This is a genomic window from Chelativorans sp. YIM 93263 (genome assembly GCF_028767125.1).
Classification (GTDB): Bacteria; Pseudomonadota; Alphaproteobacteria; order Rhizobiales; family Rhizobiaceae; genus Chelativorans.
Genome location: NZ_JAKCWP010000001.1, coordinates 449982 through 675833, shown reverse-complemented (window position 1 = coordinate 675833; position 225852 = coordinate 449982). Strand labels below are relative to the sequence as shown.

Below are 225852 nucleotides of genomic sequence, written 5' to 3'. Positions count from 1 at the left end.
GCCAGCATGCTCGCCAGCAAAGCCCCGGCCGCATAACCGCAGACGCGGGTCACCACAGTATTGATACGCTCCAAGACCTGGATGAATGCATCCATAACGTCCTCCCGCCTGCGCGTATTCGGCCATTTCGAATGTGGCCGCCTAGCATATCGTAGCGCTTCGAAATTCACGCTAGCAAGGCCGCCAACCTTTGTCAAACTCCCTGCCCCGCTGAATGCAAGTCGTACATATGAGGCTATCACTACACCCTCAATGCGCTGAATTCTAACGAACTGGCAAGTTCTTCATGACCGATTTGACAGGTGGGGTAATTTCGGTTCTATAATCGTAGCGCTACGATTTTTTGTCACAAAGGCGGCAGGAGCAGGGGCGAAGATGGCACCGAAGTCGATAGGCGAGTTGCGCAGCCAGCGCTGGTTCGCGGCTGCCGATATGCGCGCCTTCGCCCACCGGCAGCGCACGCAGCAGATGGGCCTGCGGCGCGAGGAGTTCATGGGCAAGCCCGTCATCGCCATCCTCAACACCTGGTCGGATATGAGCCCCTGCCATGCCCATCTACGCGATCGCGCCGAGGCGGTGAAACGCGCCGTGTGGGCCGCGGGCGGCTATCCGGTCGAACTGCCGGCGCTTTCGCTCGGCGAGGTGATGGTCAAGCCCACCACCATGCTCTACCGCAATCTCCTGTCGATCGAGGTGGAAGAGCTTCTGCGCTCGCATCCCATCGATGGCGCGGTCCTTTTGGGCGGATGCGACAAGACCGCGCCTGGCCTCGTCATGGGCGCGCTCTCAATGGACATACCGGCCATCTTCTGTCCGGCCGGTCCCATGCTCAACGGGCGCTGGAAGGGGCAGGTTCTGGGTGCGGGAACGCACACCCGCAAATACTGGGACGATCTGCGCTCCGGCGAGATCACCCAGGAGGATTGGGTCGATCTCGAAAGCCGGATGACCCGCTCGCACGGCACCTGCAACACGATGGGAACGGCGTCCACCATGACGTCCATCATCGATGCCATGGGCCTCACCCTGCCCGGCGCCTCCTCTATCCCGGCTGCCGATTCGGGCCACATTCGCATGGCTTCAGCCTGCGGCGAGCAGATCGTCGAAATGGTCTGGGCCGACCGCAAGCCGTCGAGCTTCCTGACGCGGGCCAATTTCCTCAACGGCGCCCGGGTGTATATGGCCCTCGGGGGCTCCACCAACGCCGCCATCCATCTGATCGCCATGGCGGGCCGGGCGGGAGTGGAACTTTCGCTGGACGATCTGGACACCATCGCCCGCGAGGTGCCGGTGCTGGCCAATATCCGCCCATCCGGCGAGCGCCTGATGGAGGACTTCTATTACGCGGGCGGCCTGCCCGCATTACTCAAGCGCCTGGAGGCCGTGCTCGACCTGGAAGCGGGAAACGTTCTGGGCGGGACCGTCTCGGACACGCTGACTATAGCCGAATGTTACGATGACGATATGATCCGGCCGATGGACCGGCCGGTCAAGGAAGGCGCTGCGCTTGCCGTCCTGAAGGGCAATCTGGCCCCCACGGGAGCTGTCATCAAGCCGAGTGCGGCCAACCCGCGTCTGGCCCGTCATACCGGCCGCGCAGTCGTGTTCGAAGATTACCCCGACCTCGTTGCGCGCATCGACGATCCCGCGCTGGAGGTCACGGCCGACTCGGTCCTGGTGCTGAAGAACGCCGGCCCGAAGGGCGCGCCCGGCATGCCCGAATGGGGTGCTTTGCCTATCCCGAAAAAGCTGCTCGCCGAGGGCGTGCGCGACATGCTTCGCATCTCAGACGCTCGAATGAGCGGTACGCATTACGGCACCTGCGTTCTGCATGTCAGCCCCGAATCGGCCGTCGGCGGTCCGCTGGCGCTGGTGCGTAACGGCGACGAAATCGCGCTCGACGTGGAGGCACGCAGCCTCGACCTGCTGGTGGACGAGCCCGAACTTAAGCGCAGGCGCGCCGAGTGGACGCCACCTGAGCCGAAAACCCGACGTGGCTATACCGGGCTCTACCAAGACCACGTCATGCAGGCCGACCAGGGATGCGACTTCGCCTTTCTGGACGGCGGGCCCGCTCAGGGCGAGCCGGATATCTTCTGATAAACGAGAAAGAAGCACCCATGGATCTGCAGCAAAATCGTTTCAAGCAATGGTTCCGGAACCCGCCTGAGCGCCGGCCCCTGGGCTCGTGGCTCATGGCAGCCAGCCCCGTCACCGCCGAGGCGATGGGTTTTGCCGGCTTCGACTTTCTCGTGCTGGATATGGAGCACGTGCCCGTGGACGTGCCGCAGGCCGCAGCGCTGATGCAGGCGATCGCCGGCACGCCGGCCGAGACGATGGTGCGCCTGCCCTGGAACGATCCCATCCTGGTCAAGCGCGTCATGGATGCCGGCGCGACGACGCTGATGTTCCCCTTCATACAGAATGCCGAGGAAGCGCAAGCAGCCGTTTCTTCGACGCGCTATCCGGGCCGCGGGACGCGCGGCGTGGCCGCGATGCACCGCGCCAGCCGCTATGGCATGGTGGACGATTACCTCAACCGTGCCGACGACGAGATCGCCGTCATCCTGCAGATCGAGACGCCGGAGGCGCTTGAGCGCCTGCCGGAAATCGCTGCGGTGGAAGGGGTGGACGCGCTGTTCATCGGGCCCGGCGACCTTTCAGCGGCCATGGGGCACAAGGGCGGGATCGGCCATCCGGATGTTCAGGCGGCCCTTCGGGAGGCCGTTGAACGTGCCGGCCAGGCGGGCAAGCCGTGTGGGATTGTCGGCGCGACGCCGGAACTGGTGAATGGCTACATCGACGCGGGCTACGCCTTTGTCGCCATTGCCTCGGATCTGGCGCTGATGATGGGTGCAGCCCGCAAGGCGATTGCCGGTGTGAACGCGGGTAAGCCCGCCGAGGAAAGCTGAGGACGCAGAATGGCTTTCGAGACAGTGCTCAACGCCCAGGCCGCGCTTGGCGAATGCCCGGTCTGGTCCGTCCGGGAAGGCGTGCTTTGGTGGGTGGATATCGAAGGCCCCAGCCTCAATCGTTTCGACCCCGAAACGGGCGAAAACACCGCGATCTCCATGGACGAGAACATCGGCTGCATCGGTATTCGCAACGGCGGCGGTTTCATCGCCGGCCTGCGCTCCGGCCTGTGGCTGCTTGGCGAGGACGGCAGCAAGCAGCAGTTTATCGCAAATCCGCAGGAAGACACCGCGATCAGCCGCTTCAATGATGGCCGCGTCGACCCCTGGGGGCGTTTCTGGGCCGGCACGATGTATGAGCCGCGGGACCGGCCGGCGGCCAACCTCTACCGCGTGGATGCCGACCTTTCATGCCATCGTCTCGCCGGCGAGATAAAGGTCTCGAACGGCGTGGCCTTCGCGCCCGACCGGCGCACGGCCTTTCACGCCGATACCCGCGCCCACGTGATCTATCGCTATCCGCTCGATCCGGCGACCGGCGAAATCGGTGAACGGTCCGTGTTCCACCGCTTCCCCGACGACAACGGACGGCCCGACGGGGCGGCGGTTGATGCGGAGGGTTGCTACTGGTCGGCGCTTTACGAGGGCGGACGCGTTGTGCGGCTTTCGCCGGAGGGCGAGCTTCTGGAGGAATACCCGGTGCCGGCGCGCTGTCCAACCATGTGCGCCTTCGGCGGCAGCGATCTGAAAACGCTTTACGTCACCTCGGCGCGCCATGGCCGCTCGGCGGAAGAACTGGCCGATTGGCCGCAGTCCGGCAACCTCTTTGCCATAAGCACCGATGTGGCAGGCCAACCCGAACCCCTATTCGCAGGATAATCCGATAATGACGGCCGACTACAGAACCGTACGGTACAGTTCGCTTTTCGGCGCGCGCGTGCTTATCACCGGTGGGGCAAGCGGCATCGGCGCCGAGATTGCTCGGGCCTTCGTCGCCCAGGAGGCGCAGATCGGCATTCTGGACATCGACCAGGCGGCGGGGGAGGCGCTTGTGGCGGAACTCGGCGAGGCTACCGTCTTCCGCGCCTGCGACCTGCGGGATGTCGAGGCGCTGCAGGCGGCCATCGTCGCGCTTTCGGAGCAGCGTGGCGCCTTCACCGTGCTCGTCAACAATGCTTCGCGCGACGACCGCCATGCCTTTGAAGACCTTTCGGCGGATTACTGGAATGATTGTCTGGCGACGAACCTGTCGCACCACGTCTTCTCCAGCCAGGCTGTGCTCGAGGGCATGAAGGCAGCCGGAGGGGGCTCGATCATCAATATGGGTTCGGTGAGCTGGATGCGCGGCAAACCCGGCATGGCCGGCTACACCACGTCCAAGGCGGCCATCAACGGCCTGACGCGCACCCTCGCCAGCGAGCTTGGCCCCTTCGGCATTCGCGTCAACTCGGTGGTGCCGGGCGCCGTGCTCACCGAAAGGCAGCAGCGTCTCTGGCGCACGCCCGAGATGGACCGCGAAATCGAAGAGCGGCAGGTGCTGAAGATGACGCTCGAGCCGGAGCATGTGGCGCGCATGGTGCTGTTCCTCGCATCGCAAGAATCAGCCGCCTGCACGGGCCAGAATTTCATCGTCGATGCGGGCATCACGCTGGGCTGACCGGCGGTCCGCAGGGCGTTCACTAGCAAGGAGAAATCATGAGTACGATCCGCTACGGTCTCGTTGGCGCGGGCATGATGGGTCAGGAACACATTCGCAACATCGCGCTTCTGGACGGTGCGGAAGTCGTCGCCATCGCCGACCCGGACGAGGCGATGCGCCAAAAAGCGGCCGATCTCGCAGGCCCGGGCACTCGCAGCTTCACCAGCCATCGCGACTTGCTTTCGGCCGATCTGTGCGACGTCTATGTCGTCGCCGCGCCCAACGACCTGCATCTTTCGTTGATGCGGGATCTCATGGCGACGGACAAGCCGATTCTCTGCGAGAAGCCGCTGGCCACAAACACCCGCGACTGCTTGGAATTGATGCGGTTGGCCGAGCGGCGGTCAGCCCCTGTATGGGTGGCGATGGAATACCGCTACATGGCGCCGATCACCCGGTTGATCGAGGAGGTGCGAGCCGGTCGCGCCGGCACGCCGCGCATGGTGAGCATTCGCGAGCATCGCTTCCCGTTCCTTCCCAAGGTGGACGATTGGAACCGCTTCAACGCGCGCACCGGCGGCACGCTGGTCGAAAAATGCTGTCACCTGTTCGATCTCATGCGCCATATCCTCGACGCCGAGCCGGTGCGGCTCTTCGCGACCGGAGGGGCGGACGTCAATCACCGCGACGAGCGCTATGACGGCCAGGTGCCTGACATTCTCGACAACGCCTATGTCTGCATCGACTTTGCAGGTGGCACACGCGGCATGCTCGATTTGTGCATGTTTGCCGAGGGAGGGCGCTGGCAGGAAGAGGTCATGGTAGCCGGAGATGTCGCCCGCCTCCAGGCACTTGTCCCGGGGCCGGCCCGCTTTTCCCGGCACGGCAAGGAACGCGCGGCCGAATTTGTCGTCGCCAACCGAAAGGAGAAGGAGGAGCTGCGCGAGACCGTGGCCGTGGACGAAAAGATCCTGCGCGCCGGCGATCATCACGGCTCGACCTTCTTTCAGCACGAGCGTTTCCTGGAACTGACCCGGCGCGGGGCCGGCAAGCCGGAGGTCGGCCTTTTCGAAGGGTATTGGTCGGTTCTGATTGGGGAAGCGGCCGAACATTCCGTTCGCACCGGGCAGCCCGTCGATCTACGCCAGTTCGCGCGTGACGCCGCTGCCTGACGCCAGACCCGCCGAGCCTGATTTCATCTCACAGCAGAACCGGCGGATCCAGCCTGCCCTCGACCTTCAGGTCGAGAAGAAACGTCTTGCCCGCGTGCGGGTCGGCCCTGCGTTCCTCGGCGTCCATGCCCTCGAAAGCCGAGGTGACGCCGAGGCGGTCGGCGTTGCGCCCGACGAAGGCTGGGCAGGTGAGCTGCCGCGCCGGCAGCTTGATGCTGCGGATGAGCTCGCCCTCGGGGGAGAGTGCCTCCAGGCAACTGCCACCGAAGCGGGCGTTCCATATCGTTCCTTCGGCATCAATCACCGAACCGTCTATGCCGCCCGGCCGATCGTTGCCATTCATGACAAGAGTCGGTTCGCCCAGCGGCAGCCCCATCTCCGGATCACAGGGGACCCGGTATAGCCGGTTTTCACGCGTGTCGGAAAAATACGCCGTGGCGCCGTCGGGCGAGAAGCTGATCGCGTTCGGGATGGTGATGTCCGGGAACAGCCGGCGCACCTCACCGCGGAAATACCAATAGATCGCGCCGGCCCGCGGCTCGGCCTTCCTGCCCATGGTGCTGAACCAGAACGCGCCGCAGGGGTGCGGCCGTGCATCATTGGAGCGGGTATCCGGACGGTCGGCTTCTACCTCGGCCAGCATCTCCAGTGCACCGCTGGACCGGTTTCTGAGTTGCAGGCCTTTTTCCGTCACCAGGACTTGGCGGTCAGCGTCCACCGCTGCCAGGGCGCTGGCCACCAGAGGCAGATCGTGGATGATCGTCTCGCCGCCGGAGAAAGGCTTTTCCAGAAGTCTTTTTTCGACGATGTCAAACCAGAAGAGCGTATCTGTGCGGGCATCATAGCTCGGCCCCTCTCCCAGATGACAGGGAAGCCCCGAAAAAACCGAAACGCTCACGTCGCTCACAAAACCCCTCCATCGACGATCAGTGTCTGTGCCGTCATCATGCGCGAAAGGCTGGACGCCAAAAAGAGGCACGGGCCGACCATATCCGCCGGCTGCAATGGCTCCCTGAGGCATTGCCGCTCGATATGGCTCTGAAGCCCCTCATCCGTCACCCAGAGCTCCTTTTGGCGTTCGGTGAGCACCCAGCCGGGCGCAATGGCGTTGACGCGGATGCCGGACGGGCCGAGCGCGCCGGCGAGACCTTTGGTGAGCCCGACAATCCCGCCTTTTGCCGCCGTGTAGGCGGGCATTTCGCCCTGATTGATCATATAGGAGATGGACGTGAAATTGATGATGGCGCCGCCGCCGGCCGCCTTCATGCCCGGGACGACGGCCTGAATGGCAAAGAATTGCGGGCGTAGATTGATCGCCTGGTTATTGTCCCAGTAATCTGGCGTGACATCTTCGATCTCGTGCCGATCGTCCCAAGCGGCATTGTTGACGAGGACGGATACGGGTCCGTTTGCTTGCGCGGCCTCCTCCGCCGCCTTGCGAAGCGAGGTGATGTCGCGCAGGTCTGCATGGAGGAAGAGCGGCACATGCCCCTCTTCCTGGCCCAGGCGCTCACATAGAGCGCGGCTTTCATCCTCCGCAATGTCGATGAACGCAACACGTGCGCCCTGACGGAAAAAACCTTCCACCAGAGCGGCGCCGATACCGGAACCGCCGCCGGTAATGAGAACGGATGCGTCTTCGAGATCGGGAAATCTTTCGCTCGGCATCATGATGCTCGGCCTCCTCGGAAGGCAGATATGCCTCTGGCAATTCCCAAAGACAAGAGCGGGCCGGTTTCCGGCACGCCCTCGGTAACGTGGCCGGCGCTCTCGGGTTGCGCGATCAGCAGGCGGCTTTTTTCGGCGAAGACATCACGGCGCGCAGATAATCCAGCGTCTCTTCGGCGCTCTTCGGCTTGCCGAAGAGATAACCCTGCCCACTGCCGCAGCCGAATTCGATCAGGCGGTTTGCCTGCTTCTCATGCTCGATGCCTTCGGCGACGACGTCCATGCCTAGTCCTTCGCACATGGCGAGAATGGCGCGGATGATGTGCTCGGACGGCCGATCCTCGAGTATCGATGAAACGAACGCGCGGTCGATCTTGAGCTTGTCGAAGTGGAAGTCGCGAAGTCGCCCCAGGCTGGACTGACCTGTGCCGAAATCGTCCAGCGAGACACGAATGCCCACCCTTTGCATGTCCTGCACGATCTTCTCTGCCGAGGCGGGATTGGTCATCAGCCCGGTCTCCGTGATCTCGATTTCCAGGCGACGCGGATTGAAGCCGGTGCGCTCCAGTATGGCGAGGATCTGCAGGCCGGTGTTGTGGTCAACGAGTTGCGACGGCGAGAGATTGAACGAAAGGAAAAGATGCTCCGGCCATTCGCGGGCCGTCTCCACCGCCTTTCGCAGGACCAGCTGCGAGAGCTGGGAGATGATGCCGCGTTCCTCGGCGATGGGAATGAAAACCCCAGGCGGAACGGGGCCCAGGTCCCGATCCGTCCAGCGCGCCAGCGCCTCGAACCCAACGATTCGCCGCGTCGCCAGATCGACGATCGGTTGGAAATGAGGCTCCACCTCGCCAGCCGCGGCCGCCCGGCGAAGGGCCTGCTCGATGCGGGTGACGCGCTTTGCGGCTTCCTCCATTTGCTGCGTGTAGACGACAACGTGGCCCCGGCCGGAGCGCTTGGCCTGATAAAGCGCCGTCTCGGCCTTGCTCAAGAGGTGATCTGTCGTATCCCCTTCGGAGTAGAACAGGGAGCAGCCGACGGAAGCGGAGAGCCGCGCCGTGCGGTGGCCCACGTCATAGGGCGCGGACAGAATCTCGATCAGCATGCGTGCTTTATCGGCCGCCGCATCCTCGCTGAACACCATTGGAAAGAGAAAGGCGAACTCGTCCGCTCCGATGCGCGTCACGGTGGAGGTCTCGTCCATGGCTGCGCGCAGCCGCATGGCGACCTGCTGAAGAATGTCGTCGCCCGCGCTGCGGCCGAAGAGATCGTTGATCGGCTTGAAGCCGTCGAGATCGAGAACAAAAACAGCGAAGGGAGCAGGATCATCCGCTCGTTCGGCGATCAGCCGGTTCACCTTGTCGAAGAAACGGTTGGCATTGCCCAGACCTGTCAGTGGATCGGTGAGCACCAGCTCTTCACTGCGGCCGTTTTCGATTTTGCGGATCGGCAGGGCGGACGCCATCTATTTTCCCAATAAAACAATGTTTTGACCTTATCTTGCCTGCGAAAGTGTTTAGGAAACGTATCTTTCATCGGCGCGAGGCCTTGAGACATGTTGGTGCTGGACCGGTATAAATGCCGTTTCTTGACAGGCGGGCGCGGGCGGCGTCATTTGCGCTCAACGATAGTCAGGGCGAATTGGATTCTCGCTCTAGGCGCCAACTTGACGGAGACAGTCTGCCATGCCGCTCAGCGTCGCGTTTCAGATGGACCACATTTCAACAGTGTCGATCGCCGGTGACACCACATTCGCGCTGGCGCTGGAGGCGCAGAGACGCGGTCATCAGCTTTGGCACTATACGCCCGACCGGCTGTCACAGCGCGGCGACCGCGCGATCGCGGCGCTGGAGGAGATGAGCGTCCGCGACGAGGCGGGCGATCATTACACACTCGGCGCGCCGGTGAAGACGGACCTGTCGGAGCTGGACGTCGTCCTGCTTCGTCAGGATCCACCCTTCGACATGCACTACATCACGACAACGCATATCCTGGAGCGGGTTCATCCGCAGACACTCGTGGTCAACGACCCGGCCTGGGTGCGCAACAGCCCGGAAAAGATTTTCGTCACGGAGTTCGCCGACCTCATGCCGGACACGCTGATCACACGCGACGCGTCTGAGGTCGATGCCTTTCGCAAGGATCACGGCGACATCATCGTCAAGCCGCTCTATGGCAATGGCGGAGCCGGCATTTTCCACCTGCTCGAGGCCGACCGCAACCTTGCCGCCCTTCTGGAGCTGTTCACGCAGACCTTTCGCGAGCCCTTCATCGTCCAGCGCTACCTGAAAGAGGTGCGCGGCGGCGACAAGCGCATCATTCTGATCGAAGGCGAGCCTGTCGGCGCCATCAACCGCGTGCCGGCAGAGCACGATTCGCGCTCGAACATGCATGTGGGCGGGCGCGCCGAGCCCTCCGAACTGACGGAGCGCGAACGCGAAATCTGCGCACGCATCGGCCCGGCCCTGCGCGAACGCGGCTTCACCCTGGTGGGGATCGACGTGATCGGCGGACTGCTCACGGAGATCAACGTCACCTCGCCGACGGGCGTGCGGGAGGTGCAGAAGTTCGGCGGCGCGGATATAGCCGGGCTCTTCTGGGATGCCGTCGAGGAGCGCCGGACACGGACGTGATCCGCTACTTTTCCGTGCATTGACTTATTCTGTTCGCCAAACGTTCTTGAAGCGTGTGTTCTTTTGTGCTGAATAGGCTTTGGGCCAATACTTCAGGCGAGGGGCGCCGAAAGGCGGGGGCGTATGGTTTCGCGCGTACAGACGGTTGCGTTTCAGGGAATCGAAGCTGTTCCGGTCAATGTCCAGGTGATGGTCGCGCCGGGCAAGATGGGCATTCAGATCGTCGGCCTCGGCGACAAGGCGGTCACGGAAAGCCGAGAAAGGGTGCAGGCTGCGCTTCATGCCTCCGGCCTTTCCATGCCACCAAAGCGCGTAACGGTGAATCTGGCGCCCGCCGACCTGCCGAAGGAAGGCAGCCATTACGACTTGCCGATCGCGCTGGGCCTCATGGCCGCGCTCGGGGCTGTTCCGGCGGACGCGCTGGGCGACTATATCGTGCTCGGAGAGCTCGCGCTTGACGGCACCGTAGCGCCCGTGGCCGGCGTTCTTCCAGCCGCCATAGGGGCGAACGGGCTGGGCAAGGGCCTGATCTGCCCGTATGAATGCGGGCCGGAGGCAGCCTGGGCGAGCGAAGATATCGACGTTCTTGCCCCGCGCAGCCTGGTGGCGCTCGCCAACCATTTCCGCGGGACGCAGGTCATGACCCGCCCGCAGCCGGCTGTGGGCCCGCCGCCGGGGGAAATGCCCGATCTCGCCGACATCAAGGGGCAGGAAAGCGCCAAGCGCGCACTCGAAGTGACGGCGGCCGGCGGCCACAATCTTTTGATGGTCGGACCTCCAGGGGCGGGAAAGTCGATGCTCGCCCAGCGTCTTCCCTCCATCCTGCCGCCTCTTTCGCCGCGCGAACTCCTGGAGGTTTCGATGATCGCCTCCATCGCCGGGGAACTGGCCGACGGGCGACTTTCGGACCGCAGGCCATTCCGCGCGCCGCATCATTCGGCATCCATGGCCGCCATGGTGGGCGGCGGGCTGCGGGTCCGGCCCGGGGAGGCGTCGCTCGCGCACCACGGCGTGCTTTTCCTGGACGAATTGCCGGAATTTTCCCAGCAGGTGCTCGATTCCCTGCGCCAGCCGCTGGAAACAGGCGAATGCATCATCGCCCGTGCGAACCAGCGGGTCAGTTATCCGGCCAAGCATCAGCTCATTGCAGCGATGAACCCCTGCCGCTGCGGCATGGCGGGAGAGCCGGGCCATCGCTGCGCACGGGGGCCGCGCTGCCAGACTGACTACCAGGCGCGCATCTCCGGGCCGTTCCTCGACCGTATCGATCTCAGGATTAACGTGCCGGCAGTGACGGCAAGCGACCTCATCCGCCCCCGAAAGGCCGAGGCGAGCGCATCGGTCGCGGAGCGGGTGGCACGGGCACGGAACATTCAGCGCGAGCGCTACGCCGCGCTCGGCCTGCCGGGCTGGATGACGAACGCCCGATGCTCGGCCGCGCTCGTGGAGGAGGTTGCCGCACCCGACTCGGAGGGCCTGGCCCTTATCCAGGACGCGAGCGAGAAAATGAGCCTCTCCGCTCGCGCATTCCATCGCGTGCTCAAGGTAGCGCGCACGCTGGCCGATCTGGAAGGACAGGAGAAGGTCGGGCGCATCCACATTGCGGAGGCGATCTCCTATCGCGTGGCCAGTGACCAGGTTGCACAGGCGGCTTGAGGCAAGCCTGGTCAGTGTCATGGGGGAGAACCAAGAGGGGCAGGCGGTGAGGAGAGGCTCGCGCTTAACTTCGTGAACACCGCCGATTGGTCGGAAGACGGCGAGATCGTCCACGAAAAGATCGAAAGCCTGCCTGATCTTCAGTTATGGGCCAGCAGAGTGGGCCTTCATGCCTTCGAGCTGCCGTCAGATCTGGATAGGATCCATGCGTTGAGGATGCATCTGCGAAGCGATCTTCTCCATCTGGTTGCCGCAGCCGCTTCGGGACAATTCGTGCCGCGTTTGTATGGCGTGAGTGATGCGGACGCCTCACCTGTTGAAAAGGCAATAGCTGCCGCGGCTGCTAGCCTGTTCCTCGACTTTTACGAGGCGCGGCGGATCAAGAAGTGCCCGGGTAGCAATTGTGGCTGGCTCTTCCTGGATGAGACCGGGAATGGGCGCCGTCGATGGTGCTCAATGGAAACATGCGGAAATCGCACCAAAGCGCGTCGGCATCATCTGCGGGTGAACGCTGTGGAAGACTGACAAGAGCAAATCAGGAGTTGGAGTGCCCCGGCGTCAACGCATCTCCGACCCTTCGGCGCTTCCGGAGTGCCCAATTCCCCCTGTCGCTTTCCGGCTTCCTCGCCCGTCGAACTCGACGGCACCCTTCAGTAGCCTGCCTTGCGGTCAACGAGGTTCTTCAGCGGTTCGCCGCGATCGTGAGCGGCCATCTGGGCTAGCATTGGGGCGACCAGATGTGCGGGGTCCGAGCTTGCGGCCGCGTGCGGCGTAACGAAGACGCGCGGATGGCTCCAGAGCGGACTGTCCGGGTCGAGCGGTTCATGCTCGAACACGTCGAGGCTCGCCTCCTTCAGCGTGCCTCTCTCCAGTGCCTCCAGAATATCGGCCTCGCGCTGCAGCGGCCCACGGCCCGCGTTGATCAGGCACGGCCCGCCGAGCGGCCCTTCCTGGCGCAGGCGCTCCAGCACGGAGCGGTCGATGATGCCTTCGGTCGCGGCGGTCAATGGCAGTAGGACAACAAGAATGTCTGTGGCGTTCAGGAATGGCGTCAGACCCTCGTCACCATGGAAGCCCGTGACACCCTCCATCCGGTGTGGACGGCGGCTCCAGCCATTCACCTTGAAGCCGAGCGCTGTCAGCGCCCGAGCCGCCGTCCCACCCAACTCACCGAGGCCCATGATGCCTACGGCCACCTCGTTGGCCGGCGGCTGAGGAGGTTCATGCCAGACCTTTTCCTGCTGTTGTGTGCGGTAAATCCTGCCCTGGCGCTGATGATCGAGGACGCGCCAGCAGACATATTCGACCATATATTGGGTGAGGTTTTGCGCAACCACCCGCACGATCGGCACATCGGGCAGGTCCGGGTCGGCGAAGATGTGATCCACACCGGCGCCCAGCGAAAAAATCGCCTTGAGGTTGGGCAGGCGCGACAGGATGCCGGGCTGCTGCTTCCAAACAACAGCATATTCGACGCTCGGATCCTCCGGCCCATTCGGTTCCAGCACGACCGGCCGCTCCCGGGACAAGAGCTCGTACCAACGCTGCGGGTGCATGCCCGTTACGGACAGCAGAATGCGGCCGGTCGCCGGCTTGTCGGTCATGTTTCCTCCCTGGATCTATTCGCTGACCACGCCGCCGGGAACGGCTGCAAGGTCGAAGGCGGCCGCGATCAGCGCGCGCGTGTAGTCGGTTTCCGGATTGTGGAAGATCTGGTCGGCCGTACCCGCCTCCACGACCTTGCCTGAACGCATGACGACCACCTCGTTGGCGAGCGCGCGGATCACTTTGAGATCATGGCTGATGAAGAGGTAGGCGAGATCATAGCGTTTCTGCAGATCCCGGAGAAGGTCCACCACCTGTGCCTGTACACTCATGTCGAGGGCGGAGGTCGGCTCGTCCAGCATCACGAAGCGGGGTTTCAGAACCATCGCGCGGGCAATCGCGATGCGCTGGCGCTGCCCGCCGGAAAATTCGTGCGGATAGCGAAAGCGCGCTTCAGGATCGATCCCGACCTCGCCCAGCACATCCACCACCATCCGGTCCCGCTCCTCGGGGGAAAGTTGCGGCTCGTGGATCTCCAGCCCCTCCTGAATGATCTCGGCCACGGACATGCGCGGGCTCAAGCTGCCGAAGGGATCCTGGAAGACGATCTGAATCTGCCGGCGCAGCGGCCGCATGTCACTGAACGAGCGGGTGTCGATGCGCTGGCCATCAAAGCGGATTTCGCCACGCGACGAAATCATGCGTGAGAGGGCCAGGCCGAGCGTCGTCTTGCCGGATCCTGATTCCCCCACCACGCCGAGGGTTTGCCCGGCCCGCACGGTGACATCGACACCGTCAACACCCTTCACGTGATCGACGGTGCGGCGCAGAAAGCCTTTTTTAATCGGAAACCAGACGCGAATATCCTGCCCTTCCATCACCCGCTCCGCGGAAAGGTTCGCCTGTGGCGGCTCCCCTTTGGGCTCGGCGGCCAATAGATGGCGCGTATAGGCGTGCTGCGGGTTGGAAAAGATTTCCTTCGTGGCCCCACGTTCGACGATCTTGCCGTCCGTCATCACACAGACCCGATCCGCAACCCTGCGCACGACGCCGAGGTCGTGCGTGATGAACAGCATCGACATATCCCTCTCACGGCGCAGGCGCCCCAAAAGCTCGAGGATTTGCGCCTGCACGGTGACATCGAGGGCCGTGGTCGGCTCGTCGGCGATCAGGAGGTCGGGCTCGTTCGCCAGCGCCATGGCGATCATCACGCGCTGGCGCTGGCCTCCGGAAAGCTGGTGCGGGAAGGCGTCGAGACGCTTTTCCGGCTCCTGGATGCCGACCTGATGCAAGAGTTCCAGCGTACGCGCCTTGGCGGCCTTCTCGCCCATGCCGCGATGCAGCTTCAGAATCTCACCAACCTGCTTTTCAATCGTATGAAGCGGGTTGAGCGAGGTCATCGGCTCCTGAAAGATCATGCTGATCCGGTTACCACGCACCTGCCGGAGCGCCGTTTCGTCCGTGGTGAGCAGGTTTCGCCCCTCGTAAAAGATCTCGCCGGAGGGGTGGCTGGCTGCAGGATAGGGCAGCAGCTTCAGCACCGACAGCGCGGTAACCGACTTGCCCGATCCCGATTCGCCCACCAGGGCGACCGTCTCGCCCGGTGCGATGTCGAAGGAGATATGGTCGACGGCGAGCGTCTCCTCGCCACCTTGGGCAAATGCGACCGATAAATCGCGGATGGAGAGGAGGGCCTGGCTCATCTGAAGGTCTTCCGCGGGTCGAAGGCGTCGCGCACGGCTTCGCCTATGAAGATAAGGAGCGAGAGCATGATGGAAAGGCTCAGGAAGCCGGCGACGCCGAGCCAGGGTGCATTCAGGTTGCGCTGACCCTGGCGCAGCAGTTCACCCAGTGACGGGGACCCCGGCGGAAGACCAAAGCCGAGGAAATCGAGCGAGGTCAGCGTCGTAATCGATCCGTTTAGGATGAAGGGGAGAAAGGTGAGCGTCGCCACCATGGCGTTCGGCAGCAGGTGGCGGAACATGATGGTCCGGTTCGGCACGCCGAGGGCACGCGCGGCACTCACATACTCGAAATTGCGCGCACGCAGGAATTCGGCGCGCACCACGCCCACGAAAGCCACCCAGGAGAAGAGCAGCATGATGCCGAGCAGAATCCAGAAGCCCGGCGGCAGCACGGCGGCAATGATCAGGATGAGGTAGAGGACCGGGATGGACGTCCATATCTCAATGAAGCGCTGGAAGATAAGGTCGGTCCAGCCGCCGAAATAGCCCTGCACGGCACCGGAGGCAACACCGATCACCGCCGAAGCGCCCGTCAGGATGAGGCCGAAGAGCACCGAAATGCGGAATCCGTATATAACGCGCGAGAGCACATCGCGGGCCTGATCGTCCGTGCCAAGCCAATTCCAGTTGCCAACCGTGCAGTTGGGGTCGTCCACGCCTAGCGGATAGCGCCCGCAGCGTTCCTCCTGAGTATAGAGCCAGGAGGGCTTGGCGGGTGCGGCCTCGGGAATCTCGCTATTGACCGTGCGGTAAGAGTAGCGGATGGGCGGCCAGATCATCCACCCATTGGAATTGATCTCTTCCTGGATGAAGGGGTCCCGATAATCCGTGACGGCCAGAAAGCCGCCAAACTTTTCCTCCGGATAGTCGACAACGACGGGAAAGAGGATCTCACCGTTGTAGGAGGCGATCAGCGGTTTGTCGTTTGCGATGAACTCGGCAAACAGCGACAGAATAAAGAGGACGAGGAATATCCAGAGCGACCAGTATCCGCGCCGATTGGCCTTGAAATTCTGCCAGCGCCGCCGGTTGAGCGGCGAAAGCCAGGGCCGCGAAACCCTGCGGCGGACACGCTGGACCTGCGCTTGGCTTTGGAACTCCGACATCTAGACGTCCCTCCGCTCGAAATCGATGCGCGGATCAATCAGCGTGTAGGTGAGGTCGGATAGCAAGGTGACGATCATGCCCAGAAGCGAGAAAATGTAGAGCGTGGCAAACACCACCGGATAGTCGCGATCGATGACCGAGCGGAAGCCGAGCAGGCCCAGCCCGTCAAGCGAGAAGATGCTCTCGATGAGCAGCGCGCCGGTGAAGAAGGCCGAGATAAACGCTCCTGGAAAACCGGCGATGATGATGAGCATGGCATTGCGGAAAACGTGGCCATAAAGCACCTGGCGCTCCGAAAGGCCCTTTGCGCGCGCCGTCGTCACGTATTGCTTACGGATCTCGTCCAGAAAGGAGTTCTTGGTCAGGAGCGTGGTGGTGGCGAAAGCCGAAAGCACCAAGGCCGTCAGCGGCAATGCCAGATGCCAGAAATAATCGACGATTCTCATCGGCCAGGAAAGCTGGTCCCAATTATCCGAGACGAGGCCGCGCAGCGGGAACCAGTCGAAGAAGGAGCCTCCGGCAAACAGGACCATCAGCAGAATGGCGAACAGAAAACTCGGGATGGCGTAGGCGACGATGACGACGCCACTCGTCCACACGTCGAAGGGTGTACCGTCCCTGACCGCCTTTCGAATGCCGAGCGGGATCGAAATGCCGTAAGACAAGAGCGTGATCCAGAGCCCGAGCGAAATGGAGACGGGCATCTTTTCGATGATCAGGTCAATGACCGAAATATCGCGAAAATAGCTTTCCCCGAAATCGAAGCGGATATAGTTCCACAGCATCAGCCCGAAACGTTCATGGGCCGGCTTGTCGAATCCGAATTGCTGCTCGAGCTGCGCGATGAATTGGGGATCGAGCCCCTGAGCCCCGCGATACTGGGAATTACCGCTTTCGGCTCCGGCAAAGTCCGACCCGCCGCCGGTCAGTCGGGCGTCGGTGCCCCCGGCCTGTCCGGTGACCTGGGCGATCACCTGCTCGACCGGTCCGCCGGGCGCAAACTGAACTACGATGAACGAAATGAGCATTATCCCGAGCAGGGTCGGAATCATGAGCAGCAGGCGACGTAGAAGATAAGCGCCCATTAGCGTTCCACCCCGGCCGGTATTGTTCTTAATCGAAGTCTTTTCACGCGGTCGCTACGCTCTTCCAATCGCCTTTGCCTTTTCCTCGTGGTACCACCATAGGGCCTCCACCGGGAAGAAATAATCCGGCTTGTCCCTGAAGCCAAACATGTCCCAATAGGCGACGCGGTGGTTGGGAGAATACCAGTTGGGTATCCAGTCGCGCCGGGCCCGCAACACCCGGTCGAGCGCACGCATGGCGACGATGAGCTCTTCCCGGCTTTCGGCACGGCCGGCAAACTCGACAATCCGGTCGACGGCGGGATCGGCCGTGCCGGGGAGATTGCTCGAGCCCTGAACCTCGGCCGAACGGGAATGGAAGACGACCTCGAGAGCATCATAGGTCGGCGTCGCTCCCAATGAGAAATGGACGCCCACCATGTCGAAGTCGAAATCGGTGAGCCGCCGCTCATATTGTGACGCGTCGAGCCGCCGGATCGAGGCGTCGATGCCGACGGCGCGCAGATTCTGGATAAATGGGCTCGCGACCTGAACGAACACTTCGTCGCGCACGATGTACTCTAGCACGAGCCGCTCACCAGCCTCATTCTGAAGAAACCGGCCATCGCTCTGCCAGCCCGCTTCGTTCAGCAGTTGGCGTGCACGCGACAAGAGGTCTCGATCCCGGCCCGATCCATCGGAAACGGGCTGCATAACCGCCTCGCCAAACGCTTCGTCGGGTATCTGGCCGCGGAACTCCTTTAGGATTTCGAGCTCTTCAGGAGAGGGGCGTCCGCTGGCGGCAAAGTCGGAGTGTTCAAACATTGAGTGCCGGCGCTCGTACAATTCGTAGAAGAAATTGCGGTTGGTCCACTTGAAGTCAAAGCACAAAGCAATGGCCTCGCGGACGCGAGAATCGGCAAAACGCGAGCGGCGCTGATTGAGCGCCCAGCCCTGTAGGCTCGCCCGCGGCTCGCCGGGAAACTCGCGCTTGACCACCTGCCCTTCCTGCAGCGCTGGAAAGTCATAGCCGGTCGCCCAGACGCGCGAGGTCATTTCTTCCCGCCACATCGCATCGCCTTTCTTGAACGCTTCGAAGGCGGCGTTGCGGTCACGGAAAAAGTCGAGGCGGATGCGATCGAAGTGGTAGAGGCCGCGACGGACCGGAAGCTCGCGCGCCCAGTATTCCTCCACGCGGTCGTACTCGATGTACCGACCAGCGGAGAAACGTCCGACCTTGTAGGGGCCAGAGCCGGGCAAAGGCTTGATTTCGGAGCTGTCGAAAGGTTCGCCTTCCAGGGCCTCGCGCGAAAACACCGGAAGCTGCACCGCGTCGAAGATCGTCCGCTCCGATTGTTTACCGGAGAAGGACAGGCGGCAGGTCTGCCGGTCGACGGCCTCGGCCTCGACCAGCTGCCTGAGACTGAGGACGATCTGTGGATGGCCCTTTTCCTTGAGCAGGTTATAGCTGAAGACCACATCCTCGGCGGTCAGCGGCGAGCCGTCGTGAAATCGTGCCTCGGGGCGGAGCCGGAAGGTGAAGCTGTTGCGGTCCTCCGAAAGGGTCACGGTTTCGGCCAGAAGCCCGTAGAGCGCGTCCGGCTCATCCCAGGCCCAGGTCATCAGCTGGTCGAAACACATCTCCATGCGCGGCGGCGCATCGCCCCCGCGCACGTAGCTGTTCAGTGTGTTGAAGGTGAGGACGTTCTGATTGTAATACCAATAGGTGGGCTGGAAATTGAACGTTCCGCCGTTTGGCGCATCGGGGTTGGCATACTCGAAATGGCTGAAATCCGCCGGGTATTTGAATTCCCCGAAGGCCGAAATTCCATGCAGCGCGGTCCCGGTCGGCAAGCGGGCAAACGCCTTGCCGGGGAGGAGCGGCGCGCTCAGCGCCGCTCCAGCAAGCTCGAGAAATCGGCGTCTGGAGAAACATGCGGACATCGGCTCAGTTCTCGTCTTCGCCGTATTCCTCTTCGATCTCCTCCTCGCGCTCCGGGCGGACCCACCATGACTCGATATCCACTCCCGCATACGCGGGCTGCTCGTCCGGGATACCGAATTTGTTCCAGTACGCGTAACGCAGCGTCGGCTGATAATATTGCGGAATCATAAAGTAATTCCACAGCAGCACCCGGTCGAGGGCCCGTGTCAGCGCGACGAGTTCCTCTCGGTCTTCGGCGTAGATGATTTTATTGACCAATGCATCGACCACCGGGTCCTGAATACCGGCAAGATTGCGCGATCCAGGAATTTCGGCTGCTTCGGAGCTCCAGTAATCTCGCTGTTCGTTGCCAGGTGAATTCGACTGGGCAAAACGAGAGGTTACGGCGTCAAAATCGAATTGTTGAACGCGCTGGATATATTGCGATGTATCGACAATGCGCAAAGTTGCATCGATACCTATCCTCCTCAGATTTGCGATGAGGCCGCCGGCGATAACTTCCGATGTCGGCGAGGAGCCAAGGAACTCAATCCTGAACTGTTCGCCTGTCTCTTCGTTGACCATGCGTCCATCCCTGATTACCCATCCCGCCTCTTTGAAGAGCCGCACAGCTTCGCGGAGATATTCCCGTTCGGACTGCGGGGTGTCGAAAACCGGCAGCTCGAATTCTTCGGTGAAGAGCTCCGGCGGCAGCTCGTCACGGAACTCCTCCAGGATCTCCAATTCCTGCCCCTCGGGGAAGCCGGTTGCCGCAAGCTCGGAGTTTTCGAAATAGCTGCCGAAGCGCTCATTGAGGCCGAAGAAATGCGTACGGTTCTGCTGTTCGAAGTTATACGCGAGGGTCAGGGCTTCGCGCACTCTTGGATCATCAAAGTGTGGTTTGCGCATGTTGAACACGAAAGCCTGCATCGCGTGGATGCTGCCAGCGGTGAACTCGCGCTTGATAACGTCGCCGGCCTCGACGGCCGGGAAATTGTAGTCTTGTGACCAGCGACGCGAACTGAGCTCACGCCGGATATCTTCTATACCGCCCTTTGTAAAAGCCAGGAACGCGGCATTATCGTCGACGAAATAACTATATCGTCTCCGATCATAATTATAGCGGCCAATGTTAACCGGCAGGTCGGCCGCCCAATAATCCTCTACCCGCTCCCAAACGATCTCCGAACCGGGCTCGAAACTCGCAATACGGTAAGGGCCGCTACCGAGCGGCGGTTCCAGCGTTGGTGCTGCGATATCGCGCTGATCGCCTTCGGCGTTGGTTCCTGTCCACCAATGCTTCGGCAGCACCGGAAGATCGCCCATTATATGCGGCAACTCCCTGTTACCCGCCTGATCAAAACGGAAGTGCACTTCGCGTTCCGAAACCGCCACAGCCTCTTCGACATTTGCGAAGTATTGGCTGTGCTGCGGGCTTACCTCCTTCAGTGTATCGAATGACCAAACCACATCTTCCGCGGTGATCGGTGTACCGTCATGCCAACGGGCTTCGGGGTTAATACGGTAGGTGGCCGAGGAATAATCTTCCGGGTACTTGAAGGCTTCCGCTACAAGCGGGTGACTGGTACCCGGTTCCTCGGGCGATTGTTGCATAAGCGTTTCCCATAGGAGGCCACCGAAACTGGTTAGCCCTGCCGCGGGTGTGCCCCGGACGACAAAGGGATTGAAGCTGTCGAAAGTGCCAGGGGCTGTCGAGTTCAGCGTACCTCCCTTGGGAGCGTCCGGGTTGACGTAAGCGTAACGCTCGAAAACCTCGGTCTCCGCCTCGGAATCGATGAGCGAACTCGCCGTCCGCCATTCCTGCTCGTCCTGGGCGCCGGCCGTTGTCGCGGCGAGCATCGCGGCGAAACCGCCGATCAGCACTCCCGTTCTGCAACTGAACCCGTGCAATGCCCTCATACAATCGCCTCCACACATTTGACCCTATCGAACGTAGTCCATCAGAAGCGCTTGGCAAATGGCCGTACCGGTTCGAAATACGAAAAAAGCCGGCAAAGCCGGCTTTTCGAGGGCAAACAGCAACAAACCCTTTCCGGCGACAACCCGGCTACTGTTCTACGCCCGCCGGCTCTTCTTCGGCCGTATCACCTTCGCCAGCGGCAGCACCGGAATCGCCTGTTTCCCCGCCGGCAGCGCCTTCGCCACCGCCGCCGCTTTCATCCACAGATCCATCAAGCGGTTCAACGGCATCGTCAGCGGCATCGGCTCCCCCGTCGCCAATCCCGGTGTCCGCGGCATCATCTCCCGCCGCCTGGCCGGCATCGCCATCAGCGGCCGCATCGTCGCTTGCCGCTTCATCGCCTTCTTCGGACGCCGCTGAATCGTCTTCGTCCGCGGCGGCTTCACCCTCTTCCGCGCCGGCTTCGGGCAGCGGCGCGGGGTCATCCGACATGGAGCGCAGATAGGCGATCACATTGGCGCGATCCTCGATGTTGGCCAGACCGGCAAACGCCATTGCCGTTCCCGGAATAAAGCCCCGCGGATCGGCAAGGAAATGATCCAGATTCTCATAGGTCCATGTGACCTCTCCGCCCTCGGAGAAATCCACGATTGCGCCGGAATAGCCGAAGCTTTCATCGCTGGCGATGGGCGCATTAACAATGTCCCACAGATTCGGGCCGACCTTGTTGGGCTCGCCTTCCCCAACCGAGTGACAGGCCTGACAGCGCCTGAAAACGCTCTCGCCCGCGGAGGCATCGGCCGAAGCCAGAAGTGGCAGGATCAACTCCGGCTCCTCCTCAGCGTCGGCTTCGCCCGTGCCGTCGTCCTCAGGAACCTCGATCGCATAACCCGGCGTCTCCGGCGCAGGCGAGGAGAAAACGGCGTGCGAGACAAGATTGACGGAAAAGATGACGAAAATCACGGCGAGCAAGGCGCCGATAATCTTGTTGAGTTCGAAAGAGTCCATTCGCCCTGATATTCCTTGTTCTCGCACGCCCTTTTGAAAGGCCAGGCTCAAAAGGCCTTGATGGTTTGTCCCCATGATCGGCCGCTGCCGATAAAACGCGCGGAAACTATGTCTTTTGCTTCAGGCTTGCAACACATATAAGGCGGTTTGCGCTGAGACCTTTTGCCACTTTTGACCGAATCCCTCAATTGCCCGATCGTCTATGAACGCCATTATCCTCATTCCCGCCCGCATGGCCTCCACCCGCCTTCCCGGAAAACCGCTCGCGGACATAGGAGGCAGGCCGATGATCGCGCATGTGGCCGAGCGGGCACTCGAAAGCGGGGCGGGGCGGGTTGTGGTGGCCACCGATACGCCCGAGATAGTCACTGCGGTGGAAATGAAAGGCATTGAAGCCGTGCTGACACGGGGGGACCATCAGTCCGGCTCGGACCGGATTTCCGAGGCGCTTTCCACGGTCGATCCGGACAGGCAGGCGGATGTCGTCATCAACCTTCAGGGCGACCTCCCCACGATTCCGGCGGCGGATATCCGCGCCGTGCTCGACCTCTTGGAAACCGGCGAGGCCGATATCGCAACGCTCGGCGTGAAAATCGCGGAAGAAGCGGAAAAGACCAATCCGAGCGTGGTCAAGATCGTGGGGTCGCCCCTGGATGACAGGGCCGATCCGAAGCGGCTGCGCGCGCTCTACTTCACGCGGGCCACGGCGCCCTGGGGCGAGGGGCCGCTTTATCACCATATCGGCATCTATGGCTATCGCCGGGCGGCTCTCGAGCGCTTCGTCGCGCTGCCACCCTCCGCGCTGGAGAAGCGCGAACGGCTGGAACAGCTTCGCGCACTGGAGGCGGGCATGCGCATCGAGGCCGAAATCGTGCGCTCCGTTCCGCTGGGTGTGGATACTCCCGAGGACCTGGACCGTGCCCGGCAAATTCTTTCCAACGATCGGAATAGTTGACAATGGCGCCAAAAATGACAAACAAGATCGCCTTCCAGGGTGAACCCGGGGCCAATTCCGACACTGCCTGCCGCAACATGTATCCGGATATGGAGCCACTGCCCTGCCCGACCTTCGAGGACGCGTTCAATGCGGTAGAAACCGGTAAGGCCGACCTCGCCATGATTCCGATCGAGAACACGATCGCCGGGCGCGTCGCCGATATTCATCACTTGCTGCCGCATTCCAAACTCTATATCGTCGGCGAGTATTTCCTGCCGATCCGCTTCCAGCTCATGGTGCTGCCGGGGGTCGCACAATCCGAGATCAAGGCGGTCTACAGCCACATCCACGCGCTGGGGCAGTGCCGCAAGATCATCCGCCGGCACCGCTGGACGCCGAGGGTAGCGGGCGACACCGCGGGTGCTGCGCGCCGCGTCGCAGAGGAGAAAGTGCGCGCGAACGCTGCGCTCGCGCCGGCGCTGGCGGCGGATCTCTACGGGCTCGACATCATCGCAGAAAATGTCGAGGATACGGACAACAACGTCACCCGCTTCGTCGTCCTGTCGAAAGAGAAGCGCTGGGCGCAGCGCAGCGCGCCCGACCAGCAGATGATGACGACCTTCATCTTCCGCGTGCGCAACGTTCCGGCCGCACTTTACAAGGCCATGGGCGGATTCGCCACGAACGGCGTGAACATGACCAAGCTGGAAAGCTATCAGCTCGGCGGAAAGTTTTTCTCGACGCTCTTCTATGCCGATGTCGAAGGTCATCCAGACGACAGGAATGTTGCCCTGGCGCTGGAGGAACTCGGCTTCTTCTCCCGCGAGGTGCGGATTCTGGGTGTATATGCCGCCCATCCTTTCCGAGAGATGCAGAGCGAAGACGACGAGTGAAACTCGTTTTGCGCCGGAAGGCAGCCCAATAGAATTATTTTTCCGATCTTGGATTTTCACGTCCAATCCAGAACTCAAAGCTGTGATATGCGGCGCCTATCTGTATAATGTTATTCCTTGAGACAGGGAGAGGACCCATGGGCCTTCGCATCAACGACACAGCACCCGATTTTACCGCCGAAACCACACAGGGCACGATCAACTTTCATGAGTGGATCGGCGACGGCTGGGCCGTGCTCTTCAGCCATCCGAAAAACTTCACGCCCGTCTGCACTACCGAGCTCGGCACGATGGCGGGCCTGGAAGGCGAATTCCGCAAGCGCAATGCCAAGATCATCGGCATTTCAGTGGATCCGGTGCAGGATCATCATCGCTGGCAGGACGATATCGAAACGGCCACAGGATTCCGCGTCGAGTACCCGCTCATCGGCGACAAAGACCTGAAGATCGCCAAGCTTTACGACATGCTCCCGGCCGAGGCGGGTGATTCTTCCGAGGGACGCACGCCGGCCGACAACGCGACGGTGCGCTCGGTCTACATCATCGGGCCGGACAAGAAGATCAAGCTGGTCCTGACTTACCCGATGACCACCGGCCGCAACTTCGAGGAAATCCTCCGGGCCATCGATTCGATCCAGCTTACGGCCAAGCACCAGGTAGCGACCCCGGCCAACTGGAAGCTGGGCGACGACGTGATCATCACGCCGGCCGTCTCGGACGAAGATGCCAAAGCCCGCTTCGGCGGTTTCGAGACGATCCTGCCCTATCTGCGCAAGACCAAACAGCCCTCGGCGTAATGCCTCGCGGTGAGGCCGGAATTCCGGCCTCACCCCCTCTTCCGGCGCGTCCCCAGGTCGCTCTATTCGCAATGGCAAGCCGGCTTGCAATCGGCTATGGTCGCCGCGAATTCGTGAAAGGCAGACAATGACGGAAGAGCGAACCACCGCGTCAGGCGGGATGGAAACGGCCTTCGGGTTCCGCCGGGTCGAGGAGGCGGAGAAGCAGCCCCTCGTCAATGACGTCTTTCATCGGGTTGCCGAACGCTATGACCTGATGAACGACCTCATGTCGGCGGGGCTTCACCGCACATGGAAGGACGCCATGGTGTCCTGGCTCGCCCCACCCCGACGCCCGGGCTTCAAGACCCTGGACGTGGCAGGCGGCACGGGCGACATCGCCTTGCGCATCGTGGAGGCCTCCGGCCGGCAAGCGCAGGTTACCGTGCTCGACATCAATGACTCGATGCTGACCGTCGGCCGCGAGCGGGCAGAAAAACGCGGCCTGGCCGACAATCTTGCTTTCATCGAAGCGAATGCGGAGGACCTGCCGTTTCCCGAATCGACGTTTGACGCCTATACGATTGCCTTCGGCATCCGCAATGTTCCGCATATCGATACGGCACTTGCCGAGGCATACCGGGTTCTCAGACCGGGCGGGCGCTTTCTGTGCCTGGAGTTTTCCGACGTGAACACGCCTTTTCTCGACAAGGCCTACGAGACCTGGTCCTTCCAGGCCATTCCGCGCATCGGCCGGATGGTCACCGGGGACGGCGAGCCCTACCGCTATCTGGTGGAATCCATCCGCAAATTTCCCAACCAGCAGAATTTCGCCGCCATGATGCGCCACGCCGGCTTTTCCCGCGTAACCTGGCGCGACTATTCGGGCGGCATTGCCGCACTGCACTCCGGCTGGAAAATCTGATAGCCCATGAGTACGTTCGGCGCATATATACGCCTCGTCCGCGCGGGCTGGATTCTGGTTCGCGAAGGCGTCATTGCCGCCGTTCCCGGCGAGCAGCTTACCGGTCTTCCGCGCGTCGGATGGCGCGCGGCGAAGCTCTTGTCACGGCGCCGCTCGGCGCATCGGGACCGCCCCGAGCGGCTGGCAATGGCCGTCGACAGGCTGGGGCCTTCCTACGTGAAGCTCGGGCAGTTCCTGGCGACGCGCCCGGATGTCGTCGGCCACCAGATGGCGCAGGATCTTGCCAGTCTGCAGGACCAGATGGGCACTTTTCCCGACGCGCAGTCGCGCGCGGCCATCGAAGCCTCGCTCGGCGCACCGATCGAGACGCTCTACCGCTCCTTCGGCAAGCCCGTTGCCGCAGCTTCCATCGCGCAGGTCCACAGCGGGGAGATCCTGCGGGAGGGGGAAAGCCAGAGAGTTGCGGTCAAGGTCATCCGGCCCGGCGTACGGCGGCGGTTTTACAACGATCTCGAAAGCTATTTCCTCGCCGCCCGCCTGCAGGAGCGATTCATCGCCGCGGCCCGGCGCCTGCGGCCGGTGGAGGTGACCCAGACGCTTGCGCATACGACAAAGATCGAGATGGATTTGCGGCTGGAAGCAGCCGCCATCTCCGAGCTTCACGAGAACACCAAGGGCGATCCGGGCTTTCGCGTGCCCTGGGTCGACTGGCAGCGCACCGGGCGCGATGTGCTCACGCTGGAGTGGGTCGAGGCTATCAAGATGTCCGATGTGGAAGGTCTGCGCGCGGCCGGGCACGATCTTGAGCAGTTGGCGGTGACGCTGATCCAGAGTTTCCTGCGGCATACGCTGCGCGACGGCTTCTTCCATGCAGACATGCATCCCGGCAACCTCTTCGTGGAGGCGGACGGCACCATCGTGGCCGTCGATTTCGGCATTATGGGGCGCATAGGAAAGAAGGAGCGGCGATTCCTCGCCGAGATCCTCTACGGCTTCATCACGCGAAATTTTCGCCGGGTGGCCGAGGTGCATTTCGAGGCGGGCTATGTGCCGGCCCATCATGACGTCGCCGCCTTTGCCCAAGCATTGCGCGCCATTGGCGAGCCGATCCACGGTCAGCCCGCCGAGACGATCTCCATGGCGCGGCTTTTGACCCTGCTCTTCGAGGTGACCGAGCTTTTCGACATGCAGACGCGGCCGGAGCTTCTGCTTCTGCAAAAGACCATGGTCGTTGTGGAGGGTGTTTCGCGTGCGCTCGATCCGCATTTCAACATGTGGAGGGCGGCCGAACCGGTGGTCTCCGACTGGATCAGGGACAATCTGGGCCCGCGCGGCGCACTGATCGATGCGCGCGATGGCGTCGGGGCTATGTTGTCGCTTGCCCGGCAGGCGCCCGAGCTGGCCGCGCGGGCGGAGCGCCTGGCGCGCGATGTCGACGAAATGGCCGAGCACGGGCTCAGATTCGATGCGGCGACGGCGGATGCCATCGGGCGCGCGGAGGCGCGGCACAGCCGCTCCGGACGGGTAGCGCTGTGGGTGATCGCCCTTCTTCTCCTGGTCATCACCTGGAACGTCGTTTAGCAGTGCCCAGCTTTTCAAGGGCGGCAAATTCGTCCATATGAATGGAATGCAATGAAACCGGCTTGAGAGGCGGTCCATGGCCCTTTCGGGAAAGCGCGTTCTTCTCATCATCGGCGGCGGTATCGCGGCTTATAAGTGCCTGGACCTGATCCGGCGGCTGCGCGAACAGGGTGCAGCCGTGCGGTGCATCATGACGCGTGCCGCGCAGGAATTCATCACGCCGCTTTCCGTCGGCGCGCTGTCGGCCGATCATGTCTTTACCGACCTTTTCGACCGCCAGGACGAGCAGGATGTTGGCCATATCCGGCTGGCCCGCGAGGCCGATCTTGTCGCGGTGGCGCCGGCAACGGCCGATCTCATGGCGAAACTTGCTCATGGGCTGGCGAACGATCTTGCCTCGGCCGTCCTGCTCGCCACCGACAAACCGGTGCTCATGGCGCCGGCGATGAACCCGGCGATGTGGTCACATCCGGCAACCCGGCGCAATTTTGAAACCCTGGCAAAGGACGGTATCCGATTTACCGGCCCCAACAGCGGCGAGATGGCCGAAAGCGGTGAGGCCGGCGAGGGCCGCATGGCCGAGCCGCTGGAGATCGTCGCGGCGATAGAAAACATTCTCGACGACGGTAAAAAGCCGCTCGCGGGGAAACGAATCGTCGTGACCTCCGGTCCGACGCACGAGGCGATCGATCCCGTGCGCTACATTGCCAACCGCTCTTCCGGCAAACAGGGCCATGCCATCGCCGCGGCGCTGGCGAGGCTGGGGGCGGATGTGCATCTGATTTCCGGGCCCGTGACAATCCCCAACCCCGTCGGCGCACGGACGGTCCATGTCGAAAGCGCGCGGGAGATGCGCGAGGCGGTCGAATCCTGTCTTCCGGCCGACGCGGGGATTTTCGTCGCCGCCGTCGCCGACTGGCGCGCGGAGACGCAAAGTGCCGAGAAAATCAAGAAGGGCAAATACGGCTCGACGCTTACGCTCTCCGAGAACCCCGACATCCTGGCCGAGATCGGCCATCACGGAAGTCGCCCGCAACTCGTCATCGGCTTCGCGGCCGAAACGGAAAACGTCATCGAGAACGCCCGCGTAAAACTCCTGAAAAAGGGCGCCGACATCATCGTGGCTAACGATGTCTCGCACGACAGCGGAGTGGGACCGGGTGGCGTGATGGGGGGCGCACGCAACCGCGTGCAGGTCGTGGGGACCGAACATGTGGAGGAGTGGCCCGAAATGTCGAAGGACGCCGTGGCCGAACGCCTTGCAGCGCTGGTGGCCGAGAGGCTTGCGAAGTAACGGCCCCGGCCCGAGCGCGAGCGGCATCGCTGCCAAGCCGGGTAAGCGGCCCTCCTCAGGATGAGGTGAAGGCATACCTATTCGTTCCCGCGCGGCTCTTCTCCGCCGGGGTTTGTCAAAGATCGGGAAACGGGGCGCGTGTTCCGAGCCTCTCTATTAGTTTAAGTGGCGCGTTCCACGCGCCCCGCCGGCCGCTGTCCCGCGGTTGGCCGGTCACTCGGGCTTCTCTCTCCTGCCCGGCTGCACCCAATTAGGGGGTGGTCTTGGCCGGGCCGAAGACGAAGCCATAGCGGCTTCTCCGCGGCTGCCCGACACCGTCTCTCACCCGGTGCCTGGCTTTTCCGGCGATGCTGTCTGTCACCCAGCACCCCGGCGCCGCCGGCCTGTTGCGGGCCCTCACATGCCTGTGGCTACCGGAGCACCACAGGGGGAGGCTGCCGCCGCCCTCCCTGATCCCCGGTCCGGACCCGGTTCCCGTGAGGGCGATGGGGTGCATGATAAGAGCGGCTGGGCGTTGTAGGATAAAATCAGCCGAAAAAGCTCAAACTTTTTTCTGATATCGAGCAAAAACAAATGCTTATCTGCCGAGGAAATGTCTGAGGCGCCATTTTTTATCCCCGCACGCGGATAAAATTCGGAGCGTGGTTGGCGCGCTACGTTGCAGCCGGCGAGCCCCTCTCTTGCGGTTTCCAACACTTAGCTTCTGCTACGCTCCAGCTAAGATGTTGAAGTCGCTTTATTGCCCACAAGGGAGGGGATAACGCCGGCATCGACCTCGCAGCTAATCGCTTAGGGAGGTGCCTAGCAGAGGCGTTGGTGCGCCGGTGGTCAGCAGAAACAGTCGTTATTCCGTCCTTGGGCGGAGCGAATACCAAAGGATGACGAGCGAAGGGAGCCGCTCTCGTGCGAATCAGGCGCTGACGTCGAGCGCTGCGTCCACTTCGGCCCGCAAAGGAATGGAAGGCTGGGCGCCGGGTTTGAGACAGGCGAGTGCGCCGGCAGCGGCGGCCTGCCGCAATGCGGCCTCGAGCGCCAATCCTTCGGCGAGGCCGGCTGCCAGGTAACCGCAGAACGTGTCGCCCGCACCGACCGTATCGACCGGCACAACGGAGAGTGTGGGAACACGGAAGAAAACCTCCGGCGTGGCGGCGAGCACGCCTTCCTTTCCGAGAGTGACGACGAGGGTGCGCCCGCTCTCGGACGCAAAAGCCCGCATCTTCTCCTCGCGGCTGCTGCCGACAAGCGACAGCTCCTCCGCATAAAGGTCGAATTCCGTCTCATTGGCTATAATGTAATCGGCTTGCCCGAGGAGCGGCGCGGCCTCGGCATGAAACGGCGCTGTGTTGAGCAGCGAGACGCCCCCGGCCGCACGGCAGGATTTCAAGGCGGCTTTAACGGTGGCGAGCGGGATCTCGTGCTGAAGGAGTACGAATTCTCCCGCGCGAAACGCGGCCGCCTCGATATCCGCCGCCGAAACCTGCCCATTGGCGCCCGCGATGACGGTGATGACGTTCTCGCCATCATCGCCCACTAGGATCATCGCCGTACCGGTGGGTTCCGCTGTTTCCTTGACCCCCGAGAGGTCCACGCCGGCCTCTCTCAGGAGCGACAAGGCTTGACCGGCGAAGGCGTCGGCCCCTACTGCCCCGACCATGCGCACAGCCGCGGACGCCCGGCGCGCGGCGAGTGCCTGATTAGCTCCCTTGCCGCCCGGCGCGGTGACAAAGTCGCGCCCCGGCACGGTTTCGCCCGGCTCCGGCAGTCGCGCAACGCGCGCGATAAGGTCGAGATTGATGGAGCCTGCAATGGTGATCACGAATGCCTCCCGTCGAAGAACCGCAGGAAGGCTAGCCAGTTATTGAAAATCCGCAAGCGCCGTTCAGCCGGCGCGCCAAAGCTGCCCGGTTTCCCAGCCCAGAATGGCGCGCTTGCGCGTCAGCCCCCAGTGATAGCCCGTCAGCGCGCCGCACTTGCCCACCGCCCGGTGACAGGGAACGACGAACGAAAGCGGGTTGGCGCCGATGGCCGCACCGACGGCCCGCGAGGCCTTGGGACTGCCGATCTCGGCGGCGATATCGGAATAGGCGCGGACGCGCCCCATGGGGATCTTCAAAAGCGCTTCCCAGACGCGGACCTGAAAATCCGTGCCTATGAAAACAACGCGCAACGGCTCCTCGGACTGCCAGTGAGCCGGATCGAAAACACGTTTTGCAAAAGGTGCGGTGGCCGAGAGATCCTCGACGTATCGCGCATTCGGCCAGCGCCCGCTCATGTCCTTAAAGGCGGCCTGCTCCTCCCCCGGATCGGCGAAAGCGAGCCCGGCAAGGCCGCGCTCGGTCACCATGACCAGCGCAATGCCGAAGGGCGAGACATGAAAGCCGTATCGGATGGTCAGTCCTTCGCCGCGCAGCTTGTACTCGCCTGGCGAAATGGCCTCATGGGTGACGAAAAGGTCGTGAAGGCGGCCCGGACCCGACATGCCAAGCTCGAGCGACGCCTCCAGGAGGGGCACGCCCCCGTCGAGCAGCCGGCGGGCATGGTCCAACGTCACGGCCTGCAGAAACGCTTTTGGCGAAAGACCGGCCCAACGGGTAAAGAGCTTCTGCAGCCCGGTTGGGGTCTCGCCCACCTCCGTGGCCAGCCTCTCAAGCGAGGGCTGTTCGCGATAGTCGCGCGAAATCGTCTCGATGACATGCCGCACGATCTCGTAGTCGCTGCCGGCAGGGGTGATGTCGCGCTCAAGAACCGCTATCTGTGCATTCATGGTCTTGTCTCCTTGAATGCCAATATGTGCCGAAGAAAGGCCGCGCTCCACCCGTTTCTTGCAACTATCGTCCCTTGGCCGTGGCAAGTGCGCGGCCAAAGGCTTCCGCGAAGTTTTCGCGGTCGTCCGGATTGAGAAAACTGCCCAGGAGCACCCGCTTTCCTCTCGTCTCCACCACCATGTCGGTGATGCCGATCTCGGAATGGCGCTGGACCTGGAAACGCGCCCAGAATGGGTTGATGCTGTGTTCTTCGACACGACCGGAAGGCGGCACCTTGCGGATGTGGAGATTGGTGCGGGAAAGGGATACTTCCTCCCGCGCACGGGCGGCGCGGTAATTCATACGGAAGGCGATATAGATCGCGAGGACGTCGAGCCCGAAAAAGCCGACAATGGGCCACGCACCAATGCTCAGGAAGATGGCGCCGACCGTCAGCCAGATAAGCAGAAGCACCCCCATGAGAACGGCAAAGCCGTTGGTGCCAAGGGAGCGGTGGGGAACGAGCATGGCCTTGAAGAAAGGCGCGTCGGCGGCATTCATTTCTTCCATAACTCGAATTATAGAGGCGGCATGCAAAAGCCCAAGACAAAAAAAGTTGCGCGCGGTTCCGCAACGGCTTCAAAGGGGGCGAAAAAGCCCGCCAAGCCGAAGAAAATCTTAACGGCGTATTCCGGCAGCGAGGTCGAGGAGATTTTTCGCCGGTTTCGCGTGCAGCGGCCGGAGCCGAAGGGGGAACTGGAGCATGTGAACCCATTTACGCTGCTGGTGGCGGTCGTCCTTTCGGCGCAGGCGACCGATGCGGGCGTCAACAAGGCGACGCGTGCCCTCTTCGAGGTTGCCGATACACCGGAGAAGATGCTGGCGCTGGGCGAGGAAAAGCTGGGCGAATATATCCGCACCATCGGGCTGTGGCGCAACAAGGCCAAGAACGTGATCGCACTCTGCGAGGGCCTGATACGGGAACATGATGGCGAGGTGCCGGGCGACCGGGATGCGCTGACGAAACTGCCGGGTGTTGGACGCAAGACGGCGAATGTTGTGCTCAACATGGCCTTCGGGCAGCCGACAATGGCGGTGGATACGCATATCTTTCGCATAGCCAATCGCATCGAACTGGCGCCCGGAAAGACGCCGGATGCGGTCGAGAAGGCGCTCCTCGAGGTCATTCCGGATGAATTCGCGCGTCACGCCCACCACTGGCTGATCCTGCACGGGCGCTATGTGTGCAAGGCGCGCAAGCCGGATTGCCCGGGCTGCATCATCGCGGACGTATGCAAGGCGCCGGAAAAGACGACGGACGTTCCGGCACCCCTGGAGCCGCTCGAGCCGGTGGAGGCGAAACGGACGATTGAGGAAGCTGACCTGCCTGAATGCCTGGCCTGGAGGAAAAGACATGGCGCTGAAGAGACCACTCGCTCCGATGCCCGACGATGTGCGCGCCGCGCTCGACGGACGGGACCTGATGGCGGCCTATGAGGAACGTCCGGCCTATCAGCGTAACGATTATCTGCACTGGATCGCCCGCGCGAAGCGGGCGGAGACGCGCGATAAACGTCTTCAGCAGATGCTGGATGAACTCAGGCGCGGTGACGTCTACATGCGCATGCGCTGGGCCGGGAAATCACGCTGAGGCCTCGCGCGCCGAGATCGATTTATAAAGATGCACCATCATGGCCGCGGCGAAAAGCGGGGTTAGCAGGTTGAGAAACGGGACCGCCAGGAAGCCGGCGACAACGAAGCCAGCTACGAAGACCGTTCCGGCATAGCGCCGGCGCAAGGCCTTGGCCTCGCTCTCGCCGCGAAAGCGCATGGCGGCGAACTCGAAGAATTCACGCCCGAGCAGGTAGGCGTTCACGATAAAAAAGGCGATCAGGTTCACGCCGGGCACCAGCAGCAGCAACAGCGCGAAGATATTGCCGATGATGATCACGCCGAGAAATTTCAGCGCCATGATCATTGCCGGGAAGAAGGGCACGGCTTCGCCGGGCGGGTCCTGTGGATAACTCTCCCGCTCGACGGTTTCGGCCACTTCGTCGAGAAAGATGCCGGCGACGATGGCGGTGACCGGGGCGATCAGGAGCGCCAATGCAAGGGCAAGGCCCAGCCCCGCGGCAATGGCCGCGATGAAGCCGAGCCAGCCCGCCCAGGAAGGCAGCCCCGGGAGAAGCGATTCCAGCCACGGCATGGCATAGGCATCGAACAAGGCGCTCGTGGCGACCCAGATGCCTGCCAGAATCACGAGCGTGAGGCCAAGTGTCTTGTAGAGTGCCTTGCGGAAGGCCGGCAGGAAGAGCTGGCTGGCGGCGGCGCGCGCGGCTTCGAGAATCATGAGATGGCAGCCCTTCCCGTGCAGAAAAGTCACTTTGCGAGATAGGGGTAAGGGGAGAGCAGTGCAAGCGCTGCGGAAAGCCGGCCTTTGCAAAAGCCGGTGTGAGGAGGTAAACCCCCGGAAATCCTTATCGCCATCCCCAAACCGTTTCGGAGAATTGTATGAGTGATTACGACGTTCTGTGCATCGGCAATGCCATTGTCGACATCATCGCGCGATGCGACGAGGCATTCCTGGTCGAGAACGACATCATCCGCGGGGCGATGAACCTGATCGACGAGGAGCGGGCGACCTTCCTCTACGATAATATGGGCCCTGCCGTCGAAACCTCCGGCGGCAGTGCCGGCAACACCGCGGCCGGCGTGGCGGGATTCGGCGGCTCCGCGGCTTTCTTCGGGAAGGTCTGCAACGATCAGCTCGGCGATATCTATCGCCACGACATCCGTGCGCAGGGCGTGGCCTTCGACACGCGTCCGCTCGAAAACCGGCCGCCAACGGCACGCTCGATGATTTTCGTGACTCCCGACGGCGAGCGCTCCATGAACACCTATCTGGGGGCGTGCGTGGAGCTCGGGCCGGAGGACGTCGAGGAAGAAAAGGTGAAAGCGGCCAAAATCAGCTACTTCGAGGGATATCTTTGGGATCCGCCGCGCGCCAAGGAGGCGATCCGCAAGACGGCCGAGATCGCTCACGCGGCCGGGCAGCAGATGGCCATGACCCTGTCGGATTCCTTCTGCGTCGACCGTTATCGCGGCGAGTTTCTCGATCTGATGCGCTCCGGCACGGTCGACATCGTCTTCGCCAACGAGCACGAATTGCTCTCGCTTTACCAGACCTCCTCGTTCGACGAGGGGCTTGCGGCCATTCGCGCCGATTGCCGCCTCGGTGTGGTGACGCGTTCCGAACACGGCTCAATCGTGGCCACCAGAGAGGAAACCGTGGCCGTCAACCCTGTCCAGGTGGACGATATAGTGGATTCGACCGGAGCCGGGGATCTCTATGCGGCTGGTTTTCTCTTCGGCCTCGCCCATGGCCGCAGCCTCACCGATTGTGGTCGGCTGGGCTCACTTGCCGCATCCAAGGTGATCGAGCAGATCGGACCGCGCCTTCAGACGAGCCTGAAGGAAGCGGCCGTGCAGGCCGGCTTGTTGTAGGTGTGAAGAGCTAGTGCTGGGCGCTGCCCCGCTGGCTCTCCTCGGCTTCTTGCAGGTGACCGAGCAGCTCGCGCAGGCGGTTCGGCAATTCACAATCCAGCGTGAAGCCGGGCAGCCGGCGAAGAAAACGCGTGTTTTCAGCACGGCGGACCTGGCGGAAAATCAACCGGGCCGTCTCAGAGGTCTGTTTGGCGTTTTTTTTTCTCGGCTGCATTGTATCCTCGGCAATGGTCATCATTGCGCGTTGCATGATCGCATAATGCAATGTCGCGTAAAAACGTTCCGTGAACAGATTCGCGAACCCGCGCTGAATGCGGTTATAATGCGGCCATGGTGAATAATCGGTAAAATTTTAACTATCGCCGGATTCCGGCCCGCAAGTGTCAACTCTCGATTAAGATGCTTGTAGTGGTTTTGTTAACTGTAATTTGACGTTTCCGGAACATGGTCGGCCCCGAAATGCGGTTCATCCGTATAAGGGGGCAAAATAATGAACAAAACCCGCATTGTCATTCTCGGCGTCGCGGTCGTCGCGGCGATCGGTGCGGGCTTTCTGGCCAAGAACCTTGCAACGCCCGAGCCGCAGGTCGCTTCCGCCCCTCCCGGCCGACCGCCGGTCGAGATGAAGGATGTGCTTACCCTGGCGAGCGACGTGCCGATGGGCGAACCCGTGGGAGCCGCCTTGCACTGGCAGGAATGGCCGGCAGAAGCGGTCAGCCCGGGTTTCATCACCCGCAAGGAAAACCCGGATGCAGTGAGTGAATTGCAGGAGGCGGTGGCTCGCGTTCCCCTGTACACCGGCGAGCCGCTGAGCCGAAACAAGCTGGTCGGCGCCGGCGAAAGCTTCATGTCGGCCATTCTTCCATCCGGCAAGCGGGCGGTGGCCACAAGGATCGCAGCCGACACATCCGCCGGCGGTTTCATCCTTCCCAACGATCACGTGGACGTGATCATGGCCCGGCGCGCCGACGATCCGTCTTCGTCTAACAGCTTCGTGACCGAAACGGTTTTGGAGAATGTGCGCGTTCTGGCCATCGACCAAACCCTGCAGGAAGATGAGGACGGCCGGCGCGTCAAGATCGGCGAGACGGCCACGCTCGAGCTGACGGCGGAGGAGGCCGAGATCATCACGGCAGCGCAGGAGATGGCCGACCGCCTCACCCTCGCCCTCCGCTCCAAGGCCGACGCGAATGAGACGGCCGGCAAGATCGGGCGGCATCTCGTCGTAGGGGCAGGACGCGGCAACAGTGTGCGCCTGATAAAATCGGGCGATGTGACGAATGAGGGGACGCGCTGATGAAAAGAAGATGCGCCTCCGCGCAGTATGCGACCGCGAGAGGAAAATGCCTGAACGCGCACCTGCCCTGGCTGGCTCTACTGGGCTTAGTACTCCTTGCCGGGCCGTTCGGGCTTTCGGACCAAGCGCGCCTTGTGACGAGCGCTGCGGCCAGTGACGTTATGGCGGTCGACGGCCGATCGCAACGCGTCAAGCTGGGCCTCAACAAGTCTCTGGTGATCGACCTGCCGCGCGATGCCTATGACATCCTGGTGTCCAATCCGGCGGTCGCGGATGCGGTTACTCGCACCGCGCGGCGCGTATATCTCTTCGGCAAGCAGGTCGGCCAGACGAACATTTTCGTTTTCGGCGCCGACGGGGAGCAGATCGCCAGCCTGGACATTGACGTTGAACGTGACGTGACCGGCCTTGAAGCACATCTCAAGCGCTTTCTTCCCGAATCCGAAATCGACGTCGAGTTGATCAACGACAACGTCGTGCTCACCGGCGTGGTCCAAACGCCTCAGGACGCAGGCCGCGCCGAGCAGCTTGCGAGAATCTTCGTCACCGGCGGTGAAGCGACCACTGGCCAGTTTTCGCAGACGGCAGCCGCGCCAACCGATGGCGGCGGCGTGGCCATCTACAACCCCGACCGGCAGCGGCGGTCGAGCAGCATCGTCAACATGCTGGAGATCGTCGGTGAAGATCAGGTGACACTGAAGGTCACGGTCGCCGAGGTCAGCCGGTCAGTGATGAAGCAGCTCGGTGTAAATCTGATCGCACGCGGCAGCGCGGACGGGATCGGCTGGGGCGCAATTTCCGAGAACGCGTTTGGTCTCGGCAAGCCGCGTTCCTCAACTGGTATCGCGGCGGGCGGATCGCTCATCGACGGCTACCTAAACGCCATGGAGCAGAGCGGCGTCATGAAGACTCTGGCTGAGCCTGCTCTGTCCGCAGTGTCCGGCGAAAAGGCCACCTTTAGGGTCGGCGGTGAGTTCAACATCGTGACGGGACGATCCAGCGCTGTCTCCGATGATAACCAAACCGGCGAGATCATCTATGAATCCGAGAAGGTGGAGTACGGGATCGGGCTCGAGTTTCAGCCCACCGTTCTGTCCCCGGGGCGCATCAGCCTGAAAGTGCGGACATCGGTGTCTGAACCGACATTCCAGGGCTCGTCCACTCTCGAAGGATCGGTCAGCCGGCAATTGCCGGGAACGACCTTCATCTCCATCCGCAAACGGCTGGCGGATACCACGATCGAGCTGCCCTCTGGCGGAACCATGATGATCGCCGGGCTCGTGCAGGACGATGTGCGCCAGGTCTTCAACGGCGCGCCGGGCCTGTCGAAGCTGCCCGTCCTCGGCGCGCTTTTTCGCAGCCGGGACTTCGTGCGCAACGAGACCGAGCTTGTGGTTATGGTGACGCCCTATCTGTCGCGGCCGAACAAGCGCGCGGCGTTCTCCAAGCCCGACGACAACTTCAACCCGCCCAGCGACGGGGCGGGTGTGTTCCTCGGCCGAGTCAATCGAATCTACGGCACGATGAAGACCGACCTGCCCAATGGGCGCTATCACGGCGTCGTCGGCTACATCTACAAATGATCGGCGGAGGGCTCGGCATGTTCGACACGCTTATGAGAAAACTCCTCCCTTGCGCGGTCGGGATCGCGCTGGCGGGATGTGCGGGAACCGACTCGGTGGTCGTCGGCGCCGTACCCGACGATTACCGCACTAACCATCCGATCGTGATCTCGGAACGCGACAAGACACTTGATTTGCCGGTAGGCACGTCCACCCTTCAGATGACACCTGACCAGGCCTCGGCCATACGCGGGTTCCTTTCCGAATACGCTGACAACGGCGCACCACGCGTGACGGTCCTCTCGCCCTCAGGGTCGGTAAATGCCGCCGTGGCGCAGAGCGTTGCGATGCAGTTTGCCGAGTTCATGCGCCGGGAAGGCGTTCCGGCCGGGCACATCCAGCACCTTTCCTACAACGCGACCGGCGAGGGTTCGCCGCCCATCCGGCTGGCCTATCCAGTGATGGAGGCTTCCGTCGGACAGTGCGGGCGGTGGCCGGAGGATATTCTCGACAACGCCGATAACCGGCACTTCGCCAATTTCGGCTGTTCCTATCAGCAGAACCTGGCCGCGCAGGTGGCCAACCCGAACGATTTCCTTGGACCGCGAAAGGTTACCAGCATCGATGCGGAAAACCGCGCGGAGGCCATCGGACGGTACAAACGGGGCCAGGTTTCCCAAATTTTCCGCTCGCAATCCGAAATCAATTACTAGGCTGTAGAAGAATTCCGGGGGCACACAGCATGACCAGCCTGGCTTACGAAACAAGAGAACCGGAAACCCGGGGCAGCGAGGACGAGCAGGACTTCCAATCCGTGCGGCCGGTGCCGCGCATCTCCGTTCAGGCATTCTGCGAAACCGAGGCCGTAGCGCACCCCGTTGCGCGCGCCGGCGAGGACCGCCGCATGGCAAAGGCCCACCTCAAGGTGCATATGGGCGGCATCCAGACGGCGATCGAATTCTATCAGGACGCGGCCACACCCAATCTTATTATGCTGGAATCCAGTGCGCCGCCCCGGGAGCTCCTGGCTTCGCTCGGGCAACTCGCTGACGTCTGCGATCCCAGTTCCAAGGTAGTGGTGATCGGGCACCACAACGATGTCAGCCTTTATCGCGAGCTGATTCGCACCGGGGTTTCGGAATATGTGGTCGCACCGGTTTCGATGGCAGATATCGTCAATGTCATTGCGGGCATCTACGTCGATCCCGATGCAGCGCCCGTCGGGCGTTCCCTGGCCTTTGTCGGCGCCAAGGGCGGGGTTGGCTCCTCAACGCTCGCCCACAACCTGTCCTGGGCCATGTCGAAGCTTTTCGAGAGTGAAGTGGTCATCGCCGATCTCGATCTGCCCTTCGGCACCGCGAACATCAATTTCGACCAGGATCCGGCGCAGGGGATCGCAGAGGCGGTATTTGCGCCGGAACGGATGGACGATGTGTACCTCGACCGGCTGCTGGCGCAATGCGCCGAACGGCTTTCGCTTCTGGCCGCGCCGTCGACGCTGGAGCGCACCTATGATTTCGACGGGGAAGCTTTCGCCAATATCGTCGACACCGCCCAGCGCAGCGCGCCCATGGTCGTGCTCGACGTGCCGCATATGTGGACGGAATGGTGCAGGACGACGCTGGCGCGCGCCGACGATATCGTCATCACCGCCACGCCGGAGCTTGCCAATCTGCGCAATGCGAAGAACCTAGTCGACACGTTGAAGAAGATCCGGCCCAATGATGGGCCGCCCAAGCTCATCCTTAATCAAGCAAACGTTCCCAAGCGGTCGGAGATAAGCACGGAAGATTTCGCGGACGCGCTGGAGATTACACCTCTTGCGGTCATTCCGTTCGAGCCGCAGCTCTTCGGCAATGCCGCCAATAACGGGCGCATGCTGGGCGAAATGGACCCGAACCACGCTATCGTTCAGGCCATCAACGAACTCGCGCACATCCTCACCGGGCGCCGCGAGCCGAAACCCAAGCGGAAGTCCGGCCTGTTCGGGCTGTTCGACCGGCTGGCCCTATCGAACCGGGATTGATCCGAGGCATGTTTGGCAAAAGAGGCTCCACCGACACGCCGCCAAAGCCGACACCGGCCGCACCAACTGCACCGGATACGGCGACCTTAAACCGTGAAGCGCCGGCAGCCACGGAGGAACCAGCCGAGCGCCGGGAGGTGTTGAGCGCGCCGCCGGTCGCTCCCACGGTGGAGCGCCCGGCATCAGCGGCACCACGGGTGGGGGCACCCGTGCTCGACGCTCAGCGTGGCGATGCCTACTATGATACAAAGAGTCAGGTCTTTTCGGCGCTGATCGACACGATCGACCTGTCCCAACTCGCCCGGATGGACCCGGACAGCGCGCGCGAGGAAATCCGCGACATCGTCAACGACATCATCGCCATCAAGAATCTGGCAATGTCGATATCCGAGCAGGAAGAGCTTCTGGAGGACATCTGCAACGATGTCCTGGGCTTCGGCCCTTTGGAGCCGCTGCTGGCGCGTGACGAGATCGCCGATATCATGGTGAACGGCGCGCGCAAGGTTTATATCGAGGTTGACGGGAAGGTGGAGAAGACGGGCGTCCGCTTCCGCGACAACCAACAGCTCCTCAATATCTGCCAGCGCATCGTCAGCCAGGTCGGGCGGCGCGTGGACGAATCAAGCCCCATCTGCGATGCCCGCCTTCCCGACGGCTCGCGCGTCAACGTGATCGCGCCGCCGCTGGCTCTCGAGGGCCCGTCGCTGACCATCCGCAAGTTCAAGAAGGACAAGCTGACGCTGGATCAGCTCGTACGTTTCGGAGCCATTTCCCCGGAGGGCGCGGAAGTTCTGAAGATCATCGGCCGGGTCCGCTGCAATATCGTGATTTCCGGCGGTACGGGCTCGGGCAAGACGACGCTGCTCAACTGCCTAACCAATTACATCGACCGGGACGAGCGCATCATCACCTGCGAGGATTCCGCCGAGCTCCAGCTTCAGCAGCCGCATGTAGTGCGGCTGGAGACGCGCCCGCCGAACCTGGAGGGCGAGGGCGAGGTGACGATGCGCGATCTGGTGCGCAACTGCCTGCGCATGCGTCCGGAGCGCATCATTGTCGGCGAGGTGCGCGGACCGGAGGTGTTCGACCTGCTTCAGGCCATGAACACCGGCCATGACGGCTCAATGGGCACGATCCACGCCAACAGCCCGCGCGAATGCCTGAGCCGCATGGAATCCATGATGGCCATGGGTGGATTTTCCCTGCCACAGCGGACGGTGCGGGAAATCATGGTCGGCTCGGTGGACGTCATCATCCAGGCGGCCCGCCTGCGCGACGGCTCCCGCCGCATCACCCGGATTACCGAGGTGGTCGGCATGGAGGGGGACGTGGTCGTCACCCAGGACCTCATGGATTACGAGATCAGAGGCGAGGACTCCACCGGCCGTATTCTCGGCAAGCACGTTTCCACCGGGGTAGCCCGCCCGGCCTTCTGGGACCGCGCGCGCTACTACGGCGAGGATCAGCGCCTGGCGGCGGCGCTGGAAGCAATGGAAAAGAAATCGGACTAGGTCACGATCTCGATGTTCGGCATGGACGTAACCCTTTTGGCTTTTATCGCGCTTGCCGCCTGCAGCGCCGGAGCGGTGGCCTATGGACTGATGTTCAACGCGGTGGCCAACGAGAAGAAGGCCGGCCGCCGGCTCGAGACGGTCAAGCGCACCGAGACGGACCGCGATATCGTGAAAGCCTCGCGCGACCGCGTCGCCGAAGCAGCCAAGAGGCGCAGAACCATTCAGCAATCGCTGAAGGAGTTGGATGAGAAGCAGCGCGACCGCGAGCAGTATCTCATCCGTCCGCCGCTGACGATCAAACTTCGGCAGGCAGGGCTGGATATGAGTGTGCAGCGCTTCTACGTGCTTTCGGCGGTCAGCGCGGTGGTGGTGACACTGTTGGCGTTCCTGCTGGGTGCACCGCTGTTCGCCCTGCCCGGCGCCCTTCTGGCGGGTGGCCTGGGGCTGCCGCGATGGGTGGTCGTCTATCTGCGCAAACGCCGCATCAAAGCGTTTCTCAACGAGTTTCCCAACGCATTGGACGTGATCGTGCGGGCCGTCCGCTCGGGCCTGCCGCTCAATGACGCGGTGCGGATGATTGCCAGCGAGGCCAGGGAGCCGGTGCGGGCGGAGTTTCGCCGGCTCGTGGAATCCCATCAACTCGGCATGTCTGCGGCCGATGCTGCCATGCGCATGCCCGAAACAATGCCCTGCCCCGAAGCCAATTTCTTCGGCATCGTGATCCAGATCCAGAGCCAGGCGGGCGGCAATCTCTCCGAAGCATTGGGCAATCTTTCGCGCGTTCTCAGGGACCGCAAGAAAATGAAAGCGAAGGTGCAGGCACTTTCGATGGAGGCCAAAGCCTCCGCCGCCATCATCGGCGCGTTGCCCGTCATCGTCGCCGTGCTGGTCTATATCACCAGCCCCGGCTACATCGCGCCGCTTTTCACCACATCGACGGGCCATCTCATTCTCGCGGTCTCGGCCATGTGGATGTGCATGGGGATCTTCGTCATGCGCCAGATGATGAATTTCGAGGTTTAGGGCCTGTGGACAGCGTCGTCAGCACGATCATGGATCCCGGCTTTCTCGTGGCCGTCCTGGTCGCCGTCGCCGTCTTCGCGACGGTCTTCACGGTGATGCCGCTGCAAAGCGACACCTTGCGCACGCGCATGAAGTCCGTCGCCCTCGAACGCGAGGAACTGCGTGCCAAACAGCGCGCGCAACTGGCAGCCGACGCCGAGCGCCGGCGCCGCGGCGGCCTGCGCCAGGAGGACAACCGCGGCCTGCGCAATATTGTCGACCGCCTCGATTTGCGCCGGGCGCTCGTGGACGATGCCACGATCGCCAAGCTGCGCGCCGCCGGCTTCCGCGGTGAGAGCCCGCTGACGAAATTCCTCTTCTTTCGCCTGATTTTGCCCTTTGTTGGGCTGGCGATCGCGGGCTTTTACGTCTTCGGGCTGGGAGCGCTCGCCGAGCAGCCTCTCTTCATGCGTGTTTTCGTGTGCATTCTCGCCGCCTATGCCGGATTCTACCTCCCGGTGCTTTACGTGACCAACCGGGCGACCAAGCGTAAGCAGCAGATACAGCGGGCCTGGCCCGATGCGCTTGACCTCTTGCTCATCTGCGTGGAATCGGGGATGTCGGTGGAGGCGGCTTTCCGCCGGGTGGCGGCCGAGATCGGCACGCAATCGGTAGCGCTCGCCGAGGAATTTGTTCTTACAAATGCCGAGCTTTCCTTCCTTCAGGAGCGCCGGCAAGCCTATGAGAACCTTGCCAACCGCACGGGGCTGGATTCGGTCAAGAGTACGTCGCAGGCACTGATCCAGGCCGAGCGCTATGGCACGCCCGTGAGCCACGCCCTGCGCGTGCTGGCGGACGAGAGCCGAGATGCACGGCTGAACGCGGCCGAGAAGAAAGCCGCCGCGCTGCCGCCGAAGCTTACGGTTCCAATGATCCTTTTCTTCCTGCCAGTCCTTTTCGCCGTAATCCTGGGCCCGGCGGCCATTCAGCTCACGCAGAACGGTATCATCAATTAGAGCGCGCAGGGCTCTCCAATTCGCGCTCAGCGTCGGCGCAGTCGGCGCAGGCGCCTCTGATCTCGATGGTCGTCTTGGCCGGCTTGAACCGGTGCGCCCGCACCCATGTGCCCAGCCGCTCCTCAAGCATCGAATCGCTGAACTCATCGACATTGCCGCACTTCCCGCAAATGGCGAAGGCGATCATCTCGTGGTCGTGGCGGTGGGGCTGGCAGCAGGCGACGAAGGCATTGATGCTTTCCAGCCGGTGGACGAGGCCGAGTTCCTGAAGTTTGTCGAGCGCACGATAGACCTGGAGCGGGGCGCGAAAACCGTCGTCCCGCAACTTGTCGAGAATAGTATAGGCGCTGAGCGGGCCCTCGGCTCCGTCCAGCGCTTGCAGCACCAAAGCCTGATTTCGGGTCAGATCCACTTGTGCGTTCATGGCGATTGTCCTGGCTGAGTATCCCGCGTGCCCAGCAGCGCGGGCAAGCGTACGAGGCTGACGAGGAACAGAATGAGCGCGGCCACCACGATAGACGGTCCCGAAGGTGTATCAAAATGCAGTGAGCCGAATAGTCCCGTGACCACGGCAACAGCGCCCGTCAAGGATGCCGCCACCGCCATCGTCTCCGGCGTGGCGGCGAATCGGCGCCCGGCTGCGGCCGGTATGATGAGCAGCGATGTAATCAGGAGAATACCCACGATCTTCATGGCGATGGCGATCATGGCGGCCATCAGGAGCATGAATATGAAGCGCGCCCGCTCCGGCCGCATGCCTTCGGCCTCCGCGATCTCGCCGTTGACCGTCGCCGCCAGAAGCGGCCGCCAGAGCCACGCCAACACGGCCAGCACCGCGGCACCGCCGCCGTAGATCATTGCGATGTCCAGGCGTGAGACAGCCAGAATGTCGCCGAACAGGAAGCCCATTAGGTCGATCCGGACCCAGCTCATGAAGGCGACCATGACCAGACCGAGCGCCAGAGTGGAATGGGACAGAATGCCCAAAAGAGCATCCGTTGAGAGTGTCCCCTGCCGCTGCAAGGCCAACAGCGCCACGGAAGCCATCGCGGCGGCAATGAAGACCCCGACCATCAGGTTGATCTCGAACCAAAAGGCGAGCGCCACGCCCAAAAGGGCCGAATGCGCCATCGTATCCCCGAAATAGGCCATGCGCCGCCACACGACGAAACAACCGAGCGGCCCTGCAACGATGGCGAGACCGACGCCGGCAACCAGCGCGCGGGTGAAGAAATCATCCAGCATTGCGGTTGGCCCCTACGGTCTCGTCATCTGAGGCGCCGGTCGCTTCCCGGCTCGTGGCGTCGCAGGTCTCCGCAACCGTGCCGTCCGCGTGGCGCACGCGGCCGTCCGGCAGATGCGTATGGTCGTGGTGATGGCGGTAGATGGCAAGCGTCTCGCCGGCCCGCGAGCCGAAGAGCTGCATGTATTCGGCGCTCTTGACCACATTCTCCGGCGTGCCGCGGCAGCAGACATGACCGTTCAGGCAGAGCACCGTGTCGGTTTCGGCCATGACCACGTGCAGATCATGGGAGATAAGCAGGACGCCGCACCCGGTACGGTCGCGGATCTCCCGGATGAGCTGATAGAGCGCGATCTCCCCGGAGAAGTCGACTCCTTGGACCGGCTCGTCGAGCACCAGAAGATCGGGTTTGCGCGCCAGCGCACGGGCCAAAAGCGCGCGCTGGAACTCGCCCCCCGAAAGCGTCTGCACCTCCGCCTTCGCCAGATGCTCGATACCCGCCGCCTCAAGCGCCTCTTGAAGCGCTGTTCGGTCGAGCCGGCCCGTCAATGTCATCAGGCGCTCGACGGTGAGCGGTAGCGTCCAGTCCACTGTGACCTTCTGCGGCACATAGCCTATTTTCAAGGAGCGAGACCGCTCCACCATGCCCTGGTCCGGCCGCAACACACCAATGGCAGTCTTGACTGTCGTACTCTTGCCCGACCCGTTCGGCCCGATGAGAGTGACGATCTCACCGCGGCGGACGGTCAGGTCCACGCCACGAACGAGCCAGCGCCCGCCCCGGTGAATGCCGGCGTTTCGCATTTCGACCAGCGACTGCCCGTCTCCCGCCATCTTCTGCAGCATTCGTTTTTCCAAACTCTCTTGCCATGCATATGGCACACGTTATAGGGTTACGCAACCGATGTGTAATGTTATTACATATGATCGCGAAGGATCGCACGTCGATCCCGAGCAGTCCGGGCGGCTTGCCAGCAACCAATCAGAACAGTATAGAAATGCCACGTATGTAATGTGATAACATTATCCAACACTTGCATTTACCACAAATGAGGGATCTCCGAATGTTCAGGTCACGTCACCTCCTGCTTGGCGCCGCTACCGCGCCCCTCCTCGTTGCCGCGCAGGCGGACGCTGCTGAAAAGGTCGTCGCCTCCATCAAGCCCGTTCACTCGCTGGTTGCGGCTGTTATGGAAGGTGCGGGAACTCCTGAACTGCTCGTGAAGGGAGCGGCTTCGCCGCACACCTATTCGATGCGCCCGTCTGAAGCCGGGATGCTGGAAGATGCCGATTTGGTCTTCTGGGTGGGCCCGGGAATCGAAACATTCCTGGAATCGTCGCTGCAATCGCTGGCGGGCGATGCCGAAGTTGTAATGCTTTCCGAAACGCCCGGCCTGACGCAGCTCGAGATCCGCGAGGGCGGCGCTTTCGAGGCTCACGACCATGATCACGGCGATCATGCCGGCCACGATGATGCCGGCGACCACGACCATCATGACGAGGCGCATGGTAAGCATCATCCCGAGCATGAGGATCACGACCACGCGGCTCATGACGATGATCATGGTCACGACCATGCGCATGACGAGGTTGATACGCATATCTGGCTGGACCCGGAAAATGCGCGCGTGATGGTGCACCACATCGCGCATTCTCTCTCCCAGGCCGATCCGCAGAACGCGTCGATTTATGAACAGAACGCCGCCGCACTCTATACTCGCATCGACACACTGATCGCCGAAACCGAGGAAGCGCTGGCGAGCGTCGACGACGAAACCTTCGTCGTCTTCCATGATGCTTTCCATTATTATGAAAACCGCTTCGGTCTGCAGGCGGCCGGATCCATTACGGTCAGCCCCGAGGTTCTGCCGGGCGCACGGCGGCTCAGAGAAGTCCAGGACAAGATTGTGGAACTGGGCGCCACTTGCGTCTTCCGTGAGCCGCAGTTCGAACCCAAGCTCATCAGCGTCGTCACGGAAGGAACGGATGCCCGCTCCGGTGTGCTCGATCCGCTCGGAGCCGATCTCGAGGACGGCCCGGATCTTTATTTCACGCTGATTGGAAACCTGACTGAGTCGCTTGTCGGCTGCCTGTCGGCCGACTCATGATTGGGCAAGCCGTGGTACTCGACCGCGGCCCGCCATCGGAGGCCGAGGCGGTGATCGACATCAGGCAGCGAACCGCTCGGCCTCCGCGCCGTAGTACGCCACATAGCGCTTCGAAATCGCCTCGACCGGCAGCACGACGAGAACGTCAGTCGTCGAGAAATCCGGGTCGACGACACAGCCCTCGCCAAACTTTGCGCCGAGGCGCAGATATCCCTTGATAAGCGGCGGCAGGGCCGTGAGAGCCGATTTCATGTTGACCGCCTCACATGGCATCAGATCCATAGGAATATAGCGGCTGTTGCGCGCCCGGACGTGCCACGTCCCCTCGGCCTGGCAAAAATGAGCGAGGAAGGAGAGCGCCTCGGCGTGGGCGGCCGGAACCGTGCCCGGAAAGGAGGCGCAGCCGGTCATCACATCGATGCGATTTTGGCGGCAATAGGCCCAGATACCCTGCCACAGCAGCTCGATCGTACGCTTGGAGCGATAGGCAGGAAGAACGCAGGAGCGGCCGAGTTCGAGAAAGCGCTTGTCGGGATGGCGATTGAGCAGGCTTTTCAGCTCGAATTCGTCCTCCGAATAAAAGCCGCCCGCCGCGATGGCTTTTTCCGGCGGCAGAAGCCGGTAAGTCCCGACGATCCTTTCGTGCACGGCGCCGGATAAGGCCGTGTCGATTACCAGGAGGTGGTCGCATACGGCGTCGAAGCGATCGGCGTCGCGCTCTTCCTGAACTTCCAAAGCCCGGGTCTTCGCCCCCATTTCCTGATAAAAGACCTGAAAGCGAATCGCTTGCGATGCCGCGACCTCGCGTGCATTGCAGGCAAGCCGCACTTCGAGGGAGCCGATACGTCCGAGGACGGATGTCTCCGGACACGCTCCTTCCCCTACATTGTTGCGGCATTTTACCGGTTTCAGCGTCAGGCCTTGCACCAATTCTCTTCCTCCACCTAGGGTCAGAAGCTTTCCTGATCCTGCCAACGAAGCGGAAATAATGGCAAGCTGCGACAACAGGATGACAGGAAAGAATGCGGCTTACAATCGCGCGCTCTGTTACGCCATAGCGTGGGATTCGACCGCGGAAAGCAGCCGATCGGGATCGAGCGGCTTCGCAATAAAGCCGCTGGCGCCGTGGGACAGCACGGAGTGACGCGTCTTTTCCTGGCCGTCCGCCGAAAGAACGAGAATGGGGATGGGAGGCAGCCCGATTTCCTCCTCATAGCGGCGGATATTGGAGATGGCGTCGAGGCCGTCCATAACAGGCATATGCAGGTCCATCAGCACGATGTCGTGCTCGCGCACCGGGTGGGTGAGCGCATCGACTGCGGCTCGACCGTCGGGGACGACGCGGACGCGATAGCCCGCCCTGGTCAGGGCCGCGCGCGCAAGCATGGCGTTGATCTCGTTATCCTCGGCAACAAGCACGCGCATGCCCGCGGCCTCGGCCGGCGCGGATCCCTTTTTCGCGGGGCGTGTTTCCGGCTTCGCCCTTTCCGGCGGGCTTAGCCGGTCATTGAGAAGCATGCGCAAAAGCGTGCGCCCGCGTACCGGGCGGGCCAGGAAAATGCCGTAACCATTGGCACGGAAAGTCGTCAGCCGCCCCCGATCGGTGGGTGCGATCAATGTCAGGGCCTGTGCTGCCGAAAGCCCCTGTCGACGCAGGTTCTTCAACAGGTCGCCGCGGTCGTTTTCGAGCGAGGCATCAACGAGAAGAGCGTCGAAGCCGTTCTTTCGGCGGCGCAGAAGGGCGGCCGCGCTCTTCTCGCTATCGAAGATACGCGCCTTGCCGCCATGCTCGCGAACGGTCATGGCGAGCGCCTCTCCCTCCACCGCGTGTGGCGTGATGATCGCGACATCCCAGCCCTTCAGCGCAAGCGGAGCTTCGCTCGCACCCTCCGTTTCACCGGCGGGTGTCGTGATGCTAAAGGCCGCCCCCTCTCCCGGTGCGCTCTCCACGGATATCTCGCCGCCCAGCGCGGATGCCAGACGCCGGCTGATCGCCAAGCCCAACCCGGTACCTCCGTGCCGGCGCGTCGAACTGGTGTCGGCCTGCTCGAATTCCTGGAAGATGCGCGCGATCGCTGACTGGTCCAGGCCCGGCCCCGTGTCCACAACCTTGAAGGCCACCGCGGGCTCGCCCTTGATCTCGGCGTTTCGGACCATGACCAGAACGCCGCCTTCATCGGTAAACTTGATCGCATTTCCGACGAGGTTCAGCATGATTTGACGGAGCCGGCCGGGATCGGTCGTGATCGTTTCCGGCACGTCTGGGGCAATGTGGCAGCCAAGACCGATATTTTTGGTGAAAGCGCGCGCGGCCATGAGCTCGACGATATTTTCCACCAGCTCGCGAACTGAGACGGCCTGCAGCTCCAGTTCCAGCCGCCCGGCCTCAATCTTGGAATAGTCGAGCAGGTCCTCGATCAGCGCCAGGAGAGCGCTCGCAGAGGTCGAGATCGCGCCGACATAAGTTCGTTGCTCGTCGGAAAGGCGGGTGTCGGCCAGCAACGTCGCCATCCCCATGATGCCGTTCATGGGCGTGCGGATTTCGTGGCTGACGGTGGCGAGGAACCGGGATTTTGCGATGCTGGCCTGCTCGGCGCGCTCGCGCGCGTTGACAAGCGCCGTCTCGGTGCGCTTGCGGCCGGTGATCTCCCGGGCGATGCTCCAGCGCGTGGCAGCCTCGCCGTCGCGCTCCGGCATGAGGAACTCCGTCCAGGAGAACCACCGCAATCCGCCCTTGCCGGCGATTGAAACGTCCTTGAATTCGAGCGCATCGCCTTCCGTGAACCGAGAGTCGGGGACGTGATCGATCTCGATTCCGAGTTGTGGAAGCGTCTCGCCGACCAGTTCGTCCTGCGTGGTCTCCATCAGCTCGCAGAAAACGCGGTTGGCATAGAGAATGCGTCCTTCCCGATCCCGATGGAGCACGAGGTCGCCAAGCGCGTCGTGGAGGGCGAGGAAACGCCGCTCACTGTGCTGGGCTGCTTCGCCTGGTTCGGGAGCGACATGTTCCGGCTCCGCGTCGGGTTCCAGCCGTGGCTCGGGTGCCCGAGACCATGTCCGTTTCAGGAACTGCTTAATGCCCGTCATCACCATGACGCACATTCATACATCGCGGGCATTTCGGAAGATTTTGGGAAAGCGTTCGAATCTGAGGCGTTACGGAAACGCCTTGTTTACCCAGATGACCCGTGTCTTTTCGCCCGCCGCCAGGCAAAGAATTCTTCCAGGATAATCAGGGCGGCACCGATGGTGATCAGCGCATCGGCCAGATTGAAAATGGCGAACGACCAGACTGGCGTATGGAAATAGACGTAGTCGACCACGTAACCGCGCAGGGCGCGATCGATGAGATTTCCGAACGCTCCGCCGATGATCAGGGCAAAGCCGAGCCGCGCGAAAAGCTGCGTGGGCTCGGTGCGGATGGCTAGGACCACCATGAAGATGATGACCGCGATCATCAGAAGGCTGAGCCAGGGGCCGCCGACACCGGAGAAGAGCGAAAAGGCAACGCCCGTATTTCGCGAATGCAGAAGCGACAGAAAGGGAAGGATGTCGATGCGGCCGTGGAGAGGCATCCACATCTCCACCAGGAGTTTGAGCGCCTGGTCAATGGCGGCGGAGAGCAGGATGATCAGGCCGTAGAATGAGAGAGAGCGCGTGGTCATGAAGCCCGGTCCACTTCGGTGGGGAACACCGCGCGGCGGGCCTCATAGAGCATGATTCCCGCGGCGACGGCCAAATTGAGTGATTCCGCCTTGCCCGCCTGCGGGATGCGGACGAGACGGTCACAATTGTGAGAGAGCGGCTCGGAGAGACCGTGCTTCTCGTTTCCCATGAGGAGCAGGACGGGTTGCGCTGCATAGTCGGGTACGCGAAAGTCTTCCGCGCCTTCCATGTGCGTACCGACGGTGAGGCCCGAAAAGCTTCGGCGCCAGGACAGGAATGCACTCTCTTCCGCCCGCGCGATGGGGATGGAGAAGAGCGATCCCATTGTGGCGCGAACAGCTTCCACGGAAAAGGGGTCGACGCATGCCCCTACAAGGATGATGCCCTTCGCACCGACCGCATCGACCGTACGTATTATTGTGCCGAGATTGCCCGGATCGCGCACCCGGTCGAGCGCCAGCCAAACGTCGCCCCTCGCAGGGCGAATGGAGTCCAGCGGCTGGTAGCGCTGCTCGAAAACGCCGACCAGGCCCTGCGGGTTCTCCCGGTGCGCGACCGTGGAAAGGATCTTGTTGCCGACTTCCAGCACCAGCCCGCCGGCGGCGATGGTCCGCGCAGCGATCTTTTCCATGACGGCATCGCGCTCAGCCGTGGCACAAAGGAGCGTGCGGATCGTCCACCCGGCATCCAGCGCTTGCCGGATCGCCTCCGCTCCTTCCGCGATAAAGGCGCGGTCCCGGTCGCGGTGCTTTTTGAGCCAAAGCGCCCGGATATCCTTGATGATCGGGTTGGACAGGCTCGTCACCGCCTTGACGCGGCCCGGCGCCCGTTTCTCCCTGCCCGCCTCGCTCATGGGATGACCTAGCCAGAAGAGGCGCGATAAACGGCTATGCCGGCGGCGAGGTCCTCGATTGCAGCGCCCACTGACTTGAACAGCGTGATCGCCTCGTCGCTCTGGCGCCCCCGCTTCTCTCCACGCGTCAGCTCGAAAAGATCGGCACGGATGGCATCGGTGGTGAAGGCGCCGGACTGAACCGCCTGGACAATATCGCCGGCTTCCTTGGTCGCACCGGCGCGGGTGTCCACATACACCTCCGCCCGGACAAGCGCAGCATCGTCACTTTCACGCATGATGGGCGAGAAGGCGCCAACAAGATCCACATGAGTACCGGGCGTGAGCAATTCGCCGCGCACGAGGGGCACGGTCGAGATGGTGGCGCAGGAGACGATATCAGCCCAGCCGACCGCCTCGTCGAGGTCGTCGACTGCGGTGGCCTCAAAGCCGTCCCGGCGCAGCGATTCGGCCAATTTCTCCGCATTGGCCGGGGTGCGGTTCCATACCCGGACGGACCGAATCGGCCGCTGACTGGCGTGGGCGCGCACCAGATGGGGTGCGAGCGCACCAGCGCCGACCATCAGGAGACGCGAGGCGTCCGAACGCGCCAAATAGGATGTGGCAAGCCCCGAAGCGCAGGCGGTGCGCCAGAGTGTCAGTCGCTGCCCGTCGATCAGAGCTTGCGGTTCACCTGTCGTGCCGTTCATCAAAAGATAAACGCCCATTACGGCGGGTTTGCCTATTGCATTGTTGTCCGGCGAGACCGCCGCGACCTTCACACCAATATGGCCGTCCTTCTGCGCCGGGTTGTTCCAGGCAGGCATGAGCAGCAGCGTGCTGTCTTGTCCCTCGGGTCGCTCGATAGTGTGGTGGTGACGGACAGGCTGGACAGCGCCGGCCCGGAAGGCCTCCCTCAAGATCTCCACCAGACCGCCATGGGTCAGGCACTCATCGACCTGGGCGCCGGAAATCGTCATCATGGGGACCTCCGCTCCTTAGCATCGGCAGGGGCAAGCGCGACGGCACGTTCTTCGCGTTCGGCCGCTTTGCGGCGTAATTGTTCAGCTTCCTGCGTCCGCTCACGCGCGATGCGGCGATAGCGCCCCTGGCGAATCCAAGTGGCAACGCTGCCGATAATGACGCCGAGGATAAGTGTGATGAAAAGATAGACGAAAAGCGGCCAATGGATCGTCAGGCCGGGACTCCCGGGATCGAAAGGATTGAGCGTAAAAGGCGCAGTCGCGCGGTTGGCGACGGCGAGTACGATCAGGAGAATCGCCAGAGGCACGACCACGACGACAAGAAAAAAGCGATGGAGCATGTGGCCTCTGGGTTACTTTCCGGCATTCAGCCGCTCACGCAGCTCCTTGCCGGTCTTGAAAAAGGGCACCCACTTCTCCTCGACGTGAACGGTTTCTCCGGTCCGAGGATTGCGGCCCGTCCGGGCGGGCCGGTTTTTCACGGAAAAGGCTCCGAAGCCGCGCAATTCGACACGGTTTCCTTCCGCCAGGGCTTGGGTGATCTCCTCAAAAATCGCATTCACAATATTTTCGACATCGCGCAAAAACAGGTGCGGGTTTCGATTTGCAATGGTCTGCACCAGTTCCGACTTAATCATTCTAATATTCCACCGCTTTCGAATAACCGGGATTCAGCGAACTTGTGGTTTATTTTCAATCCCGCATTTAACTTTTTTCAGGTTGCCAGACGGATAGCAGACCGTCAAGGAAGAGACGCTCTGCTCCCACTTGCCGCAGGAGGTCCTCCGCCGTGGGTATGCCGAAAAGGCCAGCAAGCCAGGTGCCTGCAATGCCCGGCAGGAACAGCGAGCCTTCGGTGTCACGAGGTTTCCACTCCACTATGTTCAACTCCTCGGAAAGCCCTTGAGACACGAGCCAGTTCTTGGCTTCTTCCGGGCCGCCCACGGAATCGACCAGCTTGTTGTCCATGGCCTGTCGGCCGGTAAAGACCGCGCCGTCGGCGAGGGTCAGGACCTCCTGGCGCGACAGCGGTCGCCGGGCCGTAACGATATCCACGAACCAGTCATAGCTGTCGCGAACCATCGACCCCAGCATCTGGCGCTCCTCGTCGGTCGTTGGATTGAAAGGCGACGGTTCGGCCTTGAGCGGGGAAGATTTTACCTCCTCCACCTGAATGCCAAGCTTATCCAACAACTCGGTGACGTCCGGATACTGCACGATAACACCGATCGAACCGACGATGGACGACTGGCGCGCGACGATATGGTCGGCTGCACTCGCCACCATGTAGCCGGCGGATGTGCCGAGTGTGCCGATCTGCGCGACGACCGGTTTTTCGTCCGCCAGACGCCTGATCTCCTCGAAATAGGCCTCGCCGCCAACGGTCGTTCCACCCGGCGAATCGACGGTGATGATAGCGCCTTGAGCGGCTTCGGATTCCCGAAGTCGCTTCAGAAGATCAAGCATCTCCTCGTCGCCTGTGATCGCACCGTTTATGTGTACGCGGGCGATATGGGAGGTGCCGGTCAGCGCGTCACCGAAAAGCCACCGCCCAGCCACGACGAGGATGACGCCGAGAATGAGAAAGACGGCGACGCGCCAGAAGGTCAGCTTGCGCCGGAGACGTCTGCGGTCGATCAGATCGTCGGCTCGGGTGGACATGGACGGGCCTCTCTCCTGATAGGCTGTAATGACGATTTAACGGTTGGCTGCGCCGCGCGCAAATCGTTAGTCGTCACAACCTGGTATCTTCCATGATGCTTGCGTTCTAAACGAAGCCGCGCATATGAGCTACCATGTTTCGCGGCTGAGAAGGAATAGCGTGCCCATCCGATTGTTCCTCCTTAAAAAAAACCCATATTGGGGCCATGTTGGCGGTGCGGCGGGGTTTCGCGTCTGTCCGCGCTAGGCGAAGGGCGGCAGGCGTTCTGGCGAGGGCCTGACGCCTTTACGGGAGTGGCGGATGCAGGACGGTCTTGAAGCGGAAACGGCCGGAACGCCGATCAGGCGCAGCGAACGTGGAGAAGAGGCCTTTTCCCGGGCGGCGCGTCATTCCCGGCGGGTGCGTGTGCTGAAATTCGTCCTTCCGGTCGTCGCGGTGGTGGCATCGGCGCTCCTTCTCGGTTATTCCTTTCTTTTCTCGATTGGCGGGGATTCGGTGAATCCCGGATCCGTCTCGATCGAAAGCGGCAATCTGGTTATGGACAATCCTTCGCTCGACGGTTTCACCAGCGCCAATCTGCCCTATCACATGACCGCCGCGCGGGCGCGGCAGGCGATCGGCGGCGAGGATGGAGGAGCCATCCTGCTCGAGGATATTTCGGCCACAGTGCCGATCGACGAGCATAATGAGGCTTCGATTCGAGCCACGGCAGGCACCTTCGAGCGCGGGAACGACCGCCTCAAGCTCGACGATTCGATCACCGTCAGGACGACCTCCGGAATTACTGCCCGGCTGCAGTCGGCGGAGATCGATATGGACTCCGGCAGTCTTACGACCGAGGATCCGGTAGAAATCGATCTCGACGGCATCCAGGTGCGGGCCAACAAGTTCAATGCCACGGGAGGTGGTGAGCGGCTCGTTTTCGAAGATCGCGTGCGCGTCCGTATGGACCCGAAGCAGGTCAGGCGCACGTCAGCACAGAGGAAAGAGAATGAATAGATTTTTTCGCTGGTTCCTTGCGCCGGTTTTCCTGCTCGCATTTTCGGCAGTAGCCTGGTCGCAGGGAGCACCCACGGGTCTGGCGTTGTCCAATGACGAGCCGATCCAGATCGAGAGCGACAAGTTCGAGCTGGACGACAATCAGAGTCTCGGCGTCTTCACGGGAAACGTATCCGTGGTGCAGGGCGAAATGTCGCTCCGGGCCGCACGCATGCAGGTCCACTATAACAATGAGAATGGCGGCTCAAACAATGGGAATGGCGGCTCAGTGGCCGCTGGCGGAGGACAAATCGAGAAGATCGAGCTTGACGGCGGAGTCTATCTGAGTTCCGGGGATCAGGAGGCAACGGGCGATGCCGGCACGTTCGACATGAACACGGAAGTACTCGTCCTCACCGGAGAAGAAGTGGTGCTGACCGAGGGCGATAACGTGGTGGTCGGCTGTCGCCTGACCGTACAGATGGCCACGGGTCAGGCGACGCTGGAAAGCTGCAAGGATCAAAAGACGAACCGGGTCAGAATGCTTCTCAATCCGCGTTCTCAGGACCAGTAACGGATAGCCAAGTGAATTTCTTTTCCCGCCAGAAGGATGCTCCGGCCGATGAGGCTGCACAGCCGCAAGGCGCCGCCACGGCGGAGCGGCTGAACGGCACGCTGATTGCGCGCGACCTCACCAAATCCTACAAGAATCGCCAGGTCGTCAGCGGTGTGTCTCTCGGCGTTCGCGCCGGCGAGGCCGTCGGCCTTCTGGGGCCGAACGGGGCCGGCAAAACCACCTGCTTCTACATGGTTACCGGGCTTGTGCCCGTCGACAAGGGAAGCATCTATATCGACGGGCACGATGTCACTTCCATGCCCATGTATCGCAGGGCGCGCCTGGGGATCGGATACCTGCCCCAGGAGGCTTCGATCTTCCGCGGCCTGACAGTGGAGGGGAACATCCGCGCGATCCTGGAGGTGGTCGAGAAGAGCCGCAAGGAGCGCGAGCGGTCGCTGGACGCTCTGCTCGAGGAGTTTCACATCGGCCATCTACGCAAGGCGCCGTCCATCTCACTGTCCGGCGGCGAGAGACGTCGGCTGGAGATTGCACGCGCGCTGGCAAGCAAGCCGAATTTCATGCTGCTCGATGAGCCGTTCGCGGGCATCGATCCAATTGCCGTGACGGACATCCAGGATCTCGTGCGGCATTTGACTGCGCGCGGCATTGGCGTTCTCATCACCGATCACAATGTGCGCGAGACACTGGGGCTGATCGACCGCGCCTATATCATCCATGCCGGGCAGGTCCTCACCCATGGACGGCCGGCCGATATCGTCGGCAATGCCGATGTCCGGCGGCTTTATCTCGGCGAGGGATTTACACTTTAGATCGGATTACCGGGGCAGAACTCCAGCCCAGCAGCGGTGGCTGTGAGATTCGTCTGTGGTGACCCCATAGTCCTCTGCAGTTTCTTGGGAGTAGCGTTCGGTCGCGACATGCCCCGTAACTTTGAACGCGCCACTTCTCAGGCAGCCGGTCAATTGAACAGGAGCACACTGCAGTCGGCTTGCGACCGTAGAACCTAGTCCTCACCGCGTTCTTCATGCTTTCTACCACCGCTTCCGCACAGAATATCGAAGCGGGCAAGCGCGTCGCATCATATGATGGCGCGCCGCACCTTCGAAGACACCCATTCCGAGAGAATGACGGTGAGCAGGATGAGGGCGAAGATGACGGTGACCTGCGACCACGCAAGCACGTTGAGCGAACTCTGCAGTTGCAGTCCGATACCGCCGGCGCCGACCAGGCCGAGAATGGTGGATTCGCGGATGTTGATGTCCCAGCGGAAAACCGTAATGCCCGCGAAGGTGGGCAGCACCTGCGGGATAATACCGTAGTCAATGACCTGCCAGCCGCCGGCGCCGGTGGCACGCACGGCCTCGACCTGGCTCTCGTCAATCTCCTCGATGGCTTCGTAGAGCAGTTTGCCGACGAAGCCAATGGAGCGCAGCGCGATGGCGATGATGCCTGCAAGCAGCCCCGGGCCGAGGATCGCCACGAGCAGCAGCGCCCAGATCAGGGAATTGATCGAGCGCGAGGCAACGATGATGAACAGCGCGATCGGCCGTAAAATGAGCGCCGAAGGCGTGGTGTTGCGTGCGGCGAAGAATGCGGTCGGCACCGCCAGCACGGTACCGATCACCGTGCCAAGGGTGGCGATGTTTAGGGTGTCCCAGAGGGGAGCCCATAGCTTGTTCAGGTACGACAGACGTGGCGGCCATGAGCGAGAGAGAAGGTCGCCTGCCTGGCGCGGCGCGTCCTGCACGAAAGCCCAGATGGTGTTCTCGTTCATGACCCGCCAAGACAGGACGAAGACGACGCCAGCGGCGAACCAGCCGAGCCAGACCGCCCATTCGCCGGCCGTGGTGTGCTTCCGCCATGTCCGGCCGGAGAGGGTTGAACCGGCGGGCATCACTGCACCCATTTGCGAATGTGGCTGGAGCCGTACTCGGCCAGCATGACGAGGATAATGATGAGGATCAGGATTGCACCCGCCGTGTTGTAGTCGTAGCGCTGCATGGAGGTGTTGAGCGTAGCGCCGATGCCGCCCGCGCCGACGATGCCGATGACCGCAGATTCGCGGAAATTGATATCGAGCCGGTAGAGCGAAAGGCCGACCAGCCGCGGCATGACCTGGGGCTGGATGCCGTAATTGACGATCTGCCACCACGTCGCGCCGGTAGCGCGGGTGGCCTCGGCCTGGCTCTCGTCGATCTCCTCGATATCGTCGGCGAGGAGTTTCGAAAGGAAGCCGATGGTGGCGAAGGACAGCGTCAGGAAGCCAGCGAAGGGGCCGAAGCCGAACATGGCGACGAACAGGATGGCGATGACGATTTCCTGAAAGGCGCGGGAGACGGCGATGATCGACCGGCACAGGAGATAGACGGGCGCCGGCGCCAGGTTGCGCGCGGCGCCGAGGCCGATGGGTATGGAGATGAGCACGCCGACGATGGTCGAGCAGACGGTCATGGTCACGCTCTCCACCATGCCGCGCCAGATATCGTTGGCGCGCGTCACGAAATCGGGAAGCAGAAAACCCTGCGCAAAGCGCGCGCCGCGATCCAAGCCTTCATAGACCCGCTGCCAGTTGATCTCCAGCGTACCGAACGCGGCGAGGAAATAGATCAGCGCCCCGCCATAGATGATCCAGCGCCATAAGCGGCTCTGGATCAAGACCGGCGGGCGCCGCCATTGGCGCGGTGCAGCGGCGACTCCCGTCATACGAGGCCTGCCATGCGCTCTTCTCGGGCCTGCTCGAAGGCGGCTGCCTCCTCGTCGTCGCGCGCCTCGTCTTCCTTCTCCTTACGCATGGCGTGCCAGTCCTCCTCGCCGTAAATCGCGGTGAGGGCCTTCTCGTCCAGCGCATCGGGCGGACCGTCGAAGACGACCTGGCCGGCCTGTAGTCCGACGATGCGGTCTACGAACATCTGCGCCAGCGTGACGTCGTGGATGTTGATGATGGCCGGCAGCGACCGCTCGCGGCAGACCTCGCAAATGAGCCGCATGATCTGGCGCGATGTCTTCGGATCGAGCGAAGCGGTCGGCTCGTCCACCAGGAGAAGTTCCGGGTCCTGCTCGAGCGCGCGCGCTATGCCGACCCGCTGGCGCTGGCCGCCGGAGAGCGCGTCGGCACGCTTATCGACATGATCGGAAAGGCCAACCCGGTCGAGAAGAGCGAAGGCCTTCTCGACATCCGCTGCAGGAAAGCGGCGGAAGAAGGAGCGCCAGAAGGGAACGTAGCCAAGGCGGCCGGACAGCACGTTCTCCATCACCGTCAGGCGTTCCACCAGTGCATATTCCTGGAAGATCATGCCGATGCGGCGGCGCATTTTCCGCAGCGCCGTGCCGTTGAGCGTGGTCAGGTCCGTCCCGTTCAGGAGCACCTTGCCGGCGGTGGGCTCGACGAGGCGGTTGATGCAGCGGATGAGGGTCGATTTGCCGGCGCCCGAAGGGCCGATGAGGCCGACGACCTGACCGCGGTCAACGGTGAAAGAGACGCCGTTCAGCGCCCTGTCACCCGTCCTGTAGCGCTTCTCCAGCTTCTCGATCGTCAGCATGCAGCCCACCTCGTATAGGCCAAGGGCGGAGACCCATGGTGGGTCCCCGCCCCCGGGAGTTCAAGCAGTTTCTACTGGCAGTCGTAGGAAACGTCGTTGGCTTCATCAATCTGCCGGATCACCGCCCAATCGTCCTTGAAGGCGATCTCGATGAACTGCTCCTCACCGGACTTGCTAAACTCTTCCGCGAGCGCGGAGCCTTCCCACGGGAACGAGAAGAAGGCTTCGCGGATCTTGTCCTGCAGCTCCGGGCGCAGATTGTAGACCGTTCCATAGCCGGTGGTGGGGAAGGTCTGTGAGGTGTAGACGGTCTTGATCTGGTCGGCGGAGATGACCTCGCGCTCGATCATGCGGCCCTTCACCGAGTTGGCGATCGCTGCCGCTTCGTAATCGCCATTGGCAACGCCGAGAATGGAGGTGTCGTGCGAACCGGAAAAGGCGGGCGTGAAGTCTTCGTCGGCGACCATATCAAACTCGCTCTTGAGAATGGCCGACGGCGCCTTGAAGCCGGAATTGGAGGTTTCCTGCGTGAAGGCGATCTGCCCCCCGCGCAGGTCCTCGACCCCTTCGGCGTCGGAATCGGCCGGCACGATGATTTCCATCTCGTAGCCGAAGGAGCCATCCTCGGCGGCCATCATCGCGAAGGGGCGGAAGCCCGCGCAGGCAACGGCAATCGGATTGGAACCGGTGTTGAAGCCTGAGACGTGGAGACGGCCTGCACGCATGGCCTCGAGCTGGGCGGCGTTCGACTGCACGGGAAAGAAGTCGACATTCTTGCCGGTCACCTCTTCCATGTGCTCCAGGAATCCGGCCCAGACATCGGCATAGACGGCGGGATCCTCGACAGGCGTATAGGCGAAAATGAGCGTGTCCGGATCGATAAGCTGGCTCTCGTCGGTGGGAATATCGGCCACAAGATCGCCGTCGGCATCCTGATACCGGCTGTCAAGCTTGAACTCGGCATGTGCCGGGAGTGCGAAGGCCACTGTAAGGGCCAGAGCGGCGGCGACTTTCTTCATGACGTTCTCCCATTGGATTAAAGGCTTGGATTGAGGCCCGATTATCGCAGGCGCGTATCAGTTTTGTGACAGTGAATGTCGCGCGTTTGTCATCGTAAAAGGAGCGGGATTTGCCATTGTGAGGAAGAATACGCCGCAAGCCGAATTCGAACTGAGACATGGCCGATTATCGGGGTACACTTGACAAGCAAATTTCGGGCCAGTTCTATCGGATAGATGCGCCACTCCCAAACGGACTTCAAGGCGCGGGATAGATGGAAAAACCGGCAAATGGGCCTTTCGCCGAAGCTCGACATACGTCAAACGCAGTCGCTGGCGATGACACCGCAATTGTTGCAATCGATCCGATTGCTGCAGCTGACGCATGTGGAGCTGGAACAGTTCATCGAAAGCGAAATCGAGAGCAACCCGCTTTTGGAGCGGGAAGGCGGGCCGACCGCGGCGCAGGAAGCCGAAACCGCACCTCACAGGCCGGAAACCTTAGCGGAGTCCATTTCGGCACGGCTTGACAGTTCGCTGGAGAATGTATTTCCGGACGACCCGGGACGCCAGGAGACGATCGGCCCTGATCTTTCGGCGCAATGGCGTTCGGCCCGGGGAAACGGCCTTGCGCAAGGCGAGGCTGGAAGCCTGGAGGCGATCGCTGACACGGCGCCTTCTCTGCGCGCGCACATCGGCGAGCAGATCGTTTTTACCTTTAGCGACCCGGTAGAGCGCCTGCTGGCCCAGGATCTGTTCGATAACCTTGATGATGCCGGTTACCTCACGGTCGCACTCGAGGACATCGCAATACGTACGAAAGCCGACCTCCGAAGGCTGGAAAACATTCTTAAAGCTTGTCAGGGGTTCGACCCGCCGGGCCTGTTCGCCCGCGATCTTTCCGAGTGCCTGGCGCTGCAATTGAAAGCACGCGACCGGCTGGACCCAGCGATGGAGGCGCTGGTGTCCCACCTCGACCTACTCGCCAAGCGCGACTTCCCCACGCTGAAGCGCATCTGCGGCGTTGGCGAGGAGGATCTCATGGACATGCTGGGGGAGATTCGCGCGCTCGACCCGAAGCCTGGCGCGGCTCTTACGAGCCAGCCGGCCGCACCCGTTCAGCCCGACGTCTTCGTAAAGCCGGCCGGCGATGGGGGCTGGGCTGTCGAGCTTAACGCCGACACGCTGCCGCGTGTCCTGGTCAACGAGCCATACTTCACGAAGGTATCGGCAAAGGTCGACCAGGCGGACAAGGCGTTCCTTTCCGAACGCCTGCAAAGCGCGCACTGGCTGGCCCGGAGCCTGGACCAACGTGCGAAGACGATCCTCAAGGTGGCTTCCGAAATCGTACGCCTGCAGGATTCTTTCCTGGCCCATGGCATCGACCATCTGCGGCCTCTGACATTGCGCGCGATTGCCGAGGCGATCGGCATGCATGAATCGACCGTGAGCCGCGTGGTGGCGAACAAATTCATGATGACGCCGCGCGGGCTGTTCGAGCTGAGGTATTTTTTTACAACGGCCATCGCATCCGCAGACAGCGGCGACGCCCATTCGGCCGAGGCCGTGCGCCACCGCATCCGTCAGCTTATCGACGCCGAAAAAGCACATTCCGTACTTTCGGACGATGCTATCGTCGACACGCTGCGGCGGGAGGGCGTCGAGATCGCGCGCCGGACCGTCGCCAAGTATCGGGAAGCAATGAATATTCCCTCTTCGGTACAACGCCGGCGCGAAAAGAAGGCCCGGGCAGCGGCCGAAGCGTCCGCCTGACCCCTCGCCTCGGATCGATTGACAAGCACGGGCGGAGCCACTAGAAGCCCGCCTCCATAGGCCGATGAAAAGGGTAACGTCGATTCCAGTTTCGAAGAAGGATCTGATCCGCCGCGACCCACCGATTTTTCGTCGCGGAACTTGTGTGCGCAGGCAACGCGTATAAACTTCAAGGCGTTGAAAATCTGACCACGAAAGGTCGTTTCTCATATGAGCCTTCGCATTTCCGGTAAGCATATGGATATTGGCGACGCTCTCCGTACTCGTATCGAAGGGCGGATCGGCGACGCAGTGGATAAATACTTCGACGGTGGATTCGCCGGCCGCATAACGGTGGAAAAGGCGAACAACCGCTTTTCGGCCGATTGTATGGTTCATCTCGATACCGGCGCTATTCTTCAGGCGAGGGGTGAATCGCAAGATCCCCACCTGGCTTTCGATGCGGCGGCGGAGCGGATCGAAAAAAGACTGCGCCGATACAAGCGTAAGTTGAAATCCCATGCAACGGCACCCAGCAACGGAGCGCTGGACGCGACCTATCGCGTGATGGCGCCGATCGATGAAGACGGGGAGGAGGTGCCGGATGACTACGCACCCACCGTGGTGGCGGAATCACGACTGCCTCTTCAGTCAATGACGGTTGCCGCTGCGGTGATCGAACTCGATATGAAGGACAACCCCGTTTTCGTGTTCCGCAACGCGGGCAGCAATGAGGTCAACATCGTGTACAGACGGGCCGACGGCAATATAGGCTGGATCGACCCATCGACGGTGGAAGGCGAATAGCCGGATTCCGGCTGTCCCGCCCGATCAGGCGCGGCCTAACCAGAGGATGCAAACCATGGATCTGAGCGATCTGATCGAGGTCTCGGCAATCATGCCGGCCTTGAAGGCCAATTCCAAGAAACAGGTCTTGCAACTTCTTGCCGAAAAGGCGGCTGCGACCACCGGTCTTCCGGAGCGCGAAATCTTCGACACGATTCTACAGCGCGAGCGCCTTGGCTCGACGGGGGTCGGCAACGGAATAGCCATTCCCCATGGCAAACTGCAAGGGATCAAGAACATCACGGGTGTCTTCGCTCGTCTGGAAACTCCCGTCGCGTTTGACGCGCTGGACGATCAGCCCGTGGATCTCATTTTCCTGCTGCTTGCTCCCGAGGGGGCCGGAGCCGATCACCTGAAGGCGCTGTCGCGGATTGCGCGCGTGCTGAGGGATACAGAGACGACGGAGAAAATCCGCGGCACGCAGGACGCCAATGCAATCCACACTTTCCTGGCGGAGGCACCGGCGTCGAACGCCGCTTAGAGCAAGATGAAGTGGGATCGAAACGTAGGGCGGAGGCTGTCCGGGATTGATGACGTCGCGTGCGGTGGTTTTACGGACGTCGGCGCGTTTCGTGACCGCAATGGCATAATCCAGGGTCGGGCCCTAGCCTTATGAAGGCGTTGATATCTGAGCTAATCTGGAACGTCGGCGACTAGCTACCCCCGCTTCGCCATGGCTTAGGTCGGCTTTAGCCATCCCGTTGATCAGTGTGCCTCTTCCCAATTGTCGGCGGCGCGAGCATCCACTTTCAGCGGCACGGAGAGCGCGCGGGCGGGCCAGGCCGCCCCTTCCATCACGGTGCGGATGACGGGTATCGCGCGTTCTACTGCCTCAGCGGGGGCCTCGAAGATCAATTCGTCATGCACTTGCAGCAGCATCTGAATATCCGTGAGACCATTGGCGCGGAGGGCCTCGTCCATGCGGATCATCGCGCGGCGGATGATATCGGCCGCTGATCCCTGGATGGGCGCATTGATCGCGGCGCGCTCGTTGAAGGCCCGCATGGAGGGGTTTGCCGACCGGATCTCGGGATAGTTGGCCCGGCGACCGAAAATCGTCTCCACATAGCCGTGCTCGCGGCAGAAAGCCTTTGTACGCTCCATATAATTCTTGATGCCGGGAAAGCGCTCGAAATAGCGCTTGATATAGGCGCCTGCCTCCTCGCGCGGGATCGCGAGCTGGTTGGCCAAGCCGAATGCGGAGATACCATAGATGATGCCGAAATTGATGGCCTTGGCGCGCCGCCGCACCTCACCGGGCATGCCTTCGACCGGTACGCCAAACATTTCCGAGGCAGTCATGGCGTGGATGTCCAGCCCCTCGGCAAAGGCCTGCTTAAGCTCAGGAATATCGGCGACATGGGCAAGCACGCGCAGCTCGATCTGGCTGTAATCGGCCGAGATCAGCTTGCGCCCTTCCGGCGCGACGAAAGCCGTGCGGATCTTCCGGCCCTCCGTCGTGCGGATCGGAATGTTCTGCAGATTGGGTTCCGATGAGGAAAGCCGCCCGGTTGTGGTCGAGGCCAGCGAATAAGACGTGTGCACGCGTCCTGTGTGGGCATCGATGTAGTCCGGCAGCGCGTCCGTATAGGTGGATTTCAGCTTCGTGACCTGGCGCCAGTCGACGATCTTTCGCGGTAGGGGGTGTCCGGCGGCGGCCAGTTCCTCCAGCACCTGTGCGGACGTGGACCATTGGCCGGATTTCGTCTTTGCCCCGCCGGGCAGGCCCATCTTGCCAAACAGGATCTCGCCGAGCTGCTTGGGCGAGCCGATGGTGAAGCGCTCGCCGGCAAGCTCGTAAATGTCCGCCTCCATCGCCGCGGCAACTTGAGCGAAGTCGCCGGACATGCGCGACAGAATCTGCCGATCCACGCTGATTCCGCGATGCTCCATCCGCCCGATAACGGAGATCATCGGACGCTCCAGCCGCTCATAGACGGAGACGAGTCCGTTCGCGGCCAGCCGCGGCTTCAGCACCTTCCAAAGTCGCAGCGTGACATCGGCATCTTCGGCGGCGTAGTCGGTGGCGCGTTTCAGATCGACCATGTCGAAGGTGATTTTCGAGCGGCCCGAGCCCGTCAGTTCCTTGTAAGAGAGCGGCGTGTGCCCCAGCCAGCGTTCCGAAAGCGCGTCCATGCCGTGCGCCTGGATACCCGCTTCAAGCACATAGGAGATGAGCATCGTATCGTCACAGGGCGCGATCTCAATGCCGTGGCGATAAAACAGGAGCCAGTCATATTTGAGGTTCTGGCCGATCTTGAGCACGGACGGATCCTGCATGACCGGCCGGATGATAGCGAGCGCTTCCTCCTGGCCGAGCTGGCCGTCGAGCAGGCCCCCGCCGAGCAGATCGGTTTCACCGTTCTTATGCGACAGGGGTACATAGGCCGCGCGTCCCGGCGCGGTGGCAAGCGCGATCCCGCAGAGCTCCGCCTGCATGGGGTCGAGCGAGGTGGTCTCCGTATCGAAGGCCAGGAGCCCGGTTTCGCGGGCTTCGGCCATCCACATATGCAGCGTTTCAGGGTCTCGGACGCAAACATAGCCGGAATGGTCGATCGCCTCGGCCGTCGCTCCGTCTGCAAGCTTATTCGCCAGTGCCTGCGGTGTTTCCGCGCTGTCGGTACGGTCCGGTGCGACTTCCCCCTCCGCGCCGGGCTCGTCGGTGCCCGAGGCCGGCACGGTCAGGTCCGGCCCATGCGCGGCGGCGCCGGCCTGAACTTCAACATAGGCGGCATCGATTGCAGCCGGATCGGCGCCCGTGGCTTCCGCCACCCGCCGGGTGAGAGAGGAAAACTCCATCGCCTTCAAAAAAGCGATGAGTTTCGGTCCATCGGCCACCGAATCGAGCGCCAATGCGTCAACGCCCAGTTCGACGGGCGCGTCGTTCCTAAGCCTGACCAATTCCCGCGAAACGCGCGCCTTTTCGGCATATTCGATCAGATTTTCGCGACGCTTGTTCTGCTTGATCTCATGCGCGCGCGCGAGAAGCGTATCGAGATCGCCGTACTCCGCCAGAAGCTGCGCCGCCGTTTTCGGCCCAATTCCGGGCACACCCGGAACATTGTCGATCGTATCCCCCGTCAGCGCCTGCAGGTCGATCATCTTCTCCGGCGGCACACCCCATTTCTCGATCACCTGCTCGACGCCGATTTCGCGATCTTTCATCGGGTCGTACATGGAGACGCAAGGCCGGACGAGTTGCATCAGGTCCTTGTCGGAGGAGATGATCGTGGCGTCGCCGCCCGCCTCCTCGGCCAACCGTGCATATGTGGCGATCAGATCGTCCGCCTCAAATCCTTCCATTTCGATGCAGGGTACGCCGAAAGCGCGCGTAGCCTGGCGAATGAGGCCAAATTGCGGCACGAGGTCTTCCGGTGGCTCGGTCCGGTTTGCCTTGTACTCGGGGTAAAGCTCGCTACGAAACGTTTTCGAGGAATAATCGAAAATGACCGCAAAATGGGTGGGCGTCACGCCAACATCCGTATCGCGCGCGTTGCGCAACAGCTTCCAGAGCATGTTGCAAAAGCCCGAAACCGCGCCCACGGGCAGTCCGTCGGACTTACGCGCAAGGGGCGGAAGTGCATGATATGCCCGGAAAATATAGCCCGAGCCGTCTACGAGGAAGAGATGATCGCCATTTTTCATGGAGGAACGGGTAACGTGGTGATTTGAGGCTGTCTATCACAATTGCGCACGCGACCAAATCTGCCGCCATATCGTGACGTAAACCTGCGCTCTCGCGCCGATCACAAAAAATTAAATAAGTGTAATTCCAACCACCCTTGAATAGCCATTTTGGCGCACAACATATGCTTCATCGGCAATATTATGCCGAGTCCGGCAAAGGCTCGTCCCCCGCCTAAACCGGACAAAAGCGGCAGCCTATTCCCCCTCTCCGGGCTGCCGCGCTTTTCATGAAAAGCCGCCGTGGTTCCCCTCCACCACGGCGGCACTTTCATGTGTCGCTCCAATCTCCGTGGTACGTACCCTCCTTGTCGACACGTTCAAAGCCGTGCGCGCCGAAGAAATCGCGCTGGGCCTGAATAAGATCGGCCGTGCCGCGCGACCGCCGAATCGTGTCGAAGTGCCCGAGGGCAGCCGCGAGCGAGGGCACGGGAATACCCGCCTCGGCGCAACGCGCCACCACGCGGCGCAAATGGGGATGCGCGGCCTCGATCAGGTCTGAAAAGGCTGGCGTCAACAGGAGGTTTTCGGTTTCCGGTGCCTGGTCGAATGCATCTGCGATTTCGCCGAGGAACTGAGAACGAATGATGCAGCCCGCGCGCCAGATGCGCGCTACCGTGCCAAGCGGCAGATTCCAGCCGAACTCGCGCGAGGCGGCGGCCATGACCGAAAATCCTTGCGCATAGGCGACAATCTTTCCTGCAAAAAGCGCTCCTTCGAGGATGGTAAGCGCTTCCTCCGTGGCGGGTCCGGCGGCGGGCGCGGGTGTGCCGAAGCGGTTTTCCGCGCGCTCCCGTTCCTTTTTCGTCGCCGAAAGGCTGCGCGCGGCCACCGCCGCCTCAATAGCGGTTGCGGGAATGCCGAGGGACTGGGCTTCGATTGCCGACCAGCGGCCCGTCCCCTTCTGGCCCGCACGGTCGAGGATCACATCGACCATGGGCCGGCCAGAGCCGGAATCCGTCTTAGCCAAGACGGCGGCGGTGATCTCGATGAGATAGGAGTTGAGGCGGCCCTCGTTCCACTTTGCGAAGATCGGAGCGATGCCGGAGGCGGAAAGGCCGTGCCCGTCGCGCAGGATGCCGTAGATCTCGGCGATCATCTGCATATCGGCATATTCGATGCCGTTGTGAATGGTCTTGACGAAATGGCCCGCACCATCCGGGCCGAGCCAGGCCTGGCAGGCCTCACCCTCGTGGCGCGCGGCTATCGCTTCCAGAACAGGCTCGATGCGCCGATAGGCCTCCTGGGCGCCGCCCACCATAATTGAAGGGCCGTGCCGCGCGCCCTCTTCGCCGCCGGAGACGCCCATCCCTATAAAGCGCGGACCACTCTCGGCCAGTTCGGCCATGCGGCGGCGCGTATCGCGGAAATTGGCGTTGCCTGCATCGATGATAATATCATCCTGCTCGAGCAGGGTGTGCAACGCGGCTATCTGATCGTCCACGGCTTGGCCGGCCGACACCATGACAATGATCGGCCGCGGGTGCTCAATGGCCTCTGCCAGCGCCTTGAGCGAATCGCAAGCGACGATATTCTCAGCGAGCTTTCCCGCATTTTCGACAAACGCCTGAGTGCGTGATCCCGTGCGGTTGAAAACGGCGATCCGAAAACCTTTTTCCGCAATATTGAGCGCCAGATTGGCGCCCATCACACCGAGGCCGATGAGGCCGATATCAGCTTTTTCCATAAATCCTTCAGACCCGTTCGTTGCGCGCGACTGCGCATGGATATTCTGCTTGCACCGGCGGCGCTAGCGCCGCCGCCGCCGCTTTCGCCCGTAAAGCTCCAGCTTGTGGTGGACAATATCATAACCGAGAGAACGGGCGATCTCGTCCTGCAGCGCTTCGATCTTGTTGGACTGGAATTCGATCACGTCACCCGTATCGATATCGATCAGGTGGTCGTGATGCTCCTCGCCGGCCTGCTCGAAACGCGCCCGACCGCCCTCGAACGCATGGCGATGGATCGTGCCCAACTCCTCCAGGAGCTTCATCGTGCGATATACGGTCGAAAGCGATATGCTGGGGTCGATCTCGGAGGCACGGTTGAAAATCTCCATCGCGTCGGGATGGTCCTCAGTCTTCGAGAGAATGCTCAGGATCACCTGCCGCGGCCGCGTGATTCGCACGCCGGCACGCCGCAACTCATCCTCATAGGTCCATCCTCGTTGCGCTTCTTTGTTCATAAGCGGACTATGCTTCAGTTGATCGGCGCTTGCAAAGTTTCGGAATCCAGCTCAGTGGCGATTTCGCCCGTTGACAGGGGAGCAGGTTCGGCCGACCCTCGGCGGGAGAAGTAACGCAGGTTGATCAAAGAGAAACATGAAACCCGTCTTCGTCCAGTTGCGCTGTCAGCCCGGCAAAACATATGAGGTTGCCGATGCGCTCTACAAGCGCGAAATTGCGTCCGAACTTTACTCCACAAGCGGCGATTACGACCTGCTGCTCAAGGTCTATATCGAAGATGGCGTGGATGTGGGCAAATTTATAAACGACAACGTCGCCAATATCCCCGGCATTGTCCGATCGCTTACCACGTTGACCTTCCGGGCGTTCTGAGTGTCTGATCGGATCTCCGGAGCGGACTAAGATGGTGTTTCTCTGCGTGCCGGTACTCGTCTACTGACAGGTACAGTGCGCTCCGGTGCCCAAACAGCATCTTTCTCGCCTCGCTCCGACGAATTTCGTCAGATACGAGGGCGGACTTGGCTCCCGCGCCGGCTTCGTCTACCAAACTGCTGGACCGGGAGACGAGGAGAAAACAGCGATGAAACGCTCGAAGATCAATACGATTCTGCGCGAGAGCGAAGCTTTCATTCGCTCGTTCGGCTATGTGCTGCCGCCATTCGCCGACTTTACGCCGGCCGACATGAAGGCCCGCCGATCGGAAATCGGGGGCATAGTCGATGCCAGACTCGGCTGGGACATCACCGATTACGGCTTAGGGGATTTCGAGCGAGAGGGACTTTTCCTCTTCACTGTGCGCAATGGCAACGCCGCCGCGCTGAAGGAGGGCCGTGGCATGCTTTACGCGGAGAAGATCATGATTTCGCGCCACGATCAGATCTCGCCCATGCACCGCCACGATGTCAAAGCCGAGGACATCATCAATCGGGGCGGCGGCAGCCTGTGCATCAAGCTTCATGCCTCGGCACCTGATGGCAGCGTCGACCCCAAGGCACCTGTTTCGGTGCCGACGGATGGTATCATCCGGCGCTTCGACGCAGGCGGCGTCCTTCGCCTTTCACCCGGAGAGAGCGTCACGCTCATGCCGGGCGTATGGCATAATTTCTGGGCGGAAGATGCCGATGTGTTGATCGGGGAAGTTTCCACCGTCAATGACGACCTGACGGACAATATCTTTGCAGAGCCAATTGCCCGATTTTCCGAAGTCGAGGAGGACGAAGAACCCTATCGTCTGCTTGTCTCTGATTACCCGGACTGGCTTGCTGAATGACACGCGGTATGGAAGTCGACAGCATCGCCGATCGCATATTGTCGCGCGCCGGAGATGCCCGTCGTTTCATAATCGCCGTTGCCGGCCCACCGGGATCGGGCAAGTCCACGCTCGGGGCTGCATTGACGGAGGCCCTGACCGCGCATGGCGAAAAGACGGCGCTCGTGCCGATGGATGGGTTTCATTTCGACGATGCCGTCTTACGTGAACGGGGCCTCGCCGGGCGCAAGGGCTCACCGGAGAGCTTCGACTTCGCTGGCTTCCATACACTTCTCAAGCGCGTTCGCGCCGGCGAACCGGACGTGGCGATCCCGCTGTTCGACCGCTCGATCGAGCTTTCCCGCGCGGCGGCGGCAATCGTCGCGCAGGATGCCCGACTGATTGTGGTCGAGGGCAACTATCTTCTGCTTGGCGAGAAGCCTTGGAGCGCACTTGCGGAGCTGTTCGATTTTTCAATCTACATGGATGTGCCGCGCGCCGAGCTGGAAAGGCGTCTTTTGGCTCGCTGGGCCCATCATGGGCGTGACGCGGCGGCCGCCCGCCACTGGCTGGAAACGAACGACCTGCCCAATGCCGACAGGGTTGCGAAACGGCGCCGTACGTCCGACATAGTGATACAAAATGTGTGAAAGGGTCTGGACACCAGCGATGGAACTACGGTTTATGCCCGGTGTTTGCGGTGTCTGCCCCGCTTGGTGATGCCCATTAAGGAGAATGTTTGATGTATGCTGCCGACATGTGCCGCCCCACATCCGCGGGGCCCATGGAGAAACTCCTGCCGTTATTCATGGCGCTTGCCTTCATGCTTGCTCCGCTCGCGCAGCATTCGCTGATGGCCCAAGGCTTGGACAACGAAGAAGCGATCGACAAAATTATCGGTTCCGATGTGAAGACCGAGGAGACAAACAAGGGCGATCAGAGTGAACGCGTTGTGGCGGCGATCGACAACACTCTTCAAAATGCCGAGGCGGTTCGCAAGGCCTTCAGTCTCGATACGCTGGAAATCGTATTCCTGTCCGATATCGGCCAGGAGAACGGCGCGATCGAAGAAGCCATCGCGAGCCACGAGACCGAGATCGCCAGCCTGCGCCAATCCATCGAGGGCAGCGCAATGTTTTACCACGCCGTGGATTCTCGCGATATCCTTCTTCGCAACATCGTCGCCGTGGAATTCGGAGAAGACGACACCGTGACAATTTTCGTGGAAGGGAATGAGAACTAAAGCCGGCGATATCCGGTGGGCTGTCCGTAAAGCGGCGTGATCCGCTGAATCGCCTCGGCAAGAGATTCTTGCGAAACGGTCATGGTGTAGCCATTCGCGTGGACGACGGTCTTGCCGTCCATCATTATAGCCACGTGCCCACGCCAGAAGACCAGATCACCCCGGCTGAGCATGGACGCCTCACTTATGGGTGAGCCGAGCGCGGCTTCCTGCATGTCGGTGTCACGCGGCACCTCGCGTCCCGCCATGAAGAGGGAAAGCTGCACGAGCCCCGAACAGTCGATGCCAAATCCGCTCGCCCCGCCCCAAAGATAGGGCGTGCCCAGAAACGCCTCCGCAACAGAAACGAAATCCGCGCTTGCTTCATCCAGCAGGCGCAGATGCGGTGCAATCATCGCCTCGCCTGATTCGAGGAGCGCGTAGCGCGTCGTGCCCTTCTCAATCACATCCCTTACGGCAAGCCGCGCGCCAATGCTTTGGGTCCGGACGGGCGGCGCCTTCATGTCCGCCTCCGGGTAGACGAAGCTGCGTGGGATGCACACGATGTGCGTCGGCGCTTGTGGCACGTCGCCCAACTCACTCTCCCGGACGTAGCCGACATAGTTATCGCGCACGTTCTGCACCCATGCCCAGCCATCCTTGCGCTCGAACACACGCACCGTATCCCCGTGAAGGAACTGAGTGTCCATGCCGGCACTTGCGTCCGGGGCCTGATGGACACTCGCCACCGGTGCCGCGACCGCCGCGGGCTCGCCGACGGTGAAGCGCGTCGCCTCGACATGGCGTTTCAAGTCCTCGTCGGCGAGGTCGGGCCGAAAGGCATTCAGTCTGCGGTCCAGGCGGTGGTGTTGAGTACTCACAATGATAGCTCCTGCGCCCTGGCAACAACGACATCTCCGAAACGCTCGACGAAAAGAGCGCCCTCGACCGTGCGGCGGACCAGCACATTGCGCCGGTCGCGCGTGTCTCGGCGACGGGAGACCAGATCGAGGGCGCCCATCCTGTCGAGCGCGCGCGTGATGACCGGTTTCCTCACGCCGAGCCTCTCCGCCAGGCCGCGGACCGTATGCGGAGGCGGGTCGAGATAGACGGTGAGCAGGATCGAAAGCTGCCGCTCGGAAAGGTCGGGCAGGCCAGCCTGTACCTGAAAGAGACAGACCTGCTGCCACAATCTGAGCGCCTGACTCGGCCGCAGAACGACGGACATGGCGAGCCCCGGAAACGTTTCGTTCCCGTGACGATAGAGCATCGGCCTGTCGCTGGAAAGAGGTCAGCGGCCATAGCGCTTGCGCAGAACGGCCTCGATAGCGCGGATGCCCTGCGCCTCGCCGCCCACCGGGCAAGCCGCCTTGTCGTTGGGGTTCCAGCCATAGATGTCGAAATGAGCCCAGGCCTGCGCCTTCTCCACGAAGCGCTCCAGAAAGAGCGCCGCCGTGATCGAGCCGGCAAAGCCGTCCTTGTTCACATTGTTGATGTCGGCCACCTTGGAACTGAGCCGTTCCGCATAAGGCTGCCAAAGCGGCATGCGCCACAACGGATCGACGTTCTCGTCAGCTGCTCCGGCAAGAGCCTCAGCCAGCCCCTCGTCGCGCGTGTAAAACGGCGGAAGATCCGGGCCCAGGGCAACGCGGGCGGCCCCCGTCAAGGTTGCCATATCAATCAGGAGCTCAGGAGATTCCTCGTCGGCAAGCGTCATGGCGTCGGCCAGAACCAGCCGCCCCTCTGCATCCGTATGCCCAATCTCCACGGTCAGCCCCTTGCGGCTTTTCAGAATGTCGCTGGGGCGGAAGGCGTTGGCCGAGATCGCGTTCTCCACGGCGGGAATGAGCACGCGCAAGCGCACCGGCAGCTTGGCCGCCATGATCATCGAGGCGAGGCCCAGCACATTGGCCGCTCCGCCCATATCCTTTTTCATCAGGAGCATATTGTTGGCCGGCTTGATATCGAGCCCGCCCGTATCGAAGCACACACCCTTGCCGACGAGCGTCACCTTCGGCGCCGACTCCGCTCCCCAGCACAGGTCGATCAGGCGTGGTGCCTCGGCGCTCGCACGCCCGACCGCGTGAATCAATGGAAAGTTCTGTGCAAGGAGATCGTCCCCCGACGTGACCGAAATCGCCGCGTCATGAGATTTGGCCAGAGCGCGGGCGGTTTCTTCCAGCGCGTCGGGCCCCATGTCGTTGGTTGGCGTGTTGATGAGATCGCGAGCCAGAAAGACGCCTTCGGCAAGCCGGTCGACCTCAGCCCTGTCGGTTCCTTCAGGTGCCGCGAAAGCGATGTCGGTCGTCGGCTTGCTCCCATAGCGCGTAAAGGCATAGCCGCCGAGACGCAGGGCAAGCGCGACAAGGTGGCGATTCTTCGGAGTGCTGGCGAAGTGCCACTGCCCCTTGGGCAGGTTGCGGGCGAGACGGGCAAAGCTGAACGGAGAGGGGTCGCCCCCGCCCAACCCGAAGAATGCACCGGCGAGCGCGCCGTCGTGGCCGGGAATCGTCAGAACGGCGCCATCGCGCCCGGTGAAACCATTGGCCCGCGCCCAAGCGCATGCCGCGGCGTCCGCGCCGGACTCCTCCAGCACCGACTCACGTGCGAGATAGACGGGCAAGGAGCCACTTTCCCCGGTGGCGGTGAGCGTGAGCGGCATGACGAAACCTTCCTTTCTGAGACGGGATCGATCTTAATTAACACTCCATTAGGGTTAACGGAATATATCCGACGGGAAAGCTTGGGGTTCCGGTGGTGACGCCCCGCCGACGAGGAAACGGGATGAGGCGAAGTCCAGCACGCGCAAAACCGGTATCGATCGCGGTCGCGGTCGCCTTTTCCCTGGCCGTTGCCGGTTGCTCCTCCATCAGCCAAAAAGTCTCGAACATCACAACCGGCTCCACCGAGCGGAGCCAGGCGCGTTCACCGGATTCGATGTCCGCGCGAGACCTGGCCGCCGAGACCGATCGTGTTGGCAGGGCCTACGCCCGCGATCCGAAGGATAAATCCGTGGCCATGCGTTACGCGAGCGTTCTGCAGATGAGTGGCCATGTCGACCAATCTCTCGCGGTCATGCGGAAACTGGCCATAGCCTATCCGAAGGATCGCGGTGTGCTGGCGGCCTATGGAAAAGCGCTCGCGGCGGCCGGCGAATTCGAGCCGGCGTTGGATGCCGTGCGCCGGGCGCAAACGCCGGAATATCCCGATTGGCGGCTTCTTTCCGCTGAAGGCGCCATTCTCGATCAGATCGGCGAGCCGGAAGCCGCCCGCAAGCGCTATAACCGGGCGCTTGAGCTACAACCCGAGGAACCTTCCATCCTGTCGAACCTGGGAATGTCGTATCTTCTGGAGGGTGATCTTCAGGCTGCTGAAGCCCAGCTTCGCCGCGCCGTGGAGAAACCGGGCGCGGACAGCCGGGTACGCCAGAATCTTGCCCTTGTCATCGGCCTTCAGGGCCGCTTCGACCAGGCTGAGCGAATTGCGCGGCAGGAACTCTCACCCGAACAGGCCGAGGCTAATATGGCCTATTTGCGCGACATGCTTGCGCAGAACGATAGCTGGGAGCGCATTGCCCGCGAAGATTCCGGCCGGAACGGCTGAGCATCGAAGACCCGACGGGTTTGAACCCCGGGGGAACGCTCGATACCGGCATCAAATCCAACTCAGACGGAAGCTCCACGGGCTGCCCTTTCCAGGCCGAGCAGCGCGGCACCCAGGAGCCCTGGTTCATCCCGGCAGGCTCCGGGCATCACGAGCGGGCGCTTGAAGGCAAAGAGCGTTTGCTTGCGCACCCGCCGGTCAAGCTCGGCGATAAGGGACCCGGCATTGGAAAGCCCTCCGCCTACCGGCACGATGGTGGCGCCGGTGACGTTGACCACCATGGCTAGCGGCGCGCTTAGAACATCGCACAAGACATCGATCGTGCGCGCAGACGACGGATCGCCCTCCTCCCAGGCGGCGATGATTTCCATGGAGGACCGGTCCTGATCGTGCAAAGCTTTGTGCAGACGTTCCATGCCGCGTGCGCTTCCGATCGGGTCGAGACAGCCCTTCATCCCGCAGCCGCATTGGAAGGCGGGCACCCGAACAGGTGGCGTACCGGCGTAGGCGGCGGCCACCGGCGCATGGCCCCATTCGCCGGCGAAGCCGCCATTAGCGTTGACGAGTTGTCCGCGCGCCACGAGGCCCCCGCCCACACCGGTACCCAAAATGGCGCCGAAAACGATTTCGTGCCCCTTGCCCGCGCCGACACGTGCCTCGGCAACGGCAAAGCAATCGGCATCATTGGCGATGATGACGTGCACGCCCAACGCCTGCTCAAGCTCAGTTTTTAGGCGCCGGCCGTGAATGCAGGAAATGTTAGCGCAAATGGCCCTACCCGACTCGGGATCGAGTACGCCAGCAATGGAGATGGCGATATAAGCCGGTGCTTCCCCTGCGTCTGCAATGGCTTGGCGGAGGCAAGCCAGGAAGGCATCGAAATCCTCGGTGGGGGTAGGCTGCCGCCTGATTGGCTCAATGGATTCCGTCGAGCGCGCTACCGCGCTTCTGATCGTGGTACCTCCGATATCGAAACTGATAACCATTGGCTTCCCAAAAACACGCGAGATCATGTTCACGCGGGAAAGCCATAACCCCCCTGGCCGGAATGTCACCCCTTTCACAGCCTATAGGATTGCAAATCTGCACGTGGGCAGGCGGGGTGAGGGGTCTAAAGATCGACCTTCCGGTTCTTACCAAGGTCCGGTCGTGCATCGGAGACCGCGGCCGCTGCCATCTTGATATAGCTCGCCACCGTACCGGGACCATCCCAGTATTGCGCGTCCTTCGGTGTGACCTTGAGCACCCGGATCGAGGGGTCATCTGGGCTCTTCCACCAGGCCTTAGCCGGCGTGGACCAGAGCTGGCGGATTTTCTCCCGGTCATTGGTGACCTCCGCCGTGCCGGTCACGGAGAGATAGGCCTGACTGCCGGTATCAGCGAAAGCCATAGCCACATGCGGATCATCGGCCAGCTCCTCGTCCTTGTGGCTTTCAGCATCGGTGAGAAAATAGATCAGATGCGTATCGCGGTCGAGAAAGGCGGCCATCGGACGCGCGCGAAGGTCTATCCCGTCACGGCTCACGAGCATGCAGATCCCGATCTTGTCAATCAGTTCCCACACGCGTTCAACAGTGTCGCTGTCCGCCATCGATCAAACTCCATCGTTCACTTTTCAGACGAACGATGGCAGCGTCTCGTTGTTCCGCGTGGCCTCGAAAAGACGGCCTAGCCGGACTACACGTCGAGATTGGCGACCGAGAGCGCATTGTCCTGGATGAACTCGCGGCGCGGCTCCACTTCATCCCCCATGAGGCGTGAAAACAGCGCGTCGGCATCGGTTGCGTCGTTGACCTTCACCTGCAGCAGCGATCGCGCGTCGGGATCGAGCGTGGTCTCCCAGAGCTGCTCGGCATTCATCTCGCCAAGGCCCTTGTATCGCTGCATCGTCAGGCCCTTGCGCCCCGTCGCGAAGATCGCATCCAGAAGCCCCATCGGCCCGGCGATGGTCTCCTTCTTGTCGCTCCGCCTGAGCACCGGCTGCTTTTCGTAAATCTCCTGGAGGCGCTCGGTGTAGCGATCAATAGCACGTGCATCGGCCGAGCCAATGAGTGCCGCGTCGAGAATGATGACGTCGCGTACGCCACGGACCGTACGCTCGAAAAGAAAACCGCCCGCGCCCTCATTGGAGGGGTTCAGCCGGCCTTCCCAGCCGCGCTCTGTCTCTTCAGAGATCATGTCGAGGCGCTCCGCCACGTGCGCTGCGGTAGCGGTCGCGCGCGCGGTATCGACGAGAACCGCCGCGTTCAGCGCCCCAGCGATAGCCGCCTGCTCGACCACCGAGCGGTCGTAGCGCGTATGGAGGCCGTTTATGAGCGAGCGCACGCCCCGCGCGTCGTCCACGATCTGCTTCAGGTCCTGCCCGGAGCGCACTTCGCCCGTGGAGAGCGCCAAGGAGGCCTCCTGCAGGCCGGAATCGATCAGGAACTCCTCGAAAGCGACCTCGTCCTTGATGTATTGGACGGACTTGCCGCGCGTGACTTTGTAAAGCGGCGGCTGAGCGATATAGAGGTTGCCGCGCTCGATCAACTCCGGCATCTGCCGGAAGAAGAACGTCAAAAGCAGCGTTCGAATGTGGGCGCCGTCAACGTCTGCGTCCGTCATGATGATGATCTTGTGATAGCGCAGCTTTTCCGCGTTGAACTCGTCTTTGCCTATTCCGGTGCCGAGAGCGGTGATCAGCGTGCCGATCATGTCCGATGACAGCATGCGGTCGAAACGGGCGCGCTCTACGTTCAGGATCTTGCCGCGAAGGGGCAGGATCGCCTGATTCTTGCGCGAACGTCCGCTCTTCGCGGAGCCGCCGGCGGAGTCACCCTCGACGATGAAAATCTCGGATTTCGAGGGGTCACGCTCCTGACAGTCGGCCAGTTTGCCCGGAAGTGAGGTGATGTCGAGGGCGCCCTTGCGCCGCGTCAACTCGCGCGCCTTGCGGGCGGCCTCGCGCGCGGCGGCGGCTTCCACGACCTTGCCGACCAGCACCTTGGCTTCGCCCGGATGTTCCTCCAGCCACGTGCCGAGGCCCTCGTTGACGAGACTTTCGACAACAGGACGCACCTCGGAGGAAACCAGCTTGTCCTTGGTCTGGGAGGAGAATTTCGGATCCGGTACCTTGACCGAAAGCACTGCCGTCAGCCCTTCGCGGCAATCATCGCCGGTGAGCGATACCTTCTCCCTCTTCGTCAACCCAGACACATCCGCATAGGAGGTAACCTGGCGCGTCAGGGCGCCGCGGAAACCGGCCATATGCGCGCCACCGTCGCGCTGAGGAATGTTGTTGGTGAACGCCAGCACGTTCTCGTGGTACGACTCGTTCCACCACATCGCAAGCTCGACGACGATGCCGTCGCGCTCGCCCGTAATAGAAATCGGTGCCTCGATCAGCGGCTTTTTGGACCTATCGAGATACTTGACGAACTCGATGATACCGCCTTCGTAAAGGAATTCCTCCTGCTGGACGTCCGCGTGCCGGCGATCGGTCAGGACGATGCGCACCCCGGAGTTGAGGAAGGCGAGTTCCCGCAGGCGGTGCTCCAGCGTGCCGTAGTCGAATTCCGTTTTGGTGAAGGTTTCTGGCGAGGGCAGGAAGGAAACTTCCGTGCCGGTTTCGTCGCCGGCGTCGCCCGTGACTGCCAACGGGGCATCCGGTACGCCGTGCGAAAACGACATCTCGTGGATCTGGCCCTTGCGGCGGATCTTGAGCTTCAGCCAAGCCGAAAGCGCATTGACAACCGAAACGCCCACGCCGTGAAGGCCGCCCGAGACCTTATAGGAATTCTGGTCGAACTTGCCGCCCGCATGGAGCTGCGTCATGATGACCTCGGCCGCGGAGACGCCTTCGCCTTCGTGCATATCGGTCGGGACGCCGCGTCCGTTATCGGTCACCGTGCAGGAGCCGTCGGGATTAAGCGTTACCGTGACCAGCGTCGCATGGCCGGCCAGCGCCTCGTCTATGGCGTTATCGACCACCTCATAGACCATGTGGTGAAGACCGGAGCCATCGTCAGTATCGCCGATATACATGCCGGGGCGCTTGCGCACGGCATCCAAACCCTTGAGAACCTTGATGGATTCGGCGCCATATTCAATCGTTTCGCCGGGGAGTGTTTCGGGCGTGTCGTTCATGAATCGCTTTCGTCAAGGACGCGCCGTCATGGCGCAGGGATTTGCCGCGAATCAGCGGCTTGATAACGGTTAAGATATAGGCATTTCAACGGCTTTTTCCAAGTTTTGAAGAGGTAAGCGAATAGTGGCCGGTGGATAGCGAAGCGAGGGTCGGGACGTAGGGCTTTACCGTTTTCTCCCCGCTCCCTTATCCCATTCGCTATTTCGCTACTCCCTGTTCGCTCCTTTGCTATGAGCCCTTTGCCTTTGACGCCAAAGGTGATTAAGAAGCGCGGAAAAGAGGCATAATGGAGACCGAGGCATTATGGCCACCATAAGCCAGAAACCCAAGCTCGTCACCGTCTTCGGCGGGTCCGGATTTGTCGGCCGTCACGTGGTACAGGCCCTGACGCGGCGGGGCTATCGCGTGCGGGTTGCCTGCCGCAATCCGCATACGGAAATCCACGTCCAGACGCTTGGCAATATGGGCCAGGTGCATGCCGTGCAGGCCAATCTGCGCTATCGCTGGTCTGTGGACCGGGCCGTCGAAGGCGCGGACCACGTGGTCAACCTCGTGGGTATCCTGCACGAATCGGGCCGCCAGAGCTTCGACGCGGTGCAGAATGTGGGCGCGCGCGCGGTGGCGGAAGCCGCCCGGGCCGCAGGCGCCGGACTCACGCATGGCTCTGCCATTGGTGCTGATCTCGATTCGTCCTCCGCATACGGGCGCAGCAAGGCCGAGGGCGAGCAGGCGGTTCTGGAGACGGTGAAGAACGCGACTATTCTGCGCCCGTCCATCATTTTCGGTCCGGAGGATTCCTTCTTCAACCGATTCGCCAACATGGCCCGTTTTTCTCCCGTCCTGCCGCTGATCGGCGGCGGGCAAACGAGATTCCAGCTTGTTTACGTGGGTGACGTTGCGGAAGCCTATGCACGATCGGTGGACGGCGACCTTACGGGCGGCGCCATCTATGAGCTCGGCGGGCCGCAAGCTCTAACGTTCCGCGAGTGCATGGAGGAGATGCTGGATGTCATCAACCGCAAGCGGCTTCTCGTCTCCCTTCCCTGGTCTCTCGCGCGGCTCCAGGGCCGGTTAATGGGCATGCTGCCAAATCCGCTGATCACGCTCGATCAGGTGCGCATGTTGGAGAAGGACAATGTCGTGTCCGACGAAGCAAAAGCGCGCGGCCACACGCTGGAAGGGCTCGGAATTCCGCAGCATTCGATCCATGCCATCCTGCCGACCTACCTGTGGACGTACCGACCCGCGGGGCAGTTCACCCAGCCGCAGATGTAGGATCGTTTATTGGACCTGCTGAACGCAATCCTGCCGGACGCGCTGAGCGCGCCGGCTGCCCTGCTCCTGGTGTTCGCCAGCTTCTTCACCTCCGCTTTAACTGCCGTTTTCGGCCTCGGCGGCGGTGTCGCGATGCTGGCGCTGCTCGGCATCTTCATCCCGGTGGCGGCACTCATTCCCGTACATGGCGCAGTGCAGCTTGGCTCCAATTCGGGCCGTGCCTGGCACCAGCGGGCGCACATCGTGCACGGGATCGCCGTGCCTTTTATCGCGGGAAGCGTGGTGGGCGCGGTTGTCGGAACGTACTTCGTCGTGCAGCTTCCCGACGCGCTTTTAAAGCTCGCGCTTGGGCTTTTTGTGATCGTCATCACCTGGGCGAAGATCCCGGGCGCTGCCAGGATCAGCAGCGCGGGGCTTGTGGTGGGCAGCGCGGTACTCGCGCTCCTGAGCATGTTCTTCGGCGCCACAGGACCGCTGTTTGCCGCTGCGTTCGCGCAACTTATCACCGACGACCGGAAAGCGCTGATCGCCACCCAGGCCGCCGGCATGATGATCCAGCATGCGCTAAAGGTAATCGCATTCTCGATCGCCGGCTTTGCCTTCGCTCAGTGGCTGCCCTTCATCGTCGTGATGATCGCCTCGGGTTATCTAGGCACCCTTTACGGCACCGGGCTGCTCGACAAGCTGCCCGAGCAAAGCTTCCGCCGCTGGTTCCGGATCGGCCTTACGCTGCTCGCGCTCGACCTGGTACGCCGCGGGGTGACAGGTCTCCTGTAAGTTAGCGAGGCACCGAAACCTTAGCTACGTGCATAGGGAGTGGCGCGCCGCAGCCACTGCTTCTTGCCGTTGATGGTGATCACGCGTTCATCTAGATGCCATCTGTCGCCGAACCGTCCCTATCCAGGCGAAGAAGCGCTCGAAGGCCTGTCGCCACGGCTGCACGACGATGCCGCCCTGATCGCGCTTGCGCCTCACAATCGAATGCCTTGCCCGGAAAATTAGGAACATAACTCGCGCCGATTTATTGGCTGATCGGGACAGCGGTAAAGCCGCTATATGCGACGAACGCCATTCTCGTGCGCGTCGCACGCCCGTATCACAGCGATGGAGTTGAATATGACCGGAAAAAGCAAATTAGTTCTTGCCGCCGGCTTTCTTTGTGGAACCGCACTGCCGGCAATCGCACAAGAAGCCAACCAAACCGAAAACGAGCAGTCTTGCCAGCGACTGACGGAGCTGATCGATCAGTACGAGAATCAGTTTCAAGAGGAATGGATCGATCAGGCAAACGAAGTTGCGAATCAGGGACAGCCGCAAAACTGCGCCCAGTATGTGACAGAAGCCGAACAAGCGGCGGAGCAACTCGAGGCGCGTCAGCAGAACCAGCAGACCGGAACGGACCAGCAAGAGAATCAGCAGGCGGGGACGGACCAGCAAGGCGAACAGGAACAGGGTAACCAGATCCTCGTCGAGCAACCTCAACCCGAGGTAACGGTCGAGCAGGATTCGCCCGAAGTTACATACGCACAGCCTCAGCCACGGGTAAACGTACAGCAGGGTCAGCCCGAAATTGTCGTACGTCAGGCGGAGCCCACCGTTCGGGTCGAAATGCCCCAGCCGACCGTATCGATCGACCAGCCGGAACCGGAAATCATCGTTAGGATGCCGGAGCCTCAGGTCTCCGTCTCCATGCCCGAACCTCAGATCGACGTCTCGCAGTCCCAGCCTGAGGTCCAGGTTCAGCAGCCGGAGCCTGAGGTCAATGTGCAAGAGCAGGAAAGCGCAGAGGTTCAGGTCGAACGCGGCCAGCCGGTGGTTCAGGAACAGAGCCAAGGCGAGCAGCAGGCTCAGGTGAATGTCGAGCGCCAGGAGCCACAGGTCAGCTACGAAGCCGCCGAACCGAACGTCCAGTTCGAATCTTCAGGCGAGCCGCAGGTCAGCTTCAACCGTTCCGGTGAACCGCAGGTGCGCTTTGAGGAGATGGATCAGCAGCAGCAACAGGCGTCTGCGGAACAGGACCAGCAAAACGCCGGCGAAAGCCAGCAGAGCGCGAGTGCCGATCAGGCCCAGCAGCAGTCTGATGACCAGCAGACCGCCAGCATCGGACAGCAGGACGTGCCGCAGCAGGCTTACGAAATGCTGAGCGGCGACGGCGGTCAGGGCGACGCGCCCGGCGAGTCCACATCCGTTAATGTTTCCGAGCTTGTCGACAGCCAGGTCGTCAATCAGGACGGGGAAGAACTGGGCACGGTCGACCGCGTTATACGCGCCAATGATCGCCTTTATGTTGTCCTCTCCGACGGCGAGAGCATCGGGTTTGGCGGTGAAGAAGTCGCCCTGCCGCTCGAGAGGATTTCTTCGGCAAGCGACGAAGATCAGCTTATTCTGCGTGGTATGTCCGACCAGGAGATCGAGCAGATAACCCAGATCAGCGTCGACAGTGGTGAAGAGCTTCAGAGCGACCAGGAGGTCCAGATCTCACAGACCTAGACGATGACAATCTCCATGTGCCCACCCCGTCGGCCGCGATGCCGGCGGGGTTGTTGGCGTACTTCGCGGACCGCTGTTCCGTCGCCGGCCGCAAACTGAAGAGCTACGAACTCGGCCGCGTGATCGGCAACTATGGATACACGAAGCCGGCCGGCACCACCCGACGCATAAAAGAAACAAAAACAGTGCCTGTGCCGTTTGCTTCGAGGCAGAAGGAGAAACGAAAACGTGCGAACGATCTTTTTTGGTGTTGTGGGCTTAGTCGCGATGAGCGCTGTTGCGTCTGCTCAGGAGCAAATTCCGGCTTGCCAGGAGCAGCAACAACTCGAGCAGGTTTTAGCCAGCGATGGCGAGATCATGCCGGAAAGCTGTCGACAAGTGAGTATCAGCGTCTTGGAGAACAATGGCGATCGGCTTTGTCTGGTCGATCTTACAGGCGAGAGCGAAGGCTTTGTGGAGCAACTCCAAGAAGCTGCTGTCGAGCAGCGTTGGTGGATTCTGTGCGAGGAAGTTGAAGCAGCTATACAGGCGCCGTAAAATTGGCGATGTCAGACGAGGCGTGCAAACAGACGGCGCGAGCAAGCACGTTCGTGATCCGCTGCATCGCCGCCGTTGCTTTCCCCCATAAGTGAACGCCATGCAGTCTGAGGTGCCAGCTTGAGGTCCAGATCCCTCACTCCCTCTGCCCACCTTGATAAGTTTGCGGCCCCGCATCAGAGAGAGGAGGTTCGACGGTCAACCGAAATGGCTCGGGCTCCAGCCTGCGCCATAGACGAGTGCGAGCAGAACGATCCCGAGCACGAGGCGATAAACCACGAAGGGCGCGTAGCTTGCGTTGCGTAGCCAGCGCATCATCAGCGCAATGGCGATCCAGGCGGTGACAAACGCCAGCGCGCCCCCCAGAACAGCATCGGCCGTCAAACGCGTGTTGCCGCCGTTGTAGAGATCATAGGTCGCCAGCATCCCGGCCGCGACGATCGTCGGGATTGACAAGAGGAGCGCGAAGCGCGCCGATAGTGGCCGATCAAGCCCCAGGAGACGGCCACCGGTCATAGTGATACCGGACCGGCTGACGCCCGGAATGATCGCGAGGCACTGGAGGAGGCCGATAACGAGTGCATCCCGCATGGTCATCTCGTACGGATTGTCTTTCTTAATCTTCGCCCGATCTGCCATCCACAGCACGACGCCGAAGATCAGCGTCATCCAGGCGATGATCTCGGTTGAGCGAAGGAGATTTGTGACCATATCCTTCGCCAGGAAACCGACAACAACGATGGGGAGTGTTCCCACCAATACGAGCAGGAAAAATCGAAAACGCGGACCGCTTCTTCCCGTCAGCCCGTCGACAACACCCAGCACGATTTCGACGAAATCGCGCCAGAAATAAAGGATGACCGCAAAAAGGGAGCCGACATGCAGAGCGACGTCGAAGGCAAGTTCGTCGGCCGGCGTACCCTCCATTGGCGGCAGGCCCAACTCCAGCAGGAGATCGCGTCCGAGGATGAGATGCGCCGAAGAGCTGATCGGCAGGAATTCGGTAATCCCTTGCACAATCGCCAGGAAAAAAATGTAGTAAAGCGCCACATTCGACCCCACTTGCTTGTGCCGGCTTTCGTCTGCCCCTATAGCTCGGGAGCGTTCGAGATTCGGGCTTTCCGCACTATATCGATGGTCATTAAATGGCCAGCTTAATCAGAACAAAACCACACCATGCTGACGCTTTTTCACCATCCTCTTTACGCCTCCTGCCGATTTGTCCGCCTGACATTCGGTGAGTACGGGGAGGAATTGACCCTGATCGAAGAGCGTCCGTGGGCGCGGCGGAAGGAATTCCTCGTGCTCAACCCGGCCGGAACGGTCCCCGTGCTGCTGGCCGAGAGCGACTACGCCATCGTCGGTGCGACGGTCATCGGCGAGTACCTCGACGAAACGCGCGGCGCCTTTCAGCGCGAAAGGCGCCTGATGGCTGAAGACTCGCTTGGCCGGGCGGAAATCAGGCGGCTGGTCGACTGGTATCTCGTTAAAATGGACGGTGACGTGACCCGCCATCTGGCGCGCGAGCGGGCGCTGAAACTTCTGATGGACGAGGGCGGCTCGCCAGACGCCGGGGCCATTCGCGCAGCCCGAGCCAATGTGCGCCAGCACCTGAAATACACCAACTGGCTGGCCGCAACCCGCGACTGGCTGGCCGGCCCACGCCTTTCCTATGCCGATCTTGCCGCCGCGGCTTCGCTTTCCATCCTCGATTATCTCGGCGAGATCGAATGGAACGAGCATGAGGCGGCGCGCGACTGGTACAGCCGCATGAAGTCGCGGCCCTCCTTCCGTTCCCTCCTGAGTGACCGCGTGCGCGGCCTTGCACCGGCTTCGCACTACGCGGATCTGGATTTTTGATGCTTGCCGCGCAAGCCGCACCGGAACGGCTGCGCACGTTCATCGAACAGGAGGCGCGCGCGACAGGATTCGACGTGGTCGGTTTTACCACGCCCGACGCCGCGCCGGCCGCCCCGGCGCGCCTGGCGCACTTCCTAGAAGAAGGCCGCCACGGCACCATGGCGTGGATGGAGGAAACGGCAATGCGCCGTGCTCACCCGCGCACTTTGTGGCCGGATGTGCGCTCCATCATCATGCTCGGCATGAATTACGGGCCGGACGAAGACCCGCTGGAGCTGCTCGAGGAAAAGGATCGGGCCGCGATTTCCGTCTACGCCAGGAACCGTGACTATCACGACGTAATCAAAGGACGCCTGAAGCAGATCGCCGGCAAGCTGGCCGCGCGCGCAGGCGAGGATGTAAAAGTGTTTGTCGACACCGCGCCGGTGATGGAAAAGCCGCTGGCCGAAGCCGCCGGCATCGGCTGGCAGGGCAAGCACACCAATCTGGTCAGCCGCGAGATAGGCTCATGGCTCTTTCTGGGTTCCATATTTACCACGGCAGAAATCCCGCCCGACAAGACCGAAACCGACCATTGCGGCTCCTGTCGGGCTTGTCTCGACATCTGCCCGACGGATGCCTTTCCAGCCCCCTACCAGCTCGATGCGCGGCGCTGCATTTCGTATCTGACCATCGAGCACAAGGGCCCGATCCCGCATGAGTTTCGCGCGAAGATGGGAAACCGGATCTATGGCTGCGACGATTGCCTGGCCGTTTGCCCCTGGAACAAATTCGCGCAAGAGGCTTCGGAAGCCAAGCTGCAGGCGCGTGAAGACCTGAAGGAGCCCCGGCTTACGGACTTGCTGGCGCTGGACGACGCGGGCTTCCGCGCATTCTTCTCCGGTTCGCCCATTAAACGCATCGGCCGTGACCGCTTTATCCGTAATGTGCTGATTGCCGCCGGAAACGCGGAAGATCCAGCGCTGATTGCGTCGTGCAAACGGCTTCTGGAGGATGCCTCACCCCTCGTACGCGGCGTGGCCGTGTGGGCCCTTTCGCAACTTCTCAGTGAACAGGCGTTCCGCGACTTGGCCGAGAAAAGGCGTGCGGTCGAGGCCGACCGCGAGGTGCGATCCGAGTGGGACTATGCGCTCGGTACGGAGACGGTCGACGAATGAACAAACGGATTTTCATTTTCGGCGCGGGTTTTTCCGGCCGGGCAATCGGCGAAGCCCTCGCCCCTGAGGCCGAATTCATCGGGGGGACGACGCGCGATCCGGACAAGGCCGGGGGGCTTTCCGCGTTAAAGATCGAGCCGTTCTTCTATACCGGCGATGGGCTTTCCGACGAGCTGCACGAAACGCTTCGCACAATTACACATCTGATTGTGTCGATCGCACCGGGAGAGGGGGGTGATCCGGTCCTTGCGGACATCGACACGCCAGCGGTTCTGCCGGCGCTGGAATGGATCGGCTATCTTTCCACTGTGGGCGTTTACGGCGACCATGGTTGCGCATGGGTCGATGAAGAAAGCCCATGCCGGCCCGCATCCGCGCGCTCGCGCCGCCGGATCGACGCGGAGAAGAATTGGGCCGGCTTCGGCCGGCGAGCGGACGTCCCTGTCGCCCTTCTGCGGCTGGCCGGCATCTATGGGCCGGGCCGCAATCCCTTTGTCAACCTCGCCAAAGGGACAGCCCGGCGTATCGTGAAACCGGGACAGGTCTTCAACCGCATCCACGTGGCCGACATTGCCGGCGCAATGCGGCATCTGCTGCACCAGAAAGCGGCGGGTATTTTCAATCTCGTCGACGATGAGCCGTCACCCTCCCACGAGGTGGTGGCGTATGCCGCTTCATTGTTGGGTGTGGCGCCGCCGCCGGAAATCCCGTTCGAAGAGGCGGAGCTCGGCCCCATGGCCCGCTCCTTTTACTCCGAATGCAAGCGCGTCTCGAACGCCAGGCTGAAGGCGTCCGGCTACAGCTTACAATTTTCGAACTATCGCGAGGCGCTCACCGCGATGCGGGCCACCGAGGGGACAGTGTTGGGCTGAACGTCGTAATCGGGGTGGTGAGCGGAAGCTCCCATTCCTTCAGCCAATTGGAAGATGCGGACTCGGTCATTCCTATGGTGGGCCATTCTCCGAACGCATCGGGCGGAATGATGCAGGCAGAGATATCAGAGCAGATTGGACAGGCGCGGACTGCAACAGAGGCCTTGGAGAGCATCCTTCAGGACGCTCTTCTTGCCGTATATTTGCATGGATCGGCTGTCTCGAGGGGATTACGACCTCAGAGCGACGTTGACCTCCTCGCCATCATCGACAGCCCCCTGACAGAGAAACAACGTAGACGACTCCTGTCGACTTTGCTGCGAATCTCCGGTCGCCATCCCGTCCAACCCGGCGGCCCGCGATGCCTTGAGGTGATGGTGCTTCTGAAAGCAGATCTCGCGGCACTGGATTTCCCGGCGCGGACTGAATTCATCTATGGCGAATGGTTGCGGGACGACTTTGAAGCTGGACAGCTTCCCAAAGCTGGTGTCGACCCTGAAAATACGCTGATACTGGCTCAGGCACGACAAGAGGCTTTTCCTCTGTTCGGTCCCGACGCGAAAGAGCTTCTGCCAGAAATTCCGTGGGAGCATATCTGTCGAGCAATGCGCGATGCGCTACCTGCGCTTCTCGATGGTCTGTGTGGGGATGAGCGGAACGTCTTGCTGACGCTTGCCCGGATGTGGCGAACAGCGGCCACGGGCGAGTTTATCACCAAGGATGCCGCGGCGACATGGGCGGCGCGCCAGATGCCGGAACAAGAATCTGAGACGCTGATCTACGCACGCGAGGCGTACCTGGGCAAAATCGACGACGATTGGGGAAATCGGCCGACCGCTGCGCAGCAGACGGCGGCACATCTGCGCCAACGGGTTTCAGAACTCCTGTGACCGCTGAGGGTCAACCCGCGCCGCGCGGACAAATCCGGCTGGCCGCATTGGGCTCAATCGCGCCGATCATCCTGCGTGCGTGAGCCAAATCCAAATCTGCTCCGACGTGAGAGGCCAAGCCGCCGCAAATATGCTATGATTCGCTTATATCCTGAGCACATCAGGAGAGGGAAATATGCGGCGCTTTAGGATTTTCCGGCTGATCGGAATTGGTTTTGGTCTGTCTTTGCTGGCTTTTGCTCCAGCACAGGCCGAACCTTTGGCGAAGGAGCTGTTCGGCGGCAAGAAACTGCCCGCCGCCACCGAGCCGGCCGTGCATGGGTTTTACTCCAAAGGGTGCTTTTCCGGAGGCGTCGCCATCGCGCCGGACGGCCCCCACTGGCAGGCGATGCGGCTTTCGCGCAACCGCCGTTGGGGTCATCCGGAGCTCGTCGGCTTGATCGAACGCCTGTCGCGCGAAGCCGCACAGGACGGCTGGCCGGGCCTGCTGGTGGGCGATATATCCCAGCCGAGGGGCGGGCCAATGCTTTCCGGGCACGCCTCGCACCAGATCGGTCTCGATGCCGACGTCTGGTTCACTCCCATGCCCGACAGGCGCATGAGCGTGGCCGAACGGGAGCAGGTCAGCGCCGTCTCGATGCTGAAAGAAGGCACCCTCCACGTCGACGGCCGCAAATGGACGCCAGCGCACGAAGCGGTGCTGCGGCGGGCGGCGAACTACAGCCAAGTCGAGCGCATCCTGGTGCATCCCGGGATCAAGAAGAAGCTCTGCGATACGGTGCGGGGCGGCCGCTCTTGGCTGCGCAAGATCCGCCCTTTCTGGGGCCATCACTATCATTTTCATATCCGCATCTCCTGCCCCGACGGCTCGCCCAACTGTAAGAGCCAGGCCGCGCCTCCACCCGGGGAGGGGTGCGACGGATCGCTGGCCTGGTGGTTTACCGAGGAGCCTTGGAAACCCGCCGAGGGGCCGGAGAAACCGAAAGCACGGGACGTCATGACCATGGCCGCGCTGCCAAATGCCTGCCGGGCCGTGCTCAACGCGCCGGCCCCCCCTTCCGAAGCAGCGGTCACCGTTGCAGGACCCGGCGACCTGCAACAGGCAACAAGCGTTCGCGTGAAATCGGCGGATCCTTCGTCGCTGCTTCTGTCCCTTCAGCCCTCGGAGGTCCCGCTGCCGACCCCGCGGCCCTTCCAATGACGAGAAATCCAGCGCGCTAAATACGCCAAGGCGGCTTTTCATCGCCGTCCAGCTCGCTTATAGGAGCTTCAATCGATTTAGCTTTCGGTGAGCCCCATGGCCCGACAACGTGTCGCGTTGATAGCGCACGACCAGAAAAAGGACGATATGGCTGCCTTCGCCCAGGATCACCGGGCGTTTCTGGCGAATTGCGAGTTGGTGGCCACGGGAACCACCGGCGGGCGTATTGCCGAGACATGTCCGGAACTGGACCTTAGACGGCTGAAAAGCGGCCCCCTGGGCGGGGACCAACAGATCGGCGCGCTGATTGCCGAAGGGACGATCGACATGCTCGTGTTTTTCGTCGACCCGTTAACGGCAATGCCGCATGATGTGGACGTGAAGGCACTAATGCGGCTGGCCATCGTTCATGATATTCCAATGGCGCTCAACAGGGCCACGGCGGAAATGGTCCTGGTACAATCAGGCGCGGGCCGGGCCGCATCGAACGAGTGAAAGGCACGAACAGAGACATGCCGTATCCCCACGATTCCGATATGGTGCTCGATTTTCCGATCCTGATTGGCGATATCGGCGGAACGAATGCGCGCTTTGCCATCGTGGTGGATTCCTATGCCGAGCCGAGGGAGTTTCCGGTCGTGCAGACGGCCGATTACCCGACGATCGACGATGCGATTCAGAATGCCGTACTCGACCAAACCAACGTCCTGCCGCGCTCGGCCGTTCTGGCGATCGCCGGGCCGGTGGATGGCGACGAGATCGACCTGACCAATTGCGACTGGGTCGTGCGGCCCAACCAGATGATGGATACGCTGGGCTTCAGCGACGTGGTCGTGCTCAATGATTTCGAGGCGCAGGCACTGGCCGTCGTAGCACTGGGCGAGGAGCATCTGGAAAAGATCGGCGGCGGTAGTGCCGAGACTGTCGGGAGCCGGGTTATTCTGGGGCCGGGAACGGGGCTTGGCGTTGCCGGGCTGGTACACGCGCGGCGAACCTGGATTCCCATCCCCGGCGAAGGGGGGCACGTCGATATAGGTCCGCGGACGGCTCGCGATGAGCAGGTTTTTCCTCATATCGAAAAGATTGAGGGCCGCATTTCGGGGGAACAGATCCTCTGCGGGCGCGGGCTTACCAATCTTTACAGGGCGATCGCGGCAGCCGATGACGTAGAGCCGCGTTTCATAACCCCGGTGGAGATCACCACCGCCGCACTCGATCACAGCGACAAAACCGCGGTTGAGACGCTCGACCTCTTCGCCACCTACCTGGGTCGCCTGGCGGGCGACCTTGCGCTGATCTTCATGAGCCGTGGCGGTGTCTACCTCACCGGCGGAATCGCTCAGAAGATCGTACCCACGCTCCAGAACGGGAAATTCCGCACCGCCTTCGAGGACAAGGCACCACATTCGGATTTGATGGCGACCATACCGGTTTTCGCCATCACGCATCCCATGGCCGCGCTGACGGGGATCGCCGCCTATGCGCGTACGCCGGCTCGCTTTGGCGTGGAGACGGCAGGGCGGCGCTGGCGCAAGCAGTGAACGGATTTTTCCGCTGACAATTGCAACAACCCAGTGGATGATGCATAGCCTGCTCACGAGGTGGATACGACGCACCGGCCGCTGTGGCGGTCTGCGCTGAAAAGAGCAGGACGGTCATTCTTGGGCAACCCCAAAGCGCATGGACAGCCTGAACCGGGCGAGGTGATCGCGGTCATCCGGCGCGTGCTGACTGAGAACGGCCGTGACTTCATCCCGCACTACACGGTAGCGGGCATCTGTATGCTGGCGGTGGCCGGCACCACCGCGTTCAGCGCCTGGATCATGCGGGACATCATCGACGAGATTTTTTACCGCCAGCAGTGGCACCTCGTCGGCTGGATCTGCGCGGCAATCGTCGTGGCCTTCACAATCCGTGGCTTTGCGACCTACGGACAGGCGGTGCTCCTCGCCAAAGTGGGCAATAATATCGTCGCGCGCTACCAGCGCCGCATATTCGACCATCTCATGCGGCTTGATATCGGCTTCTTCACCGCTACTCGTTCCGGGCAGCTCGCCGCTCAAATCAACCAGAATGTCACGGAAATCCGCGACCTCCTGAACATGACGCTCGCCGCCCTCGCTCGCGATGCGGTTTCGCTCCTCGGGCTGGTGGTGGTTATGATCATCATGGACCCGCTGCTATCGCTCATCGCGCTGGTTATCGGCCCGCCGCTGGTCTACACGGTCAACTATCTGATGCGGCGCTTGCGGCGCGTCACGCGTGAATCCGTCGAGATCAACTCCCGCCTGTTGGGGGCCATGCAGGAATCGGTGCAGGGGATCGCGGTGGTCAAGGCCTTCACCATGGAAAACGCGCTGGCCGAACGGATGGCCGGGCTGATCCGGGATGCCGAGACACGCTCCAACAAGATTGCGCGGGTCTCGGAGCGGCTGGCGCCGATCACCGAGGTGCTCGCCGGGCTGGCGATCGCCGGTGTTATCGCCTATGCAGGTTGGCGCGCTGCGTCAAGTGCCGAGCCGCCCGGCTCTGTCTTCGCGTTCATCACGGCGTTGCTGCTTGCTTATGATCCCGCGCGCAAGCTGGCGCGGGTGCAGGTGAACCTGGAGCGGGCGCTGGTGAACGCGCGTATGATCTACGAGATCCTGGACATTGAGCCACGGCAGGGTGACGCCCCAAATGCCAAGCCGATCGACGTGGCGCGCGGGGAAATTCATTTCGAGAAGGTTCGCTTTTCCTATGCCGAGCACATGCCGGTGCTGAATGACGTGACGTTCGAGGCGAAAGCCGGCAAGACCACCGCGATCGTAGGCCCCTCGGGCGCCGGCAAGTCGACGCTCTTCGCCCTCCTGCAGCGCTTTCACGATCTCGATAGCGGTCGGATCGTGATCGACGGGCAGGATATCGCGGGTATCACGAAACGCTCGCTGCGCTCGAACATCGCTTATGTTTCGCAGCATCCCTATCTTTTCGAAGGCACGATCCGCGACAATATCCGTTATGGCCGTCCCGACGCCACGGATGCGGAAGTGGAGGAAGCGGCGCGGATGGCCAGTGCCGATGCTTTCATCCATCAACAGGCGAACGGCTACGAGACGCTGGTGGGCGAGAACGGGGCCACGCTTTCGGGCGGACAACGCCAGCGCATCTCCATTGCTCGCGCCGTCGTGCGTAACGCCCCCATCCTGCTTCTGGATGAGGCCACCTCCGCACTCGACAATGAATCGGAAGCCAAGGTGCAAGAAGCGCTGGAGCGCATTATGAAGACGCGCACCACGCTTGTGATCGCGCACCGCATGTCCACGGTGGTCAACGCGGATCGGATCGTGGTCCTCGAAGAAGGCATGCTGGTCGAAGAGGGCACGCACAAAACGCTGATGAAAAAGCCCGGGGGAATCTATGCCCGCTTTTATCGGATGCAGACCCAACGGGGTGACAACCTGCTGGAAAACGGACAGGCAAGCGAGACGGCCGGGGAGCGAGAGACGGAGACAAGCGAGGAGAGCCGTTGATGAGCGATATGGGTTTGGTGGTAGTCGGCGCCGGTGGCCGTATGGGTCAGACACTGATCCGCACTGTCCATGCAATGGACGGCGTGTCCCTGGCGGGCGCCGTCGAGCGCGCGGGCTCGCCGCATGTGGGCAAGGATGCCGGGGCGGTTGCCGGATTGGGCCCGATCAATGTCGAAATCAGTGACGATCCGTTGCCTGTTTTCGCCAAGGCCGACGGGGTGCTCGATTTCACGACGCCGGCCGCCTCCGTCACCTTCGCCGGCTATGCCGCCCAGGCCCGCATCGCTCATGTCATCGGCACGACCGGTTTTTCCGCCGAGGAGGAGGCGGCAATCAGGGCCGCGGCGCGGCACGCCACGGTCGTGAAATCCGGCAATATGAGCCTCGGCGTGAACCTGCTCTCCGTGCTCGTGCGTCAGGCAGCCAAAGCGCTCGATGCGGCGGATTTCGACATCGAGATCCTGGAAATGCACCACCGCAACAAGGTTGACGCGCCGTCCGGCACCGCGCTGCTCTTAGGTGAGGCGGCCGCAAGAGGTCGCGAAATCGACCTCGCCGACAACAGTGTGCGCGTGCGCGACGGCCATACGGGTGTGCGCGAGGATGGCCCGATCGGCTTTGCCACCCTGCGCGGCGGCTCCGTCGTGGGTGAGCACTCGGTCATTCTCGCTGGAACGGGTGAGCGCATTACTTTATCCCATCAGGCCGAGGACCGTACGATTTTCGCACGAGGCGCCGTGAAGGCGGCTCTTTGGGCGCGTGAGAAGAAGCCTGGCCTCTACTCCATGCTCGACGTGTTGGGCCTTACCTGATCTACAGTGATAATCGCTGCGACGATCGTGACAATCGACACCGCTATCGGCGTGCCGATCGTCTACCGGCGCAACGCCGATTCAGCCGTTGCGGAGTTGAGCATCCTTGAGGACTGAGTGCAGTTGTGCCATCCGTGTACTTGATCCACAGCCGGTCAGGCATGTAGCGGAAATCGCACACCGACCCTGGATGAAAACATAAAACCGCGTTGACAGAACCGGCCCTGCCGCTTACATCGGCATCGCACCTTGCCCAGGTGGCGGAATTGGTAGACGCGCACGGTTCAGGTCCGTGTGCCGCGAGGCGTGGAGGTTCGAGTCCTCTCCTGGGCACCATCTCTTGAGCCCAATTCACAAACGCAGTACAGCAACGCGGCCGATTGCCTTGACGGCTCGCCTCCGCATGGATTGCTTGGGCGCTTTTAACTGCCCGCCACGTGGCAGCGCCGGAATTGTCCCCGAAGAACATGACGATCTTCCTGGCGGGCTCCGATGGTCGGGCCGCTCATTTACTATGAGGCCGTCATCTCGCCAGGCGTATGCGCCACTTATGGTTATTGTTCCGCCAGATGTGAAACAGCAAGCGCGATGATAGCCAAGGTTGCGGCGAGAAGGCTTACAAATTGCGCTCCGACCCACTGGATTCCGACCGCGCCGACCAGGCCCGACATGGCAATGGCCAGATAAAGGGCAGCCTGATTGAGAGAGATCAGCACGGCGGCGGAATCGGGCCGGAGCGACATCAGCCGGTGCTGTTGCGGCGTGGTAATGGCAAAGGCGGCCAGCGCATAGAAGGCGATCATCGCGACGGCAGCGCCGTACAGTGTCGTCGTCCACGGCAGGACGGCAGTGCTGACGGCCAACCATATTAGCGCGATGGCGACCACCCGAGTGCCGCCGATCCTGTCGGCGAGAAAGCCTGCCCCGAAGTTCCCGATCGTGCCGACCACGCCCAGCGTGAACATCAGGACGGCCAGTGCGACACTGTTTCCTGCCGTTGCCGGAGCGAAGATGATGCCGACATAGGTATAGGGAATGAAGACCGCCGTGAAGCCAACAAGCGTGGTCGCCATCACCGCCAGCACCCGCCGGTCCGTAAGCGGACGCAGCTGCTCCGTCAGCGTTCCGGGCGTCTCGATCGACACGTGCCTCGGCACCAGGGCGAGCACGCCGAGAAGCCCCGGGAGGGCGAGCGCGGCCGTAAACCACATGGTCGCGCGCCAGCCGGCATACCCGCCGAGCGCAGTGCCGAACGGAGCGCCGAGCGACACAGCCGCGGTGAAGCCGGTAATCACAATGGCTATGGCACGGCCTTGGAACTTCTGCGGGACAAGGGCGGCCGCCGTTACCGAAGCATTGGGGATGAATAGCCCCACACCAACCGCAGCTACCATCTGCGCGAGCAGCACCTGTGCATAGGTGGACGCTAAGGCGGTGCCAGCCGAACCGATCAGATAGGTCACAGTCGCTACGACGAGCACCGTCCGGCGCGGCCAGGAGGCAGTGAGCGTCGTGAGCAAGGGCGATGCAATCGCGCAGGTAATAGCAAAAACCGTGACGATCTGGCCGGCCTTCGCTGCGGAGATAGCGAATGACTCCATCAGTAGGGGCAACAGACCCGCCAGGACGAACTCGCCCGTACCCACCGCGAAGACGCCCAAGGCCAGGACCGCTACTCGCCCGAGCCCGGGCGACTCTGCGACTGTCAGGTTTTCCGATTCGGCTCGCATATCCATGACGGCTCCTTGGGCCCCTCCCGCTCCAAAGCTGGACGTGGCGCTCTGCATCCCGTAAATTGGAACCATTCAGTTCCGTTTCCTCATTCGGTACCGATTGGTTCCGTTTTTGTCAAGGACTCTGTAGATGCCGACACGCGCACGTGAACGCTTGATCGAAACCGCCGAGGAGTTGTTCTACGCGGAAGGTATTCAGGCCGTGGGTCTGGAGCGGCTTTTATCCGTCTCGGGTGTGGGTCGCGCCTCTTTCTACCGGCACTTCGCCAGCAAAGATGATCTCGTCGTCACAATGCTGCGCGGCCATGACAGGGCCTACCGCGGGTGGCTGGAGATGCGCGTCCGCGATCTCGGTGGGGATCCGCTGGCCGTCTTCGATGCGCTCGCGGAACGGTCGAACTGGTCGGATTATCGGGGTTGCGCATTTATCAACGCAATGGCCGAAATCGCCGACCCCGCCAGTCCGGTGTTCCAGATCGCCAAAGAACACAAGCGCGCCGTGGCGGACTTTCTCGGAAAATGTCTAATCGCCGCAGGTTACCGCGATGCCGAAACGCTCGCCCCTCAGCTGGTCCTGCTCATTGACGGCGCGACAGTGACCGCGTTGCACGAGCGTACGAACCAACCCATGCGGCAGGCCAAAGATATCGCGCGCGGCATGCTGCAGCGGTCGAACGATGCGCTGGCGAACGGATAGCGTTTTTGACCCGCATTCATCTTTGAACGTGGTGAAACAAAATTTGGGAGTCAGCGGGCGCCCACGACATGCTGTCGGATCGGGCAAAGCGTAGGCGGGATCGCGATTGAAAAACACGACGAGAAGTAGCTAGCAGATAGCTATCGGTTCAAGGGGCCGAAAAATCTAGAAAACCAGCGTCCTGAACAGCGAATCGATCCTCACTAGGAGGGGAGATACGGTGGGTTATTTCCATTACCGATGGGCCGGCGGCGGAATTAAACCTGCCTGAATTCAGCCATCCTGACCAAAAATCAGCAACTATCCATCCGTATCAGTGGGAATTTGGTGGAGCCAAGGGGAGTCGAACCCCTGACCTCTTGAATGCCATTCAAGCGCTCTCCCAACTGAGCTATGGCCCCACGCATCGGCCCAAAGGCCGCACCGCTTTGGTGAACATCCCCGAAATTGCGAGGACGTTGCGGGCTTCTAAACCTGCTCGGCCGCAGAATCAAGCCCGGAAATGCATTGCCTCTACAGGCCCAAGGTCCGGGCTGGTTCAGCTTTCCTCGTCGTCATCGCCGACGCCGATGATAGTCTTAACGTCGTCGCCGTCTTCCTCGTCTTCCTCGAGGAAGGTGTCATCGGAATCTTCTATATCGACCTCTTCGTCATCGACGTCCGGCACGTCGGCTTCCGGACCTTTAGTCTCCGCGTCAGCATCCTCCAGCGACACGACCTCCGGAGCCTCCTCGGAGCTCGCTTCGGTCTCCACGACTTCCTCTTCCTTTTCGACCACCGGCTCCGATCCGCCCTCGAAATAGCTGCGCGGATAGGATCGCCCGGTAAAGGGCGATATGATCGGATCCTTGTTTAGATCGTAGAATTTACGGCCCGTCTCCGGGCAAATACGCTTCGTGCCAAGTTCGGGTTTAGCCACCGTGCTGCCTCATTTTCCTTGCGCGCCTACTGCCGGCCAGCTTGATCGGCAAGCAAAAGTCTGGTCAGGCGCTTTTTTGGACCCCATAACCACAGTTTAGACGCCTGTCAAAGCCTAATGAAAGGCGGTTTGCAATGAGAATTTGTGCCCTCCCGACGGCGGCGTTGCAACAGGGGTGACCGAAGGTTAGCTCCATGCTAAAGCCTCGGCCATCAATTCGGCCTGGAGAATTTTCGTGAACGAAAGCCTGCCGTCCCGCTCCGCACTCAGCTCTCGATCGCCTGGGCTTTCAGGCCGCATCCGTGTGCCGGGCGATAAATCCGTCTCCCATCGCGCGCTCATGTTCGGTGGCATCTCCGACGGTGAAACGCGCATAACCGGACTGCTCGAAGGCGAAGATGTTCTGAGAACCGGCGACGCCATGAGGGCGATGGGGGCGAAAATCCGGTGCGATGGCGAGGCATGGGTCGTCACCGGGACCGGTAACGGATGCCTTCTGGAACCTGCCGCCCCGTTCGATTTCGGCAACGCTGGAACGGGTTCCAGGCTCATCATGGGCCTTGTCGGCACCTATGACATGACCACGCGTTTTATCGGCGACGCCTCGCTCTCCAAGCGCCCCATGGGGCGCGTACTGGAGCCGCTGAGGCAAATGGGCACACAGGTGTTGGAAGCGCAGGAGGGCGACCGTCTCCCCATCACCCTGCAAGGGCCGAAACACGCCGCACCAATCACCTATCGCGTTCCTGTCCCTTCCGCCCAGGTGAAGTCCGCCGTGCTTTTGGCCGGGCTGAACACGCCGGGCATTACCACCGTGATCGAGCCGGTGATGACACGCGACCACACGGAGAAAATGCTGGCGGGATTCGGTGCCTCGGTCGAGGTGGAAAAGGACGATGATGGCGTGCGTCACATCCGCCTCGAAGGCCAGGGTCGACTCGCGGGGCGGGCGATAGAGGTGCCCGGGGATCCTTCCTCTGCAGCCTTTCCGCTGGTCGCCGCCCTGATCGTGCCGGGCTCTGATATTGTCATCGAGAACGTCTTGATGAACCCGACGCGCACCGGCCTCATCCTTACGCTGCAGGAAATGAACGCCGACATCGAAATCCAAAACAGGCGTGATGCCGGCGGCGAGGAGGTGGCAGACCTGCGCGTCCGCTCCTCGGAGCTCAAGGCCGTGTCCGTGCCGGCCGAGCGCGCACCGTTCATGATCGACGAATATCCGGTGCTGAGCATGGCTGCCGCCTTCGCCGAGGGCGAAACGTTGATGCAGGGGCTGGCGGAGCTGCGTGTGAAAGAGTCCGACCGTCTAGCTGCCGTGGCCGCCGGCCTGAAGGCAAATGGCATAGACTGCACGGAGGGCGAGGATTATCTGGCCGTGCGCGGCCGGCCCGGCGGCAAGGGGCTGGGTGGCGGGGCGGTGGAAACGCATCTCGATCACCGCATCGCAATGAGCTTTCTCGTTCTCGGCCTTGCAACGGAACAGCCGGTCACTGTCGATGACAGGGAGATCATCGCGACAAGCTTTCCGGAATTCATGCCCCTGATGCACAATCTGGGTGCGAAGATCGAATAGCGAGGAATGATGGCAGACACGAAGGTTGCAATGATCGTCGGCGGCGGCAGCGGTATGGGCGCAGCTGCGGCGCGGAAAATGGCGGATAACGGTTATGCCGTTGCCATCCTGTCGTCGTCCGGCAAGGGCGAGGCGCTGGCGAAGGAGCTCGGCGGGCTGGGCTTCACCGGATCGAACCGCTCCGTCGAGGATCTGGAAAGCTTTTCACAAGCCGTCATCGACCGCTACGGCCGGATCGACGCCGTGGTCAACAGTGCCGGCCACGGACCGAAAGGCGCGGTCCTCGACATATCGGATGAGGACTGGCACGCCGGGATGGAAGTCTATCTTCTCAACGTGATCCGTATCACGCGCCTGGTCGCGCCCGTGATGCAGGCGCAGAAGTTCGGCTCCATTGTCAATATCTCGACCTTCGCCACTTTCGAGCCGGAAGAGGCGTTCCCCACCTCCGGCGTCTTCCGCGCGGGTCTGGCCGCTTTCACCAAGCTGTTCACGGACAAATACGCCGCCGACAATCTCCGCATGAACAATGTGCTACCGGGCTTCATCGACTCCATGCCGGAGAGGGAGGAGCGCCGCTCCCGCATTCCGATGGAGCGCTATGGCCGTGAGGAGGAGGTTGCCGAGCTGGTCTTCTTTTTGGCTTCGGAGCGCTCGGGCTATATCACAGGGCAGAATATTCGTATCGACGGGGGCATTACGCGGTCTGTCTGATGGTGGAAGACCTTGTCATTGCGATCGATGGTCCCGCCGCTTCCGGTAAGGGCACGCTGGGGCGCAGGCTCGCCGCCTATTATGGCCTGCACCATCTCGACACCGGCCTGACCTACCGCGCGGTCGCCAAGGCGCTGCTGGATGCCGGTGATCCGCTCGATGACGAGAAAAGCGCCGAACGCGCGGCGCACGGCCTCGATTTCACGCAGTTCGACCGGGCCGCTCTTTCCCAGCACGTGGTCGGCGAGGCCGCGTCAAAGGTGGCAGTGATGAGACCGGTGCGCCAAGCTTTGCTCGAAAAGCAGCGGGAATTCGCTCGACGTCCGCCCGGAGCCGTGCTGGACGGTCGCGACATCGGCACGGTCGTCTGCCCGGATGCGGATGTGAAGCTCTACGTGACGGCGGGTGCCGCCGTACGCGCCGAGCGCCGCTGGCGTGAGATCGTCGAAGGTGGCGGCGCGGCCGAATACGACGATATTCTCGCTGATGTCGAGCGACGGGATGCGCGCGACATGTCTCGTGCCGACAGCCCTTTGAAGCCCGCCGACGATGCGCACTTGCTTGACACGAGCGAAATGGATATAGAGACGGCGTTTCAGGCAGCCATTAGGCTTGTGGATAAAGCTCTGGCGGGAAGAAACACCTAACGAAGGCGCTGACGGCTCCCGCAGGGAGGCGGAAGGCGCTTTTCGGTTTTATACCTTGCATCTTATATCGTTTGTAAGATGTAGATACTGGAGTGACGAACGGGTCTGCCCGCATCCTCTGCGCCGGAACTGCCGCGTATACGCGGCGTTGGGCCGAGAAGGCCCGGATGCATGCAGGCCAATCGCAACACGAACCACCGGCGCCGCCCGAGATGGGCCTTTCAGGAGTCTCAATGTCACAACTTAATCCTACTCGCGACGATTTCGCGAGCCTTCTCGAAGAATCCTTTACCGACCGCGATGTCGCCGAGGGCGCCGTCGTCAAGGGCACCGTTACGGCCATCGAAAAAGACATGGCTGTCATCGATGTGGGCCTGAAGGTCGAGGGCCGCGTCCCGCTGAAAGAATTCGGCGCCAAAGCGAAGGACGGCCAGCTCAATCCCGGCGATGAGGTCGAGGTTTATGTCGAGCGGGTCGAGAATGCGCTGGGCGAGGCCATGCTGTCGCGCGAGAAGGCGCGCCGCGAGGAGAGCTGGATCAAGCTCGAAGAGAAATTCAACAATAGCGAGCGCGTCGAAGGCGTGATCTTCAACCAGGTCAAGGGCGGCTTCACCGTCGATCTGGACGGAGCCGTGGCCTTCCTGCCGCGTTCGCAAGTCGACATCCGGCCGATCCGTGATGTCTCGCCGCTCATGCACACGCCGCAGCCTTTTGAAATCCTCAAGATGGACAAGCGCCGCGGCAACATCGTGGTCTCGCGCCGCACCGTGCTCGAGGAGAGCCGCGCCGAGCAGCGCTCGGAGATCGTGCAGAACCTCGAGGAAGGCCAGGTGGTCGAGGGCGTGGTCAAGAACATCACCGACTACGGCGCGTTCGTTGATCTCGGCGGCATCGACGGCCTGCTTCACGTCACCGATATGGCTTGGCGCCGCGTCAACCATCCGACCGAGATCCTCAATATCGGCCAGACGGTGAAGGTGCAGATCATCCGCATAAACCAGGAGACGCACCGCATCTCGCTCGGCATGAAGCAGCTCGAGGCCGACCCGTGGGAAGGCATCGGCGGCAAGTATCCGCTGGGCAAGAAGGTCACCGGCCGCGTCACCAACATCACCGATTACGGCGCCTTCGTGGAGCTGGAGCCGGGCATCGAGGGCCTCATCCACGTTTCCGAGATGTCCTGGACCAAGAAGAACGTGCACCCCGGCAAGATCCTGTCGACCACGCAGGAGGTCGAGGTGGTCGTGCTCGAGGTGGACCCGGTCAAGCGCCGCATCTCGCTCGGTCTCAAGCAGACGCTGGAGAACCCGTGGGAGGCGTTCGCCCGCAATCACCCCTCCGGCAGTGTTGTCGAAGGCGAGGTCAAGAACAAGACCGAGTTCGGCCTGTTCGTCGGCCTCGAAGGCGATGTGGACGGCATGGTTCACCTCTCCGACCTCGACTGGACACGTCCGGGCGAGCAGGTGATCGAGGAGTACAACCGCGGTGACACCGTCCAGGCGCAAGTTCTTGATGTCGACGTCGAGAAGGAGCGCATTTCTCTCGGCATCAAGCAGCTTGGCCGCGATGCCGTGGGCGACGCGGTTGCCTCCGGTGAGCTGCGCAAGGGTGCGATCGTTACCTGTGAGGTTACCGGCATCAAGGATGGCGGCCTCGACGTGCGCCTGGTCGATCACGATCTCGAAGCCTTCATCAAGCGCTCGGATCTCTCCCGCGATCGTGGCGAACAGCGCCCGGAGCGCTTCGCCACGGGCCAGAAGGTCGATGCCCGCGTGACCATGTTCGACAAGAAGACGCGCAGGATCAACGTTTCCATCAAGGCTCTGGAAATCGCCGAGGAGAAGGAAGCGGTGGCTCAGTTCGGCTCGACCGACGCCGGCGCTTCGCTTGGCGACATTCTGGGCGCAGCCCTGAAGCAGCAGGAGACGAACGACGAGGAGGACTAGTTCTTCCGCGCAATAGCGCCGTCATACTGGCCCCGCGTGCCCTTGGCGCGCGGGGCCTTTTCTTGCCCTGCAAGCCCCCGGTTATCGAGCAGATTACGCCGGGGTCCCCTCTTTGTTCATTGAACGGACAGGACGTTGGATACCCTAAAGGAAATTGGCTGGTTCAGCCTCGTAGGCTTTATGAAGCAGGCTCATGAACGGTTTTGCTTCTGGGATAACGTTTGAAGCGATGGCGGTTACCGCGATACCCGGGGTCCACGAGTTCATAACCGCCGCGCCGGACAAACCTTCAAGGCGTTCGAAGGTGATCTCTTCATGCCGCTGAGGTATTCCGAGACGATCCAGTTGCCGCTGAATGATGCCCATCATGGTGCCGTTCAAGATCGCAGCCCTTGGCCAAATAGCAGCTTCACCATCCCAAAAGACGAGGTTCCAGATTGTTGCCTCACTCAATCTCCCGCGCCTGTCCACGAAAGCGGCGTCATCAAAGCCCTCCCGGACGGCTTGGTGTAAGTAGTAGGTTTTGCCGGCCTCACCAACGTGCTTTATGCTGGCCAAGGGCCTCTCGTGATCCACTGCGCTCAGCCGCAGCGGACCTCGTGGGCCGTTCGATGGTGCTCCTGTACGGACGAGAACCGCCGGCTCAACGTCCATACTTTCGGCAGTGAACTCGCCACTGCGCGAAAATACGGTGACCGTCAGCGACTGGTCATCTGGTCCGTCGTCAATGGCCGACTTTACATAGGACCGGATCTGTTCATCGGGCAACGCTCTACCGAGAAACTCCATTGATGCGTTGCGTAGGCGTGCCAGATGGAGGTCCAGTCCTTTGACCGTGCCGTTTCTGATTTGCATCGCTGTGAAGTGCGCAAATCCCGCAAAGGCCAACGGGATCAGCTCCGCAGCGGTCGCCGGATGGCCATTGATCCGGGCTGAATATACACTGTCTTCGAGAGACATGATTCTTGCTCCTGAGTGAGTTCACACGAAAGAGCAAAAGTCTTAAAGTCTGACAGTACTGTTAGGGTCAAGGGCTTAAAATGAAAATTGGCGAACTGTCAAAGCGCACAGGCGTGAGCATTCGCATGCTACGCTATTACGAGGCCGAAGGGCTGCTGAAGCCGCAGCGCACCACAAGTGGTTACCGGGATTACGATCCGGCTGAGGAGCGCACTGTCGAGCGGATCAAGCTGCTCGGCTCAGCGGGCATGACCCTTGCCACGATCCGGCAGTTTTTGCCGTGTGTGAGAGGAGAAGGCTCCGTCTTCGAACCGTGTGACGAACTTCGCAACGCCTTGCATGAACAAATCCGCCTAGCCCACCAGAAATCGGAAAAACTGGCCCGCAGCCGGAAGGTTCTGGAGAGTTTCCTACAGGAGGTGGAGCAAGGCTGAGCTGTCGTTCACCCGGCGTAAAGATCACGCTTTGCTATGTTCCAGCACGAAGGACCGCTCTACACCTGTTTACGAATTGCTATGAGCAACTTTGCGGCCGTTTCCTTCCCATTGCGATTTCACCCGCGTAAATCCGGGCTACCAATGCGGCGGCTTTGTCACGGGGGTTTCCGGCGCTGTCTGCTCCTCCAATGCCAGGAAGCGCTCCGTCAGGCTGTCGAGTTTCTTCTGGAGTTGATCGATCACCCGCCACTGTTCGGTAATCTGATCGGACAATTCCTCAATGGTCTTCTCCTGCTCAGCCGTCAGGATTTCCAGCTTCTCCAGCCGATCGCTCATGACGCAATTTCCTCCAGCGCAGCACGTAGGGCCGGGGCGATGGGCTGCGGGCGGCGTGTTTTGCGATCCACATAGACATGAACAAAAAACCCTTCGGCCGCCGCCAGGGTTTCGTCGTTCCGGAACAAACCAACCTCGTAGCGCACGGAAGATGTGCCAATGCGAGCGACACGCAGGCCCGCGGCCACCGTATCGGGAAAGGCGATTTCGGAGAAGTAGCGGCAACCCGTCTCCACCACGAGGCCGACTTCACTGCTTTCGTGAATATCGAGCAGCCGTTTGTCGATGAGCCAGCCGTTCACCGCTGTATCGAAGAAGGAATAATGCACCACGTTGTTCATGTGGCCGTAGACGTCGTTGTCCATCCAGCGTGTCGGTATGGCGCGAAAGGCGCGATAGGCTTCGCGTGCAGAGGGCTCGGGACGCTCGGCCATTCTTACCAGGCCGCACGATAGATTGCGAGCGCGTCGGCTTCCGACACCTCCCGCGGATTGTTCACGAGCAGACGCGTTTGCTTCATGGCGTCGCGCGCCATCGTCTCCAGGTGCTCCTCGCCGATTTTCACCTCGCGCAGCCGCGTCGGGAGCCCGAGCTTTCTCGACAAGGCGGCAAGCTCCTCGATGAAGGCGGCGCAGAGCGCCTGATTGCCTTCATCGCGAGCCAGATGCGGAAAGGCGTGACAAGCGATCTCGGCATAAAGATGCGCCGCGTCAGGCGCGTTGAAGCGCAACACATGCGGCAGGACGAGCGCGTTGGAAAGCCCGTGCGGTACATGGAAGGTGCCGCCGATCGGATAGGCCAGCGCGTGGACGGCGGCCACAGGCGAATTGGCGAAAGCCTGACCAGCAAGCATCGCTCCCAGGAGCATGGCACCGCGCGCCTCGATATCGCGCCCGTCGGAAACGGCCCTTTCGATATTGGCGCCGAGAAGCCGCAGCGCCTCGCGTGCCAACATTCGCGAAAGCGGATTGTTGTTGGGCGATTTCGAGGCGTAGGCCTCGATGGCGTGCACCATGGCATCGATGCCCGTGGCAGCGGTGATCGCCGGCGGCAGCCCGACCGTCAGTTCCGGGTCGAGTACGGCAATATCGGGCAGGATGACGGGACTCGAAACGCCGCGCTTCTCCTCCTCCCCGACCGTTATGATGGACACCGGCGTGACTTCGGATCCGGTGCCGGCGGTTGTCGGAACAAGCGCCAGCGGCAGGCGCGGCCCCTTGGCCATGGCGACACCCCAGGCTTCATCAAGGTCCTCCCCAGAGCCCAGCAGGAGTGCTGCGAGCTTGGCAACATCCAGCGAGGAGCCGCCGCCGAGCCCGACAACCCCGGAAACACCGGCCGCGCGGCCTGCCTCAACTGCCTTCATCAGTGTCGCTCGCGAGGGATCGGCCTCAACCTCGTCGAAGACGGTGACGGCAACGCCCGCCTCCTCCAGAGCCTCGAGCGCTCCCTCTGCGAGGCCAATTTTGCGGAGGCCCGGGTCGGTCACGGAGAGGATGCGGTTGCCAAGCCTTGGGGAGACGATTTTTCCCAGGCGGCGCGTAACCCCACATTCAAAGATGATGCCCGGCGTCGTATGAAAACTGAAAGGAAGGTATGTTGTGTTGGTCATGCGGCGAGATTGGCAAGTCCGCAACCATTTGTCGAGTGTCGGGCGGGATCGCTTGGCAGCCGAGAAACAGCGTGATACCAGCTTCGATCAAAAGATAATAAACGGGGAAGCGGGCCCGCACATGGCGGAAGCTGCAATCGCACTGAAGGGCATCAGCAAGAGCTTCGGCTCTGTGCGCGCCAATCGGGACATCAACCTGGAAATCGCGCCGGGGACTATTCACGGCATCATCGGCGAGAACGGCGCCGGCAAATCCACGCTGATGTCGATCCTCTACGGCTTTTATCAGGCGGATAGCGGCGAGATTTACGTTAATGGCGAGCGCGCTCTCATAAACACGCCGAGCGACGCGATAGCGCGCGGCATCGGCATGGTGCATCAACACTTCATGCTGGTGCACAATTTCACTGTGCTGGAGAACATCATTCTCGGCGCGGAGGGCGAGCCGCTTCTCAAGACCTCGATCGCCAAGGCACGTTCGGAGCTGGAGCGGCTTGAACGCGACTACGGCCTTGAGGTCGATCCGGATGCGTTGATTGAGGACCTGCCTGTGGGTCTGCAGCAGCGCGTGGAGATCCTGAAGGCACTCTTCCGCGGTGCCGACACGCTCATCCTGGACGAGCCGACGGGGGTTCTCACACCTCCCGAGGCCGACCACCTCTTCCGCATTCTTCGCCAGCTCAAGGATGAAGGCAAGACGATCGTCCTCATCACGCACAAGCTCCGCGAGATCATGGCAGTCACCGACAATGTCTCGGTGATGCGCCAGGGGGAACTGGTCGCCACGCGCGAAACTGCGGACACAACGGTCGAGGAGCTTGCTGAACTGATGGTGGGGCGTCGCGTGCTGCTGCGCGTCGAAAAGGGTCCGGCTACCCCAGGCGACGTGCTCTTGTCCGTGCGGGATCTCACCGTCGAGGATTCACGCGGCGTCAAAGTGGTTGACAACGTCTCCTTCGAGGTGCGCGCGGGCGAAATCGTCGGCATTGCCGGAGTGGCCGGCAACGGCCAATCGCAGCTTCTCGAGACCATAACGGGCATTCGCCGGGCCGTTTCCGGTACCGTCACGCTCGATGGCGCGCCGGTGGAACTGACGGGCGAGGCTGATGCGGCCGATCTGCGCCGCCGCGGCATGGCCCATGTGCCGGAAGACCGGCACAATATGGGCCTCGTCCTGCCTTTCGAGGAGAGCGAGAACGCCATTCTCGGCTATCACTGGCAGGAGAGATATCTGAACGGTCCTTTCCTCAAAATCGAGGAAATCCGCCGAGACGCCCAGGAGAAAATCGAGAGATACGACATCCGCCCGGCCGATGCGCGGCTGAAGACGGCCAATTTCTCCGGCGGTAACCAGCAAAAGATCGTGCTCGCCCGTGAGATGGAGCAGGACCCGAAGGTGCTTGTGGTCGGCCAGCCGACCCGGGGCGTGGATGTCGGCGCGATCGAATTCATTCACAAGCGGCTCATCGATATGCGCGATCAGGGCAAGGCCGTGCTTCTGGTGTCCGTGGAACTGGACGAGATTCGTTCGCTCTCCGACCGAATCCTCGTCATGTTCGCCGGCCGCCTCGTCGGCGAGCGGAATACCGAGGCAACCGAAGGAGAGCTTGGTTTGCTCATGGCCGGCGTCGGGGAAAAGGAGGCGGCGGAGTGAGTGCGCCTTATGCAAAGCTGCCCGCCTGGGCCGATTACGGGCTGATCCCGCTCATCAATCTCGCCGTCGCCTTCATCGTCGCGGGATTCGTCGTGCTCCTGATCGGCGAGAACCCGCTGCGCGCGGCGGCCATCATCGTCGATGGCGCGTTGGGCTACGGCCAGGGAGTTGCCTACACACTCTACTACGCGACGAGTTTCATTTTCACCGGCCTGGCGGTGGCTGTCGCCTTCCACTGCAAGCTTTTCAACATCGGCGGCGAAGGGCAGGCCTATGTCGGCGGATTGGGCGTCGCCGCGGCTTGCCTGACCTTCGACAGCATATTGCCGTGGTGGCTCACCTTTCCGCTGGCGGTCGCCGGCGCGGCGATTGCCGGGGCGGCCTGGGCGTTCATCCCCGCCTATCTGCAGGCAAAGCGCGGCTCCCACATCGTCATCACGACCATCATGTTCAACTTTATCGCGGCGAGCCTGATGGTCTATCTGCTTGTCAATGTGTTGAAGCCAGCCGCAAGCCAGGCACCGCAGACACGCAATTTCCTGGAAGGCGGGCAACTGCCGAAGATCAACTGGATGCTGGAGGCGCTGGGCTTCAGCATTCGCTCAGCACCGCTGAACGTTTCCTTTTTTCTGGCACTTCTCGCCGCGTTCCTGGTCTGGGTGCTCATCTGGCGCACACGGCTCGGCTATGAAATACGCATGCGCGGGCACAGCCCCAAGGCGGCGCATTATGCGGGGGTCAACGAAGCACGCATCATCATTATCACGATGCTGGTTTCCGGCGCACTGGCCGGAATGATGGCGGTGAACCCGATCATGGGCGACCTTGGCCGGCTGCAGATCGATTTCGTCACCGAAGCGGGCTTCGTCGGCATTGCCGTGGCGTTGATGGGCCGCTCCCATCCCGCGGGGGTCGTGCCAGCAGCCGTCCTGTTCGGCATCCTCTATCAGGGCGGGGCCGAGCTATCCTTCGAGATGCCGGGAATTTCGCGCGATATGCTCGTCATTATCCAAGGCCTCGTCATTCTGTTCGCAGGTGCACTGGAGCATATGTTCCGGCCAAGTTTGCAGGCGGTTTTCGCAAGACTCCCGCGCGCGGGCGGTGGTGCGCTGAAGCACGGGGGAGATGCCTGATATGGACCTGTTCACCACGCTTGTCTTCCTTCTGGATTCGGCGGTCCGCGTCTCAATTCCGCTCCTGCTCGCTGCGCTCGCCGGGCTCTATTCGGAGCGCTCCGGCGTTTTCGACATCGGGCTGGAAGGAAAGATGCTCGCAGGTGCCTTCGCCGCCGGTGCTGCTGCAGCCGTCTACGGCTCGGCCTGGGTTGGTCTGGGTGCTGCCGTTCTAGTTTCCACCTTTTTCGCGCTCGTGCATGGGTTTGCTTCGATTACCCATCGGGGGAACCAGATCGTGTCCGGTGTCGCGATCAATTTCATTGCCGCCGGCTCGGCCGTGATCCTCGGGCAGGCCTGGTTCAGCCAGGGCGGGCGCACACCGCTTCTTTCCGCTGATGCACGGTTCCGGGCCGTCCAATTGCCTTTCGCGGATGCGGTGAGCGATCTGCCGCTGATTGGCCGGATATACTCCGACCTTCTCTCGGGCCATTCCCTGATCGCCTACGCCGCCTTTCTGTTGGTTCCGTTCACCTGGTGGGTGCTTTTCCGCACGCGCTTCGGCCTGCGTCTGCGGGCGGTGGGGGAGAACCCGGCAGCGGTCGATACGGCCGGCATTTCGGTCGCGTGGCTGCGTTATCGCGCCGTGATGTGCACCGGCATTCTCACCGGGCTCGCCGGCACGTATCTGGCGCTGTCGCAGAATGCCGGCTTCGTAAAGGATATGACGGCCGGGCGGGGCTTCATCGCGCTGGCAGCACTCATCTTTGCCAAGTGGCGCCCGGTGCCCGTGATGTTCGCCTGCCTGCTGTTTGGGCTTCTGGACGCGTTCGCCATCCGCATTCAAGGTACGCCGCTGCCAATTATCGGCCAGGTGCCTGTGCAGTTCATCCAGGCACTACCCTATATTCTGACGGTAATCCTGCTGGCCGGCTTTATAGGTAAGGCCATACCGCCGCGCGCTGGCGGTGTCCCCTACGTAAAGGAGCGTTGATGTGAGCGGCCACGCGCTTTTTTCCGCAGCAAAGGCTGCCATGGCCCGTTCCTATGCGCCGTATTCGCGCTTTCCGGTCGGTGCGGCGGTGCGCACCGATGACGGCGCCGTTCACGCCGGCTGCAATATCGAGAACGCGTCCTACCCTGAGGGTTGGTGCGCCGAGACAACTGCGCTCGGCCATATGATCATGGCCGGCGGTGGGCGCGTGACGGAGATTGCCGTAGTCGCCGAGAAAATGCCGAAAATCATGCCCTGCGGCGGCTGCCGGCAACGGCTTTCCGAGTTCGTGACTGCGGATGCGAAGCTGCATTTGTGTGACGTCGACGGCGTGGTGGAGACCGTGCCGTTCACCGCAATCTTCCCGAGCGCATTCGATATGGAGCCCGGCGCATGAGCAAAGCCGCGCAGATTCTGAAAGAACGTCTTGGTGAGTTTGTGCCGCGCGTGGCGCTGACGCTCGGCTCCGGACTGGGCGATCTTGTCGAGCGCGTGGAAGACGCCGTGCGCATTCCCTACAGCGAACTGCCCGGTTTTCCGCAAAGCGGCGTTTCCGGCCATGCAGGAGAACTGGTCGCCGGCCGGTTTGCGGGAACGCCGATCGTCATGCTTGCCGGCCGTGCACATTATTACGAGCATGGAGATCCCGCCGCCATGCGCCCGGCGCTGGAGGCGCTTTCGGCCATCGGGGTGAACACGCTTTTGCTGACCAACGCCGCCGGCTCGCTCAAGCCGGAAATGCCGCCCGGCGCGGTTATGCTGATCGAGGATCACATCAATTTTTCCGGCACCAATCCCCTGATCGGAGAGCCAACCGATCGGCGTTTCGTCGGAATGAGTGAAGCCTACGATCCGGAGCTACGGGAGGGAATCAAGCGGGCGGCGGGAAAAGCAGGGGTGACGATCGATCGCGGGGTCTACATGTGGCTTTCCGGCCCCACCTTCGAGACACCGGCGGAGATCCGCATGGCGCGTATTCTGGGCGGGGATGTCGTTGGCATGTCGACCGTTCCGGAAGTCATCATTGCGCGCTTTCTGGGGATGCGTGTTGCCGCCTGCTCGGTCGTCACCAATCTCGCGGCCGGCATGGCCGCGGGCGAGCTCTCCCACCAGGAAACTAAGGACATGGCGCCCGTCGGGGGAGAGAAGTTGGCGAGAATTCTCGAGCAGTTCCTGGGCGCCGATACGGGTTTTAATGCATGACACTTCCCCAAGAGATCATTCGCAAGAAGCGCGATGGCGAAAGCCTGTCCGCAGAAGAAATCGCCGAGTTTGCCAGCGGCCTTTCAACCGGCACATGGAGCGAAGGACAGATCGCGTCGCTTGCCATGGCCATTTTTCTCAACGGAATGGCGCGCGAGGAGACGGTGCCGCTGACCCTTGCCATGCGCGATTCCGGTGCGGTGCTCGACTGGTCTTCCCTGCCCGGCCCCGTAACGGACAAGCACTCCACGGGCGGCGTGGGGGACAACGTTTCGCTCATGCTGGCGCCGATCGTGGCCGCCTGTGGCGCTTATGTGCCGATGATTTCCGGACGTGGACTGGGCCACACCGGCGGCACGCTGGACAAGATGGATTCCATTTCGGGCTATATAAGCCAGCCGTCCGAAGCCGCGTTCGAGAAGGCGGTGCGGGCGGCCGGTTGCGCCATCATCGGCCAGACGGCAGACTTGGCACCAGCCGATCGGCGCTTTTATTCGGTGCGGGACGTGACGGCTACAGTCGAATCAATTCCGTTGATCACTGCTTCGATCCTCTCGAAGAAGCTGGCTGCCGGCCTGCAGTCTCTGGTGCTCGACGTAAAAAGCGGAAATGGCGCCTTCATGGCCCGGCATGAGGATGCACGCGCCCTGGCCCAAAGCCTTGTCGAGGTCGCCGAAGGTGCAGGGCTTTCGACCAGCGCCCTATTGACCGATATGAACGAGCCACTTGCCACCTCGGCCGGCAACGCCGTCGAAGTGAAGAACGCCGTGGATTTCCTGACGGGCAAGGCGCGCGATGGTCGGCTTGAACAGGTCGTCCTCGCTCTTGCCGGGCAGATGCTGCTCGCTGCAAGCCTTGCATCGGACGGCGAGGAAGCGGACGAACAAGTGCGCAAAGCCCTTGCGAAGGGTGACGCGGCCGAGCGATTCGGCCAGATGGTGGCCGCGCTCGGCGGGCCGGTCGATTTTGTCGAGAGATCGGATGATTATCTGCCACGAGCGCCCGAACGTATTGCCGTGAAGGCCACGCGCGATGGGTTCGTGACGGGGGTCGAGACCCGTACGCTCGGTCTGGCCGTGGTCGAATTGGGCGGTGGAAGGCGCAAGCCGGAGGATACGGTCGATCACGCCGTGGGTCTTACAGACACCCTTCCTATCGGGAGCGAGGTACGTAAGGGCGATCCGCTGGCGATCATCCACGCCCACACCTCAATAGCCGCCGAGCAGGCGGCAAAAATGGTTCGTGCGGCCTTTAGGCTCTCAGAAGAACGCCCGGCGACACGCCCGCCCGTTCTGGAGGCGATTACGCGCTGATTTTCACGCGCGTCAGCTTACTTCGTTCCGTACATGCGATCGCCGGCGTCCCCCAACCCTGGAACGATGTAGCCCTTCTCGTTCAGGCGTTCATCGATGGACGCCGTGAAGACCGGGACGTCGGGATGGGCGTTGCGGAAACTTTCAATGCCCTCGGGCGCGGCCAGGAGGCAGAGAAAGCGCAGATTTGTGGCACCGCGCGCTTTGAGCTTTTCCACGGCGGCGATCGCGGAATTGGCCGTGGCCAGCATTGGATCGACCACAATTACCAATCGGTTCGCAAGATCGCTCGGCGCCTTGAAGAAATATTCCACCGCCTCCAACGTTTTATGGTCGCGATAGAGGCCCACATGCGCGACACGGGCGGCGGGCACCAGGTCGAGCATACCGTCCAGCAGGCCGTTGCCGGCGCGCAGCACCGAGGCGAAGACCAGTTTCTTGCCCTCCAGAGTCGGCGCTTTCATTTTCGTCATGGGTGTTTCGATGGTGCGCGACGTCAATTCCAGGTCACGCGTGACCTCGTAGCAAAGCAAGAGGGATATTTCGCGCAGCAGCCGGCGAAAGCTCGCCGTCGAAGTTTCCTTATCGCGCATGATGGTGAGTTTGTGCTGGACCAGCGGGTGGTCGACAACGGTCACGCCCTGCATATGCCTACTCCAAAAACCATTTCTCCCGTGACCATAGCGGTGAGCGGCATGACAGCCTACTACCCCGTCGCACCTCGGCCACAGCTTTATGGGCATCCAGACGCTTATCCGCCTATAAGGCGGGCATACAGGGCACGGCGCGTGCTGTCGTCCACGAAGGCAGCATCAATGGCGGTCCGCGTGACTTCCGTCAGGTCAGCTTCGTCGAGGCCGAAATGCACCTCGGCCACGCTGTATTCCTTGGCAAGACTCGTGTGGAAATGCGGCGGATCGTCGGAGTTCAGTGTCAGCCGGCATCCCGCGGCATGGAGTTGTGGAAAGGGATGAGCCGAAAAATCGGAAAAAACGCCAAGAACCACATTGGAGACCGGACAGACCTCCAGCACTATGCCCTCATCGGCGATGCGGCGCACGAGGTCCGGCTTCTCCACCGCACGCACTCCGTGGCCAAGGCGTGCGGGGCGGATATCATCTAGCGTGGCCTCGACACTTTCAGCGCCTCCGAACTCGCCGGCATGCATGGTAATGCCTAGCTCGGCTTCTCGGGCGATTGCGAACGCGCGGACAAAGTCGCGCGGATGCCCAACGCGCTCGTCGCCTGCCACGCCAAAGCCGGTGACCAGCGGCTGCCCGCAGGTAGCGGCGAAAAAGGCTGCCTTTTCGACCGCCTCGGGACCGAAATGGCGCACACCGGTAACGACCATGCGCGCCTCGATGCCGGTCTTCTCCTTCGCGCGGATGATTCCTTCGCCCAGTCCCCGCGTATAGGCCTCAGGCGAAAGGCCGGCGCGTTCTGCGTGATCCGGCGAGGTGAAGAATTCAGCGTAAATGGCGCCGTCGGCCGCCAGCCCTGTCAGATAGGCCTCGGCAAGCAGGGCATAGTCTTCTTCCGTACGAAAGAGCCCGGCCGCATGATCGTAGGCTTTCAGAAAGCTCGTGAAATCGTTCCAGTGGTAGGCGCCGTCCTGAATGAATGTGGAGACGTCTGCGCCATACTTTTTTGCCTGACTTTCAACGAGCGCCGCGGGCGCAGCCCCTTCGATATGGCAATGCAATTCGGCCTTGAGCACCATAAGGTCCGGTCCCACTCACGTTTGAGTCAGACCGTATCACAAACATCGCTCCACGCCGCAGCCTTGCGAAGCACCTGCAAAAAGCGTTCCCCAGCTTCTTCGAGCGGACCGGAATTATCGATGACGATTGCATCGGCGACGGTCAGTTCCCGGGCCGAAGCGCGTGAGAGCCGCGCAAGCACCTCCTCGCGCGTCTCACGCCCGCGCCCGGCCAATCGCTCTGCCAGCACCTCCCGCGGTGCCGTCACGATGATCGGCATGACCTGAGCATAGCGCGCGCGAATCTCGGGAACGACGGCTCGCGAGACATTCGCAACGACGACCCCGCCCGCGCGCATCACGTCATCGAGACTGGCAGGCAACGCGTAAGACAATCCATTGGCCTTCCAGGCGAGGGCAAAACGACCGGCCGCTTCTTCCCGCGCAAAGGCTGCATGGTCCAGTGTGTCATGCTCCTCGCTCCCGGGTTCCATGGGGCGCGTGATGATGCGCCGCGCAAAGACGACATCCGTGTGCAGCGCACCGAGCCGCTCGCGCGCATAATCCATCACGGAGTCCTTTCCGGCGCCCGATGGGCCGGCGACGACGACAAAAACCCCCTGTCTGATGGGAAAAGGCTCTTCGGCCTGCGCGCGTTCGATCGTTGCCGAAATCATCACGCGACGCGGCGTCCTTCCCGCCAGACCGTGCGCACCACGGGAATATGGTCATCAAGGCGCACCCGCACGAGATCGGCGCGCCTGCCGACTTCGATCAGACCGCGATCCTGCAGCCCGACGGCCTCGGCCGGGTTCTTTGAAACTTTCGCAACGGCCTGCGGAAGAGTGATTCCGTCGACCACGTCACCCAGAAAAAAGGCGGCCTGAACCAGGCTGAAGGGAATGTAGTCGGAGGAAAGAATGTCCAGATTCCCGGCTTCTGCAAGTTCGCGCGCTGAAACATTGCCGGAATGTGAGCCACCGCGCACCACGTTTGGCGCGCCCATAAGCACCGACATGCCAGCCGTTTTGGAGGCCTGTGCGGCGGTTGCGGTGGTGGGGAATTCGGCCACGCGCACACCATCGGCCGCTGCCTCGTCGACGTGTTCGGCAGTCGCGTCGTCGTGGCTTGCCAGAATAATGTCTTTCTCCCGGCAAGTGTCGGATATGGTGCGGCGATTTGGCGAGGAATTGCGCGCCGACTCGGCCATGCGCCGTTCGCAGAAGTCCCGGAAGTCGCTCTCCGACATCTTCAGCTTACTGCGGTAGTAGGTTTCGTATGTCGCCAAATCCGTAAACTGGCGCTGACCCGGAGAGTGATCCATCAGAGAAGCAAGCTTCACATGCGGATCGCCCTCGAAGAGCTTGAAGCCGTCCAGGCAGTCCGGCGCGGAGACCTCGCAACGCAGATGCAGGAAATGATCGGCGCGCAGCCTGTCGGCGGCAACGCTCTCCTCGATAGCGTCGGCCAGGCGGCGCATATCTTCGGCCTCAACATCGGCATCCTCGTCCAGCCCAATGCGGAGCGCGTCGAAAACGGTCGTGATCCCCGAGGCGGCGATCTGCGCATCGTGGGCGAGCACTGCGGCAACCGGGTTCCAGCGCACCTTGGGACGCGGCGCATAGTGCCGCTCCAGATGATCCGTATGAAGCTCGACAAGACCCGGGATGAGGAAATCGCCTTCCATATCCTTGCCGTTCCCCCTGGAACCGCTGGAGATATCGGCAATCCGGCCGTCGCGAACGGCAACACTGCCTTCGATGATCTCGTCGGCGAGTACGATACGGGCGTTGTTAAGGATCATTTCATGCGTCATTCAAGCAGTCTTTCTCTCCCTCGCTTCACCCATGGTGTGGAAGGATCTTACATGGAACGGAGCGCCAGCCTCCGATTCGGCAAACAGGGCGAGCGCACTCACTTCCAGCGGCTCCAGGAGCAGCGGACCGAAAAACGAATCGATCGCCATCTCCATCCGGGCCGCTTCCTCGGTCGGCACCCGTCCGGTCAGTGTCATATGAAACCGGAACTCATCGAAGACGTAAGGATATCCCCATTTGTGGAGATTCTTTAGCTGTGCCGGGCTCAGGTTGTCCGGATTGCGGCGCTCCACTTCTTCCGGCGTCAGCGGTGCGCGGAACGGCTCGAAGGCGGTTGCGACGTCGGCAGCCAATGCATCCAGCTCCGGCGATGGTCCGGCGGGCACGAGCGCGAAGAAACCGCCGAGCCGTGCCAGCTCGATTCGCTCGACCGTGAAGGGCTCTCGCGCAGCGGTAAACTGCGACAGCGCGTTGATCAGATCGCCCTCGGTCTTGCCATCCGCAAGACGGAAAGGTGCCTTCAGCGTCGCATGAAAGCCGTAGCGCCGTGGTGCGGCCGTATGGAAAGCGATCTCGGCGGCGGAAAACGAGCCGACGGCGCGCGGTGCCGGAGCTTCATCGCCGAACGCGCTGCGGCCAAGCCAGCGCTCGGCCACTTGGGCCAGCGGGTCGTTTCTCTCAGGTGTGTAGTATATCGCGTATCGCATGGTCGGTCCTCGCAGATCGCGATGCAATAAATGATTTGCATGACAGATTAACGAAGCCCGGCCGGAAAATTGGGCGACGTCGCGTAAGTTGATATTCTCATCCATTGCGGCGGATCGATCAATGCGTATTTTCAAGTTACGTTCCGATCAGCCTCCGGCGCAGCGCACTGGATATGTTATCGAAGACAAAGACCACAAGCAGAATGAGCAGCACCATGTAAGCTACGTTTTCCCAGTCGGAATTGGTGCGCATGGCTTCCCACAGCTTGAGGCCAATGCCGCCTGCCCCGACTGCGCCGATTATCGTGGCGGAACGGGTGTTCGATTCCCAGAAATAGAGCGATTGGCTGAGGAATACAGGCAGCACCTGGGGCAGAACACCGTAACGCTGAACCGAAGCCGGCGCGGCACCGACGGAACGCACACCTTCGCGCTGCTTGTCGTCGATATTCTCCAGCGCCTCGGAATAGAGCTTTCCGAACGTGCCGGTATCAGTGAAGAAGATCGCCGAAATTCCTGCAAGCGGCCCGGGTCCGAAGGCGCGGGTGAAGAAGAGCGCCCAGATCAGCATGTCGACCGAACGCAGGAAGTCGAAGAAGCGTTTGAGCATAAAGTTGCCGATACGGCTGGGATAGATGTTGCGGGCAGCGGCGAATGCAAGCGGGAAGGCGAGAAGCGTGGCCAGAACCGTTCCGACGAACGCCATGACGATTGTCTGCAGAAGCTTCAGCCAGACATCGCCATGCTGCCAGTCGGCGTTGTTGACGAAATTGTCCCAGGCGAGCGCCGCGTTGGATCTGCCGGGTTGCAGCGGCTCTCCGAACAGGACGAGATAGGCGACGTCGCCGGCAGACCGATCGAAGAAGGGCGAGCGCGTGTCGAAGAAGAAGTTTTCCCAGCCGAGAAAGCGGCGGCGGATCTTCACCTCGTCGTCCTCGATTTCCGCTCGGCCGGCGAACCCGAATTGGACTAACACCTTCGCCCCGGGCTCCCTCTGTGATGCCCAGTCCGGCAGCGGGCCGCGCGGCTCGACGCGCTCGCCTTGGACGATGTCGAGGATCAGGGTTTCGTCACCGCGGGACACTTCGACCCGCCCGGGGAATACATCCACCCGCTTTCCGGCACCGATACTGACGCTTGCTTCGATGACTGCCTCTTCGCGGCGCACCCCGACGCTCTGATCGACTTCCGGCAGATCCGCGCTTGAGGGGCCGCTTTCCATCGGCCCGAGTAAGCCGCCGCTCGTATCGGACTCATTTCCTCCCGAAAGGCCGCCGAGAAACCCGCCTGACGTGGAGGAAGAGGGGGAAGCAGCGCCGGCCGGGCTTTCGGTTTCGATCTCGACCGTGGCCCTTTTTTCGGTGAGCCAGTCGGGCGCAGGGTTATCTCCGAGAGGGGAGAAACGAGGAAAGCTGATTTCCAGATGGTTCTGCCGATACTCGATATCCGGCCGGATTTCGTAGGAAATCCAATCGGCCATATAGGTTCCTGCTATACCCCAATTGCCGTTGGCGAAGACCTGGCCGATGGAAAAAAACCACCAGGCGAATACGAAGTAAAGCACAATGCCGCCGGTAATCAGCCATACGACGAGGCGTTTTCTCGGCGATCGCTCGAAAACGTCCGGGTGGCGCGCTGCCAATGCGTCCGCTTCGTGTGCATCGAGCACGGTCATGTCAGCCTCCGGGCGCGGTTTGGAAGGCCTGCTTTCCGACGAGGCGGTGGCGCAGCCAGGCAGAGAATTGGTCGACGGCGACGATGGTGCAGAAGAGCAGGAGGACGATTGCCAGGGTCTTGGCTTCGTGACCTTGGCTGATCGACAAACGTAATACCTCGCCAATACCGCCGCCGCCGACCGCGCCGATGATCGTGGATGCCCGGACATTGATCTCCAGGCGCAAAAGCGCATAGCTGAGAAAGTTCGGCAGAACCTGAGGGACGATGCCGAACCACACACGCTCGACCCAGGTTGCGCCGACCGCACGCAGCCCTTCTTCCGCCCGCATGTCGGCGTTTTCCACCACCTCGAAGAACATCTTGCCCAGCGCCCCGATGGTATGAATGGCAACCGCCATGATGGCGGGAACGGCCCCGAGCGACAGGATCGCGAGAAAGAAGCCGGCGATGACGATTTCCGGAAAGGCGCGTAGTACTTCCATGAAGCGGCGCACGAAGAAGCGTAGCCAGCGGCGCGTCGTCAGGTTCGAAGCGGCCAGGAAACTAAGCACAAACCCAAGGCCGAAGCCGATGAAGGTGGCGACGAGGGCAATGTTTATCGTCTCCAGCATCTTATAGAAATATTCCGGCATGTAGAGGCTCTGGGTCAGATAGACCCGGCCGTCCGGATAATTGTATTTCAAACTGCCGTCGTCATAGGGCGACGGAAGATCGAAGAGCGCGCGCCAGATCTCCATGCCGTCGCGTGGAATGAGCTGGCCGATGAAATCGAATACATAGGGCAGGCGATCAAAGAACTTGCCGGCGTTCGATTCATTGGCGAACCATAGCGACCCGCCCATGGCCAGCACCATGAAGAGAATGCCGCCGATTGTGTAGAGGCGGCGGCGGGCAGCCAGGGCCTGCCAGTGCGCCTCGATGGTCTGGCCGGCGGCCGATAGCACCGTGCCGGGACTTGTTACACTCATGGTGGAGAACCGTTCTGCACGCGTGGATGCGCCGCCAGGAGATCCGGCGGCGCATCGTGAGAGCTGCTGATCAGGATCCGATCTGGTTGCGGCGGGCGTTGATGATCGGCTCGTAGAACTCCGAGGTCACCTCGACATAACCCGTGTAGTCACCGCCCTGGATGGCGGAAAAGCACTCGGGATCGTTCTCCGGCATATCCATCATGAACTGCTTGAAAGCCTGTTTCATCGCGTCGTCCATGGTGCTGCGTACGACCACGGGACCATTCGGGATGAGTGGCGATTTCCAGACTTCCACGAGTTCATCCATATCGAGAATGCCCTTCTCGACCATCTTGTGCAGGTTGCCCGAGCTGTAGCCCTCGGAGAAATCGCCGACGCCGGAGCCCCAGGTGGTGCCGGCATCGAACGTGCCCTTCACCACTTCCAGGACGAGGTTTTCATGGCCGCCGCCGAAGCCTGTCTCGGCGAAGTAATCCTCGACCGGCGCGCCCAGATCGTTGGGAAGGCTTACGACAGGAACGAGATATCCGGAGGTGGAATCGGGATCGGCGAAACCGAGTTTCTTTCCTTTCAGGTCCTCGAGAGTGCGGATGCCGGAGTCCTCTCGCGCCACCATGATCGAATGATATCCGCTGGAACCATCGAGCTGCACGGTTGTCAGGATCGGCTCGACCGCGTTCGGGTCCTCCAGGTAAACCTTGGCATAGCCGGAGGCGCCAAGCTCGGCATAATCCAGCGTGCCGCCAAGCAGACCTTGGACCACGCCGTCATAGTCAGCGGCCGGGAAGAGCGAAACTTTCTCAACTCCGAGGGCTTCGGGAATCTTATCGACCATGCACTGGAAGTTGCGCATTCTGTCAGACTCGTTTTCACCGCCCAGGATGCCGATGCGGAACTCCTTGAGGTCTTCGGCATGGGCGCTGCCTGCCAAAATCGCGCCGAGCGCCACGGCGCCGGTGAGCACTTTTTTCAACATTACCGTCTCTCCTGTTTGTGCCGGCTGCGCCGGCTGTTTCATTCAACTTGATGGATTCGGGCTGGGACCGCAGCGCCACTCAGCCCGCGAGTGCCGGCTCCAGCTGTGGCTTCCCGGCGTGAGAACTGGCCGGCGTATGGATGCTCGTGGAGGTGATCGCCTCGGGAATTACGTCCTGCGAGCCACCTTCGCCGCCGTAGATCGTCCGGACGGCTTCGCTTGTCAGCTCTTCGGGAACGCCGTTGAAGACCACTGCGCCCTTGGCCATCCCAATGACGCGCGAGCAATAGTGCCGCGCCGTGTCCAGCGTGTGCAGATTGGTGATGACGGTTATTCCCTCGCGGGCGTTGATGTCGGCAAGGGAGTCCATGACGACCTTGGCGTTAAGCGGATCGAGCGAGGCAATCGGCTCATCCGCCAGGATCATCTTGGGCTCCTGCATAAGCGCGCGGGCGATGGCCACACGCTGCTGCTGGCCGCCGGAGAGCGTGCCGGCGCGCTGCAAGGCCGTTTGAGCAATGTCGAGCCGCTCCAGAGCGGCGATTGCCTGCAGGCGCTCCTCGCGCGAATAGATGTTAAGGAGATTGACGGCCGTGGAACGGTGATTGAGCCTGCCCAGCAACACATTGGTCAGCACGTCCAGGCGCGGCACCAGATTGAACTGCTGGAAGATCATGGCACAATCGCGCTGCCACCGGCGCAAGGCTGCGCCCTTCAGGGCCGAGACTTCGACACCGTTGAAGGATATGACACCTTCACTCGGATCAATCAGGCGATTGATCATACGAAGCAGGGTCGACTTGCCGGCGCCGGAGCGGCCGATGACGCCAACCATCTCACCTTCGCGGATTTCAACCTCGACCCCGTTGACGGCAACAGTCGAGCCGAAGCGGCGCGTGACGCGGCTAATCTTCAGCATGGTATCTCCCCAGTCGGGACTTCGCGTCCTTGTTGGGGAGAGGGACTAACGCCTCCCAATGAAGCTGGAGTGTCAGCTAAATTTCAGTTTTATTACAGTTCACAGTTCCACGATTAGAAGACGACACCCGGCAGCCACGTTGCCACGGTCGGAGCAAGCCAGATAACGGCCATACCCGCAATCTGCAGCAGGATGTACGGGATGACTCCACGATAGATCTGGCCGGTGGTTATCTCCTTCGGCGCGGCGGAACGCAGGTAAAATAGGGAAAAGCCAAAAGGTGGCGTCAGGAACGATGTCTGGAGATTGATGGCGATCAGAACGGCCAGCCAGAGCGGGTCATGCCCCATCAGGATGAGAATGGGTGCGACGAGCGGCAGAATGATCACCGAAATTTCGACGAAGTCCAGGAAGAAGCCCAAAATGAAGATCAGCGCCATGACGAAAATGAGCGCGCCTTGAGGGCCGCCCGGCATTGCGGTCAAAATTTCCTCCACGCGTGCGTCGCCGCCCAGTCCGCGGAAAACGAGAGAGAAGACGGAAGCGGTCAGTATCGTGGCGAAAATCATCGCGGTGACGGTCATGGTCGACGTGACGATCGGCGCCAGAATGGCCCGTCTCTGGGCACGCCAGATGGACTGTAGGAGCGCGGCAATGCCAAGCAATACCAGGACGGTCATAAGGGCGCCCAACGCCCAATCTGCCGCCCCCGTGTCGCTACGCTGGAGACGCACCGGAACAGCACCTGCCAGGACCGCCACGAGTCCGAACGCCACGGCCCCGGCAATGATAAGATTTGCCCTGGATTCGGAGCGTGCTCCAGCCAGAAGCAAGGCGCCCACGGCACCGACACTCGCAGCCTCGCTAGGAGTCGCGACACCGCCCAGAATGGAGCCGAGCACCGCTACGATCAGGAGCACCGGCGGCACCACGGCCCGCATCACCTCACCTGTCGAGGGCAGGTCGCTGAGCCGCGACAAGGCCGGCGCTGAAGCCGGAAACAGTGTTGCTCGGACCAGGAGGTAGACGATGTAAATCGCCATCAGCATCAGCCCCGGGAAAAGGGCGGCGGCAAACACCTGCCCCACCGATATCGTTTCGATGGTGAACTTGCCCTGTTCATACTGGGCCTGCTGATAGGCATTCGACATGACATCCGCCAGAATAATCAGCAGTGTCGAAGGTGGAATGATCTGCCCGAGTGTTCCGGCAGTGCACACCGTGCCAGCGGAAAGTTTGGGGTCGTAGCCGTTGCGTACCATGGTGGGCAGGGCAATCAGCCCCATGGCAACGACCGTAGCGCCGACAATGCCGGTGGAGGCGGCCAGAAGCGCGCCGACAACGACAACCGACACGCCGAGCCCGCCGCGGATAGGGCCGAAAAGGCGCCCCATCGTTTCCAGAAGCTCTTCGGCGATTCGGCTTTTTTCCAGCACAACGCCCATGAAGACGAACAACGGGATCGCGATCAGCACATCGTTGGTAAGCAGTCCGAAGACACGCTGTCCGAGGGCGCCCAGAAGCGCCGGCTCGAATTGACCAACCAGCCAGCCGACCAGCGCGAAAATAGTGGCCGTTCCCGCCAACATGAAGGAAACGGGATAGCCTGACAGGATGGCCGCAATCAGGGCGGCAAACATCAATAGGTCGAGCGGCAGGTTCATGCGCGGAGCGTCCTGTCGCGGTAAAGAGCGATGTCGCGCAGGAGGCAGGCGAGGCCCTGGACAATGAGTAGGGCACAGAAAGCGGGGATCAGCGACTTGAGCAGAAACGATGCTGGAATGCCGCCGACGGAAATAGCCCCTTCCATCACGCTCCAGGAATTGCGCACCGATGGCCAGGAGAACCAGGCAATCATAATCATCGAAGGCAGCAGAAAAAGAGCCGCGCCCACAACGTTCAGCAGTGCCTGCCGGCGCTCCGACAGCGCTCCGTAGAAAATGTCGACGCGAACGTGTCCGTCCACCAGGAGCGTATAGCCTGCCCCTAGCATGAAAAGCGCAGAGTGGATGTAGAGGACGCTCTCGCTGAGAAAGATGAAGCTGATGCCGTAGACATAGCGCAGGACGACCGTGCCGAACTGAACGAGCACCATCAGCAACGCCAACCACCGCACGAACGCACCCACCGCACGGTTCACCTGATCAAGTCTCGACGCAATGCGCTGCATCACCTGCCAATCCCTAGAGCACGGCCTGCCCGTTCGTTGCTATCGGTTTTGCACCCAAGGACAAGGGAACCTTCCCGCCAGGGCGGCGGGAAGGTACTCGCTCAGTCGCCGGGCCCGATCACCCGCCGTAATTGTAGTCCAGTGCGCGGGCGTTCATCTGACCATTGTCCGCATAGACCATGTATTCGGCGATGCTTTCGCGATACTCAAGGAAGCTTTCGACGATGCGCTGCACCAGTTCGTCATCGTCCTCGCGCAGCTCGGCAATGACTTCGCCGGCGGCGTTGCCCATGGCCACTGTCACATCTTCGGGAAGCTGTCTCACCTGCACGTCCTGCTCGGCGACAAGCTGCTGAAGCGCCTGGGCATGTTTGGTGGAATATTCCGTCCAGACGGGATTATAGAGAGACTGGCAGGCATAGGCGACGGCCTGCTGCAGATCTTCCGGCAGGTCTTCATAGGCTTGCATGTTAACGGCGCATTCCTCGGCAGAGGACGGCTCGCCTACACCGGGCCAGTAGTAATTCTTGGCGACTTGGTAGAAGCCGAGCGCTGAATCCGTCCATGGGCCGATGAACTCGCCGGCGTCCAGTGCACCGGACTGCAGCGCCTGGAACATGTCGCCACCGCCCATGGCCTGCACGGCCATGCCTAGCTTGGAGCACATCTCCGAGGCCAGACCCGTGGTGCGGAAGCGCAGGCCCCTGAGATCGTCCACCGAGTTGATCTCCTCGCGGAACCAGCCCTGCCACTGCGGCCCCGAATTGCCGCATAGGAAGGGCTTCAGCCCGAAGCGGGCATACATCTCGTCGTAAAGCTCCTGACCGCCCGCGTGAATCAGCCAGCCGAGCTGCTCATCCGCCCGCAGGCCGAAGGGCTGTGAGCCGAACAGAAGTATGCCGCGCGATTTCGACCCCCAGTAGGACGGAACCGCATGATAGAGCTCTGCCGTGCCCTCCGAAACCGCGTCGAACACGCCGTTGCCCGGAACCAGTTCACCGGCGGCGTAAAGCTCGACCTCGATCCGTCCGCCCGAAAGCGCTGTGATGCGGTCGGCGAGCATCTGCGCCGCAACGCCGGGACCGGGCAAGTTCTTCGGCCACGCCGTGACCATTTTCCACCGGCGCACGTCCTGCGCGATGGCCGGCGCGGCCAGTCCGGTGGCAACGCCGGCGACACCGGCAGTTTTCAAGAAATCGCGTCTTTTCATGTCGTTCCCCTTCTTTTCTTCCAGCTAGTTTCCGAGAATCGCGGGCAGGCGCAATCCTTTTTTCTTGGCCCAGTCGAGAGCTTCTTCATAGCCAGCGTCTGCATGGCGCATGACGCCGGTTGCCGGGTCATTCCAAAGGACCCGCTCAAGACGCTTCGCCGCCGCCTCCGTTCCGTCGGCGCAGATGACGACCCCGGCGTGCTGGGAAAAGCCCATGCCAACCCCGCCGCCATGGTGCAGCGAAACCCAGGTGGCGCCAGAGGCGGTGTTCAGGAGCGCATTCAAGAGCGGCCAGTCGGAAACAGCATCCGACCCGTCCTTCATGGCTTCCGTTTCGCGATTAGGCGAGGCGACCGAACCGGAATCCAGATGGTCGCGGCCGATGACGACCGGCGCTTTCAATTCGCCATTGGCGACCATCTCGTTGAAGGCCATGCCGAGGCGGTGCCTGTCGCCGAGACCAACCCAGCAGATGCGCGCCGGCAGCCCCTGAAACGAGATGCGCTCGCGCGCCATGTCGAGCCAGCGGTGCAGGTGCTCGTTGTCGGGCAGAAGCTCCTTCACCTTCTCATCGGTGCGATAGATGTCCTCAGGGTCGCCGGAAAGGGCAGCCCAACGGAAGGGACCGACCCCGCGGCAAAAGAGCGGGCGGATATAGGCCGGCACGAATCCCGGGAAAGCGAAGGCGTTTTCAAGTCCCTCTTCCTTGGCAACCTGACGGATATTGTTGCCGTAGTCGACCGTCGGCACGCCGTCATTCCAGAAGGCGACCATGGCTTCCACATGTTCGCGCATGGAGGCGCGGGCGGCCTTCTCCACCGCCTGCGGATCGCTCTCGCGCTTCTCCCGCCATTCGGCCACCGACCAGCCCTTGGGCAGATAGCCATTCACCGGATCGTGGGCGGAAGTCTGGTCCGTCACGATGTCGGGCTTCACGCCGCGCCGGCGCATCTCCGGCACGATCTCCGCCGCATTTCCGAGAAGGCCGACGGATTTCGCCTCTCCGGCCTCGGTCCAGCGTTCGATCATGGCGAGCGCTTCATCAAGACTGGTCGCTTTCTCATCGAGATAGCGGGTGCGCAGGCGGAAATCGATGCGGCTCTCATCACATTCGATGGCGAGGCAACAGGCGCCGGCCAGGTTTGCGGCCAGCGGCTGCGCGCCGCCCATGCCGCCCAGCCCGGCGGTCAAAATCCAGCGGCCCTTGAGATCGCCATCGTAATGCTGGCGTCCGGCCTCGGCGAAGGTCTCGTAAGTGCCCTGCACGATGCCTTGCGAACCGATATAGATCCACGAGCCTGCGGTCATCTGCCCGTACATCATCAGTCCGGCGCGATCGAGCTTGTTGAAATGCTCCCAATTGGCCCAGTGCGGCACGAGATTGGAGTTGGCGATCAGGACGCGGGGGGCATCGGCATGTGTACGGAAAACACCGACGGGCTTTCCGGACTGGACGAGCAGCGTTTCGTCCTCCTCCAGCGTTTTGAGCGTCGCGACGATGCGGTCGAAGTCGTCCCAGGTGCGGGCGGCACGCCCAATGCCACCATAGACCACGAGCTCGTTCGGGTTCTCCGCGACTTCCGCGTCCAGATTGTTCATCAGCATGCGGAGCGGCGCTTCGGTCAGCCAGCTCTTGGCGTTCAGCTCTGTGCCGTGCGGCGCTTTCACTTCGCGGATGTTATGGCGCGGATTGGTCATTCCTTCTCCCCTTTCATGGAAAGCGCGATCTCTTCGAGCCGCTCCAGTATGGCCCGCAGATGCACCCTCAGGCGCTCGGCCTTCGCCGCGTCATAGGCGAAAGGCAGGGCTTCGCTCTCGAGATGCGTTGCCTGCGCAAGCTCCATCTGGATGGCGTGGACGCCTTCATCCGGGCGGCCATAGTGCCGGGTCGTCCAGCCGCCGCGGAAGCGGCCGTTGACAACGCTCGTATAACCTTCCGCAGCCGCGCAGATCCCGGCTATTGCCTGCTCGACATCCGGGACGCAGGTGCGGCCATTGTCCGTACCAATATTGAAGTCGGGCAGCCGCCCTTCGAACAGGAACGGGCAATGGGAGCGGATGGAGTGGCAGTCATAGAGCACGACCACGCCATGCAGCGCATTCACGCGCTCAATCTCCGCCGCCAAAGCCTCGTGATAGGGTCGGTGGAAGGCCGCAATCCGCTTGGCGACATCGCGGTCATCCGGTCCCGCACCGTCCCTCCAGAGCGGCTGGTTGTCGAAATCGGTGGTGGGCACGAGACCGGTCGTGTTCTGGCCGGGATAAAGACTCCTACCGGAAGGATCTCGGTTGGCGTCGATTACGTATCGATGAAAGGTGGCGCGCACCGTCGTCGCGTTCGGTAGCAGGTGTTGGTAGAGTTCGTGAACATGCCAATCCGTGTCGCGCAGCTTACAGGCCTCATCGTTCAGCCGCGCGGCTATCTCGTCGGGAACATACGTGCCCGTGTGCGGCAGGCCGAGAATGACGGGCGACGTGCCCTGTACGACTTCGACTGGATTCACTGTCCGCTCCTTAGTTCCGGCAGGATTCCGCTCGCAACGGATGCATTTAGCCGGCCCGAACGCACCAATTCGGTGGAAGCTTCCAGATCGTCCGCCATGTAGCGGTCGACCTCCAACTCCGGCACCGCCGCGCGGATCGCCGCATGAGCTTTCTGAAGCTCATCGCTGGTCTTCAACGGTGCGCGCAGATCGATCCCCTGCGCCGCCGTCAACGCCTCGATGCCGATAATACCGAAGAGATTTTCCGTCATGGCAAGAAGCCGCCGCGCTCCGTGGCAGGCCATGGAAACATGGTCTTCCTGATTGGCCGACGTCGGTGTGGAATCGACGGATGCCGGATGCGCCATCTGCTTGTTTTCGGACATGAGCGCGGCAGAGGTCACCTCGGCGATCATCAGCCCGGAATTGATGCCCGGCTTCTTCGCGAGAAACGCCGGCAGGCCGAAGGAGAGCGCCGGATCGACCAAAAGTGCAATCCGCCTTTGCGCAATCGCGCCGATCTCGCACACCGCAAGGGCGATCTGGTCGGCCGCAAGCGCGACCGGCTCAGCATGGAAATTGCCGCCCGAGACCACCTGCCCGTCGGACAGGATGAGCGGATTGTCCGTCACGGCATTGGCCTCAATTTCCAGCGTGCGCGCGGCCTGGCGCAGAATGTCGAGACAGGCGCCATCCACCTGGGGCTGGCAGCGAATGCAATAGGGGTCCTGAACGCGCTCGTCACCCTCGCGATGGCTTTCGCGAATCTGCGAGCCGTCAAGCAGCTTCCAGAGTGCGGCTGCCGTGTCGATCTGTCCTTGGTGACCCCGCAGCGTGTGGATTTCAGGATGAAAGGGCGCGGAGGATCCCATCGCCGCATCGGTCGATAGCGCACCGGTGATGACTGCAGAGCGCGCGGCGCGATGGGTGCGAAACAGACCGGCGAGTGCCAAGGCAGTCGAGACCTGCGTGCCGTTGATGAGCGCCAGCCCCTCCTTCGCTTGAAGGACCACCGGCTGGAGACCAGCCCGTCGCAGGGCATCATTAGCCGGCAATATTTCGCCGGCTAATGATGCTTCACCTTCCCCGATCATCGCCGCGGCCATGTGGGCAAGCGGCGCAAGATCACCGGACGCGCCGACGGAGCCCTTTTCCGGAATGACGGGGGTCACGCCCTTCTCAAGCATTCCCTCCAGCAGACGAATGACATCCAACCGCACACCGGAGGCCCCGCGCCCCAGCGACATCAGCTTCAAGGCCATCACGAGCCGCACGACGCCCTCATTGAGCGGCTCGCCCATGCCGCAGCAATGGGAGAGAATAAGGTTGCGCTGCAGCGCGGTCACGTCGTCGGCGGGAATGCGCACATTGGCAAGCTTGCCGAAACCGGTATTGACGCCATAAAGCGCGGTCTCCCCGCCGGCAATCTCCTGTATGCGCCTGGCGGAAGCCTCGATGGCCGAATGGCATGAAGGGTCGAGACGGACTGCCTCCTTCTCGCGCCAGATTCGCTCCAGCGTGTGGATTGGGACTGATCCGGGCATGAGGGTGAGTGTCATCGCGCTGCCGCTCCGTTCGCTCGTGAGGGGGTCATACGGCATCTCCGCGAATGAGGCGGTGGAGCGGATTGAAGCCGATGCGATAGGCGAATTCCGCCGGATGTTCGACATCCCAGACCGCAAGCTCGGCGCGTTTGCCCGCCTCTATGGTGCCGATCTCACCTTGCAATCCGAGTGCACGGGCGGCTTCGCGCGTGACCCCGGCCAGCGCCTCCTCCGGCGTGAGGCGAAAGAGCGTGCAGACCATGTTCACGGAAAGAAGCAGGGAGGCGAGCGGCGAGGAACCGGGATTGCAGTCGGTCGCGACCGCCATCGGCACACCCGCTTTACGCAGCGCCTCGACGGGCGGAAGCTGCGTCTCGCGCAGCGTGTAGAATGCGCCGGGCAACAGGACAGCAACTGTGCCGGCTCCGGCCATGGCGGCCACGCCCTCCTCATCCAGATATTCCAGATGATCGGCCGAGAGTGCCCCGAAGCCGGCCGCGAGTTTCGCACCGCCCAGATTGGAAAGCTGCTCCGCGTGGAGTTTTACGGGCAGGCCGAGATCCCGCGCCTTTTCGAAAACGCGCTTCATCTGCTCGGGCGAAAAGGCGATGCCTTCGCAAAAGCCGTCCACCGCATCGGCAAGCCCTGCCTCATATGCTGCTTCCATCCCCGGCAGGACGATGTCCTCGATATAGTCGTCCGCCCGGCCTTTGTATTCGGGCGGCACCGCATGGGCCGCGAGATAGCTTGTCTTGATGCGTACCGGGCGCAGTTCGGCAAGCCGCCGGGCGGCGCGCAGCATCTTCAGTTCGTCGGCTAATGAAAGCCCGTAGCCGGACTTCACCTCCACCGTTGCGACACCCTCGGCAATCATCGCATCGAGGCGCGGCAGGGCGTCGACCACAAGCGCGTCCTCGTCCATTGCGCGGGTCGCGCTCACCGTCGATACGATGCCGCCGCCGGCGCGGGCGATCTCCTCATAGCTGGCGCCTTCGAGCCGCATTTCGAACTCGCGCGCGCGGTTGCCGCCATAGACGATGTGCGTGTGGCAGTCGGTCAGGGCCGGCGTGACGAGCCGGCCTTCAAGGTCCTGGCTTTCCGCATTCGCCCATTCGCCGGGCAGTTCCGCGCGCGGCCCGGTCCAGGCGATCCGCTCCCCGTCGATGGCGACGGCGCCGTCCTCGATCAACCCGTAGGGTTCCTTTCCCCGGATCATGGTGGCAAGCCGTGCATTGGTAAGGAGCGTGCGCTTCATCGCCTGTGGGCACCTTTCCGCTTTGTCTAGACTTTACAATAATATGTCTATACAAAATCGAGTTCTAAGCAGGACGGCAATCCGATGCAAGAGATTTTCGCCAACACCGCTCTGACGCCCCAAGGCTGGCGGGAGAATGTCCGCCTGACGATCGACGATAGCGGGCGAATCGCTTCCGTCACGCCAGACAGCCAACCTGGAGCAGCCTCGCGGGTTCCGGTGCTTTTGCCGGCCGTTTCAAACCTGCACAGCCACACTTTCCAGCGCGCCATGGCCGGTCTTGCAGAACGTCGCGGCACGAAGGGCCAGGACAGCTTCTGGACATGGCGCGAGGTCATGTATCACTTCTTGGACCAGCTCTCGCCCGAAGACATCGAGGCTATCGCCGCCTTTGCCTTTATGGAAATGCAGGAGGCCGGCTTTTGTGCCGTGGCGGAGTTCCACTATCTGCATCACCAGCCCGGCGGGACGTCTTATGCCAACCTGGCCGAGCTTTCCGCGCGCATCGTGAATGCCGCCGGAGAGACCCGGATCGGCCTTACCCTGCTGCCGGTGCTTTACCGCTACGGCGGGGTGGACAGGCGTGCGCTTGCAGGCGGCCAGATGCGCTTCGGCAACGATGTCGAGGCGTTTGAGAAGCTGCTCGCTGGCGCGGAGACGCACATGCGGCAGCTTCCGGCTGATGCTGTGCTGGGGGCGGCGGCACATTCCCTGCGAGGTGCAGCGATCGAGGACATAAAAGCTGCCGTGGCGCTGCAGTCAGACACCCCGTTCCACATTCACATCGCCGAGCAGGAGCCCGAAGTGGAAGATGTGGTGGCGGCGTTCGGCGCTCGCCCCGTCGAGTATCTCCTGAGGGAGGTGGACGTCGACAGCCGCTGGTGCCTCATCCACGCGACGCATATGAACGCGATCGAGACGGAAGACCTCGCCAAATCGCGCGCTGTTGCCGGCCTTTGCCCGATTACGGAAGGCAACCTGGGCGACGGCATTTTCAACGGACCGGCATACCGCCAGGCCGGCGGCCGCTTTGGGGTGGGAAGCGATTCCAATGTCCGCATTTCGGTTTCCGAGGAGCTGCGCCAGCTCGAATATTCGCAACGGCTGAAGCACCGCGCCCGCGCCGTTCTGGCAGATGGCGGGCAATCCTGCGGGCGCGCGCTTTACGACGCCGCACTTCAGGCAGGCGCACAGGCGTTGGGCCGCGATTCCGGCGCGCTGGAGCCCGGCAAATGGGCGGATGTGGTGGCGGCGGACCCGGTCCGGTTTGCGGGTGTGTCCTCCGGTGACACCATTCTGGACGGCTGGATCTTCGCCGGCGGAAACGAGGCGGTCACGGATCTGTGGTCCGCGGGACGCCACGCGGTGCGCGACGGGCGGCATGTTGCGCGTGAAACCATCGCCGAGCGCTACCGTGCGACGGTCACCAGACTGACCGAGCGGTTATGAGCGAGCGCACCTCCTTCAGGACCATTCGCGACGAGATGGCGCGGCGCATTGCCGAGCGGCGCTGGCTGCCGGGCACGCTCATTCCCGGCGAGGAGACGCTGGCGCGCGAGTTCGGCGCGGCGCGCGCAACGGTCAATCGCGCCCTTCAGGAGCTGGCGCGCGCCGGCCTTCTGGAGCGCCGCCGCCGGGCCGGCACGCGCGTAGCGCTTCACCCGGTTCGCGAGGCGCGTTTCGTCATTCCGCTGGTGCGTCAGGAAATCGAGGCGAAGGGAGCCGTTTACCAGTATCGCCTCTTGAGTCGGGAGGAGGTGGGGCCGCCCGAGATTATTCGCGCGCGGCTCGGGCTTGGCGGCCGCGCAACCCTCATCAATGTGCGCTGCCTCCATCTCGCCGACCGCGCGCCATATCAATTCGAGGACCGCTGGATCAATCTGGATGCCGTGCCGTCGGCGCGGGAGGCCGAGTTCGAAAGCATGAGCCCGAATGAGTGGCTGGTAAAACACGCGCCCTTCACCGATGCCGAGTTCACCTTTCTGGCCGCCGCCGCCAATGCAGACGAGGCTGCCTTGTTGCAATTGAGCGAGGGCGCGCCGGTCTTTGTCGGAGAGCGCATCACGTGGCTGCGCGGGCAGCCCATCACGCTTGTGCGCATGGTGCATCCCTCGTCGCACCGCATGGTGACAAGTCTTTAGGATTCTCCCAGTCTCGACATCGCGAGCGCGAGGCGGTAGGGCAAGCCAGATTGAATTCTGCCGGGAAAGCCGCCGATGACCGCTCGTAAAACGCTGATCGCCCCCTCCATTCTCTCCTCCGACTTTTCGCGCCTGGGCGAAGAGGTGGAAGCCATCGCGGCGGCGGGCGCGGACTGGATCCATCTCGACGTGATGGACGGGCATTTCGTGCCGAACATTACCTTCGGTCCAGCGGTGGTGAAAGCCATTCGCAACCGCACGGACAAGGTTTTCGATTGTCATTTGATGATCGCACCCGCCGATCCCTACCTCCAGGCTTTTGCGGAGGCCGGCAGCGACATCATCACGGTGCATGCCGAGGCCGGACCGCATCTCCACCGCTCGCTTCAGACGATCCGCAGGCTCGGCAAGAAGGCGGGAGTGTCACTCAATCCCTCGACACCCGAAAGCGCCATTGAATATGTGCTGGACGATATCGATCTCATTCTTATCATGACCGTTAATCCCGGCTTCGGCGGGCAGGGCTTCATCCCCGCGATGTTGGAGAAGATACGCCGTGTCCGCGCGATGGTAGGAGACCGGCCGATCGATATCGAGGTGGATGGCGGCATCTCACCGGAAACCGCAGGCGCGGTGGTGGAAGCCGGCGCCAATGTGCTGGTGGCGGGTTCGGCTGTTTTCAAAGGCAGCGGCGAGGCCGCCTATCGCGAAAACATCGCCGCGTTAAAAAAGGCGGGGGCGTCGCCCGTCTGAAGCGCGGCGTGCGGAGACAGAACGGAGGCAAAAATGGCAGCAGTTCCACCCGTCTGTGAATTCGGATGGCCGGCGGTTGACGCGAGCCTCCCCGGCACCGACGGCAAAAGCCATAGCATTTTCGACCAGGCCGGCCAGAACGGGCTGGTGGTGGTCTTCATCTGCAATCACTGCCCTTATGTGAAGGCTACGATCGACCGTATCGTGCGCGACGCCAACGACCTCAGGGAAAAGGGGATCGGTTTCGTCGCCATTAACGCCAATGATGCGACCACCCATCCCGAGGATTCCTTCGACAAAATGGTCGCGTTCGCGCGTGAGCACGATTTCACCTTTCCCTACCTCTACGACGAAGACCAGCGCGTCGCGCGAGCCTATGATGCCGTTTGCACACCGGACTTCTTCGGCTTCAATGGTGACTTGAAGCTGCAATATCGCGGTCGGCTGGATGCAGCGCGCGTCGAGGCAGCACCACCCGATTTGCGGCGTGATCTTTACGAGGCCATGGTTCAGGTGGCCGAAACCGGAAAGGGACCAGAAGAACAGATTCCCTCGATGGGATGTTCTATCAAATGGAAAGATGTTGCCTGAGGCAAAGCCTCTCGTTTCGGTGGCCTTTTCGCGGGCCGCACAGCTGAATACGGGAATAAAATGGCAATGCGGCGTTACTGCCCTGCACTGTAGGCGGCGATGGCCGCCATGTTGACGATGTCGGAATCCTTGGCGTTGAGCGGGACGATCTGCACCGGCTTGTTGAGCCCTACCAAAAGCGGTCCGATGACGGTTGAGCCGCCCAGTTCCTGCAGCATCTTGGTGGAGATCGAGGCGGAGTGGAAGGCCGGCATGATCAGCACGTTCGCCGGGCCTGAGAGCCGGCAAAAGGGATATTGCCGCATCAGGCGCGGGTTGAGCGCCACATCGGCGGCCATTTCGCCATCATACTCGAAGTCCACGCGGCGCTTGTCGAGCATCTTCTTCACGGCTTCCTGCACGCGCTCCGAGCGCTCGCCCGGCGGGTGGCCGAAGGTCGAATAGGCCAGCATCGCCACGCGCGGCTCATAGCCCATCCGCCGCGCCATGCCAGCAGCTTCCTCGGCGATATCGGCCAGTTCCTCGGCATTCGGCATATCATGCACGGCTGTGTCGGCAACGAGCACCGTACGCCCGCGGCACAGCGCAATGGAAACGCCGATAACCCGGTGTCCGGGCCGCGCATCAATAACGCGGCGCACATCGTCGAGCACCGTCGAGTAGTTGCGCGTCACACCGGTCACCACGCCATCGGCGTCTCCCAACGCGACCATGCAGGCGGCGAAATGATTACGGTCATTGTTGATGAGGCGTTGGCAATCGCGGAAGAGGTAGCCTTTGCGCTGGAGGCGTTCGTAAAGATAATCGGCATAGATGCCGTTGCGGCGCGAAAGCCGCGCATTGATGATTTCGATACCGGGGCGCGAGAGATCGACGCCGGCGTTCAACGCCGTCTCCTGGATCCGGTTCTCGCGGCCAAGCAGAATTGCGGTGCCAAGCTTCTGGTTCACGTAGGAGACGGCGGCGCGCATCACCTGTTCTTCCTCGCCTTCGGCGAAGACGATGCGCTTCGGCTGACGCCGCACACGGTCGTGTATGCGCTGGAGCGTGGGAGCGAGCGGATCGCGCCGGGCAGAAAGCTCGTTGACATAGCGCTCCATGTTCGGGATGGGCCGGCGCGCCACACCGGTATCCATTGCGGCCTTGGCGACCGCCGGGGGGACAGCCGTGATCAGCCGCGGGTCGAAGGGGACGGGAATGATGTAGTTGGGGCCGTATTTCGGGCGATTCCCCTGATAGGCGGCGGCAACGTCGTCGGGCACATCCTGACGCGCGAGCGCTGCCAGCGCTTCCGCCGCGGCCACTTTCATCTCGTCATTGATGGTGGTGGCGCGAACGTCGAGCGCGCCACGGAAAATGTAGGGAAAGCCGAGGACATTGTTGACCTGGTTCGGATAATCGGACCGCCCGGTCGCCATAATGGCGTCCGTACGAATCTCCGCCACCTCTTCGGGTGTGATTTCGGGATCCGGATTGGCCATGGCGAAGATGATCGGATTCTTGGCCATGGATTGGACCATGGCGGATGTCAGCGCACCCTTGGCGGACAGGCCGAAGAAAATGTCGGCGCCATCCAGTGCTTCAGCCAGGGTGCGCTTGTCCGTTTCCACAGCATGGGCCGACTTCCACTGGTTCATACCCTCGGTGCGGCCCTTGTAGACCACGCCCTTGGTGTCGCACAGGAGGACGTTTTCCGGTGCGAAACCGAGGGATTTTGCAAGCTCGATACAGGCAATGCCGGCAGCCCCGGCGCCATTGCAGACGAGCTTCGCCGTCTTCATCTCGCGGCCGGTCAGGTTCAGGGCGTTGATGAGGCCCGCAATGGCAATAATCGCCGTGCCGTGCTGGTCGTCGTGAAAAACCGGAATGTCCATCGCCTCGCGCAGGCGGCTTTCGATGACGAAGCACTCCGGCGCCTTGATGTCCTCCAGATTGACGCCGCCGAAGGATGGTCCGAGAAGCCGCACGCAATTGACGAATTCGTCGGCGTCTTCGGTATCGACTTCGAGATCGATCGAATCCACATCGGCGAAACGCTTGAAAAGCACCGCCTTGCCCTCCATCACCGGTTTGGAGGCCAGCGCACCGAGATTGCCCAGGCCGAGAATGGCCGAACCGTTGGAGACCACCGCCACCAGGTTGCCGCGCGTGGTATAGTCAAAGGCGCGATCGGGATCGTCGGCAATCGCCTGGACAGGAACCGCCACGCCCGGCGAATAGGCCAGCGACAGATCCCGCTGTGTGGCCATGGGCTTGGTCGGGTTGATCTCCAGCTTGCCGGGCCGGCCCATGGCGTGGAAATCCAGTGCTTCCTGTGGGCTGACGGACGGGTCGCGTTCATCGTTACTGTCGATATCTGCCATTGTTTTCCCCGCACTCCCGATCGGCTTCCTGTGGAGTTTTGCCGAATGCGTGTGAATAAGGCTACATTTGCAGTAGGTAAATGGTCACTTGAGGCAAAACCGCGTTTTCAAAGGAATGTCCTTGAACGACGAAACGCCGATTCGACCGGATCAGGCTGGCGCCGCGCCCGTTGCGGCCAAAGGCGCAACGCCGATGATGCAGCAGTATATCGAGGTCAAGGCCGCCAATGCGGACTGCCTTCTGTTTTACCGCATGGGCGATTTTTATGAACTGTTTTTCGATGACGCGGAGGTCGCCAGCCGCGCGCTCGGCATTACGCTGACAAAACGGGGAAAGCACCAGGGCGACGACATACCCATGTGCGGTGTGCCGGTCCACGCCGCCGACGATTACCTGCAGCGGCTGATTGGACTCGGCCACCGCGTCGCCGTCTGCGAACAGATGGAGGATCCGGCAGAGGCGAGAAAGCGCGGTCACAAAGCCGTCGTCCGGCGGGATGTTACAAGGCTGGTGACCCCCGGCACGATTACCGAGGAAAAGCTGCTCGACCCCTCCGAGGCGAATTATCTGATGGCGCTCGGCCGCGTAAAAGGGAGCGAAGAGCAGCTCGCGCTGGCCTGGATCGATATCTCCACCGGCCAGTTCCGCGTGGCGGCGAGCGCGCCGGACCGGTTGCTCGCAGATATCCTGCGGATCGATCCGCGTGAACTGATTGTCTCCGAGCCGGTCTATCATGACGCGACGCTGCGTCCCGTCTTCGACGCGCTGGGGCGTATCGCCAATCCGCAGCCACCGAGCTTTTTCGATTCCACCAGCGCCTCGGCGCGGCTCTCGCGTTTCTACCGCGTGGCAACGCTCGACGGCTTCGGCCGCTTCTCCCGCGCCGAGTTGTCCGCCATTTCCGGCGCCGTGGCCTATGTGGAAAAGACCCAGAAGGCGGAGCGTCCACCGCTCGAGAGGCCGGAGCGCGACGAGGAAGGAACCTCGCTTTTCATCGATCCCGCCACGCGCGCCAATCTGGAGTTGACGCGAACACTTTCCGGAAGCCGCGAGGGCAGTCTCCTCAAGGCGGTCGACCGGACTGTCACCGGCGCGGGCGGGCGCCTCCTGGCCGAACGGCTCATGTCGCCGCTTACCAATCCGAAGGCTATCGGCCAAAGGTTGGATTCGGTTTCTTTCTTCATCGACGAGCCCGAATTGCGCGAGGGTCTGCGCGCACTCTTGAAGAGCGTGCCCGATATTGCACGGGCGTTGTCGCGCCTGGCACTCAACCGCGGCGGTCCGCGCGACCTTGGCTCGTTGTCAGCCGGGCTGAAGGCGGCGGCGGACGTGGCGGAACTCCTGCGAGCAAAAGAACTCCCGGTAGAGCTTGTCGAGGGCGTGTCGCATCTTCAGGCACTGCCGACAGACTTGACCGCGCATCTGGAGAAGGCGCTTGCCGACGACCTGCCGCTTCTCAAGCGCGATGGCGGTTTCCTGCGCGCGGGCTATGATACGCGGCTGGACGAGATGCGTGCTCTGCGTGACGAATCGCGGCGCATTATCGCCGGGATGGAACGTGACCTCATTGAGGAAACCGGCATCCGCTCGCTGAAAATCCGTCACAACAATGTGCTGGGCTACTATATCGAAGTCACCAGCAACCACAGCCAGATTCTGACTGGCTCCGACGAGGTGAGAGCGCGCTTCATCCACCGTCAGACCATGGCAAACGCGATGCGCTTCACCACGACCGAACTGGCCGATCTGGAAACCGAGATCGCCAATGCCGCGGAGCGCGCACTCGCCATAGAGCTTGCCGCGTTCGAGCGTCTGGTCGGCGAGGTCGTCGCCGCCTCGGAGGCGCTCCGGGCCAGCGCTCGGGCGCTGGCCGTGCTCGACGTGTCCGCCGCGCTGGCCGAGTTGGCGGAAAAGGAAGCCTATTGCCGGCCCGTGGTGGACGACAGCCTGGATTTCCACGTGGAAGGCGGCCGCCACCCGGTGGTGGAGCAGGCGCTCCGGCGGCAGCTCGAAGAGCCGTTCGTGGCCAATGATTGCGATCTTTCGCCCGCCTCAGGCGAAAAATCAGGCGCGATCTGGCTGCTGACCGGGCCCAACATGGGCGGCAAGTCCACCTTCCTGCGTCAGAACGCGCTTATTGCGGTGCTCGCGCAGATGGGTTCTTTCGTGCCGGCGAGCCAGGCGCGCATCGGCGTAGTCGACCGGCTTTTCTCCCGCGTCGGCGCATCCGACGATCTGGCGCGCGGACGCTCGACCTTTATGGTCGAGATGGTCGAGACCGCCGCAATCCTGAACCAGGCGGGAGAGCGCGCGCTTGTGATCCTGGACGAGATCGGCCGTGGCACGGCCACTTTCGACGGCCTTTCGATCGCCTGGGCAGCAGTCGAGTATCTGCACGAGAGAAACCGCTGCCGTGCGCTCTTCGCCACCCATTTCCATGAAATGACCGCGCTTTCCGAAACGCTTTCGCGCCTTGTCAACGTCACCATGCGCGTGAAGGAATTCGAGGGCGAGGTCATCTTCCTGCACGAGATCGGGCGGGGTGCGGCCGACCGGTCCTATGGCGTTCAGGTGGCGCGGCTTGCCGGCCTTCCGGCGGCCGTGGTGGAGCGCGCCCGCGAAGTGCTTCACAGGCTGGAGGAGGGCGAGACCGGCGGCAATACAGCGCGCATCGTCGACGATCTGCCGCTTTTCAACGCGATGGTGCGGCATGAACCGCCGAAGCCGAAACCGTCCGACCGCCTCACCGAGACGCTTCACGATCTGAACCCGGACAACATGACGCCGCGGGAAGCACTGGAGGCGCTCTACCGGCTGAAGGAACTGGCCGGCCCCGATGCCTCTTGAAGCAGCGCTTGTGACCGTTTCGCAAGCAGCGCAAAAGCGCTATAGACGCGGACGAAGGAAAGCGCATGCTGCCGCCCAGGGTCGTGGCATTACGGATGGCAAATGGCAAAAGTCCCCCTCAAGCTCAATCAGGTGATCGACGCAAAGGCGCTCCGCGCCAAGCTGGATGCTATTGCGGCGGGTGACACGGGCGATGCACGAAACGCCGTGATGAAACTTCTGAAAGAGCACCTGTCCGAGGGTCGCAAGGCTGCCGAGGCGATGCTCTTTGTGGACGGCAGCGGGACGGCTTGCGCCACGCGCTTGTCCCATCTCATGGACGTGCTTGTCCGCGCGCTTCACGACTACGCGGCAAACCATGTTTATTCGTCCGACAACCGCTCGACGGCGGAGCGCATGACGGTCATCGCCGTCGGCGGCTATGGCCGGGGAACACTGGCGCCGGGATCGGATATCGATCTGCTTTTTCTGCTTCCCTACAAGCAGACGCCCTGGGGCGAGCAGATCGCTGAATACATGCTCTACATGTTCTGGGACATGGGGCTGAAGATCGGCCACGCCACGCGCAACATCGACGAATGCATCCGTCAGGCGCGCACCGACATCACCATCCGTACGGCAGTGCTGGAAGCACGCTTCATCTGCGGCGACCGTGCGCTTTACGACGAGATGTTGACTCGGTTCGATGCGGAGATCGTCAAGGACACGGGTGCTGAATACATCAAGGCGAAACTGGCCGAGCGCGACCAGCGCCACGCGAAGGTGGGCGAAAGCCGTTATCTCGTGGAGCCGAATGTCAAGGATGGCAAAGGCGGCTTGCGCGATCTCCACACGCTCTTCTGGATCGGGAAATACTACTACCGCGTGCGCACCAGCGGCGAACTGGTGGAAAAAGGCGTCTTCACGCGGCGCGAATATCTGCAGTTCCGCGAGGCCGAGGATTTTCTGTGGGCCGTGCGCTGCCACATGCACTTTCTCACCGGCAAGGCGGAGGAGCGTTTACATTTCGACATTCAACGCGAGATCGCGGAGAGGCTGGGATATACGAGCCATCCCGGCCTTGCTCCGGTCGAACGCTTCATGAAACACTACTTCCTGACAGCCAAGGGGGTGGGCGACCTCACACGCATTTTCTGCGCCGCACTCGAAGAGGAGCAGGCCAAGCATGTGCCCGGCTTCAACCGGATCTTCCTCACCTTTCAGCGGCGCAAGCGCAAGCTGCCCGGGACCAGCGATTTCATCATCGACAATCACCGCATCAACGTGGCCGACCACCAGGTGTTCGAGCGCGACCCGGTGAACATGCTGCGGCTGTTCTGGTTCGCCGACCGGCACGGACTGGAATATCACCCCGAAGCGCTCAAGCTCCTCACCCGCTCTCTCAAGCTGATAAACCGCGATCTGCGGCGCGATAACGAGGCGAACCAGCTCTTTATGGATCTGCTGACCTCCAGCCGTGATCCGGAGCTCAACATGCGCCGGATGAACGAGGCCGGCGTTCTGGGCAAGCTCATCCCTGAGTTCAACAAGATTGTCGCGATGATGCAGTTCTCCATGTATCATCATTATACCGTCGACGAGCACCTGCTACGGTGCATCGGTGTCCTGGCAAAGATCGAACGGGGGGACGACGAAAGCATTCACCCCCTCGTCCATTCCCTCATTGAGGGGCTGCAGCCCTGGCGCGCGGTGCTCTACACGACGCTGCTCTTCCACGACATCGCCAAGGGCCGGCCGGAGGACCACTCGACAGCCGGCGCTCGGATCGCTCGCCGCCTCTGTCCGCATATGGGCTTCAATCCCGCGGAGACGGAGCTGATAGCCTGGTTGATCGAGCAGCATCTTACGATGTCCATGACCGCGCAGACGCGCGACCTCAACGACCGCAAGACGATCCAGGATTTTGCCGATGTGGTGCAGACAGTGGACCGGCTGAAGCTGCTTCTGGCGGTGACCGTCTGCGACATTCGCGGCGTCGGCCCAAGCGCTTGGAACGGCTGGAAGGGCCAGCTTCTGCGCACGCTTTACCACGAGACCGAACTCCTTTTGACCGGCGGCTTTTCCGAGGGCTCCCGCGCTGTGCGCGCGGAAGCCGCGCGAGTTGAACTTCTCGAGGAACTCCTCGCCGCGGGATGGGAGAAATCAGAGGCAGAGCGCTACGTCGCCCTGCACTATGAGAACTACCTCCTGGCCGTGGATCGTAAGGACCAGATCCGCCATACGGATTTCATCCGTGCCGCCGACAGGCAGGACCGGGCGCTGTCCACCACGGTCAAGCCGCTTACCTTCGAGGCCGTCACCGAAATCACCGTGCTGGCGCCGGATCATCCGCGGCTTCTTTCGGTCATCGCCGGTGCATGTTCGGCGGCAGGCGCGAACATCGTCGATGCGCAGATTTTCACGACCACCGACGGCCGAGCCCTCGATACGATCCTGATCAGCCGCGAGTTTGAATTCGATGAGGATGAACGCCGGCGGGCCGAGCGCGTCGGCCGTCTCATCGAAGATGTGCTTTCCGGCAAATCCTACCTGCCGGACGTGATCGAAAAGCGTGGCAAGACACGCCGTGGCACGAAAGCTTTCCGCATCGAACCGCACGCGGATGTCCGCAACACGCTGTCCAACCGCTTTTCCGTCATAGAGGTGGAATGTCTGGATCGACCGGGACTTCTTTCAGAGGTTACCGGCGTCATATCGGATCTGTCGCTCGACATCGCCTCCGCGCACATCACCACGTTTGGTGAGAAGGTGATCGATACTTTCTATGTCACGGACCTCACGGGCCAGAAAGTAGAGAGTCCGAGCCGTCTCAAGGCCATTCGCCGCGAGCTTCTTGAAACGCTCGCCAAGGGACCGCCGCGCCGCAGCCGCCGCTCCCGCGCGCGGACGACGGCCGCATGAGGACCCCTGCGGGAAGAGCCGTGGAGGGTGCCCGATGAGCCTGATCGCGAAATTCGCCGGTGTCGGCAGTGCGACCATGGCGAGCCGCATTCTGGGTTTTGCGCGCGAGGCGCTGATGGCGGCCGCACTTGGCGCCGGGCCTATTACCGACGCGTTCTATGCGGCTTTTCGCTTTCCGAACCTCTTTCGGCGGCTTTTCGCCGAGGGCGCATTCAACACTGCCTTCATTCCCCTCTTTTCCAAGGAAATGGAAGGCGGAGGCATGGAGGCCGCCCGCCGCTTCGGCGAGGATGTGCTGGCCGTTCTGTTGACGGTTCTGCTCGCGCTTTCGGCCGTCGCCATGATGTTCATGCCTATCCTGGTGGGTACCGTGGTTGCCCCGGGTTTCTCCGATTCGCCGGAAAAGTTCGATCTTACCGTCGTCATGACGCGCATCATGTTTCCCTACCTTTTATGCATGTCGCTGGTGGCGATGTTGTCCGGCGTGATGAACGCGATGCGCAAATTCTTCCTGGCCGCGCTTGCGCCTGTTCTGCTCAACATCATTCTGGTCGCGGTTCTTGCAACCGCCCTCTCGGCTGGCTTGCCGGCGCGCCTCACCGGGCTCTGGCTCGCCTGGGGTGTGTTCATTTCCGGCTTCGCACAGCTTTTCATCCTGGTCGTTGCCGTGCGCAAGTCGGGGTTTTCCATGCGGCTCCGGCTTCCCCGCCTCACACCGCCAGTGAAGCGCGTTCTCGTGCTGATGGGGCCGGCACTGGTGACCGGGGGCATCATGCAAATCAATCTGCTTGTGGGGCAGATCATCGCCTCCGTGCAGGACAAGGCCATCGCGCTTCTGAACTTCGCTGACCGCATCAATCAACTGCCGCTGGGCGTCATCGGCATCGCGGTGGGTGTCGTGCTCCTGCCGGAATTGTCACGAGCGCTGAAGGCGGGCGACGATGCGGGCGTTCAACATTTGCAGAACCGCTCGCTCGAATTCTCCCTCGGCCTGACCGTGCCGGCGGCGGTCGGCCTGATGGTCATTCCCGCACCCATTGTCAGCCTGCTTTATGAGCGCGGCGCTTTCACCGCTCTCGACACGCAGATGACCGCCGCCGCGCTTGCGGCCTTCGCCTCCGGCTTGCCTGCCTATGTGCTAACCAAAGTTTTCCAGCCCGGCTTTTTCGCTCGGGAGGACATGAGGACGCCGATGTGGTTTTCCCTCATCACGGTCATAGTCAACATCGCACTGAGCCTTATCTTTTTCCCCATCTACGGCCATATCGCTATCGCCGCAGCCACCTCTCTATCTTCGTGGGTGAATGTCACCCTGCTCGCCGGTACACTGTGGCGGAGGAACGCCTTTCGCCCGTCGACGGTGACCGCGCGGCGCATTGTCATGATCGTATTTTCAAGCCTCGCAATGGGGCTTGTCGCCTTCGGGCTCGAGCGATGGCTTCTTTCTCCGCTGGAGGGCTCGACCCTGGCCGTGCGCGCGCCGGCCATCCTGTTCGTCATTGCCGCGGCGGGGCTGGCCTATCTGTCGCTGGCCCTCTTCACCGGCGCGGTCGATCGCACCGAGCTCAGAACAGCGCTCAGGCGCCGCAGGGCTTGATTGCGCCAGCCACCTCGTCCATAAGCCCCTCGCGCTTTCGCGCGTCTTATAGTTTTTCAGGAACTGCCCATGAGTGAGTTCAAGCAACTCGTCTTTTCCGGCGTTCAGCCGACCGGCAATCTTCATCTCGGCAATTACCTCGGCGCGCTGCAGAGATTCGTCGCGCTGCAGGACACGTATGAATGCATCTATTGTGTCGTCGATCTGCACTCCCTGACGGCAACGCTGGTGCATGATGACCTGGCCGAGCAAACGCGGGCGATCGCTGCCGCCTATCTTGCCAGCGGCCTGGACCCGAAGAAGAACATCATTTTCAACCAGAGCCGCGTGCCGCAGCATGCCGAGCTTGCCTGGATTTTCAATTGTGTCGCCCGCATCGGCTGGATGAACCGGATGACGCAGTTCAAGGACAAGGCCGGCAAGGACCGGGAGAACGCCTCGCTCGGCCTTCTCGCCTATCCCAGCCTCATGGCTGCGGACATTCTGGTTTATCGCGCCACGCATGTGCCCGTGGGCGAGGACCAGAAGCAGCATCTGGAGCTTGCGCGCAACATTGCCCAGAAGTTCAACAACGACTTCTCCGAGCACATAGCGACGCACGGCTATGGCGTCGAGATGGAGGTGGGGGAAGAGCGCGTGAACGGCTTCTTCCCGCTCACCGAGCCGCTTATCGAAGGGCCGGCCACGCGCGTCATGAGCCTGCGCGACGGGACGAAAAAGATGTCGAAGTCCGACCCGTCGGATCTCTCGCGCATCAACCTGATGGACGATGCCGACACCATCGCGCGCAAGATCAAAAAGGCCAAAACCGACCCCGAGCCCCTGCCGGGCGATGTCGGGGGTTTGGAGGAACGGCCGGAAGCGCACAATCTCGTCGGAATTTACGCCGCTCTTGCCGGAACCACGGTTCAGGAGGTCATCCGGGATTATGGCGGTCGCCAGTTTTCCGAATTCAAGCCCGCATTGGCCGAGCTGGCTGTCGAGAAGATGGCGCCGATCAACGCTGAAATGCGCCGTATTTCCGCGGATCCGGGCTATGTCGACGGAGTCTTGCGGGAAGGTGGAGAGCGCGCGGGCGCCAAGGCGGAAGAGACCATGAAGATGGTGCGCGAAATCATCGGACTGCTCGACAACTGACAATCACAAAGAGAGCGCCTTGCCGCTTGCCCGCTCCGATGGCAGAGTGTGCCACGGACGGATGGATGTCGCGCTGCTCGTTCAAGAAGGGACATGAATGGTCTCGAAACGCCTCAGCCGTGAAGCCGGCCACAAACGCAAGTTTCTGGCCGTCATCGATGAAACGCCGGAATGCGAGCGCGCCGTTGCCTATGCAGCGCGGAGAGCCCATTCCACAAACGGGTCCGCCGTCCTCCTGTTCGTTGTCGAGCCCGCTGATTTTCAGCACTGGCTGGGTGTCGAGCAGATCATGCGTGAGGAGGCCATAGAGGCTGCCAATTCAGCCCTCGACGGCTATGCCACCAAGATTCGCGAAACGATCGGAATCGAGCCGGAGCTGGTCGTAAGGGAGGGCAACACGGTCGATGAAATTCATGCGTTGATCGAGGAGGATCAGGACATCGCCATTCTGGTTCTCGGCGCGAGTAACGCCAAAGAGGGCCCCGGCCCTCTGGTTTCCTCTATTGCTGGAAAGGGGGCGGCCTTCCCGATTCCCGTCACGGTGGTGCCGCATAGCCTAACTGACGAGGAAATCGAAAGCCTGGCATGAGGGTTCGGCCCTTCCTATATGCCGCTTGCACGACGCCGGCTTTCGGCCTATTTTAGAATTATTCCAAAGAACGGCACAACGGAGATCCCGCCGATGTTCATCCAGACGGAAGCGACCCCTAACCCCGCGACCCTGAAGTTCTTGCCGGGGCGGGTGGTTCTTGAAAAGGGTACGGCGGATTTTCGCGATGCAGAGTCCGCCCGCGCCGCTTCGCCGCTTGCCGGGCGTCTCTTCGAGGTGCCGGGCGTTACCGGCGTGTTCTTCGGTTATGACTTCATAACCGTCAGCAAGGAAGGTGCCGACTGGCAGCACCTCAAGCCCGCCATTCTCGGCACCGTTATGGAACATTTTATGTCTGGTCAGCCGGTCATGGCGGCCAATGACGGACAGCCGGCGAACTCCGCCGGCGAAGAGTTCTATGACGAGGCCGACGAGGAGATCGTCACCACGATCAAGGAGCTTTTGGAAACCCGCGTTCGCCCGGCGGTTGCGCAGGATGGCGGCGATATCACTTTCCGTGGCTATGAAAACGGTACGGTCTTTTTGAATATGAAAGGCGCCTGCGCAGGTTGCCCGTCCTCGACCGCGACGCTGAAGCACGGTATTCAGAACCTGCTCCATCACTTCGTGCCGGAAGTCCAGCAAGTCGAGCAGGTCGAGTATATGGGCTAACGCCCCGCTCTCTATCCTGTGATCCGAAGCTGCTTGCCGGGTGTTCACCCGGCCGGATAGTCTCATCCGGTCAGGAGATCGAGCCGGATAGGATTTTCACAGCGTGCTGACACGTCTGGGGCCAGTTCTCACGATCGCATTGCTTGCGGGCCCCGTGGCGTTCGGTCTGGCCGGAACCATCCTCCCTGCCTTTGGTCTACTGCCGGTGCTGGGCGGAACGGACCTGACACTCGCGCATATAGAAGCCCTGTTTTCCCGCCCCGCCATTTTCACATCAGCGGCGCTTAGTCTGACAGCGGGCCTGCTTACATCGCTGGTTTCGCTCACCATCGTGATGCTTTTCGTTGCGGGGTGGAGCGGAACCCGGCTTTTCAGCCATGTACAGCATCTTGTCTCCCCGCTTCTGGCATTGCCTCACGCGGCGGCCGCCTTCGCCGTCGCGTTCCTTTTCTTGCCTTCGGGCTTGCTCTTCAGGCTCATCTCGCCGGAGCTGACGGGATGGGAGCGCCCGCCCGATCTGCTCATCGTCCGAGATCCTTACGCACTATCCATGATGGCGGGGTTGATCGTAAAGGAAATCCCTTTCCTTCTGCTGATGACGCTCGCTGCCCTGCCGCAGGTGCCGCTGACACAGGTGCAGCGGCTCTCTGCTTCGCTTGGATACGGCCGAGTAGCCGGATTCCTGTTCGGAGTTTGGCCGGTTATCTATCGTCAGATCAGGCTGCCGGTCTTTGCCGTCATTGCCTTTGCCTCCTCGGTCGTTGACGTGGCGGCAATCCTGGGCCCCACCCGGCCAGCGCCGCTCGCCCTTCGGCTCGTTGAATGGATGAGCGATCCGGATCTTTCCATGCGCCATCTCGCCTCTGCGGGGGCACTGCTCCAGTTCGCGGTTACCGGCCTGGCACTCATCACCTGGCTCAGTCTGGAGCGAACCTGCGCCTGGGCGCGCGCTCAGGTTGCCACGCGGGGCTGGCGGTTACGGCGGGACGCGTCCATGCGCGCGGCCTCGCTTCTGGCAATGGTGCTGGCATCCGGGATTGTCTTCGCCGGGCTTGCAACACTTGCGATCTGGTCGGTTGCCGGTCTGTGGCAGTTTCCCGATGTGCTCCCTTCCTCTTTCACATTGAAAGGCTGGATGACCGCGCTTCCGCGCATCGCCGCCCCTTTGCAGACCACCCTGGTGGCCGGTCTGCTTTCAACCCTGATCGCCTCGATTCTGGTCGTTCTCTGTCTCATGAACGAGGACCGAACGGGACGGAAGCCCGGCCGAGGCGCGCTCACTCTGCTTTATCTGCCGCTGCTGATCCCGCAGGTGGCGTTTGTTTTCGGTCTCCAGCTTTTTTTGATCTATGCGGGTAGTCTGGCGACCTTGCCCGCACTTGTGCTCGCACACCTCGTCTTTGTCCTGCCCTATGCTTATCTCGCCCTGAAGGATCCCTGGCGGGCCTTCGATCAGCGGTACGATCTTCTGGCCGCCGGTTTCGGCAAGGGACGCTGGCGTCGCCTTGCCCGCATCCGGCTGCCTATGATGACACGCTCTATCCTCACCATGGCGGCGATCGGATTTGCGGTCTCGGTGGGCCTTTACCTTCCCACGGTGCTGATCGGCGCAGGCCGCCTGACCACCATTACATCGGAGGCCGTTGCACTTGCTTCCGGCGGCAACCGGCGCATCATCGGCGTCTATGCCTTCTGGCAGATGCTTCTGCCGATGACGGGCTTCGCCATTGCCACGCTCGTGCCGGCGCTGATATTCCGGCGCTTCCGCGGAATGCAGGTTTAGGAAGAGCGGTTGCAGGAAAAAGGTCTCTTTCTCGACAGGATCAAGATTGTGCTTGGCGAGCGGGTGCTCGTCTCGACCACCCAGCATGTCCAGCCTGGAGAGGTTTTGACCGTCATGGGGCCGTCGGGCGCGGGCAAGTCCGCCCTTCTGGCCTTTCTCGGCGGCTTTCTCGGTTCGGCCTTTACCGCGCGCGGACGTGCCCTGGTCGACGGGGTCGAGGTGACTGCCCTTCCGCCCGAGAAACGCCACGCTGGCCTTCTCTTTCAGGACCCGCTTCTCTTTCCGCATATGAGCGTTACGGGCAATATCATGTTCGCGCTGCCCGAGACTATAAAGGGCCGGCGTGAACGGAGGCGACACGCGGAAGAAGCACTTGAAGGCGTGGGGCTTACCGGTATGGGTGAGCGCGATCCGGAGACGCTCTCGGGCGGGCAAAAAGCGCGTGTTGCACTTGCCCGCGTTCTCGTTTCCGCCCCGCGCATGCTTCTTCTCGACGAGCCCTTCTCCAAGCTTGATACAGGCCTGCGCCAGCAGATGCGTCGGCTCGTTTTCGAAAAGGCGCGCGAAAGCGGCCTTCCCGTCCTCCTCGTCACGCATGACGAAGCCGACGCGCAAGCAGCCGGCGGTGAGATCGTACGGATCGGCGAATGAGCGCCAGGAGACTGCCCGAGCTGCCGGTTACAGCCGTGCTGGAGCAACTGATGCAGGCGTTGGACGCGCAAGGCAGGGCCGTTCTGGTCGCTCCACCCGGAGCCGGCAAGACCACCCTTGTTCCACTACATCTGCTGGATGCGCATTGGAGCCTGAACGGGCGTATCGTTCTCCTTGAGCCGCGGCGGCTTGCCGCGCGCGCCGCCGCCCGGCGCATGGCCGCGCTTCTGGGAGAGGAGGCCGGAGAGACAGTTGGCTATGCCATGCGCATGGAGCGCAAGGTCTCCGCGCGCACGCGCATTCTGGTGGTCACCGAGGGCGTACTGGCGCGCATGATCATCGACGACCCGGGACTCGAAGGGATTTCCGCTGTCATTTTCGACGAGTTTCACGAGCGTTCTCTCGACGGCGACTTCGCCCTTGCGCTGACGCTTGACGTGCGCGGCGCGCTGCGGCCCGATCTGCGCCTGCTCGTCATGTCCGCAACGCTCGACGGCGCTCGCGTCTCTGCCCTTTTGAATGATGCGCCGGTCCTTGAAAGCAAAGGCCGCAGTTATCCCGTCGATATCCGCTATAGCGAGCGGCCACCAGGGACGACGATCGAGGAAGCTGTCGCAGGCGGGATCCGGGATGTGCTCGCCGATAGGACGGGAAGCGTGCTGGCCTTCTTGCCCGGACAGCGTGAGATTGCCCGGACGCGAGATCTGCTGGCCGGCAGGGTAGCAGATACCGTCGATGTCGTGCCTCTGCATGGCGGGCTCAATGCCCGCGCGCAAGACGCCGCCATCCGACCGGCAGCCGCAGGTCGGCGCAAGGTCGTGCTTGCCACCGCCGTCGCCGAGACCTCGGTAACCATCGATGGCGTGACGGCAGTGGTGGACAGCGGCTTTTCGCGTCTTCCTAAATATGAGCCGGGCACAGGACTGACGCGGCTGGAAACCGTTCGTGTCTCCCGCGCCTCCGCCGACCAGCGGGCAGGGCGCGCCGGGCGAACAGCGCCGGGCCTAGCGCTGCGTCTGTGGCGGAAAGAGCAGACCGCGGCACTCCCTGCCTTCACCCCGCCCGAAATCCTGGAGGCCGACCTTTCCACGCTCACGCTCGACTGCGCAGCTTTCGGCGTTACCGACCCCCGGGAACTCGCATTTCTCGACCCACCGCCCACGGCCGCACTCGATCAGGCGAGATCGCATTTGAAAGCGCTCGGCGCGCTGGAAGATTCCGGACGGCTCACGGCGGAGGGCGTGGCCATGCGGCGGCTTGCCCTGCCGCCTCGTCTTGCGCATATGGTGACCGTCGCCGCCAAGGAAAGCCAGGCCTTGACGGCGGCACGCCTTGCCGTCCTTCTCTCCGAGCGCGGACTGGGCGGCAACGTCATGGACCTCGACGAACGGCTCGCCCGGTTTGCCACCGAACGCTCGCCGAGGGCACGGGCCGCTGCAGCATTGGCGGACCGGCTGGCGAAGGCAGCCGGTGGTCGGGCGGAAAGGCAGCACGCAAGCGCCGGCACGCTTCTTCTTCATGCCTTTCCCGACCGGGTGGCTAAGGCGCGTGGAGGCCATGGCCGCTTTGTTCTCTCCAACGGGCGCGGAGGCCAGATCGACCCCGCCGAACCTCTTGCCGGAGCATCTTACCTGGTCGTGGCAGACCTACAGGGCCAGGCGCGCGATGCGCGGGTCGTCTCAGCCGCTATCTTGAGCGAGGAGGGCCTGCGCGGAAACCTTGGAGACCGCATCGAATGCCATGTTGAAATCGGCTTTGATCGCGGCAAGAGCACGATACGCCAGCGCGAGATCGAGCGGTTGGGCGCCATCGTTCTTGCGGAGCGGGCACTTCCCACACCTCAGGGAGAGGCGGCTGACAAAGCGGTGATCGAGGCAGTGCGGGCGCATGGCCTCGCTATTCTCCCCTGGAACAAGGAAGCGCAGAGATTACGGGAACGCCTGGCTTTTCTCCAGGCCACGCAGGGCGAGGAGTGGCCGGATGTCTCGGATAACGCGCTGCTTGCCGGTCTGGATGATTGGCTTTTGCCTTTTCTCCAGGGAGAAGCAGCCTTGTCCGCCATACCTGGCCGGGTGCTCGTTGACGGGCTGATGGCCCTTCTTCCCTACGAGCTGCAACGCGATCTCGATATAAAGGCACCCAGCCATTTCACCGCGCCGACGGGAAATAGGGTTCCGATTCGCTATGAGGACGGGGAGGCGGTTCTCGCCATCCGCGTCCAGGAGCTTTTCGGCCTGAAGGCGCACCCGGTCATCTGCCGGGACTTCCCGCTGACGCTGGAGCTCCTCTCGCCCGCCCATCGTCCGATCCAGAAGACGCGTGATCTTCCCGGTTTCTGGAGCGGTTCCTGGGCGGATGTGCGCGCCGACATGCGCGGGCGTTATCCGAAACACATCTGGCCGGAAGACCCGGCGGCAGCCTCCCCGACCAGCCGCGCCAAGCCGCGACAAAAATAACGCTTGGTCGCAGGCCCCAGGCACCCCATAAGGGCGCGATGCTAGAAGAAGTGAGCACACAAAACACCCGCAGCGGCCGAAGCCTGCGATTGAACACGTTCATTCGGTTGAGGTGGCTTGCCATTATCGGCCAGAGTGCGGCGGTCATGTTCGTCGGCGTATGGCTCGGCTTTCCGCTGCCCATCGCTCCCTGCTTCGCGCTCATTGCGGCATCGGCCTGGCTCAACCTCTATCTGGCCCTTCGCTATCCGGCCTCGCATTTGCTGCCGCCCATGGCGGCACTCGCCATCCTGACCTTTGATGCCTCACAGCTTGCCGGCCTTCTGTATCTGACCGGGGGACTTACGAACCCGTTTTCGATTCTGATGGTGGTGCCAGTGGTCATCTCGGCAACCTCGCTCCCCCTGATATGGACCGGACTGCTCGGATTTTACGTTGTCGGTATCGCCACACTGCTTGCCTTCTTCCACCTGCCGCTGCCGTGGTATCCTGGAACCGAGCTTTCGATGCCTTTCCTCTATGTCGCGGGCATGTGGGTGGCGGTCGTCTCCTCCATCTCTTTCACCGGCATCTACGCCTACCGGGTGGCGGAGGAGGCGCGGCTCCTTGCCAACGCTTTGACCGCCACCGAGCTTGTGCTGCAGCGGGAACAGCACATTTCCGCCCTCGACGGCCTTGCCGCCGCGGCAGCGCATGAGCTCGGCACGCCGCTGGCAACGATCTCCCTGGTTGCCCGCGAAATGGAGAAAGCGCTCAGCGAAGATCCCCGTTTCCAAGAGGACGTCGCGCTTCTTCGCACCCAGAGCGAGCGCTGCCGTGAAATTCTGAAGCAATTGACAAGCCTTTCCTCCGAGGGCGAAGCGCATATGGCGCGGCTTCCGCTTACCTCGCTCATCGAGGAAACGGTCGCGCCGCACCGCGATTTCGGCATCGATATCCGCCTGGAGCCGGGCAAAACCGTCGGTCCGGAGCCCGTCGGGCGGCGCAATCCGGGCGTCATCTACGGGCTCGGCAATCTGATGGAGAATGCCGTCGATTTCGCCCGCAAATCGGTCAATGTCAATTGGTGGTGGGATGCGGATACGGTCCGAATCAGCATCACCGACGACGGACCCGGCTTTCCCGCCGAGATCATCGACCGCATCGGCGAGCCCTACATGTCCAGCCGCAAATCGGGCAGCTCCGGCGGCGGGCTTGGGCTTGGCCTATTTATCGCAAAGACGCTTCTGGAGCGTTCCGGCGCGGTGATCAGCTTTGCCAACGCCGGCAGCGAGGGAAAAGGCGCGACGGTCGATATTCGCTGGCCACGCGACAGGTTTCTGGCTCGTAACGACGCCTTCCACTGAGCTGAAACTGGAAAAATGGGGCTTATGCGATTATTTATTGCAGGAAAGTGAGCCAGTGATGACAAACGCGACGATTGATCGAGTGGACGACGGTTTGGGCAAGGAACGCAGCCTTCTCATCGTAGACGACGACCGGCCTTTTCTGGCCCGCCTCGCCCGCGCCATGGAAGGGCGGGGCTTTGCGGTCGAGACGGCGGAAACCGTCGAGGATGCGATGGCCAAGGTGGAGGCTGGCGCGCCGGCTTTTGCAGTCGTCGACATGCGGCTGGGCGATGGCAATGGGCTCGACGTCGTGTCTGCCATTCGCGAGAAGCGACAGGATTCCCGGACCATCATTCTCACCGGATACGGCAACATTGCCACGGCGGTCACCGCAGTGAAGCTGGGGGCTGTGGATTATCTGTCAAAACCAGCCGATGCAGACGAAATTTTCACGGCCCTGATGCGCCAGCCCGACGAGATGGCTGAGCCGCCGGAAAATCCCATGTCGGCAGATCGCGTGCGATGGGAGCATATCCAGCGCGTTTACGAAATGTGCGATCGGAATGTTTCCGAAACCGCCCGCCGGCTGAACATGCACCGGCGTACATTGCAGCGCATTCTTGCCAAACGCGCGCCGCGATAGGGCGGCGCAGTAATTTACAAATAGGTTTCATCCAGCAGCGGTATGGATGTGCCGGCTAGTTCCGCTGCTGTCAGCCGCCCCGCGCCCGCTCGCGCGAACCGCAGCAAAAGCGCCTTGCGCGTGGCTGCCGCAAGGCGATGTTCCGGCGCCTCGCGCAGGATCTCCGCGCCATAGCCATCCGACAGGATAAACCCGCACTCCTGCGGGAAGATCTCGGACGGCACTTCCGGATGCGAGGCGAAGAAGAAGCGATCCGAGTGCAGCCGGTAATCCGGCCATTTCCGATCAACGCGAAAATCCTCGACCGAGGATTTGATCTCGATGATCCAGAAATCCCCCTTGCCCGTCAGCGCCACCAGGTCGGCGCGGCGGCCTGTGGCAAGCGACAGCTCCGGCAGAACCACAGCGCCCATCTGCGTCAAAAGGCGCTGCACCCCGCGCCGGATGACCAGCGCGCGGTTGGATTGGCGTCTATCGACCAGCGGATTGTCGGGTACGGGTGAGATGATCGGCATGGATGGAACATGCCAGCAAATGCGGGAGGAAAAAAGACCTATTGTGAATTACCGCCCGCTGCGAAGTCCTCCAGAATGGGACAGTCCGGACGGTCGTCGCCATGACACGCATCGATCAAGGTCTGGAGAGTGGTCCGCATGGACTGCAACTCAGCGATTTTCTTCTCGATCGCCTCTACGTGCGAGATTGCAATGCGCCGCACCTGTTGGCTAGCGCGCGATTTATCCCGGTAGAGCGCCAGAAGCTGACGGCACTCCTCAATGGAAAACCCGAGACCACGCGCCCGCTTCAAAAATGCCAGCCGATGCATGTCTTCCCGCGAGTACGACCGGTAACCATTGACTTCGCGGTCCGGCACAATGAGGCCGATCTCCTCGTAATAGCGGATCGTTTTGGCCGGTAGGCCCGAGTGCCGGGCCACTTCTCCGACATTCATCCTTCAATCTCCTTCCGGCGGAATATCTGCAGCACCCCGGCTATGCTGCCCGGCATTCTTTTTCACGCGCGTTAACCGGTGTCGTCTCAGTTCCCGGCCGTATAGCGCCTCTTCCACTCTTCCTCGATACGCTCCATCCAGCTTGGATGGGGTTCGCCGAGCGCCGGGCCAAGCTCCTCGGGTGGAAGCGTCGCCACACCGAGATCGATGGCGTCGAAACGTGCTCGCATGTCTTCGTCCAGCTTGTCCATGGAAAGAACGGTCGGATCACCCCACAGGTCGGGATCCTGCTTTCTCGCCTGAGCTTCCGGTGAAAGGAAAAAATTCGCGGCGACCAGCGCACCGGCCTTGGCCGAGGCGTTATACGGGATGGCGACGAAGTGCGTGTTGGCGAGCGTGCCGTCGGGAAAGGTGAAAGAACGCACGGTATCGGGCAGCTCGCTGTTGGCGATAGCATTGGAAGCTTCGGCGGGGTTGAAGGCGAAAATGATATCCAACTCGCCATCGGCCAACAGCTGCTTCATGTCCGGATAGTTCTGCGGAAAAACACGGGCCGAGCGCCAGGCTACCTGGTGGAGCGCATCGAGATAATCGAAGAGCGGCTCGACCACCTCATCGAACTGTGCATCCTTCACCGGCTTTTGAAGAACGGAGGGGTCTTCCACCTTTTCCAGGAGCACTTGCTTCAGGAAAGACGAGCCGATGAAATCCGGCGGTTGCGGATAGGAAAAGCGCCCCGGATTAGCCTCTGCCCAAGCCAGCAGTCCCTCGGCATCTTGGGGCAAGGTACTCGGGTCAATACGCGCCGTGTCGTAAAAGAAAACCAGTTGGGCCATGCCCCAGGGGCTTGCCAGCCCTTCGACCGGAATCGTGAAGTCCGTCAGGATGCTCGGCTTGTTCTCGTGGTCGACATAGCGCCAGTTGGGCAGGTCCTCAGCCCAGCCCGGGGAAAAGAGGAGATCGCGCCGCTTCATGGCGGCGAAATTCTCGCCGTTGATCCAGACGAGGTCCACCGCGCCGCCTTCGTCACGTCCCGCAGCTTTTTCAGCCACGACTGTCGCCACGGCGTTGGCCGTGTCATCGAGCTTTACATGCTTGAGCTCGACGTCGAACCGCCGCTCCAATTCTTCGGCCGCCCATTCGATATAGGCGCTCACGTTCTCCGACCCGCCCCAGGCATTGAAATAGACGGTCTGGCCGCGCGCTTCGTCGATGACGGCCGGCCAGTCACCGGGGTCGATGCCGTCGGCCTGCGCAGCGAAGGCGCTGACGGCAAGAAACGTTGCTGCGAGGGTCATTTTCAGCAAGGATTTGCTCCCGATCCTGTGTGATGGGATTGAGCATGGTCGGCGTGCCAAGATCAATGCCGACGGGATCGCACTCCTCTCACTTCCTTGTGAAACTCGGAACGCCGACCATGGTTTCAATCGGGCATGCTCACCTGCAACTCGACACGATCTGCCGAGAACCGCGTCTCGGAATACTGAATGGGCCGTCCGTCACCATCGATATTTAGACCAAGCGCCACCAGAACGATCGCACCTGGGGAAAGCTGCAGATGCTCCAGATCGTCCGAGCCGGCATGGCGCGCCGAGATCGCGGTCGAGCGGCGCAGATAATCCTCCACCCCAAAAGCGCGATAGGCAGCGGTAATGGACCCGGTCTCGATGAAATGTCGTTCGAAACCTCGGAAACGTTCGGCATCGAAATAGCTGCGCGCGCGGGAGATGGGGCGGGCATCGGCCTCCGATAATGTTTCCAGCCTGAGAACGGGAGCGCCAACGTCTATTTCCAGCGCCTTAGCCACCTCGGGCGTGGCCTGCTCATAAGCATGGCCGAGCATATGGCTCCGCCGTTCATGCGCCTGGCCTGCGAGACCTTCAGATAGGCGGGTCCGCGGGCCGATTGGATAGGCAAACCTTCGCTGACGCTGTATGAATGTGCCGCGCCCCTGTTCCGCGCGCAGGACACCTTCCTGCACCAGTGCCTGGATGGCCGTGCGCACCGTGTGACGATTGACACCGAAGCGCTCGGCCAGCGCCATTTCCGTGGGCATACGCCCGTTCTCGTCACCCAGCCCTGCCGAGATATCCTGGCGAATCCGGTCAGCGATCTGCCGCCAGAGCGCCACGCCGCTGCGCCTTTCCACGCGTCTTTGTTCCATGGTCCCCCGCCCTGTCATTCCTCTGTCATGGACAACCGATACGGAAGGACTATAATTTGTATAGTTGTCTATAGCAATATACAAATCTGAAGACGAGCAGGTGACCGCTATGAAGGATGAAACGGAACCCCTGTCCCGCCGCGATGCGATGGTCGTCCTGGCCTCCGCACCAGGGGACGTACTGGAGCGCTTGTGGCGCGAGAGCGGCTTGCCGGACGAAGGCACGGCTCTGCGCGGGCCGGAAACCGGCCTCGTTGCCCTGCGCGGACGGATCGGGGGAGGCGGCGCACCCTTCAATTTCGGCGAGGCGACAGTGACGCGAGCGAGCGTAAAATTGCCGACCGGCGAGGTAGGGCATGCCTACTCGCTCGGACGCGAGCGGGAAAAGGCGCGCATCTCCGCCACGCTCGATGCGCTTCGCCAGCGGACGGAGTTCGCGCCCGATGTCAACGCGAAGATTCTCCTTCCCCTGCGCCAGTCCAGTCACGAAACAGACGAGCAACGCCGGGCGGAGACGGCGGCGACGCGCGTGGACTTCTTCACCATGACAAGAGGAGAGGACTGATGCACCTCGAAACAGTCTCGGTCGAGGGCGGACTGGCCGACCCGGTTCTGAATGCACAGTCGATCTTCCGTGCCCTCATGGATGCCATGGCTCGCCCCGGCACATGCCCACGTGGCTTTTCCCTTCCCAGCCCGCCGGCGCCTCTTTCTCCGGAAGCGGGGGCCGTTGCGCTTGCCCTTTGCGATGCCGACACGCCGATCTGGATCGACACTGCCCTTCGCGAGGAGAAGGCGGTTGCCGGCTGGCTCGGTTTTCAGACCGGCGCGCCGCTCGTTCGCGAGCCCTCCGAGGCGCATTTTGCCTTCGTCGCCGAACCGGGCAATCTCCCCGCGCTCGAAAACTTTGCCCAGGGCAGCCAGGAACACCCGGACCGTTCGGCAACGCTCATCCTGCAGGTGGAGACCATGACACGCGGAGAGGTGTTGCGGCTTTCAGGCCCGGGCATCGCGACGACGGCGACGCTCTCGCCTCGTCCCCTGCCGCGTCATTTCGTGGAGCAATGGGCGCAGAACCGCGCGCGCTTCCCCCGCGGCATCGATCTGATCCTTGTGAGCTGTGAGGGGCTGACAGCCCTGCCACGCACCACGACCATCAGAAAGGAGGGCTGAGCCATGTATGTTGCCGTCAAAGGCGGTGAGGCCGCCATCAGCAACGCTCATCGCCTTCTGGCCGACCGGCGCCGGGGCGATCGCTCCGTTCCCGCAATCACTCTCGATCAGATCACGGAGCAGCTTGCGCTGGCCGTGGACCGCGTCATGGCCGAAGGCTCGCTTTACGATCCGGGGCTTGCGGCACTGGCGGTTAAACAGGCACGCGGCGACATGATCGAGGCGATTTTCCTGTTGCGCGCCTATCGCACCACCCTGCCCCGCTTCGGCCATTCCCGACCCGTCGATACAGCGGACATGCTGGTGGAGCGGCGCATATCCGCCACCTACAAGGACCTTCCGGGCGGCCAGCTCCTCGGCCCTACTTTCGATTACACGCACCGGCTTCTCGATCCGGAGCTCGCAGGCGACGACCAGGCGGAAGATCCCGCGACGCGCGCGCCGGAAGACCAGCCCATGCCACGCGTCAACGAGATCCTCGCCCATGAAGGTCTGATGGAAGAAGACGAGGTCCTTTCCGAAGGCGAAGAGCCGACCGACATCACCCGCACGCCGCCGGAGTTTCCCATGGGCCGCGATGCGCGCCTGCAGGCGCTGTCACGGGGCGACGAGGGCTTTCTGCTGGCGCTCGGCTATTCCACCCAGCGCGGCTATGCGCGCAGCCATCCCTTCGCCGGTGAAATCCGCATCGGCGAGGTCGAGGTGGAAATCGACGTGCCAGAACTCGATTTTCCCGTGCCGCTCGGGCGCATCCGGGTCACCGAATGTCAGATGGTCAACCAGTTCAAGGGCTCGAAAAAGGCGCCGCCCCAGTTCACGCGCGGCTATGGCCTCGTTTTCGGCCAGTCCGAGCGCAAGGCAATGGCCATGGCGCTTTGTGACCGGGCACTACGGGCCGAAGAGCTTGGCGAAGACATCACCGCCCCCGCTCAAGACGAGGAATTCGTCATCTCCCATTCGGACAACGTGCAGGCCACCGGCTTCGTCGAGCACCTGAAACTACCGCACTACGTCGACTTCCAGGCGGAACTCGGTCTCGTACGACAGATGCGGCGCGAATTCGAAGAACGGCGGAATGCAGCCGAGCGCAAGGAGGCGGCGGAATGATCGAGGGCCTCTCTCACATGACGTTCATCGTGCGCGACCTCGATCGAATGAGCGAAATCCTCAGCGGCGTTTTCGGCGCGCGCGAGGTCTATTCCAGCGAGGATGATACTTTCTCCGTCAGCCGCGAGAAGTTCTTCCTGATCGGCGACATCTGGGTCGCCGTCATGGAAGGCGAGGCACTGCCGGTGCGGACCTATAATCACATCGCCTTCAAGATCGATGAGGCCGATTTCGACCTCCATGTCCAGCGCATCGAGTCGCTCGGCCTCGATATGCGACCGCCCCGGCCGCGCGTGGAGGGAGAGGGCCGCTCCATCTACTTCTACGACCACGACAACCACCTGTTCGAACTTCACACCGGCACGCTGGCCGAGCGGCTGGCACGTTACGGCAAAGGCAAGGAGGCCGCGCAATGAACGCGCCCGCTGACAATATCGCCCAATACAATTTCGCCTATCTGGACGAGCAGACCAAGCGCATGATCCGCCGGGCGATCCTTAAGGGCATCGCCATTCCCGGGTATCAGGTGCCGTTTGCCAGCCGCGAAATGCCGATGCCCTATGGCTGGGGTACGGGCGGCGTGCAGGTGACCGCTTCCGTGATCGGGCCGGACGACGTCTTGAAGGTGATCGACCAGGGCGCAGACGACACCACCAACGCTGTCTCGATCCGCGCTTTCTTCCAGAAGGTCGCCAATGTTGCGGTGACCACCGAAACCGGCAAGGCCACCATCATCCAGACCCGACATCGCATCCCCGAAGAGCCGCTCAGGGCGGGGCAGGTGCTCGTCTATCAGGTTCCGATTCCGGAGCCGCTGCGCTTTCTCGAACCGCGGGAGACGGAAACGCGCAAGATGCATGCGCTGGAGGAGTACGGGCTGATGCACGTCAAGCTCTATGAGGACATTGCGCAGCACGGCCACATCGCCACCACCTATGCCTATCCGGTGAAGGTCGAGGGCCGGTACGTGATGGACCCTTCGCCCACGCCGAAATTCGACAATCCGAAAATGCACATGTCGCCGGCACTCCAGCTTTTCGGTGCCGGGCGCGAGAAGCGCATCTATGCGATCCCGCCCTTCACGCGCGTTGAAAGCCTGGATTTCGAGGACCATCCTTTCGAGGTGCAGAAGTTCAGCGAACCCTGCGCCCTGTGCGGCGGCACCGGCATCTATCTGGACGAGGTGATCCTGGATGACCGGGGCGGGCACATGTTCGTCTGCTCCGATACGGATCATTGCGAAAAACGCCAGGCCGAAGGTCATAAAGGGCCGAGGATGGATTCAGAGGCCGGAAAGACCGTGGAGGCGAACCAATGACCGAAGAAGCCCTTCTCAGCGCCCGGTCGCTTTCGAAGTTCTACGGAAACCGCATTGGCTGCGCCGATGTAAGCTTTGACCTCTGGCCGGGTGAAGTGCTGGCGGTGGTGGGTGAGTCCGGCTCGGGGAAAACCACCCTGCTCAACTGCCTGTCCACGCGCCTGCTTCCCACTTCCGGCGTGGTTTCCTATCGCATGCGCGACGGCACCTTCCGCGATCTTTATCGAATGAGCGAGGCCGAACGCCGTTTCCTGATGCGCACCGACTGGGGCTTCGTGCACCAGAACCCGGCTGACGGCCTGCGCATGACGGTCTCGGCGGGCGCCAATGTCGGCGAGCGGCTGATGGCGCTGGGCGAGCGCCACTATGGCAACATACGCGCCAGCGCCACGGACTGGCTGGGGCGCGTGGAGATCGCCGAAGACCGCGTGGACGACCAGCCGCGCGCCTTTTCCGGCGGCATGCGCCAACGCCTGCAGATTGCCCGTAATCTCGTCACCGGGCCGCGCCTCGTCTTCATGGACGAGCCGACCGGAGGCCTCGACGTCTCCGTGCAGGCCCGACTGCTCGACCTCCTGCGCGGTCTCGTACAGGATATGGGCCTGGCCGCTCTCGTGGTTACGCACGACCTCGCGGTCGCCCGCCTGCTTTCCCACCGCATTATGGTGATGAAGGAAGGCTACGTCGTGGAAACCGGCCTTACAGACCGCGTGCTGGACGATCCGCAGGCGCCCTACACGCAGCTTCTCGTTTCCTCGATCCTGCAGGTGTGAACATGGCCACCCCACTCGTTGTTTCCGAACTTACCAAGTCCTTCACGATGCACCTCCAAGGCGGCATCAGGTTGAGCATCGTGGAGGACGTCGCTTTTGCCGTCCGCGCGGGCGAATGCGCGGTACTCGGCGGCCCTTCAGGGGTTGGCAAAAGCTCGATCCTGAAGATGGTCTACGGCAATTACTGCGCCGATGGCGGCCAGATCATCGTCAGCCATCGCGGTGAACTGGTCGATCTCGTGGCGGCGGACCCGCGCACGGTGATGGCGGTGCGGCGTGAGACAATCGGCTATGTCAGCCAATTCCTGCGCGTAGTCCCCCGGGTGTCGGCCCTCGATGTCGTTGCCGAGCCGCTTCTCGCGGCAGGCGAGACGCCCGAAACCGCGCGCGAGCGTTCCGCGGCGCTGCTTTCCCGCCTCAACCTGCCTGAGCGGCTCTGGTCCCTTCCGCCGGCCACCTTCTCCGGCGGTGAGCAGCAGCGCGTGAACGTCGCGCGCGGGTTCATCACCGCCCACCCTATCCTGCTTCTCGACGAACCCACCGCTTCCCTCGACAAGGTCAACGCCCGCGTCGTGGTCGACATGATTGCGGAGAAAAAGCAGGAGGGTACGGCTCTTCTCGGAATTTTCCATGACCAGGAGGTGCGTGAGGCTGTTGCGGACACGATCATCGACGTCACCGGGTTCGCCCCACGGAGGGACGCCGCATGACGAAGCAGCTTTCCGAAGAACCCTTCATCGATCCGACGGCCGAGATCACCAATTCGACACTCGGCCGCTATACGGAGATCGGCGCGCGAAGCCGGGTTCACGAGGCCACACTGGGCGATTACTCCTACATGGTTCAGGATTGCAGCGTCTGGTGCGCGGAAATCGGCAAGTTCTCCAATATCGCCGCCGCCGTTCGCATCAACGCGACCAATCATCCGACCTGGCGCGCAACGCTTCACCACTTCACCTACCGCGCCTCCGATTACTGGGACGATGCCGAGCACGAGGAAGAATTCTTCGACTGGCGGCGCGAGAATGCCGTCCGTATCGGCCACGACACCTGGCTTGGCCACGGGTCGACGATCCTGCCCGGCGTGACCGTGGGCGATGGGGCGGTGGTCGGTGCGGGCGCTGTCGTTTCGCGCGATGTTGCGCCCTACACGATCGTCGGCGGTGTGCCGGCACGGCCGATCCGCCAACGCTTCGATCGTAACTTAGCGGAACGCTTCCAGGCGCTCGCTTGGTGGGATTGGGACCACCGGCAGCTTCGCGCCGCCCTCGATGATTTCCGTTTTCTCTCGGCGGACGCCTTCCTGGAGAAATACGAGGAGGCGTGAGGCTGCGACATTTTGGCCGCCTGCGCTCAAGCATGAGTTCTCCGCTCATGTTTATGTTGACATGAACGGTGCAGGGGCGTTTTTATGACGGTGTCCGAAGGATGCGTTCCTTGATGTCTGGGCCTTGAACCCATTCCATTGGAAGAACGCCCGGGACGGATCACGATGCTTTCGCCTTTCGCATCGCGTCTTGACGGGCTTTCACGACGGAATACATGGCTCAAGGAGCGCGGATTTTGGCCTTGCTCCCGTAACCAGCGTGGGAAATCATGCTCGTTTGCCACTGTAACCTCATCACCCAGAAGGAAATCGAGGCGGCCATCGTCGAGATGCTCGACGCGGATCCGTGGCAACTCATCGTGCCTGCAAAGGTTTATCACGCGATGGCAAAACGCGGCCGGTGTTGCGGCTGCTTTCCAAATGTGGTGGAAACGATTATCCGGGTAACGGAAGATTATCACAGCCAGTCGGATAATCACGATGCTGACATCGTGACACATCTGGATCGTGTGCGCGCCTTGCGCGAAAAATTCGGGAGCAGGTTCATTGAAAGGCGAAACAAAGGTCATCGAGCGGCTTAACGAGGCTCTCTTCCTCGAGCTTGGCGCTGTCAATCAATACTGGCTTCACTATCGGCTACTGGAGGACTGGGGCTATACCCGGCTCGCCGAAAAGGAGCGCGCCGAATCCATCGAGGAGATGCATCACGCCGACAAGCTGGTCGAGCGCATCATCTTCCTGGAAGGCCATCCAAACCTGCAGACGGTCGCTCCGCTGCGCATCGGGCAGAATGTCAAGGAAGCGCTCGAGGCCGATCTGGCCGGGGAGTACGAGGCCCGCACTTCCTACAAGGAATCCCGCGAAATCTGTCAGCAGCTTGGTGATTACGTCACGATGAAGCTGTTCGAGGAACTGCTGGCCGACGAGGAGGGCCATATCGACTTCCTCGAGACGCAGCTGCAGCTTCTCGAAGAGATCGGCGCGGAGAAATACGGTCTTCTGAACGCGCGCTCCGCCGAAAAGGAAGAGTAAAGCGCAGTTCGCCTCAAGCCCGACCCTGCCGTTTCATGCGGCGGGGCCCTGCCTAAAGGGACGATTGAAAATCAACCGCGCGGTGTCTCAGAGCGCAGCGATGCGCTCGACCAGCAATTCGAAAAAGCGGTCGTGATCGATTTCGCGCATGACCAGCGCATTTTTCGGCTTCTCCGTCACGCGCCACCAGTCGATCACCGTCATGCCCATGGTCAGTTCCGAGGCCGTCTCAACACTTACATTGCATTCGCGGCCGCTAAAAAGGTGTGGTTCGAGCAGATAGGCGATGACGCAGGGATCGTGCAGCGGGCCGCCGTCAATGCCGTATTTTTCCTCATCGAAGCGCTCGAAATACTCGAGCATCTTGGCCGTCGCCAGAGCCACGCGCGTGCCGAGATTACGGAAGCCGGCGATTCGATCGGCGGTCGTCAGCGCCTTGTGCGTCACGTCCAGAGGCATCATGACGATCGGTACGCCAGAGCGAAAGACGACATCAGCGGCATGCGGGTCCACATAGATGTTGAATTCGGCCGTCGGCGTGACGTTGCCGCCTTCGAAGAAGCCGCCGCCCATCATGACGATCTCCCGAACCCGCGGCGCGATCTTCGGTTCGCGAACCAGGGCGAGGGCGACATTGGTGAGCGGGCCGAGCGTGCAAAGCGTTACCTCGCCCTCATCATGCTTCATGAGAGTGTCAATGATGAAATCGACCGCATGCTCGCCCATGAGCATCATTTCGGGTTCCGGTAGGTCGGGCCCGTCCAACCCCGTTTTCCCGTGCACGTGTTCGGCGGTGACCAGATCGCGCACCATGGGTCGGCTGGCACCGGCGAAGACGCGGATATCGGGTCGTCCGGCCAACTCGCAGATCTTGCGGGCGTTCAGTTCCGTAAGCGGCAGCGGGACATTACCGGCTACGGCCGTAATGCCCAATACATCGAGTTCCGGGCTCGCCAACGCCAGCAGGATAGCCACCGCGTCGTCTTGGCCGGGATCGGTGTCTATTACAATTTTTCGTGTTTTGCCCACGGATTATAAGCCCTTCTTGAACTCCTTATTATGATCAACCATATCAGGGCCATCGGCAAAAACGCCAACCGGGTTTTTGCTTGTCCACGTCGCTCTTTGAGGACAGGAACATGACGCGCATGACGCCATTCTCGAACCCGCTTCTGTTGGGGTTCGACAGTATGGAGAAGACGCTTGAACGGGTCGCCAAATCGGGCGACAGCTATCCTCCATACAATATTGAACGCTTCAGACCGGAAGAACGCAAGGGCGAGAGGCTCCGCATCACGCTGGCGGTAGCCGGGTTCGCCGAAGAAGACCTCGAGGTAACGACCGAGGAAAACCAGCTTGTCATCAAGGGCCGCCAGAACGACGACGCGGACCGGGATTATCTGCATCGCGGAATTGCGTCACGGCAATTCCAGCGCGTTTTCGTGCTCGCCGACGGCATGCGTGTCACTGGCGCGGAGCTCAAGAACGGGCTTCTGTCTGTCGATCTCGACAGGCCCGAGCCGGAACGGCTGGTCAAGAAGATTAACATTTCGGTGAAGGACTGATGCGTTTTACCGGAACCCCGAGGCTCTCGGACGGGTTGGTCTAATGGACGGCCCGCGGATAGGAGGCTGATATGACTGAGAACCAAATGAAACATCCAGTAACCCAGCAGCAGCTTGCCCATTTGGGCGAAGGTGCGGTTGCCTATATGCGCGAGATGGACGCCGAGGAACTGCAGGGCAAGTTCCCAGGCGTACCGGACATGGAACCGGGAACCAAGCTTTGGGCGCTTTTTGCCGCCAACGGGCAGCCGATCCTGCTCGCCGATGGCCGCGAGGCCGCGCTGGCCGGTGCCTATCAGAACGATCTCGAGCCCGTCAGCCTGCATTAGGACCACCGGCTCGGCAGAGATTTCTGAGTTTCAAACGAAAAATGGAGCCGCCAAAGGGCGGCTCCTTGTATTTCTGACGTCAGAACCGGGATAGTTTATTCGGACCGGTCGCTCGCACCCTCGTCCGTACCGGTTTCGGCCTGCGAAGGTGCGGATTCGGGTTTGGGTCCACCCTTGGAGACACCGACCATGGCCGGCCGCAACACGCGCTCTCCAATCACATAACCCGTCTGCACCACCTGAACGACGGTATTGGCCGGAACTTCCTCATTCGGCACCTCGAACATGGCCTGATGGAAATGCGGGTCGAAACGCTCGCCATGCGGCTCGATCTTTTTCACGCCGTGGCGTTCCAGCGCCGATAACATGGCACGCTCGGTCATCTCGACACCCTCGATCAACGCTTTCAACGTCGGATTTGCCTGATCACGCGCTTCCTGCGAAACGGCTTCCAGCGCCCGTTGGAGATTGTCCGAAACCGTCAGCATTTCGCGTGCGAAGCTGGAAATTCCGAAGTTGCGGGCATCGGCCACATCGCGCTGTGTGCGCTTGCGCAGATTTTCCATCTCAGCAGCCAAGCGCATCGCGCGCTCTTTCAGCTCGTCGTTTTCCTTCGCCAGGCGGACAAGGACGTCCTCTTCGGACACGCTTTCCTCGGCAGCTTCCTCCTCGTTCGAAGTCGCCTCGGCTGCACCGTTTTCAACGGGCTGTTCTTCGTTTTGCGCGGGGTCGTCCTTTTGATTCCTACTCATTGCCTATCCGTCTGTCCGGTTGCGATTTCTCGAGCGGGATATCGAGGTTTGGCGGCGCAAAATCAAGGGGTAGACCGATTCAACGGCCGGTTTCCGGCAGGCCGATACCACCTATAGGAACGGTACGCGTTTGCGAGTCGAACCCGGCAATCAGCGGCCGCGCCTTCCCGATTGCCTCCTGAACCTGCGGCAGGGACAAGGAGGCCTTGTGGCTTTGCTCGTCCTCCCAGGTTTCCGTGATCCAAAGCGCATCGAGATCGCTTTCATCCTTCGCGATGATATAGCTGAGACACCCGGGCATCGCCTCGCTGGCCGAAAGCATAAGCTTTGCCAGTGCATCCCGCTGGCCAGGCTGGGCGCGCATCTTGCCGATCAGTCCGAACATCAAATCCTCCTGATCTATCTCACCATGCGACCGACGAGTTGTGCTGTGTAGTCGACCATCGGCACGATACGGGCGTAGTTGAGCCGTGTCGGGCCAATAATCCCGAGTGCCCCGACCACGCGCGAGTCCTGATCGCGATAGGGCGCGACCACCAGAGAAGAGCCCGACAGCGAGAAAAGCTTGTTCTCCGAGCCGATGAAAATGCGCACGCCCGGTCCTTCCTCGGCCAGCTCCAAAAGCTGGATGAGCCCTTCCTTGGTCTCCAGATCCTCGAACAGATGGCGTAGGAGGTCCAGATCGGCCTCTGCCGTCACATTCTCCAGCAGGTTGGCGCGGCCGCGCACGATCAGCCGGGCGGGCAGGTCGCTTTCCGATTCCACCCACACTGCCAGACCCTGCTCGACCAGAGACTGCGAGAGCGTATCGAGGGCGGCCCGCGTTTCCTTCTTGAGACGGGCGAGTTCGGCCCGCGCCTCGGCGAGCGTACGCCCGCGTATATGGGCGTTCAGGTAGTTCGAGGCCTCGGTGAGCTGCGATGTGGTCACGCCCGCCGGCAGGTCGAGAACGCGGTTCTCCACATCACCGTTCTGCATGACGAGGATGGCAAGCGCCTTCTGCGGCTCGAGCTGCACGAATTCAATATGCTTTAGCGGCGCCTCGGTCTTGGCCGCCAGTACAACACCCGCGCCGCGCGACAATCCGGAGAGCATCTGGCTCGCCTCAGTGAGAAAGTGCTCGAGCGACTGCCCCTTCCCGGATGCCTTTATCTGCGACTCAATGATATTCCGCTCTTCCTCGGAAAGATCACCGATCTCCATGAATGCGTCGACAAAGAAACGCAGGCCCTGCTGGGTTGGGAGGCGCCCCGCCGAGATGTGCGGCGCATAAACCAGGCCCAGATGCTCCAGATCGCTCATGACGTTTCGCACGGTGGCAGGCGAAAGCTGCGTGGGCAGAAGCCGCGAGAGACTACGCGAGCCGACGGGCTCGCCGCCCTGCAGATATGATTCGACGAGCAGGCGGAAAATGTCGCGCGCCCGTGCATCGAGAGATCGAAATGTCTGGTCCAGAACTGGTTTGGTCATTGGTTTACCCTCATACAAAATATAAGAGAGAGCGTGTTAAACACAACTGCGCTTGTCGTTTCCGTGCCCACGGTTTTTCCTTTGCGTCGACGGGTTCAGAAAAGCTACAAGCCGCGCACAGCTCAATCCACGCAAATGACCCGGAGACGCGAACACAATGCGACCCTCGAAACGGCAGCCGGACGAAATGCGCGCCATCAGCTTCGAGCGCGGGGTTTCGAAACACGCCGAAGGCTCCTGCCTGGTGAAATTCGGCGATACCCATGTGCTGTGCACGGCGAGCCTGGAGGAAAGGGTTCCGGGATGGCTGCGCAATTCCGGCAAAGGCTGGGTGACGGCCGAATACGGCATGCTGCCGCGTTCCACGGGCGATCGCATGCGCCGCGAGGCCTCCTCCGGTAAGCAGGGCGGGCGGACACTGGAAATCCAGCGGTTGATCGGGCGCAGTCTGCGCGCAGTTGTCGACCTCCAGGCGCTCGGCGAAATGCAGATCACCGTGGACTGCGACGTGCTGCAGGCCGACGGCGGCACCCGCACTGCTGCAATCACCGGCGGGTTCGTCGCACTGCACGATTGCCTCACCTGGATGCAGGCGCGGCACATGATTTCCTTGGACCGGGTGCTCAAGGACCATGTCGCGGCCATATCCTGCGGACTTTACGAGGGAACGCCTGTCCTCGATCTCGATTATGCCGAGGACTCGGCGGCCGAAGCGGACAGCAATTTCGTGATGACCGGCAAGGGCGGCATCGTGGAAGTCCAGGGCACGGCTGAAGGTGAACCCTTCTCGGAAGAAGCGTTCCAGCAATTGCTGGACCTTGCCAAGAAGGGAATCGGCCGTCTTGTCGAACTGCAAAAGATGACCGTGGCATAGGACGAAGCGATGCAGCCAGCGGCCATACTGGAAGCGGCACTTTACGTCAGCGATCTCGAAGAGGCCGAACGCTTTTACGGCGAGGTGCTCGGGCTCGAACACATCTCGAAGGTAGACGGGCGTCACGTCTTCTTCCGATGCGGCAATGCGGTCCTGCTCCTGTTCAACCCGGATGCAACCGAAGTTCCGCCCGGCCCGGACGCCCGCCTGCCGGTACCGCCTCACGGCGCGCGCGGCGACGGGCACTTGTGCTTCTCCGCCAGCGCCGAGGACATCGAGATGTGGAAAACCCGGCTGCAGACACACAACATTAAGATTGAGGCCGATTTCGAGTGGCCCAAGGGCGGACGTTCCATTTATTTTCGGGATCCGTTCGGCAACTCGCTCGAGTTCGCCGAACCACGCATCTGGGGGCTTGATTGAAGCAGATCGAAAACAGGAAGTTCGTCCTCGCAAGTCACAACGCGGGCAAGCTGCGTGAATTCTCGGATCTTTTGAAGCCATTCGGCTACGACGTGCGTTCAGCGGCGGACCTCGAGTTGCCGGAGCCCGAGGAAACCGGCACGGAGTTCGAGCAGAATGCCTATATCAAAGCATTCGCGGCCGCCAGGGCGACGGGCCTGCCCGCGCTGTCCGACGATTCGGGCATGTGCGCCGACGCGCTGAACGGCGCCCCGGGCGTCTACACCGCCGATTGGGCAACGCTTCCCGACGGCAGTCGCGATTTTTACATGGCCATGGAGAAGACGGAAAACCTGCTGCGAGAAAAGGGCGCTGAGGGGCCCGAGCAGCGCCGCGCCCGCTTCGTCTGCGTCATCTGTCTGTGCTTTCCGGACGGAGAGACGGAGTATTACCGCGGCGAGGTCGAGGGGCATCTCGTCTGGCCGCCACGCGGCGATCTGGGCTTCGGCTACGATCCGGTATTCCAGCCCGAAGGCTATGAGCGTACCTTCGGTGAGATGACGGCAGAGGAGAAGCACGGCTGGAAGCCGGGCGATGAACATGCGCTCTCGCACCGCGCCCGCGCCTTCAAGAAGTTCGCGCAGGCCCGCCTGGGGGCTTCATGAATGCAAGCATGAACGGGTCTCCCGGTTTCGGCGTCTATGTCCATTGGCCCTTTTGTGCGGCGAAGTGCCCCTACTGCGACTTCAACAGCCATGTGCGCCACCAGCCGATTGACCAGCCGCGTTTTGCCGCGGCCTTTGCGCGAGAACTCGATACCATGCGGGCGCGCACGGGCCCACGTACCGTTTCCAGTATCTTCCTGGGTGGCGGTACACCCTCCTTGATGGAGCCAGGAACCGTTGCCGGGATTCTCGATGCCATCGCAGAGAAATGGGCCCTGGCGGAGGATGCCGAAATAACGCTGGAGGCCAATCCGTCCTCGGTCGAGGCAGAGCGCTTCCGCGGCTATCGGCGGGCTGGCGTTAACCGTGTTTCGCTAGGGGTCCAGGCGCTTAACGAAAAAGACCTGCGCCTTCTCGGCCGGCTCCATTCGGTCGACGAGGCACTGCACGCGATCACGCTTGCCCGCGAGACCTTCCCGCGTCTTTCATTCGACCTCATCTACGCGCGACCCGAGCAGTCGGTGGAAGCGTGGAAGGCGGAGCTGGAGCAGGCCATCGGCTATGCGGCCGATCACCTGTCGCTCTATCAGCTCACCATCGAGGAGGGCACACCCTTCTTCGCGCTTCACCAGATGGGCCGATTGAACGTGCCGGACGTGGATTTGGCCGCCGATCTCTACCACGCCACGCAGGAGGTGACGGCATCGCACGGATTGCCGGCCTATGAGATTTCCAATCACGCAAAGCCGGGAGCCGAAAGCCGCCACAATCTCGTCTACTGGCGCTATGGTGAATATATCGGCGTCGGGCCGGGCGCACATGGCCGCTTCATCGAGGAAGGCCATCGGGTCGTCACGTTCACGGAGAAATATCCGGAGAAATGGCTGGAGCTGGTGGAGCGCGACGGCCACGGTGTTTCGGGCGGCGAGACGCTGACCAGCGTGGAAGAAGCCGACGAGCTTCTGCTGATGGGACTAAGGCTGACCGAAGGCATCGATCTGCAACGCTATGAGGCGCTTGCCGGCCGCCCGCTCGCGCCGGCGCGGATCGGCGTTCTGCGTGATGAAGGCTTCGTAGAGCCGGTCGGCAATTCGCGGCTGCGCGCCACCCCCGCCGGCATGGTGGTGCTGGATGCGGTGGTGGCGGACCTGGCGCGGTAAACCCGGAAAAGCGTGTGTTTGGAGCGTCTGCTCCGGCAGTGACACCTTGGCATCATTCCGCCTCGGAGCGCGTTCAATACGATCTCACCGCTTCAGCCTGTTGCGCCGAAACTCGCCGGTGCGGGGCTTATAAGCTCCGCCGCGCCATCCCGGATCTCATAGACCGCATAGCCGCGTTCGCTCGTGCCGTCCGGCCTGAAACGGAATGTGCCGGTGTAGCCGGAAAAGCCGGCGGGATTTTGCAGCCTGGACGCCGTGAAAGCAGCCGCCCCGCCATTTTGGGTCAGTGTGGTCGCCAGAAGGGCCGTGTCATAACCGAGCGCGGAGGTAACGGAAGGCTCTGTTCCGAACCGCTCTTCATAACGCGCCTTGTAGAGATTCATACGGGCGTGGCCGACATCGGCGAACCATCCCCCTTGCAATGCCGGATCGGAAAGGTCCGCGCTTGCCCACTGGCCCGTTCCCAAAAGCTGCTTTCCGGAAAGATCAACCCCGAGTCCACGAAGGGCGGCGACGATCACCCGCGGGCTGTTGCCGCCGTCGGGTATGAAGATGGCATCCGCTTCATCGACAGCCATGGCGATGTCCTGGACAGCCGCTTGCACAGAGGCGTTTTCGTAATCATACCGGCCAACGGCAACCAGATTGCCCCCGGTCTGCCGCAGGGTCGCGCGCGCTTCGTTCTCGGCAAGCTCTCCTGCGGGATTGTTCGGCACGATGGCCACGACGTCGCCAAGGCCATGAGAGGCGGCATGGTTAAGGATCCGCCGGACCAGACCTTCCGGCAGGAATGAATTGAGATAGGTATCGGGGCCTGCCACGGTGCGGTCGGAAGAGAAGGCCACCACCGGCGTGCGGTTCGGCGTAAGAACTGCGGAGGCGGCCCGCACATTCGGAGCAAAGACCGGGCCGATGACCAGAGTTGCTCCTTCCCGGGACGCACTCTCGGCAGCAGCCCTGGCCCCGGCCTCCGTTCCGCCCGTATCCTTCACCACGATCTGCAAGGCGTCGTTTCCGCTGTCATCAAGCGCCATCCGGGCAGCGTTCCTCAGCTCAGCGGCTATTTTCCCGCCATTCCCCTCGGCCGAGAGCGGCAGCAGCATCGCAACCCGGGTGTTCCCGATCCCCAGCGTCTCGCCCTCGACTTGGCCTTCAGGCAGAGTTGCTGAAGGCTGGGCCGGCTGCATGGACGGCAAGCCGTTCGGCACGCTCGGTGTACCGCAGGCGGAAAGGAGGAATCCGGCGGCGACAATCAACAGCATGCCTGCGCGTGCTTTCAGTACGTTTGAAAAATGTGCCACTCTGCTTTTTCCTCTCACCAAGCCCGGCGGCACTTTTGCAACCGGCAGGCCAGCATGTCAAAGAGGTTGCGCAGACTACGCGATTTGCCTGTGAAGGACCGCCGTGAACAATCACGATCAGAAACGCTATTCGATTGGCAGCAGCGCGTTTTCCGCCGTGCCGCCGGAGCCCGCTCTCTATCTCGTGGCCACGCCAATCGGCAATCTGTCCGATATCACCCTGCGGGCGCTGGAGGTACTCGCCGGGACCGACATCGTCGCCTGCGAGGATACAAGGGTCACGCGCGTGCTCCTGGAGCGCTACGGCATCCAGCAGCGCCTGACGGCCTATCACGAGCACAATGCAGAGCAGGCCGGCCCTCGTCTTCTCGCGGCGCTGGAAGAGGGAAAGAGCATTGCGCTGGTCAGCGACGCCGGCACGCCGCTCGTTTCCGATCCCGGGCTCCGATTGGTGCAAGCGGTGCAGGAAAAAGGAGTCCGCGTGGTACCGATCCCCGGGCCTTCGGCGGTTCTCGCAGCGCTTACCGCCTCGGGCTTGCCGACGGACGCGTTTCTGTTTGCGGGTTTTCTGCCGGCCAAGGCCGGACAGAGGCGCAGCCGGCTGGAAGCGCTCGCGGCGACGCCGGCCACCCTCGTCTTTTTCGAATCGCCCCGGAGGCTTGCCGACAGCCTGAAGGCGATGGCCGAGACGCTGGGCGCGCGCCAGGCGGTGGTCGCGCGTGAATTGACCAAGGTTTTCGAGGAAATACGCCGTGGAAGCCTCTCCGACCTGGCGGCGCATTACGCGTCGGCAGGTGCCCCCAAGGGGGAGGTGGTGGTGTGCATCGGCCCGCCGGACGCAGCAGCTCCGGACGTGAAGGATACCGACCGGCTGTTGCTTGCGCTTTCGGAAGAGATGTCGGCATCGAAGGCTGCCGGGGAGGCTGCGCGTATGACCGGAGGAAAGAAATCCGATCTCTATCGGCGCCTTCTCACACTGCGGGCGGAAGGGGAAAAGTGAAGATCGATCCCCGCCGGAAGCGCAGGCGCGCCTATCGTAAAGGCCATCGCGGCGAATGGCTCGCTGCCGCGGCGCTGATGCTGAAAGGCTATCGCATTCTCGCGCGCCGCTATCGAACGCCCGTCGGCGAAATCGACCTGATCGCCCGGCGCGGCAGTCTGGTCATCATCGTGGAGGTGAAGGCCCGGCCCACGCTCGAGGAGGCAATGGAGGCGGTGGGGGCGCTCGCGCAGCGGCGGATCGATGCGGCGCGGACCTTTGGCTGGGGCGCCAGGCGGATCATGCCGACCTCAGCATTCGTTACGACCTCGTCGCCATCCTGCCCCGCCGCTGGCCCGTGCACGTGAAGAACATCTATTCCGGCGCGTGATTCAGCGCCGCTCCACCCGCATTGGCAGGCCTCCCTGGGGCTGCGTGGTGAGCTTCTGCACGGGCCAGGGCTTCGTCTCCGGCAGAAGTTCGAAGCGATAGCGCGACATCAAGGCGGCGAGTGCGATCACCGCCTCCTGCATGGCAAAGGTCGCGCCGATGCACACGCGCGGGCCCGCACCGAAGGGCAGATACTGGAAGCGGCCGATCTCCTCGCGATTGTCGGGATAGAAGCGGGACGGGCGATAGGCTTCCGGGTCGTCCCAGAGCTTGCGGTGGCGGTGTACGGTCCAGGGCATAACGAGGACCTGGGTTCCCCTCGGGATTTCCAGGTCCGTATAGGCGTCGTCCTCGATCGCTTCACGATTGATCGAGGGCGCAGGCGGGTAAAGCCGCATCGCCTCCTCGAATGCCGCGCGGGCGAGCGGCATCAGATCCAGCCATTTGACGGGGTCGGGCTCCCGCGCCAGCACCGCGTCTATCTCGGTCTCGATCCGCGCGCGTTCTTCCGGCAGGTTCGCCAAGCAATAAAACGTCCAGCCAAGCGCCCGGGCAGTGGTCTCGTGACCCGCGCCGATAAAGGTGATGATGTTGTCCTCGATCTCCTGTCGCGTGAGCCCGTCCGGGCCTTCCGCCCGCAAGAGCAAGGTCAGGAAGTCCTCCGGCGCATTTGCGCCATCACGGGCGAGCTTTTCCTTCCGCATCTCCATGGTGCGCCCAACGATGTCGCGGAAGAAGGCAAGCGAATTGCGCCCGAGGAGACGGGTGATGCGCGGCAGCCAATCCGGCGCGCCTAGGAGATCGAGCGGATCCACCCGCCCCATGGTTTCGAACAGGCGGTCCACCTGGTTTGCGAAACCGTCCGGTTCGCCGGCCACCTCGCCGGAAAAGAGCGTTTCGGCCAGTATATCGAAAGTCAGCATGGTCATGTCGCGCGAGACATCGGTCGTGCTGCCGATCCTGTCTTCGTAGCGCGTGGCGAACAGGTTTGCCTGCTTGAGCATCGGGCGCGCGAAACCGGCAATGTGGCGCGGTGTGAAGACCGGCGCCATGGCCTTGCGAGAGCGCCGCCAGACCTCGCCTTCCGCGGTTAAAAGGCCGTCGCGGAGAATCGGCCGGAGGATCTTCTGGCGTACGCGAGCCATCTTGTAGTTCCTGGCATTATCCACCAGCACATGACGAATGAGGCCAGGGTCATTGGCGATCAGCAGCGGCCCGCCGATCCCACCCGCGATAGAGATCCAGGGTTCGTTGTAGGAGGGCTCGCCCCACAGCTCCAGCGGGTTGCGGTAGACGATCCGCATCATCTGAAACGTCGTCGGCGGCTTTTGCCGCGGGCTCGGAGCCGGCGGGCGGAAGGAGGCGGGCTTGGTGTCCATCGGAATGTCCATCTCTTGCTATATCTATGGCCGACGCGGATACGTTCAATCGGAACCTTGCGGGGGGAACCGTGGCCGCTTCCCTGACGTTTTCTAACGTAAACGCACTCATGAAAGGGAAACCGGCATGAACTGGGATCAGGTGGAAGGAAACTGGGAACAATTCAAGGGCAAGGCCCAGCGACAGTGGGGCAAGCTCACCGATGATGACTTAAGCGTTGTGAAGGGCAACCGGCAGGAACTGGCCGGGCGTATTCAAGAGCGTTACGGCAAGGGCAAGGAAGAGGCCGAACGCGAGATTGATGACTGGCTGGCGCGGAACGACCAAGCCGGGTGATCCCCTATCTCGTCTGCCGAGCGATGAATGAGGCGATGCGCGGTGCAATCTCCGCGCGAAAACGAGAGCCGTTGAAGACGCCGTAATGCCCGACGGCCGGTTGAAGATGGTGTTCGCGCAGATCGTCCGGAAGATTGACGCACAGGTCGTGGGCTGCCCTGGTCTGGCCCACGCCCGAAACGTCGTCGTTTTCTCCCTCGATTGTCAGAAGTGCCACTGATCGAACCGCAGCCGGATCGACGGGCTCGCCCCGATGGATCATTTCGCCTTTCGGCAAGGCGTGGCGAATGAAAACCGTTTCCACCGTCTGCAGATAGAACTCGGCCGTCAGATCCATGACGGCCAGATATTCATCGTAAAATTCCCGGTGCTTTTCCGCCGAATCGCCGTCGTCTCGAACGAGATGCAGGAAGAAGTCCCGGTGAGCGGTGACGTGACGGTCGAGATTCATGGCCATAAATCCCGAAAGCTGCAGAAAACCGGGATAGACGGCGCGCATGGACCCAGGATTCGGCCACGGGACGGACATGATGACATTGTCCCGGAACCAGTCGATCCCGCGCTCCTCGGCCAGCCGGTTGACCGCTGTGGGATTGCGCCGGGTATCGACAGGGCCGCCCATCAGGATCATCGAGGCTGGCCGGTTTTTGTCCCCGCGAGCCTCCATCAGCGCAGCAGCAGCCAGGACCGGCACGGAGGGCTGGCAGACGGCCATGACGTGTGCGCCGGGCCCAAGCGCGCCGAGCATCTCGACTACGTAATCAATGTGGTCATCGAGGTCGAAGCGGCCTTGCGCGAGCGGCACCATGCGCGCGTCCGCCCAGTCGGTGATGTAGACGTCGCCGTACGGCAGCATCGCCTCCACCGTGCCGCGCAGCAGCGTCGCATAATGGCCCGACAGCGGCGCGACGATCAGAAGTTTGGGCTCACGCCCGGTTCCCGCCAAACTTTCCTTTTCGAAGTGCAAAAGCCGGCAGAACGGCTTTTCCCAGACGACATTCTCGCGAACCGCAACACTCTTTCCGTTCACCTCCGTCCGGGTGATGCCGAAGGTTGGCTTGTCGTAACGCCGGGTCGTTCTTTCGAAAAACTCCGCGGTCGCGGCGATGGTGCGCCCCCAGGCCGTATCGGCCGCTGGATTATCCGGGCTGGCGTAGAACTGCCGGACCGCATCGGCATAGGCGCGGGCGGGCTGAAGCGCCGCATGCTGCCATTCGAAAAATTGATAATACATGACGAACCGCCCGATTAGCCAAACAGTCCGCAAGTCAAAGAACATTCCATGAAGGGGAAAGTAACGTAATTCTTGTGCAATGCAAAGCGCAAATGCTGCAACGCAACAGACACTGACTACAACATCTTCCGCATGAGCACTCGCCGGGAGGGGTCAATCCCCCTCGGTACTTCCCGGTGAAAGACCTGGCGCAACACATCGCCCGCTTCTCTGAGCGGCAACTCCTCGAAATCCAGCCGGGCATAAAAAGGAGCGTTGAAGGGCACATCGCGAAATGTCGTAAGCGTCACGCCGGCATGGCCCTTCTGTCTTGCCCCGCCAACCACCTTTTCCACGAGAGCCGTCCCGATGCCCTGCTTCTGGTGGCTTGGATCCACAGCAAGCTCACGCAAGTGCAGATTCTGCTCGACGGGACCGAAGATCGCCTAACCCACGGGCTCGCCATTTCGACCGACCGCGGTCAAGGCTTCGTTGCCCACCAGGATGGCCCTATAGTCCTCCAGGCTCGTAACCGGACCGTCGGCCAACTCGGGTAGCCGTGGTCGCGGAAAAGCTCGGTCGCGCGCTGCTCGATACACAGCAGCGCTTCATCGTCCGCCGGCACCCGTGCTCTGATCGAGTAAGCCCGCTCAGCCGCTGAAACCATCAGCCGTCATATCCTTCCACCATCACCAATTCACCCTCGGCAACGGACTGCCGGATAGCCTTGGCTTCCTGATATTCAGGCGAGTTGTAACATTCCTTCGCCATTTCGAGGGAAGGGAACTCGATGACTACGTTCCGGCCGCGGCCTTTGCCTTCCATCGCTTCGTAAGTGCCTCCACGAACCAGGAAACGGGCGCCAAAACGTTCGAAAGCGGGTTTAGCGGTGGCGATGTAGTCTTTGTAGCGTTCGGGATCGCGCACATCCATATGGGCAATCCAATATCCTTTGGCCATTCCTCTTCTCCCTGACAGCCTCTAGCCTCAGCCACTCGCGGTGGTGGCGGCTTCTATTTCTTCCAAAATGGCGCTCGCGGCATTCCTCCGATCTTCCGCGCCGATGATCGGGCGCGCTACAACCAGATGGCTCGCCCCGGCCCTGATCGCATCGGCGGGCGTGACCACACGCTTCTGATCGCCATGGGCAGCACCGGCCGGGCGGATGCCCGGCGTCACAAGGGCGAGATTCGGCCCCACCACACGACGTACCGCGTTCGCCTCCGCGGCTGAACAGACGACGCCGCCCATGCCGGCATCGCGAACCTGTTCCGAGCGGCGCAAGACAAGTGCGTGCGGGTCGTATTCATAGCCCGCATCGACCAGATCCCGTTCGTCCATCGACGTCAATACGGTCACGCCCAGCAGGCAAAGCCCAGAACCCTGGGCCGCGGCAACAGCCGCACGCATGGCCTTGGGATAGGCATGGATCGTCAGCATGCTCATGCCCATGCGCGCAATGTTCTCAACGCCCTTTGCGACCGTGTTGTCGATGTCGAGCAGCTTCATATCGAGAAAGATGTTCTTGCCCGACTGGGCCAGCTCCCGCGCGAAACCCAGCCCTCCGGCGAAGACCAACTGATACCCGATCTTGTAGAACGTGACCGTGTCGCCGAGTTCGGCCACCGCTTTCTCGGCCTCCGCCAGGGTGGGCACGTCCAGACCGACGATCAGGCGGTCGCGGCTATCCTCGATCTTCACCCCTCGGCCCGCCTTGAAAAGAGCCGGGCGTGCTCTATCAGCGTACGGCAGACACGGGTCATGGATTTCTGAAGCCTTTCCTCGATAAAAGCGCCCTTTTCGTCGAACGCTTCCTGGGCGCGGGGGACGGAGCATTGCGGCGTAATCACCTCGGCCTGGATATGCACCAGCACGGCGCGCAGCTGCGCTATGGCGCGAACACCGGCAAAGCCGCCATTGGAGGAGGAGCAGAGTGCCACCGGCTTTCCGCTGAAAGCGCGCATGGGCCTGCCTTGCGCGTCTGTGCTTACGCGGCTGATCCAGTCGATTGTGTTCTTCAGAAGTGGTGGGAGGGAGGAATTGTATTCCGGCGTCGCGATGAGGACACCATCCTGATTGCTTATCTGCCGCGCCAGTTTAACGGCGTTTTCGGGAACACCTTTATCACGCTCCAGATCCTCATTGAGAATGGGGAGCGGATAGTCGAGAAGGGAAATGCGCGTCACATCTGCCCCTTGGAGCGCCAGTTCCTTCGTTGCGGCGTCTGCGGTCTTCCCGCTCAGGGCGCCACTGCGCGTGGACCCGGCGAAAACAAGGATTCGCGGCGTCATATTCTTCCTTCCGAAATCAGCTTAAGCGAACACTACTCCCTAAAAACGCTGAAATCACGCGCGGGACGGGCGACGATACAGCCACAGATGAGCCGGCGGAATGTTGCGGACGACGAAATCGAAACGTTCGACCGAATAGGATCCGCGGCCGGCTGGCACAGGTGAAACCGCGCCATAGGTGATCTGCACAATGGGCCTTCCGGCAGGAAGCAGGTCGAGCAAACGCTCGACCAGGGTAACGCGATCATTGGTGGGAAAATTCAGCAGTGGAATGGCGGAGACGACACTGTCGAAGCTTCGCCCCTTCCACGGTGCAAGCACATTGTCGAGATCGAACGCATCACCCGTTACGAAATTCACATCCGGAAAATCCGCCTGGAGGCGCTCAACGAATTCGGAAGAGTATTCGACCGAAACAAGATTTTCGGGCTTGATGCCGCGCTGCAGAATCGCGCGGGTAATGACGCCGGTACCAGGGCCGAGTTCCAGAACAAGATCGTCACGCTCGGGCCGCACAATGGACGCCATCCGCCGCGCAGTCACGCCGCTGGTTGGGATAACGGAGCCGACCTCCTTAGGCTTGTCCATCCACCCGCGGAAAAAGCGCAACTCCGCGTCAAACCGCTCGGCGAGCGTTTTTTTTCCCAAGCCTTTACCCATCCTTATCCTCCCACCCACTGGGGCGATTCGATATCTAATCTCCGAATGATTCGAAGAACTCTTTCATACGGGAAAAGAACCCTGTCGATTGCGGACTGTTTTCATGAGACGTAATCCGCTCGAATTCTTCAAGCACTTCTCTTTGTTTTTTGGTCAGATTCTGCGGAGTTTCAACCGCTACCTGAATATAAAGATCGCCGACCTGCGGCTGACGAAGGATAGGCATGCCCTTTCCGCGCAAGCGAAACTGGCGTCCGTTCTGTGTGCCTTCAGGCACTTTCACGCGTGTTTGAGAGCCATCGAGCGTGGCAACCTCGAAGGCTCCGCCAAGCGCAGCGGTGGTCATGGAAATAGGAACCTTGCAGAAGAGATCGGCCCCGTCGCGCTGAAAGAACTCGTGCGGCTTGACCGACAGGAAAATGTAGAGATCGCCGGGCGGGCCGCCGCGAAGACCGGCTTCGCCCTCGCCCGCCAGCCGGATGCGCGTGCCATCCTCGATTCCGGCGGGAATGTTGACTGAAAGCGAGCGCTCCTCCGTAACACGGCCCTGGCCGGAGCACTTCGGGCAGGGATCCTGGATGATCTCGCCGCGCCCCTGGCATTGCGGACAGGCGCGCTCGATCGAAAAGAAACCTTGTGCCGCGCGCACGCGGCCTGCGCCGTGGCACATGGGACACTGGGTGGGCGAGGAGCCCGGACGGGCGCCCGAGCCCGAGCATTCGTCACAGCTCACCGAGGTCGGCACGTGGATCTGCGCGGTCTTGCCCGTAAACGCATCCTCAAGCGTGATCTCCATATTATAGCGGAGATCCGCGCCGTGATCGCGCCCGGAGCGGCGCTGGCGTCCGCCCATGATGTCGCCGAAGATGTCCTCGAAAATGTCGGCAAATCCGCCGCCGCCGAAGCCACCGCCAGGGCGTCCGCCCATGCCCCCGTTCTCGAATGCGGCATGGCCATAGCGATCGTAGACAGCCCGTTTCTGCGGGTCGCTCAGCGTCTCGTACGCCTCGTTGATTTCCTTGAACTTTTGTTCGGCCGTCTGATCACCCGGGTTGCGGTCGGGGTGATATTTCATGGCGAGCTTGCGGAAAGCGCTCTTCAGTTCCTTCTCGTCGGCGTTTCTCGATACGCTGAGCGTCTCGTAAAAATCTGCCTTCATGAATCAGAGTTCCCGCATGTTCTTCTTACGCGGACCGGTCCCGTCCCGTGGCCGCAATTTAGGTGTTCAGCCGTGCGAATGCCATAGTTTGCAGTTTTTGGCCAGCAACGCGTCCGCCTGTTTCCGGCAGGGCCGCAGCGCCGAGAACATCCGGGCCCATGTCCAGCAAACCCGTTCGCCGGGTAGAACTGAAAAGCCCGGGCGCTTTCGCCCGGGCTTCTGCATGTCGTCAGCCGCCTTACGCGGACTTCTTGTCGTCTTCGTCGATTTCCTCGAAATCGGCGTCGACAACATCTTCGTCGGACTTGGCCTCGCCGCCTTCACTGGCCGCACCTTCGGCGCCCTCAGCTCCTTCGGCGGCCTGGTTAGCCTCGTACATGGCCTGGCCAAGCTTCATGGAAGCCTCGGCAAGCGCGTTCGTCTTGGCCTTGATCTCCTCGGGATCGTCACCCTCGGTCGCCGTCTTCAATTCGGCAAGAGCGTTCTCGATGGCTTTGCGGTCATCCTCCGAGACCTTGTCGCCATAGTCGCTGAGCGACTTCTCCGAAGAATGGATCAGAGCCTCGGCCTGGTTCTTCGCCTCGACCGTCTCACGGCGCTTCTTATCCGTCTCGGCATTGGACTCGGCGTCCTTGACCATCTTTTCGATGTCCTCGTCGGACAGGCCGCCGGAAGCCTGGATGCGTATCTGCTGCTCCTTGCCGGTACCCTTGTCCTTGGCCGATACGTTGACGATGCCGTTGGCGTCGATGTCGAACGTGACTTCGATCTGCGGCACGCCGCGCGGTGCCGGCGGAATACCCACCAGATCGAACTGGCCGAGCATCTTGTTGTCGGCCGCCATCTCGCGCTCACCCTGGAAGACGCGGATCGTCACGGCATTCTGGTTGTCCTCGGCCGTGGAGAAGGTCTGCGATTTCTTGGTCGGGATGGTCGTGTTGCGGTCGATAAGCCGCGTGAACACACCTCCGAGCGTCTCGATACCCAGCGACAGCGGGGTGACATCCAGAAGCAGCACGTCCTTCACGTCACCCTGCAGCACGCCGGCCTGGATAGCAGCACCCATGGCGACGACCTCGTCCGGGTTCACGCCCTTGTGCGGCTCCTTGCCGAAGAAGTTCTTCACGGCTTCCTGCACCTTGGGCATGCGCGTCTGACCACCGACGAGCACGACCTCGTCAATCTCGCCGGCATTGATCCCGGCATCCTTGAGCGCGGCCTTGCATGGATCGATCGTGCGCGTGACGAGATCCTCCACCAGGCTCTCGAACTTGGCACGGGTAAGCTTCATTGCCAGGTGCTTCGGACCGGACTGGTCGGCCGTGATGAAGGGCAGGTTGATCTCGGTCTGCGCGGCGGACGACAGCTCGATCTTGGCCTTCTCCGCGGCCTCTTTCAGGCGCTGGAGGGCGAGCTTGTCTTCCTTCAGGTCGATGCCCTGCTCCTTCTTGAACTCGTCGGCCAGATAGTTGACGAGCCGCATGTCGAAATCCTCACCGCCGAGGAAGGTATCGCCGTTGGTCGACTTCACCTCGAACACGCCGTCGCCGATCTCGAGAACCGAGATGTCGAACGTGCCGCCACCGAGGTCGTAAACGGCGATGGTCTTGCCGTCCTTCTTATCGAGGCCATAGGCGAGCGCGGCCGCGGTCGGCTCGTTGATGATGCGCAGCACCTCAAGGCCCGCGATCTTGCCGGCGTCCTTGGTCGCCTGACGCTGAGCGTCGTTAAAGTAAGCGGGGACGGTGATAACCGCCTTTTCCACCTTCTCGCCAAGATAGGACTCGGCGGTCTCCTTCATCTTCTGAAGGACCATGGCGGAGATCTGCGAGGGGGAATACTTCTCGCCCTGAGATTCGACCCAGGCGTCTCCATTGTCCGCCTTTACGATGTTGTAGGAGACAAGCTTCTTGTCCTTTTCAACGGTCGGATCCTCAAAACGGCGACCGATCAGTCGCTTGATCGCGAAAAAGGTGTTTTCCGGGTTGGTGACTGCCTGACGCTTCGCAGGCTGACCGACCAGCCGCTCGTCAGAATCCGAAAAAGCCACGATCGATGGCGTCGTGCGCGCGCCTTCAGCATTCTCGATCACCTTCGCGTCCTTGCCATCCATGACGGCAACGCAGGAATTGGTGGTTCCGAGGTCTATACCGATTACTTTTGCCATTCATTCTCTCCACTAAGCAGACTGTCAGGACCCATTCCGGCGTTCCAGGCAACAGCCCCTGTTCACAAGAAAATGCCGCGATGCGTTCTGTCGAGGGAACGCGGGTACGCGACTTGGCGCGTATATAGGAACAGCGTTTTTGTCGCGCAAGGCAACTTTCACCCCTGGGAACAGCAAAAATCCGCGACTTGGCGCCGTTTCCAGGCAAAGTGAGCGATCTATACCGCCTCCCAGCCATCATGCTCGCCAGCGCGGAATATTGCGTCGATAACCTTCTGATTATGCAGCGATTCTTCCAGCGTGAAGATCGAGACGGCCTCGCCGTTCACCGCGCGGACGAACGCCTCCGCCTGCAAGCGGTACTGGCGCTGGTCACTAAAGCGGTAGACGGTGGCGCTTGCGTGGTCGGCGCTGTGCAACGTGACGCAATCGTCGCCGTAGACCCGTGAATTGAAGGGCGTCGCGACGTCGATGAAGCCCTTGTCACCGTGGAAGATCATCTGCTGACGGGCGGCCATCTGCGTGGAGACGTAAAAACTCATTTCGAAGGCGCCGAAATCCGCCTTCACGCTTGCATAGATGTCGGTGCCGAACTTCGGATCGCGCTCGACCGTGGCCTGGATGCGCTCCGGCTCGCGGCCTGTCGCAAAGCGCGTGGTGACGGTCGGGTAAACGCCGATGTCCGGCAAACCGCCGCCGCCGAGCTCGGGCCGGTTGCGCATATTGTCGGGATCGATGTTGTGATAAGAGAACGCGCCCTGTACGTGATGCAGGCGGCCGATGGCGCCCTCTGCGATCAGCTCGCGCACTTTCCGCCATTGAGGGTGGTAGGTGACCATGAACGCCTCGGAGACGAGTACGCCGTTGCGGTCCCGCGCCTCGATCACCTGACGAATATCCTCCGCCTCCAGCGCCAAAGGTTTTTCGACAAGCACATGCTTTTTCGCGTCGGCCGCCTTTACAGCCCACTCGACATGCTGGGACGTGGGGAGCGGGATATAGACACCGTCCACCTCCGAGGAAGCCAGGAGCGCGTCATATGACGAAAAGACATGTGGGATGCCGAAACGGTCGGCGACCGCCTTGCCCCGTGCCTCGTCGCGGCTGGCGATCGCGGTGACCACGCCGTTCTCGGCGTCCAGCAGTTGCGGAATTACGAATTCCCGGCCGATCTTGGCCGTGGATAGAATACCCCAGCGGAACATGGTGTCCTCCTCAAGAATGTTTCGGGAACCTATCGCCGCTCCACGATGAGGTCCACATCGAAATCGACCACGTTGGATTGGAGCGGCGTGCCGACATCATTCCGTAGAGGGGATCAACGTTCTCGCTCGTGCGGCCGGTGAGGTGGTTCCGCGCCGTGGTGTAGAGGGCGCCAGAACAATCCTCCAGTTCGGCCGGTCGAAGCCGCGGGCACGGCCGCAGCGTCTCGCGGATCGGCCCCGCTATGCCGCGAGAGGCGTTGCGCAGCCGATCGAAATAAGCGCCGGCGTACTGTAGATGATCCGCTGACGATTCTTTCGCTACGGTCCCTCAGCCCCGCAGAACACCACCCGTCTGCTTGCCGACATTCTGGACGATGCGGTCCGCGAGCGCCTCGAAATCCTCCTCGGTCAGCGTCTTTTCCACCGGCTGTATGGTCACCTCGATCGCCACGGACTTCTTGTCTTCGCCGAGAGAGGCCCCTTCGAACACGTCGAAGACGCCGACATCCCTGATCAGTTTCTTGTCGGCTGCGGCGGCCGCACGGGTGAGGCGGGCCGCCTCGACCTCCCTGTCCACCACGAAGGCGAAGTCGCGCTTGACCGCCTGGAAAGGTGAAATGTCGAGGCGCGGCTTGGTGCGGGTGGCGCGTGCCTTGGGCTCAGGAATGGCATCGATGAAGATCTCGAAGCCGCAGAGCGGTCCGCTCACATCCAGCGCCTCCAACATCCTGGGGTGGAACTCGCCGAAGGTGCCGAGCACGATCTTGGGGCCGAGCTTGATCGTGCCGGAGCGGCCCGGGTGATACCAGTCTGGCCCGCCTGCCTCGATCTGCACCTTGTCCACCGGCGCGCCGCAGGCCTCCAGTACGGCCAGCGCATCCGCCTTCGCTACAAAGACGTCGACCGGCGCCACGTTGCCCGACCAGTTGCGGCCCGCGCCTTCGAGGCGCGCGGTGCCGCGCCGGACACCGCCGGCGGTCTGGCGCTGGTTTTCCGGGCGGTCGCCTTCATAGGCAGCGCCCACTTCGAAGAGCGCCACATCGGCAAAGCCGCGGTCGGCGTTACGCTGCGCGGCGGCGACCAGGCCCGGCAGCAATGACGGCCGCATGGCCGACATATCCGAAGCGATCGGATTTGCCAGAATCTGCACCGGGTGATCGCCCGCAAAAAGCTTCGCATGGGTTTCGGGAACGAAGCTCCAGGTCACGGCCTCCATCATGCCGCGTACGCCGAGCGCCCGCTTGGCAGCACGCGTGCGAATCTGGCCCGTGGTGAGAACGCGGGTGCTCACGGTGTCCTTCGAGACCATGACCTGCGGCTCGATCCGGTTCACCCCGTGGATGCGCATCACCTCCTCAACCAGATCGGCCTTGCCATCGACGTCCGGCCGCCAGGAAGGCACGGCCACCTCGACCGTTTCGCCGGAGCCCTGCGGCTCGAACCCAAGGCGGGAGAGGATGGAAAGGCTCTCCTCGCCCGGTACATCCAGACCGGTCAGCCGCTCGACTTCCTGCGTCGGGAAGGTGACCCGCTTCGGCGTATGGCCCTCATAACCAACAACCCGGCGTTCGGAGGCCACGCCGCCACAGTTTTCCTGAACAAGATGCGTGGCCAGCTCCAACCCCGGAACCATGAATTCCGGATCGACGCCCCGCTCGAAGCGGTAGCGCGCATCGGTAATGATGCCGAGATCGCGCCCGGTGCGCGCGATGTTGTAGGGCTCCCAGAGCGCCGATTCGATCAGCACATCGGTCGTGTTCTCATCGCAGCCGGAATGTTCACCGCCCATCACGCCAGCGATTGATTCCACACCGTTCTCGTCGGCAATCACGCAATTATCGGGCCCGAGCTCGTATTCGCGCCCGTCAAGCGCCAGCAGCTTTTCGCCTTCCTTTCCGCGGCGGATGACGAGATCGCCCTTCACTTTTGCCGCATCGAAGACGTGCAGAGGCCGCCCGCGATCAAAGGTGACATAATTGGTGATGTCCACCAGCGCGTTGATGGGGCGCAGTCCGATGGCCATCAGGCGCTGCTGCATCCATTTAGGCGAGGCACCGTTCTTCACGCCCGAAACCTGCCGAAGCGCGAAGCCCGGACAGAGCTCCGGCGCCTCGATCTTTACATCGACGGGGCAAGCGTCCTGTCCGGCCACCGGCTCGATCGCGCCCTCCTTCAGCGTGCCGAGACCGGCGGCGGCCAGATCGCGCGCAATACCGTAAACGCTGGTGCAATCGGGACGATTTGGCGTCAGTCCGATCTCGATGACTGGGTCGTCGAGCTTTGCCCATTCGGCAAAGGATGCGCCCACCGGCGCATCCTCCGGCAAGTCGATGATTCCGGTGTGCTCGTCGGAGAGCTGAAGCTCGCGTTCCGAGCACATCATGCCGTGGCTTTCCACGCCGCGGATCTTGCCCACCGACAGCGTGGTGTCGATGCCGGGCACATACGTGCCGGGCGCGGCAAAGGCGCCGACGAGGCCCGTGCGGGCATTCGGCGCGCCGCAGATCACCTGAACCGGCTTTCCGTCGCCTTGATCCACGGACAGCACCTTCAGCCGGTCGGCGTCGGGATGCTTTTCCGCTGAGAGGACCTTGGCGATGACGAAGGGTTTCAGCGCCGATTTGTCGTCGACGGACTCGACCTCGAGTCCGATCATGGTGAGTTTTTCCACTATCTCGTCGAGCGTGGCTTGCGTGTCGAGGTGGTCCTTGAGCCAGGAGAGTGTGAATTTCATCGCAATCGTTCCTCAGGAATTCCGGTCAGCGCTCTATGCTGAAGCGCTCGAAACGTGGCAGGTCATCATCGATCCTTAGAAAAGGTAGGCGGCAGCTCTCGAAAGCGTGTAGCTTCGGCGCGAAACGTTCGGGCTCATCCATCACGCCCAGATTGAAATAGACCTCTCCCGGGAGCCGGTCGTCCCGATAGTCGAGCGGACTGCCGCAACCCCCGCAGAAGCTGCGCTCGACCGGTCCGGCGCGGAAGCTACGGGGTGCTTCGCCTTCGAAGGCCACCTTCGCCGCCGGAAAACCGACGAAGGCCGCAACCGGCGCTCCGGTTGCCTTGCGGCAGTGGTCGCAATGGCAATAAGAGCGCCAGATCGATTCGGCCCGCGCTGTAAACCGCACCGCCCCGCAACGACAGCCGCCGGTGTAAGTCATGAGCTCAACCCTCCGAATAGTGTCGGCATGTCGAGCGGTCGGAAACCGTAGTGGTCGAGCCAGCGCACATCGGCGTCGAAGAAGGCGCGAAGATCGGGCATGCCGTATTTCAGCATGGCGATGCGGTCGATCCCCATGCCCCAGGCAAAACCCTGATACTCGTCCGGGTCGAGCCCGCCATGCCGCAGCACGTTGGGATGAACCATGCCGCAGCCCAGGATCTCCATCCAGTCGTCGCCCTCGCCGAAGCGCACCTCGCCAGGGTTTGAGCGGTCGCACTGGATGTCGACTTCCAAGCTCGGCTCCGTGAAAGGGAAGAAGCTCGGCCGGAAGCGCATATTGAGCGACGGCACCTCGAAATAGGCCTTGCAGAACTCGGTCAGCACCCACTTCATGTTGGCGACATTGGCCGTCTTGTCGATCACCAGCCCTTCGAGCTGGTGGAACATGGGCGTATGCGTGGCATCCGAATCCGCGCGGTAGGTCTTGCCAGGGATAACAATGCGAATCGGTGGCTTCTGCGCCTCCATGGTGCGGATCTGCACGGGCGAGGTGTGCGTGCGCAGGAGCTTGCGCTCGCCCTTCTCATCCGGGCGGAAGAAGAAGGTGTCGTGCATCTCGCGCGCGGGATGGCCCTCGGGGAAGTTGAGCGCGGTGAAGTTATAATAATCCGTCTCGATATCCGGACCCTCGGCAATCGAAAAACCGAGATCGCCGAAGATTGCCGCGATCTCGTCAACCACCTGGCTGATTGGGTGGATACGCCCGCGCTCGGCCGGCGAAGCGGGCACGGGCAACGTGACATCCACCTTCTCCTGCTCCAGCCGTTGCGCGATCGCGGCATCGCGCAGGTCAGCCCGGCGCGATGAGAGCGCCTCGTTGACGCGGTTCTTCAGCCCGTTGATTGCCGGGCCCATCACCTGCCGTTCTTCCGGGCTCATGCCGCCCAGCGTTTTCAGTTTCTCCGAGATCGTCCCCTTCTTGCCAAGGGCCGAAACGCGCACGGCTTCAAGCGCCTGCTCGTCGCCGGCGCCAGCGATCTCGTCCAGGATCGTTTTCTCCAATTGGTCCAGGTCGTCCATGGTCCTTCCTTTATCCTCGGCCAGGGCCGAGCCGCCCCTTATCTGTTCGTATTCCGTTTTGCTCACGAAAAAACCCGCGCCAGCCCAGCCAGCGCGGGTTCCCGAAAATCCAAACTGCTGCTTCGGGGAGCGCTGGCTAGCGGACAGCGCTCTCAAAAGCGTTCGGTGTCGTATCCTTGAGATAGGCGAGCGCGGCCTTGGACTTGTCCGCCAGTGCGGCAAAAGCCTGCGGCTCATGGATGGCTATATCGGACAGAACCTTGCGGTCGATCTCGATACCCGCCTTGTTCAATCCATCGATGAAGCGGCCATAGGTCAGCCCGTGCTCGCGCGCAGCGGCATTGATACGCTGGATCCAGAGCGCCCGGAAATTGCGCTTGCGGGCCTTGCGGTCGCGATAGGCGTACTGGAGAGACTTCTCCACCGCCTGCCGGGCGACCCGAATCGTGTTCTTGCGGCGGCCGTAGAAACCCTTCGCGGATTTCAGAACCTTCTTGTGCTTGGCGTGGGTGGTCACACCCCGTTTGACGCGTGCCATGATATGATCTCCTTAAACTGTTCCGGCGCGGCGGTTAGCCGTAGGGCATGAACTTCTTCACGATCTTGGTATCGGGATCGGAAAGAACCATCGTGCCCCGCGCGTTGCGGATAAACTTGTTGGAACGTTTGATCATCATGTGCCGCTTGCCCGCGGCCTGCACTTTGAGCTTACCGGTGGCGGTCACCTTGAACCGCTTCTTGACGGAAGACTTGGTCTTCATCTTGGGCATTTTGCTTCTCCGAATTTCCTGCGCCCGCCGCGTTGTTTTCTTATAACCGCCGGGCGTAAAGCATTACGAGCCGCCACGGCATGCCCTGCCGGACGGCTCACGAAACCGCGGCCTTATAGCCGGGTGTTTTGAAAAGCGCAACAGGATTCCGACCGCGCGAAGCGTGACCCCGCGCCGCCGGTTGAACCTGTCGCGAATTGTCAACGCGGCGCCAGAACCATCATCATCTGGCGGCCTTCGAGCTTCGGCTCGGCTTCAACCTTGGCGATCGGCTCGACCTCCTCGCGCACGCGGTTGAGTAGCTGCATTCCGAGTTCCAGATGCGCCATCTCGCGGCCGCGGAAGCGCAGCGTCAGCTTCACCTTGTCGCCGGCCTCGAAGAAGCGACGGACCGCCTTCATCTTCACCTCATAATCATGGGTGTCGATGTTGGGCCGCATCTTGATCTCCTTGACCTCGAAGGTCTTCTGCTTCTTACGCGCCTCGGATGCCTTCTTCTGGCTCTGGTATTTCATCTTGCCGAGGTCGGTAATCTTGCAGACGGGCGGATCCGCGTTGGGCGAAACCTCGACGAGGTCAAGGCCGGCCTCGTCGGCCGTCCGCAAGGCGTCGTCAATCGCGACGACACCGCGATTGTTGCCGTCATCATCAATGAGCTGGACCCGGGGTACCCGGATTTCACGATTTGCGCGAGGGCCTTCCTTTACGGTGGGCGGCGCTTTGAATGGTCTGCGAATGGTCGTAGTCTCCTCAGATCGTTGACAGAAACGGCTATTGCCCGAACGGCTCGGCCAAGCCTATGTGTGTTCGGAGCAGTGAGAGTCAATAACACAAGGTGGCGAAAGAATCACGGGGCAAGCGGCGGTATATGCCCTTTCTCCGGAACCGTACAGCCGACGGCACTTTCGCGTAAAGGAGGAACCGCCATGAACGAGATCGCCCCGGAGCGAATCGAGGTGAACGGGAATGCCATCGCCGTGCGCCACCGCGCCGGCCGTGCGCCGGGGCTCGTATGGCTTGGGGGCTATCGTTCCGACATGTCAGGAACCAAGGCTGCCGCGCTCGACGAATGGGCCGGCGAGCAGGGTCTCACCGCCACCCGGCATGACTATTCCGGCCATGGCGAATCCGGCGGCGACTTCGCGGATGGCACAATTTCGCGCTGGCTGGAGGAAAGCCTCGCCGTTTTCCGCCATTTCACGCAAGACCGGCAGATCCTCGTCGGCTCATCCATGGGCGCCTGGATCGCACTTCGAATGGTGCAGGAGTTGCGGAAGGCCGGCGAAGGAGATCGCGTGGGGGGACTGTTGCTTCTGGCTCCTGCGCCGGATTTCACGACGGAGCTGATAGAGCCGGCGCTGAATGCCTCCCAGCGGGAAGCGCTGGAGACCCAGGGCTATTTCGAGGAAGCGTCGGACTATTCTCCCGAGCCGAATATCTACACCAGAGCCTTTCTCGAGGACGGGCGCCGCAATCGCGTGCTCGAAGGCATCATCGATACGCATTGCCCGGTTCACATCCTGCAGGGCATGGCGGATCCGGACGTACCTTACCGCCATGCCATGCGGCTGGTCGAGCACCTGCCGGCCGACGACGTGACGCTCTCTCTCATTCGCGGAGGGGACCACCGGCTCTCCCGCCCGCAGGATATCAAGCTCATCCTGCGGGTGGCGGCCTCGCTTGTCGAGCATGCGGCAAAGGGCTGACAGATACCTTTTATCTTCTATGAATTGAATGAGAGACTGAGCACGCGATCCGGTTTAAGCGCCTTCTGCCTTGAAAGAGCCCCATGGCCTTCCCATTTCAATCGGGCGGCAGCCTTTGATGAACCTGATGCGGGCGCAGCCTTTGATGAACCTGATGAGGAACCGGTAATGACGAATTCAGCAATGATCCGGCCGGCCTGGACGCCGGCAACGATCGCCTTGATGGTGATCGGCTTCATATTCTTCTGGCCGCTTGGCCTTGCAATGCTTGCCTACATCCTTTGGGGTGATCGGCTCGGCGATTTCAAGCGGGAAGTGAACCGCGCGACAGACGGCATGTTCTCCAATTATCGCTCGGCCACACGCGCTCATGCGCGCACAGGTAATGTTGCTTTCGACGAGTGGCGTGAGAAAGAGCTGGAGCGCCTCGCCGAAGAGCGCCGCAGGCTCGAGGCGATGCGCGATGAGTTCGATGAGTATGTGCGCGAACTCCGCCGTGCCAAGGACCAGGAAGAGTTCGACCGCTTCATGAACGAGAAAGCCAATCGCGGTTCGAACGCCCCCACAGCGGATATCGACTGATCTTCGCGGTCGAGACCAACAGCCTACCCCTTCTAAGCGGCGCCTCCGGGCGTCGCTTTTGCATGGCGGCATGACCGCAGAATTTTCGCTCACTCCCGGAGCGAATCACCTATCCTGAGTGCATGTTGGCCCGCCGTTCCAAAACAGCTCCGCTAAGGACCGCCTCGACCGAGCGCACACATGTCGTCGCCGGGCGCGAACTGCCGCTGAAAATCGTCGAGAACGCCCGGGCTCGCCGGCTGACGCTCAGGATCCAGCCAGGCGGGGCCGGGTTGCGCGTCACGGTTCCGCCGGGGCTTTCCGCGCGCGAAGTGGAGCGCTTTCTGACGCGTCATGAAGGCTGGCTGAAAGAACGCCTGCAAAAACTGCCCGAGCAGCCGCTCGTGCGGGCCGGGATCAAGGTTCCTTTGCGCGGCGTGCCCCATCTCGTGGTAAACGAGCCGGGCCGGCGCGGTACCGTGACCGTCACCGAGGTGGACGGCCAACCGGCCCTGGTGGTCAATGGCGATCCACGGCATCTGCCGCGGCGCATCGCCGATTTCCTGAAACGCGAGGCACGGCGGGAAATCGAGCCGCTGGTTGCCCGGCACACGGCCCAAGCCGGCCGGCGGGCAAATGCGATACGCTATCGGGATACAAGCAGCCGCTGGGGTTCATGCACCTCCGACGGCACGCTGTCCTTTTCCTGGCGCATCATGATGGCGCCGCGACCGATCATAAATTATCTGGTTGCGCACGAGGTCGCCCATCTCAAAGAGATGAATCACGGCCCCCGTTTCTGGAAGCTGTGCGAGGAACTCTGCCCCGACACCGCCCGCTGCAAGGCCTGGCTGAAGCGGAACGGAACCGCGCTGCAGGCGATACGGTTCGACTAGCTTCGCAAATCAGGATGGCCATGTTCCCGCGCGTTTATCCGTCAGCAAGTTTCTCGCCACCTAACCCGTTTTTTTTATTTTCTCGCCGCCATCACTTGTCAGCATATGTCAGCAGGCTGATTTCTTTTTTCTAGGAATTTTATCCCCGCCCTCTCAGCCGCTCTTATCATGCACCCATCGCCCTCACGGGAACCGGATGCGCACCGGGTGTTCGGGAGGGCGGCGGCAGCCTCCCCCTCCAGGGATCCGGTACCTGGAGGCATGTGAGGGCCCGCAACTGGCCGGCGGCGCCGGGGTGCTGGGTGACAGTCAGCTTCGGCGGAACAACCGGGCACCGGGTTCCAGACGGTGTCGGGCAGCCGCGGAGACGCCGCTAGGTCTTCTTCTTCGGCCCGGCCAAGACCACCCCCTACTTGGGTGCAGCCGGGCAGGAGAGAGAAGCCCGAGTGACCGGCCAACCGCGGGACAGCGGTCGGCGGGGCGCGTGGAACGCGCCACATAAACTAACAGAGAGGCTCGGACCACGCGCCCCGTTTCCCGATCTTTGACAAACCTCGGCGGAGAAGAGCCGCGCGGGAACGAATAGGTATGCCTCCATGGAACCTGTAAAGTCTCGATTCTCCGCTCGACCTCGCGCAATCACACCTCGACTCAAACGCCATTTCATGTCACTTCCTGTCCCATGACACTCGACATCAAGATATGCGGTCTCAAGACCGAGGAGGCGGTTACCGCCGCGCTGGACGGCGGGGCGAGCCATATCGGTTTTATCTTCTTTGAGAAGAGTCCGCGCCATGTCAGCGCTGAAGAAGCCGGGCAGCTCAGGCGTCTGGCCGAGCGTCGGGCGAAGGTGGTGGCCGTCACGGTTGACGCCGAGGACTCGGAGCTGGATCGGATCTTGGAAGCCATGCGCCCCGACCTCCTGCAGCTTCACGGCAAGGAAAGCCCGGACCGGGTCGGCGAGATCAAGGAACGCTCCGGACTGCCGGTCATGAAGGCGATTCCGATCCGCGAGTCGGAAGATCTCGACGCCCTCACACGCTACCGCGGGATTGCCGACCGCTTCCTGCTCGACGCCAAGCCGGCCGCCGGGGCCCGGCTTCCCGGCGGAAACGGAATCGCCTTCGATTGGTCGCTTCTGGCTTTTCTTGACGAAGAAGTCGATTACATGCTTTCCGGTGGCCTGAACGCTGCCAATATCGGCGAGGCCCTTACGGTCGTTCGTCCGCGCGGCATTGATGTTTCCTCCGGCGTGGAGCGAGCGCCGGGCGAAAAGGACCCGGAACTGATACGCGCATTCTTCAGCGCCACAAGGTCGGCGCGCAGCGGTAATGCGGCATGACAACAGGAGACGGCATGAACAAGCCGGCTGAACCAAACTCCTTCCGCACCGGCCCGGATGAACAGGGCAAGTTCGGCATTTTCGGCGGCCGTTTCGTGGCCGAAACGCTGATGCCGCTGATTCTGGAACTGGAGAGCCACTGGAACGCGGCCAGGGAAGATCCCACGTTCAAGGCGGAGCTGGACGATTTGGCCACGCATTACACGGGCCGGCCCTCGCCGCTTTATTTCGCCGAGCGGCTGACGGAGCATCTTGGCGGCGCCAAGATCTACTTCAAGCGCGATGAGCTGAACCACACCGGCAGCCACAAGATCAACAATTGTCTCGGTCAGATCCTGCTGGCCAAACGAATGGGCAAGACGCGCATCATCGCCGAGACCGGCGCTGGCCAGCACGGTGTGGCGACAGCCACGGTGGCGGCCCGCTTCGGCCTGCCCTGTGTCGTCTATATGGGCGCGACGGACGTCGAGCGGCAGGCGCCGAACGTCTTCCGCATGAAGCTGCTGGGAGCCGAGGTGAAGCCGGTGACGGCCGGCCACGGCACGCTCAAGGACGCCATGAACGAAGCTCTGCGCGACTGGGTGACCAATGTCGAGGACACCTACTATCTGATCGGAACGGCAGCGGGCCCGCATCCCTATCCGGAGCTGGTGCGCGAGTTTCAGTCCGTCATCGGCCGCGAGGCGCGGCAGCAGATCCTGGAAGCCGAAGGCAGGATGCCGGACCTCTTGGTCGCCGCGGTCGGCGGCGGCTCCAACGCCATCGGACTTTTCCATCCTTTCCTCGACGACAAGGAGGTTTCCATCGTCGGCGTGGAAGCGGGCGGCAAGGGGCTTGAAGGCGAGGAGCACTGCGCGTCGCTGACGGCCGGCACACCCGGCGTTCTGCATGGTAACCGCACCTATCTGCTGCAAAACGACGACGGACAGATAAAGGAAGGCCACTCCATCTCCGCCGGGCTCGACTATCCCGGCATCGGGCCGGAGCATTCTTGGCTGAAGGAGACGGGGCGCGTCGAATATGTGCCGATCACAGACGACGAGGCACTGGAAGCTTTTCAGCTTCTGACCCGCCTCGAAGGCATCATTCCCGCGCTCGAGCCCGCGCACGCGCTGGCCGAGGTCATCAAGCGCGCACCGAAGATGGGGCGCGATGAGATCATCATCATGAACCTGTGCGGACGCGGCGACAAGGACGTCTTCTCCGTCGCCAAATATCTGGGCAAGGACATCTGATGAGCCTGCACTTCATCGACATCTGGGTAAACTGCCCCGACCGGGAAACGGCCGAAAGGATCGCGGCAGCGTGTATCGAGGAGCGGCTGGCCGCCTGTGCCAATATTTTCGCCCCGATCGCCAGCCAGTATCGCTGGAAGGGCGGAGTCGAGACGGATGAAGAGGTACCGGTGGTGCTAAAGACACGGGCCGAGCACTTCAAAGCCGTTTGCGACACGGTGCGGCCCTTGCACCCTTTCGAGGTGCCATCCATCGTGGCGACGGAACTCACCCATATCGACCAGGCCTATGCCGACTGGTTGCGCGAGGAAACGAGGGAACCGGCATGACCGCCACCCGTATCGAGAGGCTTTTTGAACGTCTGAAGGCCGAAAACCGTCCGGCTCTGGTGACCTACTTCATGGGCGGCGATCCCGACTACGAGACGTCGCTTTCCGTCATGAAGGCGCTGCCCAGGGCCGGCAGCGACATCATCGAGCTCGGCATGCCTTTTTCCGACCCGATGGCGGACGGACCGACCATCCAGGCAGCGGGGCTCAGAGCGCTGAAGGGCGGGCAGACCCTCGCCAGGACACTTGAGATGGCAAAGACGTTCCGCGAGGAAAACGACGACACACCGATCGTCATGATGGGGTATTACAACCCTATCTACACCTACGGCGTCGAACGCTTCCTCATCGATGCAAAGGCGGCCGGGGTCGACGGTCTCATCATTGTCGACCTGCCGCCTGAAACGGATGACGAATTGTGCCTGCCGGCGCTTGAGGCGGGCATCCATTTCATCCGCCTTGCCACGCCGACAACGGACGACAAGCGGCTGCCAAAGGTGCTCGAAAACACTTCGGGCTTCGTCTACTACGTCTCCATGACCGGAATCACCGGTTCGGCATTGCCGGATGCCTCGAAAGTGGGCGCGGCGGTCTCGCGCATCAAGCGCCACACAACGCTGCCGGTCTGTGTCGGCTTCGGCGTGAAAACGGCGAGCCAGGCGCGCGCCATCGGCGCAGCCGCCGACGGTGTGGTGGTCGGCACGGCCATCGTCAACGCCGTGGCCAACGTCATCGGACCGGATGGGCGCACCACTGCTGATCCGGCCGAGGCGGTGGCCACGCTGGTGCGCGGATTGGCCGAGGGCGTGCGCGAAGCCCGCCTTGCAGCCGCCGAATAAAGAACGCATTTATACCGGATGAATACACTCCGGAATGGAAAGGAAGGGCCGGGCCCATGAACTGGATCACCAATTATGTGCGGCCGAAGATCAATTCCATGTTCGGCCGGCGCGAAATGCCGGAAAATCTCTGGGTCAAATGCCCGGAAACGGGGGAGATGGTTTTTCATAAGGATCTGGAGGAGAACCAGTCAGTTATACCGTCCTCCGGCTATCATATGAAGATTCCGGGCAAGGCGCGGCTCAATTTCTTCTTTGATGACGGCCAGTACGAGCTTTTGGAAAATCCGAAGGTTCCGACCGATCCCCTGAAGTTCCGCGACGAGCGGCGCTACTACGATCGCCTGCGCGATGCACGCACGAAGACGGGGCTGGAAGACGCGGTGATAAACGCCGTTGGTCGAATCGAGGGGCTGGAGATACTCGCGACCGTCCAGGATTTCGCGTTCATCGGCGGCTCGCTCGGCATGGCGGCGGGCGAGGCGATTGTCCGCGGATTCGAGACGGCTGTCGAGCGCCAGCTTCCGTTGGTGCTTTTCGCGGCCTCCGGCGGCGCACGTATGCAGGAAGGCATTTTCTCGCTGATGCAACTGCCGCGCACCACCGTGGCGGTCGACCGGCTGAAAGAGGCGGGACTGCCCTATATCGTCGTGCTCACCAATCCGACGACGGGCGGCGTGACGGCTTCCTACGCCATGTTGGGCGACGTCCACATTGCCGAGCCGGGCGCGTTGATCGGCTTCGCCGGCCCGCGCGTCATCGAGCAGACGATCCGCGAAAAGCTGCCGGAAGGTTTCCAGCGTGCCGAGTATCTGATGGAGCACGGCATGGTGGATATGGTCGTGCCGCGGCCGGAGCTGAAGGAGACCATTGCGCGGCTTCTGAAGATCCTGCTCAAGACGCCGAGTGTTTCGCCCGAAGACGAGGTGACGGCCGAACTTCCCGCGCCGGAGGAAGCCGAACCCGCCGAAGAATCCGAACAGGCGTAAAGGCTGTCAGGGAGACTTCAGGCAGGCGCATGACCGTGGACACCGCCGAACGCGCCATCGAGCGCCTCATGTCGCTCCATCCCAAGGGCTTCGACCTGTCGCTGGAGCGCATCTCCCGGCTGCTGGAACGCCTGGACAATCCGCACGAGAAACTTCCGCCCGTCATTCACATCGCCGGCACGAACGGCAAGGGCTCGGCGGCCGCCTTTGCGCGCGCGCTCCTCGAAGCGAGTGGCAGAACGGTACATGTCCATACCTCTCCGCACCTGGTGAACTGGCACGAGCGCTTCCGGCTGGGCGCGGAGGGCGGCGGGCAGCTCGTCGAGGATGCCGTGTTATCCGAGGCCGTAGAGCGCGTCGCCGTGGCCAATCGCGGAGAGATGATCACCGTCTTCGAGATTCTCACCGCCGTCATGTTCATCCTGTTTTCAGAGCATCCTGCCGACGCGGCCATCGTCGAGGTGGGCCTCGGCGGTCGTTTCGACGCTACAAACGTTATTGCGAAGCCGGCCGTGAGCGTCATCATGCCGGTGGCGATGGACCATGAAGCCTATCTAGGCGACCGGGTGGAACTGATCGCCGCCGAGAAGGCGGGCATCATCAAACGCGGCGTGCCAGTGATTGTCGGCCAGCAGGAGTGGGATGCGGCGCGCGAGGTCATGATTGAAACGGCCGAGCGGCTCGGCGCGCCGCTCAGCATTTACGGCCAGGATTTCATGGCGTTGGAGGAGAACGGCCGGATGGTCTATCAGGACGATGATGGGCTTTTCGACCTGCCTCTGCCGCGCCTTGTCGGGCGCCATCAGCTTTCCAACGCCGCTGCTGCCATCTCCGCGGTTAAGGCCGCCGGGTTCCCGGTCAGCGACCGCGTTGCCGAGCAGGCCATGACGGATGTCTCATGGCCCGGCCGCCTGCAGCTTCTGCCCGAGGGCAGATTGACGTCGCTCGCTCCGGAAGGGGCGGAGATCTGGATCGACGGCGGGCACAATCCGGACGCCGCGGCTGCCATCGCCGAAGCGCTGGCCGAAGCGGAAGATAAGCGGCCGCGGCCGCTCCTCCTCATTATCGGAATGCTCAACACCAAGGATCAGGCGGGATATTTTCACGCGTTCGCGGACATAACCCGGCACGGCTACACCGTGCCGGTAGCGAACAGCGACTCAGGCGTTCCAAATTCGGAACTTGCCGCCCGGGCGACGGAGGCCGGGGTTCCGGCCGAACCGGTGAACTCGACCGCGAACGCATTGAAGCTCCTGCGCGACACTTGGCACGAGGCGGTGCCGCCGCGAATCCTGATCGGCGGCTCGCTCTATCTGGTGGGCGAGGTACTGGCGGAGAACGGAACCCCGCCGCGCTGACTGGAACTTTGCCGAAATAGAAAGACCCGGCGCCAAGGCCGGGTCTGGAAAACTTGCTTGCCTGCAAATGCGCTATGCGACCGCACCGCCGATCCAGGCCGAAAGCGCTGTCTTGGGCGCGGCGCCGACCTTCATATCGGTCACTTCGCCATCCTTGAAAAGCATCAGCGTCGGAATCGAACGCACACCATACTGCGCAGCGATTTCCGGGTTTTCGTCGATGTTCAGCTTGGCGACTTTGATCTTGCCGTCCATTTCCCCGGCAATTTCCTCGAGCGCCGGGGAAATCATCTTGCAGGGGCCACACCATTCCGCCCAGAAATCCACGACGACAGGCTCGCTCGCCTGCAGGACATCGGACTGGAAACTGTTCGTATCAACGGTGACGGTGGCCATCAGCCTCTCCATATATCACAAGAGTTGTCCCTGCATGTGGGGAACGGTGGAAACGAGTTCAATGCTTCTTTTGTCACGCCTTCGTGAGTCGGGCAAGCGCAGCGCCCAGTTCGTCACCGCCCAGCGGAAGGAGCCGCGGAATCTCGGTAAACAGCAAGGCGGCCGAGATGCGCTTGCTCGGATAAAGCGGCTTCAGAAGCTCCACATAAAGAGCGAGCTGGGCGATATAACCTTCCGGCACGTCTTCAATCACCTCCGGCGCAGGCCGGTTGGTCTTGTAGTCTACGATCAGCACTTCCTTATCGGTAACGGCAAGACGATCGATCTTGCCGCTCACCGCGCGGCGCGCGCCGGCTATCATCAGTTCTCCCATTACCGAGACCTCCGCCCGCGAATCGCTTGAGAAGATCGGGGCGAAGCTCGCATCCTCCAAGACCTTGATGACGGAGCGGCAGGCATTCTCCCGCTCCAGCTGCGTCCACTTTGCACCCACACGCCCGAGATAGCGGCGTACCGCAGCCTCTCGGTCAACAGGCGGGAGTTCGGGCAAGACCTGGAGCAGGCGGTGCACCGCATTACCGCGTTCGAGCGCCAAACCCGGCTGAGATGCGGCATCCAGAACCGGCGAGCGCTTCAAGGCTGCCGGTTCGTAATCGTCCTCGATAAGGGCGCCGGCGCCCGAAGGCGAGAGAGGGCGCGGCAGAGCGGGCGGCGGTGGGAGCGGTTCCCGCAATTCCGTCGGCAGGTCGAATGTTTCCGATTCCATCTCCCCCGTTTCTTCGATGGCAGTTTCCGATACAGGCGTCACCCGGAAGCGGAGCACGGGTGCTTTGAGAGCGGGCTCCTCGATCATTTCTGTACCGGCCTGATCGGAAAATGCCTCGCTGACAAGTGTATGCCAGCTCAGCGGCGCCGGTCCGCGCACCCCGTGATAGCCACTGACGATGAGGCGGTCTTCGGCGCGCGTCATCCCGACATAAAGCAGGCGGCGATACTCTTCTTCGCCCTTGCCCCGGAAATCAGTTTCAAACTGACGGGCGACAGAATTGGCCAGGTCTCTGCCCTGCCGCCAAAGATAGCCGGTCAGGGGCGGACCCTCACCCTTCATCGGAAAGGGCATCAGATTTGGCATGTGACTGTTGCTGACCGGCGCGCTTCCGGGATCCACAAGGAAGACGACCGGCGCTTCCAGCCCTTTCGCCGCGTGAACGGTCATGATGCGGATTTCGTCGCGCGACTGGTCCATTTCCCGCTTAATCTCGGGCGCCGCGCCCTCCAGCGTCGCCAGAACGGATTCCAGGCCGATCAGGCCGGTCTTCTCGGCCGCCAAACAGTAGGAAAGGAACTCATCGAGGATATCGTTCGCCTCATGCCCCAATCGGGCGACAAACTGGCCGCGTGCGCCCTCCCGCGCCGGCGTGCCGGAGAGAAGGCCGGCGTAGAATTCGAAGACGGGTTTGAACGCCGCCTCGGACTGCCATCCGAGAAGAATCTCCAGGATCGAGCTCAGCTTCGCGTCCGTCTGTGCCTTTTCGCGCAAGGTGCCAAACAGGGAAGCGTTGTCTTTGCGCGGCGATGCGAGATCAAACAGCGCATCCTCATCCAGATCAAAAAGAGGGCTTTTCAGAACAGCGGCGAGCGAGAGATCGTCGTGAGGCTGGAGGAGGAAACGCCCAAGCGCCATGAGATCCTTGACCGCTATATGTGCGGTTAGGCGCAGTCGGTCGGCGCCGGCCACCGAGATGCGCCGGTTTTTCAGGCTTCTGGAGAGCGCATGGACGAAACGATCACGTTTTCTCACCAGGATCATGATATCGCCGGGCCGGAGGCGGCGATGCTTTCCCTCCAGCACTTCGCCGTTCTTCAACCAGGTCTCGATTTTTGCAGCGATCACTTCTGCCAGACGCGCGGCAGGGGCAGAAGCGTGGTCTACCGGTTCAGTCCAGTCGTCGGGCTCCTCCACCACCTCAGGACCCAGAGGCGGCCAAATCTCGACGTAGCCGGGGGCGTTTTCGCGTATTGCCTTGTGCTCGACCGGTTCTTCATCGCGCGTCAATCCGCGGCGAGCTTCCTCACGTGCAAAGACCCGGTCAACCGCGCGCAAAACATCTTCGGTCGAGCGGAAGGAGCGCATGAGCCGCACGCGCTCGAAGCGCCCTCCCGAGTGGGGCACGTGTGTTGCGAAGGTAGCACCCGTTTCCGCGAAGGCTTCAGGTTCAGCGCCCTGGAAGGAGTAAATCGACTGTTTTTCGTCACCCACGGCAAAGATCGTGCGATCGACACCCTCGCGCTGACCCTTTCCGGCGAAAAATTCCTCGGCCAGGGCCTGCACGATCCGCCATTGCTGCGGGCTCGTGTCCTGCGCCTCGTCGATCAGGGTATGGTCGATGCCGCGGTCGAGCTTGTATTGAACCCAGGGGCCGACATCCTCGCGGGCGAGGAGACGCAGCGTGCGCATGATGAGGTCGTTGAAATCGAGAAAGCCGCGGGCGCGCTTCAGCTTCTCGTAGCGGGCGATCAATGCATCGGCGATGGCAAGCGCACCGCTCGTAGCCTCCAACATACGGAAAAGCGCCAGCCGGTCGGCCGCTGCGCCAATCGCCTCGACCGCCGCCAGATAGCGCTCGTATATGCCCGGCAAACGGGTCTTCAGCGCCGCCTTGAAGGTCTTTTCCCCATAGGGCTCGCCACTGTCTTTCAGGAAGGCTTTCGCCAGAAACTCCAGCCGGCGAATGGAGTCGGTCTCAGCAAACGCTTGAGATGCAAAAGGAACAATATACTTCAGGACGCTGCGCGCGTCGGTCTCTTCCGCCGCCTGGACGAAAGTGCCGAACTCGGCCGGGCTGAAGCCAGACACAGGCCAGACATCCTGTGCCAGCTTTTCCGCCGTTTCCCCTTCGGAGAAGCCGAACTGCGCAAGAAGGCTCGGATAAGGGCGCTTTTCGTCCCACACGGCATCGATGAACCGGCGCAGATCTTCACGCTTCGCCACGATTTCCGTGAGCAGATTCTGCAACCCAGCTTCACCGCCGCGATCCAGCACCTGGGCGAAGGCATCGGCGAGCGGTCCGTCACGCTCGGCCGCGACACGAGTCAGCAAATCGCGGCGGGCCTCGGCGAAAAGGACCTCCTCCATTTGCGTGTCGAGCAATTCGAAGTGACCTGCAATATTCGCCTCCAGCGGGAATTGATGCAGGATGGCTTCGCAAAAAGCGTGGATGGTCTGGATCTTCAAGCCGCCGGGCGTTTCCAGTGCTCGGGCGAAAAGACGGCGCGCGCGGCTGAGCTTTTCCGGGTCGGGCCGGAAGCCTTCGAGCTTTTCCACTTCGTCCGCGAGCTTCTCGTCCGGCAAGAGGCTCCAGCCGGCCAGGTTTTGAAACACGCGATTGGCCATGTTCGCGGCGGCAGCGCGTGTATAGGTGAGACAGAGAATTTTGGAGGGGTCTGTCCCCTTGAGTAGCAGGCGGATCACCCGGCTTGCCAGCACATGCGTTTTGCCCGATCCGGCGTTCGCCGACACCCAGGCGGAAAGATCCGGGTTCGAAGCCAGCGCCTGGCTACGGAGCGTGTCTTCGGGAATGCGGAAATCTTTCGTCATTCCGTGCCTCCCGAGCCCTCGGCATCACCCCCAGCCGACCATTCCAGCACCCGCGCAAGGTGATCGTAATCACCCTCGACATCGCCTTCCTTGAAGGGAAGGGCGCGGGAGAGATAACCGGTCTCGGTGCGCCCGTAATAGGCAAGCAGCTTCTCCAACCGCTCCCATGCTTCTTCGGCCAGAGCGCTCCCGCTCTTTTCGGAGTTTCTGATCTTGAGAATTGATTCCGGTTCCAGGCTCCCGTTCGCCCGCAGTCGGACATAGCAGAGGTCACCTGGGGTAAGCCCGCCCAAGTCCTTGAAGGCTCCACGGCTTACCAAAGCGGCCTCCAGCGGAAGCTGGGGCGCGAGAAGACGGTGTGCCTGTGTCTTGGAGGGCTGGGAGCCGGTCTTGTAGTCGATAATGTCGGCGGTGCCGTCCAGCCGGATGTCCACACGGTCCGCACGGCCTGACAAACGCTTGCCCGTCGCGCCGACCTCTATAGCCTCGGCACGGATTTCCGCATGGCGCGCGACGATTCTTTCAGCGCGAGCACGCTCCCACTCTATAACCGAACGGGCCGTGCGCTCGAACCGCGGCCACCAGACCGCCTGGATATCGGGGGGCAGGGCGGCTTCGGCGAACAGTTGCCGGCCCGCGGCAACGAGCCGGTCGAGCGCATCGCCAGCACGAGGATCCGCGCCCGATTCGGTGAAAGCCTGCAGGATGTCATGAAAGAGGGAGCCGCGCTCGGCCGCGCCCGGGTCACGGATCAGCGGATCAAGGGGAAGAAGCCGGAGAATGCGTTTGGCATAGACTGCGTAGGGGTCACGTCGCAACGTTTCGATCTCGGTGACGGAGAAGCGTTGCGGGCGTGCTTCGAGCGGCGGTGCGGGGCAGGGGCGTTGAGCAAACGGGACATCGGGCCGCGATTCCAGTGCATGCGCCCAGGCAACGAAGCGGCGCCCACGCACGCGCATGGCTTCCGCCTCTTCCGTGCCCGCACAGGCGGTAAGCCGCTGAAGCCAGCGGGACGCGACGGCTGGTGCGCTTTCGGAACGGGCGGAGCGGCTAAGTACCACCTCCGTCGCGCCGAGCGCCATCATGAAATCATGGGCGGCAAGGCCGATCCGCCGCTCCGGCGGCTCCAACTGCATCTCGCCCTTCATCAGGCGCGACATGAAGCGATCCGAAGCAGGCACTTGCGGCCATGATCCCTCGTTCAGGCCGCCGAGAACCAGGGTGTCAACCGTTTGCAGGCGTGCCTCCAACGGTCCCCAAATGGCAACGCGATGGTCCGCACCGGCGCTCGGCTTGACGATCTCGCCCGCCATGAGCGCGGCGAAAACGTCCGGCCACTCCGCAAGTGCGAGCTCGATGCCTGAGCGGGCTTCCACCAGCTCGCGCAGGAAGCGCGCGAGCGCTTCCCCGGTTTCCCCCCGGTAAAATTCCGTCAGCGTGCCATCCGTATCGCGCGCCAGAGCTTCGACGGATTTGACGGTGGTGTGCGCGAACTGCGAGAGCGCGTCGGCTCCCTTATCCCGCAACCGGCTCAGCGGGGCGATCGCCTCGGCAAGCGCCGAAAGAACCTTTCGCGCGCTATCGATTTCAGCCCTGTTAAACCGTGGCAGCCAAAATGGAGGGCGCTCGATTTCCGTTAGGCGTCGATCGAACAGTTCCATGAGCCCTGCGATATCCGGACGGCCCGTGCCACCGCGCAAGGCGACCAGCTCGATCAACTCCGCCGCCTCGCGCACGTTCTCGCGTGGAAGGCCGAGCCGCAAAAGCGGATGCTTCAGCAGCCCGACAATGGCGACCGGTTCTTCCGGCCGGCAAACCGTTTCCAACATCAAACGCATAAGCGTGGCCGGCGCGGTCTCAGAAAGCAGCCGCCCCCCGGAATCGTCCGCCCGAACGCCAAACCGGCGAAGCTCGGCGGAAACACGGCGGGCAAGCGCCCGGTCGGGCGTAACTAACGCGGCGGTTTTTCCCTCCCGCGCGATGGCATGGCGCAAGGCCGCGGCGATGGCGGCGGCTTCCTCCCGCTCGTTCGCCGCTTCGACCAGGCTGACGCCGGTAAGCGCGCCGTCTGAGAGCACTCTGTCGATCGCCGATCTGTTGGCGGCCCACAGGTCCGTCGTCTCCGCTGGACGCAGTGCCTCGGAAAGCAGCCTGCGCCGGGCAGAAAGCGGGGATGCCGGGGTGGCCACTTCCACAACGTCCTGGCGGGTGATGGCCATCGTTTTGATGAGTTTCTTTAAGCCGAACTGTGGGTGCCCGCAGGCCGCAGGCTCCTCCGTCGCGCCGATCGCTTCCCAAGCGGTCTCATCAAGCTGCAGGTCGAGGCCGGGCAAGACGACCGCGCCCTGACCGAGCCGCGCAATGGTGCCGAGGAGGCGAGCCGTTGCGGGAATGGATCCGGTGGAACCCGCCGCGATCACCGGCCCGCGCGGCGGACTGCGCTTAAGCCTTTCGGCCTCCGCCGCGAGCATGGCATTGCGATGGGCGGCCGGGCTCGAGCGACCCTGTTCGTCCAGAATGGAGGGCCAGGCACTCGTCACGATGCGTAAAAACTCAAGCGTGACCTGCCACCAGCTCGCCAGTTCATCCGGAACAAGCCTGCCGAGCCTGATCCAATCCGCCTCCTCCGTCTCGACCTCATCCATGAGGTCGGCAAGATCGCGCGCGAGCCAGAGGCTGTCTCCGACCGAAGCGGGGACGAGGACGCCTTCCTCGAAGAGCGCGGCAACATGTGCAGGCACACGGCCCTTCCAGGCCTGGACGAGCGCGCCGAGCAACAGGATGCGGTCGAGATTGCCGATGGCTGGCGCATGATCAAGGGAGGCCGTTCCGCCTTCCGACAACAGATCCACCGAATCGGCCTCGAATTCGCCCAAGGGCCGGATCACCGGCAGAATGGCTGAGGCATTGCCAAGCTGCTCTACGAAGATGCTGCGCAGTTCACGCGCGGCGCGTCGGGTGGGAAGGTATATGGTGGCATCGGAGAGGGCCAGAGGATCGCCATCATAGCGGAAACCCGGCACCAGATCTCCCGACAGGAAGCGATCAGCCAGGGTCGGGAGAAACGGCACCCCCGGTGGAATCGAAAAGACGTGCGGTGCCTCGGACCTGTCTTTCATACGGTACCGCTCGGTTCGATCGCGACCTGCGCGCGGGAATACGCCGCCGGCTCGCGCAGAACGCGTGAAACTGCGAGCATCTTTATATGCATTGCCGAATCGCTCTCCCACCTGCACCACGCGAACGCCAGATGATTGTAACCATGGTGGCAGGCCCTGCGGCAAGGGCTGACACAGGCAAATTGCCTCGCGGTGGACAAACCCTGTCAGCCGGAGGCAGCAAGCGCTTCTGCAATGCGTGCATATGCCTGATGGGGCACGGCAATTTCAGCAAGACGTCCATCCCCCTCTTCCCGCAAGGTTATGTGGATAGCCTTGTCGAACACGTCGGGGGCACGCTCAGGCCACTCTATCAGCACGAGTCCGTTGGTCATCGCCTCGGCGAGGCCCAGTTCTTCAAGCTCGCTTTCATCGGATAGCCGGTAGAGATCGAAGTGATGGACGGGGAGGTTCAATGCATAGCTTTGCACCAAGATGAAGGTCGGGCTTGGCACCTCCAGCGAGAGATCATCGGCCAGGGTTCGAATGATCGCGCGGGCGAGTGCGCTTTTGCCCATACCGAGATCGCCTTGAAGCGCGATGACATCGCCCGGTTTCAGCGCCGGTGCCAGCGTCGCCCCCAACCGTTCGGTCGCCTCGTCATCAGGAAGAAAGCGCGCAAGGGGCTTTCGGGTAGACATGGTTCATTCCGCAGCGGCGCGGATACTCGCCGGCGTCAGCGGCAGAAAACATTTCACCGCCGTGCCGCGGCCTTCTCCGGTTTCGATTTCCACCTTGCCGCCATGAAGTTCGACAAAGCTCTTGACGATAGATAGCCCCAAGCCAGCGCCGCGCCGGCGCCCGCCGCTATTATGTGGTTCGAAGCGTTTGAAAATAGTCTGAAGCACATCGGGCGCGATACCCGGTCCGTTATCGTGGACGCGGAACTCCACACAGTCGCCCGTTTGCCGCGCCGACAGGCTTATACGACCGTTCTCGGGCGCATAATTGGCTGCGTTACTGAGAAGGTTGTAAAGGATTTGCCGAATGCGGTTCTCGTCCGCAAGAAAGCATTCCGGTACATCCTCGACCGCGACATCCAACGTGATGTTGTGCTCACGCAGCCGTTCTGTGACCAGTTCGGCGGCCCCCTCGACCATGGGCGGGATATTCACTTCACTGATGTCCAGCTCCATGATCCCTGCATCCACGGTGGCCAAATCCAGGATGTCGTTGACGACCGTCAACAGGAGCGACGACGAAGAGCCGATGTGATCGACATATTCGCGCTGACGCCGATTGAGCGGGCCTGTGGTTTCCAAAGCCAATAGCTCGGTGAAGCCAATGATATTGGTCAGCGGCGAGCGCAGCTCATAAGAGACATGCTGCACGAAGTCGTTCTTCAGCTTGTCCGCCTTCTCCAGCGCCTCGTTCTTTTCCTTGAGCGCGCGCTCCACATTGGTGCTGTCGGTCACGTCCACGAAAGTGATCATCACTTGCCCGTTCGGGAGGTGAATGATGGCGTAGCCGAGGACAGTGCCGTCCGTCAGTTCGGTCTGGCCCTCCCGGTCACGACGCTCGTCGTCGAACCCAGTAGCGGCGCCAACGAACTCGCCCCAGGGGCTTTCCGGCGCCATCGGATCGCAAGCGGTTTTGAGCTCTGTTATGTGGGTCTCTCGACGGATGAGGTCGTCGGGAACACGCCACAATTTTTGGAACGCCGGGTTCGATAGGCGCAAACGCCCGTCGGGACCGAAAACCACGACCCCTTCCGCGAGATTGTCGAGCGTTTCGCCCTGCACCTGCACCACCGCATTATAGCGGCTTTCCAGATCGATCTTTTCCGTCAGGTTCTCGAAAACCCAAGTCACACCACCCTTGGGTTGCGGACTTGCAATCACGCGCAGTGTGCGGCCATCCGGCAGGTGCCACCAATGCTCCTGCGGCTCCACCACACGGTAGGCCGAGAGAAGCTGTTCTTTCCAGCGTCGCCATTCCGGTTGTTCCGCCAGCTTACCTTCGCTGCGCAAGCGGTCGAGAAAGAGCGCGTTTTCCGGCCCGCTGTCGAGGAAAATGGGGTCGAGATCCCAAAGCTCGCGAAACGCCTGGTTGAAAAACTTGAGCTTCTGATTGGCATCGAAAATGGCGACGGGAGTGGTAAGCTTATCCAGCGTGTCGGAATGGCTGCGCAATGTGCTTTCATACTCGCGCTGAAATGCTTCCAGTTCGCTCGTATCGACGGCAATCCCCGCGCTGCCTTCCCGGCGAGCATAGTCGGTAACCTGGAATACGCGGCGATCACCATCGACAACGGTCGAAACCGCTTCGCTCAAAACGGGTTCGTCGAGATGGCGGCGGGCCATTGCGCTTCGGGCATCGGTCGGCAGGAGCTCTCGACCGTCGCGAACGGCCACTACGGCTTCATTGGCATCGACTGCCCGTGCATATGCCTTATTCACCCATTTCAAGCGTCCGGCCTCGTCGCGGAGCCAGAATGGCATGTTGAGACTGTCAATCAGACCGCGGATGCTGTCACTTTCGATTCGCAGCCTTTCATGGTCGAGTTTCAGCCGCGCATGCTCAGCTTGAACTGCTGAGAGTGCAAGGAAGCGGACCACAGAATGCAGCGCGGATTTCCGCCCCTGAACCTCGAGCAGAACCCCGTCGCGCGTCTCCAACACGAGATCGAAATTGGTTCCGTTATCCCGTAAGTTTGCCGTTGCCCGATCCAGGCGTGATGCGGATTTCGGCATAAGCCAGCGACCAAAGGCGAGAAAGGCACTGCGCTCGAGCGGCGCGCCGCTGTCAGCCGGTAATTCGCCGAAAATCGACGGCTTTTCGCGCCCACCCGGCCAGACAATGGTGCGCTGGTCCTTTAAATTCAGAAGCGCCTCGGAGCGGGAAAGAGCACCCGACAACTCGGCGACACGATCCCGGAGCTTATCGTTTTCCGCAGCGGTGCGCGCGCGCTCGCGGATTAGCCAGATAGCCGAGAGGAGCGCAGCCCCGGTAACGCCCACCAAAATCGAAAAATGTATAACCTCCATGGCACCGATGGATGGAGATGCGCCGGCGCCTTGCTGGGCCAGGGCAGTTTGGGCCGTGACGGACAGACCAGCCAGAGCCGAAACGGATGCGCGCAATCCGCGACCCATTATCCGCTTTCGCGTACTTCCTAGGGTCTGAGGCCCTGCAGCCCCGCCGGAAAACGGGTCCAGCCCCGGCATATTCCTGTTCCTCTCCGCCGCGCGATTTCCAAGACCATGGCTGCGCCAGCTCTCTGATCGGCGCTTTCCTCGAATCACTGTACTGTAACCGTTGGGAGAATCCGCGTGAAGAAGAATGCTCGACAAAAATAATGCCGGATCATGGCTTTATGACCCGGCATCAATATCTTGTGTTTCTCTAAACAAAACTCAGTATCTATAGTGATCAGGCTTGAACGGACCTTGCGGACTCACGCCTATATAGGCGGCCTGCTCGGCGGTGAGCTCAGTGAGTTTCGCGCCAAGCTTGTCGAGATGAAGCCGGGCTACCTTTTCGTCTAGGTGCTTGGGCAGCACGTAGACCTTGTTTTCATACTGGCCCGTGCGCGCCCATAGCTCGATCTGTGCGAGAACCTGGTTGGTGAAGGAAGCGGACATGACGAAGCTTGGATGGCCCGTGGCGTTTCCGAGATTCAGCAAGCGCCCTTCCGAAAGCAGAATGATGCGCTTCCCGTCCGGGAACTCGATCATATCTACCTGCGGCTTGATGTTGGTCCATTTAAGATTGCGCAGGGAGGAGACCTCGATCTCATTATCGAAATGGCCGATATTGCCGAGGATCGCCATGTCCTTCATCTTGCGCATTTCATCCAGCGTGACGACATCCTTGTTGCCGGTGGTGGTGATGATGATGTCTGCCGTCGAGGCGACTTCCTCGAGCGTCACCACCTCAAAACCGTCCATGGCGGCCTGCAGCGCGCAGATCGGATCCGCCTCGGTGACCTTTACGCGGGCACCGGCCCCGGCTAACGACTGGGCCGAACCCTTGCCGACATCGCCATATCCGCAGACGACGGCGACCTTGCCGGCCATCATGACATCGGTGGCACGGCGAATGCCGTCGACCAGGGATTCCTTGCAGCCATACTTATTGTCGAACTTCGACTTTGTGACCGAGTCGTTCACATTGATGGCCGGGAAAGGCAGAAGCCCTTTCTTCTGGAGTTGGTAAAGCCGGTTCACGCCGGTCGTCGTCTCCTCGGTGACGCCGCGAATGGCTTTGCGCTGGCGGCTGAAGAAGCCGGGCGTTTCCGCCATGCGCTTCCTGATTTGCGCGAAGAGAATTTCCTCTTCCTCGTTACCGGGATTCGACAGGACGTCCTCTCCATCCTCGGCACGCGCACCAAGCAGGATATACATCGTGGCGTCGCCACCATCATCCAGAATCATGTTGGAGGGCTCACCATCGGCCCACTGGAAGATCCGGTCCGTATAGGACCAGTATTCCTCCAACGTTTCACCCTTAACCGCAAACACCGGCGTGCCGGTCTCGGCGATAGCGGCGGCAGCGTGGTCCTGGGTAGAAAAAACGTTACACGAAGCCCAGCGCACCTCAGCACCCAGAGCCTGCAGGGTCTCGATCAGTACGGCTGTCTGGATGGTCATGTGCAGCGAGCCGGAAATGCGCGCGCCCTTCAGGGGCTTCTTGTCGCCGAACTCCTGCCGGCAAGCCACGAGGCCCGGCATCTCCGTTTCGGCTATCTCGATCTCCTTGCGGCCCCAGGCAGCCAGAGAGATATCGGCAATGACGTAATCGTCGGCAGCCATATTGCAGCTCCATCTGTCGTGATCTAAGCGCCTTCAACGCGGCACTCTTGGGGACAGGACGTAGCAGATCGTGCGGCAAGCCACAACGATATAAAGAAATCTTTATATCGCTATCAGTTCTCCTCACCGAAACGTGTGGAAATGAGGCGATCAAGCGCGTCCACCAGTTCTTTCGCCTGCGGGCCGCGGGCTGTCACGCGGATGTGGCAGCCCGGGCTTGCCGCAAGCATCATCAGCCCCATGATCGAAGTGCCGCCGACCGAGATATCGTCCTTTTCCACCGTCACGCGCGCATCGTAGCTGTCCACAACCTGCACGAACTTGGCAGATGCCCGGGCGTGCAGCCCGCGCTGGTTGACGATCGTGAATTTGCGGGTGACGACTTCGCCTTCGGTCGTCTTGGAGGTCGGCACGCTCATTTCCCGTTAAGCACCTGACTTGCCACATTGATGTATTTGCGCCCGGCCTTCTGAGCCTCATCGAGCGTAGCGGACATACTATCCTGCGCGCGTATGCTGGAAAGCTTGATCAGCATTGGGAGGTTCATACCAGCCACGACTTCGACACGACCGGGATCCATCACGGAAATGGCGAGATTGGAGGGCGTCCCGCCGAACATGTCCGTCAGAATGACGACGCCGGTGCCCGCGTCAACGCGCGAGACCGCATCGACTATATCGTGGCGGCGCTGCTCCATGTCATCCTCGGCGCCAATGGAGACCGTTTCGAAATTGTCTTGCGGCCCCACCACGTGCTCCACCGCATGGCGGAATTCCTCGGCCAGCCTGCCGTGCGTGACGAGAACCACTCCAATCATCGCCGCCAAACCCCGCCGAACTCTGCCCGCTCCCCGGCAGAGCGCATCTCATCCCTGTTCCCAATTCTGCCTGCACCGCTCAAGGCTGTCACGCCGCCACTCCGTCCAATTAGGCACATGCAGTGTTTATCCCCTGAATGAGTGCACTTTTCCTGCCTCACGACAACAGCGCGGTTTTGTCAATCCAGAATGCATCATAGATGAGCCAGTGCCACGATTTAATCGATTTTACTCGAATCGTCGGCAAATGGCGGCAATCGGAGCCGAGCCGCTATCGCGCGTACGGCGCTTGCCATATCATGCCGGCTGCATTGCAGCGAGGGCAGTGGAACGCCTATGACGACGGCCTCTTCGTCATACTGGAGCCGGGCTGGATGCCCGGAGCCCGGTGCAATCTGCACCACAAGATCGATCACAGCCGCCGGCTCATGCGCAATGGACACAGGACCATAGCCGCGCGCTTCGATCTGCCCGGCGATCGACGGCGCGGCACGGCCTAGGACACGGCCGTTGTGCACACCAAGAAGCACCTGGTCGTCACAGATGAGCCGCGCAAGCCGGCCATACTCCGCACAATAGCGTATGATTTCCAAAGCGAGCGCTGACTTGCCCGCGCCTGACGGACCGGTGATGAGAACGCCGTGCGTGTCCGCAATCACCAGTGTGCCATGGGCGTTCGCCTTCGACACTCATTCCTCCGCCGGCAGGCAAATGGTGAAACGCGCGCCCTTGAACTCGCCCGGTTTTGCGCCCGGAATGTTTTCGGCGGTCAACGTACCGCCATGTGCCTCGATAATCTGTCGGCTGATCGACAGGCCAAGCCCGGAATTCTGACCAAAGGCCTCGCCGGCCGGGCGATCCGTGTAAAAACGCTCGAATATGCGTTCGATGTCGTCAGCGCGAATGCCCGGGCCGTTGTCCTCGATTGTAATGAATATCCGGGGCCCGACGCGTGTTAAGGTAAGCGTGATCCGGCCATCCTCTTCCGGGACAAAGGACCGGGCATTCTCGATGAGGTTGGTGAAAACCTGGCCGAGCCGCAGATCGTGCCCCGAAACGACAAAACTCTGATCGGCTTTGCCTTCCACCTCGAAGCGGATGTCGACCAGCTTCTTCTTCGCGCCTATCTTCCGCGCACCTCCGGCGATTTCGGCAACGAACGACTTGAGATCGATGGGCTCGGAATCTTCACGCGCGAACTCCGCATCAAGACGCGATGCATTCGAGATATCCGTAATTAGCCGGTCGAGCCGCCGCACATCGTGCTGGATCACCTCCATCAGCCGGTCACGCGCATTTTGATCTCTGGCGAGCGGCAGGGTCTCCACCGCGCTACCGAGTGAGGTGAGGGGATTTTTCAACTCGTGGGCTACATCAGCGGCAAAGCTCTCGATGGCGTCGATGCGGGCATAGAGCGCCTTCGTCATGTCCCTGAGCGCGATCGACAGGTTTCCAATTTCATCCTGGCGATGTGAGAAATCAGGTATTTCCTCACGGTTGCGGACGCCCCGGCGAACACGGATAGCCGCGGCAGAGAGGCGCCGCAGAGGATTGGCTATGGTGGATGCCAGGAGCAGCGACAGTATGGCCGTCACCACCGCGGCCACGCCGAAGACTTTCAGGATGGACTTTCGTTCTTCAGCGAGGATCCGGTCGATGTCGCCCTGGGTGGAGAGTTGCAGCACGCCCAAGACGGCGCGAAAGCGTTGCACCGGCACAGCAACGGAGATGATGTATTCACCCTGCTCGCTGCGGCGCACCACGGCGCCGGCTTCCCCCCCCGACAGCGCGGACATGACCTCCTCATAGGCCACGCCGCTGCCACCCGGCTGCTCGCGATCGATCGGCAGATCGTTAGACTGGAAAAATGAGTTGAAGCTATTCTTGAACCAGTCGAACAGGCCTTCGCTTTCCTCGTCTACGGCCGGTAATCCGTAACGAAGAATCTGTCCCCTGGAATAGAGATGCCGAGAATCGAGCAGCAGGTTGGCGTCACGATCATAAATGCGCGCGCGTGTTTCTTCCGGTGTGATGAGCCGGCGCAGAAGGGGGGCGACAATCTCAGGATTGATCGGAAATTCGAGGCTCTCGAGTTGCCCTGTCGCCGGGGGCAGAGACTCGCCCGCCTGCAACTCCAGAAGTCTGTCCGGGTCGATCATGATCGCGTCGGTTTCCACCGTCGCCGACGCGGCGATAGCCCCCGCGATAATCTCGCCCTGGGTCCTGAGACTTTGGGTCTGGGCGTCTATGAGCGCATCGCGGAATTGATTGAGGTATAGAATACCGATTACCAGAACCGCGATCGCGCTGAAATTCAGGATAAGAATGCGGCGCGTGAGGCTGGAAAAAAGAAAATGGCCCAACATACGGCGGAGCGGCAGGGCCAGCCGGTTCAGCAGCCATGCGGCAGGCCGTGCCGGCTTGCTGTTCACTTCAGCCGCCGTGTGCCTTTCTCGCGCCTCAAAGGCCATTCAGATACTTACTCGTTACGCCTCTCGGAAACGATAGCCGACACCATATAGCGTCTCGATCATGTCGAAGTCGCCATCGACCGTCTTAAACTTCTTTCGCAGCCGCTTGATGTGGCTATCGATGGTGCGATCGTCTACATATACCTGTTCGTCATAGGCGGAATCCATAAGAGAGTCGCGACTTTTCACCACGCCGGGACGCTGAGCGAGGGAATGGAGTATCAGAAACTCCGTCACCGTCAGCGTGACGGGCTCGCCCTTCCAGGTGCAGGTGTGGCGCTCCTGGTCCATGACGAGATGACCGCGCTCAAGCGAACGCGACTGCGTATCCGGTATTTTGGTCGTGTTTTCGCGGGCGCTCGCCCGGCGCAGCACGGCGCGGACACGCTCGACCAGGAGCCGCTGTGAAAACGGTTTGCGGACGAAATCGTCAGCCCCCATCTTGAGCCCGAACAACTCGTCGATCTCGTCGTCTTTCGACGTCAGGAATATAACGGGCATATCGCTCTTCTGCCGCAGACGGCGGAGCAGTTCCATTCCATCCATGCGCGGCATCTTGATGTCCAGAATGGCAAGGCTGGGTGGGCGCGCGGACAATCCCTCGAGAGCGGATGCTCCGTCCGTGTAGGTTTCGACCCGATAACCTTCCGATTCCAGCGCAATTGAGACGGACGTCAGGATGTTCCGATCGTCGTCAACAAGTGCGATTGTTGCCATGTCCTGTGGCTCCCTCATAATATGCACGCGTCCCTTTCCTGCTGCTTCGGCAGGGCACTTGCAGGACAAATTGGGTACAAAATGTGGCACATTCTCCGGGCCGAGTCACTCACGTGCTCCCGGTGCGACCGTTTCACGCAAACTGCCGGCCTCCTTGGTGTGCGGGCGTTTCCACGCCGTCCCGACCGTCCATATAACCGATTTAGCAGGATACAAAAATGTTTAAATCGATTAATAATTTGAAATCGTTATGTTTTTCTGCTCCTGACTAGGACACCTGCCATCGAACCCGCTCGGTGCCGGCAGTCCAGCAAGAATGTCAGTAGGGTGATGATTGATGAACGAGACCGACCGGCGCAATCCCGCCACCAGCATCGAAGATAACGGGCTCACGACGCGAGGAACGGTTTATTACAACCTGTCCATATCCCGCCTTTACGAGGAGGCGATCCGGCGCGGTGAAGCTGGACTTTCTGAGCATGGCGCAATCGTCGCGCGGACAGGCACACATACCGGCCGCTCGCCAACGGACAAATTCATTGTCCGGGATGCCGATACGGACAACACCATCTGGTGGGACAATAACAAAGCGGTTTCGCCCGAGCAGTTCGAAACGCTCTACGCAGATTTCAGGCGCCACGCGGAAGAGCTCGACCTTTTTGTCCAGGACCTGGTCGGCGGCGCCGATCCCGACAATGCGCTGCCGACGCGCGTGATCACCGAATATGCCTGGCACTCGCTCTTCATCCGCAATCTCCTGATCCGGCCGAAGCGTGAGGAACTATCGCGTTTCGTGCCCAAGATGACGATCATCGACCTGCCGTCCTTCAAGGCGGACCCGACACGACATGGCTGCCGCAGCGAGACCGTCATCGCCATCGATTTCAAGCGCATGGTGGTTCTGATCGGCGGCACTGCCTATGCCGGCGAGATGAAGAAATCGGTGTTCACAGCGTTGAACTATATCCTGCCGACGCGCGACGTCATGCCGATGCATTGTTCGGCGAATGCAGGCCCGGCTGGTGACGCTGCCGTGTTTTTTGGGCTTTCCGGAACGGGGAAGACGACGCTTTCGGCGGATTCCTCGCGTACGCTCATCGGTGATGACGAGCATGGCTGGGGTGCCGACGGCATTTTCAATTTCGAAGGCGGTTGCTACGCCAAGACCATTCGGCTTTCGCAGGAAGCAGAGCCTGAGATTTTCGCAACGACTCGGCGCTTCGGGACCGTTCTCGAGAACGTCATCCTGGACGAGAACGGCGTGCCGAATTTTGATGACGGCAGCCTGACGGAAAACACGCGCTGCGCCTACCCGCTACATTTTATTCCAAATGCCAGCGAGACCGGGCGCGCGGGACAGCCGAAAAGCATCATCATGCTGACGGCAGACGCCTTCGGCGTCATGCCCCCGATCGCCCGCCTTACGCCAGCACAGGCTATGTACCACTTCCTGTCTGGCTACACGGCGAAGGTTGCGGGCACGGAACGAGGTGTAAACGAGCCAGAAGCCACCTTTTCCACCTGTTTCGGCGCGCCTTTCATGCCCCGTCACCCCTCGGTCTATGGCAATCTTCTGCGTGACCTGATTGCCGAGCATGGGGTTGATTGCTGGCTTGTGAATACGGGCTGGACCGGCGGTGCCTACGGCACGGGTCATCGAATGCCCATCGGTGTCACCCGCAAGCTTCTTTCAGCCGCCTTGGATGGCTCGCTGAATCAGGCGGATTTCCGCACCGATGCCCATTTTGGCTTTGCCGTTCCTGTCGCCGTTCCCGGCGTGGACAGCACGATTCTCAATCCGCGGGAGACATGGGCAGACAAGAGCGCTTATGACAAGCAGGCGCGCCGGCTGATGGAGATGTTCGTCGACAAATTCGCGCGGTTCGAGGCGCATGTGGACAGAGACGTGCTGAACGCTTCGCCGCAGCCCCGTGAAGCCGCCGAGTAGGCTTGTCGGGAACCCTCATCTGTCCCATTCTCTAGGCACGGCGATCCCGTTGGGATCGCCGTGATGCTTTTAATGCGGACAGGACGGCGGGAATGCCTGGGAATAGAATTGAGATTCGGGACGGTATGTTCGTCAACGACGACGAACTGGAGGAGCAATTCGTCCGTTCCTCCGGGCCCGGCGGGCAGAACGTCAACAAGGTGGCGACGGCGGTCCAGCTTCGCTTCGATGCAGCCAATGCCCGGGACCTGCCTGAGCCGGTGCGCGAGAAAGCGCTCAAGCTTGCCGGATATCGGGCTACCAAGGATGGGCAAATCATTATCGAAGCCGCGCGCTTCCGCTCACAGGAGCGCAACCGGGAGGATGCGCGCGAGCGGCTCGCAGAGCTCTTGCGCAAGGCATCGGAGCCACCACCAAAGCCGCGAAAGAAAACCAGGCCCTCGCGCGGAGCGGTTGAGCGGCGGCTGAAGAAGAAAGCCGGTCGCTCACAGATCAAGAGAATGCGCGGCAAAGTGTCTTCCGATTGATTTTTTCGGGTTGCAAAACAAGCCTCCTGACATTCATCCCACGAGAGATGGCGATCAAACGGCTGTCGAGGTTCTATGTTGAGTCTTCCAAACGGCGTTCGGCACGTGCCTGGTTATTTCGACCGGGAGGAGCAGGAGGCGCTTCTTACAGATATCCGGCAGGTGGCTGCCGAGGCTCCGCTTTACGTGCCGCAGATGCCGCGCACGGGCAAGTCGATGAGTGTGCGCATGACCAATTGCGGGGCACTCGGCTGGCTGACCGACAAAGAGCGCGGCTACCGTTATCAGGGGACGCATCCGATTACAGGCAAGCGCTGGCCGGCCATCCCCGAACGGCTGCTTGCGCTTTGGGAGCAGGTATCGCATTACCCCCATCCGCCGCAGGCCTGTCTTGTCATTTTTTATGACAGCTCCGCAAAAATGGGGCTGCACCAGGACCGTGACGAAGAGGTGTTCGACGCGCCGGTGGTCTCCGTTTCACTTGGGGACGCCTGCCTTTTTCGCGTTGGTGGAATGAGCCGCTCGGGGAAGACCGTTTCCTTTCGTCTGGAAAGCGGCGATCTCTTGGTGCTCGGCGGAGAAGGACGACTGCGCTATCACGGCGTAGGACGCATATATTCCGGCACCTGCGACCTTTTGAAAAGCGGCGGCCGGATCAATCTGACGTTGCGGCGGGTGACCGCCCCGGATTAGAGCTTTCGCAGCGCGACTTCCTGAACCAGATGGTTGGTGCCCTTGCGCAGAATGAGATCTGCCCGGGGGCGCGTTGGCAAAATATTTTCGCGCAGGTTCTTAAGGTTGATATTGTTCCAGAGCTGCTCCGCGATCGCCAGCGCGGCATTGTCGGACAATTCCGAGTAGCGATGGAAAAAGGATCTCGGATCCTTGAACGCAGTCTCGCGCAAACGCGTGAACCGTTCAACATACCATTGGTGGATCAGTTCTTCCGGTGCATCGATATAGATTGAGAAGTCGAAGAAATCCGAGACGAAAGGTACCGCTTTGCCGTCGGCTGGCAGATCCCGGGTCTGGAGAACGTTGATGCCCTCGAAAATGAGGATGTCGGGGCGATCGATTGTGACGTATTCGCCCGACAGTACATCATAGGTAAAGTGCGAATAAACCGGTGCGCGCGCATTGGGAAGGCCCGCCTTGATGCCGGAAAGAAAGCGCAGGATCGCGCCGACATCGTAGCTTTCCGGGAAGCCCTTACGCTCCATCAGGCCTTCCCGTCGCAGCACATCGTTCGGGTAGAGAAAGCCGTCCGTAGTGACCAGATCCACCTTCGGCGTCGAAGGCCAGCGCGCCAGAAGCTCCTTGAGCACGCGCGCGGTCGTCGATTTTCCCACTGCAACCGACCCGGCAATGCCGATGATGAACGGCGCTTTCACCGCCTCGTTGGCATCGAAAAAGACCTGGCGCTGACGAAAGAGGATCTGACTTGCCTCGACATGCGCTGACAAGAGCCGCGAAAGCGACAGGTAAATACGGCCGACCTCCTCAAGATCGACCGGGTCGTTGAGCGAGCGCAGCCGCCGCACTTCATCCTCGGTTAGGGTCAGGGGCGTGTCGTCGCGAAACTTTGCCCAGCGCTCAGCGGTGAATAAGCGGTAGGGGGAGTAACGTTCAGACGAAACAAGCTGGTCCATCAGCGATCTTTCCGTATCTGATCCTGGATCCGCCATCCTATTCGGCATTACCGGCCGGCGGATTGCCACGAGCGGTCTTTTCCGCAATGCCCGAGCGGCCAGTGCGCGCTTGCAGTTCAGCCATCACTTCGTCCAGGCCGATATCCGCTGCCTTCAGGACGACAAGCCAGTGATAAAGAAGGTCAGCGCTTTCGGAGATCAACGTCTTGCGATCGCCATTTACAGCCGCAATGACCGTTTCCACGGCTTCTTCGCCAAGTTTTTGCGCAGCCTTGTTCATGCCCTCCGCAAGGAGCTTCGCTGTCCAGGAGTCCGACGCGCCGGAGTCGGCGCGCTCGGCGATAATAGCCTCAAGTCTGGTCAGGTCGAACTCGCTCATGAACGCATCATTATACACGGTCCAGCCGCATGGGAATGCCCGCCTCCGCCATATATCGTTTTGCCTCGCCAATCGTGTAGGTCCCGAAGTGAAAGATCGAAGCAGCAAGCACGGCGGCTGCATGTCCGTTGAGGATACCGCCGACCAGGTGCTCCAGCGTGCCGACACCGCCCGACGCAATGACCGGAACTCGAACGGCATCAGTTATAGCGCGTGTCAAAGCGATGTCGTAACCGGCCTTCGTTCCATCCCGATCCATGGAGGTCAAAAGGAGCTCGCCGGCGCCGAGCGCCGCGACGCGAGCGGCGAATTCGACGGCGTCTATGCCGGTTGCAGTCCGGCCGCCATGGGTGAAAATCTCCCAGCGTTCAGGCTCATGTTCGCTCGAAACTCTCTTGGCGTCGATCGCGACAACGATGCACTGGTTACCAAACTTGTCAGCCGCGCGGGCGACAAACTCCGGATCCCTGACGGCAGCGGTGTTGATGGAAACCTTATCGGCCCCGGCCAGAAGCAGCTTGCGGATATCGGCTACCTCGCGCACACCGCCGCCAACGGTGAGCGGCATGAAACACTGCTCGGCCGTGCTCGCGACGACATCGAAGATCGTCTCGCGGTTTTCGTGACTGGCCGTAATGTCGAGGAAGCAGAGCTCATCCGCGCCGGCTGCATCATAGGCTTTCGCCGCTTCCACCGGATCGCCGGCATCGACGAGATCAACGAAGTTGACACCCTTGACGACACGGCCGTTATGGACGTCCAAGCAGGGAATGACGCGGGCTTTCAGAGTCATTGGCGCGTCTTCCGCAGTGTTTCGAGAGCTTCCACCGGGTCAATGCGCCCGTCATAGAGCGCCCGGCCCGAAATGGCGCCTGCGAGCCTTCCCGCATCAGGCTGCGTCATGCGCTCGATATCGGACATTGAAGCCAAGCCTCCAGATGCGATGACCGGAATATCGACGATGTCCGCCAGGGCGATGGTCGCATCCCAGTTAATCCCGGTGAGCACGCCGTCGCGGTCGATATCAGTGTAGATGATCGCTGCCACGCCTGCGCCTTCGAATCGCTTCGCAAGCTCCGCAGCGGAGAGATCGGAGGTTTCCGCCCAGCCTTCGACGGCTACCTTACCGCGGCGCGCGTCGATCCCGACCGCGATTTTGCCCGGGAATTTCCGGCAGGCCTCGTGCACCAGCTCCGGCTCGCGAACAGCGGCCGTACCCAGGATCACGCGCGTAAGGCCTTTCTCGAGCCAAGCCTCAATCTGAGCGAGGGAGCGGATGCCACCGCCGAGTTGCACCGGGTTTGCCGTCGCATTCAGGATGGCTTCGACGGCAGCACCATTGACGCTGTCACCCGCGAAGGCACCATTGAGATCGACCACGTGGAGCCACTCGAAACCCTGCCTCTCGAAGGTCTTTGCCTGGGCGGCGGGATCGGTGTTGTAGACAGTCGCCTGGCTCATCTCGCCAAGCTTAAGGCGCACACATTCGCCGTCTTTTAGATCAATGGCGGGGAACAGAATCATGGAGTCCACTTCAAGAAATTTGCGATCAGGGCCAGGCCGAGTGTCTGGCTCTTTTCAGGGTGGAATTGTGTGCCGGCAAGATTGCCGCGGGAAACGGCTGCGGTGATCTCACCGCCATAGTCGGTCACAGCCAGGATGTCGTCTGCGCGTTTCGCCGCCAGGTGATAGGAGTGTACGAAGTAAGCGTGGAGGCCATCCGGGCCCGTATCGATTCCGTCGAAGAGCGGGTGGGAATGTTTCACGTGAATCGTGTTCCACCCGATCTGGGGAACCTTCAGGGCGGGGTCGTCGGGTGTGATCTCGGTCACATCCCCGGCAATCCAGCCGAATCCCTCCGTAGTCGTCTTCTCCAATCCACGCTCGGACATGAGCTGCATGCCCACGCAGATGCCGAGAAAGGGCCGGGCTTTGCCGATAGCGGCTTCCTCGATCGCTTCCATCATGCCGGGAACCGCGTCCAGGCCGGCCCGGCAGTCGGCGTATGCGCCCACACCTGGCAGGACGATGCGGTCGGCCGTGCGCACGCGCTCGGCGTCATCCGTGAGATCGATTTGGGCGGAGATGCCGGATTCGCTCGCCGCGCGTTCGAACGCCCTGGTGGCGGAACGCAGATTGCCAGAACCATAATCGATGATGGCGATGCGCACGTTCAGCTCCTCCGCGGATAAACAAGCAGTCCGAAAGATGAGGACGCCTTCGGCCCCTTTCCATGAGGCCGCATGGTTGCCGGAGCACTCGGCGGCGCGGCGGCCGGTCTTTGTTCGGACGTCGGTTCAACTTCCGCCGCATAGCGAAGTTCGGCTTCTTCGCGGTCACGCCCTTCCACGACCCCCCAGACGTTCCAACCACGCCTGCGGAGCGCATTGACACGGAAGTTCTGCGCTTCCACCCCGATGAAGAACGCTAGGAGGAGCGAGAGAAGCGTCCCGAGGCTCGCATGGCCCAGTTGGCCGCCGAGCACAGCGATCGCGATCGTTGCCAGGATGACGAGGATCGCCTCGATCCACATGCGATGCCAGAGAAACCACAGGAACGGCACCAGAAACGCGAAGAAGGCGAACCCATCGCGCACAAGAACGGCCCGTTCCACCCTGTCGGGCGCTTCTGGAGGTTCGAGAACGACGTAGCTTGCCATCTGTCTCAGTCGCTCAACGTGCCTTTGGTCGACGGGATCGCGTCCGGCTGACGCGGATCATGTTCGCAGGCTGTCCGCAGCACGCGCGCGGTCGCCTTGAAGCAGGTTTCCGCAATATGATGAGCATTGGTCCCATAGAGATTCATCACATGCAGAGTAATGCCCGCATTCTGGGCCAGAGCCTGGAAGAACTCACCCACCAGTTCGGTATCGAACGTGCCGACCTTCGAGGAAGGGAAGACCACCTTCCAGACCAGGAAGGGTCGACCGGACAGATCAACCGCGGCGCGCGTCAATGCTTCGTCCATGGCCAGATCGAGAGATGCATAGCGTGTGATGCCGCGGCGCTCACCGAGTGCTTTTGAAATCGCCTGGCCGATTGCGATGCCGCAATCTTCCACAGTATGATGATCGTCGATATGCAGATCACCCTTCGCTGTCACGCTGATATCGATCAGCGAATGGCGCGAAAGCTGCTCCAGCATATGATCGAAGAAGCCGATACCGGTGCCAATCTCAAAACGTCCCTCACCATCAAGATTGACGGAGGCGGTGACTTCGGTCTCGTTCGTCTTACGGGTGATCTCGGCTTGGCGCGCTGCCATGGCATTCCCTCTGCAGGCATCGAGGCTCGCCTTTTAGAGCATGTCCGGGGTGAATGCCAGCCATGCGCACGGGCCCAGGGTGTTTGCATTCTTTTTACCGGGTCTTACATATGGCCTCGAAGTGCCGCCGCAACGGCACCAAGGAGTTCTTCATGAGCGATAATCCATCAATGCATGCCACCACGATCGTCACCGTTCGCAAAGGCGACAAGGTCGTCATCGCCGGTGACGGGCAGGTGAGCTTCGGCCAGACGGTGATGAAGGGCAACGCGCGCAAGGTGCGCCGAATTGGCAAAGGCAATGTTATTGCCGGTTTCGCCGGCGCGACGGCTGACGCCTTCACGCTTTTGGAGCGGCTGGAAGGCAAGCTGGAGCAGTATCCCGACCAGCTCACCCGTGCCTGTGTCGAACTGGCGAAGGACTGGCGGACGGACCGCTATCTGCGCCGGCTGGAAGCCATGATGCTGGTGGCCGACAAAAACGTGACGCTGGCGCTGACCGGCACCGGAGACGTGCTGGAACCCGAGCAGGGAGTGATGGCGATCGGCTCGGGCGGCAATTACGCCCTTGCGGCGGCACGCGCGCTCGTCGACACGGACAGGGATGCCGAAGAGATCGCGCGGCGCGCCATGGAAATCGCAGCCAGCATCTGCATCTACACAAACGACAACATCATTCTGGAAACGCTGGATGCCGGCTGAGGACTATACAGTCGAGTTCGAGCCGGTATCGGAAATTCATGGCGATGCTGGCGCGCCAGCTGGTGGAGCCGAGTGTGCGGCAATGGTGGGCCGACCCGGAAGAAAAACTCGATCTCATCCGCAGTGGGCAGGCCAGCGGCGAGACTAGAGAGAACACGCGCGATTCGCGCTTACGCCAAGGCCAGCTTCATGAAGGTTGACCAGCATCGCAACACCCAGGGCGTCACGGTGCTTATGGAAATGACGCCCAGAAGTTTTTCGAGGATCCAATGAGCACATTTTCTCCCCGCGAGATCGTTTCCGAGCTCGATCGCTACATTATCGGTCAGAAGGATGCGAAACGGGCCGTGGCTATTGCACTCAGGAACCGTTGGCGCCGTCAGCAGCTTGAGCCGGTGTTGCGCGATGAAGTGATGCCGAAGAATATCCTGATGATTGGCCCCACCGGCGTCGGCAAGACAGAGATTTCACGCCGGCTCGCCAAGCTGGCAGGCGCGCCCTTCATGAAAGTCGAGGCCACGAAATTCACCGAGGTCGGCTATGTCGGCCGCGATGTGGAGCAAATCATTCGTGACCTCGTCGAGGCCTCGATCGGGCTCACGCGAGAGAAGATGCGCAAGAATGTAGAGGCGCGGGCCCATGTAAATGCGGAAGAGCGTGTTCTGGAAGCCCTCGTCGGCAGAACCGCAAGCCCGGCAACGCGCGACAGTTTTCGGCAAAAGCTCAGAAACGGCGAGTTGGACGACAAGGAAATCGAGGTCGAGGTGGCGGACACCGGCGGCGGTTTGGGAAATTTCGATATTCCGGGACTGCAAGGGGGCAATGTCGGCGTTCTGAACATTAACGACATGCTTCAGAAGGCTATGGGGGGCGCTCGTACCAAGACCGTCAAGACCACGGTGAAGGAGTCCTATAAGCACCTAATCAACGATGAATCGGACAAGCTTCTGGATGAGGACGAGGTCACCCAGAAAGCGCTCGACCTTGCGCAAAGTGAGGGAATCGTCTTCCTCGACGAAATCGACAAGATTGCCGCGCGGGAAGGCGGCATGGGTGCGGGAGTCTCCCGCGAGGGTGTGCAGCGCGACCTGCTTCCGCTGGTCGAAGGCACGACGGTCGCTACCAAATACGGTCCGGTGAAAACCGATCACATTCTCTTCATCGCTTCTGGTGCCTTCCACGTCACCAGCCCGTCAGATCTACTGCCCGAGCTTCAGGGCCGCCTTCCTATCCGCGTTGAGCTCCGGGCGCTCGAAAAGGACGACTTCCGCCGCATTCTGACAGAGACGGAGGCCAGCCTCATCAAGCAGTATGTGGCGCTCATGGAAACCGAAGGGGTCAGGCTTGAATTCACCGACGACGCAATCGACCGTCTGGCGGCCATTGCCGTCGACCTCAACGCAAGCGTGGAGAATATCGGAGCGCGTCGCCTGCAGACAGTGATGGAGCGTGTTCTCGACGATATCTCCTATAACGCGCCCGACCGTTCCGGCAGTGAGGTCACGGTGGATGGCGCGTATGTCGACGAACATGTGGGTGACTTGGCGAAGAATACCGACCTCTCGCGCTTCATCCTGTAACCCATTCGACACAGCGTTGCGTCCGTTTCACAGGCGGGCAGGCGGAAACTCGACTTGCCCCCGTTCTTTTTCTACTGTCCCGCGCGAATCGAGTTTCACGGGGCGGGCGGCTTGTCGCTTAGCAGCAGCGTTATCGCGGGCGTAGTCTTCAGTTTGGCGGCATTTTCCGCCGAAGCGACTGAGATTGTGCCGTCAGGAAACCGGCACGCAACGCAGCCGCCCGTCCCCAGCGCGTCCGCTCGGCGAACACAGGCTGGCCAGTCTACCTACGATCGGAAATACAAGAAGATTTATGCGCTGCTGGAAAGCAATGCTGCACTGCGCGCAAAAATCATCGAGGCGGCGGGCGAGTACGATGTCGCGCCCATTCACATGATTGGCGCGATCATCGGTGAGCATACCTACAACGTCGACGCCTACGACCATCTGCAGACTTATTACGTCAAAGCCGTTTCCTACCTGAAGAGCAGCTTTTCCTTCTCGTACGAGGGTGAAACCGTCGAAGCTTTCATTCGCCAGCCCGCGTTTGCCGACTGTGGGGACGAAATGGACAGCTATGCACTCTGGAGCTGCCGCGAAGCGGTCTGGGATGAAAAGTACCGCGATCAGGTGGTTGAAGGCACGCATTATCCGAATGACCGGTTCAGCGCCGTTTTCTTCCAGCCCTTCTACGCCGGCCAGACTTTCGGTATTGGCCAACTCAATCCGCTGACAGCGTTGCAGATGAGCGATATGGTGCACGGGACCTCCGGCCTGCCCAAGCTCGACCACCGGGATCCGCAGCAGGTCTATCGCACCATCATGGACCCTGATATGAGCCTGACCTATATGGCGGCGATCCTCAGGAAATCGATTGATGTCTATGCTGATGTCGCCGGTTTCGATATCAGCAAAAATCCCGGGTTGACGGCTACCCTCTACAATCTCGGCAATGTGGAGACCCGCGCTGCGAAACTGGCAGCGGAGAACCGGCTGCTCCGAAAACAGGGCCGTACACCACGCTGGCCACGCGAGAACTATTATGGCTGGTTGATCAATGATCGGCTCATGGAGCTGGAAGCGCTGATTGCCGATTCGTGATTCACGGCGATTCGCCTCTAGAGCGGAGTACGTTCACGTGCGCAACGTATGCCGCCCTTGATTGTTTTCCCGCGTTTGGCAAGTGAATCACTTGCCTGCAAAATGCTTTCGTTTGCGAGCGAGGATCCGGTCCAGCTCGCGGGCGAGCGTGACGACGTCTTCGTCGTTCAGGTCGGCGATGCTTTGGGCAAGCCGGTTAGCAAACTCCGTAGCGCCATCTGACAATCCGGCCGTATCCACCACCACCCGCGGATCGGAAAGCGTGGCCAGCCGTTGCAACTCGTCCGCTTCGTCCCAAATGATGTTGAAATAGCCGATGATCTTCTGAACCATCGCCCAGTTGGGCGGGCTGCGCCTGCCGTGTTCGAGCGCAGAGAGATAGGCGGCACTGACACCGATTGCAGCCGCCATGTCCTTCTGGCTGATCCCGCGGGCGCGGCGAAGCTGGCGGATTCTTTCTCCGAACGGCGTCATTTCAGGACCTTCTTCGACGCAAGCGCACGTAGAGCGCACCCGCTCCGCCGTGATGGCGCGCCGCCTCTTCATATCCGCTGACGAGGGCACGGAAGGGTGCTGTCGAAAGCCACTGCGGCACTGTGCGGCGCAAGACGCCGCTATCCTCCCTCGAACCCTTGCCCGTGATCACGAGGACATAACGACGTTCCTCCTTGTAGGCTCGACTCAAGACAGACAGCAGCAGCGAATGTGCCCTATCCTGGGTCAGTCCGTGCAGATCCACCCGGCCGGCAATGGGAAGGCGGCCGCGTGCCAATTTCTGCTGCGTCGGAGCATCGAGACGGCGTGGCGCGCGTGGTCTGGTCTTCGCCGGCGCTCGAGCTTCGTGCGGCATTGTCCTTGTAACCGGCTTCTGAAGGGGAACGTCTTCCATCATGTCGTCGAGGGGCTTTGGCTCCACTTCCGGAAGCTCTTTTCCTTTTAGCGGCACCGTTGTTCGGGCGACACGGCTCCACAAGGTCCGCTCCTCGTCGGTAAGTCGTCTTCTCTTGCGCGTCATTTGCGCGCCTCCCAAAGGAAACGCGGCAAAAGCGCGTAAAAATCGGCCGAATGGCGAATGCTTCCGGCAGCCCTACCCGCCGCATCACCCGTTCCGATGAAAATGTCCCCACGAGCCGCTCCTCGGATCGCCGAGCCCGTGTCCTGCGCTATCATCAGCCGGCGAAAGGGTGAACGGACAACCTCGTGCAAACCAGGTGCATCTACATAGATCGGCGTGCCGAAACAATGCAGGATGCGGTCGACCGCGATCGAACGCATCGGCTCAAGCTGAACTTTTGCGGCGGCAATTGGCCCGAGATTAAGATCGCCGAGCGGGGTTTCCCGGAAGAATATATAGGAGCGGTTCTTCCACAGAATCATGTTCACGCAGGCCGGATGGCTTGCAAGCCAGGCTCGAATCGACTGCATGGTTACATCGGCCGGCGCTATCTCTCCGCTTTCGGCCAGCACCCGCCCAATGGCCGTAAACGGATAGCCATTCTTTGCCGCATACGTGACACGTATCGCGCCACCATCCTGCATGTGGAGACGGGCCGCACCCTGTATGTGGACAAAGAAGGCGTCCACCGGGTCCGCCAGCCAGCACAACTCCAGACCGCGACTCTTCAGCGCGCCACGGTCGATCGCTTCACGGTCAAAATACGCGACCAGACCATCGTCCGATAGCCGCGCGAATCTCAGCTCCGGATCGAGATGCCCGGGCCTGTTGCTTTCATTCACTGAAACGAGATCATCCGGCCTGGCATGAAGCGGCACCGTAAACCGGTCCGACGGTTCGCGCGAGGCGGGCAACTCCGGTTCGTAGTACCCGGTAACGAACCCCTGCGCATCATTATCCGGATTGATAAAGCAGGGCTGGAAATGTCGCTCGAAAAACGCCCGCGCCTCGGCATCACTGGGTGTATTCGGAATTTTCTCGGCTTCCGCGAAAGCGGTCTCGAAGAACTCGCTTCTTATTCCCAGTGCGCCGTCACGATAGGGCTTTTGCGTGGACCGACGGGCGGAGCGTCGGAATGCCCGCAGCGCGGCGGAGACATTGTCGTCGTACCAGCCCGGCAGCTCCGCAAACGAAACTGCGCGAAAAGCGCCGGAAAGGTTCATAGCAACCTCTCCTCACCCCGCCCAGACCGGAATGGCCTTCATTCTTCCGCTTCGGTTGCCACGAGCTTCCAGTTGGGATCGTTCGAACGTGTATCACGTGCGAACGTCCAGACATCAGTCACTTCCGAAACGGTTTCCGGATCGCCATCGATCACCGCGCCAGAGTTATCGCGGGTGGCCGAGATCAATTCGCTGACGATGCGCAGCGTCAAATGCGCCTCGCTGCCTTTCATCTCGGCACCGACGAGAACCGCCTTTTCGATGCCCACAAAGGAAGACTCAATTTTTTCTGAGCGCTTCTCCCGATCGTCGATGGCGGCTACGAAACCATCATAAACCTCGCGCGACAGCAGGTTCTTCAAGGTTCGCCTGTCCCCATCGGCATAAGCCATCACGATCATTTCATAGGCGAGCTTGGCACCGTCTGTGAAGACGACCGGATCGAAAGCGGGATCGGCGTCTTTGATGGCGCGCAAGCCCTTGTTGAGGTGGGTTCCAGGTTCGGACACCGTATCAATCGTGGCATACTTCTCCTTCTCATCAGCCTCTACGGCACCTTTGCGCCTGGGAAGGGAGACCACGTTTTCCGGCTTGTCTGACTCCTTGCGCTCGCGCGTACGACCGGCGGTGTAGGGATCGAAGGGCTGGCGCTCATTCCCCGTGCGCCGTCCAAGAACGTTGCGCAGCTGTAAAAAAATCACCACTGCAGCGACGAGGAAAAAAATTGTGCCGAAATCAAGAAAATCCATGTCGTTCAGCCAAAGCCGCTCCGTGATGTTTCAGCTGCCGCCCCTGCCGAGTATATGAACAGGCAAACGCAGGGCGCCGCCCCGATGCAATCCATATAGAACGCGTGTCGCCATCATTCAAATCATTGGTTCGCATCCCCATCTATAGAATGATGATTCGCAACTACCGGCTCCGTTTGTAAAAGGTAACCTAAAAAAGTGCCGTTCTCTATCGTTCCATTTTTGCTTTTGGCGATTCCGTTGATGGAGATTGCCGTCTTTGTTCTCGTAGGAGAGCAAATCGGCGTTCTGCCGACGCTGGCGCTGGTTCTGGCGACGGCCGTTGCAGGGTCTATTCTGCTCCGTATCCAAGGATTCGGCATCCTCTCCAGGGTCCGGCGCATGCTTGGCCAGGGACAGATGCCCGGCCGAGAGCTCGTGCATGGCGTCATGATCCTTTTGGCTGGCGTTCTGTTGCTGACGCCCGGATTTGTAACCGATACACTAGGCTTCCTTCTTTTTATCCCGCCCCTACGCGATGCGGCGTGGCGATTCTTGCGCAATCGTGTCGTCATTATCGGAGGCGCCAGTACACCTCCAGGCCGGAAGGGGCGCCAGGAGAGGATTATTGATCTCGATAGCGATGATTACACCCATACCGAGGATGACGATTCCCCTTGGCGTGACCACCGGGGCTGAGCTTCCGGCGAAGGCGTTCTTGTCTTGCCACGGAGCACGTGATAGCGAGCATGCTCTGAAAGGCGGGCTTAAGGTGCACGCCACATCTCAGCGATGCCACAAGGGGATCAGGACATGGCCAGTAAGCCGGATGAAAAACAAACAACGGGCACAGGCGCGGGCGAAGCCAAGGCCGGCAATGGCACGCCGCCCAGTC

Annotated in this window: 223 protein-coding genes, 2 tRNA genes and 2 pseudogenes (2 of these 227 running past the window's edge); 115 read left to right on the top strand and 112 right to left on the bottom strand. The window is 61.7% G+C overall.

What is annotated here, in order from left to right:
* Positions 1-95 carry the start of a TRAP transporter small permease gene (locus tag LY631_RS03315; protein WP_274423679.1) on the bottom strand. Its footprint begins 451 nt before the window's first position, so the window shows 95 of its 546 coding nt (coding positions 1-95); the start codon lies at positions 93-95; its stop codon lies beyond the left edge, outside the window.
* Between the two features lie 280 nt (positions 96-375).
* Between LY631_RS03315 and araD the strand changes: the two genes are divergently transcribed.
* The 5 genes from araD to LY631_RS03290 are packed head-to-tail and all read left to right on the top strand — an operon-like array spanning position 376 to position 5723.
* Positions 376-2100 (top strand): L-arabinonate dehydratase, encoded by a 1725-nt coding sequence (gene araD, locus LY631_RS03310; RefSeq protein ID WP_274423678.1) that lies wholly within the window; start codon positions 376-378, stop codon positions 2098-2100.
* A gap of 20 nt (positions 2101-2120) precedes the next feature.
* Entirely contained in the window at positions 2121-2912 is a 792-nt protein-coding gene (locus LY631_RS03305) for an HpcH/HpaI aldolase family protein (protein WP_274423677.1), read from the top strand.
* A gap of 9 nt (positions 2913-2921) precedes the next feature.
* A complete protein-coding gene (locus LY631_RS03300) occupies positions 2922-3791 on the top strand; it encodes an SMP-30/gluconolactonase/LRE family protein (protein WP_274423676.1) in 870 nt (289 codons plus the stop codon).
* A 7-nt stretch (positions 3792-3798) separates the two neighbouring features.
* On the top strand, positions 3799-4569 hold the full coding sequence (locus LY631_RS03295) for an SDR family NAD(P)-dependent oxidoreductase (protein ID WP_274423675.1): 771 nt from the start codon (positions 3799-3801) through the stop codon (positions 4567-4569).
* A 38-nt stretch (positions 4570-4607) separates the two neighbouring features.
* Entirely contained in the window at positions 4608-5723 is a 1116-nt protein-coding gene (locus tag LY631_RS03290; RefSeq protein ID WP_274423674.1) for a Gfo/Idh/MocA family protein, read from the top strand.
* Between the two features lie 28 nt (positions 5724-5751).
* Here the strand turns inward: LY631_RS03290 and LY631_RS03285 are convergent, their stop codons facing one another.
* The 3 genes from LY631_RS03285 to LY631_RS03275 all read right to left on the bottom strand — a co-directional run bounded on the left by LY631_RS03285 (position 5752) and on the right by LY631_RS03275 (position 8856).
* Positions 5752-6630 carry an SMP-30/gluconolactonase/LRE family protein gene (locus tag LY631_RS03285; RefSeq protein ID WP_274423673.1) on the bottom strand — a complete coding sequence of 293 codons (879 nt, stop codon included), beginning with the start codon at positions 6628-6630 and terminating at the stop codon, positions 5752-5754.
* Positions 6627-7394: an SDR family NAD(P)-dependent oxidoreductase gene (locus tag LY631_RS03280; RefSeq protein WP_274423672.1), complete on the bottom strand. Its 768-nt coding sequence runs from the start codon at positions 7392-7394 to the stop codon at positions 6627-6629. Before LY631_RS03280 ends, LY631_RS03285 begins: the two co-directional genes overlap by 4 nt.
* Before the next feature lie 112 nt (positions 7395-7506).
* Positions 7507-8856, bottom strand: a complete 1350-nt coding sequence (locus LY631_RS03275; protein WP_274423671.1) for a putative bifunctional diguanylate cyclase/phosphodiesterase — start codon at positions 8854-8856, stop codon at positions 7507-7509.
* Between the two features lie 220 nt (positions 8857-9076).
* Here LY631_RS03275 and gshB point away from each other — a divergent pair, with 220 nt between their 5' ends.
* The 4 genes and pseudogenes from gshB (at position 9077) to LY631_RS03255 (ending at position 12205) form a co-directional block, all read left to right on the top strand.
* Positions 9077-10024, top strand: coding sequence for a glutathione synthase (gshB, locus tag LY631_RS03270; RefSeq protein ID WP_274423670.1), 948 nt, complete (start codon positions 9077-9079; stop codon positions 10022-10024).
* A gap of 123 nt (positions 10025-10147) precedes the next feature.
* Positions 10148-11680 (top strand): YifB family Mg chelatase-like AAA ATPase, encoded by a 1533-nt coding sequence (locus LY631_RS03265; protein WP_274423669.1) that lies wholly within the window; start codon positions 10148-10150, stop codon positions 11678-11680.
* A gap of 63 nt (positions 11681-11743) precedes the next feature.
* Positions 11744-12028 (top strand): annotated as a pseudogene (locus LY631_RS03260) (ABATE domain-containing protein); the annotation flags it as partial.
* Positions 12008-12205: a CGNR zinc finger domain-containing protein gene (locus LY631_RS03255; protein WP_274423890.1), complete on the top strand. Its 198-nt coding sequence runs from the start codon at positions 12008-12010 to the stop codon at positions 12203-12205. The pseudogene LY631_RS03260 and the gene LY631_RS03255, both read left to right, overlap by 21 nt.
* A gap of 125 nt (positions 12206-12330) precedes the next feature.
* Here LY631_RS03255 and LY631_RS03250 read toward each other — a convergent pair whose 3' ends face one another.
* The 7 genes from LY631_RS03250 to LY631_RS03220 all read right to left on the bottom strand — a co-directional run bounded on the left by LY631_RS03250 (position 12331) and on the right by LY631_RS03220 (position 21994).
* A complete protein-coding gene (locus tag LY631_RS03250) occupies positions 12331-13284 on the bottom strand; it encodes a 2-hydroxyacid dehydrogenase (RefSeq protein WP_274423668.1) in 954 nt (317 codons plus the stop codon).
* A 15-nt stretch (positions 13285-13299) separates the two neighbouring features.
* The gene (locus LY631_RS03245) at positions 13300-14928 is read right to left on the bottom strand and encodes an ABC transporter ATP-binding protein (RefSeq protein WP_274423667.1); all 1629 of its coding nucleotides are present in this window, start codon (positions 14926-14928) and stop codon (positions 13300-13302) included.
* Positions 14925-16076, bottom strand: coding sequence for an ABC transporter permease (locus LY631_RS03240; protein ID WP_274423666.1), 1152 nt, complete (start codon positions 16074-16076; stop codon positions 14925-14927). The genes LY631_RS03245 and LY631_RS03240 overlap by 4 nt, the downstream gene beginning before the upstream one ends.
* A complete protein-coding gene (locus tag LY631_RS03235; protein WP_274423665.1) occupies positions 16077-17162 on the bottom strand; it encodes a microcin C ABC transporter permease YejB in 1086 nt (361 codons plus the stop codon).
* Between the two features lie 54 nt (positions 17163-17216).
* Complete coding sequence (locus tag LY631_RS03230) at positions 17217-19085, bottom strand: extracellular solute-binding protein (RefSeq protein ID WP_274423664.1); 1869 nt, start codon at positions 19083-19085, stop codon at positions 17217-17219.
* A gap of 4 nt (positions 19086-19089) precedes the next feature.
* On the bottom strand, positions 19090-20985 hold the full coding sequence (locus LY631_RS03225; RefSeq protein WP_274423663.1) for an extracellular solute-binding protein: 1896 nt from the start codon (positions 20983-20985) through the stop codon (positions 19090-19092).
* A 148-nt stretch (positions 20986-21133) separates the two neighbouring features.
* A complete protein-coding gene (locus tag LY631_RS03220; RefSeq protein WP_274423662.1) occupies positions 21134-21994 on the bottom strand; it encodes a c-type cytochrome in 861 nt (286 codons plus the stop codon).
* A 202-nt stretch (positions 21995-22196) separates the two neighbouring features.
* Here LY631_RS03220 and LY631_RS03215 point away from each other — a divergent pair, with 202 nt between their 5' ends.
* The 6 genes from LY631_RS03215 (at position 22197) to coaBC (ending at position 28400) form a co-directional block, all read left to right on the top strand.
* Positions 22197-22949 carry a 3-deoxy-manno-octulosonate cytidylyltransferase gene (locus LY631_RS03215; RefSeq protein WP_274423661.1) on the top strand — a complete coding sequence of 251 codons (753 nt, stop codon included), beginning with the start codon at positions 22197-22199 and terminating at the stop codon, positions 22947-22949.
* 2 nt (positions 22950-22951) lie between these two features.
* Positions 22952-23824, top strand: a complete 873-nt coding sequence (locus LY631_RS03210) for a prephenate dehydratase (protein ID WP_274423660.1) — start codon at positions 22952-22954, stop codon at positions 23822-23824.
* Between the two features lie 137 nt (positions 23825-23961).
* Positions 23962-24621, top strand: coding sequence for a peroxiredoxin (locus LY631_RS03205; RefSeq protein ID WP_274423659.1), 660 nt, complete (start codon positions 23962-23964; stop codon positions 24619-24621).
* Positions 24622-24748: 127 nt separating this feature from the next.
* Entirely contained in the window at positions 24749-25525 is a 777-nt protein-coding gene (gene ubiE, locus LY631_RS03200) for a bifunctional demethylmenaquinone methyltransferase/2-methoxy-6-polyprenyl-1,4-benzoquinol methylase UbiE (protein ID WP_274423658.1), read from the top strand.
* 6 nt (positions 25526-25531) lie between these two features.
* Positions 25532-27106: a 2-polyprenylphenol 6-hydroxylase gene (gene ubiB / locus LY631_RS03195; protein ID WP_274423657.1), complete on the top strand. Its 1575-nt coding sequence runs from the start codon at positions 25532-25534 to the stop codon at positions 27104-27106.
* A 76-nt stretch (positions 27107-27182) separates the two neighbouring features.
* Positions 27183-28400, top strand: coding sequence for a bifunctional phosphopantothenoylcysteine decarboxylase/phosphopantothenate--cysteine ligase CoaBC (gene coaBC, locus LY631_RS03190; RefSeq protein ID WP_274423656.1), 1218 nt, complete (start codon positions 27183-27185; stop codon positions 28398-28400).
* A gap of 910 nt (positions 28401-29310) precedes the next feature.
* Here coaBC and LY631_RS03185 read toward each other — a convergent pair.
* From LY631_RS03185 to LY631_RS03175, 3 genes are all read right to left on the bottom strand, one after another.
* On the bottom strand, positions 29311-30216 hold the full coding sequence (locus LY631_RS03185) for a ribokinase (protein ID WP_274423655.1): 906 nt from the start codon (positions 30214-30216) through the stop codon (positions 29311-29313).
* Positions 30217-30279: 63 nt separating this feature from the next.
* Positions 30280-31164 (bottom strand): bifunctional helix-turn-helix domain-containing protein/methylated-DNA--[protein]-cysteine S-methyltransferase, encoded by an 885-nt coding sequence (locus LY631_RS03180; protein WP_274423654.1) that lies wholly within the window; start codon positions 31162-31164, stop codon positions 30280-30282.
* Between the two features lie 64 nt (positions 31165-31228).
* Positions 31229-31714, bottom strand: a complete 486-nt coding sequence (locus LY631_RS03175; RefSeq protein WP_274423653.1) for a DUF2244 domain-containing protein — start codon at positions 31712-31714, stop codon at positions 31229-31231.
* Between the two features lie 21 nt (positions 31715-31735).
* Between LY631_RS03175 and nth the strand changes: the two genes are divergently transcribed.
* A complete protein-coding gene (gene nth / locus LY631_RS03170; RefSeq protein ID WP_274423652.1) occupies positions 31736-32641 on the top strand; it encodes an endonuclease III in 906 nt (301 codons plus the stop codon).
* Entirely contained in the window at positions 32586-32795 is a 210-nt protein-coding gene (locus LY631_RS03165; RefSeq protein WP_274423651.1) for a YdeI/OmpD-associated family protein, read from the top strand. Before nth ends, LY631_RS03165 begins: the two co-directional genes overlap by 56 nt.
* On the opposite strand, the gene LY631_RS03160 is transcribed toward LY631_RS03165, so the two are convergent.
* Positions 32787-33494 (bottom strand): sulfate transporter family protein, encoded by a 708-nt coding sequence (locus LY631_RS03160; protein WP_274423650.1) that lies wholly within the window; start codon positions 33492-33494, stop codon positions 32787-32789. The two genes, LY631_RS03165 and LY631_RS03160, sit on opposite strands and share 9 nt — an antisense overlap.
* A gap of 161 nt (positions 33495-33655) precedes the next feature.
* On the opposite strand from LY631_RS03160, the gene LY631_RS03155 reads away from it, so the two are divergent.
* A complete protein-coding gene (locus tag LY631_RS03155) occupies positions 33656-34648 on the top strand; it encodes an adenosine kinase (protein WP_274423649.1) in 993 nt (330 codons plus the stop codon).
* Positions 34649-34658: 10 nt separating this feature from the next.
* Here the strand turns inward: LY631_RS03155 and LY631_RS03150 are convergent, their stop codons facing one another.
* The gene (locus LY631_RS03150; RefSeq protein ID WP_274423648.1) at positions 34659-34886 is read right to left on the bottom strand and encodes a hypothetical protein; all 228 of its coding nucleotides are present in this window, start codon (positions 34884-34886) and stop codon (positions 34659-34661) included.
* Between the two features lie 252 nt (positions 34887-35138).
* Here LY631_RS03150 and cpaB point away from each other — a divergent pair, with 252 nt between their 5' ends.
* Genes cpaB through LY631_RS03115 form a run of 7 tightly spaced genes read left to right on the top strand, consistent with a single transcriptional unit; the run spans position 35139 to position 43065 of the window.
* A complete protein-coding gene (cpaB, locus tag LY631_RS03145) occupies positions 35139-35945 on the top strand; it encodes a Flp pilus assembly protein CpaB (RefSeq protein WP_274423647.1) in 807 nt (268 codons plus the stop codon).
* Positions 35945-37528, top strand: a complete 1584-nt coding sequence (locus tag LY631_RS03140; RefSeq protein WP_445082824.1) for a type II and III secretion system protein family protein — start codon at positions 35945-35947, stop codon at positions 37526-37528. The genes cpaB and LY631_RS03140 overlap by 1 nt, the downstream gene beginning before the upstream one ends.
* A 17-nt stretch (positions 37529-37545) precedes the next feature.
* Positions 37546-38220: a CpaD family pilus assembly protein gene (locus LY631_RS03135; protein ID WP_274423646.1), complete on the top strand. Its 675-nt coding sequence runs from the start codon at positions 37546-37548 to the stop codon at positions 38218-38220.
* A gap of 29 nt (positions 38221-38249) precedes the next feature.
* The gene (locus tag LY631_RS03130) at positions 38250-39533 is read left to right on the top strand and encodes an AAA family ATPase (RefSeq protein ID WP_274423645.1); all 1284 of its coding nucleotides are present in this window, start codon (positions 38250-38252) and stop codon (positions 39531-39533) included.
* Positions 39534-39541: 8 nt separating this feature from the next.
* The gene (locus tag LY631_RS03125) at positions 39542-41044 is read left to right on the top strand and encodes a CpaF family protein (protein WP_274423644.1); all 1503 of its coding nucleotides are present in this window, start codon (positions 39542-39544) and stop codon (positions 41042-41044) included.
* Between the two features lie 12 nt (positions 41045-41056).
* Complete coding sequence (locus LY631_RS03120; protein ID WP_274423643.1) at positions 41057-42070, top strand: type II secretion system F family protein; 1014 nt, start codon at positions 41057-41059, stop codon at positions 42068-42070.
* Between the two features lie 29 nt (positions 42071-42099).
* Positions 42100-43065, top strand: coding sequence for a type II secretion system F family protein (locus LY631_RS03115; protein WP_274423888.1), 966 nt, complete (start codon positions 42100-42102; stop codon positions 43063-43065).
* Here LY631_RS03115 and LY631_RS03110 read toward each other — a convergent pair.
* Genes LY631_RS03110 through LY631_RS03100 form a run of 3 tightly spaced genes read right to left on the bottom strand, consistent with a single transcriptional unit; the run spans position 43058 to position 45154 of the window.
* Positions 43058-43489 (bottom strand): Fur family transcriptional regulator, encoded by a 432-nt coding sequence (locus LY631_RS03110; RefSeq protein ID WP_274423642.1) that lies wholly within the window; start codon positions 43487-43489, stop codon positions 43058-43060. The two genes, LY631_RS03115 and LY631_RS03110, sit on opposite strands and share 8 nt — an antisense overlap.
* Positions 43486-44310 (bottom strand): metal ABC transporter permease, encoded by an 825-nt coding sequence (locus LY631_RS03105; RefSeq protein WP_274423641.1) that lies wholly within the window; start codon positions 44308-44310, stop codon positions 43486-43488. Before LY631_RS03105 ends, LY631_RS03110 begins: the two co-directional genes overlap by 4 nt.
* Positions 44300-45154 (bottom strand): ATP-binding cassette domain-containing protein, encoded by an 855-nt coding sequence (locus tag LY631_RS03100; RefSeq protein WP_274423640.1) that lies wholly within the window; start codon positions 45152-45154, stop codon positions 44300-44302. The genes LY631_RS03105 and LY631_RS03100 overlap by 11 nt, the downstream gene beginning before the upstream one ends.
* A gap of 218 nt (positions 45155-45372) precedes the next feature.
* Here LY631_RS03100 and znuA point away from each other — a divergent pair, with 218 nt between their 5' ends.
* Complete coding sequence (gene znuA / locus LY631_RS03095) at positions 45373-46416, top strand: zinc ABC transporter substrate-binding protein ZnuA (RefSeq protein ID WP_274423639.1); 1044 nt, start codon at positions 45373-45375, stop codon at positions 46414-46416.
* 60 nt (positions 46417-46476) lie between these two features.
* Here znuA and LY631_RS03090 read toward each other — a convergent pair whose 3' ends face one another.
* The 8 genes from LY631_RS03090 to sppA all read right to left on the bottom strand — a co-directional run bounded on the left by LY631_RS03090 (position 46477) and on the right by sppA (position 53559).
* Complete coding sequence (locus LY631_RS03090; protein ID WP_274423887.1) at positions 46477-47328, bottom strand: GNAT family N-acetyltransferase; 852 nt, start codon at positions 47326-47328, stop codon at positions 46477-46479.
* 135 nt (positions 47329-47463) lie between these two features.
* On the bottom strand, positions 47464-49509 hold the full coding sequence (locus LY631_RS03085; protein ID WP_274423638.1) for a response regulator: 2046 nt from the start codon (positions 49507-49509) through the stop codon (positions 47464-47466).
* A gap of 80 nt (positions 49510-49589) precedes the next feature.
* The gene (gene lspA, locus LY631_RS03080) at positions 49590-50081 is read right to left on the bottom strand and encodes a signal peptidase II (protein WP_274423637.1); all 492 of its coding nucleotides are present in this window, start codon (positions 50079-50081) and stop codon (positions 49590-49592) included.
* Positions 50078-50935, bottom strand: coding sequence for a TrmH family RNA methyltransferase (locus LY631_RS03075; RefSeq protein WP_274423636.1), 858 nt, complete (start codon positions 50933-50935; stop codon positions 50078-50080). The genes lspA and LY631_RS03075 overlap by 4 nt, the downstream gene beginning before the upstream one ends.
* A gap of 8 nt (positions 50936-50943) precedes the next feature.
* Positions 50944-51897, bottom strand: coding sequence for an ornithine cyclodeaminase family protein (locus LY631_RS03070; RefSeq protein WP_274423635.1), 954 nt, complete (start codon positions 51895-51897; stop codon positions 50944-50946).
* Entirely contained in the window at positions 51894-52238 is a 345-nt protein-coding gene (locus LY631_RS03065) for a LapA family protein (RefSeq protein WP_274423634.1), read from the bottom strand. Before LY631_RS03065 ends, LY631_RS03070 begins: the two co-directional genes overlap by 4 nt.
* A 12-nt stretch (positions 52239-52250) precedes the next feature.
* A complete protein-coding gene (locus tag LY631_RS03060; RefSeq protein WP_274423633.1) occupies positions 52251-52535 on the bottom strand; it encodes an integration host factor subunit beta in 285 nt (94 codons plus the stop codon).
* 67 nt (positions 52536-52602) lie between these two features.
* Positions 52603-53559, bottom strand: a complete 957-nt coding sequence (gene sppA / locus LY631_RS03055) for a signal peptide peptidase SppA (RefSeq protein WP_274423632.1) — start codon at positions 53557-53559, stop codon at positions 52603-52605.
* Positions 53560-53860: 301 nt separating this feature from the next.
* On the opposite strand from sppA, the gene lptC reads away from it, so the two are divergent.
* From lptC to lptB, 3 genes are all read left to right on the top strand, one after another.
* Positions 53861-54559: an LPS export ABC transporter periplasmic protein LptC gene (gene lptC, locus LY631_RS03050; protein ID WP_274423631.1), complete on the top strand. Its 699-nt coding sequence runs from the start codon at positions 53861-53863 to the stop codon at positions 54557-54559.
* On the top strand, positions 54552-55112 hold the full coding sequence (locus LY631_RS03045) for an LptA/OstA family protein (RefSeq protein WP_274423630.1): 561 nt from the start codon (positions 54552-54554) through the stop codon (positions 55110-55112). The genes lptC and LY631_RS03045 overlap by 8 nt, the downstream gene beginning before the upstream one ends.
* An 89-nt stretch (positions 55113-55201) precedes the next feature.
* The gene (gene lptB / locus LY631_RS03040; protein ID WP_274423886.1) at positions 55202-55927 is read left to right on the top strand and encodes an LPS export ABC transporter ATP-binding protein; all 726 of its coding nucleotides are present in this window, start codon (positions 55202-55204) and stop codon (positions 55925-55927) included.
* A gap of 269 nt (positions 55928-56196) precedes the next feature.
* On the opposite strand, the gene phnE (LY631_RS03035) is transcribed toward lptB, so the two are convergent.
* The 4 genes from phnE (LY631_RS03035) to phnD (LY631_RS03020) all read right to left on the bottom strand — a co-directional run bounded on the left by phnE (LY631_RS03035) (position 56197) and on the right by phnD (LY631_RS03020) (position 59676).
* Positions 56197-57012, bottom strand: a complete 816-nt coding sequence (phnE, locus tag LY631_RS03035; protein ID WP_274423629.1) for a phosphonate ABC transporter, permease protein PhnE — start codon at positions 57010-57012, stop codon at positions 56197-56199.
* Positions 57012-57821, bottom strand: a complete 810-nt coding sequence (gene phnE, locus LY631_RS03030) for a phosphonate ABC transporter, permease protein PhnE (protein ID WP_274423628.1) — start codon at positions 57819-57821, stop codon at positions 57012-57014. Before phnE (LY631_RS03030) ends, phnE (LY631_RS03035) begins: the two co-directional genes overlap by 1 nt.
* Complete coding sequence (phnC, locus tag LY631_RS03025; RefSeq protein WP_274423627.1) at positions 57818-58657, bottom strand: phosphonate ABC transporter ATP-binding protein; 840 nt, start codon at positions 58655-58657, stop codon at positions 57818-57820. The genes phnE (LY631_RS03030) and phnC (LY631_RS03025) overlap by 4 nt, the downstream gene beginning before the upstream one ends.
* A 71-nt stretch (positions 58658-58728) precedes the next feature.
* Entirely contained in the window at positions 58729-59676 is a 948-nt protein-coding gene (gene phnD / locus LY631_RS03020; protein ID WP_274423626.1) for a phosphate/phosphite/phosphonate ABC transporter substrate-binding protein, read from the bottom strand.
* Positions 59677-59946: 270 nt separating this feature from the next.
* Here phnD (LY631_RS03020) and rpoN point away from each other — a divergent pair, with 270 nt between their 5' ends.
* From rpoN to ptsN, 3 genes are all read left to right on the top strand, one after another.
* Positions 59947-61428: an RNA polymerase factor sigma-54 gene (rpoN, locus tag LY631_RS03015; RefSeq protein ID WP_274423625.1), complete on the top strand. Its 1482-nt coding sequence runs from the start codon at positions 59947-59949 to the stop codon at positions 61426-61428.
* Positions 61429-61638: 210 nt separating this feature from the next.
* On the top strand, positions 61639-62214 hold the full coding sequence (hpf, locus tag LY631_RS03010) for a ribosome hibernation-promoting factor, HPF/YfiA family (protein WP_274423624.1): 576 nt from the start codon (positions 61639-61641) through the stop codon (positions 62212-62214).
* Positions 62215-62269: 55 nt separating this feature from the next.
* Entirely contained in the window at positions 62270-62734 is a 465-nt protein-coding gene (gene ptsN / locus LY631_RS03005; RefSeq protein WP_274423623.1) for a PTS IIA-like nitrogen regulatory protein PtsN, read from the top strand.
* A gap of 224 nt (positions 62735-62958) precedes the next feature.
* Here the strand turns inward: ptsN and polA are convergent, their stop codons facing one another.
* From polA to LY631_RS02990, 3 genes are all read right to left on the bottom strand, one after another.
* A complete protein-coding gene (polA, locus tag LY631_RS03000) occupies positions 62959-65898 on the bottom strand; it encodes a DNA polymerase I (protein ID WP_274423622.1) in 2940 nt (979 codons plus the stop codon).
* 310 nt (positions 65899-66208) lie between these two features.
* Positions 66209-67624 carry an NADP-dependent phosphogluconate dehydrogenase gene (gene gndA / locus LY631_RS02995; protein WP_274423621.1) on the bottom strand — a complete coding sequence of 472 codons (1416 nt, stop codon included), beginning with the start codon at positions 67622-67624 and terminating at the stop codon, positions 66209-66211.
* A 63-nt stretch (positions 67625-67687) separates the two neighbouring features.
* Complete coding sequence (locus tag LY631_RS02990) at positions 67688-68122, bottom strand: Fur family transcriptional regulator (RefSeq protein WP_274423620.1); 435 nt, start codon at positions 68120-68122, stop codon at positions 67688-67690.
* A gap of 136 nt (positions 68123-68258) precedes the next feature.
* Here LY631_RS02990 and LY631_RS02985 point away from each other — a divergent pair, with 136 nt between their 5' ends.
* From LY631_RS02985 to LY631_RS02970, 4 genes are all read left to right on the top strand, one after another.
* The gene (locus tag LY631_RS02985) at positions 68259-68495 is read left to right on the top strand and encodes an Lrp/AsnC ligand binding domain-containing protein (RefSeq protein WP_274423619.1); all 237 of its coding nucleotides are present in this window, start codon (positions 68259-68261) and stop codon (positions 68493-68495) included.
* Positions 68496-68703: 208 nt separating this feature from the next.
* Positions 68704-69393, top strand: a complete 690-nt coding sequence (locus tag LY631_RS02980; RefSeq protein WP_274423618.1) for a D-lyxose/D-mannose family sugar isomerase — start codon at positions 68704-68706, stop codon at positions 69391-69393.
* Positions 69390-70022: a nucleoside triphosphate hydrolase gene (locus LY631_RS02975; RefSeq protein ID WP_274423617.1), complete on the top strand. Its 633-nt coding sequence runs from the start codon at positions 69390-69392 to the stop codon at positions 70020-70022. Before LY631_RS02980 ends, LY631_RS02975 begins: the two co-directional genes overlap by 4 nt.
* 92 nt (positions 70023-70114) lie before the next feature.
* Complete coding sequence (locus LY631_RS02970; protein WP_274423616.1) at positions 70115-70615, top strand: hypothetical protein; 501 nt, start codon at positions 70115-70117, stop codon at positions 70613-70615.
* Here LY631_RS02970 and LY631_RS02965 read toward each other — a convergent pair.
* From LY631_RS02965 to LY631_RS02955, 3 genes are all read right to left on the bottom strand, one after another.
* Complete coding sequence (locus tag LY631_RS02965; protein WP_274423615.1) at positions 70612-71475, bottom strand: C40 family peptidase; 864 nt, start codon at positions 71473-71475, stop codon at positions 70612-70614. The genes LY631_RS02970 and LY631_RS02965 overlap by 4 nt on opposite strands.
* Positions 71472-71822, bottom strand: a complete 351-nt coding sequence (locus LY631_RS02960) for a MarR family winged helix-turn-helix transcriptional regulator (RefSeq protein WP_274423614.1) — start codon at positions 71820-71822, stop codon at positions 71472-71474. The genes LY631_RS02965 and LY631_RS02960 overlap by 4 nt, the downstream gene beginning before the upstream one ends.
* Before the next feature lie 63 nt (positions 71823-71885).
* Positions 71886-73256: a leucyl aminopeptidase family protein gene (locus LY631_RS02955; protein ID WP_274423613.1), complete on the bottom strand. Its 1371-nt coding sequence runs from the start codon at positions 73254-73256 to the stop codon at positions 71886-71888.
* Positions 73257-73378: 122 nt separating this feature from the next.
* On the opposite strand from LY631_RS02955, the gene LY631_RS02950 reads away from it, so the two are divergent.
* Positions 73379-74197: a tetratricopeptide repeat protein gene (locus LY631_RS02950; protein ID WP_274423612.1), complete on the top strand. Its 819-nt coding sequence runs from the start codon at positions 73379-73381 to the stop codon at positions 74195-74197.
* 62 nt (positions 74198-74259) lie between these two features.
* On the opposite strand, the gene LY631_RS02945 is transcribed toward LY631_RS02950, so the two are convergent.
* The 3 genes from LY631_RS02945 to gyrB form a co-directional block, all read right to left on the bottom strand.
* Positions 74260-75183: an ROK family protein gene (locus LY631_RS02945; protein ID WP_274423611.1), complete on the bottom strand. Its 924-nt coding sequence runs from the start codon at positions 75181-75183 to the stop codon at positions 74260-74262.
* A gap of 125 nt (positions 75184-75308) precedes the next feature.
* The gene (locus LY631_RS02940) at positions 75309-75788 is read right to left on the bottom strand and encodes a pyridoxamine 5'-phosphate oxidase family protein (protein ID WP_274423610.1); all 480 of its coding nucleotides are present in this window, start codon (positions 75786-75788) and stop codon (positions 75309-75311) included.
* A gap of 86 nt (positions 75789-75874) precedes the next feature.
* Complete coding sequence (gene gyrB, locus LY631_RS02935) at positions 75875-78322, bottom strand: DNA topoisomerase (ATP-hydrolyzing) subunit B (RefSeq protein ID WP_274423609.1); 2448 nt, start codon at positions 78320-78322, stop codon at positions 75875-75877.
* 304 nt (positions 78323-78626) lie between these two features.
* Between gyrB and LY631_RS02930 the strand changes: the two genes are divergently transcribed.
* The 4 genes from LY631_RS02930 (at position 78627) to LY631_RS02915 (ending at position 82625) form a co-directional block, all read left to right on the top strand.
* Positions 78627-79598, top strand: coding sequence for a complex I NDUFA9 subunit family protein (locus LY631_RS02930; RefSeq protein ID WP_274423608.1), 972 nt, complete (start codon positions 78627-78629; stop codon positions 79596-79598).
* Between the two features lie 9 nt (positions 79599-79607).
* Positions 79608-80375: a sulfite exporter TauE/SafE family protein gene (locus LY631_RS02925; protein ID WP_274423607.1), complete on the top strand. Its 768-nt coding sequence runs from the start codon at positions 79608-79610 to the stop codon at positions 80373-80375.
* A gap of 339 nt (positions 80376-80714) precedes the next feature.
* A complete protein-coding gene (locus tag LY631_RS02920; protein WP_274423606.1) occupies positions 80715-82088 on the top strand; it encodes a PRC-barrel domain-containing protein in 1374 nt (457 codons plus the stop codon).
* A 228-nt stretch (positions 82089-82316) separates the two neighbouring features.
* Positions 82317-82625 carry a hypothetical protein gene (locus LY631_RS02915; protein ID WP_274423605.1) on the top strand — a complete coding sequence of 103 codons (309 nt, stop codon included), beginning with the start codon at positions 82317-82319 and terminating at the stop codon, positions 82623-82625.
* Positions 82626-82823: 198 nt separating this feature from the next.
* On the opposite strand, the gene LY631_RS02910 is transcribed toward LY631_RS02915, so the two are convergent.
* Positions 82824-83687 (bottom strand): undecaprenyl-diphosphate phosphatase, encoded by an 864-nt coding sequence (locus LY631_RS02910; RefSeq protein ID WP_274423604.1) that lies wholly within the window; start codon positions 83685-83687, stop codon positions 82824-82826.
* Between the two features lie 114 nt (positions 83688-83801).
* On the opposite strand from LY631_RS02910, the gene LY631_RS02905 reads away from it, so the two are divergent.
* From LY631_RS02905 to LY631_RS02860, 10 genes are all read left to right on the top strand, one after another.
* Positions 83802-84485, top strand: a complete 684-nt coding sequence (locus LY631_RS02905; RefSeq protein ID WP_274423603.1) for a glutathione S-transferase family protein — start codon at positions 83802-83804, stop codon at positions 84483-84485.
* Positions 84485-85642: a tRNA epoxyqueuosine(34) reductase QueG gene (gene queG, locus LY631_RS02900; RefSeq protein WP_274423602.1), complete on the top strand. Its 1158-nt coding sequence runs from the start codon at positions 84485-84487 to the stop codon at positions 85640-85642. Before LY631_RS02905 ends, queG begins: the two co-directional genes overlap by 1 nt.
* Positions 85639-86514 carry an SDR family oxidoreductase gene (locus LY631_RS02895; RefSeq protein WP_274423601.1) on the top strand — a complete coding sequence of 292 codons (876 nt, stop codon included), beginning with the start codon at positions 85639-85641 and terminating at the stop codon, positions 86512-86514. Before queG ends, LY631_RS02895 begins: the two co-directional genes overlap by 4 nt.
* Before the next feature lie 107 nt (positions 86515-86621).
* Complete coding sequence (locus LY631_RS02890; RefSeq protein ID WP_445082823.1) at positions 86622-87404, top strand: aminoglycoside adenylyltransferase family protein; 783 nt, start codon at positions 86622-86624, stop codon at positions 87402-87404.
* Between the two features lie 175 nt (positions 87405-87579).
* Entirely contained in the window at positions 87580-88605 is a 1026-nt protein-coding gene (mepA, locus tag LY631_RS02885) for a penicillin-insensitive murein endopeptidase (RefSeq protein WP_274423600.1), read from the top strand.
* A gap of 96 nt (positions 88606-88701) precedes the next feature.
* Positions 88702-89100, top strand: a complete 399-nt coding sequence (locus LY631_RS02880; RefSeq protein WP_274423599.1) for a methylglyoxal synthase — start codon at positions 88702-88704, stop codon at positions 89098-89100.
* Positions 89101-89117: 17 nt separating this feature from the next.
* Positions 89118-90146 (top strand): glucokinase, encoded by a 1029-nt coding sequence (locus LY631_RS02875; protein WP_274423598.1) that lies wholly within the window; start codon positions 89118-89120, stop codon positions 90144-90146.
* A 120-nt stretch (positions 90147-90266) separates the two neighbouring features.
* The gene (locus LY631_RS02870) at positions 90267-92117 is read left to right on the top strand and encodes an ABC transporter ATP-binding protein (RefSeq protein ID WP_274423597.1); all 1851 of its coding nucleotides are present in this window, start codon (positions 90267-90269) and stop codon (positions 92115-92117) included.
* Positions 92117-92929: a 4-hydroxy-tetrahydrodipicolinate reductase gene (gene dapB, locus LY631_RS02865; protein ID WP_274423596.1), complete on the top strand. Its 813-nt coding sequence runs from the start codon at positions 92117-92119 to the stop codon at positions 92927-92929. The genes LY631_RS02870 and dapB overlap by 1 nt, the downstream gene beginning before the upstream one ends.
* Positions 92930-93180: 251 nt before the next feature.
* Positions 93181-93265, top strand: a tRNA-Leu gene (locus tag LY631_RS02860).
* 218 nt (positions 93266-93483) lie between these two features.
* On the opposite strand, the gene LY631_RS02855 is transcribed toward LY631_RS02860, so the two are convergent.
* Entirely contained in the window at positions 93484-94665 is a 1182-nt protein-coding gene (locus tag LY631_RS02855) for an MFS transporter (protein ID WP_274423595.1), read from the bottom strand.
* Between the two features lie 127 nt (positions 94666-94792).
* Between LY631_RS02855 and LY631_RS02850 the strand changes: the two genes are divergently transcribed.
* Complete coding sequence (locus LY631_RS02850; protein WP_274423594.1) at positions 94793-95359, top strand: TetR/AcrR family transcriptional regulator; 567 nt, start codon at positions 94793-94795, stop codon at positions 95357-95359.
* 325 nt (positions 95360-95684) lie between these two features.
* Here the strand turns inward: LY631_RS02850 and LY631_RS02845 are convergent.
* Both LY631_RS02845 and LY631_RS02840 read right to left on the bottom strand, forming a co-directional pair.
* A tRNA-Ala gene (locus LY631_RS02845) sits at positions 95685-95760 on the bottom strand.
* A 137-nt stretch (positions 95761-95897) separates the two neighbouring features.
* Positions 95898-96278 (bottom strand): TIGR02300 family protein, encoded by a 381-nt coding sequence (locus tag LY631_RS02840; protein ID WP_274423593.1) that lies wholly within the window; start codon positions 96276-96278, stop codon positions 95898-95900.
* A gap of 235 nt (positions 96279-96513) precedes the next feature.
* Between LY631_RS02840 and aroA the strand changes: the two genes are divergently transcribed.
* From aroA to rpsA, 4 genes are all read left to right on the top strand, one after another.
* Positions 96514-97854, top strand: a complete 1341-nt coding sequence (gene aroA / locus LY631_RS02835) for a 3-phosphoshikimate 1-carboxyvinyltransferase (protein ID WP_274423592.1) — start codon at positions 96514-96516, stop codon at positions 97852-97854.
* Positions 97855-97863: 9 nt separating this feature from the next.
* A complete protein-coding gene (locus LY631_RS02830; protein ID WP_274423591.1) occupies positions 97864-98568 on the top strand; it encodes an SDR family oxidoreductase in 705 nt (234 codons plus the stop codon).
* Positions 98568-99215, top strand: a complete 648-nt coding sequence (gene cmk, locus LY631_RS02825; protein ID WP_274423590.1) for a (d)CMP kinase — start codon at positions 98568-98570, stop codon at positions 99213-99215. The genes LY631_RS02830 and cmk overlap by 1 nt, the downstream gene beginning before the upstream one ends.
* Before the next feature lie 233 nt (positions 99216-99448).
* A complete protein-coding gene (gene rpsA / locus LY631_RS02820) occupies positions 99449-101161 on the top strand; it encodes a 30S ribosomal protein S1 (RefSeq protein ID WP_274423589.1) in 1713 nt (570 codons plus the stop codon).
* A 144-nt stretch (positions 101162-101305) separates the two neighbouring features.
* Here the strand turns inward: rpsA and LY631_RS02815 are convergent, their stop codons facing one another.
* Positions 101306-102121 carry an aminotransferase class IV family protein gene (locus LY631_RS02815; protein ID WP_274423588.1) on the bottom strand — a complete coding sequence of 272 codons (816 nt, stop codon included), beginning with the start codon at positions 102119-102121 and terminating at the stop codon, positions 101306-101308.
* Positions 102122-102201: 80 nt separating this feature from the next.
* Between LY631_RS02815 and LY631_RS02810 the strand changes: the two genes are divergently transcribed.
* On the top strand, positions 102202-102555 hold the full coding sequence (locus LY631_RS02810; RefSeq protein ID WP_274423587.1) for a MerR family transcriptional regulator: 354 nt from the start codon (positions 102202-102204) through the stop codon (positions 102553-102555).
* Positions 102556-102693: 138 nt separating this feature from the next.
* On the opposite strand, the gene LY631_RS02805 is transcribed toward LY631_RS02810, so the two are convergent.
* The 3 genes from LY631_RS02805 to LY631_RS02795 are packed head-to-tail and all read right to left on the bottom strand — an operon-like array spanning position 102694 to position 104506.
* Positions 102694-102894, bottom strand: coding sequence for a SlyX family protein (locus tag LY631_RS02805; RefSeq protein ID WP_274423586.1), 201 nt, complete (start codon positions 102892-102894; stop codon positions 102694-102696).
* The gene (locus LY631_RS02800) at positions 102891-103328 is read right to left on the bottom strand and encodes an acyl-CoA thioesterase (RefSeq protein WP_274423585.1); all 438 of its coding nucleotides are present in this window, start codon (positions 103326-103328) and stop codon (positions 102891-102893) included. The genes LY631_RS02805 and LY631_RS02800 overlap by 4 nt, the downstream gene beginning before the upstream one ends.
* Positions 103329-103330: 2 nt before the next feature.
* Positions 103331-104506, bottom strand: coding sequence for an iron-containing alcohol dehydrogenase (locus LY631_RS02795; protein WP_274423584.1), 1176 nt, complete (start codon positions 104504-104506; stop codon positions 103331-103333).
* Positions 104507-104627: 121 nt separating this feature from the next.
* Here LY631_RS02795 and LY631_RS02790 point away from each other — a divergent pair, with 121 nt between their 5' ends.
* Genes LY631_RS02790 through deoA form a run of 6 tightly spaced genes read left to right on the top strand, consistent with a single transcriptional unit; the run spans position 104628 to position 110782 of the window.
* A complete protein-coding gene (locus tag LY631_RS02790; RefSeq protein ID WP_274423583.1) occupies positions 104628-106160 on the top strand; it encodes an ABC transporter ATP-binding protein in 1533 nt (510 codons plus the stop codon).
* Complete coding sequence (locus tag LY631_RS02785) at positions 106157-107293, top strand: ABC transporter permease (RefSeq protein WP_274423582.1); 1137 nt, start codon at positions 106157-106159, stop codon at positions 107291-107293. The genes LY631_RS02790 and LY631_RS02785 overlap by 4 nt, the downstream gene beginning before the upstream one ends.
* A gap of 1 nt (position 107294) precedes the next feature.
* Positions 107295-108266, top strand: coding sequence for an ABC transporter permease (locus tag LY631_RS02780; RefSeq protein WP_274423581.1), 972 nt, complete (start codon positions 107295-107297; stop codon positions 108264-108266).
* Position 108267: 1 nt separating this feature from the next.
* The gene (locus LY631_RS02775) at positions 108268-108663 is read left to right on the top strand and encodes a cytidine deaminase (RefSeq protein ID WP_274423580.1); all 396 of its coding nucleotides are present in this window, start codon (positions 108268-108270) and stop codon (positions 108661-108663) included.
* Positions 108660-109469 (top strand): purine-nucleoside phosphorylase, encoded by an 810-nt coding sequence (locus tag LY631_RS02770; protein WP_274423579.1) that lies wholly within the window; start codon positions 108660-108662, stop codon positions 109467-109469. Before LY631_RS02775 ends, LY631_RS02770 begins: the two co-directional genes overlap by 4 nt.
* The gene (deoA, locus tag LY631_RS02765) at positions 109466-110782 is read left to right on the top strand and encodes a thymidine phosphorylase (RefSeq protein ID WP_274423578.1); all 1317 of its coding nucleotides are present in this window, start codon (positions 109466-109468) and stop codon (positions 110780-110782) included. The genes LY631_RS02770 and deoA overlap by 4 nt, the downstream gene beginning before the upstream one ends.
* Positions 110783-110799: 17 nt before the next feature.
* On the opposite strand, the gene upp is transcribed toward deoA, so the two are convergent.
* From upp to hutI, 16 genes are all read right to left on the bottom strand, one after another.
* Positions 110800-111429 (bottom strand): uracil phosphoribosyltransferase, encoded by a 630-nt coding sequence (gene upp, locus LY631_RS02760; protein ID WP_274423577.1) that lies wholly within the window; start codon positions 111427-111429, stop codon positions 110800-110802.
* Positions 111430-111533: 104 nt separating this feature from the next.
* Positions 111534-112502, bottom strand: a complete 969-nt coding sequence (locus LY631_RS02755; RefSeq protein WP_274423576.1) for an adenosine deaminase — start codon at positions 112500-112502, stop codon at positions 111534-111536.
* Positions 112503-112528: 26 nt separating this feature from the next.
* The gene (gene phnN, locus LY631_RS02750) at positions 112529-113158 is read right to left on the bottom strand and encodes a phosphonate metabolism protein/1,5-bisphosphokinase (PRPP-forming) PhnN (RefSeq protein ID WP_274423884.1); all 630 of its coding nucleotides are present in this window, start codon (positions 113156-113158) and stop codon (positions 112529-112531) included.
* Positions 113158-114297 carry an alpha-D-ribose 1-methylphosphonate 5-triphosphate diphosphatase gene (locus tag LY631_RS02745; protein WP_274423575.1) on the bottom strand — a complete coding sequence of 380 codons (1140 nt, stop codon included), beginning with the start codon at positions 114295-114297 and terminating at the stop codon, positions 113158-113160. The genes phnN and LY631_RS02745 overlap by 1 nt, the downstream gene beginning before the upstream one ends.
* A complete protein-coding gene (locus tag LY631_RS02740) occupies positions 114298-115005 on the bottom strand; it encodes a DUF1045 domain-containing protein (protein ID WP_274423574.1) in 708 nt (235 codons plus the stop codon).
* Between the two features lie 136 nt (positions 115006-115141).
* Positions 115142-116680: a phosphonate ABC transporter, permease protein PhnE gene (phnE, locus tag LY631_RS02735; RefSeq protein WP_274423573.1), complete on the bottom strand. Its 1539-nt coding sequence runs from the start codon at positions 116678-116680 to the stop codon at positions 115142-115144.
* 1 nt (position 116681) lies between these two features.
* A complete protein-coding gene (gene phnE / locus LY631_RS02730; protein ID WP_274423572.1) occupies positions 116682-117650 on the bottom strand; it encodes a phosphonate ABC transporter, permease protein PhnE in 969 nt (322 codons plus the stop codon).
* Between the two features lie 70 nt (positions 117651-117720).
* Positions 117721-118629, bottom strand: coding sequence for a phosphonate ABC transporter substrate-binding protein (gene phnD / locus LY631_RS02725; protein WP_274423571.1), 909 nt, complete (start codon positions 118627-118629; stop codon positions 117721-117723).
* Between the two features lie 79 nt (positions 118630-118708).
* Positions 118709-119548, bottom strand: coding sequence for a phosphonate ABC transporter ATP-binding protein (gene phnC, locus LY631_RS02720; RefSeq protein ID WP_274423570.1), 840 nt, complete (start codon positions 119546-119548; stop codon positions 118709-118711).
* 113 nt (positions 119549-119661) lie between these two features.
* Entirely contained in the window at positions 119662-121212 is a 1551-nt protein-coding gene (locus tag LY631_RS02715; protein ID WP_274423569.1) for a TRAP transporter large permease, read from the bottom strand.
* Positions 121209-121718 carry a TRAP transporter small permease subunit gene (locus LY631_RS02710; protein WP_274423568.1) on the bottom strand — a complete coding sequence of 170 codons (510 nt, stop codon included), beginning with the start codon at positions 121716-121718 and terminating at the stop codon, positions 121209-121211. Before LY631_RS02710 ends, LY631_RS02715 begins: the two co-directional genes overlap by 4 nt.
* 118 nt (positions 121719-121836) lie before the next feature.
* Positions 121837-122928 carry a TRAP transporter substrate-binding protein gene (locus LY631_RS02705; protein WP_274423567.1) on the bottom strand — a complete coding sequence of 364 codons (1092 nt, stop codon included), beginning with the start codon at positions 122926-122928 and terminating at the stop codon, positions 121837-121839.
* Between the two features lie 24 nt (positions 122929-122952).
* On the bottom strand, positions 122953-124626 hold the full coding sequence (hutU, locus tag LY631_RS02700) for a urocanate hydratase (RefSeq protein ID WP_274423566.1): 1674 nt from the start codon (positions 124624-124626) through the stop codon (positions 122953-122955).
* Positions 124623-125432 carry an N-formylglutamate deformylase gene (gene hutG, locus LY631_RS02695; RefSeq protein ID WP_274423565.1) on the bottom strand — a complete coding sequence of 270 codons (810 nt, stop codon included), beginning with the start codon at positions 125430-125432 and terminating at the stop codon, positions 124623-124625. The genes hutU and hutG overlap by 4 nt, the downstream gene beginning before the upstream one ends.
* Positions 125429-126970, bottom strand: coding sequence for a histidine ammonia-lyase (gene hutH / locus LY631_RS02690; protein ID WP_274423564.1), 1542 nt, complete (start codon positions 126968-126970; stop codon positions 125429-125431). The genes hutG and hutH overlap by 4 nt, the downstream gene beginning before the upstream one ends.
* A 31-nt stretch (positions 126971-127001) precedes the next feature.
* A complete protein-coding gene (gene hutI, locus LY631_RS02685; protein WP_274423563.1) occupies positions 127002-128210 on the bottom strand; it encodes an imidazolonepropionase in 1209 nt (402 codons plus the stop codon).
* Positions 128211-128294: 84 nt separating this feature from the next.
* Between hutI and LY631_RS02680 the strand changes: the two genes are divergently transcribed.
* The 4 genes from LY631_RS02680 to LY631_RS02665 all read left to right on the top strand — a co-directional run bounded on the left by LY631_RS02680 (position 128295) and on the right by LY631_RS02665 (position 131695).
* A complete protein-coding gene (locus LY631_RS02680) occupies positions 128295-129659 on the top strand; it encodes a formimidoylglutamate deiminase (protein WP_274423562.1) in 1365 nt (454 codons plus the stop codon).
* On the top strand, positions 129656-130351 hold the full coding sequence (locus LY631_RS02675; RefSeq protein WP_274423561.1) for a GntR family transcriptional regulator: 696 nt from the start codon (positions 129656-129658) through the stop codon (positions 130349-130351). Before LY631_RS02680 ends, LY631_RS02675 begins: the two co-directional genes overlap by 4 nt.
* A 75-nt stretch (positions 130352-130426) precedes the next feature.
* Positions 130427-131104 (top strand): ribulose-phosphate 3-epimerase, encoded by a 678-nt coding sequence (gene rpe, locus LY631_RS02670; RefSeq protein WP_274423560.1) that lies wholly within the window; start codon positions 130427-130429, stop codon positions 131102-131104.
* 33 nt (positions 131105-131137) lie between these two features.
* The gene (locus tag LY631_RS02665; protein ID WP_274423559.1) at positions 131138-131695 is read left to right on the top strand and encodes a thioredoxin family protein; all 558 of its coding nucleotides are present in this window, start codon (positions 131138-131140) and stop codon (positions 131693-131695) included.
* Positions 131696-131769: 74 nt separating this feature from the next.
* On the opposite strand, the gene LY631_RS02660 is transcribed toward LY631_RS02665, so the two are convergent.
* Positions 131770-134058 carry an NADP-dependent malic enzyme gene (locus tag LY631_RS02660; RefSeq protein WP_274423558.1) on the bottom strand — a complete coding sequence of 763 codons (2289 nt, stop codon included), beginning with the start codon at positions 134056-134058 and terminating at the stop codon, positions 131770-131772.
* A 193-nt stretch (positions 134059-134251) separates the two neighbouring features.
* Here LY631_RS02660 and mutS point away from each other — a divergent pair, with 193 nt between their 5' ends.
* The 11 genes from mutS (at position 134252) to LY631_RS02605 (ending at position 150663) form a co-directional block, all read left to right on the top strand.
* Positions 134252-136906 carry a DNA mismatch repair protein MutS gene (gene mutS, locus LY631_RS02655; RefSeq protein WP_274423883.1) on the top strand — a complete coding sequence of 885 codons (2655 nt, stop codon included), beginning with the start codon at positions 134252-134254 and terminating at the stop codon, positions 136904-136906.
* Positions 136907-137008: 102 nt separating this feature from the next.
* Positions 137009-139807 carry a [protein-PII] uridylyltransferase gene (locus tag LY631_RS02650; RefSeq protein WP_274423557.1) on the top strand — a complete coding sequence of 933 codons (2799 nt, stop codon included), beginning with the start codon at positions 137009-137011 and terminating at the stop codon, positions 139805-139807.
* A 34-nt stretch (positions 139808-139841) separates the two neighbouring features.
* Complete coding sequence (gene murJ, locus LY631_RS02645) at positions 139842-141404, top strand: murein biosynthesis integral membrane protein MurJ (protein ID WP_274423556.1); 1563 nt, start codon at positions 139842-139844, stop codon at positions 141402-141404.
* 69 nt (positions 141405-141473) lie between these two features.
* Positions 141474-142541: a tryptophan--tRNA ligase gene (gene trpS, locus LY631_RS02640; protein WP_274423555.1), complete on the top strand. Its 1068-nt coding sequence runs from the start codon at positions 141474-141476 to the stop codon at positions 142539-142541.
* A 97-nt stretch (positions 142542-142638) separates the two neighbouring features.
* On the top strand, positions 142639-143130 hold the full coding sequence (locus LY631_RS02635) for a universal stress protein (protein WP_274423554.1): 492 nt from the start codon (positions 142639-142641) through the stop codon (positions 143128-143130).
* Positions 143131-143223: 93 nt separating this feature from the next.
* Entirely contained in the window at positions 143224-143802 is a 579-nt protein-coding gene (locus LY631_RS02630) for a NifU family protein (protein WP_274423553.1), read from the top strand.
* A gap of 103 nt (positions 143803-143905) precedes the next feature.
* Positions 143906-145585, top strand: a complete 1680-nt coding sequence (locus LY631_RS02625) for an ABC transporter permease (protein ID WP_274423552.1) — start codon at positions 143906-143908, stop codon at positions 145583-145585.
* A gap of 9 nt (positions 145586-145594) precedes the next feature.
* Positions 145595-146236, top strand: coding sequence for an ATP-binding cassette domain-containing protein (locus LY631_RS02620; RefSeq protein WP_274423551.1), 642 nt, complete (start codon positions 145595-145597; stop codon positions 146234-146236).
* Positions 146233-148692 (top strand): ATP-dependent helicase HrpB, encoded by a 2460-nt coding sequence (gene hrpB / locus LY631_RS02615; RefSeq protein WP_274423550.1) that lies wholly within the window; start codon positions 146233-146235, stop codon positions 148690-148692. Before LY631_RS02620 ends, hrpB begins: the two co-directional genes overlap by 4 nt.
* A 38-nt stretch (positions 148693-148730) precedes the next feature.
* Complete coding sequence (locus tag LY631_RS02610; protein WP_274423549.1) at positions 148731-150038, top strand: ActS/PrrB/RegB family redox-sensitive histidine kinase; 1308 nt, start codon at positions 148731-148733, stop codon at positions 150036-150038.
* 58 nt (positions 150039-150096) lie between these two features.
* The gene (locus tag LY631_RS02605) at positions 150097-150663 is read left to right on the top strand and encodes an ActR/PrrA/RegA family redox response regulator transcription factor (protein WP_274423548.1); all 567 of its coding nucleotides are present in this window, start codon (positions 150097-150099) and stop codon (positions 150661-150663) included.
* Positions 150664-150677: 14 nt separating this feature from the next.
* Here the strand turns inward: LY631_RS02605 and LY631_RS02600 are convergent, their stop codons facing one another.
* From LY631_RS02600 to phnF, 4 genes are all read right to left on the bottom strand, one after another.
* Complete coding sequence (locus tag LY631_RS02600) at positions 150678-151178, bottom strand: MmcB family DNA repair protein (protein ID WP_274423547.1); 501 nt, start codon at positions 151176-151178, stop codon at positions 150678-150680.
* A gap of 38 nt (positions 151179-151216) precedes the next feature.
* Complete coding sequence (gene cueR / locus LY631_RS02595) at positions 151217-151615, bottom strand: Cu(I)-responsive transcriptional regulator (RefSeq protein WP_274423546.1); 399 nt, start codon at positions 151613-151615, stop codon at positions 151217-151219.
* A gap of 86 nt (positions 151616-151701) precedes the next feature.
* Positions 151702-152913 (bottom strand): ABC transporter substrate-binding protein, encoded by a 1212-nt coding sequence (locus LY631_RS02590; protein WP_274423882.1) that lies wholly within the window; start codon positions 152911-152913, stop codon positions 151702-151704.
* Positions 152914-153038: 125 nt separating this feature from the next.
* A complete protein-coding gene (gene phnF, locus LY631_RS02585; RefSeq protein ID WP_274423545.1) occupies positions 153039-153779 on the bottom strand; it encodes a phosphonate metabolism transcriptional regulator PhnF in 741 nt (246 codons plus the stop codon).
* A gap of 109 nt (positions 153780-153888) precedes the next feature.
* Between phnF and phnG the strand changes: the two genes are divergently transcribed.
* From phnG to bfr, 10 genes are all read left to right on the top strand, one after another.
* Positions 153889-154344: a phosphonate C-P lyase system protein PhnG gene (phnG, locus tag LY631_RS02580; RefSeq protein WP_274423544.1), complete on the top strand. Its 456-nt coding sequence runs from the start codon at positions 153889-153891 to the stop codon at positions 154342-154344.
* Positions 154344-154952: a phosphonate C-P lyase system protein PhnH gene (gene phnH, locus LY631_RS02575; protein WP_274423543.1), complete on the top strand. Its 609-nt coding sequence runs from the start codon at positions 154344-154346 to the stop codon at positions 154950-154952. The genes phnG and phnH overlap by 1 nt, the downstream gene beginning before the upstream one ends.
* 3 nt (positions 154953-154955) lie before the next feature.
* The gene (locus LY631_RS02570) at positions 154956-156059 is read left to right on the top strand and encodes a carbon-phosphorus lyase complex subunit PhnI (RefSeq protein ID WP_274423542.1); all 1104 of its coding nucleotides are present in this window, start codon (positions 154956-154958) and stop codon (positions 156057-156059) included.
* Positions 156056-156475: a FosX/FosE/FosI family fosfomycin resistance hydrolase gene (gene fosX, locus LY631_RS02565; protein ID WP_274423541.1), complete on the top strand. Its 420-nt coding sequence runs from the start codon at positions 156056-156058 to the stop codon at positions 156473-156475. Before LY631_RS02570 ends, fosX begins: the two co-directional genes overlap by 4 nt.
* Positions 156472-157377 carry an alpha-D-ribose 1-methylphosphonate 5-phosphate C-P-lyase PhnJ gene (locus tag LY631_RS02560; RefSeq protein WP_274423540.1) on the top strand — a complete coding sequence of 302 codons (906 nt, stop codon included), beginning with the start codon at positions 156472-156474 and terminating at the stop codon, positions 157375-157377. The genes fosX and LY631_RS02560 overlap by 4 nt, the downstream gene beginning before the upstream one ends.
* Positions 157374-158150, top strand: a complete 777-nt coding sequence (gene phnK / locus LY631_RS02555; protein ID WP_274423539.1) for a phosphonate C-P lyase system protein PhnK — start codon at positions 157374-157376, stop codon at positions 158148-158150. Before LY631_RS02560 ends, phnK begins: the two co-directional genes overlap by 4 nt.
* 2 nt (positions 158151-158152) lie before the next feature.
* On the top strand, positions 158153-158860 hold the full coding sequence (gene phnL, locus LY631_RS02550) for a phosphonate C-P lyase system protein PhnL (RefSeq protein ID WP_274423538.1): 708 nt from the start codon (positions 158153-158155) through the stop codon (positions 158858-158860).
* Positions 158857-159477: a DapH/DapD/GlmU-related protein gene (locus LY631_RS02545; protein WP_274423537.1), complete on the top strand. Its 621-nt coding sequence runs from the start codon at positions 158857-158859 to the stop codon at positions 159475-159477. The genes phnL and LY631_RS02545 overlap by 4 nt, the downstream gene beginning before the upstream one ends.
* A 269-nt stretch (positions 159478-159746) precedes the next feature.
* The gene (locus LY631_RS02540) at positions 159747-160058 is read left to right on the top strand and encodes a (2Fe-2S)-binding protein (protein ID WP_274423536.1); all 312 of its coding nucleotides are present in this window, start codon (positions 159747-159749) and stop codon (positions 160056-160058) included.
* A complete protein-coding gene (bfr, locus tag LY631_RS02535) occupies positions 160024-160509 on the top strand; it encodes a bacterioferritin (RefSeq protein WP_274423535.1) in 486 nt (161 codons plus the stop codon). Before LY631_RS02540 ends, bfr begins: the two co-directional genes overlap by 35 nt.
* Before the next feature lie 87 nt (positions 160510-160596).
* On the opposite strand, the gene LY631_RS02530 is transcribed toward bfr, so the two are convergent.
* Positions 160597-161538: a nucleoside hydrolase gene (locus tag LY631_RS02530; protein WP_274423534.1), complete on the bottom strand. Its 942-nt coding sequence runs from the start codon at positions 161536-161538 to the stop codon at positions 160597-160599.
* A gap of 110 nt (positions 161539-161648) precedes the next feature.
* On the opposite strand from LY631_RS02530, the gene LY631_RS02525 reads away from it, so the two are divergent.
* Entirely contained in the window at positions 161649-162074 is a 426-nt protein-coding gene (locus tag LY631_RS02525) for an Hsp20 family protein (protein WP_274423533.1), read from the top strand.
* A gap of 71 nt (positions 162075-162145) precedes the next feature.
* Complete coding sequence (locus tag LY631_RS02520; protein ID WP_274423532.1) at positions 162146-162403, top strand: DUF1150 family protein; 258 nt, start codon at positions 162146-162148, stop codon at positions 162401-162403.
* A 95-nt stretch (positions 162404-162498) separates the two neighbouring features.
* On the opposite strand, the gene grpE is transcribed toward LY631_RS02520, so the two are convergent.
* From grpE to hrcA, 3 genes are all read right to left on the bottom strand, one after another.
* Positions 162499-163155 carry a nucleotide exchange factor GrpE gene (gene grpE, locus LY631_RS02515; RefSeq protein ID WP_274423531.1) on the bottom strand — a complete coding sequence of 219 codons (657 nt, stop codon included), beginning with the start codon at positions 163153-163155 and terminating at the stop codon, positions 162499-162501.
* Positions 163156-163234: 79 nt separating this feature from the next.
* Entirely contained in the window at positions 163235-163540 is a 306-nt protein-coding gene (locus LY631_RS02510; protein WP_274423530.1) for a putative quinol monooxygenase, read from the bottom strand.
* Between the two features lie 14 nt (positions 163541-163554).
* Complete coding sequence (gene hrcA, locus LY631_RS02505) at positions 163555-164625, bottom strand: heat-inducible transcriptional repressor HrcA (RefSeq protein WP_274423529.1); 1071 nt, start codon at positions 164623-164625, stop codon at positions 163555-163557.
* A 157-nt stretch (positions 164626-164782) separates the two neighbouring features.
* Here hrcA and rph point away from each other — a divergent pair, with 157 nt between their 5' ends.
* The 4 genes from rph to hemW are packed head-to-tail and all read left to right on the top strand — an operon-like array spanning position 164783 to position 167726.
* Entirely contained in the window at positions 164783-165499 is a 717-nt protein-coding gene (rph, locus tag LY631_RS02500; RefSeq protein ID WP_274423528.1) for a ribonuclease PH, read from the top strand.
* Between the two features lie 9 nt (positions 165500-165508).
* Positions 165509-165922, top strand: a complete 414-nt coding sequence (locus LY631_RS02495) for a VOC family protein (RefSeq protein WP_274423527.1) — start codon at positions 165509-165511, stop codon at positions 165920-165922.
* Complete coding sequence (rdgB, locus tag LY631_RS02490; RefSeq protein ID WP_274423526.1) at positions 165919-166566, top strand: RdgB/HAM1 family non-canonical purine NTP pyrophosphatase; 648 nt, start codon at positions 165919-165921, stop codon at positions 166564-166566. The genes LY631_RS02495 and rdgB overlap by 4 nt, the downstream gene beginning before the upstream one ends.
* Before the next feature lie 8 nt (positions 166567-166574).
* The gene (gene hemW, locus LY631_RS02485) at positions 166575-167726 is read left to right on the top strand and encodes a radical SAM family heme chaperone HemW (protein ID WP_445082822.1); all 1152 of its coding nucleotides are present in this window, start codon (positions 166575-166577) and stop codon (positions 167724-167726) included.
* Positions 167727-167818: 92 nt separating this feature from the next.
* Here hemW and LY631_RS02480 read toward each other — a convergent pair whose 3' ends face one another.
* Positions 167819-169027 (bottom strand): penicillin-binding protein activator, encoded by a 1209-nt coding sequence (locus tag LY631_RS02480; protein ID WP_274423524.1) that lies wholly within the window; start codon positions 169025-169027, stop codon positions 167819-167821.
* Between the two features lie 103 nt (positions 169028-169130).
* Here LY631_RS02480 and rsmI point away from each other — a divergent pair, with 103 nt between their 5' ends.
* Complete coding sequence (rsmI, locus tag LY631_RS02475; RefSeq protein WP_274423523.1) at positions 169131-170027, top strand: 16S rRNA (cytidine(1402)-2'-O)-methyltransferase; 897 nt, start codon at positions 169131-169133, stop codon at positions 170025-170027.
* Positions 170024-170397 (top strand): annotated as a pseudogene (locus LY631_RS02470) (YraN family protein). Before rsmI ends, LY631_RS02470 begins: the two are co-directional and overlap by 4 nt.
* A gap of 1 nt (position 170398) precedes the next feature.
* On the opposite strand, the gene LY631_RS02465 reads toward LY631_RS02470, so the two are convergent.
* Positions 170399-171775, bottom strand: coding sequence for a cytochrome P450 (locus tag LY631_RS02465; RefSeq protein ID WP_274423522.1), 1377 nt, complete (start codon positions 171773-171775; stop codon positions 170399-170401).
* Between the two features lie 127 nt (positions 171776-171902).
* Here LY631_RS02465 and LY631_RS02460 point away from each other — a divergent pair, with 127 nt between their 5' ends.
* Positions 171903-172112 (top strand): CsbD family protein, encoded by a 210-nt coding sequence (locus LY631_RS02460; protein ID WP_274423521.1) that lies wholly within the window; start codon positions 171903-171905, stop codon positions 172110-172112.
* 4 nt (positions 172113-172116) lie between these two features.
* Here LY631_RS02460 and LY631_RS02455 read toward each other — a convergent pair whose 3' ends face one another.
* The 15 genes from LY631_RS02455 to infC form a co-directional block, all read right to left on the bottom strand.
* Positions 172117-173346, bottom strand: coding sequence for a polyhydroxyalkanoate depolymerase (locus LY631_RS02455; protein ID WP_274423520.1), 1230 nt, complete (start codon positions 173344-173346; stop codon positions 172117-172119).
* A 116-nt stretch (positions 173347-173462) separates the two neighbouring features.
* Positions 173463-173744: a GNAT family N-acetyltransferase gene (locus LY631_RS02450; protein ID WP_274423881.1), complete on the bottom strand. Its 282-nt coding sequence runs from the start codon at positions 173742-173744 to the stop codon at positions 173463-173465.
* A gap of 247 nt (positions 173745-173991) precedes the next feature.
* Positions 173992-174285: a DUF1330 domain-containing protein gene (locus LY631_RS02445; protein ID WP_274423519.1), complete on the bottom strand. Its 294-nt coding sequence runs from the start codon at positions 174283-174285 to the stop codon at positions 173992-173994.
* A 27-nt stretch (positions 174286-174312) separates the two neighbouring features.
* Positions 174313-175020, bottom strand: coding sequence for an orotidine-5'-phosphate decarboxylase (gene pyrF / locus LY631_RS02440; protein WP_274423880.1), 708 nt, complete (start codon positions 175018-175020; stop codon positions 174313-174315).
* A gap of 2 nt (positions 175021-175022) precedes the next feature.
* Positions 175023-175616, bottom strand: a complete 594-nt coding sequence (locus LY631_RS02435) for an NADPH-dependent FMN reductase (RefSeq protein ID WP_274423518.1) — start codon at positions 175614-175616, stop codon at positions 175023-175025.
* 54 nt (positions 175617-175670) lie between these two features.
* The gene (gene pmtA, locus LY631_RS02430) at positions 175671-176276 is read right to left on the bottom strand and encodes a phospholipid N-methyltransferase PmtA (RefSeq protein ID WP_274423517.1); all 606 of its coding nucleotides are present in this window, start codon (positions 176274-176276) and stop codon (positions 175671-175673) included.
* A gap of 34 nt (positions 176277-176310) precedes the next feature.
* Positions 176311-177435, bottom strand: a complete 1125-nt coding sequence (gene dnaJ / locus LY631_RS02425; RefSeq protein WP_274423516.1) for a molecular chaperone DnaJ — start codon at positions 177433-177435, stop codon at positions 176311-176313.
* A 238-nt stretch (positions 177436-177673) separates the two neighbouring features.
* Positions 177674-179602 (bottom strand): molecular chaperone DnaK, encoded by a 1929-nt coding sequence (gene dnaK / locus LY631_RS02420; RefSeq protein ID WP_274423515.1) that lies wholly within the window; start codon positions 179600-179602, stop codon positions 177674-177676.
* A 218-nt stretch (positions 179603-179820) separates the two neighbouring features.
* Positions 179821-180807 (bottom strand): Gfo/Idh/MocA family protein, encoded by a 987-nt coding sequence (locus LY631_RS02415; protein WP_274423514.1) that lies wholly within the window; start codon positions 180805-180807, stop codon positions 179821-179823.
* A gap of 328 nt (positions 180808-181135) precedes the next feature.
* Positions 181136-183541, bottom strand: a complete 2406-nt coding sequence (pheT, locus tag LY631_RS02410) for a phenylalanine--tRNA ligase subunit beta (protein WP_274423513.1) — start codon at positions 183539-183541, stop codon at positions 181136-181138.
* 25 nt (positions 183542-183566) lie between these two features.
* A complete protein-coding gene (locus LY631_RS02405) occupies positions 183567-183965 on the bottom strand; it encodes a GFA family protein (RefSeq protein ID WP_274423512.1) in 399 nt (132 codons plus the stop codon).
* Complete coding sequence (gene pheS / locus LY631_RS02400; protein WP_274423511.1) at positions 183962-185047, bottom strand: phenylalanine--tRNA ligase subunit alpha; 1086 nt, start codon at positions 185045-185047, stop codon at positions 183962-183964. The genes LY631_RS02405 and pheS overlap by 4 nt, the downstream gene beginning before the upstream one ends.
* A 136-nt stretch (positions 185048-185183) precedes the next feature.
* On the bottom strand, positions 185184-185585 hold the full coding sequence (gene rplT, locus LY631_RS02395) for a 50S ribosomal protein L20 (protein ID WP_274423510.1): 402 nt from the start codon (positions 185583-185585) through the stop codon (positions 185184-185186).
* 34 nt (positions 185586-185619) lie between these two features.
* Positions 185620-185817 (bottom strand): 50S ribosomal protein L35, encoded by a 198-nt coding sequence (rpmI, locus tag LY631_RS02390; protein WP_274423509.1) that lies wholly within the window; start codon positions 185815-185817, stop codon positions 185620-185622.
* Positions 185818-186017: 200 nt separating this feature from the next.
* Positions 186018-186554 (bottom strand): translation initiation factor IF-3, encoded by a 537-nt coding sequence (gene infC, locus LY631_RS02385; RefSeq protein ID WP_274423879.1) that lies wholly within the window; start codon positions 186552-186554, stop codon positions 186018-186020.
* 189 nt (positions 186555-186743) lie between these two features.
* On the opposite strand from infC, the gene LY631_RS02380 reads away from it, so the two are divergent.
* The 9 genes from LY631_RS02380 to LY631_RS02340 all read left to right on the top strand — a co-directional run bounded on the left by LY631_RS02380 (position 186744) and on the right by LY631_RS02340 (position 195072).
* On the top strand, positions 186744-187523 hold the full coding sequence (locus LY631_RS02380; protein ID WP_274423508.1) for an alpha/beta hydrolase: 780 nt from the start codon (positions 186744-186746) through the stop codon (positions 187521-187523).
* Between the two features lie 168 nt (positions 187524-187691).
* The gene (locus LY631_RS02375) at positions 187692-188105 is read left to right on the top strand and encodes a DUF2852 domain-containing protein (protein WP_274423507.1); all 414 of its coding nucleotides are present in this window, start codon (positions 187692-187694) and stop codon (positions 188103-188105) included.
* A gap of 122 nt (positions 188106-188227) precedes the next feature.
* Positions 188228-188980 carry a M48 family metallopeptidase gene (locus LY631_RS02370; protein WP_274423506.1) on the top strand — a complete coding sequence of 251 codons (753 nt, stop codon included), beginning with the start codon at positions 188228-188230 and terminating at the stop codon, positions 188978-188980.
* A 682-nt stretch (positions 188981-189662) separates the two neighbouring features.
* A complete protein-coding gene (locus LY631_RS02365) occupies positions 189663-190322 on the top strand; it encodes a phosphoribosylanthranilate isomerase (RefSeq protein ID WP_274423505.1) in 660 nt (219 codons plus the stop codon).
* A 14-nt stretch (positions 190323-190336) separates the two neighbouring features.
* A complete protein-coding gene (trpB, locus tag LY631_RS02360) occupies positions 190337-191557 on the top strand; it encodes a tryptophan synthase subunit beta (protein ID WP_274423504.1) in 1221 nt (406 codons plus the stop codon).
* Positions 191557-191886 (top strand): divalent-cation tolerance protein CutA, encoded by a 330-nt coding sequence (gene cutA / locus LY631_RS02355; protein ID WP_274423503.1) that lies wholly within the window; start codon positions 191557-191559, stop codon positions 191884-191886. Before trpB ends, cutA begins: the two co-directional genes overlap by 1 nt.
* On the top strand, positions 191883-192725 hold the full coding sequence (trpA, locus tag LY631_RS02350) for a tryptophan synthase subunit alpha (RefSeq protein WP_274423502.1): 843 nt from the start codon (positions 191883-191885) through the stop codon (positions 192723-192725). The genes cutA and trpA overlap by 4 nt, the downstream gene beginning before the upstream one ends.
* Before the next feature lie 56 nt (positions 192726-192781).
* Entirely contained in the window at positions 192782-193714 is a 933-nt protein-coding gene (accD, locus tag LY631_RS02345) for an acetyl-CoA carboxylase, carboxyltransferase subunit beta (RefSeq protein WP_274423501.1), read from the top strand.
* A gap of 29 nt (positions 193715-193743) precedes the next feature.
* Positions 193744-195072, top strand: a complete 1329-nt coding sequence (locus tag LY631_RS02340) for a bifunctional folylpolyglutamate synthase/dihydrofolate synthase (RefSeq protein WP_274423500.1) — start codon at positions 193744-193746, stop codon at positions 195070-195072.
* 72 nt (positions 195073-195144) lie between these two features.
* Here LY631_RS02340 and trxA read toward each other — a convergent pair whose 3' ends face one another.
* From trxA to LY631_RS02285, 11 genes are all read right to left on the bottom strand, one after another.
* Entirely contained in the window at positions 195145-195468 is a 324-nt protein-coding gene (gene trxA, locus LY631_RS02335; RefSeq protein ID WP_274423499.1) for a thioredoxin, read from the bottom strand.
* 73 nt (positions 195469-195541) lie between these two features.
* Positions 195542-199066, bottom strand: coding sequence for a double-strand break repair helicase AddA (gene addA, locus LY631_RS02330; protein ID WP_274423498.1), 3525 nt, complete (start codon positions 199064-199066; stop codon positions 195542-195544).
* Entirely contained in the window at positions 199063-202185 is a 3123-nt protein-coding gene (gene addB, locus LY631_RS02325; protein ID WP_274423497.1) for a double-strand break repair protein AddB, read from the bottom strand. Before addB ends, addA begins: the two co-directional genes overlap by 4 nt.
* A gap of 206 nt (positions 202186-202391) precedes the next feature.
* Positions 202392-202865, bottom strand: a complete 474-nt coding sequence (gene tsaE, locus LY631_RS02320) for a tRNA (adenosine(37)-N6)-threonylcarbamoyltransferase complex ATPase subunit type 1 TsaE (protein ID WP_274423496.1) — start codon at positions 202863-202865, stop codon at positions 202392-202394.
* A gap of 3 nt (positions 202866-202868) precedes the next feature.
* The gene (locus LY631_RS02315) at positions 202869-205391 is read right to left on the bottom strand and encodes an ATP-binding protein (RefSeq protein ID WP_445082821.1); all 2523 of its coding nucleotides are present in this window, start codon (positions 205389-205391) and stop codon (positions 202869-202871) included.
* Positions 205392-205580: 189 nt separating this feature from the next.
* Positions 205581-206978, bottom strand: coding sequence for an adenosylhomocysteinase (ahcY, locus tag LY631_RS02310; protein ID WP_274423494.1), 1398 nt, complete (start codon positions 206976-206978; stop codon positions 205581-205583).
* 113 nt (positions 206979-207091) lie between these two features.
* The gene (locus LY631_RS02305) at positions 207092-207397 is read right to left on the bottom strand and encodes an HPr family phosphocarrier protein (protein ID WP_274423493.1); all 306 of its coding nucleotides are present in this window, start codon (positions 207395-207397) and stop codon (positions 207092-207094) included.
* Complete coding sequence (locus LY631_RS02300) at positions 207394-207795, bottom strand: PTS sugar transporter subunit IIA (RefSeq protein WP_274423492.1); 402 nt, start codon at positions 207793-207795, stop codon at positions 207394-207396. The genes LY631_RS02305 and LY631_RS02300 overlap by 4 nt, the downstream gene beginning before the upstream one ends.
* 218 nt (positions 207796-208013) lie before the next feature.
* Positions 208014-208484 (bottom strand): HPr kinase/phosphorylase, encoded by a 471-nt coding sequence (locus LY631_RS02295; protein ID WP_274423491.1) that lies wholly within the window; start codon positions 208482-208484, stop codon positions 208014-208016.
* Positions 208485-210266 carry a sensor histidine kinase gene (locus tag LY631_RS02290; RefSeq protein ID WP_274423490.1) on the bottom strand — a complete coding sequence of 594 codons (1782 nt, stop codon included), beginning with the start codon at positions 210264-210266 and terminating at the stop codon, positions 208485-208487.
* Between the two features lie 15 nt (positions 210267-210281).
* Complete coding sequence (locus tag LY631_RS02285; protein WP_274423489.1) at positions 210282-210983, bottom strand: response regulator transcription factor; 702 nt, start codon at positions 210981-210983, stop codon at positions 210282-210284.
* A 337-nt stretch (positions 210984-211320) separates the two neighbouring features.
* Here LY631_RS02285 and LY631_RS02280 point away from each other — a divergent pair, with 337 nt between their 5' ends.
* The 3 genes from LY631_RS02280 (at position 211321) to LY631_RS02270 (ending at position 214151) form a co-directional block, all read left to right on the top strand.
* Positions 211321-212931, top strand: a complete 1611-nt coding sequence (locus tag LY631_RS02280) for a phosphoenolpyruvate carboxykinase (protein WP_274423488.1) — start codon at positions 211321-211323, stop codon at positions 212929-212931.
* Between the two features lie 92 nt (positions 212932-213023).
* Positions 213024-213458: an alternative ribosome rescue aminoacyl-tRNA hydrolase ArfB gene (arfB, locus tag LY631_RS02275; protein WP_274423487.1), complete on the top strand. Its 435-nt coding sequence runs from the start codon at positions 213024-213026 to the stop codon at positions 213456-213458.
* 75 nt (positions 213459-213533) lie between these two features.
* Positions 213534-214151: an alpha-ketoglutarate-dependent dioxygenase AlkB family protein gene (locus tag LY631_RS02270; protein ID WP_274423486.1), complete on the top strand. Its 618-nt coding sequence runs from the start codon at positions 213534-213536 to the stop codon at positions 214149-214151.
* Here the strand turns inward: LY631_RS02270 and coaA are convergent.
* Genes coaA through hisB form a run of 7 tightly spaced genes read right to left on the bottom strand, consistent with a single transcriptional unit; the run spans position 214148 to position 218750 of the window.
* Positions 214148-215107 carry a type I pantothenate kinase gene (gene coaA, locus LY631_RS02265; protein WP_274423485.1) on the bottom strand — a complete coding sequence of 320 codons (960 nt, stop codon included), beginning with the start codon at positions 215105-215107 and terminating at the stop codon, positions 214148-214150. The two genes, LY631_RS02270 and coaA, sit on opposite strands and share 4 nt — an antisense overlap.
* 37 nt (positions 215108-215144) lie before the next feature.
* A complete protein-coding gene (locus LY631_RS02260) occupies positions 215145-215486 on the bottom strand; it encodes a phosphoribosyl-ATP diphosphatase (RefSeq protein ID WP_274423483.1) in 342 nt (113 codons plus the stop codon).
* Between the two features lie 10 nt (positions 215487-215496).
* A complete protein-coding gene (gene hisF / locus LY631_RS02255; protein WP_274423482.1) occupies positions 215497-216279 on the bottom strand; it encodes an imidazole glycerol phosphate synthase subunit HisF in 783 nt (260 codons plus the stop codon).
* Entirely contained in the window at positions 216276-217010 is a 735-nt protein-coding gene (gene hisA / locus LY631_RS02250; RefSeq protein WP_274423481.1) for a 1-(5-phosphoribosyl)-5-[(5-phosphoribosylamino)methylideneamino]imidazole-4-carboxamide isomerase, read from the bottom strand. The genes hisF and hisA overlap by 4 nt, the downstream gene beginning before the upstream one ends.
* Complete coding sequence (hisH, locus tag LY631_RS02245; protein ID WP_274423480.1) at positions 217007-217657, bottom strand: imidazole glycerol phosphate synthase subunit HisH; 651 nt, start codon at positions 217655-217657, stop codon at positions 217007-217009. Before hisH ends, hisA begins: the two co-directional genes overlap by 4 nt.
* Before the next feature lie 2 nt (positions 217658-217659).
* Positions 217660-218145 (bottom strand): DUF2628 domain-containing protein, encoded by a 486-nt coding sequence (locus LY631_RS02240; protein WP_274423479.1) that lies wholly within the window; start codon positions 218143-218145, stop codon positions 217660-217662.
* 5 nt (positions 218146-218150) lie between these two features.
* A complete protein-coding gene (gene hisB, locus LY631_RS02235) occupies positions 218151-218750 on the bottom strand; it encodes an imidazoleglycerol-phosphate dehydratase HisB (RefSeq protein ID WP_274423478.1) in 600 nt (199 codons plus the stop codon).
* A gap of 152 nt (positions 218751-218902) precedes the next feature.
* Between hisB and hslV the strand changes: the two genes are divergently transcribed.
* From hslV to LY631_RS02215, 4 genes are all read left to right on the top strand, one after another.
* Complete coding sequence (gene hslV, locus LY631_RS02230) at positions 218903-219451, top strand: ATP-dependent protease subunit HslV (RefSeq protein ID WP_274423477.1); 549 nt, start codon at positions 218903-218905, stop codon at positions 219449-219451.
* A gap of 44 nt (positions 219452-219495) precedes the next feature.
* Positions 219496-219651 carry a hypothetical protein gene (locus LY631_RS02225; RefSeq protein ID WP_274423476.1) on the top strand — a complete coding sequence of 52 codons (156 nt, stop codon included), beginning with the start codon at positions 219496-219498 and terminating at the stop codon, positions 219649-219651.
* A 69-nt stretch (positions 219652-219720) separates the two neighbouring features.
* Positions 219721-221031, top strand: a complete 1311-nt coding sequence (gene hslU / locus LY631_RS02220) for an ATP-dependent protease ATPase subunit HslU (protein WP_274423475.1) — start codon at positions 219721-219723, stop codon at positions 221029-221031.
* Positions 221032-221142: 111 nt separating this feature from the next.
* Positions 221143-222111, top strand: a complete 969-nt coding sequence (locus LY631_RS02215; RefSeq protein ID WP_445082834.1) for a DUF1402 family protein — start codon at positions 221143-221145, stop codon at positions 222109-222111.
* 87 nt (positions 222112-222198) lie between these two features.
* Here LY631_RS02215 and LY631_RS02210 read toward each other — a convergent pair whose 3' ends face one another.
* From LY631_RS02210 to LY631_RS02195, 4 genes are read right to left on the bottom strand one after another with little or no spacing between them, the layout of a single operon-like run.
* Positions 222199-222585 carry a helix-turn-helix domain-containing protein gene (locus LY631_RS02210; protein ID WP_274423474.1) on the bottom strand — a complete coding sequence of 129 codons (387 nt, stop codon included), beginning with the start codon at positions 222583-222585 and terminating at the stop codon, positions 222199-222201.
* A 1-nt stretch (position 222586) separates the two neighbouring features.
* Positions 222587-223126 carry a Smr/MutS family protein gene (locus tag LY631_RS02205; protein ID WP_274423473.1) on the bottom strand — a complete coding sequence of 180 codons (540 nt, stop codon included), beginning with the start codon at positions 223124-223126 and terminating at the stop codon, positions 222587-222589.
* Positions 223123-224229 (bottom strand): murein transglycosylase A, encoded by a 1107-nt coding sequence (gene mltA, locus LY631_RS02200; RefSeq protein ID WP_274423472.1) that lies wholly within the window; start codon positions 224227-224229, stop codon positions 223123-223125. Before mltA ends, LY631_RS02205 begins: the two co-directional genes overlap by 4 nt.
* A 38-nt stretch (positions 224230-224267) precedes the next feature.
* Positions 224268-224978, bottom strand: a complete 711-nt coding sequence (locus tag LY631_RS02195; RefSeq protein WP_274423471.1) for a Tim44/TimA family putative adaptor protein — start codon at positions 224976-224978, stop codon at positions 224268-224270.
* A 198-nt stretch (positions 224979-225176) separates the two neighbouring features.
* Here LY631_RS02195 and LY631_RS02190 point away from each other — a divergent pair, with 198 nt between their 5' ends.
* Positions 225177-225656: an FxsA family protein gene (locus LY631_RS02190; protein WP_274423470.1), complete on the top strand. Its 480-nt coding sequence runs from the start codon at positions 225177-225179 to the stop codon at positions 225654-225656.
* A 114-nt stretch (positions 225657-225770) separates the two neighbouring features.
* Positions 225771-225852 carry the start of a protein-export chaperone SecB gene (secB, locus tag LY631_RS02185; protein WP_274423469.1) on the top strand. 434 nt of this gene lie beyond the right edge of the window, so 82 of the gene's 516 nt are visible here — the first part of the coding sequence; it begins with the start codon at positions 225771-225773; the stop codon falls past the right edge of the window.

What these genes read in the sequence shown, in the direction of transcription:
- LY631_RS03305 (WP_274423677.1), top strand. Translation starts at nt 2,121, where the DNA reads ATGGATCTGCAGCAAAATCGTTTCAAGCAATGGTTCCGGAACCCGCCT.
- LY631_RS02985 (WP_274423619.1), top strand. Translation starts at nt 68,259, where the DNA reads ATGAAACCCGTCTTCGTCCAGTTGCGCTGTCAGCCCGGCAAAACATAT.
- cueR (WP_274423546.1), bottom strand. Translation starts at nt 151,615, where the DNA reads ATGAATGTCGGAGAAGTGGCCCGGCACTCGGGCCTACCGGCCAAAACG.
- LY631_RS02800 (WP_274423585.1), bottom strand. Translation starts at nt 103,328, where the DNA reads ATGGCCGAGCGTCCCGAGCCCTCTGCACGCGAAGCCTATCGCGCCTTT.
- LY631_RS02210 (WP_274423474.1), bottom strand. Translation starts at nt 222,585, where the DNA reads ATGACGCCGTTCGGAGAAAGAATCCGCCAGCTTCGCCGCGCCCGCGGG.
- LY631_RS03215 (WP_274423661.1), top strand. Translation starts at nt 22,197, where the DNA reads ATGAACGCCATTATCCTCATTCCCGCCCGCATGGCCTCCACCCGCCTT.
- hpf (WP_274423624.1), top strand. Translation starts at nt 61,639, where the DNA reads ATGAGCCTTCGCATTTCCGGTAAGCATATGGATATTGGCGACGCTCTC.
- LY631_RS02380 (WP_274423508.1), top strand. Translation starts at nt 186,744, where the DNA reads ATGAACGAGATCGCCCCGGAGCGAATCGAGGTGAACGGGAATGCCATC.
- LY631_RS03230 (WP_274423664.1), bottom strand. Translation starts at nt 19,085, where the DNA reads ATGTCCGCATGTTTCTCCAGACGCCGATTTCTCGAGCTTGCTGGAGCG.
- LY631_RS03130 (WP_274423645.1), top strand. Translation starts at nt 38,250, where the DNA reads ATGACCAGCCTGGCTTACGAAACAAGAGAACCGGAAACCCGGGGCAGC.
- LY631_RS02960 (WP_274423614.1), bottom strand. Translation starts at nt 71,822, where the DNA reads ATGTCCGTCGTTCTGCGGCCGAGTCAGGCGCTCAGATTGTGGCAGCAG.
- LY631_RS02805 (WP_274423586.1), bottom strand. Translation starts at nt 102,894, where the DNA reads ATGAGCGATCGGCTGGAGAAGCTGGAAATCCTGACGGCTGAGCAGGAG.
- rpe (WP_274423560.1), top strand. Translation starts at nt 130,427, where the DNA reads ATGACCGCTCGTAAAACGCTGATCGCCCCCTCCATTCTCTCCTCCGAC.
- ahcY (WP_274423494.1), bottom strand. Translation starts at nt 206,978, where the DNA reads ATGGCTGCCGACGATTACGTCATTGCCGATATCTCTCTGGCTGCCTGG.
- LY631_RS02830 (WP_274423591.1), top strand. Translation starts at nt 97,864, where the DNA reads ATGGCAGACACGAAGGTTGCAATGATCGTCGGCGGCGGCAGCGGTATG.
- LY631_RS02955 (WP_274423613.1), bottom strand. Translation starts at nt 73,256, where the DNA reads ATGCCGCTCACGCTCACCGCCACCGGGGAAAGTGGCTCCTTGCCCGTC.
- LY631_RS02905 (WP_274423603.1), top strand. Translation starts at nt 83,802, where the DNA reads ATGCTGACGCTTTTTCACCATCCTCTTTACGCCTCCTGCCGATTTGTC.
- hisF (WP_274423482.1), bottom strand. Translation starts at nt 216,279, where the DNA reads ATGACTCTGAAAGCCCGCGTCATTCCCTGCTTGGACGTCCATAACGGC.
- LY631_RS02635 (WP_274423554.1), top strand. Translation starts at nt 142,639, where the DNA reads ATGGTCTCGAAACGCCTCAGCCGTGAAGCCGGCCACAAACGCAAGTTT.
- pheS (WP_274423511.1), bottom strand. Translation starts at nt 185,047, where the DNA reads ATGGACGACCTGGACCAATTGGAGAAAACGATCCTGGACGAGATCGCT.
- accD (WP_274423501.1), top strand. Translation starts at nt 192,782, where the DNA reads ATGAACTGGATCACCAATTATGTGCGGCCGAAGATCAATTCCATGTTC.
- LY631_RS02365 (WP_274423505.1), top strand. Translation starts at nt 189,663, where the DNA reads ATGACACTCGACATCAAGATATGCGGTCTCAAGACCGAGGAGGCGGTT.
- LY631_RS02545 (WP_274423537.1), top strand. Translation starts at nt 158,857, where the DNA reads ATGACGAAGCAGCTTTCCGAAGAACCCTTCATCGATCCGACGGCCGAG.
- LY631_RS02880 (WP_274423599.1), top strand. Translation starts at nt 88,702, where the DNA reads ATGGCCCGACAACGTGTCGCGTTGATAGCGCACGACCAGAAAAAGGAC.
- LY631_RS02990 (WP_274423620.1), bottom strand. Translation starts at nt 68,122, where the DNA reads ATGAACAAAGAAGCGCAACGAGGATGGACCTATGAGGATGAGTTGCGG.
- LY631_RS02370 (WP_274423506.1), top strand. Translation starts at nt 188,228, where the DNA reads ATGTTGGCCCGCCGTTCCAAAACAGCTCCGCTAAGGACCGCCTCGACC.
- LY631_RS02660 (WP_274423558.1), bottom strand. Translation starts at nt 134,058, where the DNA reads ATGGCAGATATCGACAGTAACGATGAACGCGACCCGTCCGTCAGCCCA.
- LY631_RS02890 (WP_445082823.1), top strand. Translation starts at nt 86,622, where the DNA reads ATGATGCAGGCAGAGATATCAGAGCAGATTGGACAGGCGCGGACTGCA.
- lptC (WP_274423631.1), top strand. Translation starts at nt 53,861, where the DNA reads ATGCAGGACGGTCTTGAAGCGGAAACGGCCGGAACGCCGATCAGGCGC.
- LY631_RS02300 (WP_274423492.1), bottom strand. Translation starts at nt 207,795, where the DNA reads ATGATTGGAGTGGTTCTCGTCACGCACGGCAGGCTGGCCGAGGAATTC.
- hrpB (WP_274423550.1), top strand. Translation starts at nt 146,233, where the DNA reads ATGAGCGCCAGGAGACTGCCCGAGCTGCCGGTTACAGCCGTGCTGGAG.
- LY631_RS03300 (WP_274423676.1), top strand. Translation starts at nt 2,922, where the DNA reads ATGGCTTTCGAGACAGTGCTCAACGCCCAGGCCGCGCTTGGCGAATGC.
- LY631_RS02455 (WP_274423520.1), bottom strand. Translation starts at nt 173,346, where the DNA reads ATGTATTATCAATTTTTCGAATGGCAGCATGCGGCGCTTCAGCCCGCC.
- LY631_RS02815 (WP_274423588.1), bottom strand. Translation starts at nt 102,121, where the DNA reads ATGTCTCTCGAAGACAGTGTATATTCAGCCCGGATCAATGGCCATCCG.
- LY631_RS02895 (WP_274423601.1), top strand. Translation starts at nt 85,639, where the DNA reads ATGAACAAACGGATTTTCATTTTCGGCGCGGGTTTTTCCGGCCGGGCA.
- LY631_RS02945 (WP_274423611.1), bottom strand. Translation starts at nt 75,183, where the DNA reads ATGGTTATCAGTTTCGATATCGGAGGTACCACGATCAGAAGCGCGGTA.
- pmtA (WP_274423517.1), bottom strand. Translation starts at nt 176,276, where the DNA reads ATGGGTAAAGGCTTGGGAAAAAAAACGCTCGCCGAGCGGTTTGACGCG.
- dapB (WP_274423596.1), top strand. Translation starts at nt 92,117, where the DNA reads ATGAGCGATATGGGTTTGGTGGTAGTCGGCGCCGGTGGCCGTATGGGT.
- LY631_RS02680 (WP_274423562.1), top strand. Translation starts at nt 128,295, where the DNA reads ATGCAAGAGATTTTCGCCAACACCGCTCTGACGCCCCAAGGCTGGCGG.
- LY631_RS02460 (WP_274423521.1), top strand. Translation starts at nt 171,903, where the DNA reads ATGAACTGGGATCAGGTGGAAGGAAACTGGGAACAATTCAAGGGCAAG.
- LY631_RS02665 (WP_274423559.1), top strand. Translation starts at nt 131,138, where the DNA reads ATGGCAGCAGTTCCACCCGTCTGTGAATTCGGATGGCCGGCGGTTGAC.
- LY631_RS03220 (WP_274423662.1), bottom strand. Translation starts at nt 21,994, where the DNA reads ATGGACTCTTTCGAACTCAACAAGATTATCGGCGCCTTGCTCGCCGTG.
- LY631_RS03295 (WP_274423675.1), top strand. Translation starts at nt 3,799, where the DNA reads ATGACGGCCGACTACAGAACCGTACGGTACAGTTCGCTTTTCGGCGCG.
- LY631_RS02445 (WP_274423519.1), bottom strand. Translation starts at nt 174,285, where the DNA reads ATGGCCAAAGGATATTGGATTGCCCATATGGATGTGCGCGATCCCGAA.
- LY631_RS03225 (WP_274423663.1), bottom strand. Translation starts at nt 20,985, where the DNA reads ATGAGGGCATTGCACGGGTTCAGTTGCAGAACGGGAGTGCTGATCGGC.
- phnG (WP_274423544.1), top strand. Translation starts at nt 153,889, where the DNA reads ATGAAGGATGAAACGGAACCCCTGTCCCGCCGCGATGCGATGGTCGTC.
- LY631_RS02710 (WP_274423568.1), bottom strand. Translation starts at nt 121,718, where the DNA reads ATGCAGCGCATTGCGTCGAGACTTGATCAGGTGAACCGTGCGGTGGGT.
- LY631_RS02495 (WP_274423527.1), top strand. Translation starts at nt 165,509, where the DNA reads ATGCAGCCAGCGGCCATACTGGAAGCGGCACTTTACGTCAGCGATCTC.
- upp (WP_274423577.1), bottom strand. Translation starts at nt 111,429, where the DNA reads ATGCAGGGCGTGACCGTTGTCGACCACCCGCTGGTCCAGCACAAACTC.
- LY631_RS02745 (WP_274423575.1), bottom strand. Translation starts at nt 114,297, where the DNA reads ATGACGCATGAAATGATCCTTAACAACGCCCGTATCGTACTCGCCGAC.
- cmk (WP_274423590.1), top strand. Translation starts at nt 98,568, where the DNA reads ATGGTGGAAGACCTTGTCATTGCGATCGATGGTCCCGCCGCTTCCGGT.
- LY631_RS03115 (WP_274423888.1), top strand. Translation starts at nt 42,100, where the DNA reads ATGGATCCCGGCTTTCTCGTGGCCGTCCTGGTCGCCGTCGCCGTCTTC.
- araD (WP_274423678.1), top strand. Translation starts at nt 376, where the DNA reads ATGGCACCGAAGTCGATAGGCGAGTTGCGCAGCCAGCGCTGGTTCGCG.
- hemW (WP_445082822.1), top strand. Translation starts at nt 166,575, where the DNA reads ATGAACGGGTCTCCCGGTTTCGGCGTCTATGTCCATTGGCCCTTTTGT.
- LY631_RS02205 (WP_274423473.1), bottom strand. Translation starts at nt 223,126, where the DNA reads ATGACGCGCAAGAGAAGACGACTTACCGACGAGGAGCGGACCTTGTGG.
- hslU (WP_274423475.1), top strand. Translation starts at nt 219,721, where the DNA reads ATGAGCACATTTTCTCCCCGCGAGATCGTTTCCGAGCTCGATCGCTAC.
- LY631_RS02930 (WP_274423608.1), top strand. Translation starts at nt 78,627, where the DNA reads ATGGCCACCATAAGCCAGAAACCCAAGCTCGTCACCGTCTTCGGCGGG.
- LY631_RS02875 (WP_274423598.1), top strand. Translation starts at nt 89,118, where the DNA reads ATGCCGTATCCCCACGATTCCGATATGGTGCTCGATTTTCCGATCCTG.
- LY631_RS03245 (WP_274423667.1), bottom strand. Translation starts at nt 14,928, where the DNA reads ATGAGCCAGGCCCTCCTCTCCATCCGCGATTTATCGGTCGCATTTGCC.
- phnK (WP_274423539.1), top strand. Translation starts at nt 157,374, where the DNA reads ATGACCGAAGAAGCCCTTCTCAGCGCCCGGTCGCTTTCGAAGTTCTAC.
- LY631_RS03085 (WP_274423638.1), bottom strand. Translation starts at nt 49,509, where the DNA reads ATGGTGATGACGGGCATTAAGCAGTTCCTGAAACGGACATGGTCTCGG.
- LY631_RS02415 (WP_274423514.1), bottom strand. Translation starts at nt 180,807, where the DNA reads ATGTTCCGCTGGGGTATTCTATCCACGGCCAAGATCGGCCGGGAATTC.
- gndA (WP_274423621.1), bottom strand. Translation starts at nt 67,624, where the DNA reads ATGGAAAAAGCTGATATCGGCCTCATCGGCCTCGGTGTGATGGGCGCC.
- LY631_RS02540 (WP_274423536.1), top strand. Translation starts at nt 159,747, where the DNA reads ATGCTCGTTTGCCACTGTAACCTCATCACCCAGAAGGAAATCGAGGCG.
- LY631_RS02770 (WP_274423579.1), top strand. Translation starts at nt 108,660, where the DNA reads ATGAGCAAAGCCGCGCAGATTCTGAAAGAACGTCTTGGTGAGTTTGTG.
- LY631_RS02705 (WP_274423567.1), bottom strand. Translation starts at nt 122,928, where the DNA reads ATGAAAAGACGCGATTTCTTGAAAACTGCCGGTGTCGCCGGCGTTGCC.
- mltA (WP_274423472.1), bottom strand. Translation starts at nt 224,229, where the DNA reads ATGAACCTTTCCGGCGCTTTTCGCGCAGTTTCGTTTGCGGAGCTGCCG.
- LY631_RS03070 (WP_274423635.1), bottom strand. Translation starts at nt 51,897, where the DNA reads ATGATGACGATTTCCGGCGCCCAGGTCGATGAGTGCCTGACCCATGGC.
- LY631_RS03045 (WP_274423630.1), top strand. Translation starts at nt 54,552, where the DNA reads ATGAATAGATTTTTTCGCTGGTTCCTTGCGCCGGTTTTCCTGCTCGCA.
- LY631_RS02315 (WP_445082821.1), bottom strand. Translation starts at nt 205,391, where the DNA reads ATGCCGGGGCTGGACCCGTTTTCCGGCGGGGCTGCAGGGCCTCAGACC.
- LY631_RS02560 (WP_274423540.1), top strand. Translation starts at nt 156,472, where the DNA reads ATGAACGCGCCCGCTGACAATATCGCCCAATACAATTTCGCCTATCTG.
- LY631_RS02340 (WP_274423500.1), top strand. Translation starts at nt 193,744, where the DNA reads ATGACCGTGGACACCGCCGAACGCGCCATCGAGCGCCTCATGTCGCTC.
- LY631_RS02650 (WP_274423557.1), top strand. Translation starts at nt 137,009, where the DNA reads ATGGCAAAAGTCCCCCTCAAGCTCAATCAGGTGATCGACGCAAAGGCG.
- LY631_RS03105 (WP_274423641.1), bottom strand. Translation starts at nt 44,310, where the DNA reads ATGCTGGATGATTTCTTCACCCGCGCGCTGGTTGCCGGCGTCGGTCTC.
- coaBC (WP_274423656.1), top strand. Translation starts at nt 27,183, where the DNA reads ATGGCCCTTTCGGGAAAGCGCGTTCTTCTCATCATCGGCGGCGGTATC.
- dnaK (WP_274423515.1), bottom strand. Translation starts at nt 179,602, where the DNA reads ATGGCAAAAGTAATCGGTATAGACCTCGGAACCACCAATTCCTGCGTT.
- addA (WP_274423498.1), bottom strand. Translation starts at nt 199,066, where the DNA reads ATGACGAAAGATTTCCGCATTCCCGAAGACACGCTCCGTAGCCAGGCG.
- LY631_RS02525 (WP_274423533.1), top strand. Translation starts at nt 161,649, where the DNA reads ATGACGCGCATGACGCCATTCTCGAACCCGCTTCTGTTGGGGTTCGAC.
- LY631_RS02950 (WP_274423612.1), top strand. Translation starts at nt 73,379, where the DNA reads ATGAGGCGAAGTCCAGCACGCGCAAAACCGGTATCGATCGCGGTCGCG.
- LY631_RS03280 (WP_274423672.1), bottom strand. Translation starts at nt 7,394, where the DNA reads ATGATGCCGAGCGAAAGATTTCCCGATCTCGAAGACGCATCCGTTCTC.
- LY631_RS03210 (WP_274423660.1), top strand. Translation starts at nt 22,952, where the DNA reads ATGGCGCCAAAAATGACAAACAAGATCGCCTTCCAGGGTGAACCCGGG.
- nth (WP_274423652.1), top strand. Translation starts at nt 31,736, where the DNA reads ATGCAAAAGCCCAAGACAAAAAAAGTTGCGCGCGGTTCCGCAACGGCT.
- hutH (WP_274423564.1), bottom strand. Translation starts at nt 126,970, where the DNA reads ATGACACTCACCCTCATGCCCGGATCAGTCCCAATCCACACGCTGGAG.
- znuA (WP_274423639.1), top strand. Translation starts at nt 45,373, where the DNA reads ATGTTCAGGTCACGTCACCTCCTGCTTGGCGCCGCTACCGCGCCCCTC.
- phnC (WP_274423627.1), bottom strand. Translation starts at nt 58,657, where the DNA reads ATGCTGACGATCGAGAAGCTGGAGAAGCGCTACAGGACGGGTGACAGG.
- LY631_RS02260 (WP_274423483.1), bottom strand. Translation starts at nt 215,486, where the DNA reads ATGAGCGAGTTCGACCTGACCAGACTTGAGGCTATTATCGCCGAGCGC.
- hisB (WP_274423478.1), bottom strand. Translation starts at nt 218,750, where the DNA reads ATGGCAGCGCGCCAAGCCGAGATCACCCGTAAGACGAACGAGACCGAA.
- grpE (WP_274423531.1), bottom strand. Translation starts at nt 163,155, where the DNA reads ATGAGTAGGAATCAAAAGGACGACCCCGCGCAAAACGAAGAACAGCCC.
- hslV (WP_274423477.1), top strand. Translation starts at nt 218,903, where the DNA reads ATGAGCGATAATCCATCAATGCATGCCACCACGATCGTCACCGTTCGC.
- LY631_RS03265 (WP_274423669.1), top strand. Translation starts at nt 10,148, where the DNA reads ATGGTTTCGCGCGTACAGACGGTTGCGTTTCAGGGAATCGAAGCTGTT.
- phnE (WP_274423629.1), bottom strand. Translation starts at nt 57,012, where the DNA reads ATGCCCGCCGGTTCAACCCTCTCCGGCCGGACATGGCGGAAGCACACC.
- LY631_RS02970 (WP_274423616.1), top strand. Translation starts at nt 70,115, where the DNA reads ATGTATGCTGCCGACATGTGCCGCCCCACATCCGCGGGGCCCATGGAG.
- LY631_RS03205 (WP_274423659.1), top strand. Translation starts at nt 23,962, where the DNA reads ATGGGCCTTCGCATCAACGACACAGCACCCGATTTTACCGCCGAAACC.
- LY631_RS03135 (WP_274423646.1), top strand. Translation starts at nt 37,546, where the DNA reads ATGTTCGACACGCTTATGAGAAAACTCCTCCCTTGCGCGGTCGGGATC.
- LY631_RS03290 (WP_274423674.1), top strand. Translation starts at nt 4,608, where the DNA reads ATGAGTACGATCCGCTACGGTCTCGTTGGCGCGGGCATGATGGGTCAG.
- phnN (WP_274423884.1), bottom strand. Translation starts at nt 113,158, where the DNA reads ATGATTTCGGCAACGATCGAACGCGCGCAGGCCGAAGAGCCTTTTCCC.
- LY631_RS02465 (WP_274423522.1), bottom strand. Translation starts at nt 171,775, where the DNA reads ATGGACACCAAGCCCGCCTCCTTCCGCCCGCCGGCTCCGAGCCCGCGG.
- LY631_RS03110 (WP_274423642.1), bottom strand. Translation starts at nt 43,489, where the DNA reads ATGAACGCACAAGTGGATCTGACCCGAAATCAGGCTTTGGTGCTGCAA.
- LY631_RS02740 (WP_274423574.1), bottom strand. Translation starts at nt 115,005, where the DNA reads ATGCGATACGCGATATACTACACACCTGAGAGAAACGACCCGCTGGCC.
- LY631_RS02240 (WP_274423479.1), bottom strand. Translation starts at nt 218,145, where the DNA reads ATGGCAAGCTACGTCGTTCTCGAACCTCCAGAAGCGCCCGACAGGGTG.
- LY631_RS02980 (WP_274423618.1), top strand. Translation starts at nt 68,704, where the DNA reads ATGAAACGCTCGAAGATCAATACGATTCTGCGCGAGAGCGAAGCTTTC.
- LY631_RS02780 (WP_274423581.1), top strand. Translation starts at nt 107,295, where the DNA reads ATGGACCTGTTCACCACGCTTGTCTTCCTTCTGGATTCGGCGGTCCGC.
- arfB (WP_274423487.1), top strand. Translation starts at nt 213,024, where the DNA reads ATGCCTGGGAATAGAATTGAGATTCGGGACGGTATGTTCGTCAACGAC.
- trxA (WP_274423499.1), bottom strand. Translation starts at nt 195,468, where the DNA reads ATGGCCACCGTCACCGTTGATACGAACAGTTTCCAGTCCGATGTCCTG.
- hrcA (WP_274423529.1), bottom strand. Translation starts at nt 164,625, where the DNA reads ATGACCAAACCAGTTCTGGACCAGACATTTCGATCTCTCGATGCACGG.
- LY631_RS03250 (WP_274423668.1), bottom strand. Translation starts at nt 13,284, where the DNA reads ATGACCGACAAGCCGGCGACCGGCCGCATTCTGCTGTCCGTAACGGGC.
- cpaB (WP_274423647.1), top strand. Translation starts at nt 35,139, where the DNA reads ATGAACAAAACCCGCATTGTCATTCTCGGCGTCGCGGTCGTCGCGGCG.
- mutS (WP_274423883.1), top strand. Translation starts at nt 134,252, where the DNA reads ATGATGCAGCAGTATATCGAGGTCAAGGCCGCCAATGCGGACTGCCTT.
- LY631_RS03075 (WP_274423636.1), bottom strand. Translation starts at nt 50,935, where the DNA reads ATGAGCGAGGCGGGCAGGGAGAAACGGGCGCCGGGCCGCGTCAAGGCG.
- LY631_RS02225 (WP_274423476.1), top strand. Translation starts at nt 219,496, where the DNA reads ATGCTGGCGCGCCAGCTGGTGGAGCCGAGTGTGCGGCAATGGTGGGCC.
- queG (WP_274423602.1), top strand. Translation starts at nt 84,485, where the DNA reads ATGCTTGCCGCGCAAGCCGCACCGGAACGGCTGCGCACGTTCATCGAA.
- LY631_RS03275 (WP_274423671.1), bottom strand. Translation starts at nt 8,856, where the DNA reads ATGGCGTCCGCCCTGCCGATCCGCAAAATCGAAAACGGCCGCAGTGAA.
- gshB (WP_274423670.1), top strand. Translation starts at nt 9,077, where the DNA reads ATGCCGCTCAGCGTCGCGTTTCAGATGGACCACATTTCAACAGTGTCG.
- polA (WP_274423622.1), bottom strand. Translation starts at nt 65,898, where the DNA reads ATGAAAAATGGCGATCATCTCTTCCTCGTAGACGGCTCGGGCTATATT.
- LY631_RS02195 (WP_274423471.1), bottom strand. Translation starts at nt 224,978, where the DNA reads ATGGATTTTCTTGATTTCGGCACAATTTTTTTCCTCGTCGCTGCAGTG.
- phnD (WP_274423626.1), bottom strand. Translation starts at nt 59,676, where the DNA reads ATGAAGAAAGTCGCCGCCGCTCTGGCCCTTACAGTGGCCTTCGCACTC.
- fosX (WP_274423541.1), top strand. Translation starts at nt 156,056, where the DNA reads ATGATCGAGGGCCTCTCTCACATGACGTTCATCGTGCGCGACCTCGAT.
- LY631_RS03240 (WP_274423666.1), bottom strand. Translation starts at nt 16,076, where the DNA reads ATGTCGGAGTTCCAAAGCCAAGCGCAGGTCCAGCGTGTCCGCCGCAGG.
- LY631_RS02570 (WP_274423542.1), top strand. Translation starts at nt 154,956, where the DNA reads ATGTATGTTGCCGTCAAAGGCGGTGAGGCCGCCATCAGCAACGCTCAT.
- trpA (WP_274423502.1), top strand. Translation starts at nt 191,883, where the DNA reads ATGACCGCCACCCGTATCGAGAGGCTTTTTGAACGTCTGAAGGCCGAA.
- LY631_RS02375 (WP_274423507.1), top strand. Translation starts at nt 187,692, where the DNA reads ATGACGAATTCAGCAATGATCCGGCCGGCCTGGACGCCGGCAACGATC.
- LY631_RS02605 (WP_274423548.1), top strand. Translation starts at nt 150,097, where the DNA reads ATGACAAACGCGACGATTGATCGAGTGGACGACGGTTTGGGCAAGGAA.
- LY631_RS02435 (WP_274423518.1), bottom strand. Translation starts at nt 175,616, where the DNA reads ATGACGCCGCGAATCCTTGTTTTCGCCGGGTCCACGCGCAGTGGCGCC.
- LY631_RS02790 (WP_274423583.1), top strand. Translation starts at nt 104,628, where the DNA reads ATGGCGGAAGCTGCAATCGCACTGAAGGGCATCAGCAAGAGCTTCGGC.
- addB (WP_274423497.1), bottom strand. Translation starts at nt 202,185, where the DNA reads ATGAAAGACAGGTCCGAGGCACCGCACGTCTTTTCGATTCCACCGGGG.
- LY631_RS02940 (WP_274423610.1), bottom strand. Translation starts at nt 75,788, where the DNA reads ATGGCGGACAGCGACACTGTTGAACGCGTGTGGGAACTGATTGACAAG.
- LY631_RS03120 (WP_274423643.1), top strand. Translation starts at nt 41,057, where the DNA reads ATGTTCGGCATGGACGTAACCCTTTTGGCTTTTATCGCGCTTGCCGCC.
- LY631_RS02520 (WP_274423532.1), top strand. Translation starts at nt 162,146, where the DNA reads ATGACTGAGAACCAAATGAAACATCCAGTAACCCAGCAGCAGCTTGCC.
- LY631_RS03060 (WP_274423633.1), bottom strand. Translation starts at nt 52,535, where the DNA reads ATGATTAAGTCGGAACTGGTGCAGACCATTGCAAATCGAAACCCGCAC.
- LY631_RS02510 (WP_274423530.1), bottom strand. Translation starts at nt 163,540, where the DNA reads ATGTTCGGACTGATCGGCAAGATGCGCGCCCAGCCTGGCCAGCGGGAT.
- LY631_RS02850 (WP_274423594.1), top strand. Translation starts at nt 94,793, where the DNA reads ATGCCGACACGCGCACGTGAACGCTTGATCGAAACCGCCGAGGAGTTG.
- LY631_RS02600 (WP_274423547.1), bottom strand. Translation starts at nt 151,178, where the DNA reads ATGCCGATCATCTCACCCGTACCCGACAATCCGCTGGTCGATAGACGC.
- LY631_RS03100 (WP_274423640.1), bottom strand. Translation starts at nt 45,154, where the DNA reads ATGCTGCAGAAGATGGCGGGAGACGGGCAGTCGCTGGTCGAAATGCGA.
- LY631_RS02795 (WP_274423584.1), bottom strand. Translation starts at nt 104,506, where the DNA reads ATGACCAACACAACATACCTTCCTTTCAGTTTTCATACGACGCCGGGC.
- rpoN (WP_274423625.1), top strand. Translation starts at nt 59,947, where the DNA reads ATGGGCCTTTCGCCGAAGCTCGACATACGTCAAACGCAGTCGCTGGCG.
- deoA (WP_274423578.1), top strand. Translation starts at nt 109,466, where the DNA reads ATGACACTTCCCCAAGAGATCATTCGCAAGAAGCGCGATGGCGAAAGC.
- phnH (WP_274423543.1), top strand. Translation starts at nt 154,344, where the DNA reads ATGCACCTCGAAACAGTCTCGGTCGAGGGCGGACTGGCCGACCCGGTT.
- LY631_RS02675 (WP_274423561.1), top strand. Translation starts at nt 129,656, where the DNA reads ATGAGCGAGCGCACCTCCTTCAGGACCATTCGCGACGAGATGGCGCGG.
- LY631_RS02270 (WP_274423486.1), top strand. Translation starts at nt 213,534, where the DNA reads ATGTTGAGTCTTCCAAACGGCGTTCGGCACGTGCCTGGTTATTTCGAC.
- trpS (WP_274423555.1), top strand. Translation starts at nt 141,474, where the DNA reads ATGAGTGAGTTCAAGCAACTCGTCTTTTCCGGCGTTCAGCCGACCGGC.
- LY631_RS02290 (WP_274423490.1), bottom strand. Translation starts at nt 210,266, where the DNA reads ATGGCCTTTGAGGCGCGAGAAAGGCACACGGCGGCTGAAGTGAACAGC.
- phnC (WP_274423570.1), bottom strand. Translation starts at nt 119,548, where the DNA reads ATGCTGAAGATTAGCCGCGTCACGCGCCGCTTCGGCTCGACTGTTGCC.
- rpsA (WP_274423589.1), top strand. Translation starts at nt 99,449, where the DNA reads ATGTCACAACTTAATCCTACTCGCGACGATTTCGCGAGCCTTCTCGAA.
- phnF (WP_274423545.1), bottom strand. Translation starts at nt 153,779, where the DNA reads ATGGAACAAAGACGCGTGGAAAGGCGCAGCGGCGTGGCGCTCTGGCGG.
- LY631_RS02405 (WP_274423512.1), bottom strand. Translation starts at nt 183,965, where the DNA reads ATGACTTACACCGGCGGCTGTCGTTGCGGGGCGGTGCGGTTTACAGCG.
- LY631_RS03155 (WP_274423649.1), top strand. Translation starts at nt 33,656, where the DNA reads ATGAGTGATTACGACGTTCTGTGCATCGGCAATGCCATTGTCGACATC.
- ubiB (WP_274423657.1), top strand. Translation starts at nt 25,532, where the DNA reads ATGAGTACGTTCGGCGCATATATACGCCTCGTCCGCGCGGGCTGGATT.
- LY631_RS03150 (WP_274423648.1), bottom strand. Translation starts at nt 34,886, where the DNA reads ATGATGACCATTGCCGAGGATACAATGCAGCCGAGAAAAAAAAACGCC.
- LY631_RS02715 (WP_274423569.1), bottom strand. Translation starts at nt 121,212, where the DNA reads ATGAACCTGCCGCTCGACCTATTGATGTTTGCCGCCCTGATTGCGGCC.
- LY631_RS03160 (WP_274423650.1), bottom strand. Translation starts at nt 33,494, where the DNA reads ATGATTCTCGAAGCCGCGCGCGCCGCCGCCAGCCAGCTCTTCCTGCCG.
- rpmI (WP_274423509.1), bottom strand. Translation starts at nt 185,817, where the DNA reads ATGCCCAAGATGAAGACCAAGTCTTCCGTCAAGAAGCGGTTCAAGGTG.
- mepA (WP_274423600.1), top strand. Translation starts at nt 87,580, where the DNA reads ATGCGGCGCTTTAGGATTTTCCGGCTGATCGGAATTGGTTTTGGTCTG.
- LY631_RS02810 (WP_274423587.1), top strand. Translation starts at nt 102,202, where the DNA reads ATGAAAATTGGCGAACTGTCAAAGCGCACAGGCGTGAGCATTCGCATG.
- phnE (WP_274423628.1), bottom strand. Translation starts at nt 57,821, where the DNA reads ATGACGGGAGTCGCCGCTGCACCGCGCCAATGGCGGCGCCCGCCGGTC.
- phnD (WP_274423571.1), bottom strand. Translation starts at nt 118,629, where the DNA reads ATGTTGAAAAAAGTGCTCACCGGCGCCGTGGCGCTCGGCGCGATTTTG.
- ptsN (WP_274423623.1), top strand. Translation starts at nt 62,270, where the DNA reads ATGGATCTGAGCGATCTGATCGAGGTCTCGGCAATCATGCCGGCCTTG.
- sppA (WP_274423632.1), bottom strand. Translation starts at nt 53,559, where the DNA reads ATGTCCACCCGAGCCGACGATCTGATCGACCGCAGACGTCTCCGGCGC.
- LY631_RS02610 (WP_274423549.1), top strand. Translation starts at nt 148,731, where the DNA reads ATGCTAGAAGAAGTGAGCACACAAAACACCCGCAGCGGCCGAAGCCTG.
- LY631_RS02305 (WP_274423493.1), bottom strand. Translation starts at nt 207,397, where the DNA reads ATGAGCGTGCCGACCTCCAAGACGACCGAAGGCGAAGTCGTCACCCGC.
- LY631_RS03175 (WP_274423653.1), bottom strand. Translation starts at nt 31,714, where the DNA reads ATGGAAGAAATGAATGCCGCCGACGCGCCTTTCTTCAAGGCCATGCTC.
- LY631_RS02590 (WP_274423882.1), bottom strand. Translation starts at nt 152,913, where the DNA reads ATGACCCTCGCAGCAACGTTTCTTGCCGTCAGCGCCTTCGCTGCGCAG.
- hisA (WP_274423481.1), bottom strand. Translation starts at nt 217,010, where the DNA reads ATGATTCTGTTCCCCGCCATTGATCTAAAAGACGGCGAATGTGTGCGC.
- LY631_RS02855 (WP_274423595.1), bottom strand. Translation starts at nt 94,665, where the DNA reads ATGGATATGCGAGCCGAATCGGAAAACCTGACAGTCGCAGAGTCGCCC.
- LY631_RS03165 (WP_274423651.1), top strand. Translation starts at nt 32,586, where the DNA reads ATGCCCGACGATGTGCGCGCCGCGCTCGACGGACGGGACCTGATGGCG.
- gyrB (WP_274423609.1), bottom strand. Translation starts at nt 78,322, where the DNA reads ATGAACGACACGCCCGAAACACTCCCCGGCGAAACGATTGAATATGGC.
- LY631_RS03125 (WP_274423644.1), top strand. Translation starts at nt 39,542, where the DNA reads ATGTTTGGCAAAAGAGGCTCCACCGACACGCCGCCAAAGCCGACACCG.
- lspA (WP_274423637.1), bottom strand. Translation starts at nt 50,081, where the DNA reads ATGACCACGCGCTCTCTCTCATTCTACGGCCTGATCATCCTGCTCTCC.
- ubiE (WP_274423658.1), top strand. Translation starts at nt 24,749, where the DNA reads ATGACGGAAGAGCGAACCACCGCGTCAGGCGGGATGGAAACGGCCTTC.
- LY631_RS03235 (WP_274423665.1), bottom strand. Translation starts at nt 17,162, where the DNA reads ATGGGCGCTTATCTTCTACGTCGCCTGCTGCTCATGATTCCGACCCTG.
- LY631_RS02630 (WP_274423553.1), top strand. Translation starts at nt 143,224, where the DNA reads ATGTTCATCCAGACGGAAGCGACCCCTAACCCCGCGACCCTGAAGTTC.
- hutU (WP_274423566.1), bottom strand. Translation starts at nt 124,626, where the DNA reads ATGACCAATCCGCGCCATAACATCCGCGAAGTGAAAGCGCCGCACGGC.
- rph (WP_274423528.1), top strand. Translation starts at nt 164,783, where the DNA reads ATGCGACCCTCGAAACGGCAGCCGGACGAAATGCGCGCCATCAGCTTC.
- phnE (WP_274423573.1), bottom strand. Translation starts at nt 116,680, where the DNA reads ATGACCGTGCTCGATGCACACGAAGCGGACGCATTGGCAGCGCGCCAC.
- coaA (WP_274423485.1), bottom strand. Translation starts at nt 215,107, where the DNA reads ATGGACCAGCTTGTTTCGTCTGAACGTTACTCCCCCTACCGCTTATTC.
- LY631_RS02285 (WP_274423489.1), bottom strand. Translation starts at nt 210,983, where the DNA reads ATGGCAACAATCGCACTTGTTGACGACGATCGGAACATCCTGACGTCC.
- LY631_RS02920 (WP_274423606.1), top strand. Translation starts at nt 80,715, where the DNA reads ATGACCGGAAAAAGCAAATTAGTTCTTGCCGCCGGCTTTCTTTGTGGA.
- hutI (WP_274423563.1), bottom strand. Translation starts at nt 128,210, where the DNA reads ATGAAGCGCACGCTCCTTACCAATGCACGGCTTGCCACCATGATCCGG.
- cutA (WP_274423503.1), top strand. Translation starts at nt 191,557, where the DNA reads ATGAGCCTGCACTTCATCGACATCTGGGTAAACTGCCCCGACCGGGAA.
- LY631_RS02280 (WP_274423488.1), top strand. Translation starts at nt 211,321, where the DNA reads ATGAACGAGACCGACCGGCGCAATCCCGCCACCAGCATCGAAGATAAC.
- LY631_RS02975 (WP_274423617.1), top strand. Translation starts at nt 69,390, where the DNA reads ATGACACGCGGTATGGAAGTCGACAGCATCGCCGATCGCATATTGTCG.
- pheT (WP_274423513.1), bottom strand. Translation starts at nt 183,541, where the DNA reads ATGAAATTCACACTCTCCTGGCTCAAGGACCACCTCGACACGCAAGCC.
- rplT (WP_274423510.1), bottom strand. Translation starts at nt 185,585, where the DNA reads ATGGCACGCGTCAAACGGGGTGTGACCACCCACGCCAAGCACAAGAAG.
- tsaE (WP_274423496.1), bottom strand. Translation starts at nt 202,865, where the DNA reads ATGTCTACCCGAAAGCCCCTTGCGCGCTTTCTTCCTGATGACGAGGCG.
- LY631_RS03065 (WP_274423634.1), bottom strand. Translation starts at nt 52,238, where the DNA reads ATGCTCCATCGCTTTTTTCTTGTCGTCGTGGTCGTGCCTCTGGCGATT.
- LY631_RS03180 (WP_274423654.1), bottom strand. Translation starts at nt 31,164, where the DNA reads ATGAATGCACAGATAGCGGTTCTTGAGCGCGACATCACCCCTGCCGGC.
- LY631_RS03140 (WP_445082824.1), top strand. Translation starts at nt 35,945, where the DNA reads ATGAAAAGAAGATGCGCCTCCGCGCAGTATGCGACCGCGAGAGGAAAA.
- murJ (WP_274423556.1), top strand. Translation starts at nt 139,842, where the DNA reads ATGAGCCTGATCGCGAAATTCGCCGGTGTCGGCAGTGCGACCATGGCG.
- phnL (WP_274423538.1), top strand. Translation starts at nt 158,153, where the DNA reads ATGGCCACCCCACTCGTTGTTTCCGAACTTACCAAGTCCTTCACGATG.
- trpB (WP_274423504.1), top strand. Translation starts at nt 190,337, where the DNA reads ATGAACAAGCCGGCTGAACCAAACTCCTTCCGCACCGGCCCGGATGAA.
- phnE (WP_274423572.1), bottom strand. Translation starts at nt 117,650, where the DNA reads ATGAGTGTAACAAGTCCCGGCACGGTGCTATCGGCCGCCGGCCAGACC.
- LY631_RS02755 (WP_274423576.1), bottom strand. Translation starts at nt 112,502, where the DNA reads ATGGTGCTCAAGGCCGAATTGCATTGCCATATCGAAGGGGCTGCGCCC.
- dnaJ (WP_274423516.1), bottom strand. Translation starts at nt 177,435, where the DNA reads ATGAAGGCAGATTTTTACGAGACGCTCAGCGTATCGAGAAACGCCGAC.